Genomic DNA, 230,016 nt, shown 5'->3' on the forward strand with positions numbered 1-230,016 from the left:
TGCCGGCCTTGGCGACAGCGTCGTTGGCGCTGGTCAGACCGGGCGAGATCGTGACGCCGTCGGAGGCGCCCGCCACCACCGTAAGCGACTTCGTGAGCTTCGTGAACTCCAGCGCCGCCTCCTTGGAGAGCATGGTGCGCAGGTACTCCTTGCCGCCCTGGGGGTTCTTGCCCTTGGCGGCGGCGAAGTAGATCTCTCCGGCGGCGGCGTTGATGGCGGTGGCCGGCAGCTTGTCCGACGCGGTGACGCTCGGGTACGGCGCGATCGCGTACTCGAAACCGGACGGGGTGTCCTTGGCCTGCTCGTTCTCGAGCCAGGAGCCGCAGGGGTAGAACGCGACCTTGTCCTGGTTCTGCTGGAGCTGGACCTCGGTGTGACGCAGGCCGAGGAACGTCTTGTTGATGTAGTTCTTGCCGATCCCGGCCCACGCCTCGGCCGCCTGCTTGACGGCGTCGTTGGTCCAGGCGCCTTCCTTCAGGTTGTCGATGTCCTTGAGGACCTGCTCGGTGCCGATCTTGCCGGCGCTGGTGAGCAGGGCGCGGACCATGTAGTACGACGCGTTGGCGCCGGCGTAGCCGAACGGCGTGATGCCCGCGGCCTTGATCTTGTCGCACAGCGCGGTGAACTCGGCCCAGGTGGCCGGCGGGGTCCAGTTGTTCTTCTTGAACAGGGCCGCGTTGTACCAGAGGCCGAAGACCGTGTACGCGTAGTTCACCGCGAACGGCTTGCCGTCGTACGTGCCCTGCTCGACCGCGCCCGGCACCAGCGTCTCGGCCACCGTCTTGCCCGCGATGTCCAGCGACGGCGCCGCGAACAGGTCGGTCAGGTCGGCCGCCTGGCCCGCCTTCACGATCGCGCCGAAGTCCATCAGCTTCGAGCCCGAGTTGTTGATCATGTCCGGCGGGTTGCCGGCGTTGATCCGGGGCTGGATCTGCGTCGAGATCTCCTCGGTCTGCGAGTACGTGACCTTGGCCTCCGGCCACTTCTTGTTGAACAGCGGCGTGTCGACGTCGGTCGCGTACTTGGTGCCCAGACCGCCGTTGAAGATCACGATCTCGACGCCGGCCTTGGGGTCGATGCCGAGCGGGTTGTCCGCCGACTTCGTGCCGGTGGCCTGGTCCTGGGTGCCCTCGTCGGAACCGCCGACACACGCGCTGAGCATGCTCACGGCGGGGGTGGCAAGCAGACCGACGGCGGCCGCGCGACGCAGCAGCGTACGGCGGTCCAACTCGGACTTGGTGAATATGTCGGTCACAGCATCTCCTCAGTGCTTGCTGTTTGTTACTGGTGTTGAGTCCGGATCATCCCTTGACCGCGCCGGCGGTGAGGCCGGTAGCGATGTTGCGCTGAATGATCAGGAAGAAGATCACCACCGGGATCGAGGTGATGATCGCACCGGCCATGAGGGGCCCCCAGGCGGTACCGCGCGTTGTCTGGTTCTGCAGCAGCCAGGCCATCAGATTCTGCTTGTCCGGGCTGTTCAGCGTGTTGATGATGATGAACTCGTTCCAGGCCTGGATGAACCCGTAGACGCTCGTGGCGACCAGACCGGGACCGGTCAGCGGCAGGATGATGCGCCAGAACACCTGCGCCCGTGTGCAGCCGTCGATCATGGCGGCTTCGTCGAGCTCCCGGGGGATGCCGGAGATGAAGCCGCGCAACGTCCAGACGGTGTAGGGCAAGATCAGCACGAGGTACGTGATGCTCACACCGATCAAACTGTTGGTCAAATCCGCGCTCTGCAGCATGAGGAAGAGCGGGATGAGCAACGACAGGAACGGGATGAGCTGAACCACCAGGACGACCAGGATGATCGCCTTGCGGCCGTAGAACGAGAACCGCGCGATCGACAACGCCCCGAGGAAGCCCACCACCAGGGCGCCGGCCACCGCCAGGAGCGTGACGATGACGCCGTTCAGCATGTCCTTGAGGAACAGCGGGGCCTTGAAGGCGGAGACGAAGTTGTCGAACGTCGGGTTGCTGGGCCAGAACCCGGGCTCCAGCGCGAGCACCTCGTCGGCCGGTTTGAACGCCGTGTTCAGCACCCAGTAGACCGGGAACAGCATGATGACGCCGAAGACGATCCCGGCGGTGTTGGCCGCGATCGTGCCGGACCGGCTGCGCCCGACGGTGATGACACCGTCGTCGGTCTTGGCCCGGCGGCGCCGGAGCGGGGCGGTGGAGGCGGGGGCGGGACCCGCTGCGGGGGCGACCATCAGTCCACCTCTCCGATCCTGAACATCTGCCGGATATAGAAGATCATGACGCCGAGCATGAGGATCACGGTGATCACCGCGATGGCCGAGCCCAGGCTGTAGCGCGACTGGCCGAAGGCCTGCGTGTACGAGTACGTGGCGAGCGTCTGGAACTGGGGCTCGGGGTGGCCGTCCCGCAGCACCCAGGCCTGCGTGAAGAGGCCGAAGTTCCAGATCACCGACAGCGTGGTGACGATCATGATGAGCGGCTTGAGGATCGGCAGGGTGATGTTGCGCAGCGCCTGCCAGGCCGTGGCGCCGTCCACCGTGGCCGCCTCGAGCAGCTCCTTGGGCACCTGGGTCAGCCCCGCGTTGAGCGTGATCGCCAGGAACGGGATGCCGGCCCAGACCACCAGCGTGGTGATGACGCTCCAGCCCTGCCACGGGTTCACGAACCAGCTGTGGTTCTGGTAGCTCACGCCGGGGAGCAGGTCGATCAGGTAGTTCACGACCCCGAAGTCGGAGTCGGTCATCCACCGGAAGATCTGGGCCGCGACCAGCTGCGGCAGCGCCCACACGAACATCATGGCGACGATCATGAAGAGCCGGACGCCGCGGCTGACCCGGCGCATCAGCAGCGCGATGCCCAGGCCGAACAGCACCGAGACCAGCACCGAGACGAAGGTGAAGGCGACGGTGCGCCCGACCACCGACCAGAACACGGAGTCGGTGAGCACCCGCGTGTACTGGTCGAAGCCGACCCACGGGGGCGTACGGCCGCTGAGCAGCTCGCGCAGCCGCATGTTCTGGAACGACAGGATGACCATCCGGACCAGCGGGTAGCCCAGCAGGCCGGCGATCAGCAGGAGAGCGGGCAGGGCGAGCAGCCACGGGGTACGGCCGCTGTCGCGCTTGCGGCGCTTGGGGGCGGCGTGACCGGGGACCCGGTTCTGCTGCGGCCCGCCGGGATCGCGGGGCCGTCGGGTCGCCGGGGAGTCGACGACGGACATCGGCGTTTCCCTCTCTAGGGGCCGGGCGGGCTGCCCGCCTTCGTGCCGGAAGGCGGGCAGCCCGGCGGATGTCAGCTCTCGTTGAGCGTGGTGTTGATCTGGTCGTCGGCCCACTTGGCGCCGTCAGCCACCGACTTCTTGCCGGTCAGGATGTCGGTCAGCATGGTCTGCAGGACCGCGCTCTTCTCGACGTCGGCCCACTTCTCGGCGTTCGGCGGGAACCAGCTGTTCTTCGCGGCCAGCGCGGCCGGCGCGATCGCCGGGTTGTCAGCGGCGGCCTTGTCCAGCAGCGAGGTCGCGTTCGGCAGCGCGTTGGCCTTGACCAGCCCGGCCATCGAGGTGCTGTCGGTGAACGCCTTGATCCACTGAGCGGCCAGCTGCTTGTTCTGGCTCTTCTCGGTGATGCCCAGGTTGGAGCCGCCCAGGAACGACGGGACCTCGGGCATCGGCGCGGCGGCCAGCTTGCCCTTCACCTTGGTGGGGACCAGCGGGGAGTCCGGGTTGTTCGGGTCCTTCTTGGTCTCCTCGGCCGCGCCCTGCTCCCAGGCGTTGCCGTAGAACATGGCCGCGGTGCCCTGGGCGAACGTGTTGGCCTGGTCGTTCTCGTTCTTGGTGGGGTCGGCCTTCGAGTACTTCTTGGCCAGGTCGACCCAGCGCTGCAGGCCCTCGATCGAGGCCGGCTGCGAGAGCTGGCCGACCCACTTGTCGCCCTCCTGCTTCGCGATGTCGCCGCCGGTCGACTTGACCCAGCTCATCGCCGCGTACCAGTACTGGCCCGGCATGTAGACGGCGCCGAACTTGCTGTTGGCCTTCTCGGCGGCCTGCAGCTTGTCGGCGGCCGACAGGAAGTCCGCGTACGACTTGGGGGCCTCGCTGATGCCGGCCTTCTTGAACAGGTCGGTGCGGTAGATCAGCACGCGCGCGCCGGCGTAGTAGGGCACGCAGTAGGTCTGGCCCTCGAAGTCGCAGGCGCCCTTGAGGCCCTGCAGCCACGAGCCCGAGTTCTCGTAGTCGGCCGGGTTGATCGCGCCGAACGCGCCCGAGAAGACGTACTTCGGGAACTCGGTGTTGCCCAGCTCCACGACGTCGGGGACGTCGTTGCCCGCCAGGGTCGCGTCCAGCTTGGTGAGGTGGTTGGCCCACTGCTGGTACTCGACGTTGACCTGGGCGCCGGTGGCGTCGGTGAACCGCTTGCTCGCGTCGTCGACGACGTTCTTCCAAGCGCTCTGCGCGTCGACCATCAGCCAGACCTTGAGGGTCTTGCCGGTGCCGTCGACCTTGCCGGAAGCCGAAGTAGTGGGGGCGTCCTCGTCGTTGGAGCCGCAGGCCGCGGCGCCGAGCAGTGTCGCCGCGATGGCCGCGACGGCGGCAATCTTGCGCTTCACGCTGTCCTCCTGGGGAGATTTATTTTCGGGGATGATGCGATTTCAGGTGGTTGCGGTTCAGGTGGTACTGCCGTCCTTGGCCGCCTTGTGGCCGTGTACGGCCTGGGCGGTGCGCTGGAACGCAGCGTGCGAACGTTCGTGGGTCCGCTGCGCGACGGCGACGTAGAGAAGATCAAGGACGACCAGTTGCGGGTGCCGGGCGCTGAGCGCGTCCGGCCGGAAGGTGGTCGCTTGGGTGGCGGTGACCAGGGTGATGTCGGCCAGCTCGGCCAGCGGCGAGCGCGGGAAGCTGGTGAGGGCGATGGTGGTGGCGCCCCGGCTGCTCGCCTCCGCGAGCAGCTCGATCGTCTCGCCGGTCTCCCCGCTGTGCGAGATGCCGAGCGCGACGTCGCCGGGCCGGGAGAGCGCGGCGCTGGCCAGACCGTTGTGCACGTCGGTCCAGGCCCAGGCCGGCACCCCGATGCGGTGCAGGCTGAACTGCATTTCCTCGCCGACCAGCGCGGATCCGCTGGCGCCGAAGATGTTCACCCGGGGCGCCGCGGCGATCGCGACCGCGGCCCGCTCGACCTCGGCCAGGTCGAGCAGCTCGGCCGTGTCGTGCATGGCCTGGGTGTCGGCCGCCATGATCTGCCCGAGCACCCGTTCGAGGGGGTCGCTCGGCTGGATCTCGCGGCCGATGTCGACGGTCCACCCGGCGGAACGCGCCCGCCCGGTTTCCGCCGCGATGCCGAGCCGCAGGTCCGCGTACCCGTCGAAGCCGAGGGCCCGGCAGAACCGGGTGACGGTCGCCGGCGAGGTGCCGCTGCGCTCGGCGAGCTCGACGATGGTGGCGCGTGACGCGGCGGCCGGATCGGTGAGGACCTGCTCGGCGACCCGCCGCAGCGCCCCCGTGAACTCCGGGAGCAGCGACCGCACCCGGGCCAGCACTCCCTGCTGATTCGCGGCGTGCAGGTCGGCGGTGGCCTGTGCGCCGCGAACCAGGGAGTCGACGACCGCGGTCGCCGCGGCGCCGTCCATCTCCGGCTCGCTCATGGGCCACCCTTTCAGGAAGGAGTGTTTACTGTCGCGGTAAAAGTTCTTACTAACCGCCCCTCCGTGTCAAGGAGTTGGGCGAAGTTTTCAAACCGTTACCTGACCTGCGCCGATGAACGCGTGTTACGCCGCTGCCGCTTGACGGTCATCAATCCGGAAATGTTCTTTACGACGTGGCAGCCATCACATGCAGGGGTATGTCCGGGTTTGACATGCGACTTTCGGGCACGCCGAGATGCCCGGTCAGACGGTCTGACCGGGCCGAACGGGTGATCTGATGACGGTTGTGAAACGCGCTTTTTACCGGCGGAACATCTGCGCCGGTCAGGCGGTCGCGCGGATCGCCTCGGCGAACGCCTCGGAACGGTGCTCGAAGTTACGGAACCTGCCGTAGCTCGGGGCAGCCGGCGACAACAGCACCACGCCGCCCGCCGGGGTCAGCTCACGCGAGAGCCGTACGGCATGGGAAAGGTCTTCCGCCTCGACGGCGGTGACGCCGGGCAGACCGGCGAGCGCGGCCAGGATGCGGGGGCCGCTGTCGGGCAGGCCGATCGCGGTGAGCTCACGTTCGGCCAGGAAGTCGCGCAGCACTGTGTAGTCGAGCCCGCGGTCGGTGCCGCCCAGCAGCACGGTCAGTGGCTTTCCCGCGTACGCGTCGATCGCGTGCATCGTGGCGTACGGGCTGGTGGAGAGCGTGTCGTCGACGAACGTGAGCCCGGACGGGTCGGTGATCTCGGTGAGCCGGTGCGGCAGACCCTCGAACGACGCCACCGCCTCGGCCAGCTGCGCCGCCGTGCCCGGCACGTCGATGCCCAGCCCGTCCAGCACGGCCAGCGCGACGCAGAGGTTGCGGCCGTTGTGCGCGCCCTTGAGCTTGAGCGCCGAGCGGGGGAACAGCGGCTCGTCGGAGCAGAACACCAGGTCGTCGGAGACCCGGAACCGCGAGTCGCCGGCGGCGGCCGGGACGGGCGGGAACCCGTTCGCGTCGGTGATGCCCCGGATCTCGTCGCGCAGCCGCTCGTCGGAGCCGTTCACGACGATCATTTCCGGTCCGTGGCGCAGCAGGTTGAGCTTGTCACGGTAGTACTCCCGCTCGCCGCCGTGCGCGTCGAGATGCTCGGGGAACAGCGACGTCACCACCGCGACCCGGGGCGAATCGGTCAGGTCGGCGCACTGGTAGCTGGACAGCTCGAGCACGTACAGCGGGGCGTCGCCGGGCATGTCGAGCAGCGGCACGCCGATGTTGCCGCCGAACACGTTGGGCCGGCCGGCCGCCGCCAGCAGGTGGCTGATCAGGCTGGACGTGGTGCTCTTGCCCTTGCTGCCGGTGACGCCGATCGTGCGCGCGGCGTGGTCGGCCATCCACAGGGCGCTGCCCCCGGTGACCGGGACACCGCGCTCGCGCAGCTCCCGCATCCACGGGTGGGTCTGCGGCACGCCGGGCGACCGCACCACGACATCGGCCGTGACCAGGGCCGGGAACGCGTGATCCCCGCCGGCGAGCGGCGCCAGCCGGGCCAGTTCGCCCTCCCACGACACCGAGAGGTAATTGGCGCTGTCGTCCACGGCGATCAGCCGCGAAGGACCGTACGGGGAAATGGCCGTCACCGCGGCACGCCCCTCGCGGCCCGTGCCCCAGACCGCCACGGACCGGCCCTTCAGGTCTGCCAGGCGCACGATCGCCCCCTCCTCGTCGAGTCGCACTAGTATTGCCCGTCGGCCCTACGACAGGAGTTCCCGGGTGCAGTTCGACGTCATGCGCTTCCCCTCGTACGCTTTCGACCCCGCGACCGGGGTGGCGACGTTCGACTACGTGCTCGACGGCCCGTCCCCGCTGCGCTTCACCGAGACGATCACCCTGCCGGTGTCCGACGGGCCGGCGCCGCCCGCCCTCACCCGCGTGCTCGGCCTGCTGCACGTGGTGGCCGGGGTCAGCTACTTCAAGGTGGGCGCGCCCGCCCGCGTGATCGCGCCGGAGCCGGTCGCGCCCGCCGTCGCCGACTTCTTCACCGCCGTCTACACCAAGGGCATGGCCGAGTACGCCTACCGCAACCAGCTCCCGCATGTGCTCGAGCTGGTCGTCGAGACACCCGGGGTGCTGCCCGCGGCCGCCCCGGTCGACAACAGCCAGGGCCGGCCGCTCTCGGCCGTCGGCGGCGGCAAGGACTCGATCGTCACGCTGGAGATCCTGCGCGCGGCCGGGCTCGACCCGGTGCCGTTCTCGGTCAACCCCAACCCGGTGATCGTGAACGTGAACGCCGCCTCCGGCCTGCCCGCCCTGGCCGCCCGGCGCAAACTCGACCCGCGGCTGTTCGAGCTGAACAAGGCGGGCGCGCTCAACGGCCACATCCCCGTCACCGCGATCAACTCGCTGATCGCGATCGCCACCGCCGTCTGGCACGGCCTCGGCCCCGTGGTGATGTCCAACGAGCGCTCCGCCTCCGACCCCAACCTGATCTGGAACGGTCACGAGGTCAACCACCAGTGGTCCAAGGGCGTCGAGGCCGAAGGGCTTCTGCGGGCCGCCGTGACCGCCCACGCCGGCCTCACCGAGCCGTACTTCTCGCTGCTGCGGTCGCTCTCCGAACTGCACATCGCGCAGCTGTTCGCCCGTCACACCCAGTACGACGACGTGGTCACCAGCTGCAACAAGGCCTTCAAGCTGCACGACCCCACGGCCCGCTGGTGCGGCGACTGCCCCAAGTGCCGCTTCGTCTACCTGGCGATGGCGCCCGCCATGGACAGGGCCCGCCTCAACAAGATCTTCGGCCACGACCTGTTCGCCGACACGGCGCAGTTGCCCGGCTTCCTGGAACTGCTCGGCATCGACGCCCACAAGCCGTTCGAGTGCGTCGGCGAGGTCGAGGAGTCGCTGGTCGCCCTCTCCATGCTGGACGACGACGCCCCCGTGCTGGTCGCGCTGCGCGAGGCCGTCCCCGCTTCGGCCTGGTCGGCCGCCTCCCGCGACGACGTCCTCACCCCGGGCGGGCCGACTTTCGTCCCGGCGGCCTACGCCAAGATCCTGACCGACGCGCTCTGAGGACCGACGTGCTCGACAACACCGCCCCCGCCGCCGCTCTGCTCGGTGGCCCGGTCGCCGACCCGGCTGTCTACGTCGGGAAGGCCGACCTCGACGCCCCTGGCGAGCAGGGCTGGCTGCTCGGGCATTTCCGCCCGTCCGGCGACCCGCGGCACAGCGCCGACGTCGAAATCAAATGGGGGCGCCACCCCAAAGGCGACCGCCGGGCCCAGTGGGTGACCGGCGAGCAACGCACAGCCCTGCTGATCCTGATCAGCGGCCGCTTCCACGTCGAACTCCCCGACCGTACGGTCGTCCTCACCGAACCCGGCGACTACGTCGTCTGGGGCAAAGGTGTCGACCACTCGTGGCTTGCCGAACAGGAGTCCGTGGTCCTCACCGTCCGCTGGCCCTCGGTGGCCGGCTACAAGGTGCCGCAGCCTGAGTAGGGGCTATTCGGGCGGGTCGTGGTGGATGCGGGACGGGGCCACGCCCAGCTGTTGCAGGGCCACGCTTGTCGCGGCCAGCATCAGCGGCGGGCCGGCCAGGTAGACCTCGTGGCCGGACCATTCGCCGTAGGCTGCGACCGCGTCGGTGACCAGGCCGGACGCGTACGGGCCGGGGTCGCCCTCGGAGACGACCGGCACCACGGTGGCCCGGCGGGCGGCACGCGCGATCGCGGCGATCTCGTCGATGTCGTAGAGCTCGCTCAGGTCGCGTACACCCCAGAACAGCACCGCGGATCGGGGGTCACCGGTGTCGGCGAGCTCGGTCAGCAGAGCCTTCAGCGGGGCGACACCGGTATCCCCGGCGATCATCAGGAGGTCGCGCCCCGGGTCGGCAGGCATGGTCATCGCGCCCTCGGCCCGGCCGATGCGTACGGGGTCGCCAACGCGCGTGTGGTGCACCAGCGTGCCGCTGACGCCCGTCGTGGTCTTGGCCCGTACGTGCAGCTCGACCAGGTCGTTGCGGCGGGGCGCGCCGGCCAGCGAGTAGGGCCGCCAGATCGCCGGCAGGCCCGGCACCTGAATCCGCGCGTACTGCCCCGGGCGGAACGGCATCGGCAGCGACGGCCGCAGCCGCACCACGGCCAGGTCGGGCCGGCGCAGCTCGTGCGAGACAACCGTCGCGTCCCACACCGGCTGTTCGTAACCCGCGCGGGCCCAGCCGTGCGCGATCCACTCGTACGCGTGCTGCCACGTCGACCGCCACGCCAGGTCGAAATCCTGCCGCCACTGCCCGGGGGCCATGCCCGCCCGCATCGCCTCGGCCAGCGCCGCCCCCACCAGCTGCAGATGCCCCGGTTCCACCCCGCAGGCGGCCAGCGCCGCGCCGAGCCGCCCCGTGCCCTCGACCAGGATCGGCGGCCGGTCGAGATGGTGCACCAGCCAGGTCAGCGCCCTCGCCAGCTGCGCGGACTGGGTCTCGGCCCCGCCCGGCACCGCCGTACGCAACGACGGGTGCGCCAGCAGCAGCGCCGCCCGGAGCCGTTCGGCCACCTCACCGGGCCCGCCCGCGAACGTCAGGCTGGTGCTGAGCAGCCGCTGCGTCTGGAGCAGCAGAGCGTCGTCGGCCGGGTCCATGCCATCACCGGTAGCGCCCGTCCGCGACACCATCGGCGGCATGACATGCGGCAACTCGAACCCCGGCAGCCGCGGCGCCGGCGTCCGCGTCCCGCTCTCGGTCTGCGGCTCTCCGTGCAAAAATCCACCCTCGTCCCGTACGCGGTGACCACCGCCCGACGCCCACTCGGGCCGGGCGCCGCCCTCCAACTCGTTGCCCTCCAGCCGACGCGGCCAGACCACCGGCGTCACCACCCCCGGAGCCCGCCGCACCGGAAGCCCGGTGAACTGGTTCCGGTTGGGCCGCCCCACCGCCTCCACATCGGCGAAGCGCCCCGCCTCATCGGGCGTCGGCAAAGCCTTACCCGCCGCGGCCCCGCTCTCACCGGCCGGCTCGCCACGATCCGCCGCCGGCAGCTCGGCTGGTCGCAGCGGCGGCTCGGGCTCGGGCTCGGGAACATCCGACGAGGCATCCCACCCGCCGGGGACCACACCGTCGCGTCCCGGTTTCGTCGGGTCGGTCCTCGGCGCAGCCGTGACGTGCCGGACCGGGCTTCTGTCCCAGAAAGACCGCCCCGGGGCCGGCCCGTCCCCCTCGGGTGTCCCGGCCTCGCCGGCTACCTTGTCCGCGCCGGCGGGACTCGATGTGTCGTCACCCGCGCCCGCCTCACCCGGCACGCCCTCACCCGGCACGCCCTCACCCGCACCGGTCCGGCTCGCTCCCTGCCGGGCAGGCGCCGCGGACGCCCATCGCGGACGCAACGGCCCACCGGCCTCCTCACCCGTGTGCGGCGGAGCCGAAGGCAGACCCGGGCGCGGTGCGGCGGGCGGCAACGCCTCGTGAGGCTCGGCCGGGGGCAGCGCGATGTGGCCGGTTTCCTCCTGCTCGCGCAGGGCCTCGGCCGTGTCGGCGATGCCCGCGGCCACGGCGTCGGGGGCCGCCTGGCGCAGGCGGATGGCCCGCAGCAGGGCGAGCAGATGCTGGTCCGCCCCGGAACCCGATCCGGACGACACTGGAACACCCCCGCTTCGCGGATCAGTCGACCACGACAACCGTACTGCCGGACGGGCCGCCCCGTCGCTCTACCGCTGCGCTCGCGCAGGAATCGGTCTCGCGGTTGGCGGCCGGTCACCGGGGACGACCAGTTCCGCGGTCATGCTCGACATCCTGCGCCGCCCTCCGACATTTCCTGCCGCACGAAAAGCCCCTTTTCTGGGAATCCACTGCGAATCCGGGGTGGCTTTGGAAGGCTGCATCCAGGATCCCGACGGTTGCCCCCGGGCCGCTCGGCTTGAGCCCACGCGAGGCGGAGCCATGAGACATCCTCTGTCAACCTCAAGCAGCCTGTTTGAGGGCGTGGGTGCGGTGGGCGGTATGGACGGCTTCGTCGTAGCGCACGTTCAGGCGCAGGCAGTGCCAGAGGATCTCCAGCCAGCGGTTGCCGAGGGCACGCAGGGCAGCGTTGTGACTCTTGCCTTTGGCGATCTTGGCGTCGTAGAAGGCGCGGGCCCAGCCGGATTGCTGCAGGCTGCAGAAGGCCCATTGATGTACGGCGTTGCCGAGGTAGCGGTTGTAGGCCAGGCGGCGGGCGATGACGAACTCGCTGCGTCCGGAGCGTCTCGTGACCGGGGCGGTCCCGGCATAGCATTGCAGGGCGTTGGGTGTGGTGAACTGCTCGACGTGTTCGCCGATTTCACCGGCGACCCTGGCGGCGAGACGATCACCCAGGCCAGGCATGCTCAGGTAGATCTCGCCGCCAGGGAACGCGTTCCCCGGCCGGGGCTCCTTCGGCTGCTTCGCCCGGCCGACACGCGGGCTTCCCAGAAGCAGCTCACCCATCCGCCGCTGCCAGACCCGGCGTTGCTCGCGCAGCAGCAACAGTTGCGCGGCGGCCAGCCGGATGCTGCCGGCCTTCGCCCGGGCCAGCTCCGGGCGCACCGCAAGCCGCGGGCTGTTCAGGGCAGCTATGACCCGTTCGGCGAACCGGTCGGGCCAGCCGTGCCGGTTGGCGCGGGCCAGGGCTTCGACGGCGTCACGGCCGGCGGCGGCCAGCTCGGTGTGGCTGGGCCAGCGCTCGAGCAGGCGCAGGAACACTGCCGCGCCCAGGTCGCCGTCGGCGATGTCGATCGCGGCGGGGAACACCGCGAGCAGGTCGGCGCGCAGCCGGTTACCCAGGCGCCGTTCGTCGCGGGCGGCCCGGTCGTCGTCACGAGCAATGGCCCGCAGCTCCGCGCCGAGCTCGCCGTGCGGGATCAGTTTGCGCAGCTCGACAAAGGGGTCGAGGGCCAGCAGGCAGCAGATCCGTGCGTCTTCGGCGTCGTCTTTCTTCTTGGCCGGGCCGCGGCGGCGGGCGACCAGGTCCGGGTTGACCGGCAGCACGGTGAACCCGGCATCGAGCAGGGCCTCGACCAGCAGCCCGTGCCGGGTTTCCAGCACGACCCGGACCTCGGCCGGGTCGGTTTCCAGGGCCAGGCAGCGGGCGACCAGCCGGGCCACCCCTTCGGGGCCGTGGTCGATGCGGAACTGTTCGATTACCCCCTTGCCCGGCACGCCCAACGCGACGTCATGGTGGTCCTCGGCCCAGTCCAGACCGACTCCCAGCACGGCAACCTCCTTCCAACTCGCAGGTCAGGTGCGGTGGAGGCGCGGCGTCGTGCTGATGGACCAGTCCTCACGGGACAACATCCTCGAAGGCGTCAGACCTCCACCGGTCACCTCCGAGGACGCCGTCTCATGTCAGTCCTCGAGGGACAAGCACCCAAAGCGTTCCTCGGAGGCTCCCGATGACGAAAGAAGGTACTGCCATCAGCATCAGCCACCATCACACGGCCAGCGGCCGGCCGTTGCGGGTGTCCCCGGCGTGGGTCGGCGGGGCCGGGTCCGCGCAGCATGACCACCTTCTCCCCGTACGGGAGGCTGTCTGGGTCTGGAGCGTGCGCAGGTACGCGCGAACGGCCCTGTGGGCACTGCCCGCCGCCGCCCTGCTCCACGGCTGGACCACCCTGGGCATGGACACCCCGCCGGGCCCGCTCGTGGTCACGCTTGCCGCCTACTGGCTCTCCACCATCGCCATGATCGCCCTGGCCGGCCTGCTCGCCGGCACCCGCACCCGCCGGTCCGCCGTCGCCGGCCTGCTCGTCGGCCTGGCCGGTTTCGTTCTCAGCCTCCCCCTGGCGGCCCTTCCCGACGACATGGCCGCCGCCGGTTCCCCGCTCACGGCCGCCCAGTTGCAGACGGCCGAGGTGGTCGCCTCGGCCGCCGTCGGGGTGGGCTGGACGCTGCTGGGCTGGGCCGTCTTCCGTTGCCGCCTGGTCAACCCGGCCGACGGCGTGCTGCTGATGCTGGCCGCGGCCACGATCGGCGCCGGCGCGCACGCCCAGCGCCCGCTGCCCACCGTGGGCGCGTTGCTGCTGCTCGCCGCGGGCACCGGCCTGGCCTGGACCGCGGGCCGCCTGATCCCCCGGCACTGACTCCTCCCCGGGCACGGTTCTGCCCGACCCTGGTGGCATGCTCGACGCAGGCCCGGTTGACCCCGGGAACCGGCGAAGGGAGCAGCCATGGCCAAGGTGGTCGCCGACATCTCGGTGTCGCTCGACGGATTTGTCACCGGCCCCGATCCCGGCCCCGAGCAGGGCCTGGGCCGCGGCGGCGAGGGCCTGCACACCTGGGTTTTCTCCGGCGACGCGACCGACCAGCGCGTCCGCGAGGAGGCCACGGCCGCGACCGGCGCGGTGATCATGGGCCGCCGCCTGTTCGACGTCGTCGACGGCCCCGGCGGCTGGAACGACGAGATGGGTTACGGCGCCGACCTGGCCGCCACGCCCCCCGTGCTGGTCGTCACCCGCACCCCGCCGGCTCAGGTCCGCCTGGCCGACCGGTTCACGTTCGTGGTCGACGGGCTGGCCAGCGCGATCGAGAAGGGTCTGGCCCTGGCCGGCGACCGCGAGGTCGTGGTCATGGGCGGCGGCGCGACGGTCCGCAGCGCGATCGACGCGGGGCTGGTCGACGAGCTGCGCCTGCACCTGTCCCCGGTGCTGCTGGGTGGGGGCGTCAGGCTGTTCGACGGCGCCACCCCCCGCACCCTGCGGCAGATCCACGTACACCCGTCCGGCCACGCCACCCACCTGACCTACCGGGTCGACTGAGCGTCGTGCCCGAGGTTCACCTGATCACCGACCCGGACGACGACCGCCTCGGTGACTACCGCGCCCTGACCGACCTCGAGCTGCGCACCAGGTGGGAGCCGCCCAACGGGCTGTTCATCGCCGAGGGCGAGCTCGTGCTGCGGCGCGCCCTGCGGGCGGGTTACCGTCCCCGGTCCTACCTGATCGACGAGAAACGCACCGAGCAGATCCTGGACCTGCCCGGCGACGCCCCGATCTACGCGGCGACGCCGTCCGTGCTCGAGAAGGCCACCGGTTTCCACGTGCACCGGGGTGTTCTCGCCTCGTTCCACCGCGCTCCCCTGCGTACGGCGGCTGACGTGATCGCCACGGCGCGGCGGGTGGCCGTGCTGGAGGACGTCAACAACCACACGAACATCGGGGCTGTGTTCCGGGGCGCCGCCGCGCTGGGCATCGACGCCGTCCTGCTCTCCCCGACCTGCGCCGACCCGCTCTACCGGCGCAGCGTGCGGGTCAGCATGGGCGAGGTCTTCGCGGTGCCGTACGCGCGTCTGGAGCCCTGGCCCGACGGTCTGCAGGTGCTCCGCGACGCCGGTTTCACCGTGCTCGCCCTGACCCCCGCGCCCGAGGCCGTGCCGCTGCAGAAGGTGACCGGACGCGACCGTACGGCTCTGCTGCTCGGCGCCGAGGGCCCCGGCCTGTCCAAGCACGCCCTGGCGGCCAGCGACATCCCCGTCAGGATCCCGATGCGGCGCGGGGTCGACTCGCTCAACGTGGCCGCCGCGGCCGCCGTCGCGTTCTGGGAGCTGGGGCGCGACGATCCCGAGACATAGAAACGGCCGGCCCCTCGGAAGGGACCGGCCGTCACGAGACGTCAGGCGCGTTCGCGGTCCACGACGCCGTTGTAGTCGGCGCCGCCCAGGGCCGCGGACGGCGGGATCGGCTCGGGCGCGGGCAGCGCGGCGGTCTTGTCCGGGTCGCCGCTGACCTGCTGCTCGGCCTCACGCACCTGGTCGTTGACCTTCTGCGCCTCGGCCGCGGCAGCCTCGGCCGCGGCGACGGCCTCCTCGTTGACCTCGGCCGCGTTGACCCCGGCCCTGGGGAGGTCGCCGGCCATGTTGGCCAGGCCGCCGAGCGCGCCGCCCATGCCCTCGAGGGCCTTGGTCAGCTCGGTCGGCACGATCCAGACCTTGTTCGCCGTGCCGTTGGCGATCTGCGGCAGGGCCTGCAGGTACTGGTAGGCCAGCACCTTCTGCGACGGGTTCGCCGTGTGGATCGCGTCGAACACCGTACGGATCGCCTTGGCCTGGCCCTCGGCCTGCAGGATCCGCGACTGCCGGTCACCGTCGGCGCGCAGCACCGCGGCCTGCTTCTCACCCTCAGCGGTGAGGATCTGGGCCTGCTTGTGCCCCTCGGCGTTGAGAATGGTCGCCCGGCGCTCCCGCTCGGCGCGCATCTGCTTCTCCATGGAGTCGCGAATGCTCGGCGGCGGCTCGATGGCCTTGATCTCGACCCGGGTGACCTTGATACCCCACCGGCCGGTGGTCTCGTCGAGCACCGTGGACAGGTGCCGGTTGATCTCCTCGCGGCTGGTCAGCGCGCGCTCGAGGTCGAGCGAGCCGATGACGTTGCGCAGGGTCGTGACCGTCAGCTGCTCGATGGCCTGCAGGAAGTTGGAGATCTCGTAGGTGGCCCGCACCGGGTCGACAACCTTGAAGTACAGGACCGTGTCGATCGAGACGACCAGGTTGTCGGAGGTGATCACGGGCTGCGGCGGGAACGAGACCACCTGCTCCCGCATGTCGACCTTGCTGCGCACCGAGTCGACGAACGGCACCAGCAGGTTCAGGCCGGGGCTCAGGGTCCGCTTGTACTTACCGAGGCGCTCGACCACGTCCATGCGCTGCTGCGGGACGATACGAACGCTACGGAGCAACGTGACGATGGCAAACACCACGATCACGATGATGAGGACGCCGATCACAGCTTCCATGGCAACCCTCTCTATGAGTCTCTGAGGCAGAACTTCTCGTGCGTCACATGTTCGAGATGTCGTCGCGCCACACGATGGCCGTGGCGCCGTCGACCTTGATGATGCGGACCCGCTCGCCGGGAAGGTACTTTTCCTGGCCGTCGAACGAACGGGCCTGCCAGTGCTCGCCGTCGATCTTGATCATGCCGCGTTCACCGTCGATCTCCTCCAGCACGGTGCCGTGGCCGCCCTCGAGCGCCTCGACGCCGAACGGGGTCTCGCCCGACTCGATCGCGGGCCGGGCGTGTTTGAGGACGATCGGGCGCAGCGCGGCCACCGACAGGCCGGAGACCAGCGCGAAGACGATGACCTGGAGCAGCAGGGGCGCGCCCAGAGCCGCCGCGCCGGCCGCGGCGAAGGCGCCGATGCCGAAGAAGATGATCAAGAGCGTGGCAGTGAAGGCCTCGGCGATCGCCAGCGCGATGCCGAGCACAATCCACAGAACCGCTTCCACGTATCGATCGTGACATGTCCGCGCACGTCCGGCGACGCTGCGTGCGCCCTCGCGCAAAATGTCATCGAACTGCCATGCAACCCGGGGCCGTGACCCGCGTAGCCATATCGGCCGCGGACAGTTATACCCACCAGTCGTACATCGAGAGGGTTGACCGTGTCGCTGCTGCCGTCGTTGTTGCCGGAGACCGGCCGGCGGATCGAGGAGATCGCCGTTCGTGCGCAGGCCGAGGGGCATACGCCGTCCTTGGCCCTGGCGATCGTGCGCGACCGCGCGGTGCTGCACCAGACGTTCGCCGGCGAGCACCCGCGGCCCGACGCGAAGACGCAGTACCGGCTCGGCTCGATCACCAAGACGATCACCGCGACGCTGGTCATGCAGCTGCGCGACGAGGGCTACTTCGCGCTCGACGACCTGCTCTACCGGCACCTGCCCGGCACCCCGATCGGCGGCGTGACGCTGCGGCAGCTGCTCGGGCACGTGTCGGGGCTGCAGCGCGAGCCGGACGGGGCGTGGTGGGAGCGCAGCACCGGCGGCGACGTCGGCAAGTTGCTGGCCGAGCTGGGCTACGACAAGGTCGCCGGCCCGCCGTTCCGCCGCTATCGGTACTCCAACCTCGCGTACGGGCTGCTCGGCGCCGTGCTCGAGAAGGTCACCGGCGACTCGTGGCAGACGCTCGCCGGCAAGCGGGTGCTCGATCCTCTGGGCATGAAGCGGACCACGTACGCGCCGGTCGAGCCGTTCGCCCGTGGTTACGTCGTTCATGCCCTGGACCGCTCGCTGCACGAGGAGCCGCGCCTCGACGCGGGCGCGATGGCCCCCGCCGGCCAGCTCTGGTCGACGATCACCGACATGGCCAAGTGGGCGGCGTTCTGGACCGACCCCGCCCCGGCCGTGCTGGCCCGCGAGACCGTCGACGAGATGTGCACGCCGGTGGTGATCAGCGACCTCGAGTCGTGGACCGGCGGGCACGGGCTCGGGCCGCAGCTGTTCCGGGTCGGCGAGCGGGTCTTCGTCGGCCACGGCGGCTCGATGCCCGGGTACGTCGCCCAGTTCGCGGTGCACCGCCGCAGCCGCCTCGGCGTGATCGTCTTCGCCAACTCGTACGGGCTCACCGGCACCACGATCAAGCAGGTGGCCCTGTCGGCGCTGGCCACGGCGGTCGATGCCGAGCCGGCGCCGGTCCAGCCGTGGTCACCTCCGGTGCAGCCGACGGGCGAGGCGGCGGCGCTCGTCGGGCGGTGGTGGTGGATGGGCCGCGAACACGAGATCACCACCGACGGGGACGCGCTGGTTCTGACGGGGCCGCAGCATCGCAGCCGCTTCACGCGGGAGGGGCCGGACCGCTGGCGGGGCGTGGACGGGCACGACGAGGGCGAGGTGTTGCAGATCGTGCGGGACGAGGAGGGGGCTGTGGAGAGCCTTGACATCGCCACGTTCGTTTTCAGGCGCGATCCGCGACATCTCGCATAAGGCTGTGGACAACGGGTCGGGGCCGCTTGACAGCCGGTAGCGTCGCCGGCACGTCTTTCCCAGGGTGTGGCGGGGGAGGCGGCGGCTGCTCCCCGAAAGATCGATTGTTCGGCGTGCGGAGACCCAGTGCCAGACCGGCCGCGACCACGGCCACGCCGATCCAGACGGGCAGGGCGGGCATCGGGCCCCCCACGGCCACGCCCACGGCGGCTGCCGCGACGGGGGCCACGCCTGTCAGCAGGCCGGCTCGGGCGGAGCCCAGGCGTTGCACGCACGTGTACCAGAGGACGAACGCCACGGCGGTGACGGCGACGGCCAGATAGACCCCGGCCAGCACGTCGTCGAGCCGGAGCCGGGTGACCGCCGCCGGGCCCTCCAGGAACAGGCCGCCCAGTCCGAAGCCGGCCGCGGCCATCCACGTCGAGTGGACGGAGACGCCGAGCGGGCCGTGGCGGCCGAGCACGGGAACGGCCAGCAACGTGAAACCGGCCTCGCAGGCGAACGTGACCAGCGCCCACAGCAGGCCGATGCCGTCGGAGCGGCCCAGGCCCTGCACGAGCGCCGCCCCCAGCGTCACGACGAGCGCGGCGGCGATCACGCGGGCGGCGGGAGTGCGCCCTTCCAGCAGCGGACCGGCCACGGCGAGCAACAGCGGCACGCAGGCGACGGCCACACCGAGCACGGCGGGTTCGGCGTGCTGCGAGCCCTGCACGAGCGCCACGTTGAAGACCAGCATGCCGGTCGCGACGACACCGGCGAGCCACAGCCACTCGGCGCCCCGCGGCCGGACGACGCTGCGGGTGGCGCGGGTCCGGGCGTACAGGGTCAGCAGGCCGCAGGCCACGGCGTAGCGCAGGGACTGGACGGTCAGCGAGGGCGCGCCGGCCAGGAACCCGGAGACGGCGACGCTGCCGCCGACGAAGGCCATGCCGGTCGCCCCGGCCACGATGCTCATCTTCACGGAACCGATGCTGGTCGCGATATGGTCCGGTTTGAAGGACCAATCGGAGCGCCCTGAGGGGGACCAATTCTCGGCTCGGACTTTCTGCAGCTGCGGCCCGAGGACGCCCCGGCCAAGGGGCTGACCACGTGGCTGACCGACGGGCTGCGCGCGGCCGTCGCGTCGGGGCGGTTGCGGACCGGCGCCCGGCTGCCGGCGACACGGCTGCTCGCGGGCGAGCTGGGGGTGTCGCGGGGTGTGGTGGTCGACGCCTACCAGCGGCTCATCGACGAGGGTCTGGCCGCCGCCCGCACCGGCGCCGGCACGACGATCATCGCCCGTCCCCGCGTACGGGATTCCGCCTCGGACCGGCGGCGTTCGCTCGACACCCTGCGGCTGCCCCTCCCACCGGCCGACGGCATCGATTTCGACCTGTCCCCCGGCGTGCCCGACCTGTCGGCGTTTCCCCGTACGGCATGGTTGCGCGCCGAACGGGCGGTGCTCGACGGGATCACCGCGGCCGACCTCGGGTACGGCGATCCGGGCGGCGCCCCGTGGCTGCGGGCCGAGCTGGCGGGCTGGCTGGCGCGGACCCGCGGCGTACGGGCCGAACCGGACGACGTGATCGTGGTCGGCGGGGTGGCTCAGGCCCTCGCGCTGCTGGCCCGGACGTTGCACGCGGCCGGCCGTTCGCGGGTGGCGGTGGAGGACCCGGGGTCACGCGGGGCTCGCGACCAGCTGGCCCATTGGGGCGTACGCCCGGAGCCGGTGCCCGTGGACGCCGAGGGGCTGGTCGTCGGCGAGCTGACGCAGGACGCGGCCGTGCTCACCCCGGCGCATCAGTACCCGACGGGCGTGGTGCTCAGCCCGGCCCGGCGGCGCGCGTTGCTGGCGTGGGCCACGAGCGGGGACAGGCTGATCGTCGAGGACGACTACGACGCCGAGCACCGCTACGACCGCGCTCCGGTGGCGGCGCTTCAGGGTTCCGGGCCGGACGAGGTCGCGTACGCGGGAAGTGTCTCGAAGTCCTTGGCGCCGGGGATGCGGCTCGGATGGCTGATCGCGCCGCGCCGCCTGCAGGCCGAGTTGCTGACCGCCAAGCACGACAGCGACCTCGGCAACCCGGCGCTGCCGCAACTGGTGCTGGCGCGGCTGCTGGCGACGGGTGACTACGAGCGGCATCTGCGCACTGTGCGCGGCCGGCAGCGGCGCCGGCGGGACGCGCTGATCGAGGGCCTGCGCCGCCACCTGCCGGACGCGTCGGTCACCGGGGTCGCCGCTGGACTCCATCTCATGGTTACGGTTTCATCCGATATCTCGGACATCTCGCTGGCCGAGCGGGCGGCAGGCCATGGCGTGCTCGTGCACCCGCTCAGCTGGCATCGGCACCGGCCCGGGCCGCCCGGGCTGATTCTCGGGTACGCCGCCCACCCTCCCGACCGGCTGACCGAGGCCGCCAAGCGACTCGGCGAAGCACTCAGTCGTCCAGGACAGCTCAGTCGTCCAGGACGGTGACGAAGTCGATCAGGCGCTCCATCGAGTTGATCAGCGGCGTCTCGACGTCCTTGTAGCTGCTGACCGACGACAGGATCCGGCGCCACATGTCGGCGGGCTCACGCACGCCCACGGCCGCGCAGATCCCCTCCTTCCAAGGGCGTCCGGGCGGGATCACCGGCCACTTCGACAGCCCGACGCGCTGCGGCTTCACCGCCTGCCAGATGTCCACGTACGGATGACCGGTGACCAGCACGTTCGGGTCGGTCACGGCGGCCACGATGCGGCTCTCCTTGCTGCCGGCCACCAGGTGGTCGACGAGCACGCCCAGCTTGCGCCGCGGCCCCGGCTGGAACGCCCGTACGGCGGAGGCCAGGTCGTCGATGCCGTCCAGCGGCTCCACCACGATGCCCTCGATGCGCAGGTCGTCGCCCCAGATGCGCTCGACCAGGGCGGCGTCGTGGACGCCCTCGACCCAGATGCGGCTGGCCTTGGCGACCTGAGCCCGTACGCCCTCGACGGCGACCGACCCGGAGGCCGTGACCCGCCGCTTGGCCTGCTGCGGCGCCGCGGCCGGCCGGCGCAACGTCACCGGCTTGCCCTCGAGCAGGAACGCGGCCGGCTCCAGCGGGAAGTTGCGCCGTTTGCCGTGCCGGTCCTCCAGCACCACCGCGCCCAGCTCGAACCCGACCACCGCGCCGCAGAACCCCGAGTCGACGTCCTCGACGACCAGATCGCGTTCGGCGTCCACCTCGGGCACCACCTTGCGGCGCCGCCAGTCACCCTTGAGCACGTCCTCGCCATACATGCAAGGCACGGTAACCCGTGCGTTGAGACACGGCGTTTCTGACTCTCCGGCCGAGACAGAGTTCCCGGTGGGCACGTACCCTTGCTCGCATGTCCCCCGCAGCCGATGCCGCAACCCGGGTTGCGCGGCGCTCGACCCGGTTCGTGGCCTGGGTGCGTGCCTGGCGCGCCGGTCTCGTGCCGTTCGACGAGCTGCCCGACGAGATCGCCCGCGACGAGGAGCACCTGGTCGCCGACGCCCCCGGCACCTGGACAGACGTGCCGCTGCCGCAGGGCCTGCCGGTGTTCGCCAAGGTGCACCCCGACGACATCCGTCTCGTGCTGCCCGCCCCCGGCGACCCGCGCGGCCTGCCCGGCCCGGGCCCACTGACCGGCGCGGCCATGCTCACGGGCGAGGCCGTGATGACGCCCACGTTCGGCTTCGTGCCCGAGGTGCGCCGGCACGTGTCCGGCTCCGGCGTCGAGTTCGAGACGGTGCAGTGGCGCTACTTCCCGGTCGAGGAGTACAAGCCGGTCTTCCAGATGGGCGCGGCCGAGGCCGAGAGCGAGCTGACCCTGGCGCTGAGCGAGGCGACCACCCAGCTCACCAAGCTCGACGTGGCCCAGTGGAAACCCGAGCTGGCCGGCGCCCTGCAACAGTTGCGCCGCCCCGAGAGCACGGCCACGTTGCCGCCCGGCTTCGATCCGCGGGCCCGCCGCCTGTTCGCCCGCGCCTCGGTGCTCGACCAGGTGCTCGCGCTGGCCGAGACCAACGCCCCCGGCGGCGCCGTCAACGGATACGAGGCACAGCAGCGCGATGCCGCCCTGCGCCCGCTGCTCACCGCGTGCCGGCAGGCGCTCGTGGCGGCCTGCAACTCGCCGCTGCATGCGTGACCGCTTCCAGCACTGCACGTTCTGCGGCGCCCGCTACACACCGGGCCAGCCGTGGCCGCGCCGCTGCGCCGCCTGCGGCGAGACGTCCTATCGCAACCCCACGCCCGTAGCCGTGGCCGTCCAGCCCGTCGGAGACGGCCTGCTTGTGGTGCGCCGCGCCATCCCGCCCGCCGTCGACCAGCTGGCGTTGCCGGGCGGGTTCATCGACTACGGCGAGTCCTGGCAGGACGCGGCAGCCCGCGAACTGCGTGAGGAAACGGGCCTGACCGTCGACCCCGCGACGGCCCAGCTGTACGACGCGGTCAGCGCGCCGGACGGGACGCTGCTCATCTTCGCGCTCTTCCCGGCGTTGGACTCGGCTGCAGGCATGCCTTTTGCCGCGCCGAACGACGAGACCCACGGCTGGGAAGTGCTGCCGGGCCCTGCCGAGCTGGGCTTCAGCATCCACACCGCGGTGGCCGCACGGTTCTTCGCCGTACGTTGATGACGTCCATCCACGAGTGGCCGACCAGGCCGGTGCGCGCGATGCAGGACACCCCGGCGCAGGTGATCAGCCCGCTCGGCGAGACGCTGCTGCAGACGCCGCCGGCGGTGGCATTGTTCGTGACCGTGGCTTGGCTTCGCGGCTTACCGTGACGGGCATGCGGAAGCCGGAACTGGACGAGGAGCAGCGGGCCGAGGCCGGCCGGGTCAGCGCGCTGATCGAGCAGCTGGGCCGGGCCGACGACCACTCCGACGCGCTTCCGGCCGTCCGCGCCATCACCCGCGACGGCCTGGTGCTGGGGGACGTGCTCGGCGACTATCTGCACCGGGTGGTCAGCGGCGGGCAGGCCGGCACGATCTCGTACTGGCCGGTGCTGGAGCTGCTACGGGCCGCGGGCGCCGACGAGGAGCGGGCCGCGGCCAAGGCTCAGTGGCTGCGGGGCTACTCCACGACGTGAACCACTGTGCCCGGCCCGATGTGGCCGAGCAACGTCCGCTGGACCTTCGGCGGCATGCGGACGCACCCGTTGGAGACGCTGCGACCGAACGCCGACTCGTCCCGCCACGCGTGGATGGCCGTATGCCCGTTGCGCAGCGAGGCCGACAGGGCGTCCCGGTCGTCGGGCACCGCGCCGAGCACGATCGCGTCGAGACCCGCGTACGCGTGGCCGTGAGTGATCGTGCGACCCATGACGAACGTCCGGCCCAGCGGTGTGGGGGTGCGGGACGAGCCGACCGCCACCGTCCAGGCGCCGTGTTCCCGGCCGCCGCGCCGCCACGTGAGGCGGCGTTCGCTCAGGTCGACGATGAGCTGGTCGGGCAGGGTCCGGGGCTTCCACCCGTGCGGCGGGAGCCAGCCGACGCGCCGGTTCACCGAGGGCAGCAGGACGGCGGCCCAGCCCTGGCGGCGCTCGACGATCGGGACCGTCACGGGGAGGCCGCTGATCGTGGGGTCGAGGAAGGCCCGGGGCACGCCGCCGGGCGCGTCGTAGACGGCCAGTCTGCGTTCGGGGTGCAGGCCGTCCCGTACGGGGATGGTTGACCTGGGGGTTTTGTCGGGCTGGAAACCCTGGGGCTCGTCCCAGTAGTTCACGATCGGCAGGTTCCTGGGGGCGGCCTTGGGCACCAGCCGGGGCTGGGGGTGTGGCTGCGGCTTGGGCTTGGGCTTCGGCTGCTGCGCCGCCGGGATCTGGCGGGCGGCGAAGACTCCCGCTCCCGGCTCGTCGTCCGTGAGCTGCGCCAGGGCCGGGGTCGCCGCCAGGGCGAGCAGGAGCAGGCCGGCCGTGGCAGCCTTCCGAGCGCTGGGCATGCCCGCCAGGCTAACCGCCACCACCCGAAAAATCACCGCATCCAACACTCATCCGGATTTGTCGGGTTTGCGCTGTACTGCCACCGCCTCCCCCGCCCACCCTGGGTCGTTACGGCGACGGTACGCCCTTGTCAAGCCCGGGGCTTTCGGTTGTCCACAGGGCGTCGTGTGCCTTTTGCGGCCCGTCCACAGGGACCGCGTCACCCGCGTACGGCTGGCACACTGTCGCGATGGCACGCAAGGCGATCATCTTCCACGGCACCGGCGGCAGCCCCCACGTGGCGTGGTATCCGTGGCTGGCCGCCCGCCTGGCCGCGCGCGGCTACGCCGTCGAGGTGCCGCACTACCCCACGGTCAACGTCGAGCCGATCGCCGAGTTCCTGCCCAAGGTGCTCGCCGCCCACACGTTCGACGAGCAGACAGTGCTGATCGGGCACTCGGGCGGGGCCGCGCTGCTGCTGGCCCTGCTCGAGCACGTCACCGTCGACCAGGCCGTCCTCGTCGCCGGCTACTGCACGCCACCCAACGACGAGGACGAGCCCGTGCTGCAGCCCGCCTACGACTGGCGGGCCATCCGCAGCCATGTCCGCGACCTGTATTTCATCAACTCGCGCCTGGACCCGTACGGCTGCGACGAGCACCAGGGGCGAGCGATGTTCGACCGCCTCGGCGGCACCCAGATCGTCCGCGACGACGGCCACTTCGGCGACCACGACCAGGCGTACGACGAATTCCCCCTGGTCGACAAGCTGGTTGACTAGCCCATGACTAGCCCGGCAGGCGCGGGCCCGCCTCGCGCTGGGACGCCATCCACGCCTCGACGTCGGCCGACGAGCGGGGCAGCCCGGCCGACAGGTTCTTGTACCCGTCGCCGGTCACCAGCACGTCGTCCTCGATGCGCACGCCGACGCCCCGCAGCTCCTCGGGCACCAGTTCGTCCTCCGGCTGGAAGTAAAGGCCGGGCTCGACGGTGAGCACATAGCCCTCCTGCAGCGGCCCGTCCCGGTACGCCTCGTTGCGCGCGTTGTTGCAGTCGTGCACGTCGATGCCGAGCATGTGCCCGAACCCGTGCAGCGTCCACCGGCGGTAGACCGTGCTCTCCTCGCTCATCGCCTCGTCGACGCTCACCGGCAGCAGGCCCAGGTCGTTCAGCCCTTCGGCCAGCACCCGCATGCAGACGTTGTGCACGTCCTTGAACAGCACGCCCGGCCTGATCGCGTCCATGCCGGCCTGCTGCGACGCGTGCACGATGTCGTAGACCTGGCGCTGCAGCGGCGTGAACTGCCCCGACACCGGCACCGTGCGGGTCACGTCGGCGGTGTAGAAGTTGTCGCCCTCGACGCCCATGTCCATCAGCAGCAACTCGCCCGGCTTGGTGACGCCGGTGTTGCGCACCCAGTGCAGGATCGTCGCGTGCGCGCCGGCGCCGACGATCGAGCCGTAGCCGACGTCGTTGCCGTCGTGCCGCGCCCGCAGCCCGAACACGCCCTCGAGCAGCCGCTCCTTGACGGGGCGGTCGGCGGGCAGCACCCGGGCGACGTCCTCGAAGCCGCGGACGGTCGCGTCGATCGCGGCCTGCAGCTGGGCGACCTCCCACTCGTCCTTGACCAGCTTGAGCTCGCTGAGCACCCAGGCCAGCTCACGGTCGCGGGGCTGTTCCCGGTTCGGCTCGTACGCCAGGACGGCCCGGTCGACCGCAGGGTCGAGCCCGCGCAGCACGCGGGTGCGCCCGGGGGCGGAGCCGGCCAGCGCCGAGCCGAGCTCGCTCAGCGGGGCGGTCTCGACGCCGAGCTCGGTCGACTTCTCGGAGAGCGTGTGCGTGCGCCCGATCCACAACTCGCCGTTGCGGCTGCGGAAGAACGCGTCGGTGTCCTTGGAGTTGCGCTGACGCGTGTAGAGCACCGCATCGTGCCCCGAGCCGGTGGGCCGCAGCACGAGCACGCTGTCGGGGTCACGGTCGCCGGTCAGGTACACGAAGTCGCTGCCGGGGCGGAACGGGTAGTCCGTGTCGTTGGCGCGGACCTTCTCGTTGCCGGACGGAATGATCAGCGTCTCGCCCGGGAAGGCCTCGGACAGCGCGTCGCGGCGCTTCTCGTAGTTCGGCACCTCGGGCAGGGGGGTGACGGCCAGCGGGTCCTCACGCCACCCGCCCCGCATGAACTGCAGGAAAGCCTCGGGGAAGCCGGGGTCGTGGGTCTCCGTCTTGGCCGCGGGTTGCGCTGCCTTCTGCTCGGCCATGGTGCCGCCTCCCAAAGATCTAGCCGTGGACGACACTGGGCCGCCGATCCGCCCACGACGTTACCGCCTGCCCCTGACCGGACACACGCCCGGCAACCTCAGCGCTCGGGCAGTGTCAGGCACGCCACACGCGGCCCCGCGGTCCCGGCCACCCCGGCGGCCGTCTTGGTCGTCTGCGCGTGCAGGATCAGCGAACGCGCCGGCTTCCCCGCCGGGAACGTCCACTTCACCAGCGCCGCCGACGACGCCTCCCCGTACCCGTCGACCGTGAAGTCGAGCCACACCTCGTTCTTCGGGTTCGCGTACGCCGGGTCCACCGACGGCTTCGACGGGTCGGCCCGGTGCTGGTAGTGCGGCCCCGCGGCGTCGGGCACGGCGGTGCACGGCATCGTGTGCAGGTGGGCGCCGTAGGCCCGGCGGGGAATCAGTCCAGCGGCCACGAGGCGTACCTCCATGGCCTCTTGATTCTGCGAGATCGCCACCGAGGCGGTCGCTCCCGGCGGCACCACGGCGGGGTCGTACGTGATGGCCGTGGAACCCGGGCGGAACGGCAGGAACGTCCCCGAGGCGACCGTGTCGGGGTTCCACGACCCGGCCGGCGACGGGCTGGGCGCGCCCTCGAGAACGGTCCAGGACGAGGCGGAGGCGGTCATCGAGACCGGGGTGACCGGTCCGACCTCCACCGCGTTCGTGCAGCCAGCGATCATGATCAGGGGAAGAGTCAGAGCCAGTGCGCGCAACAACATCCCGAGATCATCCCAAAAATGGACATACAGGGCGAGCACTGGCGCTGCGCGTTCCCGGGCGGAAGGCTGTTCAGCATTACGGCGGGGTTACAGGAGGAGCAGGCAATGGGCTATGCGGTGGTGCTCGGCGAGGCGCTGATCGACCTCCAGGAGGCCGAGCACGACGGCGAGGTGGTCTACCGCCAGGCGATCGGCGGCGCGCCGCTCAACGTCGCCGTCGGCGCGACCCGGCTCGGGGGCCAGGTGCAGTACGTGGGTTCGCTCAGCGACGACGTGCTGGGCAACCGGATCGCCGGGTTCCTGACCGAACGCGGCGTCGGCACGGACGGCGTCAAACGGGTGCCGGTGCCGACCACGCTGGCGGTCACCACGTTCGTGGGGGCCGAGCCGACGTTCACCTTCTACGGCGAACCACCCTCGTACGCGCTGCTCGGCCCGGGCGACCTCGACACGGCCACGGTGGCCGGGGCCGACGTCGTCTACACCGGCTCGATCAGCCTGCTGCGCGAACCGTTCCGGGCTGCCGCCCGCGCCGCCTGGGCGACCCCCGGGCCGCTGCGCGTGTTCGACCCGAACGCACGGCCCACCCTGCTGCCCGACGGCGCCGCGGTGACCCACCTGCGGGAGCTGTCGGAGGAGTTCTTCGCCACGGCAGACCTGGTCAAGCTGAGTTCGGCCGACGCCGAGGTGCTCTACGACGGCGCGGCGCCCGAGCAGGCCGCCGAACGCATCCGCGGCCTCGGGGCAAAAGCCGTCGTGGTCACCGCGGGCTCGAAGGGCGCTTACATCAACGCCGCCGACGGCGCCACGATGCTGGCCGCGCCCAAGGTCGACGCGGTCGACGCGACCGGCGCCGGCGACTCGGTGATGGGCGCCCTGGTTCGCCGCCTGCTCGCCGACGGCCTCCCCAAGGACCTGGAAGGCTGGCAGCGCAACGTGCAGTTCGCCCTCAACGTGGCGGCGCTGGTGTGCGAACGCCGCGGCGGGGCCGTCGCGATGCCGACCGCCGGCGAGGTCAGCGCCCGATGGCCTTCTCAATACTGAGCGCCTTCTCGATGAAGCGTTGACGGTCGAGCACCGCCCGCTCGACCCGCACCTCGGCCACCAGCGTCTCGCCCTCGCGCACCACGACCTCGAAGTACAGCTTGCGCCCGTCGACCTTGGCCAGCGTGGCCAGCGCGTACACCTGGCGCCCGACCGGTGTGGGCGCCAGGTGTGCGATCTCGGCGCGCACCCCCACCGTGGTGATCCCGCCCGGGATCAGGCGGGCCGTGGCGGCCACGGTGGCCGCCTCGGCCAGGGCCAGCACACGCGGCGTGCCCAGCACAGGCACGTCGCCCGAGCCGACCGCCTGGGCGGTGTCGGCGTCGGTGACGGTCAATTCCACCCGGGCGCTGAGACCGGGCGAGAACTCCGGAAGCTCCATCCCCCGAGCTTAGGGTGTCCGCGGCCCACGGGCGTGGCACGCCCGCACGGCCAATTCGGCGGCCAGCGCGTACGCCTCGGCGAGATCCCTGTCCTTGGCCTGCCCGGCCCGCCCGCGCGCGGTGTCGGCGTACACGGTGGCCAGGCCGGTCAGCCGCTGCAGCGGGCCCTGCACCACCCGTACGCTCTGCAGCCGCGCGTACGGCACGATGTGCATCTCGCGGGTCAGCAGCCCCCAGCGGGACACGAACACCTCGGGGGTGAGCCCCACGCCGATCGACCGCAACGAGAACGGGTTGAGCCAGCGGGCCCGCGGCGGAGGCGGCGACGTGGCCAGCGTGGCCAGGTCGACCCCGGGCAGCACCTCCCACACGAGCGCCCGCGCGGTCGCGAAATCCCCCACCGGCAGCAGGCGGTCGGAGCGCTTCGCGTCACCGTTGCCGGGCTCACCCGCGTACCCGGCGATGTCGAGACGCAGATGCAGCCAGCCCTGCCCCCGCCACAGCAACGGCCAGGTCGCCCCGACGGCCTGCACCCGGTTCAGCGGCACCACCTGGCTGCGCGTCTCGAGCAGGCCGTAACGCACCGCGAGCCGGCCCTCCGGGTCACGGGCGAGCCGGAAATCCCAGTCCTGCAACACCCGGCGTACGGGCTGCAACAGCACACCCGCCATGGCGGTCACCGTGCTGGCGATCCCGATGAACGTCCACGACCCCTCCAGCACGAACTGCAGCACCACGAACGCCACACCGACCGGCAGGAAGAACGCCTGCGGGGTGAGCAGCTGGCTGACCACCAGATCACGGTTCCTGACCCGCAGGAGCGGGCGTTCGAGGGCGGGCACGGTGGGCGCCTCGGCGTCCGGGTGGCCGGTGGGTTGCGCTTCCATGCCCCCCGTACGCCCGGCCAGCCGCAGAAGCCGCTCCCGAAGGGCCCCCGCCTCCCGCACCGTCAGGTACGCCAGCGGGGCCTCGGTCTTGCCCCCGCCGATCACCTCGAGGCGCAGCTCGGCCAGACCGGTGAGCTGGGCCAGCAGCGGCCGCCGCAACTCCACCGCCTGCAGCCGTTCGAGCGGGATGGCCCGGTTGCGCCGCCACACCACTCCGTCGGAGATGCGCAGCTCACGACCCACGACCTGATAGCCCGTGGTGAGCCAGCCGACGATCGAGAACAGCACGACGCCGACCGCGATGACCGCCACCACGATCGCGAACCGCTCCAGCCCCACCTGCGACAGCGTCTGCCAGGACAGCGCGGCCACGATGACGGCGATGCTCTTGGCCCCGTGCAACAGCGGGCTCAGCGGGTGGAGGCGGCGGCGCGGCTCCGGCTCCGCGACCGCCGTGCCGGGGGGCTCGGTGGCTGTCACAGTCCCTCGGCCCGGTCCTCGCCGAGCGCGGTCAACCTGTCACGCAACCGGGCCGCTTCGGCCGGCGGCAGCCCGGGGATGCGGGCGTCGCTGGCCGCCGCGGCGGTGTGCAACTGCACGGTGGCCAGCCCGAACGCCCGTTCCAGCGGGCCCGCCGTCACGTCGACGAACTGCATCCGCGCGTACGGAACAATCGAGAGCCGCCGGATGAGCAGGCCGTGCCGCACCAGCAGGTCGTTGTCGCGCTCGGCGTAACCCCAGGCGCGTACGGCCCGGACCGTGACGAACGAGCGCCAGATCGCGTTCGCGACGACCAGCGCGATGCCGAGCTGCCACAGCCAGTGGCCCTGCAGCACCAGGCCCACGCAGAGGCCGGCGACCACAACAAGGGTCCAGGCCCAGCGGACGATCAGCTCCACTGTGATCAGCTTGGGCGAGACCGGGCGCCAATCCACGGTGTCGGGCCAGGGCGTGAGGGCGTCGACGGTCACGCTTCGACCCTACGAGATCGGCGCGTCGGACGCTGCACCGAAGGGCGTCACTTCGCGCAGGAATCCGCGGACGTCGAGGAACTGACCCAACGTCGTACGGTGATCTTCGCAGGCCAGCCACGTTTTCCGGTAATCCGGGGTGTGCAGCTTGGGGTTGTTCCACAAAAGCTGCCAGGTGGCATCCGCGCGGCAACCTTTGGAGGAGCACTGCGGATAAGAAGGGCCGTCCATGGCATCCAGAGTATTGAGCGCCGGGCGACCACGGGGGAAGCCGCCCGGCGACGTGGAGAATGTTACACGCTTGCGGGCCCGGCGCATCCTCCCGGCGTGGGTGCCCGTTCCGGCGTATCGCGCAGAAAGATCGACACCTCCGGTCCATGGCCAGGCGCCCCGGCGAAGCGTAAAGCGACACCAGGAGCACGCTCTCAGGTCGGTCGTGTAAGTCTTGAGCGTCGGCAGACGACTTTTCGACCGCTGTGGAGGACCGGTGGCTCAGCCGCTAACGCCCGAGACCGAGACGACTTCCGGCAGCGGCGCGCCCGTACCGCCGGCCCAGGACGCGTCCCAGCTCGAGCGCGCCATGTTCGAGGTCAAGCGGGTGATCGTCGGCCAGGACAGAATGGTCGAGCGGATGTTCGTGGCGCTGCTCGCGCGCGGGCACTGCCTGCTCGAAGGCGTGCCCGGCGTGGCCAAGACGCTCGCCGTGGAAACCCTGGCCCGGGTCGTGGGCGGCTCGTTCTCCCGCGTCCAGTTCACGCCCGACCTGGTGCCGGCCGACATCGTGGGCACCCGCATCTACCGCCAGTCGAGCGAGAAGTTCGACGTCGAACTGGGCCCCGTCTTCGTCAACTTCCTGCTCGCCGACGAGATCAACCGCGCCCCGGCCAAAGTGCAGTCGGCGTTGCTCGAGGTGATGGCCGAACACCAGGTGTCGATCGGCGGCCAGAGCCACGAGGTCCCCACCCCGTTCCTGGTGATGGCCACGCAGAACCCGATCGAGCAGGAAGGCGTCTACCCCCTGCCCGAGGCGCAGCGCGACCGCTTCCTCATGAAAATCCTGGTGGGCTACCCGACCGACGCCGAGGAACGCGAAATCGTCTACCGGATGGGTGTGAGCGCCCCCGAGCCCAAGCCGGTCTTCACCACCGAGGACCTGCTGGGCCTGCAACGCCGCGCCGACCAGGTGTTCGTGCACAACGCGCTGGTCGACTACACCGTACGGCTGGTGCTGGCCACCCGAGCCCCAGCCCAGCACGGCATGCCCGACGTCGCCCAGCTCATCCAGTACGGCGCCAGCCCGCGCGCCTCGCTGGGCATCGTCCGCGCGACCCGGGCGCTGGCGCTGCTGCGCGGCCGCGACTACGCGCTGCCCCAGGACGTCCAGGACATCGCGCCCGACATTCTGCGGCACCGGCTCGTCCTCAGCTACGACGCGCTGGCCGACGACATCCCGGCCGACCACATCGTGGCCCGCATCATGCAGAGCGTCCCGCTGCCCTCGGTGGCCGCCCGCCAAGGCACCTCGCCCAACGGCGTCCACCCGGCCGCCCCGGTCAGCGGCGGACCGCAGCCCCAGACTGGTGCGCAGTGGCCGGCCCAGCACTGATCCCCGACGCCGGCACCGCCCGGGCCGACGCCGTCCTCTCCCGGCTGCAACTGCTCGTCACCCGCAAACTCGACGGGCTGCTCCAAGGCGACTACGCGGGCCTGCTCCCGGGCCCGGGCAGCGAAGCCGGCGAATCCCGCGAATACCGGCCCGGCGACGACGTCCGCCGGATGGACTGGCCGGTCACCGCGCGCACCACGCTGCCACACGTCCGCCGCACCGTCGCCGACCGCGAACTCGAAACCTGGATGGCGATCGACCTGAGCGCCAGCCTCGACTTCGGCACGGCCAAGATGCTCAAACGCGACCTGGTGCTGGCCGCGGCCACGGCAATGGCGCATTTGACCGTGCGCGGGGGCAACCGCATCGGCGCTGTCGTGGGCACCGGCTCCGCTGCCGCAGCGCCCCCCGCGGGCCGCTTCCGCCGCAAACGCGCCCCCGAGACCCCGGCCACCCCCACCGTCGTACGGATGCCCGCCCGCCCCGGCCGCAAAGAGGCCCAAGGTTTGCTGCGCGCGATCGCTCACACCCAGATCCGGCCCGGCCGCGCCGACCTGGGCGAACTGGTCGACCTGCTCAACCGGCCGCCGCGCCGCCGGGGCGTGGCCGTCGTCATCTCCGACTTCATGGCCCCCGTCGACGGCTGGTCCCGGCCAGTCCGCAAACTCGCCGTCCGCCACGACGTGCTGGCCATCGAAGTCGTCGACCCGCGCGAACTCGAACTGCCCGACGTCGGCGTGCTCACCCTGGCCGACCCCGAGACCGGCGCGCTGCACGAAGTGCAGACAGCCGACCCCGCACTGCGCCGCCGCTACGCTGAGGCCGCCGCCGAACAGCGCGGCGCGATCGCCGGGGCCCTGCGCGCGGCCGGCGCCGCCCACCTACGCCTGCGCACCGACACCGACTGGCTGCTGGACGTGGTCCGATTCGTGGCCGCCCAGCGACACGCACGCACCCGGGGGACAACCCGATGATCCGCTTCCTGGAGCCGTGGTGGCTCCTGGCAGTCCTGCCGGTCCTGGCCCTGGCCGGCCTGTACACGTGGCGGCAGTTCCGCAAACGCCACTACGCGATGCGCTTCACCAATGTCGACCTGCTGCGCACGCTCGCCCCCAAAGGCCTGGGCTGGCGCCGGCACGTCTCGGCGGCCGCGTTCCTGCTGTCGCTGCTGACCCTGGGCACGGCGCTGGCCCGCCCCTCGGTCGACAAAGAGGAACCGCTCGAACGGGCCACCGTGATGCTGGCCATCGATGTTTCGCTGTCGATGGAGGCCGACGACGTCGCGCCCAACCGCATCGAAGCCGCGCAGGAAGCGGCCAAGGCGTTCGTCAACGAGCTGCCACCCACGTACAACCTGGGACTGGTGTCCTTCGCCAAGGCGGCCAACGTGCTGGTGCCGCCGACCAAGGACCGCTCCCAGGTCACCTCCGCGATCGACGGGCTGACGCTGGCCGAGGCGACCGCCACCGGTGAGGCCGTGTTCACGTCGCTCGACGCCATCCGCGCCGTCCCGGCCGACGGGGCCGACGGCGCTCCCCCGGCCCGCATCGTGCTGCTCTCCGACGGCTACCGCACGTCCGGCCGCTCGATCGAGGACGCGGCGTCGGCGGCGTCCCAGGCCAACGTGCCGGTCTCGACGATCGCGTTCGGCACCGACACGGGCGTGGTCGACATCCGAGGCGCCCTGCAGCGGGTGCCGGTCGACCGGTTGTCGCTGCAGCAGCTCGCCGAGAACACCGAAGGCCACTTCTACGAGGCGGCCTCGGTCAACGAGCTCAAGCAGGTGTACGAGGACATGGGCAGCTCCATCGGTCACCGGGTGGAGCCGCGCGAGGTCACCCAGTGGTATGCCGGGGTCGCGCTGCTGCTGGGGCTGGTGGCGGCCGGTCTGTCGCTGCTGTGGACGTCGCGTCTGCCCTAGATCGTTGACCGGAAATTGTGTGCTGGTGGCGGGGTTAGTGGTCGTAGGCGATTAGTGAGCGTTTGACCGGTGCGTCGATGGTCCAGTTGTGCCAGATCACGGCGTTGAGGGCGAGGAGGCGTTGCAGGACGCGGGTCCAGAGTCCGGCGGGGACACGCGCGTTGTGGTGTTCGAGGCCGAGCTGGTTTTTCAGGGTCCAGATGATCGCTTCGATGCGTTGGCGCAGCCAGTTCGGGAACGGGCGCGGGGTTTTCTCGTCCCGGCGGGCCGGGCGTACCAGGGTCAGGTCCAGGTCGTCGAGGAATTCTTCGACGTCGGCGCCGGAGAGGCCCTTGTCGGTGACGATGATGCTGCCGGGTTCGGGCCGGTTGATCGGCTGGCGGGTCAGGGTCTGGCGGGTCTGTTCGCGTTCGCCGGCCAGTTTCGGGTTCGCCAGGCTGAACCCGGTGACCGTGCCGTCCGGGGTGGTGATCAGCAACAGTTTCGTGCCCCAGTACCAGCGGGAGTGCGCTGATTCGTAGCCGTAGCCGGCGTAGCCGAACAGATCCGAGCGTTGCGCGGTGGTCTTGGACTGCCCGCACCCGATCGGTGTGGCGTCCATCAGGCGCAGCGGTTCGGCGCTGCCCGGTGTCCGCCCGGCGAGCCAGCGCAGGGCTGCTTCGAACAGGTCGGCTGCGTTCTTGAGGCGTTCGTTGTATTCGCTTTGGCTCAACAGGCGGGGGAACAAATGCCCGACCCTGCCCGGCGCGGCACGTAGCCAGTGGTGTTCGTCGTTGTAGCGCAGCAGAACCTGCGCCACCGCCAGGCAGCACAGTTCCGCGTCGGTGACCAGCGGTGGCCTGCCAGGTCCCCGCCGGGCCCGGCGGGGGCGTGAGGCCGGGATGATCCGGTCGTCGAGTTCCACGTACAGTGCGATCAGAAGAGTGTCCAGGTCGGCGTCCAACACGGCTTCCTTGTGAGGTTCGACGTTCGGGTAAGCAACGCCGATCATGGACACTCTTCGTCTTTACGTCACGAACCCGGCCGTGCGTGTCTCCACCAGCACCGAATTTCCGGTCAACGATCTAGGGCATGCTGTGCGCGAGGACGAACAGCACCACCACGTACATCGCGGCGACGGTGAAGGTGAGGGGCGCGATGAGCTTCTTCATCGGGGGCTTCTTCCGCTCGTGAGTGGCGTTTCAGCGCACGTCACGTCGCGGCCGGCACCCACACATCCGGCGTCGCGGCGCACACGACCGGCCCGGCACACGCGAGGGCGCACCGGTGGATGCGGGGCGGAAAGGTCCTGGGTCAGCGGTCAGGCGCGCTGACAGACGGCCCGGCCACGACTAGGAGGATCGCTATCTCGCACAGCGATCACCTCCCGCGAAGTCGTCGGCATCAAGCCGTCGTCGGCATCAGAACCGCCCGGAACTGTACCCCTTAAGCGCCGCTTAAGAAACGCGCCCCCACGACTCGTGGTGAGCACCACCCGAGAGGACGACATCGCCCACGGCCTTCAAGGTCACGCTCCCCGGCACGAGATAGAAGTCGTGCCCCGCCACCCCGTCGGTCGGCAGCTCCCGGGCGCCGAAACCCGCCGAACTGGGCTGCGGCCCCAGCCCCAGGCCGAGCACGCGCACCTGCGGGATGCGGCGGATCCAGTCCGTCGGGGCCAGCGCCGACCAGACCCGGGCCCCGCCGAGGTCGCCGGCGTGGTCCACCCCGATGCCGGGCGCGCCGAGTGTCACGACGTCGCGAACCTCGGGCAACCGTTCCGCGGCCAGCCCGACCACGACCGAGCCGTAGCTGTGCCCGATCAGCGTCACCGCGGCGTCCGGTCGCCACCGCAGCAAGTCGCGCACGAAGGCGGTGAGCGCGGCCGCGCCGTCCCTGGCCCGGCCCTCGGTCGCGGCGGCGAGACCGATACCCTCTGGCGGGTCGTAGCCGAGCCAGGCGATGACTGCGGTGTCCGGGGCGCGCATGCTCAGCGCCGCGTACAGGTTGCGGGCCTGCGCCCCGGGGGCGCGGCGCGGCACCCCGCCGAGCCCGCGGTCGAAGTCGGCCAGCGTGGTGTCGACGCCGGGCACCAGGATCGCGAGCCGGGTGGCGTTGGCGAGGTCGCCGAGCACTTCGACGGCGCGTCCGTCCCCGGCCGGGTCGAACTGCAGGAACTGGCGGCCCTGGGCGGCCCAGCCGGCGTACGGGCAACCGGCGGCCAGCATGCGAACGGCGGTTTCACGGTAGGCCACCCTGTAGACAGTGGCGGCCTGAACGGGACCGCCGTTGGGCAACGTGGACCGCGGCGGGAAGCCGGTGGCGGCCGGGCCGGCAGCAGCCGGAGCGACGACAGCCGGACCAGCGACGGTCAGCACGACAAGGCTGGTCGCTGCGACGAGGCCGGCGAGGGCAAGGGCGAGCGGCAGGATTCGCATGGCCCGGAGCGTCGGGCCGAAGTGTGCCCCGGATCGTCACACCACGGACCGCTTTGCCGCGTGCTACTCCGGTATGAGTCGTCGGCCCCAGCACCGAGCCGGTCCCTATAACCGCGGGTGGTACAGGTTGCGGCGGGCTCGCCGTTCGGGGTCGACGTCGGCCGGTGGGATGAACTCGGGCCGCTGGTCGGCGCCGAGCCGCACCTGCCACCCGGCTGCCGGGTCGTGGATCAGGCGGTGGTGGCGCCGGCACAGCAGCACCAGGTTTTCCAGGCTGGTAGCTCCGCCTTCGGCCCATCCGACGACGTGATGAGCATCGGTCCAGCGGGGCGGCCGGTCACAGTCGGGAAAGGCGCAGCCTCCGTCTCGGATGGCCAGCGCCCGCCGAAGCGCGCCGGTGGCGAGGCGGTGGCTGCGGCCCAGATCGAGGATCTGCCCGGCCCCGCCCATCACCACTGGCAGGATTTTCGCGTCGCAGGCCAGCCGCCGCGCGGTGACCGCCGAGAACCGCAGCCCGGTGTCGCTGGTGGCCGGGCCGAGCGCTCGGGTGAGCGGGTCGAATCCGACGGTCACGGCCACCTGGGCCGGTTCCCCGCCGCTTTCCGGCAGTTCACCGGTGCGCAGCGCGAGGCGGCAGACGTCGACGAGGGCGTCGGCACGGCGCTGGGCCGGGCTTCGCTTGTCGTCCGGGGCGGGAGTGCACAGCGGGTGCAGAGCGGCCTGCACCGCGGCCGCGTCTTCCAGGCCGAGCCGCCCGGACAGCAGGACCAGCCCGGCGACCGGGGTCGACATGGTGAAACCCCGGGCCTGGTGGGCGCGCGCTTCCTGCCGGGCCAGCGCGAGCTCGTCGGCCCGCTCGGCCAGGTGCGGGGCGACGTGGACGAGGATCCGTTCGCCGATCCGCCGGAGCTGGTAGGCGGGCAGCCGCGCGGCCATGTCGACCATGGTGTTTGTCGCTTGCTGGACGAGGTCGTCGCTGGGCTCGCCGAGCTCGGCCAGGCCCTCGGCGACGGTGTCGGCCGCGGCGGCGATCACCGTCGCCTGGCGGGCGTCCAGTTTTCCTTCGATCAGGGCTTGTTCGACGGCGGGCTGCCGGGCCAGCGCAGCGGCGCGTTCGGCCAGTTCGCGCGCCGGCCCGGGATCGAGCAGGAGCCGCGACCGGAGCCAGCCGGCGGTGTTGCGGGCGCCGGCCGCGGCGGGCAGGCCGCGGGTTTCGGCCTGCCGCACGAGCCGCTGCTGCAACGCCGCCGCAGCCTGTTCCAACCGGTAGGCCGCGGCCAGGCAGTCCCCGGTCTCGTCGTCGCTCAGCGGCCACAGCGGAGCCGCGGCGAGCTTCGCCGCTTCCTCACCCAGCTGCAGCACGTCCTCCAACACGGCAGCCATCTTCGAACATCCGTACGACAAATCCCGGGTCCGAGGAGATCGACATCCACCATCTGAAACCGCGTCAGGAGGGAACGACCAGCCCGGTCTCGTACGCGAAAACGACAGCCTGCGCCCGGTCGCGCAGGTTGAGTTTGGCCAGGATGCGTCCGATGTGGGTTTTCACGGTCTGCTCGGCCACGATCAGCTCTTCGGCAATCTCCTGGTTGGACCGCCCGCGGGCGATCAGCAGCAGCACGTCGGTCTCGCGCGGCGTGAGAGCGTTGAGCGCGGCCGGCCGGGGCCGGTCGGCCGGCGGGCGGGCGGCGAACTCGGCGATCAAACGGCGGGTCACCTTGGGCGCGAGCAGGGCCTCACCGGCGGCCACGACCCGTACGGCGTTGATCAGGTCGGCGGCCGGGGCGTCCTTGAGCAAGAAGCCGCTCGCGCCCGCGCGCAACGCCGCGTACACGTAATCATCCAGGTCGAAGGTGGTCAGGATCAGGATCTTGGGGCCGCTGTCCTGCAGCCGGCGGGTGGCCTCCAGCCCGTCCATGACCGGCATGCGCACGTCCATCAGCACCACATCGGGGCGCAGCTCGCGAGCCTGGGCCACAGCCGCCGCGCCGTCGGGGGCGTCGCCGACAACGATCATGTCGGGCTGGGCGGCGAGCAACGCGCCGAAGCCTTCGCGCACCATCGCCTGGTCGTCCGCGATGAGGACTTTGATCACTGCTGCTCCCCCCACGGCAGATTTGCCCGTACGACAAAATGGCCGTCCTCGGCGGCGGCGGTGAGGGTGCCTCCGAGCAGTTCGGCCCGTTCGCGCATGCCGGCCAGACCGTGCCCTTTGCGGGCCGCGACGGGCCCGGTCAGCTTGTTGCGAATGACCAGCTCGAGCCGGTCGGGACCGCCGTCGACGTCGAGCGTCACCGCCCCGCCGGGCGCATGCCGGGCAGCGTTGGCCAGCGCTTCCTGCACGATCCGGTAGGCCGTGAGCTCCGCAGCTCCCCCACCCAGGGTGGGGACCCTATCGGTTTTCGCCAAGGCGGGCGTCGCGTTGTCCACAGGCTCGGCAGCGCACGCCGAGTTGTCCACAGCCCCACGAGAGAACCCGGACGTGTGGTACGTGACCTCGACCCCCGCCGCCCGCGCCCCCGCGATCAGGTCCCCGAGCTGCGCCAACCCCGGCTGCGGCTCGAGCGGCGCCTCCCCTTCCTCGGCCCGCAGCACCCCCAGCAGCCGCCGCATGTCGGTCAGCGCCTCCCGTGCCGCGTCCGCGATCGTCGCGAGCTCCGCCTTCGCCGGCTCGGACAGTTCGCCCACACGGTAGGGCGCGGTCTCGGCCCGTACGGCGATCATCGACATGTGGTGGGCGACCACGTCGTGCATCTCGCGAGCGATCCGTGTGCGCTCCTCCAGGACTGCCCGTTTGGCGCGTTCAAGTTCGGTCAGTTCTTCCTTCTCGGCGAGCAGTGCCCGCGTACGCCGTCGCCGGGACACGATGTCGCCGAGCGCCCCGATGGCCACGAGCAGGACCGCAGCACCCCAGGCGTTCGCGTACGGGGCGTACACGAACACCGGGATCAGGCTGAACGCGACCGCCCAGAGGGTCAGGCCGGAGCTCTCGGCGATCGCCAGCCGGCCGATCACGACGAGGAAACCGAGGATCTGCACGGTGTTCCACGGCCAGGACTCCTTGGGGTCGGCCATCACCGAGCCGACGAAGAGCATGAGGAAGGCGAGCCGCCACGCGATCACGGGAAGACGGAGAGTGATCACGACGGGCAGCACCGACCCGGCGGCGATGAGCACCACCATGAGGTCGTTGAGGGGGCGGGTGTCGGCCAGGTTCGCGCCGGCCACGAGACCCAGGCCGCTCAGCCCCAGCAGGCCGAGGGGCAACGCATAGTTCCAGAACCGGCCGTACGGGACGGGCCGGGCCGGTTCCCGTGACCAGAACAGGCGCCTGAGCGGCCCCGTGGCGTTGCGCCGGGTCACCGGGCCGATAGTCTCCACCCCGGCAGGTTACGGCGGTACGACGCCGCCGTCGTGCCCCCGTGGTGCCAGCCGGCACCCCCTACCTGGGTATGAGGAGCGAACGTCGTGGCGCGCACGGTATTGGTGACAGGCGGCAACCGGGGCATCGGCCTCGCGATCGCGCGGGCGTTCGCCAAGCAGGGCGACCGGGTCGCGGTCACGCATCGCGGCAGCGGCGCGCCCGAGGGCCTGTTCGGGGTGCAGTGCGACATCACCGACCCGGCGCAGGTCGACGCGGCGTTCACCGAGGTCGAGAAGGAGCTCGGGCCGGTGGAGGTGCTGGTGGCCAACGCCGGCATCACCGATGACACGCTGTTGCTGCGGATGAGCGAGGAGCAGTTCGAGCGGGTCGTCGACACGAACCTGAAGGGCTCGTTCCGGGTCACGAAGCGGGCCAGTTCGAAGATGCTGCGGGCGAAGTGGGGCCGGATCATCTACATCTCGTCGGTGGTGGGGCTGTACGGCGGCCCCGGTCAGGTGAACTATGCGGCGAGCAAGGCCGGCCTGGTCGGCATGGCCCGCAGCATCACCCGTGAGCTGGGCAGCCGCAACATCACGGCGAACGTGGTGGCGCCCGGGTTCATCGAGACGGAGATGACAGCGGTCTTGTCCGAGGCGCGGCAGGCAGAGATCATCAAGGCGGTTCCGGCGGGCCGGCTCGCCAGTGCCGACGAGGTGGCGGCCGCGGTGACCTTCCTGGCGAGCGACGCCGCCGCGTACATCAACGGCGCGGTGATCCCCGTTGACGGCGGCCTCGGCATGGGCCACTGAAACCGTACAGAAGGAGAAAAACCACCGTGTCTGGACTGCTGGCCGGCAAACGGCTGCTCATCACCGGCGTGATCACGGACGCCTCGATCGCGTTCTCGGCGGCCAAGATCGCTCAGGAGAACGGGGCGACCGTCGTGCTGACCGGTTTCGGCCGGATGTCTCTGGTCGAGCGGATCGCGAAGCGTCTCCCGGAGCCCCCGCCGGTGATCGAGCTCGACGTGACCGACTCCGAGCACCTGGCCGCGCTGCCCGACCGGGTGCGTGAGCACGTCGACGGGCTCGACGGGGTGCTGCACTCGATCGCGTTCGGGCCGCAGAGCGTGCTGGGTGGCGAGTTCCTCAACGCCCAGTGGGAGGACGTGGCCAAGGCGCTGCACGTCTCCACGTATTCGTACAAGTCGCTCGCCGTGGCCTGCCTGCCGCTGATGCAGGCGGGCGGCAGCGTGGTCGGGCTGACGTTCGACGCGACCAAGGCGTGGCCGGTCTACGACTGGATGGGCGTGGCCAAGGCGGGCCTCGAGTCGGCCAACCGTTACCTGGCGCTGCACCTGGGCCAGCGGGGCATCCGCAGCAACCTGGTCAGCGCCGGCCCGCTGCGCACGATGGCGGCCAAGTCGATCCCCGGCTTCGAGCAGTTCGAGGAGGCGTGGGCCGACCGGGCGCCGCTGGGCTGGGACCTGCACGACACGTCGGCGGCCGGCAAGGCGATCTGCGCCCTGCTCTCCGACTGGTTCCCGGCCACCACGGGTGAGGTTGTGCACGTCGACGGGGGCTACCACGCGCTGGGGGCTTGAGCCGGTGGAATAGTGGACGGGTGGTTTACGACGCCTTCGTCCTGCTGTCCTTCGGTGGTCCCGAGAAGCCCGATGACGTGATGCCGTTCCTGCGCAACGTGGTGCGGGGGCGGGGAGTTCCGGACGAGCGCCTGGCCGAGGTGGCCGAGCACTACATGCACTTCGGCGGCGTCTCGCCGATCAACCAGCAGTGCCGGGACCTCCTCGCCGCCGTCCGCGCCGAGTTCGCGGGCGCCGGGATCGACCTGCCGGCGTACTGGGGGAACCGGAACTGGCATCCGATGCTGGCCGACACCGTGGCGCAGATGCGCGACGACGGCGTCACCCACGCGCTCGGGTTCGCCACCAGCGCGTACGGCGGCTATTCGTCGTGCAAGCAGTACTGGGAGGACATCGCGGCGGCCCGGGCCAAGGTCGGTCCGGGCGCGCCGGTGATCTCCAAGCTGCGCCAGTTCTGGGATCACCCCGGTTTTGTGGAGCCCCACGCCGATGCCGTACGGGCGTCGCTCGCGACCCTGGACGAGAGCCGTCGCGCCTCCACGCGTCTGGTGTTCACCGCGCACTCGATCCCGTCGTCGATGGCCCGCACTGCCGGTCCCGACGGCGGGCGCTACGAGGCCCAGCTCAACGAGACGGCCCGCCTGGTGCACGCGGCCGCCGCGCCCGAGCTGTCGTGGGACCTGGTGTGGCAGAGCCGCTCCGGCCCGCCGCAGGTGCCGTGGCTGGAACCCGACATCAACGACCACCTCGAGTCGCTCGCGGCGCAGAACGTCACCGATGTCGTGGTGAGCCCGATCGGGTTCGTCTCCGACCACCTCGAGGTGATCTGGGATCTCGACAACGAGGCGGCCGACACGGCCAAGCGGCTCGGCCTGGGTTACGCCCGCGCGGCGACCCCCAACGTCGACCCGCGTTTCGTCTCGATGGTGCGGGAGCTCGTCCAGGAGCGGACCGGCCGCGCACCCCTGAAGAGGCTCGGTACGCTGCCGGTCTGGGACGACTGCCCGGTCGCCTGTTGCCCACCCCCGCAGCGACGAGGAGCATGATGCCCGAGCGCAAGGCCATCGAGAGCTGGCTCACCGACATGGACGGCGTGCTCGTCCACGAGGGTGTGCCGGTTCCGGGCGCCCCCGAGTTCGTGCAACGGATGAAGACGTCCGGCAAGCCGTTCCTGATCCTCACCAACAACTCGATCTACACGCCGCGTGACCTGCAGGCCCGGCTCCACCGCATGGGCATCGACGTCCCCGAGCAGTCGATCTGGACGGCGGCGCTGGCCACGGCCCAGTTCCTTTCCGGTCAACGGCCCGGCGGCACGGCGTACGTGATCGGTGAGGCCGGCCTGACCACCGCCATGCACGCGGCGGGTTACGTGCTCACCGAGTTCGACCCGGACTACGTGGTGCTGGGCGAGACCCGTACGTACAGCTTCGAGCAGATCACCAAGGCGATCCGGCTGATCGGCGGCGGGGCCAAGTTCATCTGTACGAATCCCGACGCGACCGGCCCGTCGAACGAGGGCGCGCTCCCCGCCGCGGGCTCCGTCGCGGCCATGATCTCGAAGGCGACCGGCGTCGAACCGTACTTCGTGGGCAAGCCGAACCCGATGATGATGCGCTCGGCGCTGAACACGATCGAGGCCCACAGCGAGTCCACCGCCATGATCGGCGACCGGATGGACACCGACGTCCTGTGCGGCCTGGAGGCGGGCCTGGAGACGATCCTCGTGCTGACCGGCATCAGCACCCGCGCCGAGGCCGACCGCTACCCGTTCCGCCCGTCCCGCATCGTCAACTCGGTGGCCGACCTGATCGACGAGATCTGAGGCAGGTCCAGGCCGGTCAGGTGGGCGGAGAGCTGCCAGAGCCTGGCCGCTTCGGGGGCGTCGGACGGGTACTCCTCGGTCAGCGCCAGGTCGCGGCAGAAGGCGCCGCCTCGCGTCACCGGGGTCACCGCGGCCCAGAGCGGGGTGGCGGCGCCCTGTTCGGCGGTCCGGAAGAGGCCGGGCCGCGCGTTGCCGTCCTCGTCGATCCAGCCGGCTTCGACCATCTCGGCCTTGGTGAGGTGGCGCTGCAGCGGGCTCAGCACCCAGCCGGGGGTCGCCGAGAACGCCCGTACGCCGGACGGCGCGCCCAGCCGGTCGAGCTGGTGGGCGAAGAGGATGTTGGCCAGCTTGGACTGCCCGTACGCGGCCCACTTGTCGTAGCCGCGGGTGAAGTGCACGTCGTCCCAGCGGATGCGCTCGTCGGGGGATCGGCCCGAGCCGACCATCACGACCCGCGCCCCGCCCGCGGCCAGCAGCGCCGGCCACAGGTGCATGACCAGCGCGTAGTGGCCGAGGTGGTTGGTGGCGAACTGCGCCTCCCATCCGGGGCCGACCCGGGTCTCGGGACAGGCCATGACGGCGGCGCTACCGATGACAATGTCGGCCCGGCTGACCGTGGCCGCGAACGCGCGTATCGAGGCGGGATCGGTGAGGTCCATCGGCCGGACGTCGAGGACGGCGTCGGGCCGCGGCCGGCGAGCGGGCACGATCACGTGGACGCCGGCGGCGGCGAGGGCGCGGGCAGCGGCCTGGCCGATTCCGGAGGCGCCGCCGGTCACGACGGCGGTCCTGCCGGTGAGGTCGATTCCGGCGAGCACGTCGGCAGCGGTCGGAGCAGTCATGTCTCCGCACGCTAGGGCTTCGAGCGCGCTCGAGGTCAAGCCCCCGCTTTGTAGTCGCTGACCGTCCAGCACTCGGGGCCGTCGCCCACGTCGATGCGCACCTTGCTCGGGTGGCCGTCGGTCGTGTCGTACGTGGTGGCGACCTCGGCCCCGTCCTCGGTGGCGGTCTGCGCCATCTCGAGCAGCTCGGCCAGCGTGAAGGCCTCGATCTCCTCCCCGCTGTCGCCGGTGGCCGGGCCCAGGTCGACATCGGCTGAGGGGGTGACCGGGGTGGCGTCGAGCCGGTCGGATGCGGAGACTGCCCCGGCGGTCACCGTCACCTGGTAGCGGCCGAGCGGCTTGGCGTCGTCGCAGCCCCGGGTCAGCACGTACGAGTATGAGGCGGGCTCTGTCCACGCCGGGGGCGAGGCGACGGCCGGCGTGGTGGGGGACGGTGACGGGTCGGACGACGTGCACCCGGCGGCCAACGCCACCAGCGCCACGGCCCACGGGAGCTTTCGGAGCAGCACGCCGAAAAACTTAGCGCACCGTGTCGATCCGGTCCGCCGCCGTTCGACCTGTGGGTGAGAAGGTCGACTGGCGACCGGAACGAACCGAGGAGAAGCTGTCATGGCGAAGTACATGCTGATCATGCGGAGCACCGACGAGGCGCTGGCCAAAATGGTGGAGACGCCGTTCGAGGAGATGCTCGAGACGGTCGGCCGTTTCAACGAGGAGCTGATCAAGGCGGGTGTGCTGGTGGCCGCCGAGGGCCTCGACGACGCCGCCAACGGTGTGGTGGTCGACCACTCGGGTGAGACCCCGGTGGTGACCGACGGCCCGTACGGGGAGACCAAGGAGCTGTTCGGGGGCTTCTACCTGATCGACGTCGCCTCCAAGGAGGAGGCGGTCGAATGGGCCAAGCGGATTCCGGCCTTCCCCGGTTCCAAGACCGAGATCCGCCGGGTGCCCGGCATCGACGAGTTCCCCCAGGACAACGAGTGGATCAAGAAGGAGCGGGTCTGGCGCGAGCAGACCGGGCAACTGTGAGTTCGATCGAGGCGGTCTGGCGGATCGAGTCGGCCCGCATCGTCGGCGCGCTGACCCGGTACACCGGCGGTGATCTCGAACTGGCCGAGGACGTCGCGCAGGAGGCGGTGGCCGAGGCACTCGAGAAGTGGCCGCGTGACGGCGAGCCGGACAACCCGGTGGGCTGGCTGCTGGCCACGGCCCGGCGGCGGGCGATCGACGCCTTCCGCCGCCGGGCCGCCCGCGACCAGAAGTACGCGTTGCTGGCCGAGGAGGACACAGACGGCGGGGACGGGCACCTGTGGGATCCGGACCGGATCGACGACGACGTGCTGTCGCTGATGTTCGTGGCGTGCCATCCGGTGCTGGCCCCGGAGGCCCGGGTGGCGCTGACCCTGCGGACCGTGGGCGGTCTGTCCAGCGAGGAGATCGCCCGCGCGTTCCTGGTGCCGGCGCCGACCGTGCAGGCGCGCATCACCCGGGCCAAGAAGACGATCGCGGCGGCGCGGGTGCCGTTCGAGGTGCCGCCCGCCGACGAGCGCAAGCAGCGGCTGGGCGGCGTGCTCAGCGTCCTCTACGTGATCTTCACCGAGGGGTCCACGGCGACCGCGGGCGACACCCTGGTGCGCCAGGATCTCGCGTACGAGGCTCTGCGGCTCGCCCGGACCCTGGCCGCGCTGCTGCCCGGCGAGCCGGAGGTGTTCGGGCTGATCGCGCTCTGCGAGCTGACCGCGGCCCGGTTCCCGGCACGCACCGGCCCGGACGGGGAGGCGATCCTGCTGGAGCAGCAGGACAGGCGCCGCTGGGACCGTTCGGCGATCCGCCGCGGGCTGGCGGCGCTGGGTCAGGCTTCGGCGGCCGGTCGCGGTCTGGGCCCGTACGGGTTGCAGGCCGCGATCGCCGCCTGTCACGCGAACGCGCCGTCGGTGGCCGAGACCGACTGGGAGCGGATCGTGCTGCTGTACGAGGCGCTGGGGCGGGTGGCGCCGTCACCGGTCGTCGAGCTGAACCGGGCCGTGGCCGTGGCGATGGCGAGCGGCCCGGCCCCGGCGCTGGCGATGGTCGACGAGCTGGTGGCGAAGGACCGGCTGCCCGGCTCGCACCTGCTGCCGGCCGTACGCGGTGAGCTGCTGCTGCGGCTGGGCCGGCGGCGGGAGGCCCACGCCGAGCTGGAACTGGCCGCCCGGTTGTGCGGCAACACGCAGGAGCGGAAGGTTTTACTCCGCAAGCTCGAGGACCAGTAGGTCGCTTTCCTCCTCGACCGGCCGCGGGCTGCGTTCGGCCCGCACCGCCGCGTCGAGGGCCTCGAACCCGACGACGATCTCTTCCTCGGTGATCCGTTCGAACGCCGACGATCCGCGCAGTTTCAGCCTGTCCCGGTATTCGCCGAGGCTGTCGGCGACGCGTTCCTGCACCCTGTCGACGGTGACGAACCGCAGCCCGGCGGCGGCGAACGTGTCGAGCAGCGGATCGAGCCGGGGGAAGACCTGCTCGTCGATGAGGCGGATGCCGGGAAAGTAGTCGTACCACGGCAGGGCGGGCATGCGGTCGGGGAACAGGCTGCGGATCAGCACCCGGCCGCCGGGGCGCAGCACGCGCGCGATCTCGGCCGCGGCCACGGCGTGGTCGGGCACGTGATGCAGCACGAGGAAGAGCAGCACCAGGTCGCAGCTGTTGTCCGGCAGCGGGATCTCGGTGGCCGAGCCGGCCAGGTAGGTCACCGAGTCGTGCCCGGCGTGGGCCTCGGCGAAAGCGCGCATGCGGTCGTACGGCTCGACACCCCAGACCGGGCCGCCGAACTCGCCGGCGAGCGCGGGGGTGAACCGGCCCGTGCCGGAGCCCAGGTCGAGCACGGCCAGCGGCCTCTGCGGCGGCGCGTGCAGGGCGAAGACGCGCACCCACTCGGTCAGCGTCTCGGGTGGCAGCGCTCGAGCCCGCGCATAGACCCGATGCTGCCGTTCGTCGTAGTTCACCTCGCGCACAGTCCCTGCCTCCCGCGACCATTCTTCGCTGTCGACGCCGTCGAGGACACCCCGGGCCCCCGGGTCGCGACCGGACTCACAGCAGAACCTCAGGTGGCGTCGAGCACGAAGACCGCCACCGACCGCGCCGGAACCCTCAGCCCGGCCTCGGCTGCCACCGCCGTACGCAGCAGCGGGTCGGCCGAATCGGTCAGCTCGGGGTGCAGGCGCAGACCCGCCGTGCCGCCGGGCAGGGGCTGGACGGTTTCGTCGCCGGTGGCGTTGAAGACGGCCACCACCCGGCTCCACACCGGGTCGAGGCCGGTGCCGTCGAGGCACATCACGATCACGCCGGGTGTCTCACCGGGCCCGCCGAGCGGGAACGTGAGCCGGCGCTGCACCTCGTCGGCCGTGGGCAGCCCGAACACCGGCGACGAGCGGCGGATGCGCAGCAGCTCGCGATAGCGCTCGGCGGTCATCTCGATCAGCTCGGGCGGGGGTGTCAGCGCCGGGTGGGCCAGCAGCGGCCCGGCCAGCGGCCAGCGGTCCTCGTTGTCGGCGGCGGGCGGCAGGCCGAGGCCGAAGCCGTTGCCGAGCTGGGGGTCCCAGCGGATCTGGTTGAACCAGTCACCCGAGTCGTAGGAGTTGCGGTCGAGCGACTTGGAGCGCAGCCGTTCGCTGCCCAGCGCGACGAACCCGGCGCCCTGGCTCAGCACGACCAGGGCCAGCGCGAGCACCTGCAGGCGGGCCCGCTCGGCCGGGGGTGTCGTGATCGGCAGCTTGAACGCCATCGCGTCGTACAGGATCTCGTTGTCGTGGGCGTCGACGTAGTTGACGGCCTCACCCGGGTTCGTCGCGTAGCCGCTGGGCGCGCCGTTGTAGTCGACCTGGGCGCCGGTCTGCTCGTGGCCGGCGTGATTGACGAACCTGTACGCCGCTAGGCCGCCCGCCAGGCCCACTTTGACCTGGTCGTGGACGACGAGCGGGGTCGACGAGCCGAGCCCGGTGGCGAAGCCGGGCGTGGTCGGGTCGCCGAACGGGTGGCCGCCCCGGACGGCGTCGCGCAGCCGGTCGTTGAACGTGCCGATCCCGGTGCCGGCCATGTTGAGCTGGGTGGCCTGGGCGAACCGGGCGTCGTCGGCCACCTCGCCGAAGTTCCAGCCCTCGCCGTACAGGTAGATCTGCTTGCCGTCGACGCCCTCGACGTCGGCGGTCAGGTGGTCGAGGTTGACCCGGACCTCGAGGATGTTGGCCCGCGGGTGGTGGCCCATGAGGTCGAACCGGAACCCGTCGATCTTGTAGTGGCGGGCCCACGTGACCACCGAGTCGACGACGAGCTTGCTCATCATCATGTGCTCGGGCGCGGTGCCGGGGCAGCACGTCGAGTCGGCGACGGAGCCGTCGGGCAGCAGCCGGTGGTAGTAGCCGGGCACGAGACGGTCGAGCACGCTGAAGCGGTCGAGGCCGGCGGCCCTGGTGTGGTTGTAGACGACGTCGAGCACCACTCGCAGACCGGCCGCGTTGAGGGCGGCCACCATGGAACGGAACTCGAGGATGCGCGCGGGGCCGGCCGGGTCGACGGCGTAGCTGCCCTCGGGGGTCGTGTAGTGCCAGGGGTCGTAACCCCAGTTGTAGCCGTCACGGCCGGCGATCGCGGCCACCTCGGCCTGCTGCTCGGGCGAGCCGGGCGGGAGGGCGGCCAGGTCGCGGGCGACGGTGGCCTGGTCGCGGCGGCGGTCGGGGACGCTCGCGAAGTCGGCCGCGGGCAGCAGGTGCAGGTGGGTCAGGCCGGCGTCGGCCAGCGACCGCAGGTGGCGCATGGAGGCGGAATCGGGCCGGGTGAAGGCCGTGTACGTGCCCCGCTCGGCCGGCGGCAGGGAGTGGTCGAAGACGGAGAAGTCGCGGATGGACACCTCGGCGATCTGCATGCGGGCCGGGGCGACCGGGGGCGGTTTGGCCGCAGTGGACCAGCCCGGCGGGGCCAGCTCGGGGTCGTCGAGGTCGACCAGCAGGCTGTGGGTGGAGTCGGTGGCCAGGGCCAGCGAGTAGGGGTCGGTGACGCTGGTCGTGACGACGCGCTGGGCCTGCGGGTGCCAGACCTGGACGCGGTAACGGTAGTAGCGGCCCATCCACTTCGGTTTGATCGCCGCCGACCAGACGCCGGTGAGGTCGTCGCGCAGCATGGGCAGCAGTTTCGGCTCGTCGGCTGGGGTGCGGAACAGTTCCAGCTCGACCGTGCGCGCGGTGGGGGCCCACACCGACAGGCGGGGACGGTCGTCGTCGAGGACCAGGCCGAGGCAGGCGTCGGCGGCGTCCGCGTACAGGTCGTCGAGGACGCCGGCGAGCTGGACCCCGGTGCGGACCGTGATCTCGCCGTCGGAGTCGCGGCCGGTCACGAGCAGCCGATCGCGCAGCAGCTCGCCCAGGGCGGCGTCGGCCATCTCGCGTACGGAGAAAGCCTTGTGGGCCCGCAGGTGGGGGAAGCGCCGGCTCTGCGCCTGGAACAGCCCGCCGGGGCGCGGGGTGAGCGGCAGATCGCCCAGCAGGAACGTGCCGGCCCGGTCCACGATCGGGGCGGGCAGGGCGATCGTGGTGCGGTCGACGAAGACGGCCCACGAGGGCTCACGCTGGGAGGTGCTCACCGGGTCATAGTGGCAGCCGGGTACGACATTTTCAGTCCGCGCCGGCGACCGTCGTGTGCCGGGCCCGCAAGGGGAGTAAAGGTGGGAGGTGCGGGCCCCGCCTTGCGCCGGCTTACAAGACGGACGTACGGTTTACGAGAAACGTGAACCGAGAGTTAGGCAGGCCTAACCCGAAGGTCGCCCTTTCGGTGCGAAAGACTTGAACGACAGTCGCTGGGTGTGAAGGAGATGACGGTGGCCGGCCTCGACACCTTTGGTGCGAAGAGCGAGCTGCGCGTCGGTGACGCGAGCTACGAGATTTTCACGATCGACAAGGTCGAGGGGCACGACCGCCTGCCCTACTCCTTGAAGATCCTGCTGGAGAACCTGCTGCGGACGGAGGACGGCGCCAACATCACCGCCGACCACATCCGCGCGCTCGGCGGCTGGGACCAGACCGCCGACCCGAGCATCGAGATCCAGTTCACTCCCGCCCGGGTGCTGATGCAGGACTTCACCGGCGTGCCCTGCGTGGTCGACCTGGCCACCATGCGTGAGGCGGTGAAGGACCTGGGCGGCGACCCCACCAAGGTCAACCCCCTCGCCCCGGCCGAGCTGGTCATCGACCACTCGGTCATCGCCGACCTGTTCGGCCGCGAGGACGCCTTCGCCCGCAACGTCGAGCTGGAGTACCAGCGCAACCGCGAGCGCTACCAGTTCCTGCGCTGGGGCCAGACCGCGTTCAACGAGTTCAAGGTCGTCCCGCCCGGCACCGGCATCGTGCACCAGGTCAACATCGAGTACCTGGCCCGCACGATCATGGAGCGCAACGGCCAGGCCTACCCCGACACCGTCGTGGGCACCGACTCGCACACCACGATGGTCAACGGCCTGGGCGTGCTGGGCTGGGGCGTCGGCGGCATCGAGGCCGAGGCGGCCATGCTGGGCCAGCCGGTCAGCATGCTGATCCCGCGGGTCGTCGGCTTCAAGCTCAGCGGCGAGATGCCCGCCGGCACCACCGCCACCGACCTCGTGCTCACGATCACCGAGATGCTCCGCGAGCACGGCGTGGTCAGCAAGTTCGTCGAGTTCTACGGCCCCGGCGTGAGCGCCGTGCCGCTGGCCAACCGGGCCACCATCGGCAACATGTCGCCCGAGTACGGCTCGACCGTGGCGATCTTCCCGATCGACGACGAGACCATCAAGTACCTGAAGCTCACCGGCCGCTCCGAGCAGCAGGTCGCGCTGGTCGAGGCGTACGCGAAGCGGCAGGGCCTGTGGCTCGACCCGGACGCCGAGCCCGCCTACAGCGAGAAGCTGGAACTCGACCTGTCGACGATCGTGCCGTCGCTGGCCGGGCCGAAGCGCCCGCAGGACAGGGTGCCGCTGAACGCCGCAAAGCCGATGTTCCGCGACGCGCTCACCAACTACGTGTCCGACCAGGGCCCGGCCGACGAGGCGTCCGAGGAGTCGTTCCCGGCCAGCGACCCGCCGGCCAACCACGAGGACTCGGCGGCCGACAAGCCGCACGTGTTCAGCGCGGCCACCGGCGCCAACGGCCGTCCCTCCAAGCCCACCCGCGTGGTCGGCGAGGACGGCGTGGAGTACGAGCTCGACCACGGCGCCGTGGTGATCGCCGCCATCACGTCCTGCACCAACACGTCGAACCCGCAGGTCATGATCGGCGCGGCGCTGCTGGCCAAGAAGGCGGTCGAGCGGGGCCTGACCCGCAAGCCGTGGGTCAAGACCACCCTCGCCCCGGGCTCGAAGGTCGTCTCCGACTACTACGACCGGGCCGGCCTCACGCCCTACCTCGACAAGATCGGCTTCAACCTCGTCGGGTACGGCTGCACCACCTGCATCGGCAACTCGGGCCCGCTGCCCGAGGAGGTCTCGGCCGCCGTCAACGAGTCCGACCTGACAGCGGTCAGCGTGCTCAGCGGCAACCGCAACTTCGAGGGCCGGATCAACCCGGACGTCAAGATGAACTACCTGGCGTCCCCGCCGCTGGTCGTGGCGTACGCGCTGGCCGGCTCGATGGACATCGACATCACCACCGAGCCGCTCGGCACGGGCTCCGACGGCCGGCCGGTCTTCCTCGCCGACATCTGGCCCAGCGCCAAGGAGATCGACGACGTCATCGCGTCCGCGATCGGCGCCGAGGGCTTCAGCACCGCGTACTCCGACGTCTTCGCCGGTGACGAGCAGTGGCAGTCGCTGCCCACGCCCGAGGGCAAGACCTTCGAGTGGTCCGACGAGTCGACGTACGTGCGCAAGCCCCCGTACTTCGAGGGCATGCAGCCGTCGCCGCAGCCGGTGAACGACATCTCGGGCGCCCGGGTGCTCGCGAAGCTGGGCGACTCGGTCACCACCGACCACATCTCGCCCGCCAGCTCGATCAAGGCCGACTCGCCCGCCGGCAAGTACCTCGCCGAGCACGGCGTCCCGCGTCACGAGTTCAACTCGTACGGGTCGCGCCGCGGCAACCACGAGGTCATGATCCGCGGCACGTTCGCCAACATCCGGCTGCGCAACCAGCTCGTGCCGGGCGTCGAGGGCGGTTTCACGGTCAACCACCTCACCGGCGAGCAGACCACGATCTACGACGCCTCGGTGGCGTACCAGGAAGCCGGCGTCCCGCTGGTGATCCTGGCCGGCAAGGAGTACGGTTCCGGCTCCTCGCGGGACTGGGCGGCCAAGGGCACGATGCTGCTGGGCGTGCGCGCGGTCATCGCCGAGAGCTACGAGCGCATCCACCGCTCCAACCTGATCGGCATGGGCGTGCTGCCGCTGCAGTTCCCGCCCAAGACCAACGCCGAGTCGCTCGGCCTCACCGGCGCCGAGACCTTCACCATCACCGGCGTCACGGCCCTCAACGACGGCGAGACCCCGTCGACGGTCACGGTGCGCACCGACACGGGCGTCGAGTTCGACGCCGACGTCCGCATCGACACCCCCGGCGAGGCCGACTACTACCGCCACGGCGGCATCCTGCAGTACGTCCTGCGCAAGATGCTCAACAGCTGACGATCCCCGCCGAACCCCCGCCTTCCGCTCCCGGAGGGCGGGGGTTCGGCTTTTCGGCCGCGTCTTCACACTTCCTCCCCGCAACCTGCACCCGTTCTGACGGCCGGCGCTGTCACATGGAGGGGGTGCGGCGGTGCTGACAGGGCATGGACGTTGCACTGTCGTGGGACAGGAAGGACAGCGTGGCCCGATCAGCGGATGAGGTGCGGCCCGACCTCGAGCAGGTGTTCCGCGACTCGTACCGGCGGGTCGTGGCCGTCGCCGCGCGGGTGCTGGGGTCGCGGGACGAGGCCGAGGACGTGGCCCAGGAGGTCTTCCTGACGTTCGGGCGCTCGGGGGTGCCGGCCGGCGAGGCGTTGCCCTGGCTGTCGGTCGCCGCTGCCCACACCGCGCTCAACCACATCCGTACGGGGAAACGCCGCGCCGGACGGGAGGAAGCAGCCCACCCACGCGACGCCACCGTGCCCGACGTCGCCGAAGCGGTGGTCGCCCGCGAGGAGCGCCGGCGGGTGCGGGCCGCGCTGAGCCGGCTGCCCCGCAAACAGGCGGTCGCGCTCGTGCTGCGGCACAGCGGCCTGAGCTACACCGAGGTGGCGGCCGCCCTCGACGTCTCCCCCGGCAGCGTCGGCACGATCGTGCGGCGCGCCGAGTCCGCCCTGCGCAAGGAGTTGAACCGTCATGCGCCATCCGAGTGAGGGTGTGCTGCGCCGGCTCGTGGACGAGCCCGCCGGCGTCACCGACACCGACCGCGAACACGTCGCCGATTGCCCCGCCTGCCGGGACGGGCTGGCTGACGCTCGCCGGGATGCTGAGTTCGCGGCGAACGCTCTCTACGCCGAGGCCGACGTCAACCCCGACGTGGCCTGGCTGACATTTGCCGATAAGTCAGTGCATAGTGCGGCACGAGCGCGCACCTACCGGCGCTGGGCGACAAAACGGACGCCACTGGTGGCCGGACTGGCGGCCCTGGTCCTGCTCGCCGGGGCGGGCACAGCCGCCGCCACCGACTGGCTGCAGATCTTCCGCACCGAGAAGATCGCCCCCGTTCCCGTACGCCAGGCCGACCTGATGGCGATCCCCGACCTGTCCTCGTGGGGCGACGTCGAGATCACCGAACGCCCCAAGATCCACCCAGTCGCCGGCCGGGCGGCCGCCGAGAAGGAGACCGGGCTCGCCCTGCCCGACGTCACCGAGCTGCCCCGCGGTGTCACCGGCGACCCGCAGTACCAGGCGGGACAACGGATCACCGCCACGTTCACGTTCCGGGCCGGCAAGGTCAGGGCGTTCGCCGCCGACGCTCCCCCGATGCCCGCGGGCCTCGACGGCAGCAAGTTCCGCCTGACCGCCGGCCCGGGCGCGGCCGCGGTGTGGTCGAGCAACCAGGGCGTGCCGTCGCTGATCGTGGCGCGGGCGGTCGCCCCCACGGCGTACTCGACCGGGGTTCCGTTCGCGACCGCCCGCGACTATCTGCTGTCGCTCTCGGGTCTGCCCGCCGAAGTGGCCAACCAGCTCCGCAGCTTCTCGGCCGACGGCCGGACGCTCCCGCTGCACGTCATGCCCGAGAAGCTGACCAGCAAGCCCGCCGACGTGAACGGCAGGCCGGCGACCGTGCTCAGCTCGACCGATCAGGTGCTGGCGGCCGTGGTCTGGGTCGACGACGGCAGGGTCACGCTGGTGGCCGGGTCGCTGAGCCCCGGCGAGGTGCTGACGGTGGCCCGGGGGCTCAAGTGAGCGCCGCCGTCTGGGCCTCCGGGCTGCGCAAACGCTACCGGAAAAGGCAGGCCGTGGACGGCGTGTCGTTCGAGGTGGGCCGCGGTGAGGTGGTCGGGCTGCTCGGCCCGAACGGCGCCGGCAAGACCACCGTCATCAAGATGCTGCTGGGCCTGGCACGCCCGGACGCCGGCGAGGTGATGCTGCTGGGCCGGCCGGGCGCCGATCCCCGGTCGCGGGCGCGGGTCGGGTACCTGCCGGAGCTGTTCCGCTACCAGCCGTGGCTGACCGCCGCCGAGGTGCTTCGGCTGCACGCGCGGCTGGCCTCGGTCCCGGCCGACGAGGAGCCGCTCGGGCTGGTCGGTCTGGCGGATCGCGCCGACGACCGGGTCGGTGGGTTCTCCAAGGGCATGCAGCAGCGTCTCGGCCTGGCGGTCGCGCTGGTCGCCCGGCCCGAGCTGGTGGTGCTCGACGAGCCGACCAGCGCCCTCGATCCGATCGGCCGGGCCGACGTACGGGATCTGCTCCTGACCCTGCGCGAGAAGGGGGTGGCCGTGCTCCTCAACTCGCATCTGATCGGCGAGGTGGAGCGGGTGTGCGACCGGGTTGTCATCCTCGACCACGGGCGGGTGGCCGCCTCGGGCACGCTTCCCGAACTGCTGGGACGGCAGGAGCTGCGGCTGACGTTGTCGGACCTGTCCGACGCGGCCCGTGCGCGGCTCGGCGACTTCACGCAGGACGGAGCCACGTACGTGATCGACGGGGACATCGACGTGCCCGAGCTGATCGCCGATCTGGTCAAGCTCGACGTACGCGTCCACGCCGTGGAGCCGAGCCGGATCAGCCTCGAGGAACGCCTGCTCGACATCATCCGGAGCGGATCATGACCGTTGTTCTCACCGTCGCCGGCTTGACCCTGCGCGAGGCCGCCCGCCGCCGGGTGCTGCGCTCGCTGGCCGTCCTGACGATCTTGCTGCTGGCGCTGAGCGCCTGGGGCTTCTCCCGCATCAACGCCGAGTTCGGCGGCCTGACCAGCGGCGAGGCCAAGCTGGCAGCGGCGATCGTGCTCAACCTGGTGATGTTCGGGCTGAGCCTGATCGCCGCGCTGGGCACGGCTTTCCTGGCCGGTCCGACCCTGGCCGGCGAGACCGAGTCGGGCATCGCGCTGGCTGTGCTGGCCCGGCCGGTGCGCCGCGCGCAGGTGCTGGCGGGCAAGTGGCTGGGCCTGGTCGCCTTCGGCACCGGGTTCGTGGCCGTCGCCGGCGCCGCGCAGCTGGTGATCGTCAAGCTGACCACCGGCTACTCGGCGCCCAGTCCGGCCTCGGGGCTCGCCCTGCTCTCCGGTCAGGCGATAGCGCTGCTCACGCTCGGGTTGCTGCTGTCGACGGTGATCTCGCCGATGGCCTCGGGCATCGTGGCGGTCGGCCTGTTCGGGGCCACCTGGATCGCGGGCGTGGTCGGCGGCGTCGGCGGCGCGCTCGGCAACGACAGCGTCCGCAAGGTCGGCACGGTCTCGCAGATGCTGCTGCCCACCGACGGTCTGTGGCGCGGGGCGATGCGCTCGTTCCAGGACCCGTCGCTGCTGACCCAGTTCAGCGAGGCCTTCGAGGGGCACCCGTTCCTCAGCTCGGCCCCGCTGACCGGCGCGTACCTGGTGTGGGCGGTGGTGTGGACAGTTGTGATGCTGGCGCTGGCCGGGCTGGCCTTCCAGCGGCGAGATCTCTGACCGCGCGGCGAGGATAGGCTTCGCGCATGGATGACAAGACTGTGCTGAGCCGGATCCACGGCCTGGTCGATGAGGAGCACAAGCTGCGCACGCAGCTGGGCAAGGGCGAGATCTCCTCGGACGAGGAGCACGCCCGGCTCAAGGAGTTGGAAGAGGCCCTGGACCAGTGCTGGGACCTGCTTCGCCGTCGTCGCGCCGCCCGCGAGGTGGGCAACGACCCCAACGCCGAGCAGGCGCACAGCGTCAGCGAGGTCGAGGGCTACCTGCAGTGAACCGGCCGGGCCGCGGACGGTGCAGAAACACCGGCCGCGGCCCCGGTGGTCATCTCAGGCCGGCCTCGTAGAGCAGCCTGTCCAGCAGCTCGTCGATGTCGACCGTCAGGCCCCGCTGGGTGAACCAGGCCCCGACGTTGCGGACGTCGCGGGCGATGAAGTCGGCGCCCTGCGGGTTGGCCACCACGTCCACGATCTGCGGCAGGTCGATGAGCACCAGCCGGCCCTCGTGCACGAGGATGTTGTAGGGCGAGAGGTCGCCGTGCGCCACCTGCGCGCGGGCCAGCACAGACAACGCGTCGGTCATCTGCGTCCACAGGCCGGCCAGCGTGTCCGGGTCGGCCCGCACCTGTGCGAGCCGGGGCGCCGCCTCGCCGGTCTCCCAGTCGCCGATGAACTCGAGCATGAGCTCGGTGCCGATCAGCTGCACCGGGTAGGGCACCCGCACCAGGCCGCTCTCCTGGCCGACCTGCCAGAGGTGGCTGAGCGCGCCGAACTCGGCCACCGCCCACTGGCCGGCGATCATCTCCTTGCCGAACGAGGTGCGGTTGGTCATGGCCCGCATCTCGCGTGACCGGCGGACCCGGCGTCCCTCGAGGTAGCCGGCGTCGCGGTGGAACAGCCGGTGGTCGCCGTCGCGGTAGCGCTTGGCGGCCAGCATGCTGACCTTGTCGGTGCCGGGAACGGCCCGGCGTACGAGGTGGACGTCGGCTTCCTTGCCGGTCTTGAGCATGCCGAGTTCGGTGTCTACCGCGCCGTACTCGGTGCGCACCCAGTCGGGGCGGGGCTCGGGGCCCTTGAGGGAACCGTCCCACGTCGACCAGCGGTCACCGACCTCGGGCAGGTCGGGGTCTTCCTTCAGCTGCGGCGCGGGGCGCCCGCGCTTCAGAAAGTCTGGTTCGTCGTCGTCGAACTTGCGGCGGCCGCGGCGCATGGTGGCCGGGCCGAAAGAGTCGTGCTCGCGCACTGCGGGGTCTCCTTGGAGAGAGAAGAAAAGAGGTTTCGGGCGGCAGGCATCACAACGACAGCCATGGACTCGACCTCCTTCTCTCTCGTTCGGACGACGCCACTCTCCCGGAGGGCGGCGGTCGCGCGCAACCTGTTTACCGGGCGGCGGCCATGATGGCCGAGATCCCCTGGATCACGTTGCCGACGATCTTGGTGGGGGCGAACCGGTTGTCGACCCACTCGCGCCCCCGGTGCAGCCACACGCTGGGCAGACCCATCGCCGCGGCGCCGCCGATGTCGGCCTCGGGGCTGTCGCCTACCACCCAGGCGCCGCCGAGCCGCATCCGCACCCGCTGGGCGGCCATCGCGAAGATGCGCGGGTTGGGCTTGCTCACCCCGGCCCGCTCCGAGATCACCCAGTCGGCGACATAACGATCCAGACCCGTACGCCGGATGCGGCTGTCCTGGATCTCGGCCCGGCCGTTGGTCACCACCACGGGGACGAGCCCGGCGTCGCCGGCGATCTGCAGCGCGCAGCCCACCATCGGGTCGAGTTTCTCGTACGCCGGCGGGCCCTCGTGCAGCTCGTCGACGAGGTCGATCGACGGGACGGCGAGCCGGTAGCGGTCGCGGATCAGGTCGGCGAGGTCCCAGCGCGAGGTCAGGCCGTCGGCGTCGACCGAGAGTAACCAGTCGAGGTCGTCCGGTGGCGCCCCGATCTCGTCGAGAAAACCCTTCGCCCACAGCCTGAAGGCACCACTGCGGTCGAGCAGGGTGTCGTCGAGAGCTATCAGGACGAGGGGCACCCGGGCACTTTACGTGAGCGGAAGGGGCAACGAGTAGTCCAGTGTTGTAAACAACTTACGGCCGGGTTGGGGGAATTCGCGCTATCCGTCCGTTCACTGCTGCTCACCGGCGGTGCCGCACCCGCAGCGTTGCCAAGACGTACGTACGGATTGCATGCGAAAGGGGGCACGTGACACGATCCACTACGTGCCCCGTGTCAGTCAGGACCAGCTCGACGCCCGCCGCCACGAGATCCTCGCGGCCGCGCGCGACTGTTTCGCGCGGTTCGGCTACGAGGGTGCGACGGTGCGGCGCCTCGAGGACGCAACCGGGCTGTCCCGCGGCGCGATTTTCCACCATTTCCGCGACAAGGAATCGCTGTTCCTGGCCGTGGCCGAGGACGACGCGGCCGCGATGGTCGAGACGGTCGCCCGCAACGGCCTCGTTCAGGTGATGCGTGACCTGCTGGCCCGCGCCGGCGGCAGCGAGGGCGACACGGCCGGCTGGCTCGGCACCCAGCTGGAGGTGTCGCGGCGGCTGCGCACCGACCCGGCGTTCGCCAAGCGGTGGGCCGAGCGCTCCGCCGCCATCGCCGACGCCACCCGCGAGCGGCTCCAGCGCCAGCGCGAGGCCGGTGTGCTGCGCGACGACGTGCCGGTCGAGGTGCTCACCCAGTTCCTCGAACTGGCCTACGACGGCCTCGTGCTGCACCTCGCGACGGGCCGCCCGCCGGGTGAGCTGACCCGGGTCCTCGACGTGGTCGAGGAAGCTGTCCGAAGGGCCTGATCACAAGCCTTGCGCGCGCCTGCACAATGGGCCGTACCAGCCCCGTCCGCAGGAGGTCCAGCCCGATGAACGACACCTGGGGAATCTCCGGCCCGACCTTTCTCACATACTTCATCGCCGCCGGGGTGGCGATCGCGATCATTGCCTCGTTCCACCGCCGCGCCTTGTTCCGCGGCGACCGCGGCGCCACGGTCGACAGCCTCGGCCCGCAGCAGGTGGCCTACCTCAACGGTGGGGACCGCCTCGCCGTCTACTCCTCGCTGGGCGGCCTGCGCGCGGCCGGCGCGATCGGCGCGGGCGCGGGCCGCACGCTCGTGCAGACCGGTCCGCTGCCGGCCGGTGTCACGCCGCTCGACAGCGCGATCTACAACGCCGCCGCCCGTGGGGTCCGCTCCCGCGACCTGCACGACGACCAGTGGGTGGCCTCGGCGCTGGAGCAGCTGCGTGATCGCCTGGAGCGCACCGGGCTGGCGGTCAGCGCGAGCCAGACCCGCGAGGCCCGGCTCTGGGCCCTCGGCGGCGTGGCCCTGGTCGTGGTCGGCATCGCCCGCATCGTGGCCGGGGCGAACAACAACAAGCCGGTCCTGTTCATGATCTTCGCGACGATCGCCGCGTTCGTCCTGACCCTGACCCTGCTGCGCGGCCGCCGCTACGCCACCGACGCGGCGAACCGGTCCATGCGCGACCTTCGCCGCAAGCACGACCATCTGGCGCCCCGTCACAACCCCTCGTACGCGACCTACGGCGCCACGGGCGCGGCCATGGGCGTGGCCCTCTACGGCGGCGCGGCGCTGTACTCGATGGACCCGGCGTTCGCGGCCGAGGCCGAGGTCCAGCGCATCGCGGCCACGGGCGGCGCGTCGGGCGGCAGCGACGGCGGCAGCTCCAGCTCGTGCTCCGGTTCCTCCTCGTGCGGAGGCGGCGGCGGTTGCGGCGGCGGGGGCGGTTGCGGTGGCTGACCCCGTACGCGTTCAGACCACGTACGGGGTCGGGATCGGCTGGCGGCCCGAGATCGGCGGCTTCGTCGAGGGTCTGCCCGGTCTCCGGTTCGCCGAGGTGGTCGCCGAGTCCGTGCACGCACACGGGGACCTGCCACCCGGTCTGCGGGCGCTGCTCGACCGGGGCGTCACGGTGGTCCCGCACGGCGTACGGCTCTCGCTGGGCGGGGCCGAGGCGGTCGAACCCGCGCGGGTCGAGCACTTCGCGGCCGTGGCCGAGCGGCTCAACGCTCCCCTGGTCAGCGAGCACATCGCGTTCGTGCGGGCCGGGGGTGTCGAGGCGGGGCATCTGCTGCCCCTCCCCCGTACGCGGGAGGCTGTCGACGCCGTCGTCGCCAACGTCCGGCGCGTGCAGGCGGCGGTCGCGGTGCCGATCGCTCTCGAACCGATCGCCGCGCTGTTCGACTGGCCCGGCGACGAGCTGACCGAGGCCCAGTTCATCGGCGAGATCCTGGACCGTTCCGGGGCGATGCTGCTGCTCGACATCGCGAACGTGTACGCGAACGCGCGCAACCGCGGCGACGACCCGCTCGACCTGCTCGACCAGCTGCCGCTCGACCGGGTCGCCTACGTGCACGTGGCCGGCGGCGCCGAACATCAGGGGCTCTACCACGACACCCACACCGACGCCGTCCCGCAGCCGGTGCTCGACCTGGTCGCCGAGCTGTGCGCCCGCCACCGGCCACCGGCGCTGATGCTCGAACGCGACGGCGACTACCCACCGGCGGCGGCGCTGGCCGCGGAACTGGACGCCATCGCCGGCGCCTCCGGCTACCCCACGGTCACATGAGCCTGGCCGAGCAGCAGGCCGCCCTGGTCGGGGCGCTGACGGCCGGCAAGCCGGTGCCCGCCGGGATCGACGGTGCGCGCTTCGAGGCGGCCCGCGTTGCCCTGTTGCGCAAGCGGGCGGGTGAGGTCGCCCGGCAGTGGCCGATGCTGGCGGCCGGGTTCGGGGAACGCTGGAAGCGCGAGTTCGCCGGGTGGGCGGCGACACGCCCGACCCAGGGCTCGCTGCGCGACGGCTGGGACATGGCCCGCGAGCTGGCCGGCCGGGGGCTCCTGCCGTCCGTGGCCGCCGTCGAGCTGGCCGAACGCGAAGCCGCGTGGCGCTACGACGGTTCCTCCACGCCGGCGTCACGCCGGGGCCCCGCGCTGCGTTCCACCGGTGGCGCGGTGGCGCTGCAGGTGGCGGGCCGGGTCTGGATCCTGCGGGGCCGTTCCTGAGGCCCGCGGCGTGAGCGGGTGGGAACCTGCCCGAGCCGGCCGACGCGGCCACCGCGGCGGCGTTGCGCCGGGCCTAGGATCGTACGCATGGATCTCGGGCTCGCCGATCGTGTGTACGTCCTGACCGGAGCCTCGCGCGGGCTGGGGTTCGCCACGGCCCAGGCGCTGGTCGCCGACGGGGCCAAGGTGGTGATCTCGTCCCGCGACGAGAAGAACGTGACGGCGGCGGTCGAGTCGCTCGGCGGGGAGGGCCCCGCGGCCGGGGTGGTGGCCGACCTGGCAGATCCGGGTGCGGCGCGGGCCCTGGCCGACGCGGCGGTGGAACGGTTCGGCCGGTTCGACGGCGCGCTGATCTCGGTGGGCGGGCCGGCGCCCGGCACGGCGGCCGCGATGACCGACGAGCAATGGCGTACGGCGTTCGAGACGGTCTTCCTGGGCTCGGTCCGGGCCGCACGCGTGTTCGCGTCGGCGCTGCCCGAGGCCGGCGCGATCGGGTTGGTGCTCTCCAGCACGGTCAAGTCGCCCGTGCACGGGCTGGGCCTCTCCAACGGTCTGCGGCCCGGGCTCGCCATGGCGGCCAAGGACATGGCCGACGAGTACGCTCCCCGCGGCATCCGCGTCGTGAGCCTGTTGCCCGGCCGGATCCTCACCGACCGCAACCGTGAGCTGATCAAGTCGCCGGAGGAGGCCGCCGCGGTCGCCGAATCCATCCCGATGCGCCGACTGGGCGAGCCCGCCGAGTTCGGGCGGGTCGCCGCGTTCCTGCTCTCCCCCGCCGCGAGCTACGTCACCGGCGTGACTGTCGCGGTCGACGGCGGCATGCTGCGTACGCTGTGAAGCCCACGCGGGCCGAGCCGGCGGCCGCACGCCCACTACACGGTGGAAACGCTGGGCGCGGCCTGTGCGGAACTACGCGCGGCTTCGCTACGGTCGTCGGATGACTACTCAGATCAGCACGTTGATGGCGGCGGCGGCTGAGCGGACGGTCCCGGTCGTGCGGGGTGTCCGCGACGAGCAGCTCGACGATGCCACGCCGTGTGCCGAGTTCCGGGTGCGTGACCTGCTCAACCACCTCTTCCAGGTGGTGGTCGTGTTCCAGGGAGCCGCGCGACGGGAGCCGCTCGACATGAGCAACACGCCCGACTCGATCGCCGAGGGCTGGCGGGACAGATTCGCCGACGAGACCGAGCGCATGATCGCGGCCTGGTCGGATCCGGATGCGCTCGAAGGCGTTTCCGCCGGCGCGGGTCTGCCGCAGGCGATGGTCGGGAACCTGGCTCTGGCCGACCTCACCATCCACGGCTGGGATCTGGCCACGGCGACCGCCCAGCCGTACACGCCCCACGACGGCGCGGTCGAGGCTCTGCTGCCGTTCATGGAGCAGATGGCCCCGACCGGCCGCAAGCTGGGCGCTTTCAAGAACGAGGTCGTCGAGGCCCCGCCCGGCGCGGGCGAGTTCGAACAGCTGCTCGCCCTCAGCGGCCGCAAAGCCTGACCGCGGGCGTCGGCTTCACGGCTCGATCTGGCCCGCCGGCACGGTCACGATCTCGACGTCGTCGCCGTAGGGCCGCCCGGGTGAGCCGCCGGCGAACTGGGTGCGGTAGAGCTCGGCGTAAAGACCGCCCGCCGCCACCAGTTCCTCGTGCCGCCCACGCTCGACCACGCGGCCCGCGTCGAGCACCAGGATCTGGTCGGCGTCGCGCACCGTCGACAGGCGGTGGGCGATGACCAGAGCCGTGCGCCCCTCGAGCGCCGTGGCCAAGGCCCGCTGCACAGCCGCCTCGGACTCGCTGTCGAGGTGGGCCGTGGCCTCGTCGAGCACCACGATCGACGGCTTCTTGAGCAGCAGCCGGGCGATGGCCAGCCGCTGTTTCTCACCGCCCGAGAAGCGGTAACCCCGCTCGCCGACGACCGTCTCGAGCCCGTCGGGCAGTGCGGCCACCAGATCGGCCACCTGGGCGCCGCGCAACGCCTCCCACATCTCGTCGTCGGTCGCGCCGGGACGGGCGTACCGCAGGTTCTCGGCGATGGTCTCGTGGAACAGATGCGCGTCCTGGGTGACGACGCCGATCGTGTCACGCAGGGAATCGAGGGTCGTGTCACGCACGTCGATCCCGTCGATGCGCACGGCGCCCGAGGTGACGTCGTAAATGCGCGAGACCAGCATCGATGTCGTCGACTTGCCCGCGCCCGACGGGCCGACCAGCGCCACCAGCTGCCCCGGTTCGACGGTGAAGCCGACGCCGCGCAGCACGGGGGCGTTCTCCGTACGGTCGAGGGTGGCAACGTCTTCCAGGGTGGCCAGCGACACCTCGCTCGCGCTGGGGTAGCGGAAATGCACGTCGTCGAACTCGATACGCCCCGCCCCGGACGGCAGCGCCACGGCGCCGGGACGTTCCTCGATGCCGGGTTTCAGGTCGAGCACCTCGAAGACACGGTCGAACGAGACGAGGGCGCTCATCACGTCGACCCGCACGTTGCTGAGCGCGGTGAGCGGGCCGTAGAGCCGGGTGAGCAGCAGCGCCAGCGTGACGACGGTGCCCGCGGTGACGCTGCCGGTGACCGCGAGCCAGCCGCCCAGCCCGTAGGTCAGGGCCTGGGCCAGCGACGCGACCAGCAGCATGGCCACGAAGAACGTGCGCGAATACATGGCCTGCTGCACGCCGATGTCGCGGACGCGGGTGGCCCGCTCGCCGAACCGGGACGCCTCGGCCCCGGGGCTGCCGAACAACTTGACCAGCATCGCGCCGGCGACGTTGAACCGCTCGGTCATCGTCGCGTTCATCTTGGCGTCCAGGTTGTACGACTCGCGGGTGATCTCGGCCAGGCGTTTGCCGACCCGGCGGGCCGGGATGATGAACAGCGGCAGCATCACCAGCGACAACGACGTGATCTGCCAGGACAGGCTGAACATGACCCCGGCCGTGAGCACCAGCTGGATGACGTTGCTGACCACACCGGACAGCGTCGAGGTGAAGGCCCGCTGCGCGCCCATGACGTCGTTGTTGAGGCGGCTGACCAGGGCGCCCGTCTGGGTGCGGGTGAAGAACTGCAGGGGCATGCGCTGCACGTGGTCGTAGACCTGGGTGCGCAGGTCGAGGATGATGCCCTCGCCGATGCGCGCCGAATACCACCGCTGGGCGAGGGAGAGGAACGCGTCGGCGACCGCGAGAACGGCGATCGCGACGGCGAGCTTCATGATTGTGCCGGCCGCGTCCGGGGCGGCGCCGGTGATGGCGTTGACCACGTGCCCGGCCAGCAGCGGTGTCGCGACCCCGATGCCGGCCGCGAGCACCACGGTGACCAGGAACACGACGATGTCGCGGCGGTAGGGCCGGGCGAAACGCAGGATCCGCCGGGTGGTGCCCCGGCGGAGGCGGTGTTCGGCCACCCGGTCCGAGTTCTGGAGCGAGCGCAGCATGGACCAGCTGGACATGCTCATCTCGTCACCTCCCGGGCGTGTCAGAACGAACCAGCGGGCAGCCCAGAGTCTGCCCGCCGGGTATGACAACTTCCGGTGGTGAGGAGACTATTCCGTCAGATCTCGCAGCCTGCGGGTCTGCGCCTCACGTTCGGCGCGGTCCTGCTCCTCGTACGACCGTTGACCGGCCCCGGCCAGCAGCGCCTTGATCTCGGCGACCGCGCCCCGGTCGGCCGCCAGCACGGCGGCGGCCAGGTCGGACACGGCGGCGGTGAGATCGGCCCCCGGCACCACGGCCGTGGCCAGTCCCAGCGACAGGGCCTCGTCGGCCGGGATGCGCCGGCCGGTCAAACAGATCTCCAGGGCCCGCGACGCCCCGACGAGCTCGGTGAGCCGTTTCGTGCCGCCCAGATCGGGAACCAGCCCGAGAGTCACCTCGGCCATCGAGAACTTCGCATCATCGGCGAGAACGCGCATGTCGCAGTTGAGCGCGAGTTGGAATCCGGCGCCGATCGCGTGTCCCTGTACCGCCGCGATCGTCACGATGGAGGGGTTGCGCAGCCAGGTGAACGCCGACTGGAAGCCGGCAATGCGATCCGCGCACTCCTCGGGCGACAACTGCGAAAGCTTCGCAAGTGAAGAATCGCCTTGGCCGCGTGCGACCGACAGATCCAGGCCGGCGGAAAAGGAGCGTCCGTCGCCCCGGACAATGACGACTCGAACGTCCCCCGTTAATTTCCGGGAAATGTTCGAGAGCTCGGCCCACATGGCCGGGGTCTGCGCATTGAGCACCTCGGGCCGGGACAACGTCACCGTTGCCACCGGCCCGTCCAGGTCGTAGCGAACGCCCGACTCGTCGGCGGGGAGGCCGGGTGCGGCGTCGCCGGCCGTCACGCCTTCTTGCGGCGACGTGCGCCACCACGCTGGCGGAGCTGCACGCCGGACTCGGTCAGCACGCGGTGCACGAATCCGTAGGAACGACCGGTCGATGCGGCGAGTGCGCGAATGCTCTCTCCGCCGGTGTAACGCTTGACCAGATCCTTCGCTAACGACTGGCGCTCGCTGCCGACGATTCGGCGACCCTTCTCAGTGCTGGTGGCTGTGCCCGTGGCTGGCATCTTGAATCCTCACGTCCCAGACTGTGCGGTTCATACGGTCTCACCTATTAGACCGCCTCCAACGATCATGCGCTAGGTATCCAGGCCTAGCCAACGTGCCCATTTATCACTGTCAGGAACTTGACGATGACCACGCCCATCAATGTCAGACTGTTAACACACGTTAGGGCGGCAACGTTTCAAGACGAACGGCGACTCCGCGCTCCGTTTCCCCAAGACCATCGATCACCTGCGAAAACGCGCGGCCGGGAAGCGCCGGCGACCAGACATGACGCAGCGTCGATACGGCCCCTACCGTCCGCTGCCACCCCCGGCGTGCCAACTTCGGGACGCCGGGAGCGATGTCCGGCCTGCCCGCAAACGCCCGAACGTCGCACTGTCTGTGTGGGCACTGGTTGACAACAAACGATGGTGATGATTCGCGGATCACGCACACACCCGCGGGGCGTCAGGCCAGCTCGACGAGCTCCAGCAGGTCGTCGCTCCACGCGTCCTCGTCGCCGTCCGGCAGCAGGATCGCGCGGTCCGGCTTGAGCGCCTGCACCGCGCCCGCGTCGTGGGTGACCAGCACGATCGCGCCCGGATAGTTGGCGATGGCGTCGAGCACCTGCTCGCGGCTGACCGGGTCGAGGTTGTTGGTCGGCTCGTCGAGCAGCAACACGTTGGCGCCCGAGCAGACCAGCGTGGCCAGCGCGAGCCGCGTCTTCTCACCACCGGAGAGCACCCCGGCCGGCTTGTCGACGTCGTCACCCGAGAAGAGGAACGCGCCCAGGATCTTCCGCAGCTCGGTGTCGGTCTGCTCGGACCCGGCGCTGCGCATGTGCTCCAGGATCGTACGGTCGACGTCGAGCGTCTCGTGCTCCTGCGCGTAGTAACCCAGCCGCAGGCCGTGGCCGGGGCGCACCTCGCCGGTGTCCGGCTCGAGCAGGCCGCCCAGCATGCGCAGCAACGTGGTCTTGCCGGCGCCGTTGAGACCCAGGATGGCCACGCGCGAGCCCCGATCGACGGCCACGTTCACGTCGGTGAAGATCTCCAGAGACCCGTACGACTTGGAGAGGCCGGTCGCCGTGAGCGGGGTCTTGCCGCAGGGCACCGGGGTGGGGAACCGAACCTTGGCCACCTTGTCAGCGACGCGCGTCTCCTCCAGGCCGCCCAGCAGCTTCTCGGCGCGACGAGCCATGTTCTGCGCGGCGACCGTCTTGGTGGCCTTGGCCCGCATCTTGTCGGCCTGAGCCATCAGGGCGCCGGCCTTCTTCTCGGCGTTGGCCCGTTCACGGCGGCGGCGGCGCTCGTCGGTCTCGCGCGACTCCAGGTACTTTTTCCAGCCCACGTTGTAGATGTCGACGACCGAACGGTTGGCGTCGAGGTACCAGACCTTGTTGACCGCGGCCTCCAGCAGCTCGACGTCGTGGCTGATCACCACGAGGCCGCCCTTGTGCTGGGCCATGTAGCCGCGCAACCAGGCGATCGAGTCCTGGTCGAGGTGGTTGGTGGGCTCGTCGAGCAGCAAGATGCCCTTGCCGTTCTGCCCGGAGTCGGCGAACAGGATGCGGGCCAGCTCGATGCGGCGGCGCTGACCGCCGGAGAGCGTGCCGATGGTCTGAGCCAGGGCACGGTCGGGCAGCCCCAGGTTGGAGCAGATGCGGGCGGCCTCGGCCTCGGCGGCGTAACCGCCGAGCGCGGCGAACCTGTCCTCGAGGTTGCCGTAGCGCCGGACCAGCTTGTCGTCGGCGCTCTCCTCGAGCTCGATCTCCAGCTTCTGCATCTCGGCGATGATCGAGTCGAGGCCGCGGGCGCTGAGCACCCGGTCGCGGCCGGTGACGTTGAGGTCGCCGGTGCGCGGGTCCTGCGGCAGGTAGCCGACCTCGCTGGTGCGCTCGACAGCGCCCGCGTACGGCTGGCCCTCGCCGGCCAGGACCTTGAGCGTGGTGGTCTTGCCCGCGCCGTTACGGCCGACCAGGCCGATCCGGTCGCCCGGCTGCACCCGGAGGGTGACCGGCGACAGCAGGATGCGGGCGCCCGCGCGCAGTTCGAGTCCGGTGGCGGTGATCATGGGTGAAAGCTCGCTCTCGGGAAGATAAGGCTGACTCCGGGCACACGAAAACGCCGACGCGAGGTGTTCTCCGGGTCGGCGCGGGACAGGTCAGTCTTCGCAGAGCAGCACCCGGCCATACTACCGGGCGGGTCCGGCTACCTCCCAACCGATTAACGATCAAGATCATCGGGTACCCAGCGCACACCCTTCGCCGCACGGCCCAGTGAGGATGAGATGGAACTCAACGAGAACGCCGACATCGATACCAGTCAGGTCGAGGACCGGCGGGGCTCCGGCGGCGGTGGCGGCGGCCTGGGCGGGCTGCCCATCCCGATCGGCGGCGGCGGCCTCGTCGGCATCATCATCACGATCGTGATCGCGGTAGCCGGCGGCTACTTCGGCTTCAACCAGCTCGGCGGCGGCAGCGAGACCGGCGACAACACGAACATCACCCAGGAGTGCTCGCAGCAGGGCGCCCTCGACAAGCTCGAGTGCCGCAACGTGCTCTACATCAACTCGATCCAGGCGTACTGGCGGACCGCCACGCCCGAGAACTTCAACATCGAGTACCAGCCGGCCAAGACGGTCATCTTCTCGCAGCGGGTGAACACGGCCTGCGGCGCGGCCGACTCGGGCGTCGGGCCGTTCTACTGCCCCGCCGACAACAACGTGTACATCGACCTGACCTTCTATCAGGTGCTGTCCAAGCAGCTGGGCGCGCCGGGCGAGTTCGCCCAGCCGTACGTGCTGGCCCACGAGTACGGCCACCACATCCAGGACATCACCGGCACCGAGGCCAAGATGCGCCGGGCCCAGCAGGGCGCCTCCGCGTCGGAGAAGAACGCGCTGTCGGTCAAGCTCGAACTGCAGGCCGACTGTTACGCCGGCGCGTGGGCCAAGGCGGCCACCGCGACCACCGACCAGGACGGCGACAAGATCTTCAAGAGCCTCACCCAGCAGGACATCCAGGAGGGCATCCAGACGGCCGGGCAGATCGGCGACGACGTCCTGCAGAAGCGCGGCGGCAACCCGGTCAACCCGGAGGAGTTCACGCACGGCACGGCGGCGCAGCGGCAGCAGGCCTTCAGCAAGGGCTACGAATCGGGCTCGCCCAAGAGCTGCGCGACGTCGTTCTAGGCGGGTTCTTTCACCAGCACGGATACGGCACGGGCCCCGGCGACCGCGGACACCAGAACCGCGTGCCGGGGCTCGGGCACATCCAGGAACCGGTCGGCTCGAATGGCAGCGAGCGGAGCCAGGGACGGGGCGGACAGAATCGCCTCCACCGCGGCGCGATCGCCGCCGGTGACGAGCACGGTCAGATCCCGTACGGAGGGAAGAAGAATGCGCCCCACAATGCCGGCGCCATCGGCAGCGGCCGCCTTCGCCTGATTGTCGCGGCGGCGCGCGAAACGTTGCTGCGACCACCCGCCCGCCGCCGTGCGCCCCTGCACGTAATTCCGGTCCACCTTGGAATCCACGAGCTCGGCGCCCACGGCGATGCCCGCCGCCACTGCCCCCTTGCGCGCGAGCAGAAGCCCCATCCGGCGGGGTCGCCGCGCGATTTCCATGAGCTCGGCGATTGTTTCCGCCTTCCCCGCGCCGGGCGGCGTGTGCCAGGTCGCCGTCGCCCCGTCCTCGGCGGTCAAGGTCAAACCCGTTTCCCGGTACGCCCCGTGACGGCGCTCGAAGTTCTCCAGCCATCGCGGCAGCCGCTCCGGCGCGACATCCACCCATTTCCCGCCGCCCGCGGCCGCCCGTTCACCCATTCCTGTCACACTACGGTGGCAGGATGCGCGGCATGAACGACCTGCTGGCGCGCCTCGACGAACACTTCCGGCCGGCCGCCGACCCGGAACGCGCGACGGGCATGGCGGCGTACATGAAAAACCGGTTCGAGTTCCTGGGGCTGCCCGCTCCCGTCGTGCAAAAGCTGGCCAAGGCGGCACAGGCCGGGCTGCCGCGTCCCTCCGAAGACGAGTTGCGCACCATCGCGCTCGAGTTGTGGGCCCGCCCCGAGCGCGAATACCAATACGTGGCGTGTTCCTACCTGATCCGCCACGTCGACGTGCCCGGCCCCGGGTTCATCGCGACGGTGCGCGAACTGGTGACCACCAAATCGTGGTGGGACACGGTCGACCCGCTCGCCACCCGGTTCACCGGCGGCCTGGTGAAACGGCATCGCCCGCTGGCCGAGGTGATGGACGAGTGGTCGGGCGACGAGAACAAGTGGCTGATCCGCGTGGCGATCCTGCATCAGCTGCACTACGGCGCCGGCACCGACGAGGAACGGCTGTTCGCCTATTGCGCGGCCCAGGCCGGTCACCGCGACTTCTTCGTTCGCAAGGCCATCGGCTGGGCGCTCCGGCAATACGCCCGTACGGCGCCCCACGAGGTCCGGAATTTCGTCGAGTCGCACCGTTCGCTGCTGTCCGGTTTGTCGATCCGGGAAGCAACCAAACACCTCTGACCGCTCGCATCCCCGTCAGGCGGGCAGGATCAGGCGAACCGCCAGGTAGGCGATCACCAGGCTGGAGACCAGGGCCGTCACGGCCCTCCCCCGTGGTCCGGTCAGCCACCGGCCGACCAGCGAGCCGCCGCCCGCGATCGCCAGTTGCCAGCTGGCCGAGGCGAGCAGCACCCCGAGGACGAACAGCACTCCCCCGCCCTCGCCGCCCCGGCCCAGCACCAGCGCGGCGAAGTACACGACGGTGGCCGGGTTGAGCAGGGTCAGGCCGAGCACGCCCAGGTAGGCCCGCCACGGCGTGGCCGGTCGTCGATCGACGGCGGCGACACCCGGCTTGCGGAAGGCGGCCCGCGCTGTCACCGCGGCGATGGCCAGCAGGACGACGGCCGCCACCCAGCGCAGCGGCGCGGCGATCGGGGCGATCAACCCGGCGACGGCAGCGCCCCCGGCCACCGCGATTGCGGCGAACACCCCGTCGGCGGTTGCTGCGCCCAAGCCCGCGGCCGCGCCCACCCGCAGCGAGGTGCGGGCGCTGAGCCCGGCGATGAGCACGCCGATGGCGCCCATGGGCAGCGCGACTCCGTAGCCGGCGGTGACACCGGCCAGAAACGCCGCGCTCATGACAGCTGCTGAGGGACCGCCGTTCCGCTGAGGACACGCTGCTGCTGTCGCGGGGCCCGATCGGCCGCGGCGACAGGGACAGCGGGATGCGTGTACGGCTTGGTCACGCCCTCATGGTGCCGCCGCCGTCGCCACCGCGCGACCCAATTACCGCGCCACCCAGCGGGCACGAGCCGCCACCTGGCCGGGGCGCCGCCGCAGACATACCGAGCGAGTTTCACGGGCGCGTGACGGGTTAAAGTGCCGATCATGGGTGTGGTTGCCGAACTTGTCCTCGTCCGGCACGGGCAGAGCCTAGCCAACGTCGCCTTCCCCGCCGCCGACGCCGACGACCTGCTCGAGGCCGAGGTCAGCGGCCGCGACGCCGAGGTCCCGCTGACCGAGCTCGGCGAGAAGCAGGCCCGCGCGCTCGGCGAGTGGATCGGGACGCTGCCCGAAAACGAGCGGCCCCAGGTCGTGATCACCTCGCCGTACCTGCGGGCGCGCGAGACGTGGCGGCTGGCCGCCGAGGCAGCCGGCGTCGACCTGCCCGAGCCCTCCACCGACGACCGGCTGGTCGACCGGCTGCTGGGCGACCTCGAGATGCTGACCCGGGCCGCGGTCACCCAGCGCTTCCCCGGCGAGGCGCAGCGCCGTGCCGAGGCCGGCGAGTACCGATACACCCCGCCCGGCGGTGAGTCGTTCGCCGACATCGAGGTGCGGCTCGGCTCGTTCCTCGACGACCTGCACCGCGACCACGCCGGCGAACGCGTCGTCGTCGTGGCCCACGACGCGGTGGTCCTCATGATGCGGGCCGTGATCGAGCGCCTGACCTGGGACCAGGTGCTGGCGGCCGAGCGGGAGGCGGGCAGCGTCCGCAACGCCTCCCTGAGCCGCTTCGTCGACGTCGACGGCCGGCTGGAGCTGGCCTACTACAACTCGGTCGACCACCTGCCCACCGACTGAGCCGGCAGGTCAGGCCTTGCCCCAGGCCCGGAACTCGATGCGTTCACGTCCATGCCCGGCTTCCAGCAACGGGGGACGAGAAAATCAGACGTTGAACCCGAGAGCCCGCAACTGCTCGCGGCCGTCGTCGGTGATCTTGTCGGGGCCCCACGGCGGCAGCCACACCCAGTTGATGCGGAAGTCCTTGACCAGGCCGCCGCCCGGGCCGGTGGTCAGCGCCGCACGGGTCTGGTCCTCGATGACGTCGGTGAGCGGGCAGGCCGCCGAGGTGAGCGTCATGTCGAGGGTGGCCACGTTGTCGTCGTCGACATGAGTGCCGTAGACGAGACCGAGGTCGACGACGTTGATCCCCAGCTCGGGGTCGACGACGTCCTTCATCGCCTCTTCGATGTCGTCGATGGACGCCTTGGAAACGGCGGAGTCAGTCATGCCTTCACCCCTGAGGAAGAAACGTCAACACCAGCGCGAGCCGCCGCGTCCTTGAACGCCATCCACGGCAGCAGCGCGCACTTCACCCGGGCCGGGAACTTGGCCACCCCGGCGAACGCTACCCCGTCGCCGAGCACGTCCTCGTCCGGTTCGACCTGGCCACGCCCCTGCATCAGCTCCACGAACGCGTCGTGAATTCCCGCCGCCTCGGACACCGTGCGGCCGGAGAGCAGCTCGTGCAGCACCGAGGCGGAGGCCTGGCTGATCGAGCACCCCAGCCCGTCGTACGAAATGTCCGCGAAACCACCGTCAGCAGCGGCGACCCGTACGGTGATCTCGTCGCCGCACGTGGGATTGACGTGATGCGCCTCACCCTGGAACGGGTCGCGCAGCCCACGCCCGTGCGGGTGCTTGTAGTGATCCAGGATGATCTCCTGGTAGAGCCCGTCGAGCATCATCCGAACACCTTCCGGACCTGGTCGAGGCCGCGGGCGAGGGCGTCGATCTCGTCCGTGGTCGTGTAGAGGTAGAACGACGCGCGGGTCATCGCCGGCACCCCGAACCGAACGCAGGTCGGCTTGGCGCAGTGATGACCGACCCGCACCTCGACACCGAGCGCGTCGAGGATCTGGCCGACGTCGTGCGGGTGCACCCCGTCGAGGGCGAACGACAGCGTGCCGCCGCGGCCCTCGGGGGTGGCCGGCCCGAAGATGCGGACACCCGGCACGTCGGTGAGGGTCTTGAGCGCGTACGCGGTGATGTCCTGTTCGTGCTGGTGGACGGCCTCCATGCCGAGCGCGCTCAGGTAGTCGACGGCCACCCCGAGACCCACCGCCTCGGCGATCGGGGGTGTGCCCGCCTCGAACCGGGCCGGCGGCGCGGCATAGGTCGTGCCGTTCATCGTGACCGTCTCGATCATCGAACCGCCGGCCAGGAACGGCGGCATGGCGGCCAGCAGCTCGTAGCGGCCCCAGAGCACGCCGATGCCGGTCGGCCCGAGCATCTTGTGGCCGGTGAACGCGATGAAGTCGGCCCCGAGCGCCCGCACGTCGACCGGCAGGTGCGGCACCGACTGGGAGCAGTCGAGCATCACCAGCGCGCCGGCCGCGTGGGCCTCGGCGATGATCGGCGCCACGTCGTTGATCGTGCCGAGCACGTTCGACATGTGCACCACCGACACGATCTTCGTACGCTCGTTGATCAGGCCGTCCTCGGGACGGAGCCGGCCCTCGTCGGTCACGCCGAACCAGCGCAGCGTGGCGCCCGTACGCTCACACAGCAGCTGCCACGGCACGATGTTCGAGTGGTGCTCCATCTCGGAGATCACGATCTCGTCGCCCGGCTTGAGGGCGAGGTGCTGCCCCAGCGAGTGGGCGACCAGGTTGATCGCCTCGGTCGAGTTCTTGGTGAATACGATCTCGTCGGGGGTGCCCGCGTTGACGAAGGCCGCGATCTTGCCGCGGGCCTCCTCGTACGCCGACGTGGCCTCGGTGCCGAGCGTGTGCACCGAGCGGGACACGTTGCCGTTGTGCCGCTCGTTGTGCAGGCGCATGGCCTCGATCACCTGCGAGGGTTTCTGCGAGGTGTTCGCGCTGTCCAGATACACCAGCGGGTGGCCGTTGACCTCCCGCGTCAGGATCGGGAAGTCGGCTCGGACCCGGGCCACGTCGAACGTCATTGTCCTGTAATCCCCCGTCAGACCCGGGCGCCCACGTAGCGCTCGTAACCCTCGGCCTCGAGCTGCTCGGCGAGCTCCGGCCCACCCTCCTGCACGATCTTGCCGGCGACGAAGACGTGCACGAAGTCCGGCTTGATGTAGCGCAGGATGCGGGTGTAGTGGGTGATCAGGAGCAGGCCGGTGTCGCCGGTCTCGCGCACCCGGTTGACGCCCTCGCTGACGATCCGCAGCGCGTCGATGTCGAGGCCCGAGTCGGTCTCGTCGAGGATCGCCACCTTCGGCTTGAGCAGCTCCAGCTGCATGATCTCGTGCCGCTTCTTCTCGCCGCCGGAGAAGCCCTCGTTCACGTTGCGCTGCGCGAACGACGGGTCCATCTGCAGCTTCTCCATGGCCGTGCGCAGCTCGCCCGCCCACGTACGCAGCTTGGGCGCCTCGCCCTCGATCGCGGTCTTCGCCGTACGCAGGAAGTTGGCCACCGAGACGCCGGGCACCTCGACGGGGTACTGCATGGCCAGGAAGAGCCCGGCCCGGGCCCGCTCGTCGACCGTCATGTCGAGGACGTTGGCGCCGTCCAGCGTCACCGAGCCACCGGTGATCTCGTACTTGGGGTGGCCGGCGACGGAGTAGGCCAGCGTCGACTTGCCCGAGCCGTTCGGACCCATGATGGCGTGGGTCTCGCCCGCCTTCACGGTCAGGTCGACCCCGGCCAGGATCGGCTTCAGCTCGCCCTCGGGCAGCTTCACCGACACCTGCAGGTCGCGGATCTCCAGGGTGCTCACGGGTTTACTCCATTACTCGGGGTCGTCGATACATAGATGTCGCCGTCGCGGATCTCGACGGGGAAGGTCGCCACCGGGGAGAACGCGGGCGGGCCGCTCGGTTCCCCGGTGCGCAGGTCGAACCGGGAGCCGTGCAGCCAGCACTCGAGCGTGCACCCGTCGATCTCCCCCTCGGAGAGCGGGACCGCGGCGTGGGAGCACTCATCGCGTACGGCGTAGAAGTTGTCGTCGTCGGCGTGCACCACGGCGATGTCGACGCCGTCGACCTCGACCGAGATCACCGTGCCCTTGGCGACGTCCGCCGCCGCGCCGACGAGTTCGAAGGTCATGAGGAGTACTCCGCCAGACGTGACTCGATGGCGTCTCCCAGCCGCTCGCGCAGCTCCTCGACCGGGATCTTGTTGATCAGCTCGACGAAGAACCCGCGCACCACCAGCCGGCGCGCCTCGGCCTCGGGAATGCCGCGCGCCATCAGGTAGAACAGCTGCTCGTCGTCGAAGCGGCCGGTCGCGCTGGCGTGCCCGGCGCCGACGATCTCGCCCGTCTCGATCTCGAGGTTGGGCACCGAGTGGGCCACCGCCCCGTCGGTCAGGATCAGGTTCCGGTTGATCTCGTACGTCTCGGTGCCCGTCGCCGCCGCGCGGATGAGCACGTCGCCGACCCAGACGGTCTGCGCCGACGCGCCCTGCAGGGCGCCCCGGTAGCCGACGTAGCTGCGGCAGTCCGGCACCGAGTGGTCGACCAGCTGGCGGTGCTCGAAGTGCTGGCCGGCGTCGGCGAAGTAGAGGCCCCACAGCTCGGCGTCACCGCCGCGGCCGGTGTACTCGACCGAGGTGAACTGGCGGACCAGGTCGCCGCCCAGGGCCACCTGGACGTGACTGGCGCGGGCGTCGCGGCCAAGGCGGATCCGGACGTGCTGCGCCTGCACCGCGCCGGCGTCCCAGTCGGCGATCGTGACGAAGGTCAGCTGAGCGCTGTCGCCGACCACGACCTCGATGTTGTCGGCCAGGGTGGCCGTGCCGGTCTGCTCGAGCACCAGCGTGACCTTGGCGAACGCGCCGATCTTGACGAACGTGCGCGCGGCCGCGGCCTCGCCGCCCTTGCCGACCAGCCGGATCACGACGGCCTGCTCGGGCTCGGTCTCGGGTGCGACCTCGATCAGCGTCACGCCGTCGGACGAGCCGTACGCCAGGGCGCTGATCCGGTCGAACGGCGTGAGCACCGGCTCGACCGTCGCCCCGGCGGTCACGCTGACACCGGCGGGCAGCTCACCCGTCTCAAGCTGCGGCGCGGTGCCGGTCAGCGCCGTGGCGGTGACCAGCTCGCGCAGCCGCTTGATCGGGGTGAAGCGCCACTCCTCCTCCAGGCCGTTGACGGCCGGGAACTCGGTGACGTCGAACGACGACAGCACCTGCGACTTGGTGCTGGGCGGGGCAATCGTGGTTTCCGTGGTCATGGTTTTAGCCGACCGCGCCTTCCATCTGGAGCTCAATGAGACGGTTCAGTTCGAGGGCGTACTCCATCGGCAGCTCCTTGGCGATCGGCTCGATGAAGCCGCGCACGATCATCGCCATCGCCTCGTCCTCGGAGAGACCGCGGCTCATCAGGTAGAAGAGCTGGTCCTCGCTGACCTTGGAGACGGTCGCCTCGTGCCCCATCGCCACGTCGTCCTCGCGGATGTCGACGTACGGGTAGGTGTCCGAGCGGGAGATCGTGTCGACCAGGAGCGCGTCGCACTTGACCGTGCTCTTGGAGCGCGACGAGCCCTCCAGCACCTGCACGAGGCCCCGGTACGACGTGCGGCCGCCGCCCCGGGCGATCGACTTCGAGACGATCGTCGAGGAGGTGTGCGGCGCGGCGTGCACCATCTTGGCCCCGGCGTCCTGGTGCTGGCCCTCGCCGGCCATGGCCACGCTGAGCACCTCGCCCTTGGCGTGCGGGCCGGTCATGTAGACGGCCGGGTACTTCATCGTCACCTTGGAGCCGATGTTGCCGTCGATCCACTCCATGGTCGCGCCCTCTTCGCAGGTGGCGCGCTTGGTGACCAGGTTGTAGACGTTGTTCGACCAGTTCTGGATGGTCGTGTAACGCACCCGGGCGTTCTTCTTCACGACAATCTCGACGACCGCGGAGTGCAGCGAGTCCGACGAGTAGATCGGCGCGGTGCAGCCCTCGACGTAGTGCACGTAGCTGCCCTCGTCGGCGATGATCAGCGTCCGCTCGAACTGGCCCATGTTCTCGGTGTTGATCCGGAAGTAGGCCTGCAGCGGGATCTCGACGTGCACGCCCTTCGGCACGTAGATGAAGGAGCCGCCCGACCACACCGACGTGTTCAGCGCGGCGAACTTGTTGTCGCCGACCGGGATGACGGTGCCGAAGTACTCCTTGAAGATGTCCTCGTGCTCCTTGAGGGCGGTGTCGGTGTCGAGGAAGACGACACCCTGCTCCTCGAGATCCTCACGGATCTTGTGGTAGACGACCTCGGACTCGTACTGCGCGGCGACGCCGGCCACCAGGCGCTGCTTCTCGGCCTCGGGGATGCCCAGCCGGTCGTACGTGGCCTTGATGTCCTCGGGCAGATCTTCCCAGCTGGCCGCCTGCTTCTCGGTCGAGCGCACGAAGTACTTGATGTTCTGGAAGTCGATGCCGGTGAGGTCCGCGCCCCACGACGGCATCGGCTTGCGGTCGAACAGCCGCAGGCCCTTGAGCCGGAGGTTGAGCATCCACTCGGGCTCGTTCTTCTTCGCGGAGATGTCGCGCACCACGGCCTCGGACAGACCGCGCTGAGCCGCGGCGCCCGCGACGTCGGCGTCGGCCCAGCCGTACTCGTACTTGCCCAGGGCGGCGAGGTGCTCTTCCTGAGTAGCGATCTGGTCGGTCATTTATTTGTCCTTAGTGTGGCTGTCTTCATTCCGTTTTTGGGCGGCGGCGGGCTGGTTGGACGGGGGATTCCTGGGATGTGCGTGGTGCACACCCCATCGCCGTGCGCGATGGTGGCGAGACGCTGGACGTGCGTGCCGATGAGCCTGGAGATGACCTCGGTCTCGGCGTCGCAGAGCTGAGGGAACTCGGCGGCCACGTGCGCCACCGGGCAGTGATGCTGGCAGAGCTGCCCGCCGGTCGCGATCGTCGACGCGTTGGCAGCGTAGCCCTCGGCGGTCAGCGCCTCAGCGAGCGCCTCCGCCCGGGCCATCGGGTCGTCGCCGGCCTCCTCGAGCGCGGCGCGGCACCTCTCCTCGAGCGCCACCACCTGGGCCGACGCGAAGGCGGTGACGCCCTCGGGACCGTGCTGCTGAGCGATCCAGCGCAGCGCGGCGGTCGCGATGCCGTCGTAGAAGTGCGGGAACGACTCGCGGGCGGCGGCCGTGAGCACGAACGTCTTGGCCGGGCGGCCGCGGCCACGAGGACCGGAGTTGCGGACCTCACGCGCCTCGACCAGGCTCTCGGCGAGCATCGCGTCCAGATGCTTGCGGATCGCCGCCGGGCTCAGCCCGAGACAGGCGCCGAGCTCGGCCGCGGTGGCCGAACCCCGCTCCAGCAGCAGCTGGGCGACCCGGTCACGGGTGCGTCCGTCGGATGCGGTGGCGGACGCCACAGCCCCGGTCCGGATCAGCACCTCGTTTTTCACTACGCCAACGTTACGTATTTCCGCGGAGGCCCGCAAACCGGCCCCCCGGTGATCCATACCACCGCGGCGCGGGAGCGGCCACTTTCAAGATCAATTGCCTGCGTACGATGACCGGGGTGAGGTTCCTGCCGTTGCGCCCTCTGGCCCTGGCGTCCCTGGTCGCCAACATCGCGCTGATCGTCACCGGTGCGGCGGTCCGCCTGACCGGCTCCGGTCTGGGCTGCCCGACCTGGCCCCGGTGCACCGACGAGTCGTACACGACCACCGCCGAGATGGGCGTGCACGGGGTCATCGAGTTCGGCAACCGGCTCCTCACGTTCGCGCTCGGGATCATCGCCGTGGCTTGCGTGGTCGCCGCCCTGCTGGAACGCCCCCGCCGCCGCTCCCGGGTGCTGCTGAGCGTCGCCGTGCTGTTCTACATCCCGCTGCAGGCCGTGATCGGCGGCATCACGGTGCTGACCAACCTCAACCCGTGGGTGGTCGGCCTGCACTTCCTGGTCTCGATCGTCATCATTGCCTTCGCGTACGCGTTGTGGCGGCGCAGCGCCGAGGGCGACGGCCCGCCCGTCCCGCTGGTGCCCCGCCCCGTCAACCACCTCGCGTGGGTCCTGACAGCGGCCTCGGCGGCGGTGATCGCCCTCGGCGTGGTGGTGACCGGCAGCGGCCCGCACGCCGGCGACCTCGACGCCAAGCGCAACGGCCTCGACCCGGCCACGGCCTCCCAGGCCCACGCCGACGTGGTGTTTCTACTGATCGGCCTCACGGTCGCCCTGATCTTCGCGCTGCGGGCGATCCAGGCCCCCTCAACCACCGTACGGGCGGCGATCGTCCTGCTGGTCGTCGAGCTGGCCCAGGGGCTGATCGGCTTCGTCCAGTACTTCACCCACCTGCCCGTCGTGCTGGTCGGCATCCACATGCTCGGCTCCGCCCTGGTCTGGACGTCCACGCTCGCGGTCGTGTGGTCGCTGCGCTCCCGCCCCCTGGAGCCGGCCACACCCGCGGCCCAGCCCGCCGTGCCCTTGCCCACGGCCGCCGAAGAGCCGATCGCCACCTCGCGCTGAACCGCTGCTTCCCGCCCCACGCAGCCGCCGCCCCTCGACCCGGCTCACTGTCCACAGCGCCGGGAAATGCGTCGCCCGCCCCCGGCACGTCGGCCCTCTTCCCGGCACCCCCGATGCGACTGGCCCACTGACATCTCGCTGACCGGTCAAACGCTCTGACCTGCACCTCCGTCGATGCCGCCTGTGGATAACCGCGTGTCGTCCACAGAGGGCAACATCGGTCCGCCGTTGATCGGTTCGCTTCGGCACGCTGTTCGCATGGCACACGAAAGCTCCATTGATCGCAGCAGCCGCGACGGAAACCGGCTTCCCCGAGCGCCCACTCGTTCTCGCCCCGAGGCGCGCGCGGCACCGGGCCGATCCGCTCGCCCGGTCGCCGCCTGACCGCTTCCTGCGCGGCCGGCCACTACCAGCCACCGCTCAGCGGCCGGCCGACGCTCGGCCGGCCGCTGAGACTCCGGCGAGCCGCCAAGACCAGGCAAGCCGCTGAGACTCGGCAGGGCTGCCGATCCCGGGTCCCGTCAACCCCGGATCGACTCCCGCGAGCCCTGCCGACCGGGTGGCGCCCGCCTCGAGCCGAAGGCACCCGGCAATCACCGATCGGCTCGGCGGGCGTCACCCGCCCGTCCCGGCGCACCCCATGGCGTCGAGGCCGCCACGCCACGTCGCCATGGCCGCGCGGGCCTCCGCCAGGGCGCCGCCGCGCCGGGATTCCGAGGAAAGCACACAGCAGAGAGAAGGTGGGCCTAAGGAGAACTCATCGACGCGGGCGGCCGCAATCCTGTGTCCCTGCCGCGGTCGCCCGTCACCCAGGCGCGGGTGGTGGCTTCTCTCTCTCCGGCCACCACCCGCCGCCGGACGCGTCGAGGCCGGGACCGCGGAAGCTCGGCCCTCCCGTTGCTCAGCCGGCCAAGGCCACACGGTCGCCGCAGGCACACGCGCTCAGAGGCGGATGGCCGCTCGGGTCCGCGCGGCCACCATGGTGGGGTCAGAGGCGGATGGTGATGGCGTCGGAGAGGCGCTGGGCCGCGCCGTCGGACTCGCGGAGGAAGAGGCTGGGCTCGGTCAGTTCGAGTTCGACCAGGAGCGGGTCGCCGCCGGGGCCTGGAATCAGGTCGACCCGGGCGTAGAGCAGGCGCTCGGGGCCGCCGGGGACGTGGGTGAGCACGCGTTCGGCGGTGTGCCGTTCGGCCGGGGTCGGCGTGCGGGGGTCGATCGTCTCGCTGCCGGGCTTGATGGTGCCGTCGTCGGGGCCGGTGAGCATCGGACCCTTGCGGACGGCGTGGCTGAACGTCAGGGCGCCGGTCGCGTCGGGCAGGCAGATGAGCGCGGTCTCGCCGAACTCGTCGACCGCGGACAGGTAGGGCTGCACCATGGCGGTGCGACCGGCGGCCGTCAGGCGGGCCACGTGGGCCTCCGCCAGGGCCCGCTGGCCGGGCAGGCGGTAGCGGCCGGTGTCCTGGCTGGCCGCGCTGACCGTGGGTTTGACGACCCACTCGCCCTCGGTGGGCGGGGTCCACTGCCGGCCGGGGGCCACGAACTCGGTCGGGGTCACCGGCAGGCCGGCGCCGGCGAGTTCGCCGAGGTAGCGCTTGTCGGTGTTCCACTCGAGGACGTCGGCCGGGTTGAGCAGCCGGGGAACGCTGTGCGCCCAGGCGATGAACTGTTCCCGGCGGGGCACGTAGTCCCACGGTGAGCGGATCACGGCCAGGTCGTAGGAGCCCCAGTCGGCGGTGGCGTCGTCCCAGCGGACGGCCTCCGCCTCGACGCCGCGCTGCCGTAGGAGGTCGCGCAGGTCCTGGTCGTCCTGGTAGAGGTCCGGGAAGAGGTCGCAGGTAACGAGAGCGACCCGGGAGTGATCCCGGGTCGCTGGGGGTCGGGGGGTCACATCAGCGGGCCATGCTCCGGCGCGACATCGAGCGCCAGAGGTCGTTGCTGGGGCGCATCTGCTCCATGAGCTCGCGCTCCCACTCGTTCTCGACCTCGACGCCGGCGCTCTCACACGCCTTGCGGGCAACCATGGTGTCGTCGGCGAACTGGTCGGACCACTCGCCGTCGTGGCCGACGAGGACGATGCGGGCACCACGCTTGCCGACGTACTCGATGACCGCCTTGGCGCCCCCGTGGCCGGCGGCGAAGGACTTGATCCCCGCGGTCAGTGTCGTATCGGAACCTTGAGCCATGACGGGAAGAGTAAGCACGCCGGTGCCGTGGGCAAGTACCTCGACAGGCCATTTGTGAGACGAATTACCTGCGGTTTAACCTTTGAGCGCATCGGTATATGGCGACATATCCGATTCGTGAACATCAACGAATTTCCGTCGATCGAGTGACGGACAGTAACCAGCAATCGGACATTGTTGGTCACCTTGTGCGACACCCGTAACCGACGGCCGACATAGATGAGAAGGCGCTGAGAACCGGCGCCGGCCCGGCTGCGACGAGGCCCTGGACACCGGTTCAGAAGGCGCGAATCCCGGCACAGCGCACAGGACGCACGGAAGGGGACGCCGAGCATGGAACACGCTCGGGCGCGCATCGTCCGGAGAGCCGCCCGACTCACCCGGTCCGCAGATCACGCCGACGCCGAGCGTGGCCGGGCCCGAAACGGCGGCGACCGGGGGTGGGAAGCGGGCCGGCCGGAAACAGCGGCGCGCCCGGCACCGCGGAGAGCGGGCGGGCGCGCGAGGCCGTGCCGGAGGGTCAGATGAGGGCGTCCACCGCGACCGCGATGAACAGGATGGTCAGATAGGTGATGGACCAGTGGAACAGCCGCATCGGCTTGGCCGGCTGCCCGGCCGAGGTGCGACGGGCCAGCAGCACCGCCTCGGCCAGGAAGGCCGCACCGGTCAGGACGGCGGCCACGCCGTAGATCCAGCCCAGGCCCAGCGGCCAGGCGACGAGCGAGGACGCCACGGTGAGCACTGTGTAGAGCAGGATCTCGAAGTTGACCCGGCCCACCGAGCGGACGACCGGCAGCATCGGCACGCCGGCCCGCGCATAGTCGTCCTTGTACTTGATGGCGAGCGCGTAGAAGTGCGGCATCTGCCAAAAGAAAACAACCGCAAAAAGCGCCCATCCCAGCGGGGCCACGGTGCCGGTCACGGCCGCCCAGCCGATGATCACGGGGGCCGACCCGCAGATGCCGCCCCAGAACGTGTTGGCCGGGGTGCGGCGCTTGAGCCAGAGCGTGTAGACGACGTCGTAGTAGAAGATGGCTCCGGCCGTCAGCGCCGTGGCCAGCCAGTTCGTGAAGACCGCCATCAACGCGACCGAGATCACGGCGAGGGTCAGCCCGAAGACGAGCACCGACCTCGGGGTGACCGTGTTGGCCGGCAGCGGCCGCCGCTTGGTGCGCCGCATGACCTGGTCGATGTCGCGGTCGATGTAGCAGTTGAGCGCGCTCGCGGCGCCGCCCGCCATCGCCCCGCCGATCAGCACCACGGCGAGTGTGCGCAGGTCAGGCCACCCGCCGGCGGCCACCATCATGGCCGGGACGGTCGTCACCAGCAGGAGCTCGACGATTTGCGGCTTGCACAGCGCCAGGTAGGCGCGGAACAGGGTTACGACATCGCGACGCGTCTCGGGGACAGCCGCGTCCGCGGCCTCCTCAGGAACGCCGGGCGCCCGTCCTGCGACGGAACGCTCGGTGATCATGCTCACGGACTGCCACCTTCCGGCTTCGGCACTAGCCAACTCGCGACCCTGGCCGGCGCCAGCCGGCGGCACGCCGGGACAGCCTACGCTCAGCCATCTGCGCTGCTCTGGCCACCCTTGCCGGGTGCAGGCCGTCACACGTCGTGTGTCCGCTCTCAGCGTATGGGCCTCGGGCGTTCCCCCGGCGCGGGTTTAGCGCAAGTGGATAGGGTCAAGCTCAAAAGAGGTTCTACCGAAACCATGCCCCGAGGAGCACAACCGACGTGGCTGCCACTGATCCTGCTCTCAATTGGTCCGACCTAGACCGCAAAGCGGTGGACACCGTCCGGGTCCTGGCCATGGATGCCGTCGAGAAGTCCGGCAACGGCCATCCCGGCACGGCGATGAGCCTCGCCCCCGCCGCTTACCTGCTGTTCAACCGGGTCATGAGGCACGACCCGACCGATCCGCACTGGGCCGGGCGCGACCGCTTCGTGCTCTCCTGTGGTCACTCCAGCCTCACGCTCTACATTCAGCTGTACCTGAACGGCTTCGGCCTGGCGCTGGACGATCTGGCCTCGCTGCGCCAGTGGGACTCGCTGACCCCCGGCCACCCGGAGTACGGCCACACCCCCGGCGTCGAGGTCACGACCGGCCCCCTCGGCCAGGGCATCGGCAACGCGGTGGGCATGGCGATGGCCGCCCGCCGCGAGCGCGGCCTGTTCGACCCCGAGCCCAAGCCCGGTGACTCCCTGTTCGACCACCACGTCTACGTGCTGTGCTCGGACGGCGACGTCGAGGAGGGCGTCAGCCACGAGTCGAGCGCCATCGCCGGCGTGCAGAAGCTCGGCAACCTCACGGTGATCTACGACGACAACGAGATCTCCATCGAGGACGACACCCGCATCGCCAAGAACGAGGACGTCGGCGCGCGCTACGCGGCGTACGGCTGGGATGTGCGCCACGTCGACTGGCGCAAGGGCGATCCGTCGAAGGGCAGCGAGTACCACGAGGACGTCGAGGCGCTGTACGCGGCGATCGAGGCCGGCAAGAAGGTCACCGACAAGCCGACGTTCATCGTCCTGCGCACGATCATCGGCTGGCCCGCGCCGAACAAGCAGAACACCGGCAAGATCCACGGTTCCGCGCTGGGCGCCGACGAGGTGGCCGCGACCAAGGAGATCCTCGGCTTCGACGTGAACGAGACGTTCGCGGTGGCCGGGGACGTGCTGGCGCACACCCGCAAGGTCGTCGAGCGCGGCCAGGCCGCCCACGCCGAGTGGAACACCCGGTTCGAGTCCTGGGCCAAGAGCAACCCGGAGCGCCGGGAGCTGTTCGACCGGCTCACCAAGGGCGAGCTGCCCCAGGGCTGGGAGAAGTCGCTGCCCGAGTTCCCGGCCGACCCCAAGGGCCTGGCCACCCGGGCCGCGTCCGGCAAGGTCCTCGAGGCGCTGGCGCCGGTGCTGCCCGAGCTGTGGGGCGGCTCGGCCGACCTCGCCGAGAGCAACAACACCACCATGAAGGGCGAGCCGTCCTTCATCCCCGCCGAGTACGCGACCAAGGCCTTCCCCGGCAACGAGTACGGCCGCACGCTGCACTTCGGCATCCGCGAGCACGGCATGGGCTCGATCCTCAACGGCATCACCGCGAACGGAAAGACCCGCCCGTACGGGGGAACGTTCCTGGTCTTCAGCGACTACATGCGCGGCGCCGTCCGCCTGTCGGCGCTGATGAAGCTGCCGGTCATCTACGTGTGGACGCACGACTCGATCGGCCTCGGCGAGGACGGCCCGACCCACCAGCCGATCGAGACGCTGTCGGCGCTGCGGGCCATCGTCGGCCTCGACGTGGTGCGCCCGGCCGACGCCAACGAGACCGCGTACGCCTGGCGCGGCGCCCTCGAGCACAAGGACCGCCCGACCGGCCTGGCCCTGTCCCGGCAGAACCTGCCGACGATCGACCGCAGCAAGTACGCGTCGGCCGAGGGCACGCTCAAGGGCGGCTACATCCTCTCCGAGGCGTCCGGCGGCGAGCCCAAGGTGATCCTGATCGGCACCGGCTCCGAGGTGCAGTACTGCCTGTCCGCGCAGGAGCGCCTCGAGGCCGAGGGCACACCCACCCGCGTGGTATCGATGCCGTGCCTCGAATGGTTCTACGAGCAGGACACCGCGTACCAGCAGCAGGTTCTGCCGCGCGGCGTCAAGGCCCGGGTGACGGTGGAGGCCGGCATCCGGCAGAGCTGGGACAGGATCCTGGGCGAGGCCGGCGAGCCGGTGAGCATCGAGCACTACGGCGCCAGCGCCCCCGCCAAGATCCTCTTCGAGCAGTTCGGGTTCACCGCGGACAACGTGGTGGCCAAGGCCAACGCCGCCCTGGCCAAGGTCGGCGAGATCACCGGTCACACGACCGGCAACTGAGGAGATACCAATGACCGACAGGCTTGGTGAGCTCTCCGCCGCTGGTGTGGCGGTGTGGCTCGACGACCTCTCCCGTCCCCGGCTCACCACCGGCGGGCTCAAGAAGCTGCTCGACGAGCAGCACGTGGTCGGGGTGACCACCAATCCGAGCATCTTCCAGAAGGCGCTGTCCGACGCCGACGCGTACGACGAGCAGCTCAAGGACCTGGCTCGGCAGGGTGTCACGGTCGAGGAGGCCGTACGCCTGATGACCGGGCGCGACGTGCGCGACGCGTGTGACGTCGAGCGCCCGGCCTACGACGCCTCCAACGGCGTCGACGGCCGGGTGTCCATCGAGGTCGACCCCCGCAAGGCCCACGAGACCGAGAGCACCGTGGCCGAGGCCAAGACGCTCTGGTGGCTCGTCGACCGCGAGAACCTGTTCATCAAGATCCCGGCGACCCTGGCCGGCCTGCCGGCGATCACCCAGGTGCTCGCCGCGGGCATCAGCGTCAACGTGACCCTGATCTTCTCGAACGAGCGCTACCGCCAGGTGATAGACGCGTTCCTCGCCGGCATCGAACAGGCCAAGGCCAACGGCCACGACATCACCAAGATCGGCTCGGTGGCGTCGTTCTTCGTCTCCCGCGTGGACACCGAGATCGACAAGCGCCTCGACAAGATCGGCAGCGACGAGGCCAAGGCGCTCAAGGGCAAGGCGGCCATCGCCAACGCCCAGCTCGCCTACGAGGCGTACGAGGAGGTCTTCTCCACCGACCGGTGGAAGGCCCTCGAGGCCGCCGGCGCCCACCCGCAGCGGCCGCTGTGGGCGTCCACCTCCACCAAGAACCCGGAGTACAAGGACACCATCTACGTCGAGGAGCTGGTGGCCCCGGGCACGGTCAACACCATGCCGGAGGCCGTGATCCACGCGTTCGCCGACCACGGCGAGGTCCGCACCGACGCGGTGACCGGCTCGTACGACGCCGCCCGCAAGGTCTTCGCCGACCTCGAGCGCGTCGGCGTCGACCTGCCGGACGTCTTCAAGGTGCTTGAGGACGAGGGTGTCGACAAGTTCGAGGCCAGCTGGAAAGAACTGCTCGAGGGCGTCGACAAGTCGCTGAGGGCGGCGGCCGAGGGCTCGAGCAGCCCGAGCGACGCGGCCTGACGACACCGAAGGGGACTTGCGAAACGCGAGTCCCCTTCGTCGTCTCCCTGCTAAGACACTTGCTTGACACCGAAAACTGGCAGGATGGACCACGTGGGCAATCCGCTGCGTACCGCACAGGACCGCAGGCTCCCCCGGATCCCGGAGCCCTGTGCTCTGGTGATCTTCGGAGTCACCGGTGACCTGTCCCGAAAGAAGCTCATCCCGGCTGTCTACGATTTGGCCAACCGCGGCCTGCTGCCGCCCGGTTTCGTGGTTCTGGGCTTCGCCCGCCGCGACTGGGGTGACGGCGACTTCGAGTCGCTGGCCTACGAGGCGGCGAAAAAAGGCGCCCGCACCCCGTGGCGCGAGGACGTCTGGCAGCGCCTGGCCGGCCAGTTCCAGTTCGTCCCGGGCTCGTTCGACGACGACGCCGCGTTCGACCATCTCGCCGAGACGCTCGACGATCTGCGCGAGCGCAACGGCATCCCCGGCAACGCCGCTTTCTACTTCTCCATCCCGCCCGCCGCGTTCCCGCTCGTGCTCAACCAGCTCGCCCGTACGGGAATGGCCGACAACGCGAAATCGGGCGGCTGGCGCCGGGTGGTGGTCGAGAAGCCGTTCGGCAACGACCTGCAGACCGCCATCGCGCTCAACCAGCTCGTCGACGAGGTCTTCACGCCCGGCGACGTCTACCGCATCGACCACTACCTGGGCAAGGAGACGGTCCAGAACATCCTGGCCCTGCGCTTCGCCAACAGCCTGTTCGAGCCGGTGTGGAACTCCAAGTACGTCGACTCGGTGCAGATCACGATGGCCGAGGACGTCGGCATCGGCACCCGCGCCGCGTTCTACGACGCGTCCGGCGCCGCCCGTGACGTGCTGCAGAACCACCTGCTCCAGTTGCTCGCCCTGGTGGCGATGGAGGAGCCCACAAGCTTCGACCCCGACGACGTACGGGCCGAGAAGCTGAAGGTCCTCAAGGCGATCGCCATCCCGAAGGACATCTCCAAGGGCTCCGTACGCGGGCAGTACCTTCCCGGCTGGGTCGCCGGTGAACGCGCCGTGGGTTACCTGGAGGAAAAGAACATCCCGCCGGACTCCACCACGGAGACGTACGTCGCGGTCCGGCTCGGCATCCAGAACAGGCGCTGGGCCGAGGTGCCGTTCTACGTGCGCGTCGGCAAGCGCATGCCGCGCCGGGTGACCGAGATCGCGATCCTGTTCAAGAAGGCGCCGCACCTGCCGTTCGACCCGGCCGACGTGGAGATGCTGGGCCACAACCAGCTGGTCATCCGCGTCCAGCCGGACGAGGGCGTGGTGCTGAAGTACGGCTCCAAGGTGCCCGGCACCACCATGGAGGTCCGCGACATCGCGATGGACTTCCAGTACGGCGAGGCGTTCACCGAGTCCAGCCCCGAGGCGTACGAGCGCCTGGTCCTGGACGTCCTGGTCGGCGACCGGACCCTGTTCCCGGACGCCGCCGAGATCGAGCAGAGCTGGCAGGTCATCGACCCGCTGGAGGCCGCGTGGGAGGGCACCAAGCCCGAGCCCTACCGGGCCGGCGAGTGGGGCCCGCGCGCTTCGGACGAGATGCTGGCCCGCGAGGGCCGAGCCTGGAGGCGAGCATGATCGGGCTGTGGGACACCACCGGCAACGAGGTGGTCAAGGCGCTCGCCGCCGAACGGCGCAGCGCCGGCGGCGTGGCTTCCGGGCTCGCCCTGACCCTGGTCGCGGTGGTCGAGGAGAAGAAGGTCCGCGAGGCCGAGGCCGCGGCGACGATCGCCGCCGCGGCGCACCCGTGCCGGCTGCTCATCGTCGTCCGCTCCGATCTGGAGGGCCGCAGCCGCCTGGACGCCGAGATCGTCGTCGGTGGACGGCTCGGCCCGGCCGAGGCGGTCGTGATGCGTATGTACGGCCGTCTCGCGCTGCACGCCGAGTCGGTGGTCATGCCGCTGCTCGCCCCGGACGTGCCGGTGGTCAGCTGGTGGCACCAGGAGCCGCCGGACACGATCGCGAACGACTTCCTCGGCGTGGTGGCCGACCGCCGCATCACCGACTGCGCGCAGGCGCCCGACCCGGTGGCCGCGCTGCGGCAGCGGGCCGCCGACTACGCGCCCGGTGACACCGACCTCACCTGGACCCGCATCACCCTGTGGCGCACCCTGGTGGCGGGCGCGTTCGACACCACCGAGGCAAGGGTGGTCGGCGCGACCATCGCAGCGCCCAGCAAGGACCCGACGGCCTGGCTGATGAAGGGCTGGCTGCAGTCCCGGCTCGGCATCGTGCCCGAGCTGCAGGCGACCGAGCGGGCCCCGCGGATGAACTCGGTGCAGCTGCTCTGCGCCAACGGCGACACGGTGACGGTGACCCGCGACGAGAACACCGCGCTGTTCAGCCGCACCGGCCAGGAGGACCGTTACATGCCGCTGCCCAAACGGCCGGTCGGCGACGAACTGGCCGAGGAGCTGCGCCGGCTGGACGCCGACCAGATCTACGCCGACGCGCTCGGCGCGATGGCCGGGGTGTCCGGTCTCGACCACCGGCCCCCGATGCGGGTGCACGTGTGGAAGGACCCGGCGCTGGCGGCCAAGGCCGACGAGGAGGGCGCGATGGCGGGCCCGGGCGGCACAGCCGCATAACCTCCCGACAACAAGGGCCGTCCGCCGCAAAGGTGGGCGGCCCCACGGCTTTCCAGACAGGAGACGGAAACGTGAGCAAGACCCTGGTCGTGGTGGTGCCGGACGCCGGCGCCCTCGCCGCGACGGTGGCGTCCCGCCTGATCGCCAAGATCGTCGATGCGCAGGCCGAGCGCGGTTCGGCCGGCGTGGTGCTGACCGGCGGCCGCATCGCCAAGCGGGTGCTGGCCGCGCTGAAAGACCTGCCCGAGGCGGCCGCGATCAACTGGTCGCAGGTGGACCTGTGGTGGGGCGACGAGCGTTTCCTGCCCTCCGGCGACCCCGAGCGCAACGAGACCCAGGCCCGTGAGGCCCTGCTGGACGCGCTGCCGGTCGATCCGGCCCGGGTGCACGCCATGCCCGCCTCGGACGGCCCGGACGGCGACGACGCCGAGGCAGCGGCCGCACGCTACGCCCAGGAACTACGGATCGGCGGCGCCGACCTGCCCCCGTTCGACGTGCTGATGCTCGGCGTCGGCGAGGACGGTCACGTCGCGTCGCTGTTCCCCGAGCACCCGGTGCTCAACGAGACCACGAGCACGACCGCGGCCGTCCACAACAGTCCGAAGCCGCCGCCGACCCGGATCACGCTGACCATGCCGACGATCCAGGCCGCCGACGAGGTGTGGCTCATCGCCGCCGGCCCCGACAAGGCCGACTCGGTCGGGCAGGCCCTGGGCGGCGACAAGCTGCTGCCCGCGGCCCACGCCACCGGCGTCGCCAAGACGTACTGGCTGCTCGACCAGGCCGCCGCGGCAAAGATCAAGTCGTGACGCCGGAACCAGTGATCCGCGGCTACCGGCCCACCGACCTCGACGCCGTCTACGACATCTGCGTACGTACCGCCGACGCCGGGGGCGACGCACGCGGTCAGAACAGCTCCGACCGGCTCGTCGGCGACATCTTCGCCGCGCCCTACGTCGTGCTGGAGCCCGAGGTGGCCCGCATCCTCGACGACGGGCACGGCAACGCGGTCGGCTACATCGTCGGCACCACCGACACGGCCGCCTTCGTCAAGAGGTACCGCACCGAGTGGCTGCCCGCCACGGCCGGCCGTTACGGCGACGACCCGCGCGACCGGATGTGGCTGCGACTGCACCACAACCCGGAGCGCATGCTCGTCCCCGAACTGGCCGGCTACCCCGCACACCTGCACATCGACCTGCTGCCGGAGTGGCAGGGCCGGGGGCACGGGCGGGCTCTGATGTGGTCGTTCCTGGCCGGCCTGCACGCGGCCGGGGCGCCACGGGTGCACCTGGGCATGGCCCCGGCGAACACCGCGGCACGCGCCTTCTACGCGCGACTTGGCTTCGAGGACATCCCGGTGCCGTCCGAGCCTGGCGCCCTGTACCTGGGGCGCTCGACGGCCGTTTGAGGGGCCGTCCCGACAGCCTTACTCGCGGCCGCGGCGCTGGCGCAGCTTGGCCAGCGCCTCCTCGAGGATGCGGGCGCCGTCCTCGTCGGTGCGCCGCTCCTTGACGTAGGCCAGGTGCGACTTGTACGGCTCGGCCCGCAGCCGGCCCGGCGGCTTCTCACGGTCGAGGCCGGCGGGCTGGCCGCAGCGCGGGCAGTCCCACGCGTCGGGGGCCGACGCCTCGGCCGCGAACAGGATCCGGCTGGCGTGCCCGGCCGCGCAGAAATAGGTCACCTCCCGCCGAGGGGCGGGCTCACTGCGCTCGTCGGGGCGCACCGGGGACGAGCCGACACGGCTGCCACGGATTGCACTGCCACTGGACACGGATGTCACTCCTGTCTCGAGGGCGCTGGTTGTCGCCGGCCCGAAATCAGGCCGAAACAGAACAGAAAAACGCCGCACGCCCGGCAGAACCGGACGCGCGGCAGAGTCTACGACTATGACGCTCCGTAAGAAAGAACGGGGCGTCAGGAAAGTCAGGAACCCGGAACGGACACCCGCAGCCACAGGCCGAGGCCGACGATGCAGGCGAACCAGATGATGCCCACCAGCACGGTGTAGCGATCGAGGTTCTTCTCCGCGACCGAGGAACCGGCCAGGCTGGAGGTCACGCCACCGCCGAACATGCTCGACATGCCGCCGCCCTTGCCGCGGTGCAGCAGGATGAGCAGGGTCAGCAAGAAGCTGGTGAGGACCAGCAACGCGATCAACGTGTACGCGAACCACATCGGCATGGTCGGGTCATTCCTCTCGAAGGGCACAGGAGCCGTCCAACAATAGCTTGTGCCCGGACGCGAAGTGCGCCCGGGCACGCGCTGTTGTCAGCGGCTCACGTGCTCGGGGAACCGGACGATCGAGGCGAACTCCTCGGCGTCCAGGCTGGCGCCGCCGATGAGCGCGCCGTCCACGTCCGGCTTGGCCATGATCTGCGCGATGTTGGCCGCCTTGACCGAGCCGCCGTAGAGCACCCGTACGGCGTCGGCGACCTCGGCCCCGTACACCTCGGACAGCCGCTCGCGGATCGCGCCGCAAACCTCCTGGGCGTCCTCGGGAGTCGCGGTCTTGCCGGTGCCGATCGCCCAGACCGGCTCGTACGCGATCACGATCTGCTTGACCTGCTCGGGCTTGAGCCCGGCCAGCCCCGCGTCGACCTGCGCGGTGCAGTGCGGCACGTGGCCGTTCTCCTCGCGGACCGGCAGGCCCTCGCCCACGCAGAGAATCGGCATCAGGTTGCTCGCGAAGGCCGCCTTCACCTTCGCGTTGACCAGGGCGTCGTCCTCGTTGTGGTATTCCCGGCGCTCGGAGTGGCCGGCCAGCACGAAGGTGCAGCCCAGCTTCTCCAGCATCGAGCCGGCGATCTCACCGGTGTACGCGCCGGACTTGTGCTGCGAGATGTCCTGCGCGCCGTACACGATGTTCAGCTTGTCGCCGTCGACGGCGGTCTGCACGGTGCGCAGGTCGGTGAACGGCGGCAGCACGGCCACCTCGACGTCGGTGAGCTGCTGCTCGCTCAGGCTCGCGGCAAGCTTCTGCACCAGAAGGTTGGCCTCGAAGTGGTTGAGGTTCATCTTCCAGTTACCGGCCATCAGGGGCCGGCGAGCGTCCGCCATCACTTCTCCAGTGCTTCGATGCCGGGGAGGGTCTTGCCCTCGAGGTACTCCAGGGAGGCGCCGCCGCCCGTCGAGATGTGCCCGAAGGCGGTCTCGTCGAGGCCGAGCGTGCGCACGGCCGCGGCCGAGTCGCCGCCGCCGACGACCGAGAAGCCGTCGATCTTGGTGATGGCCTCGGCCACGCCCCGGGTGCCCGCCGCGAACGGGGCCAGCTCGAACACGCCCATCGGGCCGTTCCAGAACACGGTCTTGGCGCCGCCGATCGCCCCGGCGAACAGCGCCACCGACTCGGGGCCGATGTCCAAGCCCAGCCGGTCGGCCGGGATCTCGGACGCGGGCACCGTCACGCTGTCGGCGTCGGCCGAGAACTCGGTCGCCGCGACCACGTCGACCGGCAGCACGATCCGGCCCTGCGCCTCGGAGAGCAAGTCACGGCAGGTGGCGACCATCTCGTCCTCGAGCAGCGACTTGCCGACCTCATGGCCCTGGGCCTTGAGGAACGTGAAGCACATGCCGCCGCCGACGAGGAGCTTGTCGACCTTGGGCAGCAGCGCCTTGATCACGGCGAGCTTGTCGGAGACCTTCGAACCGCCGAGCACGACCACGTACGGCTGCTCGGGGTGCTCGGTCACCTTCTTGAGGACGTCGACCTCCTTGATGACCAGGCCGCCGGCGTAGTGCGGCAGAATCGCCGGCACGTCGTGGACCGAGGCGTGCTTGCGGTGCACGGCACCGAAAGCGTCATCAACGTAGAAGTCGGCGAATTTCGCCAGCTCGCCCGCGAAAGCGGCACGAACGGCGTCGTCCTTGCTCGTCTCCCCCTGGTTGAACCGCAGGTTCTCGAGGAGCAGCACCTCGCCGTCCTCGAGCGCGCCGGCCTTGGCGGCCGCATCCGGCCCGACCGTGTCGGAAGCGAACACGACCGGCGAACCCAGCAGCTCACCGAGCCGCGTGGCGACCGGGGCGAGGGTGAACTTGGGGTCGGGCGCGCCCTTGGGCCGGCCCAGGTGCGACATCACGATGACGCGGGCGCCCGCGTCACGCAGGGCGATCAGCGTGGGCAGCACCGCGCGGGCACGGCCGTCGTCGCTGATGACGCCGGGATTCTGCTTGTCGAACGGGACGTTCAGATCGGCGCGCACGAGCACGCGCCGACCCGAGACACCCTCGCCGAGCAGGTCGTCGAGAGTCTTCACGTCAGATCAGGCCCCGACGAGCTTGACCAGGTCGACGAGGCGGTTCGAGTAGCCCCACTCGTTGTCGTACCAGCCGACGACCTTGACCTGGTTGCCACCGATGACCTTGGTCAGGCCGGCGTCGAAGATGCAGGAGGCCGGGTCGGTGACGATGTCGGACGAGACGATGTCGTCCTCGGTGTAGACCAGGATGCCCTTGAGAGGGCCCTCGGCGGCAGCCTTGATGGCGGCGTTGACCTCGTCGACAGTGGTGTCACGGGCGGCGGTGAAGGTCAGGTCGGTGGCCGAGCCGGTGGGGATCGGCACCCGCAGCGCGAAGCCGTCGAGCTTGCCCTTGAGCTCCGGCAGCACCAGGCTGACGGCCTTGGCGGCGCCGGTCGAGGTCGGCACGATGTTCAGGGCGGCGGCGCGGGCGCGGCGCAGGTCCTTGTGCGGGCCGTCCTGCAGGTTCTGGTCCTGGGTGTACGCGTGGATCGTGGTCATCAGACCCTTTTCGATCCCGAACGTGTCGTTCAGCACCTTCGCCATCGGGGCGAGGCAGTTGGTGGTGCAGGACGCGTTGGAGATGATGTTGTGCTTGGCCGCGTCGTACAGGTTGTCGTTGACACCGACGACGACCGTGATGTCCTCGTTCTTGGCCGGGGCCGAGATGATGACCTTCTTGGCGCCCTTGTCGAGGTGCGCCTTGGCCTTGGTGGCGTCGGTGAAGAAGCCGGTCGACTCGATGACGACGTCGGCGCCCAGGTCACCCCAGGGCAGGTTGGCGGGGTCCTTCTCGGCGAACGCCTTGAAGGTCTTGCCCCCGACGGTGATCTCGTCGGCGGTGGCCTTCACCTCGTGCGGCAGGCGGCCGAGGATCGAGTCGTACTTGAGCAGGTGCGCGAGCGTCGCGTTGTCGGTCAGGTCGTTCACGCCGACGATCTCGATGTCCGCGCCGGAGGCGGCAGCCGCCCGGAAGAAGTTGCGGCCGATACGGCCGAAGCCGTTGATGCCAACCCGGATGGTCACAGGTGGATCTCCTCGTTTCGGTCCGCCGGATTTTGCGACCGGCGGAGGGTCTGCGTGCCGACCATGTCGAGGGCCGGCAAAGGGGCGTCCGGTCGCCGCGCGTGAGCTGAGGGGCGCGCCGGGTCAGAGCTGGCGGCGCACAGCGCGGTCGGCCGAGCTGCCGGCACCGTCGCCGTCGGTAAGACCCTATCCGAGAGCCGGCGCGACTTCTCCGAGGGGTCGAAACCCAACCGTGACAGTCCCCCGCCGTTCACCAGCGCTTCTCTTCCCCGCAAGACCCTTTCCCGTACGCGACGTCACCGTGACCAACCGCAACGGGATCGAACCGGGCCTTTCGCCCGGCTGGGTGCAACACCGGGCCGTAGCGCAGCTACCGGCCCGGCCCCAGGGTCACCCTCCGGGGCCGGACGCGCTCACTCACTCGTGGCCGGCCTCAGGACTCCTGCCCGTCGCCACGCCCCAGCAGTTGCTCGATGCTCGCCTTGAGCGTGGCAAAGGCGGCCTTGTTCTCGAGGTAGTGCCGGCTCCCGGCGTCCCGCACGGTGCGCAGATCGATCGTTTGCTGGAAAGCCGACTCCCGCATGGAGACCAACTCGGTCCCCATCTTGTCCAGCACAGCCCCCTGCTTCTCCTGAATAGCCAACACCTTCTCCAGCACGGCCCCCTGCTTCTCCAGCACGGCCCCATGCTTCTCCAGCACGGCCCCCTGCTTCTCCTGAACAGCCCCCTGCTTCTCCTGAACGGCCAACACCATCTCCAGCACGGCCCCCTGCTTCTTCAGGGCTGCCGACTGCTCGAGCTGAGTAGCCCTCAGCGCGTTCAGCAGACTCACGTGGCCCCGGAGCGCCTCTCCGAAGTCGCCGACATCCCGACTCGCACCGGCTGCCAAAGTCCGCACCTCCCCCATTTCTTGCTTCAAGACGACAACCTCACTCTCCACCGCTGCCACTCGTTCCTCAAGGTTCCCTTTGCTGACCATGGCGAAGAGCCTTCCGGATTTTCGAGCGGAGTTGTAAGAGCTTCTGAGCGGCCAAAACTCCACCATCTGAACAAGAGACAGCTCGTCACATGTCATCTTGTCAGGGAGCAAGCCTCAGCAGGCCATCATCTCCGGGGTGACGGCGGCCTCGGTGTCGGGGATGCCCAGGTCACGGGCGCGCTTGTCGGCGAGGGCGAGCAGACGCCTTATACGCCCCGCGATCGCGTCCTTCGTCAGCGGCGGGTCGGCCAGCGCGCCCAGTTCCTCCAGCGAGGCCTGCCGGTGCTCCAGCCGCAGCTGACCGGCCGACGTGAGGTGGTTGGGGGCCTCGTCGGCCAGGATCTCGAGGGCGCGGGTGACCCGGGCGGCGGCGGCCACGGCGGCGCGGGCCGAGCGGCGCAGGTTGGCGTCGTCGAAGTTGGCCAGCCGGTTGGCGGTGGCCCGGACCTCACGCCGCACCCGGCGCTCCTCCCAGGCCAGCACGCTGGCGTGCGCGCCGATGCGGGTGAGCAGCGCGGCGATCGCGTCACCGTCCTTGATCACGACCCGGTCGACCCCGCGGACCTCGCGCTCCTTGGCCGTGATGCCGATGCGGCGGGCCGCGCCCCGCAACGCCAGCGCCGCCTCGGGGCCGGGGCAGGTGATCTCGAGCGCGCTGGAACGGCCGGGCTCGGTCAGCGAGCCGTGCGCCATGAACGCGCCCCGCCAGGCCGCCACCGCGCAGCACACGTTGGCCGAGACCACGTGCGGCGGCAGGCCACGGACGGGACGCCCCCGCACGTCGAGCAGCCCCGTCTGCCGGGCGAGGGCCTCGCCGTCCTTGACGATGCGCACGATGTAGTGGCTGCCCTTGCGCAGCCCGCCGGAGGCGAGGACGTGCACCTCGCTGGGGTAGCCGTAGACGTCGGCGATCTCGCGCCGCAGCCGCCGCGCCACCGCGCCGGTGTCCAGCTCCGCCTCGACCACCACCCGGCCGGAGACGATGTGCAGACCCCCCGCGAACCGCAGCAGCGCCGCCATCTCGGCCCGCCGGCAGCACGGCTTGGGCACGTCGACCCGGCTCAGCTCGTCCTTGACCGCTGCCGTCATCGCCATCGTGATGTCACCTCATGCGCCGGATCTTGACCATTTGTACCGATTACGGGTGCTTAACGAGCGGCGCCCAGTACGGGAACCAGCGCGACACCCAACGACTCAGGATCATGCTTGGGGCGACCGTCCGCAACGGCAACGGGTGCCAGCACCAGCCGGGCGCCCAGCCCCTCGGCGGCCCGCCGCACCGGTTCGGGCTCCCCCACCCACTTGCCGTCGGCCAGCACGACGTCGACCCGCAGTCCGGGCAGATAGCGGTGCAGCGCGGCCAGGTGGTCGGCGACCGAGAGGCCGGACGTCTCGTTGTCGGTGGCCAGATTGAGCGTGACCAGCCGGCGCGCCGGGCTCTTCATGATCGCCTCGGCCAGCCGGGGCACCATCAGGTGGGGCAGCACGCTGGTGAACCAGCTCCCCGGGCCGAAGATCAGCCAGTCCGCCTCGTCGATGGCCGTGATCGCCTGCTGGCAGACCGGCGGGTCGGCCGGGTCGATCCGCACCGCCTCGACGTGCCCGTGAGCGACCGCGACGGCGTGCTGACCACGCACCGTGACGACCTCGTACGGGCGTTCCGGGTCGGCGCCGCGCATGTCGGCCTCGATGCCGATCGCGTGGCGGGCCATCGGCAGCACCCGCCCCCGCGCGCCCACCATCGCGGCCGCGTGGTCGAGCGCCTGCACCGGGTCGCCCAGCATCTCCATCAGCCCGAGCAGCAGCAGATTGCCGACCGCGTGCCCGACCAGCGGATCGGGCCCCTGCCCGCCGACGCCCGGCGCCGGGATCTCGGCGAAACGGTACTGCAGCAGCTGAGCCGTACGCTGGGTGATCTCCCGGCCGTCGGCCAGCGCGGCCAGGGCCTGGCGCAGGTCACCCGGGGGCAGCAGCGCGTCACGCTCGGCGAGCAGCCGGCCGCTGGAGCCGCCGTCGTCGCCCACCGTCACGACGGCCGTGATCTCCAGATCCAGGCCGTCGGCGGCGCGGCTGCGCAGGGCACGCAACGAGGCGCTCAGCCCGTGCCCGCCGCCGAACGCCACCACCCGTACGGGCATCGTCACTCCCGCCCGAGGTCGCGGTGCGAGGAGTGGGCTGCCAGACGCATGTCCCGCAGCTGGGCCGTGAGCTCCTCGGAGATCGCGACGCTGCGGTGCTTGCCGCCGGTGCAGCCGACCGCGACGGTGAGATAGCGCTTGCCCTCACGTTCGAAACCGGGGGCGGTGGCCGCGATCAGGCTCGCGTACGTCTTCACGAAGTCGCTCGCGCCCTCCTGGTCGAGCACGTACGTGCTGACCGCTTCCTCGAGGCCGGTGTGATCGCGCAGGTCGGGCACCCAGAACGGGTTGGGCAGGAACCGGGCGTCCATCACGTAGTCGGCGTCGGGCGGCAGGCCGTACTTGAAACCGAACGAGAGCACGGTGATGCGCAGCCGGCGCACGTCCTCGCCGCCGAACAGCTCCTCGACCCGCCGGCGCAGCTGGTTCACGTTCAGGTGGCTGGTGTCAATGATCACATCGGCCTGCTCGCGCGCCTCGGCCAGCAGCTTGCGCTCGGCCGCGATCCCGTCGGCGAGCCGGCCGTCGCCCTGCAGCGGGTGCGAGCGGCGCACCGACTCGAACCGGCGGATCAGCACGTCGTCCTCGGCGTCGACGAAGACGACCCGGGGCGAGAACCCGCGCTCACGCAGCGCGTGGATGGCCCCGGCCAAGTCGGTGGAGAAGGCCCGGCTGCGCACGTCGAGGACCATGGCCGTACGCCGGGCGGCGCCGCCGGCCTGGAACGCGAGCTGGGCCATGTCGAGCATCAACGCCTGCGGCAGGTTGTCGACCACGTAGAAGCCCACGTTCTCCAGCGCGCGGGCGACCGTGCTGCGCCCACCGCCGGAAACCCCGGTCACGACCACCAGGTCGGTGGTCACCTCGTCACGATCGGTCGCGTCGGACACGAACTCCGGCATCGACTCCGTCAACGCACACGCCTCCCAGCGTCGCTTCGCCCGCGCCCCCTGGCGGACACAACATCCTAGGCCGAACCCCTCGGCCCGATCCCTCCGGACGAGTGTCGTCCATCCGATCGGTGTCCCCGGGCCCGTTCGATACAACAACCGGCCCTCACCACAAGTTCCACCCCGCCCTGCGAGATCCCCCACGCCCCAGCCCCGCGGGCGCCACTTCGTCAGGGCCAACCATGCCGCCCGAGGCGCTCCGACCCTACCCGCCCCCGCCGGATCGCAAAGGTTGTCCACAATGCGCCTCTGTCCACAGGGCACCCTGCAAGATCCCCCCAAACGCGAGACAATTGCCTCGGGGGGCGCCCCTGGGACGGGTGGCGCTGTTCGCGATCTTGGCCGGGACGGGGCTGCTGCTGCTCATGGCTGCTCCCGGTGGCCGGGCGCGGGCCTACGACTTCGGCCGGGATGACGCCGCTACTCGTGGCTTCCCGCGGCCGGGCGCGGGACTTTCGAGCGGTTGGCACCGGCCTTTGTGCGCCCGGCCCCACCGGCGGGAAAAGACACCGCGTCCGCCGGCTCCTCCCCGCTCGCTGAACCCGCTTCGGCGGCCTTGAGGTCGGCCGGTTGGGCACCTTCCGGATTGAGCGCCGCCAGCAGCGCCTCCGCCGTGCGGCGGCCGATGCCCGGGACCTCGGTGATCTCTTCGGGGGTGGCGGCGGAGAGCCGCTTGAGCGAGCCGAAATGCCGCAGCAGGGCCTTGCGTCGCGTCTCGCCCAGGCCGGGCACGGTGTCCAGCGCCGACGTCGTCATCCGCTTGGAGCGGCGCTGGCGGTGGAAGGTGATCGCGAACCGGTGCGCCTCGTCGCGGACGCGCTGCAGCAGGTAGAGCGCCTCGGACGTGCGCGGCAGGATGACCGGGAAGTCGTCGCCGGGCAGCCACACCTCTTCGAGCCGCTTGGCCAGCCCGCACAGCGCCACGTCGGTGATGCCCAGGTCGGACAGCACGGCTGCGACCGCGTTGACCTGCGGCTGACCACCGTCGACGACCACCAGCTGAGGCGGGTACGCGAACCGCCGCGGCCGCCCGGTCAGCGGGTCGATGCCGGGCAGATCGTTCGTGGCAACCTCGTCGACCGGAGAGCCCGCGCCGGCGAGCGTCGCCGCCTCGGCCGGCACCGGCCCGGCTTCGGCCCACGAGGCAGCACCCTGCGCGGCCACGGCGCCACCCCCCGCCACGTCATCCGACCCGAGCGAAGCCGCCACGTCATCCGACCCGAGCGAAGCCGCCACGTCATCCGATCCGGGATCCGCCTCGTCGGACTCGGGACGGTCGCGGGGCGCGTCGGCGCCGGGTTGTGCGCGGAACCGGGCGAACCGCCGCCGCATCACCTCGCTCATCGCGGACAGGTCGTCCATGCCGCTGCCGTCGGGGTTGCCCCGCACGGCGAACCGGCGGTATTCGCTCTTGCGGGCCAGGCCGTCCTCGAAGACGACCATCGAGGCGACCACGTCGGTGCCCTGGATCTGCGACACGTCGAAACACTCGATGCGCAGCGGGGCCGAGTCGAGCCCGAGCGCCTCGGCGATCTCGTCGAGCGCCTTGCTGCGGGTGGTCAGGTCACCCGCGCGCCGCAGCTTGTGCCGCTGCAGGGACTCGCCGGCGTTGCGGGCCACGGTTTCCATCAGGGCGCGCTTGTCGCCCCGCTGCGGCACCCGCAGGGCGACCCGGCTGGTGCCGCGGCGCGCGGAGAGCCAATCGGCCAGGGCGGCGGCGTCGTCGGGCAGGGCGGGCACGAGCAGCTCCCGTGGCACGTCGCTCTCGCCCTCGGACTCACCGTACATCTGGGTGCAGAAGTGGTGGACCAGGTCGCCGGTCGTGAGGTCCTCCACCTTTTCCACGACCCAGCCACGCTGGCCCCGGACCCGGCCGTCGCGTACGTGGAAGACCTGGACCGCGGCCTCGAGGGGGTCCTCGGCGAAGGCGACCACGTCGGCGTCGGTGCCGTCGCCGAGCACGACGGTCTGTTTCTCCATCGCCCGGCGCAGGGCCGCGATGTCGTCACGCAGCCGGGCCGCCCGCTCGAACTCGAGTTCCTCGGAGGCGGCCATCATGTCGCGTTCGAGCCGCTTGACGAACGTGTCGGTCTTGCCGCCCATGAAGTCGCAGAAGTCGTCGACGATCGCGCGGTGTTCCTCGGCCGTGACCGAGCCGACGCACGGCGCCGAGCACTTGCCGATGTAGCCCAGCAGGCAGGGGCGGCCGATCTGGCCGGAACGTTTGAAGACGCCGGACGAGCAGGTGCGAGCGGGGAAGACGCGCAGCAGCAGGTCGAGCGTCTCGCGGATGGCCCAGGCGTGCGAGTAGGGCCCGAAGTAGCGCACGCCCTTGCGCTTGGCCCCGCGCATCACCTGCAACCGGGGAAACTCCTCGTTCAGCGTCACCGCGAGGAACGGGTAGGACTTGTCGTCCCGGTACTTCACGTTGAACCGGGGGTCGAACTCCTTGATCCAGGAGAACTCGAGCTGCAGCGCCTCGACCTCGGTGCCGACAGTCACCCAGTCCACACTGGCCGCCGTGGTGACCATCTGCTGGGTGCGCGCGTGCAGCGACCACGTGTCGGCGAAGTAGGAATTCAACCTGTTCCGCAGGTTTTTCGCCTTGCCGACGTAGATGACCCGGCCGGTCTGATCGCGGAAACGGTAGACGCCCGGGGACTCCGGAATGGTTCCGGGAGCCGGGCGATAGCTGGAGGGGTCTGGCACAGGCTCAACAGTAATGCGGGGGACTGACATGATTGTCCGACCGGAGGTCCGTCGCCGCCGCCACGGCTTCGGACCTCCGGCCCGGACGGTCTGTCAGATCAAGCGGCGACGATGTTGTCGCCGTCCACCTTGACCTTGGTCTCGGGCAGGGCCTTGTTGGCCGGGCCGGAGGTCGGCTGGCCGGTCTCGATCGAGAACTTGCTGTTGTGGCAGGGGCACGAGATCTGCCCGCCGTCAATCTTGTTGACGTCGCAGCCGGCGTGCGTGCAGACCTTGCTGAACGCCTTGAACACGCCCGCGGTGGGCTGGGTGATCACGTAGTCGCCCTGGATCACGCCGCCGCCCTCGGGCACGTCACCCACGGCGGCCAGCGTCGCCCCGCCCGAACCGCCGTTGCTGTCCGAACCGTTGCCGCCGCCTGCGGCCGCGCTGCCGGCCGGGCCGGGGTTGTCGGTGAAGTCGCTGCCGTTGCTGTTGGTCGACGAGGCCGTGCCGCACGCCGCGAGGACAGCGGTGGCGCCCGCCGCGCCCGCGCCGAGCAGGACCACGCGGCGTGTCGAGGCCGTCGGCCGTCCGGGCTCCTCGGGCGAGGTCTCGGCGTCGGTCTTGGTCTGCACGTCTGTCATCGTGTGTCCTCCAGTGCCGGGTCCGCGTCAATGGTCACGCGGCGTCGCCTCTACATACGCTGCCGCGGCCCGCCGGGTTCAGGCGTACCGCGAAATACCCGCCGAAACGGCGGCGGTCCATCCGGGTTTGCGGGCTTTCGCCAATGGCGGGGCCCGGACGGCAACGCCCGATCGAGGTTATGCCCTCGACCGGGCGCCGTAGCTTTGAGTTACCTGTGATGTTGCTGAAGGTCGGCGGGACTCAGGCCTGGGAAGCCGCCTTGGCCCGCGACCGCGAAGCCCGGGGCTTGGTGACCGTGGTGCCGTTCGACGCGGCCTTGGCCGGCGAAGTCGCTCTGGCCGCGGCGCCGTTGGCCTTGGCCGCCCGGGCAACCGCCGCGGGCGAACCCTGGCCCTCGCCCTGGAGCCCGAGCATGTGCCGCAGAAACTGGCCGGTGTGACTCTCGGGCACCTCGGCCAGCTCTTCCGGGGTGCCGGTGGCCAGCACCAGGCCGCCCTTGCTGCCGCCCTCGGGACCCATGTCGATCAGCCAGTCGGCGTTCTTGATCACGTCGAGGTTGTGCTCGATCGTGATCACCGTGTTGCCCTTGTCGACCAGGCCGTTGAGCACCAGCAGCAGCTTGCGGATGTCCTCGAAGTGCAGGCCGGTGGTCGGCTCGTCGAGCACGTAGACCGTCTTGCCGGTCGACCGCTTCTGCAGCTCGGAGGCCAGCTTGACACGCTGCGCCTCACCACCGGACAGCGTCGGCGCGGGCTGGCCGAGCCGTACGTAACCCAGCCCCACGTCGACCAGCGTCTTGAGGTGGCGGTGGATCGACGAGATCGGCTCGAAGAAGGTCGCCGCCTCCTCGATCGGCATCTCCAGCACCTCGGAGATCGTCTTGCCCTTGTAGTGCACCTCGAGCGTCTCGCGGTTGTACCGGGCGCCCTTGCAGACCTCGCACGGGACGTAGACGTCGGGCAGGAAGTTCATCTCGATCTTGATCGTGCCGTCACCGGCGCAGTTCTCGCAGCGGCCGCCCTTGACGTTGAACGAGAACCGGCCGGGGCCGTAGCCGCGCACCTTGGCCTCGGTGGTCTCGGCGAACAGCTTGCGGATGTTGTCGAAGACACCCGTGTACGTCGCCGGGTTGGACCGCGGGGTGCGGCCGATCGGCGACTGGTCGACGCCGACGACCTTGTCGACGTTCTCCAGGCCGGTGATGCGGGTGTGCCGGCCCGGCACCATGCGGGCGCCGTTGATCTGGTTGGCCAGCACGGTGTAGAGGATGTCGTTGACCAGCGTGGACTTTCCGGAACCGCTCACCCCGGTGACCGCGATGAACTGGCCCAGCGGGAACGGGACGGTCAGCCCGCGCAGGTTGTGCTCGCGGGCGCCCTGCACGACCAGCTCGCGGCCCGGCATCTGCGGGCGCCGGCCGGCCGGGGTCGGGATCGACTTGCGGCCCGACAGGTAGGCGCCGGTCGGCGAGTTCTTGTTCTTCAGCAGGCCCTCGACCGAGCCGCTGTGCACGATGTGCCCGCCGTGCTCACCGGCGCCGGGGCCGATGTCGACGATCCAGTCGGCCGTACGGATGGTGTCCTCGTCGTGCTCGACCACGATCAGCGTGTTGCCCAGGTTGCGCAGCCGCACCAGGGTCTCGATGAGCCGGTGGTTGTCGCGCTGGTGCAGGCCGATCGACGGCTCGTCGAGCACGTAGAGCACGCCGACCAGGCCCGAGCCGATCTGGGTGGCGAGCCGGATGCGCTGGGCCTCGCCGCCCGAGAGGGTGCCCGCGCCACGGTCGAGCGACAGGTAGTCGAGACCCACGTCGACGAGGAACTGCAGCCGGGCGTTGATCTCTTTGAGGACCCGCTCGGCGATCATCTTCTGCCGGTCGTCGAGCACGATGTTCGACAGCATCTCGGCGCACTCGCCGATCGACAGGTTGCACACCTCGGCGATGCTCTTGCCGTCGATCGTGACGGCCAGCACCTCGGGCTTGAGCCGGGCGCCCCGGCACACCGGGCAGGGCACGTCGCGCATGTAGCCCTCGTACTTGTCGCGCGACCAGTCGCTCTCGGTGTCGTTGTGCCGCCGCTCGATCCACTGCACCACACCCTCGAAGCCGGTGTAGTAGGAACGCTCGCGACCGTACTTGTTGCGGTAACGCACGTGCACCTGGTCTTCGGACCCGTGCAGGATCGTCTTCTGCGCCCGGGCCGGGAGCGAGCGCCACGGGGTGTCGACGCTGAACTTCTCGGCCTTGGCCAGCGCCTCGAGCAGCCGCAGGAAGTACTCCTGGGTCTGGCCGCCGGACCAGGGCTGGATGGCGCCCTCGCGGATGCTGCGTTCCTCGTCGGGGACGAGCAGCTCGGGGTCGACCTCTTTCTTGGTGCCGAGGCCGGAGCACTCGGGGCACGCGCCGTAGGGGGCGTTGAACGAGAAGACCCGGGGCTCGAGGTCCTCGATGGCCAGGGGGTGGTCGTTGGGGCAGGCCAGGTGCTCGCTGAAGCGGCGCTCGCGGGCCGGGTCGTCCTCCGGCAGGTCGACGAACTCGAGCAGCACGATGCCGCCGGCCAGGCCCAGCGCCGACTCGATGGAGTCGGTCAGGCGCTGCTTGCTGCTCGCCTTGACGCTGAGCCGGTCGACCACCACCTCGATGGTGTGCTTCTCCTGCTTCTTGAGCTTCGGCGGCTCGGTCAGCGGGTGCACCACGCCGTCGACCCGGGCCCGCGCGTAGCCCTTGGCCTGCAGCTCGGCGAAAAGGTCGACGTACTCACCCTTGCGCCCGCGGACGACCGGGGCGAGCACCATGAACCGGGTGCCCTCCTGCATGGCGAGCACCCGGTCGACGATCTGCTGCGGCGTCTGCTTGCTGATCCGCTCGCCGCAGACCGGGCAGTGCGGAATGCCCGTACGCGCGAACAGCAGGCGCAGGTAGTCGTAGACCTCGGTGATCGTGCCGACCGTCGAGCGCGGGTTGCGCGAGGTCGACTTCTGGTCGATCGACACCGCCGGGGACAGGCCCTCGATGAAGTCGACGTCGGGCTTGTCCATCTGCCCGAGGAACTGCCTCGCGTACGACGAGAGGGACTCGACGTAGCGCCGCTGCCCCTCGGCGAAGATCGTGTCGAACGCGAGGCTGGACTTGCCGGACCCGGACAGACCGGTGAACACGATCATCGCGTCGCGGGGCAGGTCAAGGTTGACGTCACGCAGGTTGTGCTCGCGCGCGCCTCGAATAGTCAAACGGTCGGCCACCAGCCAGCCTCTCCGTACAGGTGTTTGAGTGAGCAAGCCGCGGCCACTCTAGCCATGGGGTACGACAAGTTTTGCCGCCGCGGGCGCCAAGAAGGTGTAGCGCCTGGCACATCACGCACATTCCCGCAGTTCCGGCGCGAGAAAACTCACTCCGGCGAGGGAACCGGAAGCGAGCGTACGTCCCACAGCTGAACTCCGCCGACCAGCTGCGGCGCGCCCAGGGCGGTGGTCATCGTTTCCAGCAGCGCGTCCTCGTTGCGGCTGCCGGGCACCAGCACGACCACGGCGGCCCGCCAGAAGATCAGGTCTTCGGTGATGCGGGCCTTGTCGCTCGCGGTCAGTTGCGGGCGCTCGCCGAACTCCCGGACCCGCCAGAGCAGGTCGGAGGTGAACCGGCGGGGAGCGTTCCACGAGCCGGTGTCGTCGCGCGGCGGGTCGACCGGGCCCATGAAGTAACCGCGGGGCGTCCGGTACTCCAGGTGGGACAGCGTCACCCAGCGCATCCCCGTACGCCCGGTGGTGACCTCGGGCAGAGGGACGGTGACCAGGGTACGGTCGTCGGACACGTACTGCCGCCAGGTGCCCTGGGTCAGGAACGGCGGCAACGGGTCGTCCACGACGACGGGCAGCGGCTTGGGGAACAACGGCACCAGCGCGAGCACGAGGCCCACCTGCCACAGCCGCCGGCCGCGCGGCGTGAACCCGCGCAGCCGATCGGTGGCCAGCGCCAGCAGCACACCGGCGATGGTCGCGGGCACCATGGCGAACCGGGTCACACTGACGAGGTCGATGATCGGCACGTGGCTGATCAGGCCGAACGGCAGCGGGACGCCGGTGCGGCGCCCGAAGACGATCAGCACGGGCCCCATCGACACGATCAGCAGCACAAGCGCGGAGACAGCGGCGGCGCGGGCCGCCACCGTGCGCCACAGCACCACCACCGACGCGACGATCATGACCAGGCCCGCCGGGCCGAAGAACAGGTTGTCCTCCGTGCTGCTGACGCTCATGTGCCGGGTGAGCTCGGCGTTGCCGGCCAGCGACTGCCGCGCGAACCCGGCGATCGAGGCCAGGTCGGTCGCGTACATGTCGGGTGCGAACGGCTGGCCGTGGTAGTTGCCCTTGGCGAAGAACTGATACCACAGCGGGTAGGCCAGCGCGGCCAGCGAGACACCGGCCGCGACAGCGAGACCGGCCGCCATGGGCCGCGCGTCGCTGCGGGCCCGGTCGGGGGCCATCACCGCGTACGCGATGACGAAAACGCCCAGGGCCAGAGCGGTGAACAGCAGGCTCTCCTCGTTGATGAACACCTGCGCGACGATCAGCAGGCCGAGGATCACCCCACCCCGTACGGCCCGGCCGGGCTCCCGCAACCGCAGCGCCTGCCACACGATGAACGGCAACAGCCACTGGCTCACGAAGTTCACATGGCCGTTGGCGTGGGACACCATCGTCGGCGCGAACCCGCACCACAGGCCCCCGATCCAGGCCGCGAGCCGGCTGGTCACCAGATGACGGGAGAGCACCCAATACCAGGCGGCGGCTGTGCCGGCCAGGCCCAGCGTGATCAGCAGCGCCACCGAGAAACCGGGGCCGAGCCAGTGCGTGAGCGGGGCCAGCGGCAGGCTCAGGGCCAGCACCGACGTGTTGGCCATCATGTTCACGCCGTCGGGCACGTTGAGCCGGTCGCTGAAGAACGGGTTGTCGCCGTGGAACAGCACCCGCTCGCCGTGGGCCAGCATGAACAGGAACACGCCGTGGTCGTCGTCGTTGCCGGCCAGCACGCGCCCGTTCGGGTCACGCCAGAGCTGGACCGTGACCAGCACGGAGAGAACCGCGTAGCTCAGCAGGGCCCAAGGATCGGCCCGGCGGCGACGCGGCGCCGGCGTCTCGGACCGGGACCCGGCCGCACCGTCGACAACTTCCTCCACCGCACGCACCGGAGCATTGTGACAGAGGGGTCTGTCAGGAACGTCTGCGGCGGTGACCGGCCGCCCCCGCCAGCCGGGCCGACTGACGTGCCGATTCGACCTCGATCTCGTGCCTGAGCTTGCGCCACGCGGCCAGCCGCCGGGGCGCCAGCGAGCCGTCGGCCGCGGCCGTCACGACCGCGCAACCCGGTTCGGCCTCGTGCCGGCAGTCGTCGAACCGGCATTCGGCGGCCAGCACGGTGATGTCGCCGAACGCGCGGCTGAGCCCTTCGGCGGTGTCGAGCAGGCCCACCCCGCGGATGCCGGGGGTGTCGAGCACGGCCCCGCCGTCGGGGAGCGGAACCAGATTCCTGTACGCGGTGGTGTGCCGCCCCTTGCCGTCGACGTCACGGATCTGCTGCACCGGCATCACAGGAGCCCCGGCCAAGGCGTTGACCAGCGTCGACTTGCCCGCCCCGGAGCGCCCCAACAGAGCCAGGGTGCGGCCCCTCACCACGTACGGGGAAAGGTGTTGAAGGTTGTGACCCCGCCGGACACTTACCGTGATCACCGGCACACCCGGCGCGACGGCCTCGACCTGGCGGCGGATCGCCTCGGGGTCGGCGGCCGTGTCGGACTTGGTGAGGACGATCATCGGTTTCGCGCCGGACTCCCAGGCCAGGGCCAGCAGACGTTCGATGCGCGCGTCGTCCGGCTCCGGATGGATCGGCTCGACAACGGCGACGGTGTCCATGTTCGCCGCGAGCACCTGGCCGGTGCTGTCCTTGTCGGCGGTGCGGCGGATCAGACACGTGCGGCGGGGCAGCACGGCCTCGGCGGTGACCCGGCGGTCGGGCCATCGGCGCAACACCACCCAGTCACCGGCGCACGGCAGCAACGCGGGATCACGGGCGGCGCCGATCAGTACGTTCCCGCCCAGGCTGGCGCGGGTGACACCGCCCGCGTCGAGCACGGTGCAGACGCCACGGTCGGCGCGCAGCACCCGGCCCGGCGCCGCGTCGGAACGGTCGTAGGGACGATACGCGGATGCGAAAAACTCGTCCCAGCCCAGCTGGGACAGCTCGTGTGCCATGGGAACCCGTTTCCCGGACGGGGAGACAGCCGGACCGCGTGGTCAGGCGGCGGCCTCCTGGTGAAGGGACGCAAAGACGAACAGCACGCTCCCCACCTCCTCCGCGGGATCTGATCGGCGCGTCTGCACCGACGGTACGGATGCGCCTACGGCAGCGAAAGCGATTTCCGACCCACTAGGGTTCACAAGGTGACCGCGTTTCAGTTGTCGGGCCGTCCCGGCCCTCGCTCCGCTCGGTGCAGTCCGTCATGACCGCGCTTCAGTTGTCAGGCCGTCCCGGCCCTCGCTCCGCTCGGTGCAGTCCGTCATGACCATGGATCCACTCGTCATGCTCACCGACGTCGACCGGGCCACCGATGAGCTGCTGCGCAGCGTGGCCGACCTCGACCCGGCCGCGGTGGGGGCGCCGTCGCTGCTGCCCGGCTGGACGGCCGGACACGTGCTGACCCATGTGGCGCGTAACGCCGACGCGCTGACAAACCTGCTGACCTGGGCCCGCACCGGGGTCGAGACACCCCCGTACGCCTCCAGGGAAGCGCGCGACGCCGCCATCGAGGAAGGCGCCGGCCGCCCGCTGCGCGAACAGGTGGAAGACATCCGGGCCGCGCACGAGCGGTTCGCCGACGCCGGCGCCGCCATGCCCGCCGAGGCCTGGGCGTTCCCGCTGCCCACGCTGGGGCAGTCGGCCGCCGCGGTGCCGTGGACCAGGCTGCGCGAGGTGACCGTGCACCACGTCGACCTGGGCCTGGGCTACACCCCGGCCGACTGGCCCGAGGCGTTCGCACTGCGTCTGCTGCGCGAGGTCGCGGCCGGGGCCGGCGACGACTGGCCCGCCATGCACCTGCGCCCGTACGGCATCGACCACGTCCTGGCCATCGGCGACGCGCCCGAGCCGCCGGTCGTAGGCGGCCCCACCAAGTCGATCGCCGCCTGGCTGACCGGCCGGGGCGACGGCGCCGACCTGACCGTCTCGCCCGACGGCGAGCTCCCCGCACCCCCGACCTGGAAGTGACCATGCCCTACACCGGCGAAGTGACCCGCGGCGGCCCGCCCGCCGTCCGCGACCTGGGCGCCCTCACCATCACCAAGGTGTCGGTCGGCCCGATGGACAACAACGCCTACCTGCTGCGCAGCGGGGACGAACAGCTGCTGATCGACGCCGCCAACGACGCCGGCACCCTGATCGCCCTGGCCGGCGACGCCGGGCTGGCCACGGTCGTGACCACCCACCGCCACGCCGACCACTGGCAGGCCCTCGAAGAGGTCGTCGCCGCCACCGGCGCCGAGTCCCTGGCCCACATCGAGGACGCCGCCGAGATCCCCCTGGTCAACCGCGACCTGCGCGACGGCGAACACATCACCGTGGGCCCGGCCACCCTGGAGGTGATCCACCTGGTCGGCCACACGCCGGGCTCGATCGCCCTGCTCTACCAGGACCCGGACGGCCCACCCCACCTCTTCACCGGCGACAGCCTCTTCCCCGGCGGGGTGGGCAACACCCGCAAGAACAAGGCGAACTTCGAGTCCCTGATCACCGACGTCGAACAGAAACTCTTCAACCGCCTCCCCGACAAGACCTGGTTCTACCCCGGCCACGGCAACGACTCCACCCTGGGCGCCGAACGCCCCCACCTCCCCGAGTGGCGAGCCCGCGGCTGGTAAGCCCGCTCAGTCGAAGGGGTTGATCACGGGGACGCCGGTGCGGGAGACGTCGGCGACGTTGCGGGTGACAAGGGTCAGGTTGTGCACCCGCGCGGTGGCAGCCATGAGCCCGTCGATGACGGGTGGTGGAGCCGACTCCGTGCATTTCCTTCAGACAGGTGCCGAGGCACCGATGGTGCGGGCATGAGACGTGTGCCGGCCCCGGTGGTGCCCGCGTGTGCGCTGGTGGCGGGGACGGTGTCGGCGGTGGCGCCGGGCACTGCTGTGGCGCACTGGTCCTATCTGGTGGCGTTCACGGCCTTCGTCGCGCTGGCCTGGGTCAGGTGGCGTGGGCTGCGCGGGCCGGCGAGGTCCGGTTACGCGTTCATCGTGGCCGCGCTGTCGGTGTGGCTGGCCGGGGATCTGCTGTTCGACGCGCTGACCTGGGTGACCGACGACGGGCTGGGCGACGTGAGCCCGTCCGACCTGTTGTGGGTCTCGGGTTATCCGCTGCTGGCGGCGGGACTCGTACGCCTCACCCAGCTGCGCGCTCCGGGGCGGCTGCGGGAGGGGCTGCTCGACGGGCTGGCCATGGCGACCGTGGTGGCGTGGCTGTTCTGGCAGTTCATCATCCTGCCGGCGGCCGAGAACGAGCGGCTGTCGTTGCCGGTTGTGGTGGGCGCGTTCTATCCGTTCGGTGACGTGTTGTTGTTCACGGCGCTCGCGATCCTGGTGCTGGCGCCGGGCACCAAACGCGGGCCGACCCTCTACCTCGTGGGGGCCCTCGCGCTCACGTTGATCGGTGACGTGGGCATCTCGACGATGCCCGAGTTGTTCCCGAACCTCTCCCTCGACCTGCAGCTCGACCGCCTCGACGGTTTGCTGCTGGTCGCCAACAGCCTTCTCGTGGCGGCCGTGGCCCACCCGGAGGCCGACCGGATCGGCGATCGGGTGCCGGCCGAGCAGCGGCTGCACCCGGCCCGCGTGGTCTTCCTGGGGGTGGCGTTGCTGGTGCTGCCGACGGTGGCGGGCCTGCGCCACTACGACACCACGCTCAGCCGGGTGTCGCTGCTGGTCTCGGTGGTGCTGCTGACCAGTCTGATTCTCGTACGGTTCGTGCTCGTGGTTCGCGAGCAGGAACGGATCCGGGCGGTGCTGGCTCATCAGGCCGAGCACGACCAGCTGACCGGCCTGGCCAACCGCCCGGCCCTGCTGTCACGGCTGGAGCTGGCGCTGTCCGAGACACCCGGCGGAAATCCGTACGGGCCGGTCCTCTTCTACCTCGATCTGAACGGATTCAAGCAGGTCAACGACCGCTTCGGCCACGCCGCCGGCGACTTCGTGCTGGTCGAGTTCGCCCGCCGCCTCGAGGCCGTGCTGCGTCCGGGTGACGTGGCGGCACGACTCGGCGGCGACGAGTTCGTGGTCCTGGCCTCCGACGTCCACGACGAGCACGACGCCGAGGCGATGGCCACCCGGCTGCGGTCGCTCGCCTCTGACCCCGTACGGCGTGGGAAGGATCTGTACCCGATCGGCGTGAGCGTGGGAATGGCGGCGGCCGGGCAGCACCACGAGCCGGACGCGCTGCTGGCGGCCGCCGACGCGAAGATGTTCCACGAGAAGCACCTCACGAGGGTGTGAACTCGCGCAGCAGCCCGGTGTAGGCCTTCGGGGGCGGCGACGCGAACTCGCCCCGCCCCGAGGGGCGCAACCCCAGCGTGACCAGCGACTGCGCCAGCACAACGCCCGCCGCCACCCCGTCGATCACCGGCACGTCCAGCTCGGCGCTCGCCTCCGCGGCGAAGCCGGCCATCCCGGCGCACCCGAGCACGATCACGTCGGAGTCGTCGTGGTCGAGGGCGTGCCGGGCGAGTGCCACCACTTCCTTGCGCGCGGCCGGGTCGGACTCCAGCTCCAGCACCGGGATGTCACAGGCGTGCACCCCGCGGCAGGCGCCCGGCGGCACGTAACGCGCGGCCAGGTCGTGCGCTCGTCCCCGCGTACGGGAAAGGGTGGTGACCACGCTGAAACCGCGACCGAGCAGCATCGCCGCGTGCATCGCCGCCTCGGCGATGCCGACCACCGGACCGGCCGCCAGCTCGCGGGCGGCGTCGAGACCGGGGTCGCCGAAGCACGCGAGCACATGAGCGTCGGCGTCGTTCAGGACGGCCAGGATGCCGGGCACCGCCAGCGCCTCGTCGTAGTGGCTCTCGATGGAAGCCGGGCCCATCGGCGACGTGACCGCCTCGACGACGACGCCCGGACCGGCCACGGCCCGGGCGCTCGCCTCGATCAAAGCGGTCATCGACTCCGTGGTGTTGGGGTTGATGACCTGGACCCTCATGCCGTCTTCGCCCGCCGGGCCAGTCCCAGGTAGACGACGAAGCCGAGCGCCATCCCGATGAACCAGCTGTACTGGGCGGTGGTGTGCATGCCGGGACCGCCGGTCCACAGCACCGGGGTCATCGCGATCACCGCGCCGGCCGCCGTGGCGATGATGGCGGGCGGGTTGTAGCCCTTCTTGTAGTGGTATTTGCCGTCGGGCGACATCGTGAACATGGCGTCGACGTCGACCTGCTGCTTGCGGACCAGGTAATAGTCGGCGATCAGCACGCCGAACAGCGGCCCGATGAAGGCGCCCAGCGTCTCCAGCGTGTAGTGGATGACGTCCGGGTTGTTGTAGAGGTTCCACGGGGTGAGCAGCACCGAGCCGACAGCGGCGATCATGCCGCCGGCCCGCCAGCTGATCCGTTGCGGGCTGACGTTGGAGAAGTCGAACGCGGGCGAGATGAAGTTGGCGACGATGTTGATGCCGATCGTGGCGATGGTGAAGGTGAGCGCGCCCAGGGCGATGGCGAACGTGCTGTCGATGCGCGACACCGTCTCGACCGGGTCGGTGATCAGCTCGCCGAAGACCGGCAGGGTCAGCGAGGCGGTGACGACGACCAGGATCGCGAAGAACAGGAAGTTCAGCGGCAGGCCGAGCAGGTTGCCCTTCTTGACGGCTTGGTAGCTGCGGCCGTACCGCGAGAAGTCGCCGAAGTTGAGCATCGGGCCGGAGAAGTACGACACCACCAGCGCGATCGCGCCGAGCATGACCGGCACCGCGTCCCAGCCGTGGTACTTCACGTCACCCAGGTTCAGGTCGATCTCGCTCCAGCCCGCCTTGTAGATCAGGTAGCCGCAGAGCAGGATCATCACGACGTAGACGGCCGGGCCGCAGAAGTCGATGAACTTGCGGATCGTCTCCATGCCGGTCCAGAACACGGCCGCCTGCAAAACCCAGAGCAGCGCGTACGTGCACCACCCGAGCAACGGCAGGCCGAGGAAACCGTACTGGTCGACGTCGGCGTACGGGGCCAGGCCCGGCCAGAACTTCAGGACCACGACGTCGAGCGCGGCCGAGGCCAGGTACGTCTGGATGCCGTACCAGGCGACCGCGATCGCGCCGCGGATGATCGCCGGCACGTTCGCGCCGAGCACCCCGAACGCGGCCCGGTTGATCACGGGATAGGGCACGCCGGTGACCTGGCTCGGCTTGGCCACCAGGTTGCAGAAGAAGTAGACGATCGTGATGCCCACGACCAGCGAGACGAGCACCTGCCAGCTCGACAGGCCCAGCGCGAACAGGCTGCCCGCTGTCACGTAGCCGCCGACGCTGTGCACGTCGGACATCCAGAAGGCGAAGATGTTGTACGAGCCCCAGTGCTGGTTCTTCAGGGGCGCCAGGTCCTCGTTGGTCAGCCGGGGGTCGTAGGAAGGCTTGATCACGCCGCTGCCGACCGGCATGCCGGCGGCTTCGACCAGGTCCTCGGGCTTGCTCGTGGTGATGTCGGCCATAGCCGAGACGCTAGGTATCGGCTGTTTCACATCGATGAGCGGAACTGTATATCTTCCGGCTCGAACAGCCCGGTGTCCTGCGGCAGCGCCCCGATGGCGGCCTGCAGCCGGTGGTGGTGGGTGGCGAACACCGCGATCAGCGCGTCGGCGTCCCGCGCGCGGAAGGCGGCCAGCATGCCGGCGTGATCGGCGTGCAGCAGCTCCCGTTCGGAGCTGTCCAGGTGCGACATCGGTTGCAGCGGCTCGGTCTGGTTCCACGCGAGGTCGAGCATGTGCAACAGGCGGCGCATCCGGCACGGCTTGATCAGAGCGAGGTGGAAGCGCCGGCTCTCGCGGTGATAAACCCTTCCGTCGTACGCGCGAACAGCCGCGTCAAGCGCACGAAGCGAGGCCGCCGCCCGTTCGTCGTCGTCCGCGCACGCCTGCTCGACGGCGACCCGCAGCCCGGCCGTCTCGAGCGCCTCGCGCACCAGATAGATCTCGGCGAACTCGTGCGCGGTCATCATGGCCACGCGATACCCGCCGTTGGGCCGGTGATCGACGAGCCCCTCGCCGATCAAGGTCATCAGAGCTTCCCGTACGGGGATCCGGCTCACCCCGAAAGCGGTCGCCACCGCGTCGACGGGGATGGCCGAGCCGGGTGGCACCTCCCCGTCCAGGATGATGCGGCGCAGCTCGTCGAGGATCACGTTCTGCGGGCTGCCCAGCGGCAACCCGGACAGCCGCGAGATCAGCACCGACCGGCGGCGTGGCCCTGGCATGTCCCGACCCTAGACCGGATCTGTTACGACAAGCGGGGCCACGCGTTGCGCCTTTGCTGCCGGCCGCCTACCTCGTCAGGCCGAGGAAGAACGCGCGGACGTCGTCGGCGAACATCTTGGGCTGCTCGGCGGAGAGGAAGTTGCCGCCCGCCGGCAGCTCGGTCCAGTGGGCGACGGGGGTGTCGCGCTCGGCGAACCGGCGGATCGTGATGTCGGTGACGCCCAGCGCCACGCCCAGCGGCACTGTCGACTTCTCCTTCGGGGCCCATGCGGACGGGTCGTGCGCCATCTCCCAGTAGAGGTTGGCCGAGGAACCGGCGGTGCCGGTGAACCAGTAGAGGCTCACGTTGGTCAGCAGCAGGTCACGGTCGACAGCGTCCTCGGGCAGGGTGGCCGCGGGGTCGGTCCACTCCTGGAACTTCTCGACGATCCAGGCCAGCTGGCCGACCGGCGAGTCGTGCAGGCCGAAGGCGAGCGTCTGCGGCCGCGTCGACTGGATCGCGTTGAAGCCCATCTTGTCGTCGCGGAACTCCTGCAGGCGGCCCAGCCGCGCCTGCTCGGCCTCGGTCAGCCCCTCGAACTCGGCCGGGTCGCCCGACGGGAACGTGATGTGGCCGTTGACGTGCACGCCGATCACCCGGCCGGGCTGCTGCCGGCCCATCTCGACGGCGATCGCGGCCCCGCCCCCGTTTCCCTGTACGCCGTAGCGCTCGTACCCGAGCCGGCTCATGATCTCGTTGAGCGCGGCGGCGCTGCGGGTCGTGTTCCAGCCCGGCGAGCTCAACGGGCCCGAGAAGGCGACGCCGGGGTTGCCGGCCAGCACCAGGTGGAAGTCGGGGCTGAGCGCCTCGACCACCGGCTGGTAGAGCGCGAACGAGCCCGGCCAGTCGTGGCTGATCAGCAACGGGGTCGCCGCGGGGTTGGCCGAGCGGATGTGCGCGAAGTGCAACGTCTGACCATCGACCTCGGTGACGAACTGGGGCATCTCGTTGAGCCGGGCCTCGGCCGCGCGCCAGTCGAACTCGCGCTCCCAGTAGCGCGCGAGGCCGCGAAGGTAGTCGACCGGGACGCCGCGCTGCCAGCCCTGGCCGGGGATCTCGCTGCCCCAGCGGGTGCGGGCGAGGCGGTCGCGAAGGTCGTCGACGTCGGCCTGGTCGACGGCGATGCGGAAGGGGCGGATCTCGGTCATGTCGGCTCCCCGAACTGGAACGGAATGCTTTGTTCCGTTCCAACGTAGCAGAGCGGAACGTTCCGTTCCAGAGGTAGGATGTGCCAATGACGGCAGGCAGGGCGCGCGAGGCCGCCCGCAACAGCGAGACCATCCTGGCGGCGGCGCGCGAGGTTTTCCTGGCCGACGCCCGCGCTCCGATCTCGGCGGTGGCCGAGCGGGCCGGGGTCGGCATCAGCGCGCTCTACCGGCGGTACCCCGGCAAGGAGGACCTGCTGCGCACGCTGTGCCACGACGGGCTGCGCCGGTTCGTCGCCGAGGCCTCACAGGCCGCGCAACTCACCGACGACTGGGCGGCGTTCGAGACGTTCCTGCGGGCCGTGGTCGAGGCCGACGTGCACTCGCTCACCGTGCACCTGGCCGGCACGTTCACCCCGACCGCCGAGATGAACGCCGACGCCATGCGGGCCGGCGAGCTGGGCAACGCGCTGTTCGACCGCGCACGCCCCCACATGCGCCCGGGCATCGTGCCGGCCGACGTCACCATCCTGCTCGACATGTGCGCGGCCATCCGGGTGCCCGACGCCACCCGCACCACCGAGCTGCGCCGCCGCTACCTGACGTTCCTGCTCGACGGCCTGCGCGCCGACGGCCCCCTCCCCGGCCCGCCGCCGGCCGACGCCGAGGCCAACTGGCGCTGGCGCACATGACCGGCGCCACTGCCCGCCTTCACCCACTCCCCATCGGCCCCTCCCCCTCGCATCAGCCCTCAGCAGAAGGGAGCATCGGGATTCGTGGGGCTGGATAGGGTGAAGATGCCCTGCGGTTGTCGTTGGCCGAGGGGCGCCGACCCCTGGCCGGCCGACGGCGCCGCGCGCTGATACCGCCGTCCCGCCGGGGCGGGTTGACCAACGGGAGGTGTGCGGTGGAGATGCGGCACGATCCGACGCGCTGGGGTCAGCCCCAGCCCCAACAGCCGGAGCCATGGCAGCAGGCCATGCCCGGCTGGCTCGAGGAAAAGCTGTTCGACCAGCGCATCGTCGTGGTGCGGGGTCAGCTCACCTCCGAGGCCGCCACCGGCACGGCCGCCGCGCTGCTGACCCTTGATGCCGCCGGCCCCGCGCCGGTGCAACTGCACCTGGCCAGCCAGGCCGGGGAGCTCGGCGCCGCGCTCTCGATCCTCGACGTGATCGACTCGATGGCCGCGCCCGTGCATGCGATCGTCACGTCGCAGGCGGGCGGGGCCGTGGTGGCGCTGCTGGCCGCGGCCGAGCGGCGGGCCGCGTACAGGCATGCCCGGTTCAAGCTCAACGAGCCGCGCTCCACCGGTGTGACCGGCACCGCCGACGAGGTCGCCCGCGCCGCCGGCCAGCACCTGCGCGAGCTCGAAGAGATCACGCTGCGGCTGGTCGAGGTGACCGGGCAGTCCCGCAGCCGCATCGAGGACGACATGTCGGCCGGCCGCAGTCTGACCGCCCAGGAGGCCCTGGACTACGGGCTCATCGAGGAGATCCTCGGCAAGGCATGAAAAACGGGCCCCGGGATCACCCGGGGCCCGTTCTCACGGCCTGATTCAGGAAGCGACCTTCACACCCATGGAACGGGCGGTGCCGGAGACGATCTGGATCGCGGCGTCGATGTCGTTCGCGTTGAGGTCGGGAAGCTTGCGCTCGGCGATCTCCTTGACCTGGGTCGCGCTCAGCGTGCCCACGGTCTGGGTCAGCGGGTTGGAAGCGCCCGACTGGATGCCCAGGGCCTTGCGGATCAGGAAGCTGGTCGGCGGCGTCTTGTAGGCCAGCGTGTGGCTGCGGTCCTCGTAGACGCTGACGATGACCGGGATGATCTCGCCGCGGTTCTTCGCCGTCGCCTCGTCGTACTCCACCTTGACGGCACGCATGTTGGCCCCGGTCGGACCAAGCATCTTGCCGAGGTCGACCATCGCGGCGTTACCCGCCTCAAGCGCGAGGGTTACCTCATGAGTCTTTTTCTTGGGCGGCATTGCGTAGGGCTCCTTAAGGTGAGCTGCACAAGCTAGATGGACCTTTTAGCGGGCCCAGCCGCAGCTCGCCAGCTTCATCAACACACGACAACCCCGAGACCTTACTACCGCGTCTGCGAACGGGTCAAAACGGCCCGGCGCGCGCGGGGGTCTCAGGTTCGGACCAAGTGTATCTCGCCCGTCAGAACTGGTCGCACTCGCACCGGCTCATCAGCGAGCGCACCGCCGCCACGTACGCGGGGTTGGGCAAGGTCTTGGTCCCGGCGGCGGCCTCGATCGCGCCCTGGCCGGCGTTGTAACCCGAGATCACCACGTTGAGCAGGCACCACGAGGTGTGCGACTTGCACTTGCCGGCGTTGAGGTTGTAGTTCTCCTTGAAGTAGTTCTGCCCCGCCCACCGGGTGAACCACGCGATGTAGTTGGCTCCCACGTACGCGTTGTCCCTGTAGTTGGAAGCGTCGTAGTTCAGGCCGAACCGGTTGTTGACGAAGTCGACGGTGTCCGGCATGACCTGCATGACACCCGTGCCGCCGTCACAGTTGTGGATGTTGGTCTGCCAGCCGCTCTCCTGCCAGGCGATCGCCTTGACCAGCGGGTAGTTCAACTTCAAAGTCGGTGCTTCCGTACGCCAGTAGACACGCGCGGCGGCCGACCTGAGCGCCTTCTTCACCGTCTTCTTGGCGACCGGCTTCGTCTTGTCGTAATGCGCGCACTCCGGCAGCTCGCTCCAGAACGCCGGCTGCGTGGGCTCGGCGGCCTTCGGCGTCTTCGACGTCTTTCGCGGCTTCGGGGTGGCGCTCGTCACCTCCGGCGTGGGCGTCGGCGACTCCGTGATCGGCTCGAACTCGGGCTCGTCGGCGGCGGCGGTCGCCCCGGCAGCAGCGGGCGCGGCCGCCTTGTCGTCCCCGCCCCCGGCCAACCCGCAGCCGGCCGCCATGACCAGCGTCACCAGCACCACGCCGGCCTGCCATCTTCGTGCCGTCAACCCGATCGCCCTCCCCCGTCCGAACAGTCGTGGAGGCACGCTAGCCCTTTTCACGTTCCGCCGCTGCACCCTTCAAGCACGGCTGAAACGTCGATCGAACCCCGAGCCGCCGATCGCAACCTGGACCGGGGACAATAGAGGTATGCAGACCCGCACCGACCTACGCAACGTCGCCATCATCGCTCACGTCGACCATGGCAAAACAACCCTGGTCGACGCCATGTTGCGTCAGGGCAGCCAGTCCCACGCGCGCGGCGAGATGGCCGACCGCGTCATGGACTCCATGGACCTGGAGCGGGAAAAGGGCATCACCATTCTCGCCAAGAACACGGCGATCAGCTACCAGCCCGCCGAGGGTGGCCCCGTCACCATCAACATCATCGACACCCCCGGCCACGCCGACTTCGGCGGCGAGGTCGAGCGCGGCCTCACCATGGTCGACGGTGTCGCCCTGCTCGTCGACGCCTCCGAGGGCCCGCTGCCGCAGACCCGCTTCGTGCTGCGCAAGGCACTGGCGGCCAAACTCCCGATCATCCTGATCATCAACAAGGTCGACCGGCCCGACGCCCGCATCAAAGAGGTCGTCGACGAGACGTACGAGCTCTTCCTCGACCTCGACGCCGACGAGCACCAGATCGAGTTCCCGATCGTCTACGCGTGCGCCCGCGACGGCATCGCCTCGCTGACCCAGCCCAAGGACGGCACCGTCCCCGAGGACAGCACCGACCTCGAGGTCCTGTTCAGCACGATCCTCGAGACCATCCCGGCGCCCACCTACCACGAGGACGCGCCGCTGCAGGCCCACGTGGTCAACCTCGACGCGTCGCCGTTCCTCGGCCGGCTCGCGCTGTGCCGCGTGCACGAGGGCACGATCCGCAAGGGCCAGACGGTCGCCTGGTGCAAGACCGACGGCACCATCAGCAACGTCCGCATCTCCGAGCTGCTGATCACCGAGGGCCTGGAGCGCAAGCCCGCCGAGAGCGCCGGTCCCGGCGACATCATGGCCGTCGCCGGCATCGCCGACATCATGATCGGTGAGACGCTGGCCGACGCCGAGAACCCGAAGCCGCTGCCGCTGATCACCGTCGACGAGCCGGCCATCTCGATGGTCCTCGGCACCAACACGTCGCCGCTGGTCGGCAAGGTCAAGGGCAGCAAGGTCACGGCCCGCATGGTCAAGGACCGCCTCGACAAGGAGCTCGTCGGCAACGTCTCGCTACGGGTGCTGCCGACCGAGCGGCCCGACGCGTGGGAGGTGCAGGGCCGCGGCGAGCTGGCGCTGGCGATCCTGGTCGAGCAGATGCGCCGCGAGTCCTACGAGCTCACCGTCGGCAAGCCCCAGGTCGTCACCAAGGTCATCGACGGCAAGATCCACGAGCCGGTCGAGCGGCTGACCATCGACGCCCCCGACGAGTACATGGGCGCCATCACCACGCTGCTGTCCACCCGCAAGGGCCGCATGGAAGAGCTGATCAACCACGGCACCGGCTGGCTGCGCATGGAGTGGCTGGTTCCCGCCCGGGGCCTCATCGGCTTCCGTACGGAGTTCCTCACCGAGACCCGCGGCACGGGCATCATGCACCACCTGTTCGAGCGCTACGAGCCGTGGTTCGGCGAGCTGCGCACCCGCAACAACGGCTCGCTGGTGGCCGACCGGGCCGGCGTGGTGACCGCGTTCGCCATGACGAACCTGCAGGAACGCGGCCAGCTGTTCGTCGAGCCCACCACCGAGGTGTACGAGGGCATGATCGTCGGCGAGAACTCCCGCTCCGACGACATGGACGTCAACATCACCAAGGAGAAGAAGCTCACCAACATGCGCTCGTCGACCGCCGACGAGACCGAGAAGCTGATCCCGCCGCGCAAGCTCTCGCTGGAGCAGGCCCTCGAGTTCTGCCGCGAGGACGAGTGCGTCGAGGTCACCCCGGCCGCGGTCCGCATCCGCAAGGTCATCCTCGACCAGCAGACGCGGGGCCGCCAGGCCGCCCGCCGCAAGCACCAGCAGTAACAGCCGGTACGGAGAAGGGGGCGGCCGCGGCCGCCCCCTTCTCCGTACCCGCTCTCAGACCTGGGAGTCCGCCAGTTCTCGCCGGCGGTCGCGGGAGGACTTGACCAGGCTGGCCACCGTGGCGATGCCCAGCGTGCCGATGATGACCAGCAGGGAGAGCCAGATCGGGATCTCGGGGGCCCAGTGGACGCCGTGGCCGCCGTTGATGAAGTCGACGTTGTTGGTGTGCAGCGCCTCGAGGAAGAGCTTCACGCCGATGAAGGCGAGCACCGCCGCGAGGCCGTAGTTGAGGTAGACCAGGCGTTCGAGCAGGCCGCCCAGCAGGAAGAACAGCTGCCGCAGGCCCATCAGCGCGAACACGTTGGCCGTGAAGACCAGGTACGGCTCCTTGGTGATGCCGAAGATCGCCGGGATCGAGTCGAGCGCGAACAGCAGATCCGTCGTGCCGATCGCGATCATCACGATGAGCAGCGGCGTGAACAGGCGCTTGCCGGTCTCGGTGACCACGGTCATGCGGCCCGTGTCGAACGACGACGACACCGGCAGGGCACGCTTGGCCCACCGGATCAGGATGTTCTCCTTGAAGTCGTCCTCGTCGGTCTCACCCTCCTTGAGCAGGGTGATCGCGGTGTACACGAGGAACGCGCCGAAGATGTAGAACACCCAGGAGAACTGCGAGATCAGCGCGGCGCCGGCGGCGATGAACAGGCCTCGCATGACCAGGGCCAGCACGATGCCGATGAGCAGCACCTTCTGCTGGAACTGCCGCGGCACGGCGAATCGCGCCATGATGATCATGAAGATGAAGAGGTTGTCGACGCTCAGCGAGTACTCGGTGAGCCAGCCGGTGTAGAACTCCGCGGCGGGCCCGGCTCCGGCGAAGAACCAGAGACCACCGCCGAACGCCAGCGCGAGGGCGATGTAGAAGGCCACCCAGCTGCCCGATTCCTTCATCGAGGGCTCGTGCGGTCGCCGCCCGATGATCAGCAAGTCAATCGCGAGCACCACGACGACGGCAACCAGGGTGGCGATCCACACCCAGGCAGAGATGTTCAACCAGGACCTCCGGCAGACACGGTTCGGCGCTGCGCCCGCACCGGGGGTTCACGGCGGGAGCAGCGTCGTGCGACTGTCGGAGGTCTCTTCCGCCGCCGTGCTGCTCAGTGGCGACCGCCGGCCCCGGGCGCGCCCTCAGGGGTGGGCGTTCCGTGTTGACGAGACCGGCACGGGGGAATACTCCCCTCCTACGGCAGCCATTGTGTCCTATCGACGGGCACAACGGCACAGCGCAGCGGCAAACCGTGTCGAGCGTCTCGGCCCGCCCCTGAGCTTCCTAGGAACCTAGCTCGGGGAAATCTGTGGCAAGCTGCCCGGCATGGTTCTTGAGGTTGCTCTTATCGACATCACGCCCGGTTCCGAGGACGCGTTCGCCGCCGCTTACCGGATGGCCCACCCGATCCTGGCGACCACGCCCGGTTGCCGTTCGGTGCGGATGACCCGCGGCATCGAGTCGGCGTCGCGGTTCGTGCTGCTGGTCGAGTGGGACGACGTCGAGGCGCACGAGAAGAACTTCCGCGCCACCGAGCGCTTCCAGCAGTGGCGCGGCTGGATCGGCCCGTACTTCGCCAATCCCCCGCTGGTCGAGCACTACTTCGACGTCCCGCCCGGCGAACGCCCCGGCCCCGACCACAATTTCTTCACCGACTGAGCGCCGCAGGCCACCCGTGGCAGCGGCGGCGGGCGTCAGGTCAGTCGACCGCGGGATCTCCCTTGGTCAGGCAGTAGACGCCGCCCGCAGGGTCGCGGAAGGTTGACCAGTGCGGCCACTCCCCCAGAAACGTCGCGCCCAGGGACTCGTGCCAGCGGCGGCCGGCCGGGATGTCGGAGCACGAGACGTCGAGGTGGGCGGAGGCGGGCCTGTCCTCGCCGAGGCGTTGCAGCAGGAACCGTACGGGGATGGGTGGCTGCGGCTGCAGGCGTACGAACTCGTCGGCCCGCACCCCCTCGTCCAGGTCCCAGCCGGTCAGCGTCTGCCAGAAGCGCACCTCCTGGTCGTAGACCGCGGGCGCCAGGTCGAAGCAGAGCTGGTGGGGCCGCAGCGTCACGCCGTGCGGGCCGGCGTAAGGCCTCGGCCGCACGTGTTGATCACGCCAGGACGCTGTGCAGAACGGCAAGCCGGCCGGGGAGCGTAGCGTCTGCCAGTCGCCGTGGTCGGCCCGGACCGTGGCGCCCGCCGTCAACGCCCGGCCGTTGAAGTCGGCGAGGTCGTCGACCCAGAAGTCCGGATGATGTCCGCCAGGGCCCTCGCGTACGCCCTGGATCTCGAGCCAGTCGTCACCGGCCGCGGTGCGCAGCCGTACGAAGCCGGGGTCTTGCTGCGGGGCCGGCGTGGACCCGGTGACCGTCGCCCAGAACCGGACGGCCTCGTCGAGCTTGTCGGCCGGCCGGTCCAGAAAGGCATCAACCCAGCGAATCATCAGCACACCGCCTTCCCTGTGACATCGACCGGCATACCCGTACGGGGAAGCCTGATGCACCGCGCGCCCGAACAGCTCGCACCGGCCGCCGGCGGGAGCCCACACGCGCAGACGCCCCAAGCCGGCTGCCGGCAGCGAGCCCGCAAGCGCCCTCAGGCCCGCCGCTGACCGAGCAAGCCCGGCCCTCACGCCCCCCGACCGAGCAAGCCCGGCCCTCAAGCCCCCGCTGACCGAGCGAGCCCGGCCGCCTGCATCGGGCGCTGGTAGCGGGCGCGCAAACCCCGCTGCTGGAAGCCGAGTCGTCGATAGAGCGCCGCCGCTCCGGGGTTGTTCACGTTGACGGTCAGCCAGGCGTGATCGACGCCGTCGGAGGTGCGCATGCGGATCAGCGACTCGGCGATCAGGGCCGCCGCCAGGCCGCGACGCCGGGCGAAGGGCACCACGCCGGCCTGCACGATCCAGCCCCGGGCGGCCACGACGAAGCCGGCGTCGCCCAGGTCGGGCAGTGTCGCGAGCAGCGAGCAGGAGGGCAGGAAGTCCTCGTCCTCCTCGTTCTCGGCGATCCACTCGCCGGCCGGGTCGGCGGGGAAGCCCGGCCTGTCCCGGAACGACGCGTGATACGTCGTGTGGAACCGCCGGGCGACGTCCGGCCCGTCCCAGGAAGAGATGGTCGCTCCGTCGGGCCAGACGGCGGGCGGCAGATCAAGGTCGTCGATGCGCATGACGTCCTCGGCGAAGGTCCGCCGCAGCCCGCGCGACTCGAACAGCGCCGCAGCGTCGTCGGTCAACGTCTCCGACTCGACGGTCACAACGTCACCCGTCGCCGAGGACGAGTCCGACGCAGACGACGCAGACGACGCAGACGGAGACAAGGATGACGATGAGGCGGACGAGTCCGGCGCGGATGAGGCGGATGAGGCGGATGAGGCGGATGAGGCGGACGAGGCGGACGCGGACGAGGCGGACGCGGACGAGGCGAGCGCCGATGAGGCCAGGGCGAGCCCTCGATCGAGCACCTCGGCCCCGAGCCCACGGCCCCGCGCGTCCGGGTCTACCAGCCCGGTGAACGTCGGGCCCCTCCGGACCGCACCGGCGGCGAGCAGGGACCCGTCGCCGGAGCGCAGCCCGAACGCCGTCACCCCGTCACCCGCCCAGCGCCGCCCGAGGAACGCCGGATCGGTGGCGAGCGGCATGCCCCCGTCGGCCGCGTAGCACCGCTCGGCCAGGGCGAGCAGCTCCGCGGGCATGCCGGTCAGCTCGGTCCACGTTGTCCCGCCGGTCGACGTCATCCGGCCAGACTAGCCAGGGCCGGGGTGCGGCTCGAACTATTTCACCCCCGCAGCGTCCATGCCCCGCAGCTCCTTCTTGAGCTCCGACATCTCGTCACGGATCCGGGCGGCCAGCTCGAACTGCAGCTCACGGGCAGCGCCCAGCATCTGCTCGTTGAGGTCCTGGATGAGCTGGGCCAGTTCGGCGCGGGCCATGCCCTTGGCGGCCGTGGCCCCGGACGCGCCGCGCCCCTTCGACCTGGTCTCGGGCACCGGCGCCTTGCCCCGGGAGATCTGCCGGCCACCGCCGCCGACCATCGGGTTGACCGTGGCGTCGGTGTCTTCCGCCTCGCGATAGATGTCGTCGAGGATGTCGTGGATCCGTTTGCGAAGAGCCTGCGGGGTGATGCCGTTGGCCTCGTTGTGCGCGATCTGCTTGGCCCGGCGCCGATCGGTCTCCTCGATGGCGTCCCGCATCGACGGGGTCATCTTGTCGGCGTACATGTGGACCTCGCCCGACACGTTACGAGCGGCGCGCCCGATCGTCTGGATCAGCGACCGGCCCGAGCGCAGGAAGCCCTCCTTGTCGGCGTCGAGGATCGCGACCAGCGACACCTCGGGCAGGTCGAGGCCCTCGCGCAGCAGGTTGATGCCGACGAGCACGTCGTAGTCGCCCTTGCGCAGCTCTTTCAGCAGCTCGACGCGGCGCAACGTGTCGACCTCGGAGTGCAGGTAGCGCACGCGGATGCCGTTCTCGAGCAGGTAGTCCGTGAGGTCCTCGGCCATTTTCTTGGTCAGCGTCGTGACCAGGACCCGCTCGTCGCGCTCGGTGCGCAGCTTGATCTCGTGCATGAGGTCGTCGATCTGGCCCTTGGTCGGCTTCACGATCACCTGCGGGTCGACGAGGCCGGTCGGGCGGATCACCTGCTCGACGAACTCGCCCTGGGCCTGCTGCATCTCCCACGGGCCGGGGGTCGCCGACAGGAAGACCATCTGCCCGACCCGCTCGAGGAACTCGTCGAACCGCAGCGGGCGGTTGTCGGCCGCGCTGGGCAGGCGGAAACCGTGCTCGATGAGGATGCGCTTGCGGGACGCGTCCCCCTCGTACATGCCGCCGATCTGCGGGATCGTGACGTGGGACTCGTCGATGACCGTGATGTAGTCGTCGGGGAAGTAGTCGAGCAGGGTGAACGAGGGCTCGCCGGGCTGCCGGCCGTCCATGTGCATCGAGTAGTTCTCGATGCCGTTGCAGAAGCCGACCTGCCGCATCATCTCGACGTCGTACTGCGTACGCATGCGCAGGCGCTGGGCCTCGAGCAGCTTGCCCTGCCGCTCGAACTCGGCCAGCCGTTCCTCCAGCTCGGCCTCGATCTGCCGGATCGCCCGCTCCATCCGCTCGGGGCCGGCCACGTAGTGCGAGGCGGGGAAGATGACCAGCTGGTCGACCTCGCGGACGATCTCGCCGGTCAGCGGGTGCAGGTAGTACAGCTTCTCGATCTCGTCGCCGAACAGCTCGATGCGGACCGCGAGCTCCTCGTACGCCGGGATGATCTCGAGCGTGTCGCCGCGCACCCGGAACGTGCCGCGCTGGAAGGCCATGTCGTTGCGCGAGTACTGAATGTCGACCAGCCGGCGCAGCACCTGGTCACGGTCGACCTCGTCGCCGACTTTGACCTTGACCGAGCGATCGAGGTATTCCTGCGGGGTGCCCAGGCCGTAGATCGCGCTCACCGTGGCCACCACGATCGTGTCGCGCCGGGTGAGCAGCGACATCGTGGCGGAGTGGCGGAGCCGCTCGACCTCCTCGTTGACCGACGAGTCCTTCTCGATGTAGGTGTCGGTCTGAGCGATGTAGGCCTCAGGCTGGTAGTAGTCGTAATAACTCACGAAGTACTCGACGGCGTTGTTGGGCAGCAGCTCGCGGAACTCCTTGGCGAGCTGGGCACACAACGTCTTGTTGGGCGCCAGCACGAGCGCGGGCCGCTGCAGCTTCTCGATCAGCCACGCGGTCGTCGCGCTCTTGCCCGTGCCGGTGGCGCCGAGCAGCACCGAGTGGCGGTCGCCCCGGCGGACCCGCCGGTCGAGCTCGGCGATGGCCGTCGGCTGGTCACCGGCCGGCTGGAATTCGCTGACGACCTCGAAGCGGCCGTCGAGTCGTGGGATGTCGAGCGCCATGGAAACCACCGTACGTCGAGGGTCTGACAAGTTTCGGCCGCCGCTTCCGGGCCCGCGTGCGATGGGTGCACATTCGGCCCCGTCCGGCGGCATTGTTAGGCGTTGCGGGGCGCGCCTACCCTGGTCGGGTAGGCCGCTCGCGGCGGTCGCCCGGCATCGAGAGGGATCATCAAAACGGTCCCCTCGACCGGCCCGTGGTTGTTGCGCCCCGGCTCACGGCGAGCGCACCCATTGGTGGTCGCGCCTTGCGCAGACCGGCCGCCGCGAGCGCCCTTCTCTCAACCCCACGATCACGGCCGGCATTCCGTACGCCTCGTCGCGCGCACCGAACCCCCGAGGGGCCCCGGTCAGCCGTGTGGCTGCCAGCCGGTGGCTTCGGCCCACTTGTCGGCGGCCCACGCCTCCTGGTCGAACCAGGGTTCCTTGGCGTCGGCGTACGTGTATCGGTCGTGGTGTTCCGCCGCCCAGCGCACCTTGGCCGCCGCGTAGGCGTCACGGGCCTCCGGAACGGCCCGCAGGTGGTCGCGCATGAGCAGGGCGAACCGCCACCCCGGGGAACCCGTCACGCGGACGTGCAGGTTGACGACGCGGCCCGGGTCGGCGCCGCCGTGCAGGCGCTTGGGCCACGTCTTGCCGGGCATTCCGCGGGCGTTGTCGAACCACTCCCCGCTGCGCCGGGGGAAACCGGCCGCACCCAGCTGGCCGGCCAGCGCGTCGGCCTCGTCGAGCGTCCGCACGGCCAGCATCAGGTCGATGATGTCCTTGGCGGGCAGACCGGGCACGGCGGTCGAGCCGATGTGCGACACCGGATGCCCGGCGGGCAGCGTGTGCTCGATCCGCGCGATCAGGCGGGCGGCCTGCTCGGGCCAGCTCGAATCGGCGGCGGCGATGTGGAGCCGGCGGTCGGCCCGCGCGGAGCGGCCGGTGCGCAGATTCTCCTCGTACGGCCGGAGCCGCTCGCGGAACAGGCGGTCGATACGCGCGTCCAGGGCGTCGAGGGTGGCGTCGTTGGTCAGCACCACGTCGGCCGCGCGGCGGCGGTCGGCGTCGCCGGCCTGGGCGGCGATGCGGGCCTCGGCCTGCTCGGCGGTCATGCCGCGCGTCTCCACGAGCCGCCGGATGCGCTGCCCCCGGTCGGCTTCGACCACGATGACAAGGTGGTACGACGGGGCCAGCCCCGTCTCCACGAGCAGCGGGACATCGTTGACGACGATCGCGTCGGAGGGCGCGCATTGGATGAGTTCGGCTGTCCGAGCCCGTACGCGGGGATGAATGATCTTTTCAAGCGTGCGGCGGGCGGCGTCGTCGCCGAAGACCTGGGCTGCGAGCGCCGGCCGGTCGAGCTCGCCGCCGGCCGTGAGCACGCCCGCCCCGAACGTCGCGACGATCTCGGCCAGCCCGTCGGTGCCGCGGGCCACCACCTCGCGGGCCAGCACGTCGGCATCGATGATCACTGCTCCGCGCCGCGCCAGCCGTCGCGCCACCGCGCTCTTGCCGGCCCCGATGCCACCGGTCAGACCCACCTTCAACACCCGCCCAGTATTCCGGCCCGGGCACCCGAAAGCACAACCAGGCCCGGCGTCGGACAGGCCGGCTGGGTTGGGCGGCCCGCGGCGCGAGGCGGCCGTGGGGAGGAAGGCCGGCGGGGCAGGAACGCCCGCAGGGAGACAAGAGGACGGCGCGGGGAAGCGGACGGCGGGAGGAAGGTCAGCGCGAGGGAGGGGCGGGATCCATGGCGGCGGGTGATCCGGGAAAGGCGAAGGCCGCCCCGGCCTGAGCCGGGACGGCCTTCAGAAGACCAGAGCTGACCTCAGCTCTTGCCGCCGGCGAGCTTCTCGCGCAGAGCGGCGAGGGCCTCGTCGGTGGCCAGGGTGCCGGACGGCTCCTCGGACGCGCGCGCCGGGGCCGGCGAGCTCGACGAGGTGCTGGACGACGTCGAGGTGGTCGTGCCGCCGGCCGGAGCCGGGTTGAGCGCGGCCTCGGCGTCGGCGTCGCGGGACGCCTGCACCTGCTTGGTGTGAGCCTCCCAGCGCTCGCGGGCGTCGGCGTACTGCTTCTCCCACGCTTCGCGCTGCTTGTCGAAGCCCTCGAGCCACTCGCCCGTCTCGGGGTCGAAGCCCTCGGGGTAGATGTAGTTGCCCTCGGCGTCGTACGTCGCGGCCATGCCGTAGAGGGTGGGGTCGAAGTGCTCCTCGCCCTCGACGAAGCCCTCGTTGGCCTGCTTGAGCGACAGCGAGATCCGGCGACGCTCGAGGTCGATGTCGATGACCTTGACGAGGACGTCGGAGCCCACCTGGACGACCTGCTCGGGCAGCTCGACGTGACGCTCGGCCAGCTCGGAGATGTGCACCAGGCCCTCGATGCCGTCGTCCACGCGGACGAAGGCGCCGAACGGAACCAGCTTGGTGACCTTGCCCGGCACGATCTGGTTGATCGCGTGGGTGCGGGCGAACTGGCGCCACGGGTCTTCCTGGGTCGCCTTCAGCGACAGCGAGACGCGCTCGCGGTCCAGGTCGACGTCGAGCACCTCGACCTCGACCTCCTGGCCGACCTCGACAACCTCGGACGGGTGGTCGATGTGCTTCCAGGAGAGCTCGGAGACGTGCACCAGACCGTCGACGCCGCCGAGGTCGACGAACGCGCCGAAGTTGACGATCGAGGACACGACGCCCTTGCGGACCTGGCCCTTCTGCAGCTTGTTGAGGAACTCGGTGCGAACCTCGGACTGCGTCTGCTCGAGCCACGCCCGGCGGGACAGGACCACGTTGTTGCGGTTCTTGTCCAGCTCGATGATCTTGGCCTCGAGCTCACGGCCCACGTAGGGCTGGAGGTCGCGGACACGACGCATCTCCACCAGCGAGGCCGGCAGGAAGCCGCGGAGGCCGATGTCGAGGATGAGGCCACCCTTGACAACCTCGATGACGGAGCCGCGAACGACGCCGTCGTCCTCCTTGATCTTCTCGATGGTGCCCCAGGCGCGCTCGTACTGAGCACGCTTCTTCGAGAGGATCAGACGACCTTCCTTGTCCTCCTTGGTGAGGACGAGGGCTTCGATGTGGTCTCCGACCGACACCACTTCCGCGGGGTCCACGTCATGCTTGATCGACAACTCGCGCGAGGGGATGACACCCTCGGTCTTGTAGCCGATGTCGAGCAGGACCTCGTCCCGATCGACCTTGACGACGGTGCCTTCGACAATGTCGCCGTCGTTGAAGTACTTGATGGTCTCGTCGATGGCGGCGAGGAATGCTTCCTCGGACCCGAGATCGTCGACGGTGACCTTGTTGGCGCTCGAGGTGGCCTCGATGCTGCTCGTCATGTGGACTGTTGCTCCGAACGGATGGATTCGTGGTGTCTCTCGCGCCCCGCGGAACTGCCGGCGGGCACGGCACGAACAACATCGGAAGGACCGGGCAACCCAAGAAGGACCAGAATCCTTGCAGTCGATCATGTCGAGACCGACGACCACGGAACCTGCTCCCTGCCGAGGCACACGATCCGCGAGCGCATCGACTAGCTTACCGTGCGCATTACCACAGGTTGCAAGCCCTCCTGACGACCGAGGCACAATGTTCGGTCGAAACCCCGCAGCATGTACTTTATGTCCGGAAACGTGACGGCGCCACGCCGTGCCGTACCGTATCCGGGTGACCGAGATCAACTCGACGGGGTCCGACGCACCGCTCCGGCGCACGATCACCGACGCCGAGAGCCGGGTCGCCAGCCGCGGCTGGTGGGACCTCGACGCCGACGACTACCAGGCCGAACACGGCGCCTTCCTGGGCGATCTCGACTTCGTGTGGTGCCCCGAGGGGCTGCGGGAGGCGGACGCCCGGCTGCTCGGCGACGTGCGCGGCAAGCGGGTGCTGGAGCTCGGCGCGGGGGCGGCGGCCGGCGCCCGGTGGCTCGACGGGCAGGGCGCCGAGGTGGCGGCCCTCGATCTGTCGGCGGGCATGTTGCGTCACGCCAGAGAGGCCGAGGCCCGTACGGGCGTACGCGTGCCGCTGGTGCAAGCCGACGCGCTGGCCCTGCCGTTCGCTGACAGCGTATTCGACATCGTCTGCACGGCGTTCGGAGCGATCCCGTTCGTGGCCGACTCGGGCGCCGCCATGCGTGAGGTCGCGCGTGTCCTCCGTACGGGTGGCGCCTGGGTTTTCTCGATCACCCACCCGATGCGCTGGATCTTCTGGGACGAGCCCGACGAGACCGGCCTGATCGCGCGCAACTCCTACTTCGATCGCACGCCCTACGTGGAGACCGACGAGAACGGCGTTCCCACGTACGTGGAACAGCACCGCACCCTGGGCGACCGGGTGCGCGAGCTGGTGGCCGCCGGATTCGTGCTGCGCGACCTGATCGAACCCGAGTGGCCGGACGGGCACGAGGAGACGTGGGGCCAGTGGAGCCCGCTGCGCGGCCGGCTCTTCCCCGGTACGGCCATCTTCGTCTCGGACCTCCGAGGCTGACCGTTTCCGCAGGCCACGGGCGGGTACGACGGGGGTCATGGCGAAGGACGAGAGCCTGAAAAAGGGCGACGACGTGACCTGGAAGAGCCACGGGCAGACCGTGCACGGGGAGGTCGAGCAAAAGATCACCGAGCGCACCGAGGCGGCCGGCCGCACCGTCGACGCCTCCCCCGACGACCCGCAGTACAAGGTCAAGAGCGACAAGACCGGGCGCGAGGCGGTCCACAAGCCGGGGGCGCTGAACAAGAATGGCTGATCAGGACACGCCCGCCGAGTTCCGGCAAGCCGTGAACATGACGGCGGGCGAGCTGACGAAGTGGCTCGGGACCGACGAGGCCAAGGCGTGGGCCGAGGACTGAGCCTCAGACAGGGATCCCGGTCTCGAGCAGGGTGCCCATGACGGCCAGCGCCGCCGGGATCATGCGGTAGTAGACCCATGTGCCGCGGCGGTCGCTGTCGACCAGGCCGGCCTCACGCAGCACCTTGAGGTGGTGCGAGATGGTCGGGCCGGTCAGATGGAACTCGCCGGTGAGGTCGCAGACGCACACCTCGCCGCCGCGGGCCGAAGCGATCATCGACAGCAGCCGCAGGCGCACCGGGTCCCCCAGGGCCTTGAACATCGGCGCGAACGCGTCGGCCTGTGACGGGTCGAGCGGCTCACGGGTGAGCGACCCGCTTCCGCTGCTGGAAATCCCCATAGTTTGGCTCCCCATGGCCACACCCTTGCAAAGCCCCGCAACCACGACCCGAGCCGGATCGATCACGGAGCGCAGTCCCCCCGCGGCCGTGTACGACACGACCGCGGAGAGCGTACGCCAGAAGGTCAGCCGACGGTGAGGCGGAAGGTCGCCGTGTTGTCGCTCGGGTCGGCTTCGGGCAGGTCGGTGAACCAGGACTCGCGGCCCTCGGCCGTGCCCGTGCCCGCGTCGCCCAGCGGCGTGCCGGCCGGGGCCGAGACCTCCACCTCAAGGGTGCGGCTTTCCCCCGGAAGGAACGCGCCCCCAGGGATCACACACTCGCCGCCCCCGCACATCGCGTCGTTCCCGGCGCCGAGTACCCGGAAGCCCTCGGGCACCACGGTGTTGAGAATCAGGTCCCAGTGAGGAGCATCACCGTTCGAGCGCACGGTGAGGGGCACAGTGCCGAGGAAACTGCCGTCCGCCTGCTCGGTCAGCCGGACGTCTCCCGCGCTGACCGTGAGGTCGGTGTGGTCGTCCTGCACGTAGGGCCGCGGGCGGGTCAGTTCGCCGGTGGTCGAGCGGAACAGCGTCCGTGAGGTGGCCGTGGCCAGCACCTCCAGATCGGCCGAGACCAGCTGGGTCGCGGTGTCGGACGCGCTCATCGCGAATGCCTGCGGCGTCGTGAGCACGCCGAAGTCGACCCGGAACCTGCGGACCTCGCCGGGCTGGACAGCGCCACCGGGCACCACGCAGTCGTTGGCCGTACGCCCCGACTCGGTGAACCGGGTGAGGCAACCGCCGCCGCCGGGCCGCAACTGCCGGAACGACGCGGCGATCGGCTCGAGGATGCGGACCCCGGCGGACGTCGCCTCGTCGCCCGCGTTCGTGATGGTGACGTGGTACGTGCCCGTGTAGCCCCGCTCGCCGGGCTCGAGCACCAGCCGGGTCGCGCTGACGGTGAGGTCGGCCGGCGCGGCCTGAGCCGGTGCGGTGGCGACGCCGAGCGCGGCGGTGGACACGACGGCCGCGGTGAGCAGACCACGGCCAAGAATACGGATAATCAAACTTCTTCCCCCGAAGATCATCGATTGGTGAGGCCACAACCTATCGAAGAACTTCGCGCAACGCCGCCCCGTTTCCGCCCGCGTCAGTGGTCCGCGCCGTTCCAGTCCTGGCCGTGGCCGACCGAGACCTCGAGCGGGACGGACAGCGGGTAGGCCTCGCCCATCTCGCGGCGCACCAGCGCCTCGAGCGCCTCACGCTCCCCCGGGGCGACGTCGAAGACCAGCTCGTCGTGCACCTGCAGCAGCATGCGCGACTGCAGGGCGGTCGCCTTGAGCGCCTTGTCGACCCGCAGCATCGCGATCTTGATGATGTCGGCCGCGGAGCCCTGGATGGGGGCGTTGAGCGCCATCCGCTCGGCCATCTCGCGCCGCTGACGGTTGTCGCTGGACAGATCGGGCAGGTAACGCCGGCGGCCCAGGATCGTCGCGGTGTAACCGTCCTGCACCGCGCGGCGCACGACCGCCTGCAGGTAGTCGCGGACGCCGCCGAACCGCTCGAAGTACTCGTCCATCAGCCCGCGGGCCTCGTCGGTCGGGATGTTGAGCTGGTTGGACAGGCCGAACGCGCTCAGCCCGTACGCCAGGCCGTAGTTCATCGCCTTGATCTTGCGCCGCTGGTCGGGAACCACCTCTTCGACCGGCACGTGGAACACCGACGACGCGGTGGCCGCGTGGAAGTCGAACGCCGAGTTGAACGCCGCGATCAGGGCCTCGTCGCCGGAGAGGTGAGCCATGATGCGCATCTCGATCTGGCTGTAGTCGGCGGTCATCAGCTGCTCGAAGCCGGCCCCGGTGACGAACGCCCGCCGGATCCGGCGGCCCTCCTCCGTACGGATCGGGATGTTCTGCAGGTTGGGGTCGGTGGACGAGAGCCGGCCGGTGGCGGCGACGGTCTGGTTGAACGTGGTGTGGATGCGCCCGTCGTCGGAGACCGACTTGAGCAGGCCGTCGACAGTGGATTTGAGCTTGGCCACGTCACGGTGGCGCAGCAGGTGCTCCAGCAGCGGGTCGCCGGTCTGGGCGAACAGGCTCTGCAACGCGTCAGCGTCGGTGGTGTAACCCGACTTGATCTTCTTGGTCTTGGGCAGGCCCCGCTCGTCGAACAGGATCTGCTGCAGCTGCTTGGGCGAGCCCAGGTTGAACTCGCGCCCGACCACCTCGTGCGCCGCCTGCTGCGCCGATTTCACCTCGGCCGCGAAGTGCGCCTCGAGCTCGGAGAGGTAGGCGGTGTCGGCCGCGATGCCCAGGTGCTCCATCTCGCCGAGCACCTCGGACAGCGGCTGCTCGACCTCCATGAGCAGTTTCTGCGACTCGCCGCCGTCGCGGGACAGCTCCTCGGTGAGCACGTCGGCCAGGTCGAGCGTGGCCCGGGCGCGCAGCATGACGTTCTGCTCGGCGGCGCCGTCGGTCTCGCCGCCGAGGCCGGAGAGCAGGTCGAGCTGGCCGGTCTCGGGTTCCTCGACGCGCAGCTCCCGCTTGAGGTAGCGCAGGGCGAGGTCGGTCAGGTCGTAGGCGCGCTGGTCGGGCTTCGCCAGGTAAGCCGCGAGGGCGGTGTCGACGCGGACGCCGGCCAGGCGCCAGCCGTGGGCCCGGATCGCCAGCGAGGCCGGCTTGGCGTCATGCAGCACCTTGGGCCGCGCGGGGTCGGCCAGCCACTCGGCGACAGCGCGCTCGTCGGCCTCGTCGAGCGCGGCCGGGTCGAACCAGGCGGCCGGGCCGTCGCCGGTGGCCACGGCGATGCCGGTGAGCGAGCCTGTGCCACGGCCGAAGGTGCCGGTGACGGCGACACCGACCGGGGCCGCGGCGGCGTGCTGAGCGAGCCAGCCGGCGACCTGGCCCGGCCCGAGGACCCGGCCCTCGATGTCGAACCCGGACTCGGCCTCGGGCTCGACCGCCTCGAGGTAGGAGTAGAGCCGCTCGCGCAGCACCCGGAACTCGAGCGCGTCGAACACCTGGTGGACAGCCTCACGGTCCCACCCGTGCCAGCGCACGTCCTCGGGGCGCAGGGGCAGCTCGAGATCGGTGCGCAGCGCGTTGAGCTGGTAGTTGCGGATCACCGAGGACAGGTGGGCCCGCAGGTTGTCGCCGGCCTTGCCCTTGATCTTGTCGGCGTTGGCCACCACGCCGTCGATGCCGCCGAACTCGACGATCCATTTGGCTGCCGTCTTGGGCCCGACGCCGGGGACGCCGATCAGGTTGTCGCTGGCCTCGCCGACCAGGGCCGCCTTGTCGCGATAGAGGTGCGGCGGGACGAGCTGCTTCTCCTCGACCAGCGCGGGGGTCATCCGCCAGACCTCGGAGACGCCGCGGCTCGGGTAGAGGACCGTGGTGTGCTCGTCGACCAGCTGCAAGGCGTCACGGTCGCCGGAGGAGATCAGCACCTCCATGCCGGCCTCACGTGCCCGGCAGGCCAGGGTGGCGATGACGTCGTCGGCCTCGAAGCCGGGTTTTTCCACGTACGGGATGCGCAGCGCGTCGAGGATCTCTTTGACCAGGCTGACCTGGCCCTGGAACTCGGGAGGCGTCGCGGAACGGCCGGCCTTGTACTCCGGATAGATCTCGGTGCGGAACGAGACGCGGGAGACGTCGAACGCGACCACGATGTGCGTGGGCTTCTCGTCGCGCAGCATGTTGATCAGCATCGACGTGAAGCCGAACACCGCGTTGGTGTGCTGTCCGGTCTGCGTGCTGAAATTCTCCTTGGGCAGCGCGTGGAACGCGCGGTAGGCCAGGGAGTGGCCGTCGAGCAGCAGCAAACGGGGTGTCTGGGCGTCGTCGCTCACGTCGGTGAACTCTAGTCGGGGGGTCCGACATCTTTTGCATCGCAGTGCGGCGGAGCCGCCTTGACGTCACAGCCGCAAAGCCGGACCACCCCGCCTGACTAGAGCACCTTGCTGAGGAATGCCCGGGTTCGCTCGTGCTGAGGATTGGCGATCACCTCGCGTGGCGGACCCTGCTCGACCACGACCCCGCCGTCCATGAAGATCAGGTTGTCGCCCACCTCGCGGGCGAAGCCGATCTCGTGGGTCACCACGACCATGGTCATGCCGTCGGCGGCCAGATCCTTCATCGTGTCGAGGACCTCGCCCACCAGCTCGGGGTCGAGCGCGCTGGTCGGCTCGTCGAAGAGCATCAGCTTGGGCCGCATGGCCAGCGCCCGGGCGATGGCGACGCGCTGCTGCTGGCCGCCGGAGAGCTGCCCCGGGTAGTTGCCCATCTTGCTGCCGAGACCGACCCGTTCGAGCAGGCCGGTGGCGCGGTCGCGGACCTCGGCCTTGTTCTCCCGCTTGACCCGGCAGGGCGCCTCCATGACGTTGTCGAGCACCGTCATGTGCGGGAACAGGTTGAAGCGCTGGAAGACCATGCCGATCGACCGGCGCTGCTTGGCGACGTCCTTCTCTGCCAGCTCGTGCAGCTTGCCGCCGCGTTCGCGATAGCCGACCAGCTCGCCGTCGACGAGGATCCGGCCGGCGTTGATCTTTTCGAGGTGGTTGACGCAGCGCAGGAACGTCGACTTGCCGGAGCCCGAGGGGCCCAGCACGCAGCACACCTCGCCCGGCTTGACGACCAGGTCGATGCCCTTGAGCACCTCGAGCGACCCGAACGACTTGTGAACGTTGTCGGCGCGCACCATCTCGCCGGTCATGGCGCCTCCCCAGTGATCCGGCCGCCCTGCTCGGCCTGGATGTCCCGCAACCGCTGCTTCGCCTTGGCGGCCGCTCCGTAACCCTTGCTGAAGTGCCGCTCCACGAAATACTGGGCGATCATCAGCACGGTGCACAGGATCAGATACCAGATCAGCGCCGCCACGATCACCGGCAGCACCACGAACGTACGGGCCGAGACCTGCTGCAGCTGGAACCAGAGCTCGAACGTCACCGGGACGAACGCCACCAGCGACGTGTCCTTGATCATGGCGATGATCTCGTTGCCCGTCGGCGGCACGATCACCCGCATGGCCTGCGGCAGCACCACGCGGCGCAACACCTGGGCGCGGGACATGCCGAGCGCGACCGCCGCCTCGGACTGGCCGGGGTCGATCGACTGGATGCCGGCCCGCACGATCTCGGCCATGTACGCGGCCTCGGACAGGCCCAGCGCCAGCATGCCGGCCACGAAACCGGCGAGCAGGTCGCTGGCCTTGATGCTGTAGAACTGCCCGTCGAAGCCGTCCAGGCCGAACAGCTTGCCGATCTGGGTGCCGAACGGCAGGCCGAAGCCGATCCGCTCCCACAGGATGTTCAGGTTTCCGAACAGCACCGCCAGCACCAGGCGGGGCACGGCCCGGAAGAACCAGGTGTAGACGAAGGCCACCGACGACAGGATCCTGTTCGTCGACAGCCGCATGATCGCGATGACGATGCCGAGCCCGATGCCGATCACCATCGACGTGATGGTCAGCAGGATGGTGCCGCGCAGGCCCTCGAGGACCGGCTCGGTGAACATCACCCCCCGCTTGCCCTCCTGGTACTCCAGGAAGATGAACGACCAGCGGAAACGGTCGTTGGTCACCAGCAGGTGGACGAACATCGCGACCAGGATCGCGATGACGCCGAGGGCCACCCACCGGCCGGGGCGCCGCACGGGCACGGCCTTGATCGCTTCCGGCCGTGCCCGTTCGGTTGTCGTGTTGTCGCTCATGCGAGGGTCAGACCGACGGGTTCACTTCGGGCGTGGTGATCGCGCCGGCGGTGACACCCCACTTGTCGAGGATCTGCTTGTACGTGCCGTCGGCGATCAGCGCCTTGACGGCCTCGCTCAGCACGTTCGCGAACTCGGTCTGGTCCTTCGCCACGGCGTAGCCGTACGGGGCCGAGTCGTAGATGTCGCCGACCAGCGCCAGCGAGCCCTGCGTCTGCTTCACCGCGTACGCGACCACCGGCGAGTCGGCCAGCATGGCCTCGTCCTTGCCCGTGTTCACGGCGTTGGTGGCGTCCGACTGCTTCTGGTACTGGTCGATCGTGATGGCCTTCTTGCCGGCGTCGGTGCACTTCTTCGAGCGCGCCTGCAGGTCGTCGACCTGCACCGTCGCGGTCTGCACGGCGATCTTCCTGCCGCACACGTCGTCCGGGTTGATCGTCACGCCGGCCTTGGCGGCCCACTGGGTGCCCGCCGAGAAGTAGGAGACCATGTTGACCTCCTTCATCCGCTCGGCGTTGATCGTGAAGGAGGAGACGCCGACCGAGTACTTCTTGGTGGTGACGCCCGGGATGATGCTGTCGAACGTGGCGGAGGTCCACTCGGTGGTGAGGCCGAGCTTCTGGGCCACGGCGTTGAACAGGTCGACATCCATGCCGACGACGGTCTTGCCGTCGGTGTCGAGGAACTCGTTCGGCGCGTACGACGAGTCCGTGCCGATCGTCAGCTTGCCCGCTGCCTTGATGTCGGCCGGGACCTTGTCGGCGAGCGCGGTGTCGGCGGACGCGCTGGGCGCCGGGGCGGAGCCCGTGCCGGAGTCGTCGGACTCCGAGCCGCAGGCGCCCATCGACAACGTCAGCGCGGCCGCGGCGGCCAGGCCGAGGATCGCCCGGCGGCCGGGGGTGGTGCGCAACATGATGGCTCCCTCAGGAAGAGAAATCGTATTTAAGCGACGCCCAGGTAGGCGTCCTTGACCGCGGGATCGTTCAGGAGATCGGCGCCGGTGCCCTCCTTGACGATCCGCCCGGTCTCCAGAACGTACGCGCGATGCGCCCGCGACAGGGCCTGCTGGGCGTTCTGCTCCACCAGCAGCACGGTCGTGCCCTGCTGGTTGATCTCGACGATGATGTCGAAGATCTGCTGGATCAGCATCGGCGCGAGACCCATCGACGGCTCGTCGAGCAGCAGCAACTTGGGCCGGCTCATCAGGGCCCGGCCCACCGCCAGCATCTGCTGCTCACCGCCGGACAGCGTGCCGCCCGCCTGCTTCTCGCGCTCCTTGAGCCGCGGGAACAGGGTAAATGCGCGCTGCATGTCCTCGTCGATCTCGGCGCGGCTCTTGCGGGTGTAGGCGCCCATCTCGAGGTTCTCCCGCACCGTCATGCCCGGGAAGATGCCCCGGCCCTCGGGCGACTGCGAGACGCCGCGGATCACCCGCAGGTCGGCGCGCAGCTTGGTGATGTCCTCGCCGTCGAACCGGATCGTGCCCTGCGACACCGGGCGCAGGCCCGAGATGGCCCGCATCGTGGTCGACTTGCCGGCGCCGTTCGCGCCGATCAGGGCCACGACCTCGCCCTGCCCGACGGTGAGGCTGATGCCGTGCAGGGCCTGGATGCGCCCGTAAGCCAGCGTCACGTTGTCGATCTCAAGCAGCATCGGTGGGCACCCCCAGGTAGGCGGCGATGACAGCCGGGTTGTCCCGCACCTCGGCGGGCGTTCCCTCGGCGATCTTCTTGCCGAACTCCAGCACGACGATCCGGTCGGTGACGCCCATGACCAGGCGCATGTCGTGCTCGATCAGCAGCACCGTCACCCCGGTGTCACGGATCTTGCGGATGAGCTGGAGCAGCTCCACCTTCTCGGCCGGGTTGAAACCGGCGGCCGGCTCGTCCAGGCAGAGCAGGGTCGGATTGGTGGCCAGCGCCCGCGCGATCTCCAGGCGGCGCTGCTCACCGTAGGAGAGGTTCCGGCTCACATCGCCGGCCCGATGGGCGATCCCGACGAAGCGGAGCAATTCGATCGAACGCGCGCGACCCGACTTCTCCTCGCGCCAGAACCGCGGCAGGCGGAACAGCGCGCTGATGACGCTCGTCTTGTGATGCGCGTCCGCGCCCACCATGACGTTCTCGAGCGCCGTCATCTCGGGGAACAGCCGCACGTTCTGGAACGTGCGGGCGATGCCGCCCCGGGTGATCTGGTGCTTCTTCTTACCGACGATCGACTCGCCCTGGAACCGGATGGCCCCCTCGGTCGGCCGGTAGACGCCGGTCATCGCGTTGAAGCAGGTGGTCTTGCCGGCGCCGTTCGGCCCGATCAGCCCGAAGATCTCGCCCTTGCGCAGCGAGAAGCTGACGTCGTTGAGCGCCACGACACCACCGAAACGCAGCGTCACGTGGTCGACCTCGAGCAGAACATCCTCACCCCGTACGGGGGAAGGGTTGGGCTCGGCAATCGATCCGCCCGTGGGGGCGGGGTCGGCCACAGGACGCGCGTTCTGCCGGTCCAGTTCCTCCGGCGTCTCCTGATGCGGCTCGCTCACTGGGGAGCCACCTCCTTCTCGCGGTCCTTGAGCTCCATCGCGCGGCGGCGGCTCGGGATCAGACCCTGCGGCCGCAGCACCATGATCAGAATGATCGCGGCGCCGAAGATCGCGAATCGGTACTCGTACAGGTCGGTGTCGCCCACCGACAGGCCGCGCAGGCGGTCGGGGATGTACGAGATCAGCACGCCGCCCAGGATCGCGCCGGCCATGTTGCCGGAGCCACCCATGACCACGCCCGCCAGCACCAGGATCGAGAACTGGAGCACGAACGTCTGCGAGTTGATGAAGCTCTGCTCGCCGGCGAACAGCACGCCGCCCAGACCACCGATGAACGCGCCGATGGCGAACGCCCACAGCTTGTACTTGAAGGTGCGCACGCCCATGACCTCGGCGGCTTCTTCGTCCTCGCGGATGGCCAGCCACGAGCGGCCGACCCGGCTGCGGTCGAGGTTCCGGACGCCCAGGATCACCAGGATGATGACCGTCAGGCCGAGCCAGAAGTACGGCACCGCGTCGGTCACGCCGAAGATCGGCTCGCCGCCCCAGGAGCCCGGCGGGTGCGGGATGCTCGCGAAGCCACGGTCACCGCGCAGCACGTCCGTCGACGTTGCCACGATGCGGATGATCTCGGCGAAGCCCAGCGTCACGATCGCGAGGTAGTCACCGCGCAGCCGCAGGGTCGGCCAGCCCAGGATCACCCCGGCGATCATGGTGAGGACCAGCGCCGCCGGCACCGCCATCAGCCACTTCCAACCCGTCTCCTCGTAAAGGATCGAGTCGGGCGAGGTCAGCAGCGCCGTGCCGTAGGCGCCGACGGCGAAGAAGCCGACGTAGCCCAGGTCGAGCAGGCCCGCATAGCCCACCACCACGTTGAGGCCCAGGGCCAGCAACACGTAGTAGGACATGTTGAACAGGGCGCTCGGCCAGTCGATGCCCTCGGTGACGATCTGCGGCCCGATCAGCGGGATGTCACCCACGTACGGCAGCATGTACGCCGCCACGGCCCCGGCCAGGATCACCAGCCAGCGCACCCACACCGGTTGCCGGCCCAGCCAGCCCCGGACCCCGCCGTTCGAGCGGAAAGAAGCCTTCTCGGTCTCGGTCTCGGTCTCGCTCACGCTCATGCTGTGCCTGCCTTTGGCATGCGCTCCTGGCCCTCGCCTGCGAGGCCGTCGTTACGTGCGGCTGAGTGCCGCTCGGTGCAGTCGCTCATGCCCTGGCCCTTCCGAGCGACTCACCCAGCAGGCCGGTCGGCCGGAACAGCAGGATGACCACGAGCAGCACGAACGAGGCCGCGTGCAGCCACTGCGAACCGAACAGGCCCGCCGCGTAGTTCTGCAGCACGCCCAGCAGCAGGCCGCCGAGCAACGCGCCCCGCAGGTTGCCGATGCCGCCCAGCACGGCGGCGGTGAACGCGTCGATGCCGAGCAGGAAGCCGGCGTCGTACCGGGTCACGCCGATCTTCAGGTTGTACATGACCGCCGCGATGCCCGCCATCAGACCGCCCAGCAGGAACACCAGGGCGATCACGCGGGACTTGTTGACGCCCATGAGCGCGGCGCTGTCGGGGTTCTGCGCCACCGCGCGAACACCCCGGCCCAGCCGCGACCCGTTGATGAAACGATCCAGCGCGAACATCATCACCAGCGCCAGCACGATGATGAGGATCTGCAGGTTCGTGATCGTGGTGTCACCGATGGTGAACACCGGCCGGGCCTGGATGACCGGCGGCACGCCGGTCTGGTTGCGGTGCGTCAGAACACCCACGACCTCGGAGATGAACAGCGAGGCGCCGATGGCGGTGATCAGGAAGGCCAGCGGCGGGGCGTTGCGCCGGCGCAGCGGCCGGTAGGCCACGAACTCGACGGTCAGCGCGGTAGCGCCCGAGACGATGATGGCGGCGATCAGGCCGACCACCATGTACAGCAGCATCGAGCCGACCGCCGGAACCGGCGAGTTCTGGTCGAGTCCGAACAGGCCCCACGCCAGCAGGGTGGCGTAGGTGCCGAGGAGGAAGACCTCGGAGTGCGCGAAGTTGATGAGCCGCAGCACACCGTAGACCAGCGTGTAGCCCAGGGCGAACAACGCGATGATCGCGCCCTGGGCCAGACCCGTCACGGTGAGCGGCCCGAAATCATTGATCAGACCGGAAAAATCCACAGAGGGGCTCCATAAACGACGAGGTCGGTGCGGCCGGAGATCATCCGGCCGCACCGGCCCTACAGAGAATTGGCGCTGACCACGATCAGGAGGTCTTGATCTCCACGTCGGCCTTGGCGTCGCCGGAGTTGTCGAACTTGAACGCCCACACCTTGATGAAGCTGGGGTCGAGCTCACCGGTCTCGGTGAACTTGTAGGTGTTCGCGATGCCCTTGTAGTTCACGGTCTTCAGGTACTCGAGGAGCTTCGCCTGAGTGTTGTTACCCGCGTCGATGCCCTGAAGGAAGATGTTCGCGGCGTCGTAAGCGACGTCGGAGTAGGTGCCGGCGTCCTGGTTCCACTTCGCCTTGTAGTCGTTGACGAAGGTGCCACCCGCCGCCTCCGGCGGGGAACACGGGCAGGTCACAACGGTGCCGACCGCGGCCGCGACACCCGAGGCCTTGGACAGGCCGGGGTCCTTCATGCCGTCGCCGCCGAGCAGCGTGCCCTTCCAACCGGCAGCGGTGAGCTGCTTGCGGATGATGCCCGCGTTGGTGTAGTAGCCGCCGTAGAACAACGCCGTGGCGCCGCTCGAGGTCACCTTCTGGACCAGGGCCGAGAAGTCGGCCTGCTTGCCGTCACCCTCGGTCTTGTCGGTCGCGACAACCAGCGAGCCGAGCTTCGACTTCACCACGTCGGCCAGGCCGGCGCCGTACGCCGACTGGTCGTCCGCGACGAAGACCTTCTGGGCCTTCAGGTTGTCCTTGATGTACGACGCGGCGGCCGGACCCTGGGCGTCGTCGTTGGCGACGGCGCGGTGGAAGACCTTCCAGCCCTTCGACGACAGCGAGACGCGCGTCGCCGACGGGGTGATGGTCGGGATGCCGGCCGACTCGAAGATCGGGTCGGCGGCCTCGGACTCGCCCGAGAAGGGCGGGCCGACGATGCCCAGGATCTTCTTGTCCGCGACCAGGCTGCGGGCGACACCGGGAGCGACCGAGGCCTCACCCTGGGAGTCGAACTTCGCGACCTCGATACACGTCGAGCCCTTGGACTTGTTGTACTGGTCGATAGCCAGCTCGAAGCCCTGCTCGATGTTCACACCGAGGTTGGCGGCCGAGCCGGTCAGAGCGCCGAAGAACGCGAGCTTGTAGCCGCAGTTCCCCTCGCTCGCGGTGTCGTCGCTGCTCGATCCGCTATTACAAGCAGCAGCACCGGCGATGAGCCCGATGATGGCCACCCCGCCGATGGCTCGTGCGAGAACCTGCCTCAAGGTTGGAACCCTCCTCCATACGAACCCACCGAGCCACTGCCGGCCGATTGGCACTTGCGCGCCCCACGACCACCCGTGCCCCGTTATGGGGCGGGACGTTATCCCAGGTTCAGGGCCTGCTGAAAGAGTTCACTCGGGCTTTCACCGAACCGTTACGTGCGATGACCCGAAGGCCCTGGGAGGTGTTACAACCCGAGGCTGGCTTGATCAACTATTGGCGGGTTGCGTGCCGCCCGCTTCCTGACCCTCCGCCAGGATCCGGTCGGCCACTTCACGCATAGTCATGCGGTGGTCCATCGCCGTGCGCTGAATCCACTTGAACGCCTGCGGTTCGGTCATCTGATACTTCGTCATCAGCTCACCCTTGGCCCGCTCGACCGATTTGCGCGTCTCGAGGCGCTCGGTCAGGCCGGCGACCTCGGACTCCAGAACGGCGATCTCGGAGTACCTCGACAGGGCGATCTCGACCGCCGGAACGAGGTCGGATTTCTGGAACGGCTTGACCAGATAGGCCATCGCGCCGGCCGCGCGGGCCCGCTCGACGAGGTCGCGCTGGCTGAACGCGGTCAGGATGACAACCGGGGCGATCCGGCCCCCGGCGATCCGCTCGGCGGCCGCCAGCCCGTCCATGATGGGCATTTTGATGTCGAGAATGACGAGGTCGGGGCGCAACTCCTCGGCCAGACGGACGGCGGTCTCGCCGTCGCCGGCCTCACCGACGACGTCGTAGCCCTCCTCGACGAGCATCTCGGCCAGGTCCAGACGGATGAGCGCCTCGTCCTCGGCGATCAACACCCGCTTGCGCTCGGCACCAGCCTGCGAGTCGGCCACTGAACCCCTACCCCCAACGTTCTTCAAGTCGCGACACCCCGGTATGCGGGTGTCGCCGCCCTAAGCCTAGTGGGTACGCTGTCCCCTGCTTGGACCAGCGTGACCTTGTCTCGCTCCGGTCCCGGCATGCCGGGGTGGTGGAATGGCATACACGGGTCACTCAAAATGATTTGCTCGAGAGGGCATGCGGGTTCGACTCCCGTCCCCGGCACCGATCGCGACGTTTTCTACTCTGCTGACGGCGGATTTCCGCCGCGTGCCCACAATGTTTCGCCGGGAGAAATCCGCGTGTCCGCCGGAATGCAGCTCAGCATCGCATTTTTAGGCTGACGGTCCCCATCGCCGAACAATCGAAGGCGAATCGACCGCACGACTTTCTACTCGCCGTCAGTGGCCATGACCGCCGGCACACACCGCCGAGCGCTCACCGGGCACAGCCGGCCAAACGCGCTGAGTGACATCGATCAATAGGACGCGAGAAACAATCGCGAACCGTGCCGAGGGGACTCGCTGTCGTCCGAGTCCGGTCAAGTCCCGGGCGCCGTTGTTCCGATCGGCGCCGGATCGGATGTTTCGGACATGCTGCTGCGGTGGCGGCCCGCTGTGAATCTGCACGAACCTCCCGTTCCGGCGCCGGGCGGATGTTGTCATGGCAGGGACACCTTCCTGGAGGCCTCATGCTGTGGTCCGGTTCTTCGCCCCTGTCCGTGATGCGGGAGAGCATGTGGGGGTTTCTGCTGTTCGCGGGCGTGGCGTGGCTGGCGGTCGGGTGGAGCGTGCTGCGCCTGGAACCGGCCGCCATCGCGGAGGTGGCCGGGCCGGTGATCTTCTTCGGGGCGCTGTGCGAGATCGTGCGCGCGCTGGCCGGCACGAAGACGTGGTGGATGAACGCGGCCATGGCGGCGCTGTTCGCCGGGACCGGGGTCGTGGTGCTGCTGGACCGGGACGCGACCTACACCACCCCGGCCTCGCTGATCGGGTGGTTCCTGATGGTGCGGGGCACCGTGGACATCGCCGTGGCCACCATGAACCGGGGCATCGACCGCACCTGGGGCCTCATGATCACCGTCGGGGCGCTGCAGGCGGGGCTCGGCTTCTACGCGGCGAGCCCCTGGGCCCGTACGGCCGACCCGGTGATCCTCACGCTGGGCGCGCTCGCCGTGCTGCGGGCCATCGCCGACCTGGTCACTGCTCTGCGGCTGCGCGAAGTGGCGGCGGCCCGGCACGACGTGCTGCACCTCTCACCGGAACGGGAGGCGGGCGTGGCCGGGTACGCCGCGGGCCTGTCCGACTTCGACACGCAGCCGGCCGCCAAGCACCGGGCCGAGGCCGCGGAAAAGCTTTAGTCTCCCCTGCCCCGCCGGACACGGATCCGTCAACGGTCAGTCGCCGGACCGGGAACCCTGTCCGGCGGGGCGTGACCTACTTACGTTCCCCGACCCGCCGGAGCAGGCCCTCCTGAACGGCGCTGGCGATGTGCCGGCCGTCCTCGGTGAACATGCGGCCGCTGGCCAGGCCGCGACTGCCGCTGGCCGACGGGCTCGTGCAGTCGTACAGGAACCACTCGTCGGCGCGGAACGGCCGGTGGAGCCAGAGAGCGTGGTCGAGGCTGGCGCCGATGACACCGCCCGGACCCCAGACCTCGCCGTGCACCGACAGCACCGAGTCGAGCAGCGACAGGTCGGACGCGTAGGTCAGGGCGCAGGCGTGGATCAGCGGGTCGTCCGGCAGCTTGCCGTCGACCCGCATCCAGACGCGCTGCTGCTCGCTGGCGTTGCGGTCGCCCGGCGGCACCCAGCCCGGATCGTTGACGTACCGCACGTCGACGGCCCGGGGCGCGGCGGCGAAGGCGCCCCGGCGGCTGGGATATTTCCGCACCCAGTCGGCCATCGTCTGCACCTCGTCGGGCCCGGGCACCCCGACCGGGGCCGGGCTGTGGTGATCGAGGCCCTCCTCGAGCACCTGGAACGAGGCCGACATGAAGAAGATGGTCTTGCCGTGCTGCTGGGCCGTGGAACGCCGCACCGAGAAGGACCGCCCGTCGCGGATCGTCTCGACGGTGAACCGGATCGGCTCGGTCGGGTCGCCCGGGCGCACGAAATAGCCGTGCAGCGAGTGGACCAGCCTGTCCGGGTCGACCGTGCGGCCGGCCGCGACGAGCGCCTGCCCGGCCACCTGGCCGCCGAAGACCCGCTGGGCGCCGGTCTGCGGGCTTTCCCCGACGAAGGTCGCCGCGTCCAGTTGCTTGAGGTCGAGGACCTCGAGCAACTGGTCGACGGCGGCTTGTCCGCTGAGCGGTTGCGTCACAGGCCGGCGGGGTCGGTGAGGTCGCCGAGGCGGTGGACCCGCAGCGTGTTGGTGGAGCCGGGCGCGTTCGGCGGGGAGCCGGCCACGACGACCACGTAGTCGCCGGGACGGGCCAGGCCGAGACCGAGCATCTTCGCGTCGACCTGCCGGAACATGTCGTCGGTGTGCTGCACGAAGTCGGTCAGGAACGTCTCGACACCCCAGCTCAGCGCCAGCTGGTCACGCACCGCGGGAACCGGGGTGAAGGCGAACAGCGGCAGCTCGCAGTGCAGGCGGGCCAGGCGGCGTACGGTGTCGCCGGTCTGCGAGAAGGCGACCAGCGCCTTGGCGCCGATGTTGCGCGCGATCTGCGACGCGGCGACGGTGAGCGCGCCGCCGTGGGTGCGCGGGTCGTGCTGCAGGCGCGGGACCGGGATCGAGCCGGCCTCGGTGGTGCTGACGATCTTGGCCATCGTGCTGACCGTGAGCACCGGGTACTTGCCGACGGAGGTCTCGCCGGACAGCATCACGGCGTCGGTGCCGTCGAGCACGGCGTTCGCGACGTCGGAGGCCTCCGCGCGGGTCGGGCGCGAGTTCTCGATCATCGAGTCGAGCATCTGGGTGGCCACGATGACCGGCTTCGCGTTCTCGCGGCACAGCTGCACGGCACGCTTCTGCACCAGCGGCACCTGGTCGAGCGGGAGCTCGACGCCGAGGTCGCCGCGGGCCACCATGACGCCGTCGAACGCGAGGACGATCGCCTCGAGGTGCTCGACCGCCTCGGGCTTCTCGACCTTGGCGATGACCGGGACGGTGCGGCCCTCCTCGGCCATGATCTCGTGCACGAGCTTGATGTCGTCGGGCGAACGCACGAACGACAGCGCGATCAGGTCGACGCCGAGGCCGAGGGCGAAGCGGAGGTCTTCGGCGTCCTTGTCGCTGAGCGCGGGCACGCTGACGGCGACGTTGGGCAGCGAGACACCCTTGTTGTTGCTGACCGGGCCGCCCTCGACGACCAGGCACCGGATGTCGGTGTGGTTGTCGACCGCGGTGACCTCGACAGCGACCTTGCCGTCGTCGATGAGCAGGCGGTCGCCCGGCTTCACCTCGAGCGGCAGCTTCGTGTAGGTGCAGGACACCCGGTCGGCCGTGCCGAGAATGTCCTCGCTGGTGATGGTGACCAGGTCACCGGTGTTCCAGACGTGCGGCCCGTCGGCGAACTTGCCGAGCCGGATCTTGGGACCCTGCAGGTCGGCGAGGACCGCGACGGCCCGGCCGGCCTGCTCGCTGGAGCTGCGCACGAGGTCGTACACCTTCTGGTGGTCCTCGTGGCTGCCGTGGCTGAAGTTCATGCGGGCCACGTCCATGCCGGCCTCGACCAGACCGAGCATGCGCTCGGGGGAGGCGGTCGCGGGCCCCATCGTGCAGACAATCTTTACGCGGCGTGTCACGGCCATCAGGCTAGTCTCTCTTTCTCATCGGCCTGGCGGCCGACCCCCGTCGTCGGGATGAACTGCGTGTGTCGGGCGACGGCGGGCTGCCTGGGCCGCTCCTGACGACCCGGCGCGCTGCACCGTGCAAACCTGGCGGGCTTCAACGACCGCGGCACCAGCTTATCGGGCCGCCTGCGAGCCCTCGCCGCAACGCCTCCACTCCCCCGTTCGGCCATCGCCGGGCAGCGATGCGAGCACTACAGTCCGTATTGCCGTGTTCCTGCCGAGGAGGAGTGACGTGGGCGATTGGGGTCCGCTGGGCGAGGTGCTGCACCGTGAGGGGTCGGACCGCAACCGCGCCAACGTCAAGGATCTGGTCGCGCACGCGAAGGATCTGCTCAAGCTGGTGCGGGAGACGTTCCCCACCTACACCATGCACGACGAGCAGCACGCCGAGAATGTTATCGCCTTGATGGGCAAGCTCGCCGCGCCCCGGATCGAGCGGATGACCCCGCTGGAGGCGGCCCTGCTGATCCTGGCCGCCTACTTCCACGACGCGGGCATGGCCTATTCGCGAGCGGATCTGGCCGAGATCGTCGAGGGCGACGACTTCCACGCGTTCCTCGACGGCCACGACGACGATCTGCTGCTGACCGCGCGTCACGGTGGCGTGCCGCCCGACCCGGTGGTGCAGCACTACTGCCGCGCCCGCCATGCCGAACGGGTTCGATGGCACCTCGATCGGTGCGACTGGTCGCTGCTCCAGTGGGACGGCGCGCCCATCATCGAGCCCCTGGTGACCATCTGCCGCAGCCACAACGAGGACACCGAGGCGCTGCACGATCCACGCTTCGAGACGGACTTCCACTTCCAGGCCGACCTGCGCTTCTGCGCCGTGCTGCTGCGCCTCGCGGACATCCTCGACCTCGACGACACCCGGGCGCCGCGGGTGATCTACGAGCATCTCGACCTGGTGCGGGACGAATCCGCCGAGGCCCGGACGAGCGACCGGGAATGGTCGAAGCACCTCGTGTCCAAGGGGTTCCGCTTCCCGCCGGAACACTCCCCCCATTACCGGATCAAGTTCATCGCCACACCCGACGACCCCCGCGTCGAGCGTGACCTCAGGGCGTTCCTCGATGTCGTCCGGGCTGAGCTGAGCCGGTGCCGGTCGCTGGCCGACAAGTTCGACAACCGGCGCTGGGCCGGCTTTCCGCTGCCGGCCGAGATCGACGACTCGGCGATCCTGAGCCGTGGCTACGTCTACGGCGACTTCCGGTTCGAGCTCGACCGCGGCGCGATCCTGGAGCTCTTCACGGGCAGCAACCTCTACGACGACCCGTACGCGTTCGTCCGGGAACTGCTGCAGAACGCGCTCGACGCCATCCGGGCGCGGGAAAGTCTCACCGGGTACAGGTCCGCGGGCATCCAGGTGTACTGCCGCGAGGACGCCGACGGGTACCTGTGGGTCCGGGTCGACGACGACGGCATCGGCATGGACCGCGACCGGCTGCAGAACTACTTCCTGCGCGCCGGGAAGTCGTACTACCGCTCCGAGGAATTCGCCGTCGAGCAACTGCGGCGCACGGGGCTCGATCGCCCCCTCGATGTCATCGCCCAGTTCGGCATCGGCGTGCTGGCCTGTTTCATGGCGGGTGACCGGGTCGAGCTGACCAGCCGGCGGCACGTCGCTCCGGGCCGGACCACCAAGGGGGTGCGGCTCTCGATCAGTCAGCGCGACGAGTATTTCGTTCTGCAGGAGTCCGACCGGCCGGGCACCCCGATGCCCGGGCCACCCGGCGCCGAGGCGGCGTTCCTGCGCGAGGCCGGGACACGGATCGCGGTCCGGATCGACCCGAACCGCACCGGCATCGAGGCGGACGAGATGCTCGAGCGCATCAAGAGCTACATATTCGCCCCACCGGTGCCGGTCTTCGTCAACGGGCAGCAGATCGGCGCGGAGACGTCACGGCTGGTGGACGAGCCCACGCTGCCCGCCTTCGAGGTGGCCGAAATCGATCTGGAAGGGCTGGTCTGGGATCAGCCGTCGCTCCCGTGTCTGAACACGATCCGGGCGATCATCGTTCCGATCGACCTCAGCACGGCGGAGATCTCGCCGGACATCAGGGGGAAGGCACTGGCTTACCTCGCGTTTCCGCCGGCCGTGGACGAGCCGGAGGATCCGCTGCCCGGCCTCGCCGCCACCGACCCCGAATTGTCGGCCGCCTTGCGTGGCGCCGTCACCCGAACGCGGATCGCCCTCCATTTCGAGAACTACTCCCGTCGACCGGAGCATGCGGTACGCCTTCGTGTTGACCGTATGTTTCGGAAAGATTCGCTGCGGAGTGCCTACCAGATATTGTCCGGTCGGCGACTTACGGGACCGACGGCGGCCGTCACCGACAGCACCAATTCGGCCGAGTTCCGCAAACACCTCGAGAACACACCGCAGGACTTGATGCAGTTCGTTCGTCTCATCCTCGAAGAGGCCCCGGCCGGTCACCTGTTCGACGAGATCGAAGTCCGATCCTACTTGGAACTGACCCCAGATCGCCTGCCCGCGCCGGATGCCGCTCGAAGGCTCTTCCACGGAGGGTCGACCTGGTCGTACAACGGGATCAAGTTGCCGGTGCGGGACGGCGGCGGGGTCGCCAGTGTCCTCGACTGCAATCACGGCTTCCTGCTGGGGGCGATCAGCCTGTCGGGGGCCATGCGGCCCGAGCTTTCCGTGTCCCGGTCCGAGGTCCGGTCGATCTCGTTCGCCGCGTCCTCCATCCTGCATCTCTCCGTCCGGCGCGCAATGCAGAAGTCGTTGGGGGACAGTGAGTGGGCTACGGCCGCGCTGGATGCGCTCGGGGCACGCGATCTCACCATCTTCGAGATACCGGATCCATGCACAGAAGCAACCGTGGCGGCTGAGTTGAGCAGGCGCGGTGACGCATGGCGATCCGAGCGGGTGATCGAGACCGCAGAGGGCTGGATGAGCATCGATGACCTGTTGGCCTCCGCCGAAACCGGCGCGAGTCCGAGCATCCTGACCGGGGCAGCCTTTGGCTGGACGGATTTCCAGACCTACCTCACGCGTGGTCTCCTGCAACGCTTCACCTCACTCGAATGGACGCCGCCAGCAGACCCGGAATCGAGAGGAGAGCTGCGCTTGATTTCCGCGGGGCCGCCGTCCGGCCCGGAGCGGACGACCGTCTTCCGGCCTCTCTTCGCCGTGCCCTACACCGGCGACGAATCACTGGCCCGCTCCGGCCCGTTCCTCAACCAACGGCACGCCCTGACTCAATGGCTCCTGGGAAACGCGAGTGTGCTCGCGGCCGAATTTCCCGCACCTTTTCAGAAGATTCTGCGCGAGACGGGAAGCTTTCTGGCCGATGTCGAACCGATCAATGCGGCGTTGAGGCGCGTCGCCGACCGGCGTCCGGATATCGCCCCGCCGGCCGAGGCCTACCTCCGGGTTGACGAACAGGGACAGTGGTGGTCGCAATGACGCAGCCCAGTGACATCGATCGGGCGCAGGCCTTCGAGGTGGAGCGGTACAAATACCTGCTTCAGCAGTTGCATGCCGTGAACGAGAACGTGTATCGGTTTTTGGCCATCTATCAGACGTTGGCGACCGCGCTTGTCGGGGCGGCTCTGGCGCTGTTTGTGAAGTATGACGACTGGAAGATCGAGCGGGGCATCGCGCAGATCGGGGTCGTGGCGGTTCTGGCCCTGGTCACGGTGATCGCCGCCTTCACCGTGCTGCTGATCGTGATCGGGGTGCTGACCTGGCTCGACTACCGGCGCGAGGAGTGCGAGTTCACCGAGGACGTCGTACGGAAAGGGTTTCGCAAAGCTCCTGACCCCAGGAACTTCTGGCGGTGGTACGAGACGTACATCGTGCTCTTCATCGTGGGGTCGGTGGGGTTCATGTGGCTGGGCGCGGCCCTCGTCCTGTTGCCGGCGATGTCGTGAGGCCGGGGCACGACTTCATCGGCGTCGGCGTGGGGGCCATGGTCTTCGACGACGACGGGCGGGTTTTCCTCGCGCGAAGAGGGCCGGCGGCACGGAACGAGCGAGGGCTGTGGGAGTTCCCGGGCGGCATGGTCGACTTCGGAGAGACGATGGCGGACGCGGTCAGACGGGAGTTCGCCGAGGAGTACGGGATGACCGTCGAGGTCACGGGGCTCATCGGCGTCTCCGATCACATCCTGCCCGCGGAGGGGCAGCACTGGATCTCACCGAGTTTCACGGCACGTCACATCGAGGGCACGCCGGAGATCAAGGAGCCGTCCAAGTGCACCGAGATCGGCTGGTTCCGGCTGGGTGAGCTGCCGGAACAGCTCACCCAGGCCAGTCGTGACACGTTGCGGAACTACACCCCGATGGGCTGAGACGAGGCCCGTACGGGGGCGGGAAGGTCACCAGCGGCGCCCAGGTAGTCGTGGACGGCGGCGGCCGCGGACCGGCCCTCCGCGATCGCCCACACGATCAGCGAGGCGCCGCGGTGCATGTCGCCGGCCACGAAGACGCCGGGGGCCGACGTCTGCCAGGTGTCGTCCGCGTCGAGGACGCCACGCCGGTTGCGTTCGATGCCGAACTGCTCCAGCAGCGGCTGCTTCTCGGTGCCTTCGAAGCCGATCGCCAGCAGCACCAGATCGGCCGGAAGGTCGCGCTCGGAACCGGGCGCCACGGTGACGGTGCGGACGCCGTTGATGCGCTCCACCGTCACGTCGGCCACCCGTACGGCCTTGACGTTGCCCTGACCGTCGTCGACGAACTCCTGCACGGCGACGCCGAAGACCCGCTCGCCGCCTTCCTCGTGCGCCGGGTAGTTGCGCAGGATGACCGGCCACGTCGGCCACGGGTGCTGCTCGGCCGCCCGGACGGACGGGGGCAGCGGGTACTGGTCGAGCTGGATGACGTTGGCCGCGCCCTGGCGGTGGGCCACGCCGAGGCAGTCCGCGCCGGTGTCGCCGCCGCCGATGATGACCACGTTCTTGCCGGCCGCGTCGATCGGGGTGGTGTCCTGCAGGCCGGCGACGACCCGGTTGGCCGGCACCAGGTGCTCCATCGCCAGGTGCACGCCGTTGAGCGAGCGGCCGGGCGTCTCGTGCGTGTCGCGGCCGGCCAACGCGCCCGCCGCGAGCAGCACGGCGTCGAACCGGTCGCGCAGGTCGTCGGCGGTCACGTCGACACCGACCTCGACACCGGTCTCGAAGACGACGCCCTCGGCGGCCATCTGGGCCAGCCTCGCGTCCACCACGCTCTTCTCGATCTTGAAGTCGGGAATGCCGTAGCGCAGCAGGCCGCCGATCCGGTCGTCGCGCTCGTAGACGGTCACCGCGTGCCCGGCCCGCGCCAGCTGCTGGGCCGCCGCCAGACCGGCCGGGCCCGAGCCGACCACGGCCACCTTTTTGCCGGTCGCCACCGGGGCCGGCTGCGGCCGCACGTATCCGAGGTCGAACGCGTGGTTGGCGATCTCGACCTCGACCTGCTTGATGGTGACCGGGTCGTCGGCGATGCCGAGAACGCAGGCCGCCTCGCAGGGCGCCGGGCAGAGCCGGCCGGTGAACTCGGGGAAGTTGTTGGTGGCGTGCAGCGACTCGGCCGCCGCCTCCCAGGCCCCCGTACGCACCAGGTCGTTCCAGTCCGGGATGCGGTTGCCCAGCGGGCAGCCCTCGTGGCAGAACGGGATGCCGCAGTCCATGCAGCGCGTGGCCTGGTCGCGGATCAGCTCCTCACCGGCGGGCGGATAGACCTCCCGCCAGTCGCGGATGCGGACCGGCACCGGGCGGCGCTTGGGCAGCTGCCGCTCGTAGCGAAGAAAACCGTTCGGATCAGGCACGCTTGACCCCCATGACCGCCTCGTCGACGTTGCGACCGGCTGCTTCGGCGGTCCTGATCAGTTCCATCACGCGCTTGTAGTCGCGCGGCACCACCGCGGTGAACCGCTCGACGGCCGCGGACCAGTCCTTGAGCAGCCGCTCGGCGACCCCCGACCCGGTTTCGGTCGCGTGCTTCTCGACGAGGGCGCGCAGGGTTTCCCGCTCCTCCTCGGTGAGCGGGGCCAGGTCGACCAGCTCGGGATTGATCCGGGTCGGCGCGAGGTCGAGCACGAACGCCTTGCCGCCACTCATGCCGGCCGCGAAGTTGCGCCCGGTCGGGCCGAGCACGACCACCGTGCCGCCCGTCATGTACTCGCAGCCGTGGTCGCCGACGCCCTCGACGACGGCCTGGCCGCCCGAGTTGCGTACGGCGAACCGCTCGCCGGCGCGGCCCCGGAGGAACAGCTCACCGGCGGTCGCCCCGTACAGGATGGTGTTGCCCGCGATGATGTTGTCCTCGGCGACGAACGGCGCGTTCTCGTCGGGGCGCACCACGACCCGGCCGCCGGACAGGCCCTTGGCCACGTAGTCGTTGGTGTCGCCGATCAGCCGCAGGGTCACGCCCTTGGGCAGGAACGCGCCGAACGACTGCCCGCCCGTGCCGCGCAGCGTGAACGCGATGGTGTCGTCGGGCAGCCCGGCGCCGCCGTACCGGCGGGTCACCTCGCCGCCGAGCATCGCGCCGACGCTGCGGTTGTCGTTGCGGATGGCGACCTCGGCGTGCACCGGACGGCCGTCGGTCAGCGCCGGGGCGGCCAGCTCGAGGAGCTTGTTGTCGAGCGCCTTCTCCAGCTCGTGGTCCTGCTTGACGATGCCGCGGCGGGCCGCGCCCTCGGGCAGCTCGGGCACGAACAGGATCGGCGACAGGTCGAGACCCTTGGCCTTCCAGTGGTCGACGGCGGGACGCACGTCGAGCACCTCGGCGTGCCCGATGGCCTCGTCGATGCTGCGGAAGCCCAGCTCGGCCAGGTATTCCCGGACCTCCTCGGCGAGGAACAGGAAGAAGTTCTCGACGAACTCGGGCTTGCCGGTGAAGCGCTCACGCAGCACCGGGTTCTGCGTGGCGATGCCGACCGGGCAGGTGTCGAGGTGGCAGACCCGCATCATGATGCAGCCGCTGACGATCAGCGGGGCGGTCGCGAACCCGAACTCCTCGGCGCCCAGCAGGGCCGCCACCACGACGTCACGGCCGGTCTTGAGCTGGCCGTCGACCTGCACGGTGACCCGGTCGCGGAGCTTGTTGAGCAGCAGCGTCTGCTGGGCCTCGGCCAGCCCCAGCTCCCACGGGGAGCCGGCGTGCTTGAGCGAGTTCAGCGGGGACGCGCCGGTGCCGCCGTCGTGCCCCGAGATCAGGATGACGTCGGCCTTGAGCTTGGCCACGCCGGCGGCGACCGTGCCGACGCCGATCTCGCTGACCAGCTTCACGTGCACCCGCGACTGCGGGTTGACGTTCTTGAGGTCGTGGACGAGCTGCGCCAGGTCCTCGATGGAGTAGATGTCGTGGTGCGGCGGCGGCGAGATGAGGCCGACGCCCGGGGTGGCATGCCGGGTCTTGGCGATCCACGGCCACACCTTGTTGCCGGGCAGCTGCCCGCCCTCGCCGGGCTTCGCGCCCTGCGCCATCTTGATCTGCAGGTCGTCCGCGTTGACCAGGTATTCGCTGGTCACGCCGAACCGGCCGGACGCGATCTGCTTGACCGCGGAACGCCGCTCGGGGTCGTGGAGGCGCTCGACGTCCTCGCCGCCCTCGCCGGTGTTGGACTTGCCGCCGAGGCGGTTCATCGCGATGGCGAGGGTCTCGTGCGACTCCGCCGAGATCGACCCGTACGACATGGCGCCGGTGGCGAAGCGCTTCACGATCGCGGACGCGGGCTCGACCTCGTCGATCGAAATCGGTGAGCGGCCCGGCTTGAACTCGAACAGCCCGCGCAGCGATCCCGCCTCGGCGGCCAGGCCGTCCACTTTCGACGTGTACTTGCGGAAGACGTCGTACTGCTTCGAACGCGTCGCGTGCTGCAGCAGGAACACCGTCTCGGGGTTGAAGAGGTGGATCTCCCCCTCGCGGCGCCACTGGTACTCGCCGCCGACCTCGAGCCGCCGGTGGGTGCGTTCGGCCGGGTTGGCCGGGTACGCCTTCTCGTGCCGCGCCTTCACCTCGGCGTGGATGTCGGCCAGCCCGGAGCCGCCGATCCGGCCCTTGGTGCCGGCGAAGTAGCGCTGCAGCAGACGGTTGTCGAGACCGACGGCCTCGAAGACCTGCGCGCCGCAGTACGACGACACCGTCGAGATGCCCATCTTGGACATGATCTTGAGGACGCCCTTGCCGAGCGCCTTCACGTAGTTGCGGACCGCCGCCTTGGGGTCGAGCCCGGCCAGCGGACCCGTCGCGATCAGGTCGTCGACCGACTCGAAGGCCAGATACGGGTTGACCGCGGCGGCGCCGTAGCCGATCAGCACGGCGGCGTGGTGCACCTCGCGGCAGTCGCCCGACTCGACGACCAGCGCGACCTGGGTGCGGGTCTGCTCGCGTACGAGGTGCTGGTGGACCGCGGCGGTGAGCAGCAGCGACGGGATCGGGGCGAGGTCGGCGTTGGAGTCGCGGTCGCTCAGCACCAGGATGCGGACGCCGTCCTCGATCGCCTCGGAGACGTGCCGGCAGATCTGGGTCAGGCGGGCCTTGATGCCGGCCGCGCCGTCGCGCAGGGGGTAGAGCCCGGAGACGCGTACGGCCTTGAAGCCGGGCAGGTCGCCGTCGTCGTCGATGGAGAGCAGCTTGGCCAGCTCGTCGTTGTCGATCACCGGGTACGGCAGGACGATCTGACGGCAGGAGGCCGGGCTCGGGTCGAGCAGGTTGGCCTCGGGGCCGATCGTGGTCGACAGGCTGGTCACCAGCTCCTCACGGATGGCGTCCAGCGGCGGGTTGGTGACCTGGGCGAACAGCTGGTGGAAGTAGTCGAACAGCAGCCGCGGGCGGGTCGACAGCGGCGAGATCGGCGTGTCGGTGCCCATCGATCCGAGCGGCTCCGCGCCCGTACGGGCCATCGGCGCAATGAGGATCTTGAGCTCTTCCTCGGTGTAGCCGAACACCTGCTGACGGCGGGTGACCGAGTCGTGCGTGTAGATGACGTGCTCGCGCGGGGGCAGGTCGTCGAGGTGGATCAGGCCGGCGTGCAGCCACTCGTCGTACGGCTGGGCGGCGGCCAGCTCGGCCTTGATCTCGTCGTCGTGCACGATGCGGCCCGCGGTCGTGTCGACCAGGAACATCTTGCCCGGCTGAAGGCGGCCCTTGGCGACCACGGTGGCCGGGTCGATGTCGAGCACGCCGGCCTCGGAGCCCAGCACGACCAGGCCGTCCGACGTGTGCCACCAGCGGCCGGGGCGCAGGCCGTTGCGGTCGAGCACGGCGCCGATGATCTCGCCGTCGGTGAACGCGACGCTGGCCGGGCCGTCCCACGGCTCCATCAGGCTGGCGTGGAAGCGGTAGAACGCCCGCCGCTTCGGCTCCATGCCGGGGTCGTTCTCCCACGCCTCGGGGATCATCATCAGCATGGCGTGCGGCAGGCTGCGCCCGGACAGGTGCAGCAGCTCGAGCACCTCGTCGAAGCTGGCCGAGTCGGACGCCTCGGGCGAGTTGATCGGGAACAGGCGCTTGAGGTTGCCCGGCAGCACCTTCGACTGCAGCAGCGCCTCGCGGGCCGCCATCCAGTTCTTGTTGCCGCGGATGGTGTTGATCTCGCCGTTGTGGGCGATGAACCTGTACGGGTGGGCCAGCTCCCACGCCGGGAACGTGTTGGTGGCGAACCGCGAGTGCACGAGCGCGATCGCGCTGGACACCCGCTCGTCGACCAGGTCGGGGAAGAACGCCGGCAGCTGGTCGGGCGTGAGCATGCCCTTGTAGGTGATCGTGCGCGAGGACAGCGACGGGAAGTAGATGCCCACGCCACGCTGTGACGACTCGCGCTCGGCCTGCTTGCGGATCGTGAACGCCACCCGGTCGAGCTCGATGCCGCTCAGCTGCTCGCCGGCCGGGCCGGCGGGCGTGTCGGTGAGACGGTGCGCGGCCAGGAACACCTGGACGATCGCGGGCCGGGCGTCCTCGGCGGTCTGGCCGAGACCCTCCGGCTGCACCGGGACGTCCCGCCAGCCGAGGATGTCGCCGCCCTCGACCAGGGCGTACTTCTCGAAAACCTTGATCGCGCGGGCGCGCTCGCCGGCGTCGACCGGAACGAAGGCCAGGCCGGTGACGTAGTGACCCGCGGCGGGCAGCTCGAAGCCGGCCACCTCGCGGTAGAACGCGTCCGGAACCTGGATCATGATGCCGGCGCCGTCGCCGGTGTTGTACTCGGCGCCACGCGCGCCCCGGTGGTCGAGCCGGATCAGCGCCGAAAGACCCTTGGCGACCACATCATGCGAACGCCGCCCGAACAGGTCGGCCACGAAGGCCACACCGCAGGCGTCGCGCTCCTGAGCGGGGTCGTAAAGCCCCTGGGGGTGCGGAAAAGCCACCGGGCCTCCTGTCGTCACTGGTGTTTCGTATCAAGGTCGGGACGACGTCGGCCCTGCAAAGTCTCTAGAGTCTACGTGAAGGGGTGCCGATCTCCGCCAGTTCGGATGGATCACACTTCCGGCGGGACCAGTCCCCGTCCCGGCATGAACGGGTAGCCGAACATCCGCTTGGGTTGGGTAGTCTCGCGCGGTGGCGCAACAGGATACCGACGTCTTCGTCAGGCTCGAGCGGTTTTACGACGCCCTGCCCCGACCCTACGCACGAGCCGAGGAGTTCGGCGGGCTGGTGCTGTTCGTCCGCGAGGGCGAAGGCTGGCCCTACTATGCCCGGCCCCGCCGAGGAGCCGGCACACCCTCCGCGGCCGATATTACTGCCGTCCGGCAGAGACAACGAGAGCTGGGCCTGCCCGAGGCCTTCGAGTGGGTGCACGAGACCACTCCCGACCTGCTCGCCGTGGCCCGCTCGGCAGGGCTGGACGTGCTGCTCGCGCCGCTGCTCGTGCTCGACCCGGCCGCCCTCGTGCCCGACCTGCCGGTGGCCGGCGGCACCATCCGCTTCCTCGAACCCGATGCGGAGAGTTTCCCCGCCGAGCTGGCCGCCTCGCGTGCCGTGGCCCAGCTCGGTTTCGGCGCGCCCGCCGCGCCGCCGTCGCCGCTGACGGGCAAGCTGGTGGCCGCCCCGGCCGGCCCCGCCGAACGGGACGCCGCCACCGGCGCGCTCAGCAAGGCCCTCGTGGCCGGCCAGCAGGAACGCAGCGCCTCCGGTGACTACCGCACCGCCGTGGTCGACTCCCCCGAGGGCCTGCTCGCCACCGGCGCCTTCATGCGCTCGGGTGAGGTGGCCGAGATCGCCGGGGTCGCCACCCTGCCGTCGGCCCGCCGCCGGGGGTACGCCTCTCAGCTCACCGCCACGCTGGCCCGCCGTGCGCTCGACGACGGGGTCACCCTGGTGTTCCTGTCGGCCGGTGACGACGACGTCGCTCGCCTCTACACCAAGGTCGGCTTCCGCCGGATCGGCACGGCCTGCATCGCCGAGCCCGCGGCGGCGCCCCTCTGAACCGGACCCGCTCGGGGACGCCCCCTCTGAGACCCGCCCAGGGACGCCCGCCTGAGACCCGTTCGGGGGCGCCGCTTCGTGGCAGAACCACACGGAGGCGCTGCTTCGGAGCCGACCCGCTCCGAGGGTGTGCCGCTCCGGAGCAAGCCGCTCGGGGTGCCGCTACTCGGGCGGGGTCCATTCGGGAGCGGGGGCTCCCAGCAGGCGCGGGCGCATGTGGCTGAGGGCGGCGTCCCGGGCGCGCAGGGCCAGGCGCCCACGGGCCTGCACCACGGCCGACATGCGCCGGGTCTGCCGTACGACGCTGGTGGTCCGCGGCCGCCGCAACCGTCCGTACTCCTCGATCGCGGCGGTCAGCCCCGCACCGGGCGCGGCCCCGGCCACCAGCGAGCGCAGGGTCGCGGCGTCCTCGAAGGCCAGGCACGCGCCCTGCCCCAGGTGGTGCGGCATCGCGTGGGCCGCGTCGCCGAGCAGCACGACGCCGCCCGGGCCGGAGGGGAACCCGTACGAGCGGGGCAGGGGTCGCAGCTCGCGAACCTCCTGCGGCACCAGGTCGTCGGCGTGGGTCGCGGCCAGCAGCTCCCCCACCGGCGCGTGCCACTCGGCGAACCAGCGCCGCAGCAGGGCCAGCTGGGTGGCGGGCGGCTCGGGGCGGGGCGCGCCGGCCGCGGTGACGACCCAGTAGACGCCGCCCCGGCCCGCGGCGCGCTCGCCCAGCGGGATCGACACGAAGCGGTAGCCGGCGCCCAGCGTCTCGCCCCCGGCCGCGTGCTCGGGCGGCAGCTCGGGCAGCCGGTAGGACGGGATCACGGCCTGCCACGCGGCGAAACCGGACCCGACGGCGGCCGACTCGGGGGCGAGCGCCCGCCGGACGGTGCTGTCGATGCCGTCGGCCGCCACTATCAGGTCGGCCTCGATCTCGGTGCGGCCGTCGCTCACCGCGGGGCGCTGCCGCCGTCCCGTACGGATCGTGGTGACACCGAAGCCCGTGCGGACCTGCACGTTGTCGCCCAGCCCGGCGACCAGCGCGTCGTAAAGGTCCTCGAGGTGCACCGCGGCCGGTCCCGAGCCCGCGCGAGCGCCGCGTGGGGCGACCAGCCACTGCCCGTCCGGGCGGCGCACCCCGCCGTCGGGCAGCGGGGCCGCGATCGCCGACCAGCCGCCCTCGGGGTCGATCGACTCGAGGGCGCGCCGGCCGTTGGGCCACAGCACCAGGGCCGTGGGCGGGGCGGTGATCCGCTCGCCGCGTTCGAGCAGCACGACCTGCCAGCCGCCGCGGGCCAGACCGCCGGCGGTGGCCAGCCCGGCCATGCCCGCGCCCACCACCACGGCGGTGCGCACTAGCGTTCGTCTTTACGGGACTCTTGCTCGACGTCGCCGCCGGGAACGGTGTCCCGTCCGGCGCCGGCGGCCGCGCCCGTGGCCAGCACGGCTTCCTCGACCCCGGCCGGTCCGGCGGGATCCCGTTCGACCGGGTGCCCGCCGGCGGCGATCTCCTCCGCCATGTCCTGCGGGGTGTCGGGCGGCAGGACCCCCGTACGGCGATAGGCCTGGAATCTTGCTTCGCTGACGACCTGATAACCCTTGGGTGGCGCGTCGCGCGCGTCCGCCGGGCCGGACACGTCGACCTGCGAGACGTCGCTCGCGGCGGAGGGCTCAGGCGCGGTTTCGGGGGCGTCGTCGGGAACCACGTAGGCCCGCGGACCGCGGACGAGCAGGAAGTAGATGAGCGCGCCGAGGAAGACGACGATCGAGGTGAACACGTTGATCCTGATGCCCAGCAGGTGGTTGGCCTCGTCGACCCGCAGCATCTCGATCCAGCCCCGGCCCAGCGTGTACGCCATCACGTAGAGCGCGAAGGCCCGGCCACGGCCGAACTTGAACTTGCGGTCGGCCAGCCACACCAGCAGCGCGACACCGAGGTTCCAGAGCAGCTCGTAGAGGAACGTGGGGTGGTAGAGGTCGGGCAGCGTGACCGCCTGCCCGTCGATCACCGTGGCGTGCCCGGGGTTCGACCTGTCCATGTCGTGGACCTCGAGGCCCCACGGCAGCGTGGTCTCCTTGCCGTACAGCTCGTTGTTGAACCAGTTGCCGAGCCGGCCCAGCGCCTGACCGACCGGCAGGCCGGGGGCGAGCGAGTCGGCCACCACGCCGAACGGCAGGCCGAGCTGGCGGGCGCCGAGCCAGGCGCCGACCGCCCCGCCGAGCACCGCGCCCCAGATGCCGAGGCCGCCCTCCCAGATGTAGAAGGCGCGGATCGGGTCACCGCCGGCGCCGAAGTAGTCCTGCGGCGAGGTGATCAGGTGGTAGAGCCGCGCGCCGACGATGCCGAACGGCACCGCCCACACCGCGATGTCGAGCGAGGCCCAGCGGGCCGCACCCCGGCTGCGCAGCCGATATTCCATGATCAGGCAGGACGCGACGATGCCCAGGACGATGCAGATCGCATACGCCCGCACGGGCAGGCCGAGCACGTGCCAGACAGATGTTGTCGGACTCGGGATCGCGGCGTAGTTCACGGGTGCACACGCTACCGGGTTACCTGGTCAGGTCATGCACGCCCCGGGCGTAACATCCCGGCGTCATTTCGCCGGGTTTCGCACGCCCTCGGCGAGCTCGGAGCTGAGGGCCCGCAGCCGGGACAGGCCGGTGGCCTTGTCGGGGGCGTCGAGCACGCAGCGGATGAGCGCGCTGCCCACGATCACCCCGTCGGCGAACCCGGCGACCTCGGCCGCCTGCGCCCCGTTGCCGACACCCAGGCCCACGCCGACCGGCATGCCCGGGTTGGCGTGCCGGACCCGTTCGACCAGCTCGGGGGCCTGAGACGACACCGCCGTACGGGCTCCGGTGACGCCCATGAGAGCGGTGGCGTAGACGAAGCCGCGGCACTGGGCGACCGTCATCGCGATCCGCTCGTCGGTCGAGGACGGCGAGACCAGGAACGTACGGTCGATGCGGTGCTCGTCGGCGGCGGCGATCCACTCGCCGGCCTCGTCCGGGATCAGGTCGGGCGTGATCATGCCGGTGGCGCCGGCCGCGGCCAGGTCACGGGCGAACGCGTTGACCCCGTACTTCTCGATGGGGTTCCAGTACGTCATCAGCACGACCGGGGCGCCGGCGTTCGACACCGCCTCGATGATCTTCAGCGTGTCGCGGGTGCGGACGCCGCGGGCGAGCGCGATGTCGCTGGCCCTCTGGATGACCGGGCCGTCCATGACCGGGTCGGAGTAGGGCAGCTCGACCTCGATCACGTCGCAGCCGGCCTGATGCATGGCGAGCATCGAGGCGATGCTGTCCTCGACGGTCGGGAAGCCGGCCGGCATGCAGCCGATCAGCAAGGCCCTGTTCTCGGCCCGAGCCTTGTGGAAGATCTCGGCGATGCTCACGCTGAGCCGCCCCTCTCGTGCCGGCCCGGCCCCGCGGACGCTTCGCTGACTCCGGCGCGGGCCATCACGAGTTCTCCCCCGGCACCAGAGTCTCAACGGGGTCGAGGATGCCGAAGTACGCGCCGGCGGTGTGCACGTCCTTGTCGCCGCGGCCGGACAGGTTGACCAGGATGGTCGGCGTACGGCCCAGTTCCTCGCGCAGCAGCGGCGCGATCCGGGCGGCGCCCGCCAGCGCGTGGGCGCTCTCGATGGCCGGGATGATGCCCTCCGTACGGCACAGCAGCTGGAACGCGGCCATCGCCTCGGCGTCGGTGACCGGCTCGTACTCGGCGCGCCCGGTGTCGTGCAGCCAGGCGTGCTCGGGCCCGACACCCGGGTAGTCGAGGCCGGCCGAGATCGAGTGCGACTCGACGGTCTGCCCGTCGGAGTCCTGCAACACGTACGTCCGGGCGCCGTGCAGCACACCCGCCGAGCCACCGGTGATCGACGCCGCGTGCCGTCCGGTCGCCACGCCGTCGCCGCCCGCCTCGAAGCCGTAGAGCTGGACGTCCTCGTCGGGCACGAACGCGTGGAAGATGCCGATCGCGTTGGAGCCGCCGCCGACACAGGCCGCCACCGCGTCGGGCAGCCGCCCGATCTGGTCGAGGCACTGGCGGCGGGCCTCGATGCCGATGCCGCCCACGAAGTCGCGCACGATCTCGGGGAACGGGTGCGGGCCGGCCGCCGTGCCGAGCAGGTAGTGCGTGGTGTCGACGCTGGCCACCCAGTCGCGCAACGCCTCGTTGAGAGCGTCCTTGAGCGTACGGGAGCCGTTGGTGACCGGGACGACAGTGGCGCCGAGCATGCGCATGCGGGCCACGTTGAGCGCCTGCCGCTCGGTGTCGGTCTCGCCCATGTAGACGACGCATTCGAGGTCGAGCAGGGCGGCCGCGGTCGCGCTGGCCACGCCGTGCTGCCCGGCGCCGGTCTCGGCGATCACCCGGGGCTTGCCCATGCGCTTCGCGAGCAGGGCCTGGCCCAGCACGTTGCGCACCTTGTGGGCGCCCGTGTGGTTCAGGTCCTCACGCTTGAGCAGGATCTCGGCGCCCAGCTTTTCCGAGAGCCTCTCGGCCCGGTAGAGCAGGGACGGCGTACCGGCGTAATTGACCAGCAAATTGCGGAACTCGGCCTGAAATTCCGGATCCGTCTTGGCCGTCCGATATGCGGCGTCGAGCTCGTCGAGGGCCCGGACGAGGGCCTCGGGGACGAACCGGCCGCCGTACCGCCCGAAATGTCCGGACAGATCGGGCAGCACCGGCGCGCTCATCGGACCGGCCTCGGGGTCGCCGGGTGGTTGCCCGCGTTGACCAGCTCGGCCACCGCGTCGCGCGGCGACTTCTGCGTCACCAGGCCCTCACCCACCAGCACGGCGTCAGCGCCGGCCGACGCGTACCGGATCAGGTCGTGCGGCCCGCGCACCCCCGACTCGGCGATCTTCACCACGTTGTTGGGCAGGCCGGGCGCGATGCGCTCGAAGACCGACCGGTCGACCTCGAGAGTGCGCAGGTCACGGGCGTTGACCCCGATGACCTTGGCGTTCGCCTCGAGAGCGCGGTCCGCCTCCTCCTCGTTGTGCACCTCGACGAGCGCGGTCATGCCGAGCGACTCGATGCGCTCCAGCAGGCCCATGAGCACGTTCTGCTCCAGCGCCGCCACGATCAGGAGCACCAGGTCGGCGCCGTGGGCCCGGGCCTCGTGCACCTGATAGCTCGAGACCACGAAATCCTTGCGCAGCACCGGGACCTGCACCGAGGCACGGACCGCCCGCAGGTCGTCGAGCGACCCGCCGAACCACCGGCCCTCGGTGAGCACGCTGATCGCCCGGGCGCCGCCCGCCGCGTACTCCCCCGCCAACTCGGCCGGGTCGGGGATGTCGGCCAGCGCGCCCTTCGACGGCGACGACCGCTTCACCTCAGCGATCACCGCCACGCCGGGCTTACGCAACGCCGCATAGGCGTCGATGGCCGGCGGCGCCGCCGCGGCCGCCTCCCGAACCTGCTCCAACGGCACCTGCGCCTGCCGGGCTGCCACGTCCTCGCGCACTCCGGCGAGGATCTCCTCCAGCACGTTCTGCGGTCCGCCAGAACCCGCTTCCGCCTGCTGATCGGATGTCACGACACGACTCCCCTCTCCGGGTGTCCTCCGCCCGATGCTAGGAGGTCGCGGTCGTGCCGGGCCGCCCGGGGTATGGCGCGCCTCACCAAGCGGGCTGGGGCATAATGCGGCCTGCTCGGGCGCGATCTGTCACTTCGGTCACAGCGCCACCGCGCTCTCCGGCCCCCTGCGCTGGGACACCTCATCTGATCGGTGGATACGACGGCGCTTTGACACGAGCGTCACGCACCGGAAATAGGGTCCAGCCATGCTGAGTCCGAGGCAGACTGGTTCGGGCGCCGCCAAGCGTCCACCAGACCGAGCGATCGATGTGGAGATTCCCGTGGCCGCCATCCGGACCGCTCAGCCGGACAATTCCACCGGCTTCGCCAACGCTTCCCGCGCCCTCGTCGCCGCGGCCGCCGACCTTGTGCTCGGCGTCCAGCGCCGCGTCGTCGGCGACGCCAACATCCGCACGGCCCGCGACAACGCCTGGGCCGCCACGCTGGAGGACCGCGCCCGCAACGAGGCCCGGGCCGAGCTCACCCGCGAGGTGGCCGCGCTGGTCGCCCGCCACCCGTCGCGCCGCGCTCTCGCCAAGACCCGATAAGACCCTTCCCGTCGTACGCGGCGTGGCCGCCGGACAACCGCGCGGCCATCGCCCGGCCTTTGCCCACCGCCGCGCTCACCGCTCGCGAGCCGCGGGGGTCGGCCACCGCCCGGCCTTTGCCCACCCGCCGCGCTCACCACTTCGCGAGCCGCGGGGGTCGGCCACCGCCCGGCCTTTGCCCACCCGCCGCGCTCACCACTTCGCGAGCCGCGGGGGTCGGCCACCGCCCGCCCTTTGCCCACCCGTGCGCGCCGCTTCTTGATCCGTAACGGGTTGGGCGCTGCCGGCCGGGCGGCCTCACACCGTCGGGTCGTCACCCCGGTCGAGTGAGTCCCAGGCGGTGCGGCTGTCGATGGGCCGGTTCGCATCGGCCGGTGGGGTTCGCGTCGTCGGTTTTCGCTCGTATCGGGCGGACATTCGCGGCCATTGGTGGCCGAACCGGGCCGCCGTCAGCCCGCCCAGCGCGACGATCACCCCGCCGATGACGCAGACGATCGGCCAGAGCGTGCCGCCCGCTCCCGCGTCGCCGGTGTCGAGGCCGGCCCGGCCGGCGATGGCGCTGACGGCCACTCCGACGCCGGCCAGGGTGAGCAGAACGCCGAGCGCACGCCGCAACCGGCCGTACGTGGCCAGCAGCGCGCCCGCCCCGGCGAGCCCGACCAGGGCCAGGCCGATCACCCACGGGGCGACATCCACGCCGGCCCGCGACACCCGTAAGTCCGACATTTCCGGTCGGGGGGTGACTTCTACCGACCAGGGGCGCGTTGCGCCGTAGGCAGCGATTCCCGCCCCGGCCAAGCACGCCGCCAGCGCCAGCAGATACGTCCGCCGGTTCGCCCTGTCCTGGTTGCTGCCCTCGGCCCCGTCACGGCCCGCCTCGTCGCGCCCGGTCTCGTCGGCGTCGCTCCGCCCGGCATCGACCCCGCTGTAACTGGCGTCGTCGGCCTCGGCGCTGTGCCCGGCGTCGCCGCCCCCGCCGCCGCGCCCGACGTCGCCGTCCCCGCCGCCGCGCCCGACGTCGCCGTCCCCGCCGCCGCGCCCGGCGTCATCGACTTCGCTGCGGAAGGCGTCGTCGCCACGTGCGGCGTCGTCGTCCGCCACGCCGCGTCCGCCGTCGCCCACGCCGCTGCGGCTGGGGGTCTTGCCGCCCGTACGGCTGTGGTCGGGTCCGGTCATCGGGCTGCGCGCAGGGTTTCGGCCGAGGCGATGGCGGCCAGCACCGCGGCGGCCTTGTTGCGGGTTTCCTGCTCCTCGGATGCCGGGTCGGAGTCGGCGACGATGCCCGCCCCGGCGCCCACGTAGGCCACGCCGTCCTTGATCAAGGCGGTGCGGATGGCGATGGCCATGTCCATGTCGCCGGCGAAACCGAAATAGCCCACGGTTCCGCCGTACAGGCCGCGGCGGGTCGGCTCCAGCGACTCGATGATCTCCATGGCGCGTACCTTGGGCGCCCCGGACAACGTGCCCGCCGGGAACGTCGCGGCCAGCGCGTCGAAGGCCGACCGGTCGTCACGCAGTTCGCCGACGACCGTCGACACGATGTGCATGACGTGGCTGTACCGCTCGATACGCGCGAACTCCGGCACCTCGACCGAACCCGCCCGGCAGACCCGGCCCAGGTCGTTGCGGCCCAGGTCGACCAGCATCACATGCTCGGCGCGTTCCTTGGGGTCGGCCAGCAGCTCCGCCGCCAGCGCGTTGTCCTGCTCGGGCGTCGCGCCCCTCCACCGCGTACCGGCAATGGGGTGAAGAAGGGCGCGGCGGGCGCCTTCCTCATCGGCGCTGACCTTCAGATGCGCCTCGGGCGAGGATCCGACGATGTCGAAATCGTCGAACCGCAGCAGATACATGTACGGGCTCGGGTTGGTCGCGCGCAGCACCCGATAGACGTCGAGCGGGTCGGCGTCGGTCGGCCGCTCGAACCGCTGCGCCACCACGATCTGGAAGCACTCGCCGGCCCGGATCGCCTCCTTGGCCTCCTCGACCGCCTTCTGATACTCCCCCGGAGCCGTGCGGCTGACCGGTTCGCCGGCGGGCCGGCGCTCCACCGTGGAGATCATCGGCGGGGTGGGCCGGGACAGCGCGGTCGTCATGGCGTCGAGCCGGCCGACAGCGTTGTGATAGGCCGCCCGCCGGGCCTGATCGTCGGCGTCGTCAGCGAGAACGGCGTTGGCGACCAGGATGGCCGAACCGTCGTAGTGGTCGAGCACCACGAGGTCGGTCGCCAGCATCATCCCCAGCTCGGGCAGCGCCAGGTCGTCACCGGCCGACGAGGGCAGGCGTTCGAAACGGCGTACGAGGTCGTAACTCAGGTAGCCCACCATGCCGCCGGTCAGCGGGGGCAGGTCGCCGGGATCGGGACCGTCGGCGAGCGCGGCCACCGTCTCGCGCAACGCCACCACCGGGTCACCGGCGAGCGGCACACCGGCCGGCGGCGCGCCCAGCCAGTGGGCCTCGCCGTCGCGCTCGACCAGAGTGGCCGCGCTGCGCACGCCGACGAACGAATAGCGCGACCAAGCCGCGCCGGACGGACCGGCGCCCTGCTCGGCCGACTCGAGCAGGAAGGTGCCCGGGCCGCCGGCCAGCTTGGTGTAGACACCGACCGGGGTCTCGCCGTCGGCCAGCAACCGCCGGGTGACCGGCACGACCCGCCGGCGCTGCCGCAGGAAGCCCGCCTCGTCGGGGGACACGGTTCCGCTGGTCACTGCCCCGCCACCTCCGCCACGCCCGACCGGGCGATCGTGCTCGCTTCGCCGTTCGTGCTCGCTTCGCCGGACGCGCCCCTCGCGCCACGCAGGCTTGCTCCGCCGGGCGCGGTCGTTGCTCCGCCGGGCGCGGTCGTTGCTCCGCCGGGCGCGGTCGTTGCTCCGCCGGGCGCGGTCGCTGCTTCGCCGGGCATGGTCGTTACTTCACCGGACGTGGTCGCTGCTTCGCCGGACGTGGTCGTCGCTTCGCCGGACGTGGTCGCTGCTCCGCCGGGCACGGTCGTCGCTTCGCCGGACGCGGTCGTCGCTTCGCCGGACGCGGTCGCGGCTTCGCCGGACGTGGTCGTCAACGGCAGTTCGTCGAAGAAGCAGCTGTGCGCGCCGGTGTGGCAGGCCGCGCCGACCTGGTCGACGGTCACGAGAAGGGCGTCGCCGTCACAGTCGAGGGCGACGCTGTGCACGTACTGGAAATGGCCGGAGGTCGCGCCCTTCACCCAGTACTCCCGGCGGCTGCGGGACCAGTACGTCGCCCGCCCGGTCGTCAGCGTGCGACGCAGCGCCTCGTCGTCCATCCAGGCCAGCATGAGGACATCTCCGCTGCCGTGCTCCTGCACGATCGCCGCCACCAGGCCGTCGGAGGTGCGCTTGAGCCGCTCGGCAATCGCCGGATCCAGGTCGGTCTTCACTACCACGCGACGATTCTCCCCCATCCACCGCTCGCGACCGTTGGCCGCCCGACACCCGCTCGCGCCGGCCACAGCCCCACTCCCCCACCCCACCCAACCGGGGGCGGGCCCAGACCTTAAACCTTGATCGCGTTCCGGGCCGGAGTTGTCCACAGGCGACCGTCGGTCACTGAGAGAAACCGCCCGATCACTTCTAACAAGTAGGGAACGCCGGCGAGGCTCGTGTCCCGCCTGCTGTGGAAGTAGGTGAATACCGCCCGGGCGCCGGCCCGGCCGGATCGAGGGTGAGGGCGCCGGGAGTTGTCCACAGGTGGGCGATACGGGGTTGCGAAATCACGTCGAGCGGGGCCGGGACGAGGCCGTCCGGGGCCAGGCCGACGCGGCCCACGATCCGGGCACGGGGGATGCCTCTTGCACCGCGGGACGGTACCGTCGTCGTGCGTTGCACCCAGTCAGGGGTGTTTGCAGCCGCCTCCCCAGAGGGTTACCGCAGCTCAAGTCCGCGGGTGGCGTAACCGGAGCGACGGGAGTCTCAAACCGATGGAGCCGACGTCCAACCCCGACAACAGTCGGCCGTCGCGTGGGCTGGCCCGATTCTGGCCGGTTCATCGCGACGCCGAGGACGAGGGTGTCGCGCCCGATTCGCCGGGGATGCCGGGCACACTTTCGGGTGAAACCGAGATGGTTCCGCTGGGATCGCGCCGGTCGGTGAACGGCTTGGGCGTGGACGGCTCGGTGAGCAGCCCCCCGGACGACGGCCAGACCTCCGGCCCGCCGCACGACATGCAAGCGAGCGGACCCCCGTACGCAGGGCAGACCAGCGGGCCGCCGCATTCCGGTCAGACGAGCGGGCCTCCGGCCATCGGACAGGCCGGCGGACCGCATCACGGCCGGACGAGCGAATACTCACGTAACCCGGAGACAAGCGCGGCTCCCCACAACGGGCAGACGAGCGGGCCGCCGCACATCGGCTTTTCCGTCGGTCACCCCACGGCCAACCGGCAGGCGGCGATGCCGTTGACGCAGCCCGGCCCCGGACGGGTCGGCACCCCGGCAACGCCGTACGGACACGGCGGAGGCGGCTATGACGGCCCCCGCCCCACGGGAGTGCCGGGTCCGACCGGCTCGAACGGCAGCGCAGGAACGTCCGGCCAGTACGGTCCGGGTCCGGGCGGCGCGGGTGAGAGCGGCATCACCGGGAGCCCCCTCGGCGGACGCATCGCGGGCCGCGACGGCTTCAATGCGAGCCCGGTCGGCGACAGCCTCAACCCGAGCAGCCCGGGTGGCGACAGCCTCAACCCGAGCGGTACGGACCGCGACGGCCTCAAACCGAGCGGCGCCGGCGGAAACACCTTCGACGCAGGCAGCCTGAACGGGGACGGGGTCAACACGAGCGGCAACCTCTACGCAACCGGTCCGGGCACAAGTGGCCCACGCGGGGACGACGCCGGTGGGGGCACCAGCCGGAACCCGGCCGGCCGCAACGGTCAGGGCAGCGGAGACGAGCGCCCGTCCGGCGAGAACGGCTTCGGCGGAGCCAGCGGCAGTGGCATCAGGGGTACGGGCGGCACGCACAGCCTGGCCGGTGACTACAGCGTGAGCGGGACGTACGGATCGCTGGGCGCGCGCGAATCCGCTGGGCTGCTCGGCAGGAACGCGCCGCTGTTCGGCGGGAACCGGGGTGGCCGAACCGGCGCCGACGGTAACGGACCGGTCAACGGCGCTGACAACCGGCCACCGGGCAGCACGAACGGCGCGGCGAGCGGAAACGGCCCTCTGGACGCGGGCGCGAACCGGCCCGTCAGCGGCGGCCCTCAGGGTGCGCCAGGTGCCGACAGCGGCCCAGGCGTCAACGGCAAAGACCCGCTCGACGCCGGCAACAACCGCCCCGCCGACGGCCGCCTCCAAGGCGCGCCAGGCGCCGACAGCCGCCCAGGCGTCAACGGCAAAGACCCGCTCGACGCCGGCAACAACCGCCCCGCCGACGGCCGCCTCCAAGGCGCGCCAGGCGCCGACAGCCGCCCAGGCGTCAACGGCAAAGACCCGCTCGACGCCGGCAACAACCGGCCTGTCAGCGGCGGGCCCGGCATCCCGCCGGGCCGGAACGCGGACAGAACGCTCGGTGACAGCGCCAACCGGCCGTTCGGCGGCAGCGCATCCGAACCGCTCGGCGCCCGGTCCCTCGGCGGCAGCGGGAGTGACCCGCTCGCTGCCTGGAACGGACGGCCGAGTACGGAGAGCGGGCTGCTCGGTGAGGGAGGCGGCGTTCGCAGCGCCGGTGGGCGGAGCGGGGCGCACAGCGCGGACCGGCCGGTGAGTCCGAGCGCCCCGGCCGGGCCGGTGAGCGGCCCGCCACAACAGGTCAGCGGCCCGCCTCAGCAGGTCAGCGGCCCGCCGCTCCAAAGCAGCGTGCTCCCCCACCAGACCAGCGCGGTTCCGCCCCGAACCAGCGGGGTGCCCCACCAGACCAGCGGGGCGCCGCATCAGACGAGTGGGCCCGTACGGCCGGTCGGCGACCCCCTCGGCGGGCCGCCGCCTCAGGCCGACAAGCCCGTCAGCGGGCCGCCGCGTCAAGCCGACAAGCCCGTCAGCGGGCCGCCGCGTCAAGCCGACAAGCCCGTCAGCGGGTCACCGCGCCAGGCCGACGAACCCGTCAGCGGGCCGCCGCGTCAAGCCGGCTGGCCGGTCAGCGCGGTGCCGCGGCAGGTCAGCGGGGTGCCCGCCGAGCGCGATTCTGATCACTCCCGGGTTGCTGGGGATGAGGGCCGGGACGAGCCGGCCGTAGAGTCCGGTTTCGGCGGTCCCTGGGAACGGGACTTCGGAGGCTTCGGGCTGGGTGGGCGTAACAACCAGTTCCTGTTCGGCGGTCGTCATCCGGCGGAGTCGAAGCCTGGCCTCAACGGCCACGGTCACGGCGGCGCCAACGGGCGGGCGGCCGAGCCGGAGCACGTGGAAGCGCAAGACGAGAACGGGCGTGATGACATGAACGGACGGGTTCCCGACACCGGGCCCGCGAAGCCGGTCCCTGGGCTGGGCAACGCGGGCGCCGACGAGACCACCGGACGCCGCGCCGCCCCGGACGACATCGACACCCGCCGTACGGCAGCCGGGTGGGCCTCGGTGCCGACTTCGACCCACCCGATCGTCGGCCCGACGTCGTCGCCGCCGGCGTCGAGCGCCCCGGTGAGCGGTTCCCCGGTCAGCGCCTCCCCGGTGTCGGCGAACCCCGTGTCGTCCGGCCCGCTGTCGCCGGACCCGCTGTCGTCGAAGCCGGTCTCGGCCAACCCCCTGTCGGCGAAGCCTGAGCCGGCCGACCCCCTGGCCTCGTCCAAGCCGGTGTCGGCCGGCCCCTTGGCCTCGGACCCGCTCTCGCCGGGCCCGACGCCGGCCCGCCCGCTCTCGCCGGGGCCCACGTCGGCCCGCCCGATGTCGCCGGGGCCCACGTCGGCCCGCCCGATGTCGCCGGGGCCGGTGTTCGGCGCCGCCTACGGGCAGCCCCCGGCGTACACCCCGGCCCTGCCCGACCCGGACGAGGGCCCGGTCTCCGGGGTTCCGGCGCCGCGCGCGGCCGCCAGCATCCCGGTTCCGGTGGCGAAACCGTCGACCGGTGACCCTCTGACGCAGTCACCGTCGCAGCCGTCCGAGCCCGCCGCCGGGGGGAAAGAGCCGCGCCGCTCGGCCAGCCTCGAGGATGCCGAGCCGGTCCGCCGGGGCCGTCGCGCCGCCCCGGAGGATCCCGAGGAGGAACTGGTCGCCGAAGAGGTCGCGATGCGCCCGGGTGACGTCGCGGCAGGGCACATCGCGTTCTGGGACGACGATGCCGTACGGCACTTCCGGGCCGCCTGGCACGAGGTCAAGGCCGAGTTCGTCGACGACCCGGAGACGGCCCTGACCCGGGCGCACGACCTGCTCACGGACGCGGTCAACGAGCTCACCGAGGCGTTGCTGGCCGAGCGTGACGAACTGGACCCGCTGCGCGGCAACGGCAAACCCGACACCGAGAGCATGCGGATGGCGATGCGCGGCTACCGGGAATTCCTGGACCGCATCCTGTCGCTGTAAGAAATCAGACCCTCATCCCGTACGGGGTGGGGGTCTTTTTCTGCCCGCGGAATTCATCTACTGTTGAGTTCAACGAGTGATGAATTTGAGGGAGGGCGATATGGACAGCGCCGTCGAGGTGCGGGACCTCGTCGTGGAACGTGGCCGGAAAGAGGTGTTGCACGGCATCAGTTGCGAGGTTCAACGCGGCGCGGTGACCGGGCTGCTCGGCCCGAGCGGCAGCGGCAAGACCACTCTGATCAGGGCGATCGTGGGTGTGCAGATCGTGCGGTCGGGCACGGTGACGGTGCTGGGCCGGGCCGCGGGCAGCGCCTCCCTGCGCCGTGAGCTGGGTTATGTCACGCAGGCGCCCAGCGTCTACGCCGACCTTTCCGTACGCGAGAACGCGCGCTACTTCGCAACCCTGCTCGGGCTGGGTGCGGCGGAGGCCGACCGCGCGATCGCCGACGTCGGGTTGAGCGGGGCGAAGGATCAGCTGGTCGGCAACCTGTCCGGCGGGCAGCGCAGCCGGGCGTCGCTGGCGTGCGCGCTGATCGGCGAGCCGAAGCTGCTGGTGCTCGACGAGCCGACCGTCGGGCAGGACCCGGTGCTGCGGGCCGACCTGTGGGGGCGCTTCCACGAGCTGGCCGCCGCCGGCACGACGCTGCTGGTGTCGAGCCATGTGATGGACGAGGCGGGCCGCTGCGACCGGCTGCTGCTCATCCGCGAGGGCCGGCTGATCGGCGACGACACCCCGGCCGCCATCCGTACGGCGGCGGGGACGGACGACCTGGAAGAGGCGTTCCTGAGGTTGATCCGCGAGCGGGAGCAGGTGACGGCATGAGCGTGCGCATCACGTTCGCCACGGCCGGGCGGGTGCTGCGGCAACTGCGGCACGATCGCCGCACCGTCGCGCTGCTCATCGTCGTACCGGCGCTGCTTCTGACCCTGTTGTTCTTCATGTTCGACGGCGCGGGCGGGACGTTCGACCGGATCGCGCTGATCATGCTCGGCGTCTTCCCGTTCACGATCATGTTTCTGGTGACCAGCATCGCCATGCTCCGCGAGCGCACGTCCGGCACGCTGGAGCGTCTGCTCACCACGCCGCTCGGCAAGATCGACCTGCTTTTCGGGTACGGGCTGGCGTTCGGTCTCGCCGCGGCCGTGCAAGGGGCGGTCGCGACCGGGGTGGCGTACTGGCTGCTGGGTCTGGACACCGCCGGAAACGTGGGGCTGGTCGTGCTCATCGCGGTCGTCAACGCCGTGCTGGGGGTCGCGCTCGGCCTGTTCTGCAGCGCCTTCGCCCGTACGGAGTTCCAGGCCGTACAGTTCCTACCGGTGGTCGTGATCCCGCAACTGCTGCTGTGCGGGCTGTTCGTGCCGCGCGGGCAGATGGCAGGCTGGCTCGAGGGCATCAGCAACGCGCTGCCGCTCACGTACGCGGTGGAAGCGCTGGCCGAGGTGGGGCGCGCGACCGACCCGACCACGACGATGTGGCGTGACCTGGCGATCGTCGCGGGCGCGGCGATGGTGGCACTGGTGCTGGCGGCCGCGACCCTGCGGCGGAGGACTCCCTAGGAGATTTGTGGCAAGGCGCAGCGGGCGGCGTCCCGGCAACCAGGACACGCGGGAGTCGATTCTGGAGGCCGCCCGGGCCGGCTTCGCCGAGAAGGGATACGACAAGGCGTCGATCCGTGGCATCGCGGGCGACGCCGGGGTGGACCCGGCCCTGGTGCACCACTACTTCGGCACCAAGGAAAAGCTGTTCCTGGCGGTCATGAACGCGCCGATCAACCCGGCCGAGCTGGTTCCGCAGGCGCTGAGCGGGCCTCGCGAGCAGGCCGGGGAGCGGCTCGTCCGGATGGTGCTGGGCGTCTGGGACTCACCGGCCGGCGCCGGCGCGCTGGCCGTGTTCCGGTCGGTGCTGAGCAACGAGTGGACGGCCCGGCTGCTGCGCGACTTCGTCGTGACCCAGGTGCTGCGGCGGGCGGTGAGGGAGCTCTCACTCGATCCGGCCGAGGCGGACATGCGCTCGGCGCTGGTCGCCACCCAGATCGCCGGCACGATCATGGCCCGTTACGTGCTCAAGCTCGAACCGCTGGCGAGCGCGAGCGTCGACACCCTCGCCGCGGCGATCGGCCCCAACGTGCAGCGCTTCCTGACCGAGCCGATGCCGGAGGTCTTCAAGACCGAGTAGGAGCCGGCTCAGGCGGCGCAGCGGTGACAGAGGACAGGGTGCAGCAGGTGGGCCAGATCCTGGCGGTCGGACACCGGGCGGGGGAAGGCGAGCCGTGCGAGTTTGTCGTCGAGGCGGACCATGAAGCCGTATCGGTCCATGCGCACCACGGCCGGCTCGGCGACCGGCTGGAACGTCTTGCCCAGCTGGCGCCGCACGTAGGCGCTCATCTCGGCCCCGTGGTGGTCGGCCAGGTCGGCGATCAGGTCGAACTCGATGCGGGCGAGCGGGTCGGGCGTGGCCTCGGCGAAGTCGTCCACGTCGACGTCGTGCAGGTTCTCGTTGCGTTCGTAGCGCACCTCGGCCACGTCCATGCGGTGCAGCACCTGCCCCTCGCCGACGTCGAGCAGGTCGCCGGAGGCGTCGATCTCGGCGTAGTCGAGCGCGGCCGCGCGGGCCTCGTCACCGTCGAGCGCCTTGGCCCAGCCGGAGATCCAGACGCGGCCCAGGGCCGGCGAGCCCGCCATCGGCGGCACGTCCGAGATGTCGAGCACCATCGCGGTGTCGTCGTTTCCCTCCTGCGGGCGGAGCGCGGCCGCGAAGGCGCCGTCGCGGGGGGACAGCAGGAGCACCTGGCCGTTCGCGTCGGTGACATGCCGTACGGGGAGTGGCCCGGGACGGCACGCGATGTGCGCGACGCCGGGGAGGTGGCCGGCGGCGAGCGTACGCGCGATCTCGGCGTGAGTGGGCTGCATGTGAGGACCTCCGGCATTACGTTAGGCTTGCCTTAGTAAGGTGAGGCTAACCGTAACACCGGCCTCAAGCGCAAGTAACTCGGAGACTTCATGAACAACTCACGACCCAAGGCCAAGCTCTCGCGGGCACTCGGCATCCCCCTGACGCCGAAGTGCGTGAAGTACTTCGAGAAGCGGCCCTTCCCGCCGGGCGTGCACGGCCGGTCCCGGCGCAAGGCCTCGGACTACCAGGTCCGGCTGCTCGAGAAGCAGCGCCTGCGGCACCAGTACAACATCAGCGAATCCCAGATGCGCAAGGCGTACGACGACGCCCACCGCGCCGAGGGCAAAACCGGCGAGACGATGGTGAGCCTGCTCGAACGCCGCCTCGACGCCACCGTCATGCGCGCCGGCCTGGCCCGCACGATCTACCAGGCGCGGCAGCTCGTGGTGCACGGGCACTTCACGGTCGACGGCAAGAAGGTCGACCGGCCCGGGTACCGGCTCAAGCCGGGACAGGTCGTCGAGGTCCGCGAGAGCAGCCGGACGAAGCCGCCGTTCGAGATCGCCAAGGCGGGGGCGCACATCGACGGCCCGACCGCGCCTTACCTCTCCACCGTGCTGGAGGACCTGCGCGTCACCGTGCTGCGGGTTCCGGAACGCTCGGAGATCCGGGTGCAGTGCGATGAGCAGCTGGTCGTGGAGTTCTACGCCCGGTAGGCCGGGTTCGGGCTAACGAGTCTGTTCGAGCCAGGACGCGTACAACTTCGCGTAGATGGAGCCCTCTTGTTTGACGAGTTCGGCGTGCGGGCCGCGTTGGACCACGCGGCCCGCGTCCACTACCAGGACCTCGTCGGCTGACTGGGCTGTGGACAGGCGGTGGGCGATGGCCACCGTGGTGCGGCCGCGGGTCACCGTGTCGAGGGCTCGCTGCAGCCGCACCTCGGTGGCGGGATCGACGGCGCTGGTGGCCTCGTCCAGCACCAGCAGGTCGGGGTCGGCGACATAGGCCCGTACGAGGGCGACCAGCTGACGTTCCCCGACGCTGAGGGCCTCCCCGCGCTCGCCGACGGGGGTTTCCAGGCCGGCGGGCAGCCCGGCCAGCCAGTCGGCCAGGCCCAGCTCGACGAAGGCGGCGCCCAGCTGCTCGTCGGTGAGGGCGGGGTCGGCGAAACGGATGTTCTCGGCGATCGTCGCGTCGAACAGGAAACCGTCCTGCGGCACCATCACCACCCGCGAGCGCAGCGCCGCGAACTTCACGTCCCGCAGCGAGGTGCCGGAGAGCTGCACCTCGCCCTCGACGGGATCCATCAGGCGGGTCAGCAGCTTGGCGAACGTCGTCTTGCCCGAGCCGGTCTCGCCGACCACGGCCACCTTGCGGCGCGCGGGCAGTTCGAGGTCGACGTCGGCCAGCACGATCGGGCCGCCGGGGTAGCGGAACGAGACGTCCTGGAAGCGTACGGACAAGGGGCCCGGAGGCAGGTCGACACCGACCTCGTCCGGGTCCTTGACGTCGGGTTCGAGGTCGAGCACGTCGAGCACGCGCCGCCAGCCGGCCACCGCGTTCTGCGCCTCGTTGAGCATGTCGGTGGCGATCTGCACGGGCTGGATGAACAGCGTGACCAGGAACAGGAACGCGGTGAGCCGGCCGACGGTGAGCCCGCCGTCGGCGCCGAGCAGCACGCCGACCACGACCACCGCGGCCAGGGCCAGGCCCGCGCCCAGCTCGCCGCTGGAGAAGCTCGTGACGCTCGTACGCATGGCTTTCTGCTGGGCCACACGCAGATTGTCGATGGAGGTGTCGAGGCGCTTCTCGGTCCGGCCGGCGACCCCGTACGCGCGAATGACCATGGCGCCGACGACGCTTTCCGCGATGGCGCCCAGCATGACGCCGGTGCGTTCGCGGACAGCGCCGTAGACGGCGGCCAGCCTCTTCTGGAACAGCCGGATGACCGCCACGGCCGGGCCGAAGGCCAGCAGCACGACGATGGTGAGCTGCCAGGAGTAGACGAACATCACGATCGTGGAGACCAGCAGCTGCCCGGCGGCCAGCAGCAGCTGCACGCCGCCGGTCTGCAGGAAGATCGAGATCTGGTCGACGTCGCTGGTCACCCGGGACACCATGGTGCCCCGGCGCTCGGACTGCTGGTGCAGCATCGACAGGTCGTGGATGTGCCGGAAGGTGCGCGAGCGCAGGGCGCCGAGCGCGGTCTCGCTGACGGTGAACAACCGGCGGGTCATCAGGTAACCCGCCATGGTCGAGATCATCAGCGCCAGGAACGTGACCGCGACCACGACCGTCACGAACTGCAGGTCGGGCCCGCCCTCGGCGCGGATGCCGTGGTCGATGCCCTGCTGCACGGCGATCGGCACGGCGACCCGGCCGGACATCTGCAGCAGGGCGAGGCCGATCGTGCCGGCCAGCCCCGGGCGCAGCTCCGGCGAGAGCGACAGACCCCGCTTGATGGTGGCGAAGGTTCCGTCGGTCATGCTGAGCCTCCCTGGGCATGCCCTGCGACCACTTCGCTCACTCCGGTGCAGTCGGTCATGCCTCGACCCGTTCCGATTCCGCTTTCTCGTACGCCGTGACGAGCTCGGCGTACCCCGCGTGGGCGGCCAGCAGCTCGGCGTGTGTCCCGGTGGCGACGACCTTGCCCTGTTCCAGGTAGACGACCTCGTCAGCCAGCGCGATCGTGGCCCGCCGGTACGCGACGACCAGGATCGAGGCGCTCGCGTCGCCGCCGCGCAGCGAGGCCAGGATGGCCGCTTCCACCCGTGGGTCGACGGCGCTGGTCGCGTCGTCCAGCACGAGCAGCCGTGGGCGCCCGGCCAGCGCGCGGGCGAGGGTGATCCGTTGCCGTTGCCCGCCGGAGAGCGAGGTGCCGCGTTCGCCGACCGGGGTGTCGAGGCCCTCGGGCAGCTTGGCGACGAACCCGTCGGCCTGGGCGTCCCGCAGCGCGGCCCAGGCGGCCTCGTCGTCGAGCCCCTCCCGTTCGAGGGTGATGTTGCCGCGCACGGTGTCGTCGAAGACGAACGGCAGCTGCGGCACGAGGGCCGACGCGCTGGTCAGGGCGGGTTCGCTGAGCTCGGGCAGCGGCGTCCCGTCGAGCGTGACCCGGCCCGCGCCGGGGTCGACCAGGCGTACGGCCAGCGCGGCGATGGTCGATTTGCCGGAGCCGGTCGCGCCGACGAGCGCCACCGTCTTGCCCGCGGGCACGGTGAACGAGACGTCGTGCAGGACCAACGGCCCGTCCCCGTACGCGAAATCGACGTGCTCGAAACGCAGCGTGGCCGGACCGGGCCCGGGGGCGGTGGCCGGCCCGTACGCGAGGTCGCCGTCGGCCGCGAGCACGGCCTGCACCCTTTCCCAGCCCGCGACGCTGCGCGGCAGCTCGCCGAGCACCCAGCCGATCGCGCGTACGGGGAAGGCCAGCACGGTGAAGAGGAAGGCGACAGTGACCACCTCGGCGACGGTGACGGCCCCCTGCTGCAGGCGCCACGCCCCGAGCAGCAGCACGGCGAGCGTGCCCAGGCTGGGCAGCGAGTCCATCAGGGGGTCGAACAGCCCGCGCAGCCGCCCGACGGAGATCAGCGAGTCGCGCAGCTCGTCGACGAACACGCGGAAGCGGCGGGACTCGTCCTCCTCACGGCCCATGGTCTTGACGACCAGCGCGCCGTCGAAGCTCTCGTGCGCGACCGCGCTGACCTTCGCGCGCATCTGCTGAGCCCGGATCTGCCGGGGTGACATCAGGCGGGCGTAGAACGTGTTGAGGGCGAACAGGGCCGGGAACAGCACGACGCCGACCAGCGCGAGCACCCAGTCGGTGACGAACAGCGCGATCACCGCGGCGAAGATCATCACGATCGTGCCGACCGCGAACGGCAGCGGCGCGATCGGCACGAAGGCCGCCTCGACGTCGGAGTTCGCGTTGGACAGCAGGGTGCCGGTGGCATGCTGTTGATGCCACGACGGCGGGAGCGAGAGGTAGCGGCGGGTCACCGCGCGGCGGTAGCGGGCCTGCAGCCGGAACTGCATGTAACCGGCGCCGAGCCGACGGCCGAAGATGGTCGCCACCCGCAGCACGCTGAGCCCGAGGAAGACGGCGGCGATCAGCGCCAGGGCGCCCGTGCTCGCGGAGCCGCTGGAGAACGCGGGGACCACGACACGGCCGATGACGGCGCCGACGACGTACGCGTTGGCGATGACGAGGATGCCGAACAGGCTGCTGCCGGCGACCCCGATCGTGAACAGGCGCGGCTCGGTGCGAATCGCCTGGCCCAGCACCCGCATTCCCCGCGCCAGCACATCGCGGCTGGACCTGGTGCTCAAAATTCCTACCTGACTGGTAAGTGTTCGCCGACCGTTCCGGCCTTACCTGTCCATCCTGCCCAACGGGCCGCCGACCTTCATCTCCGCGACCTGTGTCTACGATCACGTTTGTGACCGCCTATGCCCAGCGGGAGCGACGACTGCTCGCCGATCTCCTCCGGCAGGCCTGGAGGGCGTACGGCCGGCTCTGTGATTGGCCCAAATGATCCGCCACGTATTGGTCCGAACGGCGAGCCAATCGGGCCCTAGCGTGAGGGCATGGCACAGAACTCAGGACTCTCCCTGACCCAGGGCGCGGCACTCTGCGTCGGCGCCGTGCTCGGCACCGGGGTCATCTCGATGCCGGCCCTGGCCGCCGACGTCGCTGGTCCGGCCTCGCTCGTGGCCTGGCTCGCCCTGATCGTGCTGTCGGCGCCGCTGGCCCTGACCTTCGCCGCGCTCGGGGCACGGCACCCGGACGGCGGCGGCGTCTCCACCTACGTCCGGCTGGCGTTCGGCCCGCGGGCGGGCGCCGCGATCGGCTGGACTTTCTTCTTCGCGGTTCCCCTCGGCGCGCCCGCGGCGACCGCGTTCGCGGGCGGGTACGTGGCCGATGTCATCGGGGGCGGCCACGTCACCCGCCTGCTCACTTTCCTGGTGATCGTGTCGGCGGTGTTCGCGATGAACTGGTACGGCGTGCGCGTCTCGGGCCGGGTCCAGCTGGTGCTGACCGGCGTGCTGGCCGTGCTGCTGGTGATCACCGTGATCGCCGCGCTCCCCCACGCCGACCTCGGCAACCTGACCCCGTTCGCGCCGCACGGCTGGGCGGGAGTCGGGTCGGCGGCCGCGGTGCTGGTCTGGGGTTTCGCCGGTTGGGAGGCGGTGTCGTCGCTGGCCGCGTCGTACCGCAACCCGCGCCGGGACGTGCCCCGGGCCACCGCGATCGCCGTCGTGCTGATCGGTGTGCTCTATCTGGCGGTCGCGCTCACCAGCGTGCTGGTGCTCGGCCCGGCGCTCGGCTCGAGCTCGGCGCCGCTGGCCGACCTGCTCGCGGCCGGGGTCGGCGGACCGGTCCGGATCCTCACCGCGATCGTGGCGGTGCTGCTCACGGTGGGCGCGGTCAACGCCTACCTGGCCGGGGCGTCACAGCTCGGGGCGGCACTCACCCGCGACGGCGCGCTGCCGGCGGTGACGGGCCGCACGCCGCGGCGGGCGCTGACAACGGTCTTCCTGCTCAGCCTGGCCTCGGCCGCGCTGCCGCTCAGCCTGCACACCTCGCTGCTGCTGGTGACCGGCTGCTTCACGCTGGTCTACGTGATCGGGACGGCGGCTGCGCTGCGGTTGCTGCCGGCCGGGCCGTGGCGGGTCGTGGCGGCGGCCGGGTTCGTGACCGTGGTCGCGCTGCTGTGGCTGAACGGGGCGCCGGCGTTGCTGAGCCTGGTGATCGTGGCGGCCTCGCTGGCCTATCAGACGTGGCGTTCCAGGAGGTCGGCGAGGACGGCCAGCCCCTCGTCGATCAGCGCCGGGTCGGTGGCGCCGAACCCGAGCACGAAGCCGGTCTGCGCGGGCGTGGACGCCGAGTAGGACCGCAGGTCGTCGAGGGCCAGACCGGCGCGGGCCGCCGCGGACACCACCGCGGTCGAGTCGGCGCCGGTCAACGCCGTGACGTGCAGGCCGGCGGCGGACGGGACGACGTCCAGCGACCCCAGGCGGGTCAGCCCGGCGGTGATGCGGGCATGCCTTTCCCCGTACGCGCGTCCGGCCTTGCGCACGTGCCGGGCGAGCAGCCCCTCGTCGAGGAAGCGCGCCAGAGCCGCCTGCACGGCCGGTTGCCCGTAGCCGTCGCCGAGCTGCCGGGCGGCGATCAGGGCGTCGCGCAGTCCCGGGGTGGCGAGCACGAAGCCCGTACGGATGGCCGGGAGCATGCTCTTGGAGAAGGTTCCCACATAGAGCACGCGGCCGGCCGTGTCGAGGCTGTGCAACGGTTCCAGGGGACGGGCCGAGAAGCGGAACTCGCTGTCGTAGTCGTCCTCGACGATCGCGGCGGGCCGGGCGCGGGCCCAGTCGAGCAGTTCCCGCCGGCGGGCCAGGCTCATCGCGCGGCCGAGCGGGAACTGATGCGACGGGGTGGTGTGGACGAGCCGGCAGTGCGCGGGCAGATCCGCCACGACCAGGCCCTCGTCGTCGACCCGTACGCCGGTCACCCTCGCCCCCAGCGCGGCCAGGATGCGGCGGGCCGGCGGATAACCCGGCTCCTCGACCGCGACCACGTCCCCGGGCCTCACCAGAACCCGCGCGATCAGGTCGAAAGCGTGCTGGGCGCCGTTGGTGACGACCACGTCGGCGGCGGTGGCGCGCACGCCGCGGGAGACGCCGATGTACCGGGCGACGGCCTCACGCAGCCCCGGGTGCCCGGCCGGGTCCCCGTACGTGCCGGGGTTGTTCGCCCGCAGGCGCAGCTCGGCGGTGACCAGGCGGCGCCACACGTCGAACGGGAAGAGCCCGGCGTCGGGGATGCCGCTTCGGAAGTCGTAGCGGGGTTTCTTGGTGGCGCCGCTCGTCTCCAGCGGCTCGAAGACCCAGCCCTCCCGGGGCCTCAGCTGGTCCACACCCGCTCGGCGTCTTGTCCGCCTCACGGCCTTCACAGCGACGAAGGTGCCGACGCCCACCTGGGCTGACAAGTATCCCTCGGCGACCAGCCGTTCGTACGCGGCGGCCACACTCCCCCGGGCCACGCCCAGATCGGCCGCGAGCGCCCTGGTCGGCGGCAGCCGCTCGCCCGCCGGGAGCCGGCCGTCCACGATGGCCGTCCGCAGCGCGCGATAGACAGCGGCGGTCTTCCCGTCCGTGCCGTCCAGCCGAATGATCAGGTCCACCCGCTCATTCTGCGCACTATGGCCTAATCGATATGCGGCCCTCGACGACAGCGCCCCCTACGCTCAGCGGTATTGAAGAGACAAACGTCGATTCAATACCCCCAGCCGGCTCAGAGAGGATCAGCATGGCGACTTCCCGCACCTTGGCCGCTTGCCTGCTCGCCGTCGTCACCACCGCCGTAGCGACCGCCACCCCGGCCGTCGCGGCCCCCGCCACCGGGGACATCAGACTGGCCGGAACCGCCACCGCGGTCCCGGGCAGCTACATCGTGGTCATGAAGCCGGGGGCCTCGACCCTGGCCGCCCCGACCGGCCTCAAGCGCAGCCTTCCCGTGATCAACGGGTACGAGGCGTCGCTGTCGGAGGCGCAGGCCAAGAAGCTCGCGGCCAGCCCCGGAGTCGCCTACGTCGAGCAGAACCAGACCATCTCGCTGAGCGCCACCCAGTCCAACGCGACCTGGGGGATCGACCGCATCGACCAGCGGAACCGGCCGCTGAGCACCACCTACACCTATCCGGTGACCGCCTCCAACGTGACGGCGTACATCATCGACACCGGCATCAGGTACACGCACAACGACTTCGGCGGCCGGGCCCGGTTCGGCTACGACGCCGTGGGCAGCGGCGGCGTCGACTGCAACGGCCACGGCACCCACGTGGCGGGCACGGTCGGCGGCGCCACGTACGGGGTCGCGAAGCAGGTGCAGCTCGTCGGGGTCCGCGTGCTGAACTGCTCGGGCAGCGGCACCACGGCCGGGGTCATCGCGGGCGTCAACTGGGTGACGAACAACGCGGTCAAGCCGGCCGTGGCCAACATGAGCCTCGGCGGCGGCGTCAGCAGCACGCTCGACAACGCGGTCGCCGCGTCGATCAACAGCGGGGTCACGTACGCCCTGGCGGCCGGCAACTCGAACGCCAACGCCTGCAACTCCTCGCCCGCCCGGGTCGGCGCGGCGATCACGGTCGGCGCCACGACCAGCACGGACGCCCGGGCCAGCTACTCGAACTACGGCTCCTGCCTGGACATCTTCGCGCCCGGCTCGTCGATCACGTCGGCCTGGTACAACTCGAACACCGCGACCAGCACGATCAGCGGCACCTCGATGGCCAGCCCGCACGTGGCCGGCGCGGCGGCGCTCGTGCTCTCGCGCAACACCGGCTACACCCCGGCCCAGGTGCGCGACAGCCTGGTCAGCAACGCCACCGCCAACGTCGTGACCAGCCCCGGCAGCGGTTCCCCCAACCGCCTGCTCTTCGTGGTCCAGTAATCACCGGTCGGGGCGCCCGGGTCTCCCGGGCGCCCCTCCCTCCGCCCGCCCCTTCTGCCGGGCGCCTCCACAGGCGGCAGGGATCGAACGCAGTACATATCCTGCAGAGCGTGACCACATCGCTGCTCTCCGTCCGGACAACGCCGTGACCAGCCTGTGGCGCAACCGCGAGTTCACTCTGCTGTGGACCAGTCAATGCCTGTCCGACCTGGGCGGCGCGATCGCCATGCTGGCCGTTCCGCTGCTGGTCCTCGAGGTCACCGGCTCCGCCGTGCAGGCCGGCGCGGTCGGCACCGCGGCCCAGGCGACCAAGCTGATCTGCCGATTACCGGCCGGCGTCCTGGCCGACCGGGTCAACCGCCGCCGGGCGATGCTGATCTGCGACGTCGTACGCCTGATCGCCTTCACCGGCCTGGCCGTGGCGGTCGTGCTCGGGCGGGCCACGCTCGGCACGATCATCGTGGTCGCCGTGATCGACGCGGTCGGCGGTTCGCTGTTCAACACCACCGAACACGCGTCGCTGCGCAGCATCGTCCCGCCCGCCCAGCTGCCCGCCGCCGTGGCCCGCAACGAGGCGCGCAGCTACGCCACCTCGTTGGCCGGGCCCCCGGTCGGCGGCCTGCTCTTCGGCCTCGGCCAGGCACTGCCGTTCCTGGGCAACGCGGTGTCCTACCTGGCCTCGCTGATCGGCGTGGCGATGATCCGCAAGCCGCTGCAGACCGCCCGCCCCGACAACCCGCCCCGGCACACCAAGGCCCTGGCCGAGGGCATCCGGTTCGTTTTCGGCAATCCGTTCCTGCGGGCGGTGCTGCTCATCGCGGCCCCGCTCAACTTCGCCCTGTACGGGTCGATCTTCACCATCGTCGTCACGCTGCAGAGTCACCGGGTGGCGCCCGGCGTGATCGGCCTGACCGAGACCATCGTCAGCGCGGGCGGGCTGATCGGCGCCCTGGCCGCGCCCGCCCTGCTGCGCCGGCTGTCGTTCCCGGCCCTCATCCGAGGCCTGGGCTGGGCGGCGACGCTGTTCCTGGCGGTGAGCGCCCTGCTGACGATGAGCGTGGCCGCGGCCGTGCCGGTGGCCCTGGCGATCTTCGTGGGCCCGGCCTGCAACGCGGCCCTGTTCGGCTACCAGGCGGCCATCACCCCCGACCACCTGCAGGGCCGCGTGCTGAGCGTGATCTTCCTGGTGGCCATGTCGGCCGCCGCGGCGGCGCCGTTGCTCGCGGGCGTGTTCGTGACGCTGTGGTCACCCACCATCAGCATCCTGCTCTTCTCAGCGGCCGTCTCCGCCTCAGCCCTCACGGCGACGTTCTCACCGGCCATCCGCACGATGCGCCCGCTCGAGGAACCGGTCACCGCCTGACCCCTCGCCGGTTCGCCAGCCACACCTCCGTGACCTGCTCGGCCCGCCACAGCGTCGAGTTCACTGTCGCCTCGGTCACGGCCCGGTCCGCCGCGCGCCCGAACGACAAGCCGCACGCCGCTTGCGTGGCACTCAGCGAACCGTGCCCAAGCGGTTACGGCTGTTTCGCCGTACGGGGAATGTGGGGTGCCGGGGTTCGGCGGCGCGCCGCGGCTGGCGGCTGTGGTCAGCGGCCGTCGGCGAGGCGATGGCTGTATTCGCGGACGGCGGCGGCGTAGGTCTGCTCGTCGAGGGTCCAGTCGGCGTCGCCGGGTGAGGTGGCCCGGTTCAACTGGGCCTGCAACGTCATCACGGCCGACGACAGACCGCTGAACGGCCGGCTGCGCCACAGCTGCTCGCCTGCCGGGGCCACCTCGACCAGGTCGTCCTCCACCACGATCAAACCCGCCCCGGCCAGACGGCGTACGGACTCCTCCAGCTCGGCCCGGCTGGGCACGCTGTGATGCAGGAAATCGGCTGCGGCCAGGACATCGGCCAGGCTCGCGCCGGCCATCGGGAGCGCCGCGTGCAGTGCCCGATCACGCTCGAGGCGCTCGGCTATGACCGCCGACACGAAGATCCACGCGTCGTTCCACTGCCAGTCGCCAGCCCCCATGCGGCAATGATGCCGTGCCACCCCGGCGCCGGGAAGCAGATGTGTCGCGATGATCACAAAGCTGTGACCGATGACCTTGGCGACTTAACCGGTTCGCAGCGTGAAGAGCTGCGTCCAATGGGGACAGAAGCCACCGATGAGTGAACGTGAGGGCCGGCGCGCGACCGGCGAGCCTCAGCCCACCGGCACGAGCGGCCACGTCTCAGCGCCGTGAGCGGGCCGGGCTCAGCGGGCCGGGCTCAGCGGGCCGGGCTCAGCGCGCAGGGCCCGGCTGGCGCAGGGCCCGGCTGGCGCGAAATCACTACCCGGGGCCAGTGCGCGCGAGCCCAGGGTGCGCGGGATCGGCGTACGGGGTCAGTGTGCCGGCGCCGGCTCGGCGGGGACGGGCATGCGGACGGTGCACCACGGCAGGAACACGTGCACCAGCGGGCCGATGGCGAGGGCGTAAGCCACCGTGCCGATGCCGACCGTACCCCCGAGCAGGAAACCCACCGCGAGCACCAAGACCTCGATCGAGGTGCGCACGAGCCGGATCGACAGACGGGGGAACCGGCCCACGATCCCGGTCATCAGCCCGTCACGCGGTCCCGGGCCGAACCGGCTGCCGATGTAGAGGCCCGTGGCCAGGCCGTTGAGCAGGATGCCACCGATCAGGTAGCCGACCCGGGACTGGATGGCGCCGCCCGCGGGCAGCACGGCCAGAGCGCCGTCCACCGCGAAGCCGACGACGACCAGGTTGGCGATGGTGCCGAAGCCGGGTTTCTGCCGCAGCGGGATCCAGAGCAGCAGGATCGGGACGCCCAGCAGGATCACCACCCAGCCGAAGCTGATGCCGGTGACCTCGGACAGGCCCTGGTGGAACACGTCCCACGGGTTGAGCCCGAGCGCCGACTCGACCATGAACGCCATGCTCACGCCGTAGAGCACGAGACCCGCGAAGAGCTGGGTCACGCGACGGGTGAGACGACGATCTCGGTTGCCACTCGGTTGCATGAATGCCACTCTGAGGGCCAATTGCGGGAAGCTGAAGAGCCAATTCGCCGGAGGTGGATGTGACCACGACGATACGTGGAGGCCAATTGGCGCGTCTGCTCGGTCAGTGGCACTCGCTGCCGGGCCGGCACCGCAGCCCCGATTACGCCGCCCTGGCCGCGGCGGTACGCGGACTGCTCAGCGACGGCAGACTGCCCTTGGGCGTACGCCTGCCCGCCGAGCGCGAGCTCGCCGAGGCGCTCGCCGTGAGCCGCACCACGGTCAGCGCCGCCTATCGGACCCTGCGCGAGACCGGCCACCTCAACAGCCGCCGCGGCGCCGGCAGCTGGACCACGCTCCCCCACGGCCACCGGGTCGCCACCTCGGGGTTGTGGGCCGCGGGCGACGACCACGACATGATCGACCTGGGGGTGGCCGCCTCCGCCGCCCCCGACGAGCTGGTCCCGGCCGCCCGTGCCGCCGCCGACGACCTGCCGCGCTACCTGGGCAGCGCCGGTTATCACCCGACCGGCCTGATGGAGCTGCGCGACGCCGTGGCCGCCGGTTACCGGGCTCGCGGCGTGGCCACCTCGGCCGAGCAGATCCTCATCACCGCGGGCACTCAGCAGGCCCTTGACCTGGTGCTGCGGCTTTCCGTCCCGGCCGGCTCGCCCGTGCTGGTGGAGGCGCCCACCTATCCGAACGCGCTGGCCGCCCTGGCCGCGCGCCGGGCCCGCATCAACACCCACGGGCTGGACGCCGAGACCGGCTGGGACGGCGAGATGCTGCTGGGCGCCCTGCGGCAGACCCGGCCCCGCCTGTCGTACGTGATCCCCGAGTTCCACAACCCGACCGGGCACCTGATGTCGGCCGATCTGCGCGAGCGCCTGGCCGCCACGGCCCATTCCACCGGTACGGAGCTGGTGGTCGACGAATCGTGGGTGGACCTCGCGCTGGAGGGCGAGCCGATGCCGCCACCGGTGGCCGTGTTCGACCGGCACTCGCGGGTGGTGTCGATCGGGGGCATGAGCAAGGGCTACTGGGGTGGCCTGCGGATCGGGTGGGTGCGCGCGGCGGCTCCGCTGGTGCAGCGCCTGGCCGCCATCCGGGTCGGCGTCGACATGGCCAGCCCGGTGCTCGAGCAGTTGGTCGCCGTCCGGCTGCTCGACCAGGCCCCGCAGGTGCTCGGTGAGCGGCGCGCCCGGCTGCGGGAACGGCGGGACGTGCTCGCAGCGGCCCTGCGGCGGCTGCTGCCGGAGTGGAGTTTCGTGCTGCCGCGCGGCGGGGCGTCGCTCTGGGCGGAGCTGGACGGGCCGATCTCGAGCGCGCTGGCCCGGGCCGCGGAGGATGTGGGCGTACGGCTGGCCCCCGGCCCCCGCTTCGGCCTGGACGGCACGCTCGAGCGCTTCCTGCGGCTGCCGTTCACACTGCCGGCGGAGGACCTCACCGAGGCCGTACGCCGGATCGCCTCGGTGCGGCACGACCTGGACCGCGCGTCCGTGCCGTCGTGGCGCACCCCGTCGGTGATCGCCTAGATCTTCCAGACGCCGCCGGTCATCAGGGTGCGGCCGGGCAGTTCGTTCACCTCGCGCCAGGCCTGGATCCGCTCGGGGCGCATCACGAGGAAGACGTACTCGTCCCCGGCCGTACGGGGGTCCCAGTCGCTCTGCTCGGCGTAGGCGGCGCCCTCGTCGTGTGCCTCGGCGACCGGGAGCGTCGTCTCGAGCACGGCGTCGATCAGCACGACGTCACGGGTGGGGCCGAAACCGATGCGTGCCCGGCCTGTCGCGGTGATGTTGCGGGCCGTGGGCGTCGAGCGGGCGGTGGCGATCAGCAGCCGTTCCCGGAACCAGGCCGCCGTGAGGGGCACAAGGAAGGGCTGGTCGCCGGCCGCCGTGGACACCCAGGCGTCGGCCACGGGGGCGCTCAACCGGGCGAGCACGTCCGCCTTGCGCTGCTCAGGAGAGCGCGGATCGTCAGGCATCGCCGTAGCCTACGCTCGGCGAACCAGAAGACCGGTCTCCCGCCGTACGGGGAAACCGGTCTTCTGGTTGTGGCGCGTGATCAGATCTGCGCGAGGGAGCCCGCGTACATCTTGTCGATCTGCTCGGCGAAGTTGGTCTCGACCGAGCGCCGCTTGATCTTCATCGACGGCGTGATCTCGCCGGCCTCGATGCTCAGGTCGCGCGGCAGGATCGCGAACTTCTTGATCGTCTCCCAGCGGTTGAGCTTGCTGTTGAGCTCGGCCACGTAGCCCTCGACCATCTTCTCGGTCTCGGGGGCGGTGACGATCTCTTCGTAGCTCTTGCCCGCGAGGGGCCCGTTCGCCGCCCAGCCCTTGATCGCTTCCTCGTCGAGCGAGATCAGCATGGTGACGAAGTTGCGGGCCTGGCCGACCACGACCGCCTGCGACGTGTACGGGCAGACCGCCTTGAACTGGCCCTCGATCGCGCTGGGGGCGATGTACTTGCCGCCCGACGTCTTGACCAGGTCTTTCTTCCGGTCGGTGATCTTGAGGAAGCCGTCCGCGTCGACCTCGCCGATGTCACCGGTGCGCAGGAAGCCGTCCTCGGTGAACGCCTCGGCCGTCTCCTGCGGCAGGTTGTGGTAGCCACGCATGACCGGCTTGCCGCGCAGCAGCACCTCGCCGTCCGAGTCGATCTTGCACTCGAGGTCGCCCAGCGGCAGGCCCACCGTGCCGATCTTGAGCTTGTCGAGGCGGTTGACGAAGTTGGCCGCGCTGCTCTCGGTCAGGCCGTACCCCTCCATGATCGGAAGGTTGGCCGCCGCGAAGAACTCGGCGATCTCGCGGCTGAGCGGCGCGGAACCGCTGACCAGCACGCGCAGGCGGCCACCGAGACGGGCCTGCAGCTTGGCGAAGACCAGCCTCTCGGCCACGGCATACTTCAGCTTGAGGGCGCCGGGCAGCGGCTTGCCGGCCTGCTCGAGCGCGACCTTCTGCTTGCCGGTGGCCACCGCCCAGTGGAAGATCTTGACCTTGGCGCCGCTGCCCGCGAGGGCCGTGGTGACGGTCTTGTTGTAGACCTTCTCGAAGATGCGGGGCGCGGCGCACATCAGCGTCGGCTGGACCACCGAGAGCATGTCGACCAGCTTCTCGACACGGCCGTCGACGTACGTCGGGACGCCCACGTGGAGGATGCCGCAGAGCAGCGTCTTGCCGAACGAGTGCGACAGCGGCAGCCACAGGTACTGCAGATCGGTCGACTCGAACAGGCCCAGATCCTGCTGGGCGACACCCTCCCACGTCCAGCCCGCGTGCAAAAGCTGCACGCCCTTGGGCCGGCCGGTGGTGCCCGAGGTGTAGATGAGGGTGGCCAGGTGTTCCGGGCCGATCTCGGCGACGACCTCGTCGATCAGGGTGGGCCGCTCGCGCAGCACGGCGGCGCCGCGCTCCTCGAGGTCGGCCAGCGTCATCTGCGGCGGGGTCGCGCCCGCGTCGGCCGGGCCGTCGATGAGCACGACGTTTGTCACGTCGGTCTCCGCGCCCGAGATCTTGAGCGCCTGCCTCGCGTTCTCGGCGATCAGCACCTTCGACCCGGAGTCGGCGACGATGAAGCTCGCGTCCTCAGGCTCGGTGGTCGGGTAGACCGTCGTGGTGGCCGCGCCCGCGCAGTTGATGCCGAGGTCGGCCAGCACCCACTCGAAGCGTGTGCCGGAAAGGATGGCCACCCTGTCCTCGAGGCCCACGCCCAGGTCGCGAAGGCCCGCCGCGATCGCCGAGGCACGCTCACCCACCTGCGCCCACGTGAACCAGACCATGGCCGTGTCGTCGGCGTTCGGCACCGCGAACGCCTGGCCGTTGGGAGTGGCGGCGACACGCTTGAAGAACATGTCGGGGATCGACCGGTAGGGAACCTCAACTGCCATCGGCGCCGCCTTATGTCCGAGTGATACGGGGGAGTTAACTTCTGAGTAACCAGCAGGGTATTGGCCTGGCGGCGGGAGGGCTAGTGCCGCCCCCGCACCGGCCACGACCGGGGATCTTTCTGCCGAGTCTATCGACCGGCCCAGCGGCCCGTCTCACGACGTGAAACGCGCACTCCGCACAAATCCCGCTCTCACCGCTCGGCCGATTGGGACGGTTTGCCCGCGGATGTGACCTGGGCCACTGGGCGCACTTTTCTCAGCATATTCGCAGTCAATGTAAGCCGTTTTTTCGTGGACAACCGGTCGGGCGCTCTCGCGGGGTCAGCGCCGTACGGGGTTGCCTGCCGCCCGCAGCGAGTCCTTGACCTCGCCGATGGTCAGGTCTCCGAAGTGGAACACGCTCGCCGCCAGGACCGCGTCGGCGCCGGCGGTCACCGCGGGCGGGAAGTGCTCGACCCGGCCCGCGCCTCCGCTGGCGATCACCGGGATGTCGACCACCTGGCGGACCGCGGCGATCAGGTCGAGGTCGAACCCGGCCTTGGTGCCGTCGGCGTCCATCGAGTTCAGCAGGATCTCGCCGGCCCCCAGCGACGCCACCCGGGCGGCCCACTCGATGGCGTCGAGACCCGCGCTGCGCCGGCCGCCGTGGGTGGTGACCTCCCACCCGCTCGGCTGGCCGGCGGAGCGGCGCACGTCGAGCGAGAGCACCAGCACCTGGTTGCCGAAACGGGTGGCGATCTCCTCGATCAGCTCCGGACGCGCGATGGCCGCCGTGTTGACGCCCACCTTATCGGCGCCGGCCCGCAGCAGCACGTCGACGTTCTCGACGGAGCGCACTCCGCCGCCCACGGTCAGGGGGATGAAGACCGATTCGGCCGTACGCCGGACGACGTCGAGCATCGTGCCGCGGTCATCGGAGGACGCTGTCACGTCGAGGAAGGTCAGCTCGTCGGCGCCGGCCTCGTCGTACGCCGCGGCCAGCTCGACCGGGTCGCCGGCGTCGCGCAGGTCGACGAAGTTGACCCCCTTGACCACGCGCCCGGCGTCCACGTCGAGGCAGGGGATCACGCGTACGGCAACCGTCATGCCTCAACCCTAACCAGCCGCGGAACCGGATTCTTGACCAGTCCCAGCAGGATGCCGCCGATGACGAGCACTCCCCCGGCGATGTCCACGGCGTGGATCCGCTCGCCCAGGAAGACCGCTGCCGATGCCAGGCCGAAGAACGGCACGAGCATGGAGAACGGCGCGACGGTGGAAGCCCCGTACGTCTGCATCAGACGCCCCCACACGGCGAACCCGGCCAGGGTCGAGATCAGCGCGACGTAGACCAGCGACCCGAGTGCGGGCAGGTCGAACGAGCGCAGCGCGGCCAGGTCGGCCGAGGCGCCGTCGACGAGCAGGGTCAACCCGATCAGGGGAATCGAGGCGACCGCGCTCACCCAGATCATGAACCGCAGGGTGTCGGGCGGGGACGCCTTGCGGGTGGCGATGTTCGACAGGCCCCAGCAGGCGGCCGCGCCCACGATCAGCAGGAACGCCCCGAACGCGGCGCCCATCCGGGTGGCCACCAGCCCGACCCCGGCCACCGCGACGAGCAGGCCGGCGATCTGCACCGGGCGGGGCCGTTCGCGCAGCAGCAGGACGGCGAAGACCATCGTGAAGACGGCCTGGCTCTGCAGCACGAGCGAGCTCAGCCCGGCGGGCATGCCGGCCGCCATGCCCGCGAACAGCAGCGAGAACTTGCTGACGCCGAGGATCAGGCCGACCGCGACGATCCAGCGCCACGGCACTTGGGGGCGGCCGGCGAACAGCACCGCCGGGAACGCGGCCAGGGTGAAGCGCAGCGCGTTGAACAGCAGCGGCGGGAAGTGGTCGAGGCCCACGTCGATCATGACGAAGTTGAAGCCCCAGATCGCCATGACGGCGACGGCCAGCCCGATGTCGCGTGGTCTCATGGGCTTCAGCGTCGTTTCAAAAAGCGTTAAGCACTATCGAATTGTTCTTCACTGAACTTGTAGCATGGCTGAATGATCGACCTGGGTCGTCTGCGCGCCCTGCACGCCGTGGCCAGCTACAAGACGGTGCTGGCGGCGGGTGAGGCGCTGCACTGCACGCCGTCGGCGGTGTCGCAGCAGCTGGCCAAACTGGAACGCGAGACCGGCGCCACACTGGTGGAGAAGGACGGGCGGCGGCTGCGGCTGACCGAGGCGGGGCAGGTGCTCGCCCGGCACGCCGAGAAGGTGCTGGCCACCGTCGACGAGGCCGAGGCGGCGCTGGCGGCGCACCGCGACACGGTCACCGGGCGGCTCACGGTGGCCGCGTTCGCCACGGCGTGCCGGGCGCTGCTGCCGTACGCGCTGCACCGCCTGGCCTCGGAGCACCCGCAGCTGAGCACCGGCCTGGTCGAGGTGAACCCGCACGAGGGTCTCGAGGTGCTGCATCGGGGGCACGCCGACCTGGCTGTGCTGGACGACTGGCCCGAGGTGGCGCTGCGCTATCCCAGCGGGGTCCGGCACGTCGAGCTGGGCTGGGACGTGGCCGACCTGATCGTGCCGAGCGGCCACCGGTTCGGCGACACCGTGTCGCGCTCGAAGCTCGGCAACGAACGGTGGATCGCGGCCCCGGCGGGCGACGTCTGCCACCAGTGGCTGCTGCGCGCGATCCCCGGCGTGCGGCCCGACTTCCACGTCGGCGAGTTCGAGACCCAGCTGACCCTGATCGCGGCCGGGCTCGGCGTCGCGGTCATCCCCCGCTTGGCCCGGTCGAAAGACCTTCCCCCGGGCGTACGGGTCGTGCACGTCACGCCCGAGCCGAAGCGCCGGGTCGTGGTCGCCTGGCGGGAGGCCTCCGCGGCACGCCCGGCGATCGGGGCGGCCGTGGAAGCCCTGCGTCAGTCGTGGATCAGGGCTGGGACAGGACGTCCAGCGCCTGGCGCACCGTGAACGCGCCCGCGTAGAGCGCCTTGCCCGCGATCACGCCCTCGACGCCGGCCGGCTCGAGGGTGGCCAGGGCGCGCAGGTCGTCCAGCTTGGACACGCCACCGCTGGCGATGACCGGCTTGTCGGTGGCGGCGCACACCTCGCGGAGCAGCTCGAGGTTGGGGCCGCGCATGGTGCCGTCCTTGGTGATGTCGGTGACGACGTACCGCGACGCGCCGGCCTTGTCGAGCCGGGCCAGCACCTCGTACAGGTCGCCGCCGTCGCGGGTCCAGCCGCGGGCCGACAGGGTGCGGCCACGCACATCCAGGCCGATGGCCACGCGGTCGCCGTACTCGGCCACCACCCGGTCGCACCACTCCGGATCCTCCAGCGCGGCCGTGCCGATGTTGACCCGCGCGCAGCCGGTGGACAGGGCCCGGGTCAGCGACTCGTCGTCGCGGATGCCCCCGGACAGCTCCACCTTGACGTCGAGCCGGCCCACCACGCCCGCCAGCAGCTCGGCGTTCGAGCCGCGCCCGAAGGCGGCGTCGAGGTCGACCAGGTGCACCCACTCGGCGCCGTCGTTCTGCCAGGCCAGCGCGGCCTCGAGCGGGTCGCCGTACGTCGTCTCGGAGCCGGCGGCGCCCTGCACGAGGCGTACGGCCTGACCGTCGGCGACGTCGACCGCGGGCAGCAGCTCTAGCGTCATATCTTCTCTCCAGAGTTTGTGCGGCCCTGCGGCCGGGGGTCCTATCCGGCCTTGCGGCCGAGAACGACAACGACGAGGGCGGGCGCGGCGAGCACGAGCACCGCGGTGAGCACGATGCGCAGCGACGTCTCCGGCACGAACAGCCAGACAGCGGCGATCGCCACGGCCGGCACGAGCAAAATGCCGATCCGCTCACCGCGGCTGCGGCGATACAGCCGGCCGGTCTTGCGCGTGCGCGGTTTCAGGCGTTTGACCAGCGCACGCCGCCGCTGCCGCCGCGCCACCTTGCGGGCGCGGGCGGCCTTCTCCTTCTCCAGCACGGCGAGGCGGGCCTCGCGCCGCCGCGCGCGCTCCTTCGACATGGCCCTACAGTCCGGCAACCCAGTTGCGCAGCAGCGCATAGCCGGAATCGCCCGACTTCTCGGGGTGGAACTGGGCAGCGCTGAGCGGGCCGAGCTCGACGGCGGCCGCGAACGGACGGTCGTGGCTGGCCGTGGCCACCTTGGCACTGCCCAACGCGTCAAGATCGTTGGCCGCGTAGGAGTGCACGAAGTAGAACCGCGCATCTTCCGGCATGTCGCGGAACAACGCGGAGCCGGCCGGCGCGTCGACGGTGTTCCAGCCCATGTGCGGGATGCGCTCGGCCGACAGCTTGTCGACCACGCCCGGCAGCAGGCCCAGCCCCTTGGTCTCGACCCCGTGCTCGACACCCGCCTCGAACAGGATCTGCATGCCCACGCAGATGCCGAGCACCGGGCGGCCCGCGGCGACCCGCGCGGCGATCATCGGACCGGCCTCGATCTCCTCGATGCCGGCCATGCACGCGGCATAGGCGCCGACGCCCGGCACGACCAGCCCGTCCGCCTCGGCGGCGGCGCTCAGATCGCTGGTCACGGTGACGTCCACACCCGTACGGGCGACGGCCCGCTCGGCCGACCGCAGATTGCCCGACCCGTAGTCGAGCACCACCACGCTCGTCATCAGACCGACCACAGGATGCCGCCGGCCGTGGCGAGGGCGGCGAGCACCCCGACCAGGCCGATGCTGAACTTGGTGGCGCCCGAGCGCACCAACTGGATCACGCCGCCGACCAGGAACCCGGCCAGCAGGAACAGGGCGATGGCCATCAGAGCACGCCCTTGGTGGACGGCAGCTGCCCGGCGTTGCGCGGGTCGATCTCGACGGCCTCGCGCAGCGCCCGGGAGAACGCCTTGAACTGCGTCTCGACGACGTGGTGGGCGTCCGGCTTGCCGCCGTCACGGGCCGCCCGCAGCACGCTGACGTGCAGCGTGAGCTTGGCGGCGTGGCCGAACGACTCGAAGATGTGCCGGGTCATGCTGGTCGGGTAGACCGGGCCGATGTACGGCGCCAGCTCGGGCTCGTCGTGCACGATGTAGGGCCGGCCGGACAGGTCGACCGCGGCCCGCACGAGCACCTCGTCCATCGGGATGGTGGCCGAGCCGTACCGCCGGATGCCTGCCTTGTCACCCAGCGCGCGGGCGAAGGCCTCGCCGAGCGTGATGGCAGTGTCCTCCATCGTGTGGTGCGCGTCGATCTCGAGGTCGCCCTCGGTGCGCACCGTCAGGTCGAAGCCGCCGTGCCGGGCGAGCTGGTTGAGCATGTGGTCGTAGAAGCCGACGCCGGTGCTCAGGTCGCCCTTGCCCGTGCCGTCGAGGTCGATCTCGACGAGCACCTTGGTCTCGTTGGTGACGCGCTCGATACGCGCGGTGCGGCTCACTTCAAGGCCTCCAAGAATGCGTCGGTCTCGGCCGGGGTCCCGGCGGTGACCCGCAGCCAGCCGGCCAGGCCGACGTCGCGGATCAGCACACCCCGGTCGAGCAGCCGCTGCCAGACGATTTTCTGGTCGCCACCCACCTCGAACAGCACGAAGTTGGCGTCGCTGTCGGCGACGGCGCGGCCGCGGTCGCGGAGCGTGGCGACGATGCGGTCACGCTGTTCCTTGATCGCCTCGACCGTGGCCAGCAGGGCGTCGCGCTGCGACAGGGCGGCACGCGCCGCGGCCTGCGTGAGCGCGGACAGGTGATAGGGCAGCCGCACGAGCTGCACGGCGTCGACCACGGCGGGATCGGCAGCCAGGTAACCCAGCCGCCCCCCGGCGAACCCGAACGCCTTGCTCATCGTGCGGGTCACGACCAGGCGCGGGTGGCCGGGCAGCACGGTCAGCGCGCTCGGCGTGCCGGGACGGGCGAATTCCGCGTACGCCTCGTCCACGATCACCATGCCCCGGGCTGCGTCGAGTACGGCCGTGACCACCTCGGGGTCGAGCGCCGTCCCGGTCGGGTTGTTCGGCGAGCACAGGAAGATCAGGTCGGGGTCGTGCTCCTGGATCTGCGCCAGCGCGGCTGCCGGGGTGAGCCCGAAATCGGGATCCCGCAACGCGCCGATCCACCGGCTGCCCGTGCCCTGGGCCAGCAGCGGGTGCATCGAATAGGACGGGCCGAAACCCAGCGCCGTACGGCCGGGACCCGCGAACGCCTGCAGCAGCTGCTGCTGGATCTCGTTGGACCCGTTGGCCGCCCACGTGTTCGCCGCGGTCAGCCCGTGACCCAGGTAATCGGCCAGGTCGGCGCGCAGGGCCACGGCGTCGCGGTCGGGATAGCGGTTGAGGTCGCGCAGCTCGGCCTGCACCGCCTTGGCGATCGCGTCGACCACCGCGTCGGGCAGCGGATACGAGTTCTCGTTGGTGTTCAGCCGCACCGCGACGTCGAGCTGCGGAGCCCCGTACGGCGTCTTGCCCCGCAGCTCGTCACGGATCGGCAGGTCGTCGATCGTGGTCACCGCTCACCGCCGGGGAAACGGGCCCGCACCGCGTCGCCGTGGGCCGGCAGGTCTTCGGCGTTGGCCAGCGCGACCACGTGCCCGGCGACGTCACGCAGCGCCGCCTCGGTGTACTCGACGACGTGCACGCCGCGCAGGAACGACTGCACCGACAGGCCGGACGAGTGCCGCGCGCAGCCGCCGGTGGGCAGCACGTGGTTGGAGCCGGCCGCGTAGTCGCCCAGCGACACCGGCGACCAGGCCCCGACGAAGATCGCCCCGGCGTTGCGGACCCGCAGTGCCCACTCGCGGGCGTCTCGGGTCTGGATCTCGAGGTGTTCCGCAGCGTAGGCGTCGACCACCCGCAGGCCCTGCTCGAGGTCGTCGACCAGCACGACGCCGGACTGGTCGCCGGCCAGCGCGGTCTGCACCCGGGCGGCGTGTTTCGTGCTCGCGACCTGGCGCACCAGCTCGGTGTCGACCGCCGCGGCCAGCGCCTCAGAATCGGTGACCAGCACACTCGCCGCCAGGGGGTCGTGCTCGGCCTGGCTGATCAGGTCGGCCGCGAGGTGCCGCGGGTCGGCCGAGTCGTCGGCCAGGATGGCGATCTCGGTCGGGCCGGCCTCGGCGTCGATGCCGACGGCCCCGCGCAGCATGCGCTTGGCCGCGGTGACCCAGATGTTGCCCGGGCCGGTGATCACGTCGACCGGCTCGCAGCGGTCGCCCTCGCCGGCCCCGTCGGAGCCGTAGCCGAGCATGGCGATCGCCTGGGCGCCGCCGACCGCGTAGACCTCGGTCACCCCGAGCAGCGCGCACGCCGCCAGCACCCGGGCGTCGGGCAGGCCGCCGTTCTCCTTCTGCGGCGGGCTGGCCACCACCAGCGACTCGACGCCCGCTTCCTGCGCGGGCACCACGTTCATCACCACGGTGGACGGATAGACCGCGAGCCCGCCGGGGACATAGAGGCCGACCCGGCGTACGGGGATCCAGCGCTCGGTGACCGTGCCGCCGTCGACCACCTGGGTGGTCACATCGGTGCGGCGCTGGTCGGCGTGCACCTTGCGAGCGCGCTGGATGACGACCTCGAGGGCGGCGCGGACGTCGGGCTCGAGCGTCTCGGCGGCGGCGGTGATCGCGGCGGCGGGCACCCTCAGGCGGTCGAGCTCGACGCCGTCGAACCGCTGAGTGGCCTCGCGGATCGCGGAGAAGCCATGCTGATGGACCGCCTCGACGACCGGGCGGATCTGCTCGACGGCCGCGGAGACGTCGAGCTGGGCACGGGGCAGCAGGCCTCGCGGGTCCCGGGAGGAGCCGCGCAGGTCGATCCGATTCAGCACGCCGCCAATTCTAGGCGGAACCCCCGGCAGAACCGGCGTCGCCGCAGGCCGGCCCGAGTCGTGGGACGAGGATCACCACCGGCCGTGGTGACCCCGACGCGACGGGTTGACCATGGGAGGCCGACCGATAGGCTGATCCCGTGAGCAATCGGCTGCCGGTGTTCCCACTGGGTACGGTGCTCTTCCCCGGCCTGGTGCTGCCTCTGCACATCTTCGAGGAGCGCTACCGCACGCTCGTTCGCGAGCTCGTGGCCGGCCCCGAGGACGGGCCGCACGAGTTCGGCGTCGTGACCCTGCGGCGCGGGGCCGAGGCGCCCGCGCCCGACGGTGCCGACGGCCCGGCTCAGGAGTCCGTCCCGCTGGTGGTCGACGACCTCTACCCGACCGGCTGCACGGCCGAGTTGCGGCAGGTCACCGAGCTGCCAGACGGCCGCTACGACATCATGACGGTCGGCCGGCGGCGGTTCACGCTCAAGGACGTGCGCCAGGGTGACGAGCCCTATCTGACCGCGGAGGTCGACTGGCTGCCCGACGAGTCGCCCGACGAGATGGCCGAACTGCTCGCGCCCCGGGCCCTGGCCGCCTTCCGGGGTTATCTCGAGCTGCTGCGCCCCGACTCCGAGGTGCTCGACGCCGTCCCGGGCGACGCGACCGTGCTGTCCCACCTGATCGCGGCCACGGCCCAGCTCACCACCGACGAGCGTCAGCTGCTGCTGTCCGCCCCCGACACCACAACCCGCCTGCGCACCGAGCTCAAGCTGCTCAACCGCGAGTCCGGCCTGCTGGCGCGGGTGCGGGCCGTGCCGGTGCCGCTGAGCGACCTGGCCCGGCCCGCCAGCCCCAACTGACAGTCGGTGACGGAAGGCGTTCAGGATCGTCGGCGCTCATCATTGCCCGAAGACGCCGCCCGAGTTACCCGCGCGGCTCGGCCTGCCAATCGGTGGCTTCATAGCCGTCGCCCGGCTGCGGCCCCACAGGCCCGGGGTTGTTCGAGCCGTAGCCCGGTTTGGCGCCCGGCTGGTCGAGGTCGGGGTCGTTGGACCACCCGGCCAGCAACGTCAGCACGATCGCCGCGGCGAAGGCCGGCACCAGCGTCGGGCCGAGCGCGTGCACCTCGGGCGGCGCCATGTAGGTGGCACCCTGCTGCGCCGTTTCGGCCCAGCTCTGATAGTCGGACCGCCCGATCAGCTCGCCCACCCGGGGCGCCACCAGCCAGCCCGCCCCGAGCGCGCCCAGCACGACGCTGAGCAGCAGGAACGGCCCCCGGTCGCGGCGCAGCACGAGCCACGCGACGATCGCCACGAGCAGGCCGAACCCGAGGCCCAGCAGCGTGAACCAGCCGTCGGCGGCGATGTACTCCTCGGGCGAGGGGTCGTTGACCACGATCCCGGCCTGACCGGCGTCGACCACCGGCACCGAGGGGGCCAGCGCGCGCCAGAGCAGGCCCAGCGGACCGCCGAGCACGACGATCACCAGGAAACACCCGAGGGCGACGACGAGGGTGCGCTTCCAGGGCCGGTGCGACGACAGGTGCATGCTCCAGGCCCGGCCGAAGGCGTTGCGCGGCTCCTCGATCGGCCCCGACGGATGCGCCAGCCCATAACCGCCGCCGTCGGGCGTCGGGCCATAACCGCCGCCGTCGGGCGCAGACCCATAGCCCCCAGCGCCGGGCGCGCCGTAGCCGTAATCCACGGCACGGGACTCGGGCGCCGAGCGCTCGCCGGGCTGGTGCGACGCCGGTTCCTGACTCGGGTTCACCCTACGATCCTGCCAGGTGCCGCGTGCGGCCGTCGCCCGTGCCCGGTCACCGGGGTCAGCCCACCGCGGACGGGCCGAGGATCATCTTGAGGTCGGCCCGCAGCGCCGGGGTCGGCGCGACCCGCACCGCGCCCAGTCGCAGAACCGTCGTACGGCTGCCGTTCTGCAGGTGGACGTGGACCTCGGAGTCGCCCGGGTGGCTGGTCAGGATCTCCTTGAGCTCGGAGACCAGCGGCGGCGTGCACCGGGTGATCGGCATGGTCAGCGTGACCGGCTTGCTGTCGGGGTTGTGGCTGACGTCGGGCAGCGACATGTCCATCGCCATGATGCGCGGGGTGTCGTCGCGCCGGTCGACCCGGCCCTTGACCACCACGATCGCGTCCTCGGCGATGAACTGGCCGATCACCTCGTAGGTGTTGGGGAAGAACAGCGCCTCGACGCCGCCGGCCAGGTCTTCCAGGGTGGCCGAGGCCCACGCGCGGCCCTGCTTGGTGATGCGGCGCTGCACGCCGGTGAGGATGCCCGCCAGCGTGACGACCTGGCCGTCGGGAACCGAACCCTCCTCGTTCAGCGCCGCGATCGTCGTGTCGGCGGCATTTTGCAGCAGCTGCTCGAGCCCGGCCAGGGGGTGGTCGCTGACGTAGAGGCCGAGCATCTCGCGCTCGAACGCCAGCTTGTCGCGCTTGTCCCACTCGGAGTCGCCGATCGCGGGCATGGCAACCGTGGCCGCGCTGCCGCCGTCGGCGTCCCCGAAAGCCCCGAACAGGTCGAACTGGCCGGCCGCCTCGTTGCGCTTGACGTCCGCGTACGCGTCGATGGCCTCGGCGTGCACCGCGAGCAAGCCCTTGCGGCTGTGCCCCATCGAGTCGAACGCGCCCGCCTTGATCAGGGATTCAATCGTCTTCTTGTTGCAGGCGACCGCGTCGACCTTGGACAGGAAGTCGTAGAAGTCCTGATACTCGCCCTTCTCGGTGCGGCAGCGGACGATCGCGTCGACGACGTTGTTGCCGACGTTGCGCACCGCGGCCAGGCCGAACCGGATGTCCTTGCCGACCGGGGTGAACGGACCGGCCGACTGGTTGACGTCGGGCGGCAGGACCTGGATGCCCATGCGCCGGCACTCCGCCAGGTACATCGCCATCTTGTCCTTGTCGTCGCCGACGCTGGTCAGCAGACCACCCATGTACTCGGCGGGATAGTGCGCCTTCAGATAGGCGGTCCAGTAGGAGACCAGCCCGTACGCGGCGGAGTGCGCCTTGTTGAACGCGTAGCCGGCGAACGGGACCAGCACGTCCCACACCGCCTGGATGGCTTCCTTGGAGTAACCGTGGTCGAGGCAGCCCTGCTGGAACGGGCCGAACTCCTTGTCCAGGATCTCCTTCTTCTTCTTGCCCATGGCCCGGCGCAGCAGGTCGGCCTGGCCCAGGCTGTAACCGGCGAGGATCTGCGCGGCGCGCTGCACCTGCTCCTGATAGACGATCAGCCCGTACGTGGGTTCGAGGATCTCGCGCAGCGGCTCCTCGAGCTCCGGGTGGATCGGCGTGATCTCCTGCAGGCCGTTCTTGCGCAGCGCGTAGTTGGTGTGCGACTCGACGCCCATCGGGCCGGGGCGGTAGAGCGCCAGGACGGCCGAGATGTCCTCGAAGTTGTCGGGCTTCATCAGCCGCAGCAGCGACCGCATCGGCCCGCCGTCGAGCTGGAAGACGCCGAGCGTGTCACCGCGGGCCAGCAGCTCGTAGGCCGCCTTGTCGTCGAGCGGCAACGCCAGCAGGTCGAGGTCGAGGTCGTGGTTGAGCTTGATGTTCTTGACCGCGTCGTCGAGGATCGTCAGGTTGCGCAGGCCCAGGAAGTCCATCTTGAGCAGGCCGAGCGTCTCGCACGTCGGGTAGTCGAACTGGGTGATGATGACGCCGTCGGAGGCACGGCGCATCAGCGGGATGTGGTCGATGATCGGCTCGGCCGACATGATGACGCCGGCGGCGTGCACACCGGTCTGCCGGATCAGGCCCTCGATGCCCCGCGCGGTGTCGATCACCTTTTTGACGTCGGGATCGGTCTCGTACAGCGTGCGGACCTCGCCTGCCTCGCTGTAGCGCTTGTGCTCGGAGTCGAAGATGCCGGAGAGCGGGATGCCCTTGCCCATGACGTCGGGCGGCAGCGCCTTGGTGATCCGGTCGCCGACCGCGAACGGGTAACCCAGCACGCGGGCCGAGTCCTTGATGGCGGCCTTGGCCTTGATCGTGCCGAAGGTGGCGATCTGGGCGACCTTGTCGTCGCCCCAGCGGTCGGTGACGTACTTGATGACCTCGCCGCGCCGGCGCTCGTCGAAGTCGATGTCGACGTCGGGCATCGAGATGCGCTCGGGATTGAGGAACCGCTCGAAGATCAGGCCGTGCGGCAGGGGGTCGAGGTCGGTGATGCCCATCGCGTACGCCACCAGGGAACCCGCCGCCGAGCCACGGCCGGGGCCGACCGCGATGCCGTTGCGCTTGGACCACTGGATGAAGTCGGCCACCACGAGGAAGTACGCCGGGAAGCCCATCTGGATGATGACGCCCAGCTCGTACTCCGCCTGCTTGATGTGCGTCTCGGGGATGCCGTCGGGGAACCGGTTGCGCAGGCCCTCGAAGGCGACGTGGCGGAAGTACTCCTCCTCGGTGTATCCCTCGGGGATCGGGAACCGGGGCATGAGGTTCTTGAAGGTGAACATCCCCTCGGTGTCCACCTTTTCCGCCACCAGCAGCGTGTTGCGGCAGCCCTCCTGCCACGCCTCGGACGGGTCGACCGCCCGCATCTGCTCGGCCGACTTGACGAAGTAACCCGCGCCGTCGAACCGGAACCGGTTGGGGTCGGCGACGTTGCTGCCGGTCTGCACGCACAGCAGCACGTCGTGGGCGGTCGCCTGAGCCTCGTACGTGTAGTGGGAGTCGTTGGTGACCAGCGGCGGGATGCCCAGTTTCCGGCCGATCTCGAGCAGGCCGTCACGGACCCTTTTCTCGATCGACAGGCCGTGGTCCATGATCTCGAGGAAGTAGTTGTCCTTGCCGAGGGCTTCCTGATACATCGCGGCCGACTTGAGCGCCTCGTCGAACTGGCCGAGCCGCAGCCGGGTCTGCACGGCGCCGGACGGGCAGCCGGTGGTGCCCATGATGCCCTCGGCGTGCTCGGCGATGATGTCGAAGTCCATCCGCGGGTACTTGCCGAGCTGGCCCTCGATCGAGGCGCGCGAGTTGAGGCGGAACAGGTTTTTCAGGCCGACCGCGTTGCGGGCCCACATGGTCATGTGGGTGTAGGCGCCGTTACCCGAGACGTCGTCGCTCTTCTGCTCGGGACGGCCCCACTTGACGCGGCTCTTGTTGTCACGCGAGTCGGGCGCGACGTAGGCCTCGACGCCGATGACCGGGACGACCCCGGCCGCAGTGGCCTGGGTGTAGAAGTCGTAGGCGCCGTGCATGTTGCCGTGGTCGGTGATCGCCGCGGCCGGCATGCCCAGGCGTTTGGCCTCGCCCAGCAGCTCTTTGACACGGGCGGCCCCGTCGAGCATCGAATACTCGGTGTGCACGTGGAGATGCACGAACGAGTCAGACACCCGGGGCCCCCTTAAGTTGTGTGGACCCGAGCGAGGATAGCCGCACCCACCGACAATCGGGGAGGCCCCACGCGGCCTACTCCGCGAATGGCTCGATCATCACAGAGGCGGCCTTGAGCCACGCCGTACGCGTCTCCTGCTGGAGGTCCGCGTACTCGATCGACGAGCCCACCTCGAGCGCCTGGTCGTAGGGCACGATCGCGACCGCGCGGGTGCGGGTGGCGAAGTGCTTGGCGAAGTCGTTGAGCAACGGCAGCGGACCCGGCGAGGGGCACGAGATCAGCGTCACCGCGTTGGAGACCAGGTCACCCATCCCGCTGTCGTCGAGCACGTCGAGCATCCAGTCGGCGGTGAACGCGGCGTCCTCGCGGGGCACGGTGGTGATCACGAGCTGGTCGGCCTGGCGCATGACGGTCTGCCAGTTCACGCTCTCGACGTTGTTGCCGGTGTCGACACAGATCACGTCGTGGGTGCGCCGGAGAAGATCCATCACCCGCCGCACGGTGGCCTGGTCGAGCCGCTGGGCGAAGCGCGGGTTCTCCTCGCCGGCCAGCACGTCGTACGAGCCGTCCGAAGCGTGCCGCAGATAGCCGTCGAGTTCCTGCAGCAACCCGTCGCCGTGCAGGTTCTCGATCTGCATCAGGTCGGCCAGCAGGTGCTTGATCGTGCGGGCATGGCGGGCGCTGCCGGCGCGCAGGCCGAGTGTGCCGCGCAGCTCGTTGTCGTCCCAGGCGAGCACGCCGCGGCCGCGGACGCTCCCGATCGTGGCGGCGGCCAGCACGGTGGCGGTGGTCTTGTGCACGCCGCCCTTGGGATTGGCGAACGCGAGCACCCGGGGCTTGCCGAGCTTGCGGCGCATCACGGCCACCGCGCGCTCGAGCTCCTCGTCGGCGCGGCTCTGCCGCCACTCGATGCGCGCGGCGGCGGGCGAGGTCGGCTGCGGGGCCAAAGGCATCATCGGCGGCTGCTGCTGCACCGGGGGCGGCTGCACCGGGGCCGGCTGCACCGGCGGCGGCTGGACCGGGGGCGGCTGCACCGGCATCACCGGGGCGGCCGAGGCGCGCACCTGCGGGTAGTCACGGCCCGGCGGCGGCGCCGCGGGCGGCCGCGCCGAGGGGCTGAAGAAGCTGTGCGGTTCCTCGACCGGCGGCGCCGGGGCAGGCGGCGGAGCGGCGCCCCGGCGACCGCCGCCGTTCAGCTCGGCCTGACGAGCCTGCCAGCGCGGGTCGAGCGGGTTGACCGGGCGCTGCGGCATCGCCCGCTGCTCGGGCGGCGGCTGCTGCTCGGGGCGGGGCTGCTCGTACCGCCCGGAGCCGTACTGCTGCCCGCGGGCGTCCAGCGGGTTGACCGGGCGGCGAGTCGGCAAAGGCTGCCCGTACTGCTGCGGGTCGGTTTGCCCGTTCTGACTCTCGCGTTCGTGCTCGGACTGTTCCTCGGCCGACCGGGAACCGTGCCGGGCGCGGTCGAGCAGCGCCCGCCATCGCGGGGCTGGTTCCGCAGGCCGGCCCCAGCCGGTCTCGGTCCCGTCCACGGCTCGTCCTCCCTGCACATGCTTTTCGATGATGCTTACGCCCGGGCTCCTCGCCCCTGACAGGCTACGGAGCTAACCCCGATCGGGCCACTGCCCGTTCTGAAGAACCACGGCCGTCAGGGGCCGCGCCACCGGCGGACGAAGAAACTAACGTCCGGGCCGGGCTCAAGGTGCTGGCGGACGACTGGTCGCGTCGTGAGCAGGAGTCGCGTCCGAGGCAGAGGGTACGGCAGAACGTTCCTCCGAGGCCGGGGTGGAAGGCGGGGTGGTGCGTGCGGCGACGCTCGATGAGGCAGATGTCACAGGCGTCCCGGGCGACGACACTATCGGCGCGGGCGGGCGGGAGGCAATGCCCCCGGTGTCCATTGGCACGGCCGGCGAACGGGACGGTTCGGGCGGGACGGTGCCGGTCTGCTCGGGCTGCGGCGGCCGGAACTCCGTACGGTCGAGGCTTCTGACCTCGGGGGCCGGGTCCACCGCGCGCACACCGGCCCGGCCGGCCACCTCGCGCAACGCGGACGGCGCCGCACGCACCACCGCCGCGAAGACACACGAACACCCCGACCGGTACGCCGAGGCCTCCTGGGCCGCCGTCCGGGCCGCCGTCGCGTACGCCCGCCGGGCCCGCTGCCGGTTGTCGTCGTCCCCGGTCAGGCGGCGGGCCAGCTGCTCGTACTCGGCGTGCTCACGATCGCGGGCCAGGGCCGTGTCGAGCATCCCGGTCATCACGTCGGCGGGCAGCCGATAGACCGGGATCCGCACGACCGGCGTGTGTGCGCCGGGCAACGGCACCCGGGCGTACACCTGGGCCACGGCCGTGCCCGCGAGCAGGTCGGGCAGCGGTCCGGCCCCGACATAACCTGCCAGGCTGACCAGCGCCCACGTCTCGCCCGCGGCGGGCGCCGACGGATCGGTCAGGGCGGCCAGCTCGCTGCGGCTCGCGTCGAGGTAACCGGGCACCGACTGGCCCTGGACGACCCCGACGCGGACGACGTCACTGGGGTCCTCCGGCGGCACGACGTCGGGCCGGCTCACCCAGATCAGTCCGAGCAGCACAACCCCGGCGGACACGGCCGCGACCGTGGCGGCCATGCGCACGGCCGGGGCGCCGCGCAGGACCGGCCCCCGTACTCGCTCCGCCGGTCCCACCGGTGTCCGCTCCCCCGGATCAGCTCGCGTCCTGCAGCACGCTCAGCGCGTACTTCAGGTCGTCGGGATAGTCGCTGACGAAACGCACCTCGTCGAGTGTGCGCGGGTGCAGGAAGGACAGCTCGCGGGCGTGCAGCCACTGACGGGTCAGCTTGAGCCGGGCCGCCAGCGTCGGGTCGGCGCCGTACTGCTGGTCGCCGACGCACGGGTGCCGCAGCGCCGAGAAGTGCACGCGGATCTGGTGGGTGCGGCCCGTCTCGAGCTTCACGTCGACCAGGCTGGCCGAGCGGAACGCCTCGACCGTGTCGTAGTGGGTGACGCTCGGCTTGCCGGTCGACATCACCGCGAACCGGTAGTCGGCCGTCGGGTGCCTGTCGATCGGCGCGTCGATGGTGCCGCGCAGCGGGTCGAGGTGGCCCTGCACGACCGCGTGGTAGCGCTTGTCGACCTCGCGTTCCTTGAAGGCCCGCTTGAGCGCGCTGTACGCCACTTCGCTCTTGGCCACGACCATGATGCCGGTGGTGCCGACGTCGAGCCGGTGGACGACGCCCTGCCGCTCGGCGGCGCCGCTGGTCGCGACGTTCTGCCCCATCGCGGCCAGCCCGCCCACCACGGTCGGGCCGGTCCAGCCGGGGCTCGGGTGCGCCGCCACGCCGACCGGCTTGTCGACCACCACGATGTCGTCATCGCTGTAGATCACCTTCAGGCCGTGCACCGGCTCGGCCACCACCACCGGGGCCGCCACGGGCGCGGGCAACGTGACCTCGAGCCAGGCGCCCGCCGAGACCTTGTCGGACTTGGGGCGCGGGATGCCGTCGACCAACGCGTCACCCGACTCGACCAGGGTCGCGGCGGCCGTGCGGGACAACCCGAACAACCGGCTCACGGCCTGGTCGAGGCGCATCCCGTCGAGCCCGTCGGGCACCGGGAGGGACCGCTGCGAGCTCACTGTGCCTCTTCCTTCTTCTTCCGTACGGAGATCCGGCTGCCGTCGCGTTGCCGGCCGGTGAGCTCGAGCAGCACCGCCAGCACGACACCGACGCTGAGGCAGCTGTCCGCGATGTTGAAAACCGCGAAGTACTCCGCGTACGGCCCGAAGAGGCTGATCATGTCGACCACGTGCCCGTGCAGCGGGCCGGGCGCCCGGAACAGCCGGTCGCCGAGGTTGCCCAGGGCGCCGCCGAGCACCAGGCCCAGCGCGACCGCCCACGGCACCGACCGCAGCCGCGTCGCCATGTAGCCGATCCAGCTGACGACCACCAGGGTCACCACCGGGAAGATCCAGGTGTGGTCGCTGCCGAAGCTGAAGGCCGCCCCGGGGTTGCGCAGCAGCGAGAGGTAGATCAGGCCACCGAGGACGCGGACCGGATTGCCCTCGTCCAGATTCTCGGTGGAGAGCCACTTGGTCCACTGGTCGAGGGCCACGGCGAGCACGGCGGTGGCGCCCAGAACCGCCATGGCGCGGCCGGTGAACCGGGGCCTGGGCGCCGGCGCCGGCTCGTCCACCGTGGTCACCTCCGCCTGGTCGTCGGCGTTCAGCGTCGTTCCTCCAGCTGCTTGCAGGACACACAGAGAGTCGCGGACGGGAACGCCGCCAGTCGTTCGACCGGGATCGCGTTGCCGCATCGCTCGCACCAACCGTAGTTGCCCTCGCCGAGGCGGTCGATGGCGCGTTCCACCTGTGTGATCCGCTCCAGCAGATTGTTCGCCAGAGTGATCTCCTGCTCACGCTCGAACGTCTTGGTGCCGGTGTCGGCCTGGTCGTCGCCGGCCGAGTCGTCGAGCCGGCCGCGCTGCAGCTCGGTGATCTCGGCGAGCGAGGCGTCGTACTCGGCCTGCAGCTCGTCGCGCCGCTCGACCAGCGCGACCCGGATCTTTTCGGTCTCGGCGGCGCTGCGGGTCCGCCCGGCGGCGCCCTTCTGCCCGGACGTGCTGCTTGCGGCCGCTCTGGTGCCCGTTGCCTTGGCCATCGTCGCTCCCTCAGCCGCGCGCCACGCGGCGGTCAGCGTCCCTTGAGCCGACCGGCGTCCCCGGCGCCGGCCCGGCTTCTCTGTCGTTTTCTGCCCACCCGGCGATCGGCTCACGCCCCGACCCCGCGCGGCCGCGCAGTAGATCTTGCCCCACCTGCACAAACGGCGCGGCCGAACGACCAGCCGCGCACTCTTCAAGGGTGGCAAGGATACGGAACGTATACCGCAGTGACAACAGCGCGTACCGGATCATGCGCCCAATCGGCCGGAAACGCCGCGAAAGGCGGGTCAAATACCCGACGCCGGGTCCTCTGCGCCGTCCTCGCCGAACCAGCGGGCCAACCGCCCCCGCCGGCTCACCGCCCGCAGGCGGCGCTCGGCCACGTCCCGCGCGGCCGCCGTGGCCACGATCAGAAGGGCGTCGCCGGTGCGCAGCCGGGTGTCCGGGCCGGGCACGAAACCGGCGCCGCCCCGCACGACCAGGGTCACCGAGGCGCCCTCGGGCAGGCGCAGCTCGTCGATGTGAACCCCGGCCAGCCGCGACCCCTCAGCCACGTCGAGCTGCAGCATCTCGGCGTTCAAACGTTCCAGCGGCGCGGTCTCGATCCGCACCTCGGCCGCCTCACCGGGAGCGGTCACCCCGAGCTTGCGCGCGGCCGGGCCGAGGGTGCTCGCCTGCAGCAACGTGAAGATGATGACCAGCACGAACACGGCGTCGAAGAGCCCCCGCGCCCCCGGCGTGCCGGCCGAGAGCGGGATCGTGGCCAGCACGATCGGCACCGCGCCGCGCAGACCCGCCCACGAGAAGAACGCCGTCCCCCGCCAGCCCACCCGGTTGCCGGGGCGCCGCGGGCCGCGCAGCGGGCGGGCCAGCACGGCCGAGGCGACCACCGACAACGGGCGGGCCAGCAGCACCAGCGCCACCCCGGTCACCAGCGCCGGCACCAGCGCCTCGCCCAGCCGGCTGGGCGAGCTGAGCAGCCCCAGCAGCACGAACAGGCCGATCTGGGCCACCCAGGCCAGCCCGTCGGCGAACCCGAGAATGGCCCGGCGGTGCGGGATCCGGCCGTTGCCCAGCACCACGCCGGCGGCGTAGACGGCGAGGAACCCGGAGGCGTGGACGACGGCCCCGGCGGCGTACGCGAAGACCGTCAGGCCGACCGCCGCGATCGGATAGAGCCCGGCCGACGGCAGGGCCGCGTTGCGCAGCAACCACCGCCCGGCCATGCCGACCGCCAAGCCGACGGCCGCGCCGGCCAGCAGCTCGTAGGCGACGATGCCCAGCTCGTACCACCACGGGTGCATCTCGGAGAGGTCCGCGCTGAGCAGCACCACCAGCAGCACCACGGGCGCGTCGTTCATGCCCGACTCGGCCTCGAGCGTGGCGACCATCCGAGGGGGCAGGCGCAGCCGGCGCAGGGTCGCGAAGACCGCGGCGGCGTCGGTTGACGACAGCACGGCGCCGTACAGCAGGGCCAGCTGCCAGGGCAGGTCCAGGATCAGGTGCACGGCCAGCCCGACCACCGCGATGCTGACCGCGACGCCCACCGTGGCCAGCGAGGCGGCCAGTCCCAGGACCGGCCGCAGCGTCGGCCACCGCGCGGTCAGGCCGCCCTCGGCGATGATCACGATGAGCGCGCAGAAGCCCAGGGTGCGGGTCAGCTCGACGTCGTCGAAACGGATGCCCAGGCCGCTCTCGCCGAGCACCATGCCGATGGCCAGATAGACCAGCAGGCTGGGCAGGCCGAGCCGGGTCGACACGCGGACGGCGGCCACCGCCACCAGGAGGACGCCTGCGCCGATCAGCAGCGCGTAGTCGAGCCCACCGGTCACCGGCCGGCCGTACCGTCCCGCAACGCGGCCAGTCGTCCGGCGACCCCGTCACCGGCCGCGGCGACGGTGAAGACCTTGTCGCGGCTCGTCGCGCCGAGACGCAGCTCCACATCGGCCGGCCGCACCTCGAGAGCGGCGGCCAGGGCGCGGCGCACCGCCTCGGTGGCCTTGCCGTCGACGGCGGGGGCGCCCACGGCGACGATCAGGGCCGGGCCGTGCGGGCCTTCGTAGCGCCCGCCGACCCGGTTGCGTCCGGCGCCGGGGCGTACCCGCACGGGCACGGCGAGGACGGTCTCGTCGGGCGGGGGAACGCGGCGCTTGACCATGCCTCATTGTGCCGATCAACGGCCCTTCGAGGGAGGCCCCTCCGCTGTGCCCTTTCCAACGCTTCCCGCCGCTCACCGGCGCGCATCCAAGCTCGCGACGACCCGGCCCGCGGTCTGCCGCGGCCACGAGACGGGCGACCCGAACGGCACGCCGGCACGGTCCGTGGAGTCGGGAGCGGCGACAAACTGGGCAGGGGTCAGTGGCGGGCCGGCGGCACCCGGGGGCGTCAGTGGCGGGCCGGCGGCACCCGGAGGCGTCAGTGGCGGGCCGGCGGCACCGGGGGGGGTCAGTGGCGGGCGGCCGCGGCCACGAGGCGGTCGACCGGGCGGCACAGTCCGCAGGGGCTGAAGCCGAGCTCGACGGCCTCGCTGACCGGGATCGGCTCGGCCAGCCTGCCGGCCAGGCTGGGGCACTCGGCCACGTGATACCGCGGACGCCCGTCGACCACGAGCACCTCGGCGTCCAGCCGGGCCACCCGTACGGCGTCGGCGGGCTGCACGGCCTGCGGCAACGGCTCGTCGTCGGGGTCGTCGGCGTCGGGTTCGGCGAACTGCGCGGCCTCCGGGGCCGTCACCGGCACACCCGTGCCCGCCGCAGCGCCTGCGGGCCGGCGGCCCCACGCGTCCTCCTCCGGCATATCGTTGCGCGCGGCATTGATCGCATCGGAGGCGCGCTCGTAATCCGGAGCGTCGGCGCCCCGCCCGTGCTCCGGAGCCGCGGGAGCACTTTCGTAGCCCGAGGTCCGGTCGCGACCCGGCCCCGCGGCGTTGTCGTAACCGGACGCCGCGGCGCTGTCGTACTCCGGCGCCGCCGGGTCCTCGTCGCGACGGGAAGCCTCAGCACCCCGCTCGTCCGGTCCAAGATCCCGACGACGGGCACCATCTGCTGACAAATCGCCCGCGGGGACGGCGCCGGCCTGGTCGGCGTAAGCGGCGGGACTTTCCGAGGCCGCCGCGAAGTCGGGACCGGCCGAGGGCCGCGCCGCGGCGACGTCACCCGGGTCGAACTGGACGGTGTCGCGCCGATCGTCCGGCGCGGCGTCTTCCGGAGCGAGCCGGCGCGCGGCGGCCTGCTCGGCCGCGGCGGCGAACTCGGGCTCGGCCACGAAGACGGAGTTCTCGTCGGCGGGGGCGGCCGGCTCCTCGGGAGCGGCCGGCGTCGCCCGCCGGGCCGCGGCGGCCTGACGCGCGCCGATGACCAGGAGGACCGCGGCCACGAGACTGGCCACGATGGAACTGATGAGCAGGCTGCTCGACCCGCCGGTGAGGCCCAGCACGAGCAGCGTCACCGCGACGAGGATGAGCAGGAGACTAACAACGATCATGGCTCATCCTCGTCGAGGTGCCGGAGGGAGGAACTCAGCGCCCGGATTCGATGGCGTTGCGGCCGCCGTAGGAGCCGGCCAGACCGGCCGCGGCGAGGCCACCGCTTCCGCCGACGGCACGACCGGAGTCGGCGCGCGACATCTCGGCCTCGAGGCCCTGGCCCCGGCCGTCGAGATCGCGCAGCTGGCTCTCCAGGTACGCCTTCAGACGGGTGCGGTACTCCCGCTCGAACTGCTTGAGCTCCTCGATGTGCTTCTGCAGCGCGGAGCGCTTCGCGTCGAGGCCGCCCATGGCTTCCTGGTGGCGCTGACGGGCATCCCGCTCGAGGGCGTCGGCCTTGGCGCGGGCCTCGCGGGTGACCTCTTCGGCCTTGGAACGGGCGTCGGAGAGAAGCTTGTCGGCCTCGCGACGGGCGTCGGCGACGTGGTCGTCAGCCGTGCGCTGGGCCATCATCAGCACCCGCAGGGCCTGCTGCTCGCCGTCAGCACCGGACCCAGCGGCGCCACCACCGACCGCGCCCTGGGCACGGACCTGCTCGAGCTCGGCCTGCATCTGCCGGGCGGCCTGCTCGGCCTGCGACTTGTCCCGCTGAACGCGGTCGAGCTGCGCCTTGACCTCGTTGAGCTCGGCCGCGAGGCGCGGGTCGGCGCTCGGACCGGCTGGCGCGCCACCCCGACCGCCGCGCTCCACCTGGGCGCGCAGCTCGTTGTTCTCCTCGATGAGACGGGCGAGCTCACGCTCGACCTCGTCAAGGAAAGCGTCAACCTCCTCCTCGTCATACCCCCGCTTGCCGATGGGGGGTTTCTTGAAGGCGACGTTGTGCACGTCGGCCGGGGTCAGCGGCATCGAAACTCCTCGGGTCAGTCGCGGCCGCGGTTGGGGCTGCTGTTTAGCTGAAGTTCAGGATCAATCTTTGAAGCACGAACCTCATGAGCACGAACAGGATAACCAGCAGCACGATGGAAGCCAGGTCCAAACTCACGTTACCAATGCGCAGCGGTGGGATCACACGCCTCAACGCCTTGAGGGGCGGATCAGTGACGCTCCACACCGTTTCCAATGCCGCGGAGGCACCCCGGCTCGGCTGCCACCGACGACCGTATTGGAGTACCGCACCCAGCACGAACCTGGCAAGCAGGACAAGGAAGAAGATGTAAACGACCAAATACGATATTTGGAACACGATCGAGAGCACTCGTGCGGATCCCCCATCTGGGTGGCGGACTGCGCGCGGCCCGCCTCAGGCCTGCCCGAAGAACCCACCCTCGGCGATCTTGGCTTTGTCCTCCGCGGTGACCTGGACATTTGCCGGCGAGAGCAGGAAAACCCGGTTGGTAACGCGCTCGATCGTACCGCGAAGGCCGAAGGCCAGCCCGGCGGCGAAGTCGACCAGACGGCGGGCGTCGCCCTCATCCATCTCGGTGAGATTGATGATGACCGGTACGCCGTCGCGGAAGTGCTCGCCGATGGTGCGCGCCTCGCGGTAGGTGGTCGGGTGCAGCGTGGTGATCTGGTACCGCTGCTCCTCCTCGGCCGGGCGCGGGCGCGTCTCCGGCGGGTGCACCGGCTGCGGCGCGAGGGCAAGGTTCTCGCGTGTGGAGTAGCTCAGCGCAGACGAGCTCTCACTCACCGTACTCGGCCGGGTGATGGAACGGACGCTGGCCCGCTCGCTCCGCTCGGCACGTTCCACCCGTTCGTGGTCGTCCACGTCGGTGTGCGATGACAGACGGTCGGAGACGCGACTGCGCTCCGTACGCGCCCGCGGCACCGGACGCTCCTCCTCGACGTCTTCCTCGTCGGCGAACTCGTCCTCGGCGTACCGGCTTCCCGAGTACCGGCTGCGAGGACGGTAGGAGCTGTCGTCGTAATCGTTGTAGCCGCGGTCGTCGTCCTCCTCGACAAGGCCCAGCCACACGCCCGCCTTACGAAGCGCGCTCATGCCATCACCTCATCACGCCACCACGCGTTGACCCGACCAGCCATGTGCCCCCACCTTCGTCCGCTGCTGCGGAACGCACCCCCTCGGCGTACCGCATTCCCCCTTTGCACGGTCGGAAGGCCCTGTCGGTCCCTCGTCCCGCGACGTGCTGTGCCGTCGACGCCTTGCCCCCGCCGTGCGAATCGGAATCCTGGGCGAATCAGAATCCTGGTCGCGGACGGTGTCGCGTAAACAACACCCATGTAGTTTGCTGCCCGCCGCAAGGCTACCGCAGCAGGTTTCGCATTCCGAGCAAAGAAGTGCCGATCCGGACGTGTGTCGCGCCGTGCCGGACGGCCGCCTCCAGGTCGCCACTCATGCCGGCCGAGATCGTGGTGGCGTACGGATGGGCCTTGACCAGGCGTTCCGAGATCCCGCGCAGCACCGCGAAGGCCCGATCGGGCTCCCAGTCGATCGGTGCCACCGCCATGACGCCGCCGAGCCGCAGCGTGTCCTCGGCGGCGACCGAGTCGGATACCCGCCAGACGTCGTCGCCGGCCGCGCCCCCGCGCGCCGTGTCGCCGTCGATGCTCACCTGCACCAGCACGTCGAGCGGTTCCGAGCGCTCGGCGGCCGCCCGGGACAGCGCCTGGGCCAGGCGCACCGAGTCGACCGACTCCACGACCCCGGCGTACCGGGCCACCGAGCGGGCCTTGTTGCGCTGGAGCTGCCCGATGAAGTGCCAGCGCGGGGACGCCCCCGCGGCACGGACCGCCTCGGCCTTGGGCGCCGCTTCCTGGTCACGGTTCTCGCCGACCTCGGTGACGCCCAGCCCGGTCAGCAGCACCACGTCGCTCGCCGGGTAGGTCTTGGTCACCGCGACCAGCGTGACCTCGCTCGCGGCCCGGCCGGCGGCCGCGCACGCGCGTTCGATCCGGGTGTTGACCTCACGAAGGGCGGCGGCCAGCTCGGCCCGCCGCCCCTGGTCGGTCACGAGCCGTTCTTGAGGAAGTCCGGCACGTCCACGTCGTCGAAGAGAACGCGCCTCGGCGGCGGCGTGGCCTGGGCCGGCGCCGGCGGAGGAGTCGTGGTGGCCGCCGCGGCGGCGGGCGTCTGCGGGGCGACCGCCGTCCGCTCGGCCGGCTGCGGCACCACCTTGCGGGCCGGCTCGGACGGCTTGTAGGAGGGTGTGCCCCCGTCGAAGCCGGCCGCGATCACGGTGACCCGCACCTCGTCGCCGAGCGCGTCGTCGATGACCGCGCCGAAGATGATGTTCGCGTCCGGGTGGGCCGCGTCGGTGACCAGCTGCGCGGCGTCGTTGATCTCGAACAGGCCCAGGTCGGAGCCGCCGGCGATGGAGAGCAGCACACCACGGGCGCCGTCCATGCTCTGCTCGAGCAGCGGGCTCGAGATGGCCTTCTCGGCCGCCTCGACCGCACGGTTGTCGCCGCGGGCGCTGCCGATGCCCATGAGCGCGCTGCCGGCGCCGCTCATGACGCTCTTGACGTCGGCGAAGTCCAGGTTGATCAGGCCGGGCGTGGTGATCAGGTCGGTGATGCCCTGCACGCCGGAGAGCAGCACCTGGTCGGCCTGGCGGAAGGCGTCCATCATGCTTATTCCGCGGTCGCCCAGCGCGAGGAGCCGGTCGTTCGGGATGACGATGAGCGTGTCGCACTGGTTGCGCAGCTCGTCGATGCCGGACTCGGCCTGCACCTGCCGGCGCTTGCCCTCGAACGAGAACGGCCGGGTGACCACGCCGATGGTGAGCGCGCCGAGCTTACGGGCGATGTTGGCCACCACGGGCGCGCCGCCGGTGCCGGTGCCGCCGCCCTCGCCGCACGTCACGAAGACCATGTCGGCGCCCTTGAGCACCTCTTCGATCTCGTCGCGGTGGTCCTCGGCGGCGTTCTTGCCGACCTCGGGCTGCGCGCCTGCGCCGAGGCCCCGGGTCAGCTCGCGGCCGACGTCGAGCTTGACGTCGGCGTCGCTCATGAGCAGCGCCTGAGCATCGGTGTTGATCGCGATGAACTCGACGCCCTTGAGCCCGACCTCGATCATTCGGTTGACGGCGTTCACGCCGCCGCCGCCGATCCCGACGACCTTGATGACCGCCAGGTAGTTGTGGGGAGGTGTCATGGGCTCAGCCTTCCCTTCCAGGGTTAGTGGGTGTCGTGGGCCCCGTGCGGTCCGGCCGAACCGCACCTTCGTCACCCGCTGCCGGACAAGGGAGGGCGAGGAAACCCTCACCCTCTACTAGAGGGTGAGGGTTATGTCAACCACTCAACCTCTGGTGGCAACGTAAGCGGACTTCGGACGTCAACCAAAGAACCGGCGCGGCGTGTCGGCGTCCGCTTACGTGGCGAAAATCCGACGCACCCGTAACCTCGACCAGATTATGCCGTTTCGGCCCGGGTGTCCGCTTAGTCGAGATATTAGCGGATAGTCACCACTGACGGCGCCGAGACGTCGATCTCCTTGCCGGCGTGCTTCAGCAGGGCCGTCGCGACCTGACTCTTGGTGTCGCTCTGGGTGTCGTCGCCCCACACCACCGTGCGGTCCTTGCGCAACTCGAGCCGGATCTGGGCCGGGGCGGGCACCGAGACGGCCAGCACCTGCTCGCGCAGCTCATCGCTGAGGGCGGCCAGCACGGTCAGCGCCGAGTGCGTGTTCACGTCCTTCGCGCCGGGGAAGTCCACCCGCACGAGCGGCAGGGCGCCGGGCTTCTCCTTGACCGTCCGGAACGCCACCCCGGCCCGGTCGATCAGCGCGAACTCCCCGTTCCGCGGCACGGCGGCCACCGGCGTGCGCTCCACCACCTCGACGACCACGGTGGAGGGCCAGCTGCGGCGCACCACGACCCGCTCGACCGGCGGCAGCTCACGCACCCGGGCCCGGATGCCGTCGAGATCGACCCGGGCCAGCGGCTCGGCCTCGCGCACGGCGGCCGCCTGCTCGATCTGCGCCGTCGCCACGAACTGGACGCCCACGACCCGCACCTCGCGCACGCCGAGCACCGAGGTGCCGTAGACCAGCCAGACGACGGCCCCGGCCACGAGCAGCACCCCCGCTGTCACGGCCCAGGGCAGCGCGGCGCGCATCCGGCGCTGGCGGGCGCGCGCCATGAAACGGCGCGCGGAGGACGGCACCGCGTCGGTGTCGGCCCGCACCAGCCTCCAGTTGCGCCCCCCGCTCATGCCCTCTCCTAGGCCCGGTCGGCCTCGTCCAGCGCGGCCAGCAGCTCGTCGCCCATCAGCGAGATCGGCGGCGCACCCATGGTCACCACCACATCACCCGGGCGGCTGCGGCGCACGACCTCGGCCGGCACGTCCTCCCAATCGGGCACGAAAACCTTCTGCCCGGCGGGCAGGTCGAGGGCGGCGGTCAGCGCCACCCCGCCCTCGCCCGGCCCGCGCACCTCGCCCGGCCCGAAGACCTCCATGCAGATGACCTGGTCCGCGATGGCCAGGCCCTCGGCCAGCTCGGCCTGCAGGTCGCGGGTGCGATAGACCCGGTACGGCTGGAAGACCACCAGCAGACGACCGTCGCCGGCCACCTCGCGCAGCGTGCGCAGCGCGGCCTTGACCGAGGTCGGGTGGTACGCGTACTCGTCGTAGACGCGCACGCCGGCCGCGATGCCCTTGCGCTCGAAGCGCCGCCGCACCCCGGGGAACGACGCCAGCGCCTCCACGATCTTGTCGAGCGGCAGGCCCAGGCGCAGCGCGGTCAGCACCGCGGCGGCACTGTTGAGGCCCATGTGCCGGCCCGGCAGCGCCAGCTTGATCTCGCCGAGCGGCTTGCCGTCCAGCTCGGCCTCGTAACGTACGCCGCTGACGGTGGAGACCACTTCGCTGATACACAGATCGGCGCCGGCGCTCTCGCCGTACGTGTAAACGGTCTTGCCCTTGGCCCGCAGCGCGGCGATCAGATCCTGCGTGCCGGGGTCGTCGGCGCAGGTGACCACGAAGCCCTCGGGCTCGGCGAGCTCGGCGAACTGCAGGAAGCCCGCCTTGAGCCCGTCGAGGTCACCCCAGTTGTTGAGGTGGTCGCCCTCGATGTTGGTGATGATCGCGACGTGCGGCCGGTAGATCAGGAACGACTTGTCGCTCTCGTCGGCCTCGGCCACGAAGTGCGGGCCGGTGCCGTGGTGGCCGTTGGAGCCCGCCTCGCTGATCTCGCCGCCGATCACGAAGGACGGGTCCTGCCCGGCGTGCTGCAGGATCACCGTCATGATCGACGTCGTGGTGGTCTTGCCGTGGGTGCCGGCCACGGCGATCGCCTGCCGGTTGGTCATCGCGGCGGCCAGCGCCTCGGAGCGGTGCAGCACCCGCAGCCCGCGCCGGCGCGCCTCGGCCAGCTCGAGGTGGTCGTGCGGGATGGCGGTGGAGTAGACGACCGTGTCGACGCCGTCCAGATTTTCGGCGATGTGGGACATGTGGACCGTGCCGCCGAGCGCGCGCAGCCCGGCCAGCGCCGGCCACTCGCGCAGTTCGCTGCCCGACACCGGGACACCCCGGGTGAGCAGCAGGCGGGCCAGCCCGGCCATGCCCACCCCGCCGATGCCGATGAGGTGCACGCTGCCCAGATCCTCGGCGGTCAACTCGCCGGCCGGCCGCAGCTCCGCCGTGTTCACTGGTCTGCTCCCTTGGTCACGTTCACTTGGCCTTGGCCACCGCTTCGAGAACGAACTCGAGCAGCGCCTCGTCACCGTCGCGACGACCGTACCGGGAGGCGGCGTGGCCCATCGCGGCGAGGCGCTGCCTGTCGCGCGCCAGCGGGATGATGTTCTGCTCGATCCACTCGGGGTAAGATCGCCGTTGTCGACCAGGATGCCGCCGCCCGCCTGCACGACCGGCTGCGCGTTGCGCGTCTGCTCCTGGTTGCTGTACGGGTACGGCACGTAGACAGCGGGCACGCCGAGCGCCGTCGTCTCGGCCACCGTGATCGCGCCGCCGCGGCACAGCATGAGATCGGCTGCGGCGTATCCGAGCTGCATGTCCGACAGGTACGGCACCACCACGTACGGCACCGGAAGGTCGTTGGGCACTTCGAACGGGTCGTTGCGGCCGCCTTGCACGTGCAGCACCTGCACGCCGGCGTGGGCCAGGCGCTTGGCCGCGGCGGCCACGGCCAGATTGATCGTACGGGCGCCGGACGAGCCGCCCGAGACGAACAGCACCGGCAGGTCGGGGCGCAGGCCGAACTGGTAGAGAGCCTGGGGGCGCAGCGCCGCGCGGTCGAGGTGGGTCAGCGCCGTCCGCAGCGGGACGCCGACGACCCGGGCGTCCTTGAGCGACTCGGCCTGCTGCGGCTGCTGCGGGAACCCGACGGCGATGTTCTTGGTGAACTTCATGCCCATCCGGTTGGCCACGCCCGGCGGCACGTTGACCTCGTGGATGACGATCGGCAGCTCGCGCCGCCAGGCCGCCAGGTACGCCGGGACCGACACGTAGCCCCCGAAACCGACCACCACGTCGGCCTGGACCTCGTCGAGGATCTTGCCGGCCGCGTGGGCCGACTTCCACATCCGGTCGGGCGTGCGGATCAGGTTCAGGTTGATCGACCGCGGCAGCTGGAACGCCGGGATCACCCGTAGGTCGTAACCGGCCGCCGGGATCAACTGGTTCTCCATGCCCTGCGGGCTGCCCAGCGTGGTGATCCGGACGTCGGGGAAGTGCCGTTTGATCGCGTCGGCGAAGGCGAGCAGCGGATAGATGTGACCACCGGTGCCTCCCCCGGCGAGCACGACCGACCGCAGCGAACCCATCACCGTCTCCTCTCTGCCCCGGCGGTCTCCCGCGCGGCGGGGCTGGGCCGCCGCGAAGGGGGAAGCGGCGGCAGCGGGGCCCAGACTAGCCGTACCCATCTCGCGGGCGGACGCGCGTTCAGGGCGAGTGACGCCTGCGGTTCCGCGCGGGCGAACGAGGCCAGCATGCCGACCGCCGCCATGGTCACGACGAGGGCGCTGCCACCTGCGGAGATGAACGGCAGCGGCAGCCCGGTGATGGGCAGCGTGCCGGTCACGCCGCCCATGTTGATCACGGCCTGGGACACCAGCCAGGTGGTGATCGCCGCCGCCGCCAGCCGGCGGAACGGGTCCTGCGAGCGCCGGGCGATCCGGAAGCCGGTGTACGCCAGCACCGAGAACAGCGTCAGGACGACCCCGCAGCCGATCACACCCAGTTCCTCGGCGACCACCGCGAAGATGAAGTCGTTGTCGGCCTCGGGCAGCCAGTTCCACTTGAGCGCGCCCTTGCCCAGGCCGACCCCGAACCAGCCGCCCTCGAAGATCGCCGATCGGGCCTGGATCAGCTGATAGCAGGGGCCGTTGAGGTCGCACTGGTCGATCGGCTGCAGGAAGTTGGTGAGCCGGGCGAGCCGGTAGTTCTCCTCGCCGGTCTGACCCGAGCCGGCGCCGCCGGACGCGGCCGCGATGAGCAGGCTGATGCCGGCCAGGCCGAGCACGCCGAGAGCGGCGAAGATCCGCAGGCGCACCCCGGCCGCCCACAGCAGGCCGACGATCAGCGCCAGCAGCACCAGCATGCTACCCAGGTCGTTGTAGCCGACCAGCACGAACAGCAGGCCGACGACCGGGAACAGCGGGCGGGACAGCTCCTTCCAGTGCCCCAGCGCCGGGCCCTTGCGGGCGATCACGTCGGCGCCCCAGAGCACCATGCCGAGCTTGGCGAACTCGGCGGGCTGCAGGCCGATCGGGCCGAAGTAGAGCCAGAGCAGGTCGGCGTGCACCGGGCCGATCCGCGGCTTGCTGAGCAGGCCGACCGAGTTCAGAGCGCCCAGCAGGTCGAGGACGCAGAGCAGCACGATGGCCGTGCCCAGCACGAACTTGCCGAGGTCACGCAGGGTGCCGGCGGGCAGCCGCTGGCAGACCCAGAACGCGAACAGGCCGAGCAGCGCGAAGACGGCCTGGTTGGCGATCGCGCTGAAGGCGTTGCCGTTCTCGGCGTACGCCTTCACGCTGGTCGCCGAGAAGACCATGGTCAGCCCGATCAGCAGCAGCAGGCCGGAGCAGGCGAGCAGCAGGTAGTACGACGAGAGCGGGCGCGCCAGGAGCCCGTGCACGGCGGGCAGCAGCTGCCGGCTCAGTGACGGGCGGGGTGCCTGCTGAGTCCGGTCTTCCGCCATTCACTCATCTTCGTCCCGGCGACACGCCAGCCCGGGTCATCGGCTCTGGCGTGTCGCGAGAGAGATCTATCCCATCACCGCGAGGAAGTCCGAATAGAACAGCCCCAGGCCGATGGCGACGCAGATGCCGGCCACGATCCAGAACCGCACGACGATGTTGACCTCGCTCCACCCGGCCAGCTCGAAGTGGTGCTGCAGCGGCGACATGCGGAAGACCCGCTTGCCGGTGGTCTTGAACGAGATGATCTGGATGACCACCGACATCGTGATGATGACGAACAGGCCGCCGATGATGACCGACAGCAGCGTCGTACGGGTGGCCACGGCCAGGCCGCCGATCAGGCCGCCGAGGCCCAGCGCGCCGGTGTCACCCATGAAGATCCGGGCCGGGGACGTGTTCCACCACAGGAAGCCCACACAGGCGGCGGCTGCCGCGGCGGCGATCATCGCGATCTCCAGCGGATCTCGCACCTGGTAGCAGTAGTCGTTGACCCGGGCGTAGTCCGAGTCGCCGCACCAGTGGCGGTACTGCCAGAAACCGATCAGCGCGTACGCCCCCAGGACGAGGATCGAGGCCCCGGTGGCCAGACCGTCGAGGCCGTCGGTCAGGTTCACGCCGTTGGACATGGCCATGATCACGAACACGAAGACCAGGACCGAGCCCACCTTGCCGACGTCGAGCCAGCTGATGTCGCGGATGAACGAGATGTGCTCGCTGGCCACCGTCTCGCCGTTGGTGCTGGGCACGTAGAGTGCGACAGCCGCGAACGCGCCACCGACGATCAGCTGGCCCAGCAGCTTGCCCTTGGCGCTGAGCCCGTCGGAGTTGCGGCGGCGCACCTTGAGGAAGTCGTCGAGGAAGCCGACCACGCCGCAGAACACGAACAGGCCGAGCAGGACCAGCGCCGTCATGGTCGGCGACTCCTGCGCGATCTGCCGCTCGGGCAGCGTCGTGAGGGCGATGTGCCCGGCGACGTACGCGAAGACCGTGGCGATGATGAAGGCGACACCACCCATCGTGGGCGTGCCCTTCTTGCCCTGGTGGGTGGCCGGGCCGATGGTGCGGATGGGCTGGCCGGCCTTGAGCGCCGTGAAGACCCGGATCGCAATCGGGGTGCCGAACAGCGAGATGATGAACGCGACCGCGGCCGCGACGATGACTGCCCTCACGGGCGAACCTCCTCGGGGCGCAGCGCGTCCACCACGTCCCACGTGCGGTATCGGGAACCCTTGACCAGCACGACGTCGCCGCCGTCCAAATCACCGGCCAGGATCTCGATGGCGGCGGCCTGGTCGGGCACGACGAGCGCCTCGCCCTTCCAGCCGTCGGCCGACCGCGCGCCTGCCGCGATCGGGGCGGCCTCCGCGCTGACCACGATCACCCGGTCCACGCCCAGCTCGGCGGCGAGGCGGCCGACCTCCTCGTGGCCGGAGCGCTCGTGCTCGCCGAGCTCGGCCATGTAGCCGAGCACTGCGGTGGTGCGGCGCCCGCCGGCCATCGCGGCGAGCGCGTGCAGGGCGGCTGCCGTCGACGAGGGGTTGGCGTTGTACGAGTCGTCAATCACCGTCAGGCCGTCGGGCCGGGTGAAGACGTCCATGCGGCGGCCGGAGACGATGCCGACCTCGCCCAGGGCGGCGGCCAGGTCGTCGAATTCCATGCCGGCCGAGAGCGCCACAGCCGCCGCCGCGAGGGTGTTGGCCACCTGGTGCCGGCCGGCGACGGCGAGCGTGACCTTCGCCGAGCGGCCCTCGTGATGCACGGTGTAGGAGGCGCGGCCCGCGTCGTCGAGGCTCACGTCGCTCGCCCGCAGATCCGATATTTCTGATTCGCCGGTGAGAATCACCCGAGCGCGGGTGCGCGAAGCCATCCCGGCGACCAGCGGATCATCGGCGTTGAGCACGGCCACCCCGTCCGAGGGCAGCGCCTCGACCAGCTCCCCCTTGGCCCGCGCCGTGCCCTCGACCGAGCCGAACTCGCCGATGTGGGCCGCGCCGACGTTGAGCACCGCGCCGATCGACGGCCGGGCGATCTCGGTCAGGTAGCGGATGTGCCCGGCCCCCCGGGCGCCCATCTCGAGCACCAGGAAGCGGGTGCCCTCGCCGGCCTGCAGCACCGTGTACGGGAAGCCCAGCTCGTTGTTGAGCGACCCGGCGGGCGCGATCGTCGGCCCGATCCGCGAGAGTAGTTGCCCGATGTAGTCCTTGGTCGTCGTCTTGCCCGACGAACCGGTGAGCCCCACGACGGTGAGGTCACCGAGCCGCGAGACGACGACCCGGGCCAGCGCGGCCAGGGCGGCGAGGGGCTCCTCGACGACCACGCCCGGCTGCCCGGTGTCCCGGGTGCTCAGCACGGCGGCGGCCCCGGCCGCGACGGCGCCGCCCGCGAACTCGTGCCCGTCGGCCCGCTCGCCCTCGAACGCGACGAACAGCCCACCCGGGCTGATCTTGCGGGAGTCGTACTCCACTCCCCCGGTGACCGCCAGCCCGGGTTCCGCGTGCACCACACGGCCGCCGGCGATCTCCGCGATCTCTCCCAGCGTCAGACGAATCACGAATTACCCCCGGCCGCGGCGGTCAGCGCCTCGGCGAGCTCGATGCGGTCGTCGAACGGCAGCATCTGACCGTTCACCTCCTGGCCCCGCTCGTGTCCCTTGCCCAGCAACGCGATCACGTCGCCCGCGGCGGCCAGCCGTACGGCCTCGTCGATCGCGGCGCGCCGCCCGGGGACTTCGATGATCTTCGCAGTCGACCCGGACTCCTCCGCACCGGCCCGCACCCCCGCGCGGACGGCCGCCGGATCCTCGGTCCTCGGGTTGTCGTCGGTGATGATCACCAGGTCGGCGCCGCGGGCCGCAGCGGCGCCCATCAGCGGACGTTTGCCCTTGTCACGGTCGCCCCCGGCCCCGATCAGGGCGATCACCCGGCCGCCGCGCCCGGCCGCGAGCTCCCGCAGCGCGGTCAGCGCGGCCACGATCGCATCCGGCTTGTGCGCGTAGTCGACCACGCCGAGCACCTCGCCGGGGGCGGCCACCTGCTCGAGGCGGCCGGGCACGCCGGGGCAGGACGCGATGCCGTCGGCCGCCGTACGGGCGTCGACGCCCGCGGCCACCAGCGAGGCCAGGGCCAGCAGGGCGTTGGCCACGTTGTGCCGGCCGGGCAACGCCACACCCGCCTCGACCTCGACGCCGGGGCCGTGCGCGACGAAACGCTGCCCGAACTCGGACGGGCGCACGTCGGAGGCCCACCACGTGGCCGCCGGGTCCCCGGCCGCCGAATAGCTGATCGTCCCGGCCTTGAACAGCGGGCGCAGCGCCACGTCGTCGAAGTTGAGCACCTCGAACCGGCAGCGGCCGTCGAACAGCTTGGCCTTGGCCGCGAAGTAGTCGTCGGCGTCGGCGTGGAAGTCGAGGTGGTCGAGGCCGAAGTTGGTGTAGCCGCCGACCGTGAAGCCGATGCCGCCGACCCGCCCGACCGCGAGCGCGTGGCTGGACACCTCCATCACCACGGCGCCGACCCCGCGTTCCAGGCCCGCGGCCAGGATCGCGTGCACGTCGGTGGCCTCGGGGGTGGTGCGCACGCTGGGCACGACCAGGTCGCCGATGCGGGTCTCGACAGTGCCGATCAGCCCGGTGGTCAGCCCGGCGGCCCGCAGGCCCGACTCCACCAGGTACGCCGTCGAGGTCTTGCCGGCCGTGCCGGTGATGCCGACCATCGTGAGCCGGCCCGACGGGTCGCCGTAGATCGCGGCGGCGGCCGTGCCGAGCACCGCCCGCGGGTCGTCGGCCACAAGCACCGGCAGCCCGGCCGCGACGGCGGCGGCGTGGCCGGCGGCGTCGGTCAGCACGGCGGCCGCGCCGGCCGCGGCGACGTCGCCGGAGAACTCGGAGCCGTGCCGGTTCGCGCCGGGCAACGCCGCGTAGAGATCACCCGGGCGGACCGCGCGGCTGTCGTGCGTCACCCCCGTGACCTCGACGTCGGCGCCGGTCAGGGTCGCCGGCAACAGGGCCGCCAACCGTGCCGTTCGGTACGGGACAACGGTTTCGGGACGGGGAATGCCGGGCACGGCGTCAGACCCTACCCCGTGCCCGGCCCGCCGCGGAAAACGCCATGCAGAGGGTCATGGATGGATCTTGAACTTGGGCGCCGGCGTCGTCGAGGCGGGCACCCGGTAGTGCAGGAGCGCGTACGACATCATCTTGGCGAACGCCGGGGCCGCCACGTCGCCGCCGGTGCCCACCGGAACGTCGGCCGACACCGCGATGACGTACCGCGGGTTCTCGGCCGGCGCCATGCCGATGAACGAGCCGTAGTTGGCGCTGGTATACTGCCCGTCGATCAGCCGCTTGCCGGTGCCGGTCTTGCCCGCCACCCGATAGGCCGGGACCGCCGCCTGGGTGCCGGTCGCGCCCTTGTTGTCGACCACGGCCTCCATCCAGAGGCGCAGCTGCCGCGCCACCTCGGGGTCGAGCACCTTGTGCGACGAGGGCGGCGCGGCCGGGGTGGCCTTGCCGTCCTTACCCGAGATCATCGACTTGATCAGGTGCGGCTGGATGTAGGTGCCGTCGTTCGCGATCGCCGCGTACCCGGCCGCCATCTGCACCAGCGTCGCGTCCACGCTCATGCCGATCGGCACCGAGCCCGACGCCGAGCCGCTCCACTCCTCCGGCTTCAGGATCCGGCCCTCGGCCTCGCCCGGCATGCCCTCGTTGGTCGACCGGCCCAGCCCGAACTTCTGCTGGTACTCGTACACCTTCTCCTTGCCGAGCTGGTCCGCGATCAGGATCGTGCCCACATTCGACGAGTACGCCAGCAGGCCCGCCATCGTCATCTTGGTGCCCTTGGGCTGCATGTGCCCGTCCTGGAACCGGTAGCCGCCGCGCTCCAGGGCCGGCCCGATGGTCAGCACCGAGTCCGGCTTGATCAGCCCCTCCTGCAGCGCCGCGCCGAAGATGAAGGCCTTGTGCACCGATCCGGGGTCGGCCACGATGCTGCTCGGCACGTCCTCGCGCTCGGTCGGCGTGTACTCGCCCGGCTTGGCCGCGTTGTACGGCGGGTAGCTCGCCTGGGCCAGCACCTCGCCGGTCCGCACGTCCATCACCACGGCGCCGGCCATGGTCGCCTTGGTCTTCTTGCTCTGCTCGGCCAGGATCCGCTGCACCTCGTACTGCAGCTTGCTGTCGATGGTCAGCTGCAGCGAGGTGCCCGGCTGCGGCTCGGTGAACTTCTCGAACCCGCCCGGGATCGGCTTGTTCAGGTCGCCCTTGCCGATCTCGAACTGCCGCTCGCCGTCGGCGCCGCGCAGCAACGAGTCGTAGCGGGCCTCGAGCCCCTCCAAACCGGAGTTGTCGGCGCCGGTGAAGCCGATCAGGTTGGCCGCGAGGTCGGCGTTCGGCACGTCCCGCCGCTCGTCCTCCTTGACCACGATGCCGGGCAGCTTCATGGCCGCGATCCGGTCGCCGACCGAGACGTCGACACCCTGCGCCAGGAACTCGAAGCGGGCGTCGCCACCGCCGGGTCGCTTGTGGGGCGACATCAGCGGCACGAGCTTGGACTGCGGGACCCCGATGATCGGGCTGAGCAGGGCCGCCGTGTTGACCGGATCCTTGATCAGCACGGGGTCGGCGCCGACGAACCGGGCCGGGACACTGTGCGCGAGCACGGCGCCGTCACGGTCGAGGATGCTGCCGCGCGGCGCGGGCAGGCGCACCTCGGCCAGCCTGTCCTTGCGCAGCGCGACCAAGCGGTCCGCGTCCTCGGACGACGACGCGACCTGCAGGACGACCAGCCGGATGCCGATCATGGCGAACAGGGACAGCGCGACGACGGCGCCGATCCGCAGCCGCCGGGTGCTGTTGGCCAGGCGGGGCGGTTCGGGCGCGACGGCACGGACGGCACGGTCCACCCGCGGTCCACTGACGGTCCGGGCTTTCCCCGTACGCGGTGAGGCCGTCGGGCGGCTCGAACGGGCGGGCTTCGTCGCGGTCGTCCGGGCCGGCTTCGAGGCAGTGGTGCGAGCCCGCTCGCGGTCGGCGACGACCCGCCCACCCGGACGGCGCGCGGGACGGAACTCGTCCTCGTCGTCCTCGACCTCGGGTCGCCGGCTGCGGGGTGGCTGCTTCTTCTCGGGCGTCCGCCGTTCGCTCTTCTCCGGCGTCCTGCGCTCGGGCCGGGTGGGCGGCGGCTCCTCCGTCGTCGAGCGGCCGCGGCGCGGCGGCTGACCGCCCTCGAGCACCTGCAGCGCGCGTCGGAACGGATCGGACGTGCGCCCGGCCCGTGGCGACCGGGTGCGCTGGTCGCGCTCGGCCACGGTACGCCCGCGCGGGGTGTAGGCCCGCGCGTCGCCGATGCCCCCGAAGCCGCGGCTCGGCTTCGGGGTGTCGTCGCCCTCGGCGGGCAGGTCACGAGACGTGCCGCGCCGGGGCTGAGCGCCCCGGCGCGGAGGAACGTCGTCGGCTCGCGGCGGCATCGCCGGTTACCGCCCGGTGCCGCCGGCGGGCGAGATGTTCTCGCCGCCCTTGTCGGTCACCGCGTCGGGCTGCGTGATCGAGGGCGCGCCCCGCACCGGCTTCGGCACCCGAATGATCTTGCCGTCGGGCAGCCGCAGCTGGGCCACGTCCTGGATGTCGGCACGGACCAGGCCGAGCCGGCGGGCCGCGGCGTCCAGGTTGCCGATGCTGGACGCCTCGACCAGCTGGTTGTCCAGGTCCTGCCGCTGGTTCTCCAGCGCGGTGTTCTGGTTCTGCAGGTCGGCGATGCGGAACGAGTTCTCGTTGGTCTTCGTGTTGATCAGCAGGATGCCCAGCACCCCGACGATCACCACGCCGATCACGCCCGCCACGAACGGCGCCCGCGGTCCACCGTGGATCGGCGGCGGCGGCGCAACCCGCAGACGCGGCGCCCCCGGCTCGTCCCCCGTCACACGCAGCGGCTCGGCGGTCACCTCGATCTGCAACGCGGCGGCGCCGTCCACGGGAGCCTCAACCGCCCGGCGCCCCCGGCCCGGCATCAGGGGCTTACTGCTCTTACCCCGTACGCCCTCGGGGCCGCGGCCGCCCGCACGCACCTTACCGGTGTCCCCCGCCTTGGCCCGTACGCCCGTGTCGCGCGCCTTGGCCCGCACACCCTCGCTGTCGCGCGCCTTGGCCCGCACACCCTCGGTGTCCCGCGTCCTTTCGCGTCCGGCCCGATCGCGGCTCGTGCGGCCCGGCCGCTCCTCACGACCCGGCCGGTCGTCGCGCGTCCCCCGGCGCTCGTCCCGCTCGCGGCGCGCCTCGGCCGGCGTCCGCGCGTCGTCCCCGCCCCGGATCCCTGACCGGCGCGTGTCGGAACGGCGTGGTTCGCCGTCCTCGGCTCCGGCGAAGTGCCGCGCCCCCCGGCCGGCACTTCCCGGGGCCTGCGCATCGCGGCTCGACCCTGTGTCACGCCGACCGGTGCCCGGACGGCGCTCTTCCGCGGCCCGGCCCCCCGACCGCGGCGCGTTGGCGCGCTCGCTCATGCTCTCCCCTCCCCCTCTTCACGTTCCCCCGGGCGTAACCGCCCTTGTCCCCCGTGCGTTGTAGTCATTCGGGGCCGTTCGCGGGCGGCCCCGGGTGTTCCGTTGCGGTCGAGACGCTCGACCGCGCGCAGCTTCACCGAAGCTGCCCGCGGGTTGTCCGCGACCTCCTGCTCGCTGGGCGGCTCCGACCCCCTTGTCAGCAGCCGCAGTGTCGGACCTGTCCCGGGCAGTTCGACCGGCAGGTCGATCGGCCCGGTGCTGCGCGTCCTCGCGGTGAACGCGCGCTTGACGATCCTGTCCTCCAAAGATTGGTAGCTCATCACCACAAGTCGCCCGTTGGGCGCCAATGCGTCCAAAGCCGCCGGGATGGCGGCCTCGAGCGTGGCGAGTTCGCCATTTACCTCAATACGTAGTGCCTGAAACGTTCTCTTCGCGGGATTTCCACCCGTTCGTCGCGCGGCGGCCGGGATCGCGTCCTTGACCAGCTCGGCCAGCCGTGCCGTCGACGTGATCCGGCCCTTCTGCCGCTCGCGGACGATCGACGAGACGATGCGTGTGGCGAACTTCTCTTCCCCGTACGCCCGCAGGATGCGTACGAGATCACCCGGCTCGTACTCGTTGACGACCTGCTCGGCGGTGAAGCCGGAGGTCTGGTCCATCCGCATGTCGAGCGGCGCGTCCTGTGCGTACGCGAAACCGCGGTCGGCCTCGTCGAGCTGCAGCGAGGAGACACCCAGGTCGAACAGGCCACTGTGGAACGCGGCCAGATCGAGCTCGTCGAGCACCCGGGGCAACTCGTCGTAGACGGCGTGCACCAGCCGCACCCGTTCGCCGAACCGCGCGAGCCGGTGCCGTGAGTGCGCCAGCGCCTCGGTGTCGCGGTCGAGCCCGACCAGCGTCACCTGGGGATAGCGCTCGAGAACCGCCTCGGCGTGACCGCCCAGGCCCAGCGTGAAGTCGACATGCACGGCACCGGGCAACCGGAGTGCGGGGTCGAGCAGCTCGAGGCAGCGCTCGAGCAGCACCGGCACGTGTGTGCCGCGAAGCTCCCCCATGTCGACCCCCATCGCCCCACTCCGACTGTCACGCGCGTCCTGCCCGGCACCGACCTGCCGGTTGTTCGTGCCGACGCCCGCGCACGTCACCCGTTCCGCGGCACATCCCGGACGCCCGCCCGTACCGCCAGATCCCCATCCGCTCGTGCCCGTTGCCAATCGGGCTCGCCCTTGGCCGGACACGCGCCTGGCGCCGGGGAAGAGGCGCCAGGAGCGGGAGCGGCTGGAGATCTCGCAGTACGG

206 protein-coding genes, 1 tRNA gene and 4 pseudogenes (1 of these 211 running past the window's edge) are annotated in these 230,016 nt (G+C 70.8%); 72 read left to right on the plus strand and 139 right to left on the minus strand.

The window, feature by feature from the left end:
• The 6 genes from ngcE to murD form a co-directional block, all read right to left on the minus strand.
• On the minus strand, nt 1-1,255 hold the 5' portion of the coding sequence (gene ngcE / locus C8E87_RS05750; protein ID WP_133872112.1) for an N-acetylglucosamine/diacetylchitobiose ABC transporter substrate-binding protein. 182 nt of this gene lie to the left of the window's left edge; only the first 1,255 of its 1,437 coding nucleotides appear in the window; its start codon is at nt 1,253-1,255; its stop codon lies beyond the left edge, outside the window.
• A gap of 46 nt (nt 1,256-1,301) precedes the next feature.
• On the minus strand, nt 1,302-2,216 hold the full coding sequence (locus C8E87_RS05755; RefSeq protein WP_133872113.1) for a carbohydrate ABC transporter permease: 915 nt from the start codon (nt 2,214-2,216) through the stop codon (nt 1,302-1,304).
• Nucleotides 2,216-3,205, minus strand: coding sequence for a carbohydrate ABC transporter permease (locus C8E87_RS05760; RefSeq protein WP_133872114.1), 990 nt, complete (start codon nt 3,203-3,205; stop codon nt 2,216-2,218). The genes C8E87_RS05755 and C8E87_RS05760 overlap by 1 nt, the downstream gene beginning before the upstream one ends.
• 71 nt (nt 3,206-3,276) lie before the next feature.
• Nucleotides 3,277-4,590: an extracellular solute-binding protein gene (locus tag C8E87_RS05765; protein WP_133872115.1), complete on the minus strand. Its 1,314-nt coding sequence runs from the start codon at nt 4,588-4,590 to the stop codon at nt 3,277-3,279.
• A gap of 57 nt (nt 4,591-4,647) precedes the next feature.
• Nucleotides 4,648-5,622, minus strand: a complete 975-nt coding sequence (locus C8E87_RS05770; protein ID WP_133872116.1) for a MurR/RpiR family transcriptional regulator — start codon at nt 5,620-5,622, stop codon at nt 4,648-4,650.
• Between the two features lie 324 nt (nt 5,623-5,946).
• Nucleotides 5,947-7,299, minus strand: coding sequence for a UDP-N-acetylmuramoyl-L-alanine--D-glutamate ligase (murD, locus tag C8E87_RS05775; protein WP_133872117.1), 1,353 nt, complete (start codon nt 7,297-7,299; stop codon nt 5,947-5,949).
• A gap of 64 nt (nt 7,300-7,363) precedes the next feature.
• On the opposite strand from murD, the gene C8E87_RS05780 reads away from it, so the two are divergent.
• Entirely contained in the window at nt 7,364-8,662 is a 1,299-nt protein-coding gene (locus tag C8E87_RS05780; RefSeq protein WP_498368241.1) for a MurL-like N-terminal domain-containing, read from the plus strand.
• An 8-nt stretch (nt 8,663-8,670) separates the two neighbouring features.
• The gene (locus tag C8E87_RS05785; RefSeq protein ID WP_239080244.1) at nt 8,671-9,090 is read left to right on the plus strand and encodes a cupin domain-containing protein; all 420 of its coding nucleotides are present in this window, start codon (nt 8,671-8,673) and stop codon (nt 9,088-9,090) included.
• A 3-nt stretch (nt 9,091-9,093) separates the two neighbouring features.
• Here C8E87_RS05785 and C8E87_RS45345 read toward each other — a convergent pair whose 3' ends face one another.
• Nucleotides 9,094-11,217: a flavohemoprotein gene (locus tag C8E87_RS45345; protein ID WP_239080243.1), complete on the minus strand. Its 2,124-nt coding sequence runs from the start codon at nt 11,215-11,217 to the stop codon at nt 9,094-9,096.
• A 322-nt stretch (nt 11,218-11,539) separates the two neighbouring features.
• Entirely contained in the window at nt 11,540-12,808 is a 1,269-nt protein-coding gene (locus C8E87_RS05800; protein ID WP_133872118.1) for an IS110 family transposase, read from the minus strand.
• 179 nt (nt 12,809-12,987) lie between these two features.
• Here C8E87_RS05800 and C8E87_RS05805 point away from each other — a divergent pair, with 179 nt between their 5' ends.
• The 3 genes from C8E87_RS05805 (at nt 12,988) to C8E87_RS05815 (ending at nt 15,161) form a co-directional block, all read left to right on the plus strand.
• On the plus strand, nt 12,988-13,674 hold the full coding sequence (locus C8E87_RS05805) for a hypothetical protein (protein ID WP_243755142.1): 687 nt from the start codon (nt 12,988-12,990) through the stop codon (nt 13,672-13,674).
• A gap of 87 nt (nt 13,675-13,761) precedes the next feature.
• The gene (locus C8E87_RS05810; RefSeq protein ID WP_133872119.1) at nt 13,762-14,349 is read left to right on the plus strand and encodes a dihydrofolate reductase family protein; all 588 of its coding nucleotides are present in this window, start codon (nt 13,762-13,764) and stop codon (nt 14,347-14,349) included.
• A gap of 5 nt (nt 14,350-14,354) precedes the next feature.
• Nucleotides 14,355-15,161, plus strand: a complete 807-nt coding sequence (locus tag C8E87_RS05815) for a TrmH family RNA methyltransferase (RefSeq protein ID WP_133872120.1) — start codon at nt 14,355-14,357, stop codon at nt 15,159-15,161.
• A 41-nt stretch (nt 15,162-15,202) separates the two neighbouring features.
• On the opposite strand, the gene C8E87_RS05820 is transcribed toward C8E87_RS05815, so the two are convergent.
• A complete protein-coding gene (locus C8E87_RS05820) occupies nt 15,203-16,321 on the minus strand; it encodes an SPFH domain-containing protein (RefSeq protein ID WP_133872121.1) in 1,119 nt (372 codons plus the stop codon).
• Nucleotides 16,322-16,364: 43 nt separating this feature from the next.
• Nucleotides 16,365-16,814: an NfeD family protein gene (locus C8E87_RS05825; RefSeq protein WP_133872122.1), complete on the minus strand. Its 450-nt coding sequence runs from the start codon at nt 16,812-16,814 to the stop codon at nt 16,365-16,367.
• A 156-nt stretch (nt 16,815-16,970) separates the two neighbouring features.
• Here C8E87_RS05825 and C8E87_RS05830 point away from each other — a divergent pair, with 156 nt between their 5' ends.
• Complete coding sequence (locus C8E87_RS05830; RefSeq protein WP_239080743.1) at nt 16,971-18,287, plus strand: serine hydrolase domain-containing protein; 1,317 nt, start codon at nt 16,971-16,973, stop codon at nt 18,285-18,287.
• Here C8E87_RS05830 and C8E87_RS05835 read toward each other — a convergent pair.
• Nucleotides 18,259-19,242, minus strand: a complete 984-nt coding sequence (locus tag C8E87_RS05835; protein ID WP_133876652.1) for a DMT family transporter — start codon at nt 19,240-19,242, stop codon at nt 18,259-18,261. The genes C8E87_RS05830 and C8E87_RS05835 overlap by 29 nt on opposite strands.
• A 138-nt stretch (nt 19,243-19,380) precedes the next feature.
• On the opposite strand from C8E87_RS05835, the gene pdxR (C8E87_RS05840) reads away from it, so the two are divergent.
• Nucleotides 19,381-20,742, plus strand: coding sequence for a MocR-like pyridoxine biosynthesis transcription factor PdxR (pdxR, locus tag C8E87_RS05840; RefSeq protein ID WP_275409182.1), 1,362 nt, complete (start codon nt 19,381-19,383; stop codon nt 20,740-20,742).
• Here pdxR (C8E87_RS05840) and C8E87_RS05845 read toward each other — a convergent pair.
• Nucleotides 20,723-21,529, minus strand: a complete 807-nt coding sequence (locus tag C8E87_RS05845) for a DUF3097 domain-containing protein (RefSeq protein ID WP_133872124.1) — start codon at nt 21,527-21,529, stop codon at nt 20,723-20,725. The genes pdxR (C8E87_RS05840) and C8E87_RS05845 overlap by 20 nt on opposite strands.
• An 89-nt stretch (nt 21,530-21,618) precedes the next feature.
• Between C8E87_RS05845 and C8E87_RS05850 the strand changes: the two genes are divergently transcribed.
• Genes C8E87_RS05850 through C8E87_RS05860 form a run of 4 tightly spaced genes read left to right on the plus strand, consistent with a single transcriptional unit; the run spans nt 21,619 to nt 23,342 of the window.
• On the plus strand, nt 21,619-22,401 hold the full coding sequence (locus C8E87_RS05850) for an Rv1486c family protein (protein WP_133872125.1): 783 nt from the start codon (nt 21,619-21,621) through the stop codon (nt 22,399-22,401).
• The gene (locus C8E87_RS05855; protein WP_133872126.1) at nt 22,394-22,885 is read left to right on the plus strand and encodes an NUDIX domain-containing protein; all 492 of its coding nucleotides are present in this window, start codon (nt 22,394-22,396) and stop codon (nt 22,883-22,885) included. The genes C8E87_RS05850 and C8E87_RS05855 overlap by 8 nt, the downstream gene beginning before the upstream one ends.
• Nucleotides 22,885-23,037: a hypothetical protein gene (locus tag C8E87_RS43510; RefSeq protein WP_166660991.1), complete on the plus strand. Its 153-nt coding sequence runs from the start codon at nt 22,885-22,887 to the stop codon at nt 23,035-23,037. The genes C8E87_RS05855 and C8E87_RS43510 overlap by 1 nt, the downstream gene beginning before the upstream one ends.
• A gap of 5 nt (nt 23,038-23,042) precedes the next feature.
• Nucleotides 23,043-23,342, plus strand: coding sequence for a hypothetical protein (locus C8E87_RS05860; protein WP_133872127.1), 300 nt, complete (start codon nt 23,043-23,045; stop codon nt 23,340-23,342).
• Here the strand turns inward: C8E87_RS05860 and C8E87_RS05865 are convergent.
• Nucleotides 23,327-24,193 (minus strand): L,D-transpeptidase, encoded by an 867-nt coding sequence (locus tag C8E87_RS05865; protein WP_239080740.1) that lies wholly within the window; start codon nt 24,191-24,193, stop codon nt 23,327-23,329. The genes C8E87_RS05860 and C8E87_RS05865 overlap by 16 nt on opposite strands.
• A 230-nt stretch (nt 24,194-24,423) precedes the next feature.
• On the opposite strand from C8E87_RS05865, the gene C8E87_RS05870 reads away from it, so the two are divergent.
• Nucleotides 24,424-24,954: an alpha/beta hydrolase gene (locus C8E87_RS05870; protein ID WP_133872128.1), complete on the plus strand. Its 531-nt coding sequence runs from the start codon at nt 24,424-24,426 to the stop codon at nt 24,952-24,954.
• A gap of 7 nt (nt 24,955-24,961) precedes the next feature.
• Here the strand turns inward: C8E87_RS05870 and C8E87_RS05875 are convergent, their stop codons facing one another.
• Nucleotides 24,962-26,431, minus strand: coding sequence for an aminopeptidase P family protein (locus C8E87_RS05875; RefSeq protein WP_133872129.1), 1,470 nt, complete (start codon nt 26,429-26,431; stop codon nt 24,962-24,964).
• Nucleotides 26,432-26,529: 98 nt separating this feature from the next.
• On the minus strand, nt 26,530-27,177 hold the full coding sequence (locus C8E87_RS05880) for a hypothetical protein (RefSeq protein ID WP_239080741.1): 648 nt from the start codon (nt 27,175-27,177) through the stop codon (nt 26,530-26,532).
• 105 nt (nt 27,178-27,282) lie between these two features.
• Between C8E87_RS05880 and C8E87_RS05885 the strand changes: the two genes are divergently transcribed.
• On the plus strand, nt 27,283-28,221 hold the full coding sequence (locus tag C8E87_RS05885) for a carbohydrate kinase family protein (RefSeq protein ID WP_133876655.1): 939 nt from the start codon (nt 27,283-27,285) through the stop codon (nt 28,219-28,221).
• Here the strand turns inward: C8E87_RS05885 and C8E87_RS05890 are convergent.
• Genes C8E87_RS05890 through C8E87_RS05905 form a run of 4 tightly spaced genes read right to left on the minus strand, consistent with a single transcriptional unit; the run spans nt 28,193 to nt 30,693 of the window.
• Complete coding sequence (locus C8E87_RS05890; RefSeq protein WP_133872130.1) at nt 28,193-28,603, minus strand: thioesterase family protein; 411 nt, start codon at nt 28,601-28,603, stop codon at nt 28,193-28,195. The genes C8E87_RS05885 and C8E87_RS05890 overlap by 29 nt on opposite strands.
• A gap of 9 nt (nt 28,604-28,612) precedes the next feature.
• Nucleotides 28,613-29,971 carry a PH domain-containing protein gene (locus C8E87_RS05895; protein WP_133872131.1) on the minus strand — a complete coding sequence of 453 codons (1,359 nt, stop codon included), beginning with the start codon at nt 29,969-29,971 and terminating at the stop codon, nt 28,613-28,615.
• Nucleotides 29,968-30,462 carry a PH domain-containing protein gene (locus C8E87_RS05900; protein ID WP_133872132.1) on the minus strand — a complete coding sequence of 165 codons (495 nt, stop codon included), beginning with the start codon at nt 30,460-30,462 and terminating at the stop codon, nt 29,968-29,970. Before C8E87_RS05900 ends, C8E87_RS05895 begins: the two co-directional genes overlap by 4 nt.
• A gap of 9 nt (nt 30,463-30,471) precedes the next feature.
• Nucleotides 30,472-30,693, minus strand: coding sequence for a hypothetical protein (locus tag C8E87_RS05905; RefSeq protein WP_133872133.1), 222 nt, complete (start codon nt 30,691-30,693; stop codon nt 30,472-30,474).
• A gap of 256 nt (nt 30,694-30,949) precedes the next feature.
• Here C8E87_RS05905 and C8E87_RS05910 point away from each other — a divergent pair, with 256 nt between their 5' ends.
• The 3 genes from C8E87_RS05910 to C8E87_RS05920 are packed head-to-tail and all read left to right on the plus strand — an operon-like array spanning nt 30,950 to nt 33,989.
• Nucleotides 30,950-32,068 carry an AAA family ATPase gene (locus tag C8E87_RS05910; protein ID WP_133872134.1) on the plus strand — a complete coding sequence of 373 codons (1,119 nt, stop codon included), beginning with the start codon at nt 30,950-30,952 and terminating at the stop codon, nt 32,066-32,068.
• Nucleotides 32,050-33,042 (plus strand): DUF58 domain-containing protein, encoded by a 993-nt coding sequence (locus C8E87_RS05915; protein ID WP_133872135.1) that lies wholly within the window; start codon nt 32,050-32,052, stop codon nt 33,040-33,042. The genes C8E87_RS05910 and C8E87_RS05915 overlap by 19 nt, the downstream gene beginning before the upstream one ends.
• Entirely contained in the window at nt 33,039-33,989 is a 951-nt protein-coding gene (locus tag C8E87_RS05920) for a 26S proteasome regulatory subunit RPN10 (RefSeq protein WP_133872136.1), read from the plus strand. Before C8E87_RS05915 ends, C8E87_RS05920 begins: the two co-directional genes overlap by 4 nt.
• A gap of 34 nt (nt 33,990-34,023) precedes the next feature.
• On the opposite strand, the gene C8E87_RS05925 is transcribed toward C8E87_RS05920, so the two are convergent.
• The 5 genes from C8E87_RS05925 to C8E87_RS05945 form a co-directional block, all read right to left on the minus strand.
• Entirely contained in the window at nt 34,024-34,932 is a 909-nt protein-coding gene (locus C8E87_RS05925) for an IS982 family transposase (protein ID WP_133876609.1), read from the minus strand.
• A 493-nt stretch (nt 34,933-35,425) separates the two neighbouring features.
• Complete coding sequence (locus tag C8E87_RS05930) at nt 35,426-36,406, minus strand: alpha/beta hydrolase (RefSeq protein WP_133872137.1); 981 nt, start codon at nt 36,404-36,406, stop codon at nt 35,426-35,428.
• A gap of 105 nt (nt 36,407-36,511) precedes the next feature.
• Nucleotides 36,512-37,789: an HNH endonuclease signature motif containing protein gene (locus C8E87_RS05935; protein ID WP_133872138.1), complete on the minus strand. Its 1,278-nt coding sequence runs from the start codon at nt 37,787-37,789 to the stop codon at nt 36,512-36,514.
• Between the two features lie 64 nt (nt 37,790-37,853).
• Complete coding sequence (locus C8E87_RS05940) at nt 37,854-38,501, minus strand: response regulator (RefSeq protein ID WP_133872139.1); 648 nt, start codon at nt 38,499-38,501, stop codon at nt 37,854-37,856.
• A complete protein-coding gene (locus C8E87_RS05945) occupies nt 38,498-39,787 on the minus strand; it encodes a sensor histidine kinase (protein WP_239080587.1) in 1,290 nt (429 codons plus the stop codon). Before C8E87_RS05945 ends, C8E87_RS05940 begins: the two co-directional genes overlap by 4 nt.
• Nucleotides 39,788-39,874: 87 nt before the next feature.
• Between C8E87_RS05945 and C8E87_RS05950 the strand changes: the two genes are divergently transcribed.
• From C8E87_RS05950 to C8E87_RS05965, 4 genes are read left to right on the plus strand one after another with little or no spacing between them, the layout of a single operon-like run.
• On the plus strand, nt 39,875-40,579 hold the full coding sequence (locus C8E87_RS05950; protein WP_133872140.1) for a beta-ketoacyl-ACP reductase: 705 nt from the start codon (nt 39,875-39,877) through the stop codon (nt 40,577-40,579).
• A 26-nt stretch (nt 40,580-40,605) separates the two neighbouring features.
• Nucleotides 40,606-41,373, plus strand: coding sequence for an enoyl-ACP reductase FabI (gene fabI, locus C8E87_RS05955; protein ID WP_133872141.1), 768 nt, complete (start codon nt 40,606-40,608; stop codon nt 41,371-41,373).
• A gap of 20 nt (nt 41,374-41,393) precedes the next feature.
• Nucleotides 41,394-42,419 carry a ferrochelatase gene (locus tag C8E87_RS05960; RefSeq protein WP_133872142.1) on the plus strand — a complete coding sequence of 342 codons (1,026 nt, stop codon included), beginning with the start codon at nt 41,394-41,396 and terminating at the stop codon, nt 42,417-42,419.
• The gene (locus C8E87_RS05965; protein WP_438866169.1) at nt 42,365-43,198 is read left to right on the plus strand and encodes an HAD-IIA family hydrolase; all 834 of its coding nucleotides are present in this window, start codon (nt 42,365-42,367) and stop codon (nt 43,196-43,198) included. Before C8E87_RS05960 ends, C8E87_RS05965 begins: the two co-directional genes overlap by 55 nt.
• Here C8E87_RS05965 and C8E87_RS05970 read toward each other — a convergent pair.
• Together C8E87_RS05970 and C8E87_RS05975 are read right to left on the minus strand one after the other, a co-directional pair.
• The gene (locus C8E87_RS05970) at nt 43,138-44,040 is read right to left on the minus strand and encodes an SDR family NAD(P)-dependent oxidoreductase (protein WP_133872144.1); all 903 of its coding nucleotides are present in this window, start codon (nt 44,038-44,040) and stop codon (nt 43,138-43,140) included. The two genes, C8E87_RS05965 and C8E87_RS05970, sit on opposite strands and share 61 nt — an antisense overlap.
• Nucleotides 44,041-44,075: 35 nt before the next feature.
• Complete coding sequence (locus tag C8E87_RS05975) at nt 44,076-44,549, minus strand: DUF6174 domain-containing protein (RefSeq protein ID WP_133872145.1); 474 nt, start codon at nt 44,547-44,549, stop codon at nt 44,076-44,078.
• A 100-nt stretch (nt 44,550-44,649) separates the two neighbouring features.
• Here C8E87_RS05975 and C8E87_RS44530 point away from each other — a divergent pair, with 100 nt between their 5' ends.
• Nucleotides 44,650-45,069: a YciI family protein gene (locus tag C8E87_RS44530; protein WP_133872146.1), complete on the plus strand. Its 420-nt coding sequence runs from the start codon at nt 44,650-44,652 to the stop codon at nt 45,067-45,069.
• Nucleotides 45,066-46,292: an RNA polymerase sigma factor gene (locus C8E87_RS05985; RefSeq protein WP_239080586.1), complete on the plus strand. Its 1,227-nt coding sequence runs from the start codon at nt 45,066-45,068 to the stop codon at nt 46,290-46,292. Before C8E87_RS44530 ends, C8E87_RS05985 begins: the two co-directional genes overlap by 4 nt.
• On the opposite strand, the gene C8E87_RS05990 is transcribed toward C8E87_RS05985, so the two are convergent.
• Nucleotides 46,266-47,021 (minus strand): class I SAM-dependent methyltransferase, encoded by a 756-nt coding sequence (locus C8E87_RS05990; protein WP_166661096.1) that lies wholly within the window; start codon nt 47,019-47,021, stop codon nt 46,266-46,268. The genes C8E87_RS05985 and C8E87_RS05990 overlap by 27 nt on opposite strands.
• Before the next feature lie 98 nt (nt 47,022-47,119).
• Complete coding sequence (gene pulA / locus C8E87_RS05995; protein WP_133872149.1) at nt 47,120-49,651, minus strand: pullulanase-type alpha-1,6-glucosidase; 2,532 nt, start codon at nt 49,649-49,651, stop codon at nt 47,120-47,122.
• 228 nt (nt 49,652-49,879) lie between these two features.
• Here pulA and acnA point away from each other — a divergent pair, with 228 nt between their 5' ends.
• From acnA to C8E87_RS06025, 6 genes are all read left to right on the plus strand, one after another.
• Nucleotides 49,880-52,657 (plus strand): aconitate hydratase AcnA, encoded by a 2,778-nt coding sequence (gene acnA, locus C8E87_RS06000; protein WP_166661306.1) that lies wholly within the window; start codon nt 49,880-49,882, stop codon nt 52,655-52,657.
• A 146-nt stretch (nt 52,658-52,803) separates the two neighbouring features.
• The gene (locus C8E87_RS06005) at nt 52,804-53,352 is read left to right on the plus strand and encodes a sigma-70 family RNA polymerase sigma factor (protein ID WP_133872150.1); all 549 of its coding nucleotides are present in this window, start codon (nt 52,804-52,806) and stop codon (nt 53,350-53,352) included.
• Nucleotides 53,336-54,388, plus strand: coding sequence for a hypothetical protein (locus tag C8E87_RS06010; protein ID WP_133872151.1), 1,053 nt, complete (start codon nt 53,336-53,338; stop codon nt 54,386-54,388). Before C8E87_RS06005 ends, C8E87_RS06010 begins: the two co-directional genes overlap by 17 nt.
• Nucleotides 54,385-55,254, plus strand: coding sequence for an ABC transporter ATP-binding protein (locus C8E87_RS06015; protein WP_239080585.1), 870 nt, complete (start codon nt 54,385-54,387; stop codon nt 55,252-55,254). Before C8E87_RS06010 ends, C8E87_RS06015 begins: the two co-directional genes overlap by 4 nt.
• Nucleotides 55,251-56,093: an ABC transporter permease gene (locus tag C8E87_RS06020; RefSeq protein WP_133872152.1), complete on the plus strand. Its 843-nt coding sequence runs from the start codon at nt 55,251-55,253 to the stop codon at nt 56,091-56,093. The genes C8E87_RS06015 and C8E87_RS06020 overlap by 4 nt, the downstream gene beginning before the upstream one ends.
• Nucleotides 56,094-56,119: 26 nt before the next feature.
• Complete coding sequence (locus C8E87_RS06025) at nt 56,120-56,365, plus strand: DUF2630 family protein (RefSeq protein ID WP_133872153.1); 246 nt, start codon at nt 56,120-56,122, stop codon at nt 56,363-56,365.
• Between the two features lie 49 nt (nt 56,366-56,414).
• On the opposite strand, the gene C8E87_RS06030 is transcribed toward C8E87_RS06025, so the two are convergent.
• A complete protein-coding gene (locus tag C8E87_RS06030) occupies nt 56,415-57,332 on the minus strand; it encodes a serine protein kinase RIO (RefSeq protein ID WP_438866013.1) in 918 nt (305 codons plus the stop codon).
• A gap of 136 nt (nt 57,333-57,468) precedes the next feature.
• Nucleotides 57,469-58,119 (minus strand): HAD family hydrolase, encoded by a 651-nt coding sequence (locus tag C8E87_RS06035; RefSeq protein ID WP_133872154.1) that lies wholly within the window; start codon nt 58,117-58,119, stop codon nt 57,469-57,471.
• Between the two features lie 187 nt (nt 58,120-58,306).
• Between C8E87_RS06035 and C8E87_RS06040 the strand changes: the two genes are divergently transcribed.
• The 6 genes from C8E87_RS06040 (at nt 58,307) to C8E87_RS06065 (ending at nt 62,602) form a co-directional block, all read left to right on the plus strand.
• Entirely contained in the window at nt 58,307-58,885 is a 579-nt protein-coding gene (locus C8E87_RS06040) for a TetR/AcrR family transcriptional regulator (protein WP_133872155.1), read from the plus strand.
• A 65-nt stretch (nt 58,886-58,950) separates the two neighbouring features.
• The gene (locus C8E87_RS06045) at nt 58,951-59,844 is read left to right on the plus strand and encodes a TIGR04222 domain-containing membrane protein (RefSeq protein ID WP_133872156.1); all 894 of its coding nucleotides are present in this window, start codon (nt 58,951-58,953) and stop codon (nt 59,842-59,844) included.
• A complete protein-coding gene (locus C8E87_RS06050) occupies nt 59,837-60,673 on the plus strand; it encodes an MbnB/TglH/ChrH family RiPP precursor modification enzyme (protein ID WP_133872157.1) in 837 nt (278 codons plus the stop codon). The genes C8E87_RS06045 and C8E87_RS06050 overlap by 8 nt, the downstream gene beginning before the upstream one ends.
• Nucleotides 60,670-61,107 carry an SCO6045 C-terminal-like domain-containing protein gene (locus C8E87_RS06055; RefSeq protein ID WP_133872158.1) on the plus strand — a complete coding sequence of 146 codons (438 nt, stop codon included), beginning with the start codon at nt 60,670-60,672 and terminating at the stop codon, nt 61,105-61,107. The genes C8E87_RS06050 and C8E87_RS06055 overlap by 4 nt, the downstream gene beginning before the upstream one ends.
• A gap of 87 nt (nt 61,108-61,194) precedes the next feature.
• Nucleotides 61,195-61,944, plus strand: coding sequence for an SDR family oxidoreductase (locus tag C8E87_RS06060; RefSeq protein ID WP_133872159.1), 750 nt, complete (start codon nt 61,195-61,197; stop codon nt 61,942-61,944).
• 100 nt (nt 61,945-62,044) lie between these two features.
• Complete coding sequence (locus C8E87_RS06065) at nt 62,045-62,602, plus strand: TIGR03086 family metal-binding protein (RefSeq protein ID WP_166661097.1); 558 nt, start codon at nt 62,045-62,047, stop codon at nt 62,600-62,602.
• Between the two features lie 15 nt (nt 62,603-62,617).
• Here the strand turns inward: C8E87_RS06065 and C8E87_RS06070 are convergent, their stop codons facing one another.
• From C8E87_RS06070 to C8E87_RS06085, 4 genes are all read right to left on the minus strand, one after another.
• Nucleotides 62,618-64,549 carry an ABC transporter ATP-binding protein gene (locus C8E87_RS06070; protein ID WP_133872160.1) on the minus strand — a complete coding sequence of 644 codons (1,932 nt, stop codon included), beginning with the start codon at nt 64,547-64,549 and terminating at the stop codon, nt 62,618-62,620.
• Nucleotides 64,550-64,636: 87 nt separating this feature from the next.
• Nucleotides 64,637-65,422, minus strand: a complete 786-nt coding sequence (locus C8E87_RS06075; RefSeq protein ID WP_133872161.1) for an enoyl-CoA hydratase/isomerase family protein — start codon at nt 65,420-65,422, stop codon at nt 64,637-64,639.
• Nucleotides 65,419-65,646 carry a helix-turn-helix domain-containing protein gene (locus tag C8E87_RS06080; protein ID WP_133872162.1) on the minus strand — a complete coding sequence of 76 codons (228 nt, stop codon included), beginning with the start codon at nt 65,644-65,646 and terminating at the stop codon, nt 65,419-65,421. Before C8E87_RS06080 ends, C8E87_RS06075 begins: the two co-directional genes overlap by 4 nt.
• 448 nt (nt 65,647-66,094) lie before the next feature.
• On the minus strand, nt 66,095-67,699 hold the full coding sequence (locus C8E87_RS06085) for an ABC-F family ATP-binding cassette domain-containing protein (protein ID WP_133872163.1): 1,605 nt from the start codon (nt 67,697-67,699) through the stop codon (nt 66,095-66,097).
• A gap of 216 nt (nt 67,700-67,915) precedes the next feature.
• On the opposite strand from C8E87_RS06085, the gene ypfJ reads away from it, so the two are divergent.
• Nucleotides 67,916-68,818 (plus strand): KPN_02809 family neutral zinc metallopeptidase, encoded by a 903-nt coding sequence (gene ypfJ, locus C8E87_RS06090; protein WP_133872164.1) that lies wholly within the window; start codon nt 67,916-67,918, stop codon nt 68,816-68,818.
• On the opposite strand, the gene C8E87_RS06095 is transcribed toward ypfJ, so the two are convergent.
• Nucleotides 68,815-69,450, minus strand: coding sequence for an acVLRF1 family peptidyl-tRNA hydrolase (locus C8E87_RS06095; protein WP_133872165.1), 636 nt, complete (start codon nt 69,448-69,450; stop codon nt 68,815-68,817). The genes ypfJ and C8E87_RS06095 overlap by 4 nt on opposite strands.
• A gap of 23 nt (nt 69,451-69,473) precedes the next feature.
• Between C8E87_RS06095 and C8E87_RS06100 the strand changes: the two genes are divergently transcribed.
• Nucleotides 69,474-70,151 (plus strand): DNA alkylation repair protein, encoded by a 678-nt coding sequence (locus C8E87_RS06100; RefSeq protein WP_239080584.1) that lies wholly within the window; start codon nt 69,474-69,476, stop codon nt 70,149-70,151.
• A gap of 15 nt (nt 70,152-70,166) precedes the next feature.
• Here C8E87_RS06100 and C8E87_RS06105 read toward each other — a convergent pair whose 3' ends face one another.
• Nucleotides 70,167-70,769, minus strand: a complete 603-nt coding sequence (locus C8E87_RS06105) for a LysE family transporter (protein ID WP_133872166.1) — start codon at nt 70,767-70,769, stop codon at nt 70,167-70,169.
• A gap of 249 nt (nt 70,770-71,018) precedes the next feature.
• Between C8E87_RS06105 and C8E87_RS06110 the strand changes: the two genes are divergently transcribed.
• Nucleotides 71,019-71,714, plus strand: coding sequence for a histidine phosphatase family protein (locus tag C8E87_RS06110; protein ID WP_133872167.1), 696 nt, complete (start codon nt 71,019-71,021; stop codon nt 71,712-71,714).
• Nucleotides 71,715-71,798: 84 nt separating this feature from the next.
• Here the strand turns inward: C8E87_RS06110 and C8E87_RS06115 are convergent.
• The 8 genes and pseudogenes from C8E87_RS06115 to C8E87_RS06150 form a co-directional block, all read right to left on the minus strand.
• A pseudogene (locus C8E87_RS06115) lies at nt 71,799-72,122 on the minus strand (metal-sulfur cluster assembly factor); the annotation flags it as partial.
• 17 nt (nt 72,123-72,139) lie between these two features.
• Nucleotides 72,140-72,601, minus strand: coding sequence for a Fe-S cluster assembly sulfur transfer protein SufU (sufU, locus tag C8E87_RS06120; RefSeq protein ID WP_133872168.1), 462 nt, complete (start codon nt 72,599-72,601; stop codon nt 72,140-72,142).
• On the minus strand, nt 72,598-73,821 hold the full coding sequence (locus C8E87_RS06125; protein ID WP_133872169.1) for a cysteine desulfurase: 1,224 nt from the start codon (nt 73,819-73,821) through the stop codon (nt 72,598-72,600). The genes sufU and C8E87_RS06125 overlap by 4 nt, the downstream gene beginning before the upstream one ends.
• Before the next feature lie 17 nt (nt 73,822-73,838).
• On the minus strand, nt 73,839-74,600 hold the full coding sequence (gene sufC, locus C8E87_RS06130; protein WP_133872170.1) for a Fe-S cluster assembly ATPase SufC: 762 nt from the start codon (nt 74,598-74,600) through the stop codon (nt 73,839-73,841).
• Nucleotides 74,597-74,929 (minus strand): Rieske (2Fe-2S) protein, encoded by a 333-nt coding sequence (locus C8E87_RS06135; RefSeq protein ID WP_133872171.1) that lies wholly within the window; start codon nt 74,927-74,929, stop codon nt 74,597-74,599. Before C8E87_RS06135 ends, sufC begins: the two co-directional genes overlap by 4 nt.
• Nucleotides 74,926-76,056 carry a Fe-S cluster assembly protein SufD gene (sufD, locus tag C8E87_RS06140; RefSeq protein ID WP_133872172.1) on the minus strand — a complete coding sequence of 377 codons (1,131 nt, stop codon included), beginning with the start codon at nt 76,054-76,056 and terminating at the stop codon, nt 74,926-74,928. The genes C8E87_RS06135 and sufD overlap by 4 nt, the downstream gene beginning before the upstream one ends.
• 4 nt (nt 76,057-76,060) lie before the next feature.
• A complete protein-coding gene (gene sufB, locus C8E87_RS06145; protein ID WP_133872173.1) occupies nt 76,061-77,482 on the minus strand; it encodes a Fe-S cluster assembly protein SufB in 1,422 nt (473 codons plus the stop codon).
• Nucleotides 77,479-78,228, minus strand: a complete 750-nt coding sequence (locus C8E87_RS06150; RefSeq protein ID WP_133872174.1) for a helix-turn-helix transcriptional regulator — start codon at nt 78,226-78,228, stop codon at nt 77,479-77,481. Before C8E87_RS06150 ends, sufB begins: the two co-directional genes overlap by 4 nt.
• 107 nt (nt 78,229-78,335) lie before the next feature.
• Between C8E87_RS06150 and C8E87_RS06155 the strand changes: the two genes are divergently transcribed.
• Nucleotides 78,336-79,289 (plus strand): COX15/CtaA family protein, encoded by a 954-nt coding sequence (locus C8E87_RS06155; protein ID WP_203720908.1) that lies wholly within the window; start codon nt 78,336-78,338, stop codon nt 79,287-79,289.
• Between the two features lie 988 nt (nt 79,290-80,277).
• On the opposite strand, the gene C8E87_RS06160 is transcribed toward C8E87_RS06155, so the two are convergent.
• From C8E87_RS06160 to C8E87_RS06170, 3 genes are all read right to left on the minus strand, one after another.
• Nucleotides 80,278-81,177, minus strand: a complete 900-nt coding sequence (locus tag C8E87_RS06160) for an ATP-grasp domain-containing protein (RefSeq protein WP_133872176.1) — start codon at nt 81,175-81,177, stop codon at nt 80,278-80,280.
• A 1-nt stretch (nt 81,178) separates the two neighbouring features.
• Nucleotides 81,179-81,472 carry a hypothetical protein gene (locus tag C8E87_RS06165; protein ID WP_133872177.1) on the minus strand — a complete coding sequence of 98 codons (294 nt, stop codon included), beginning with the start codon at nt 81,470-81,472 and terminating at the stop codon, nt 81,179-81,181.
• A gap of 520 nt (nt 81,473-81,992) precedes the next feature.
• Nucleotides 81,993-82,946 carry a heme o synthase gene (locus tag C8E87_RS06170; RefSeq protein WP_133876662.1) on the minus strand — a complete coding sequence of 318 codons (954 nt, stop codon included), beginning with the start codon at nt 82,944-82,946 and terminating at the stop codon, nt 81,993-81,995.
• Between the two features lie 263 nt (nt 82,947-83,209).
• Between C8E87_RS06170 and tkt the strand changes: the two genes are divergently transcribed.
• The 6 genes from tkt to C8E87_RS06200 all read left to right on the plus strand — a co-directional run bounded on the left by tkt (nt 83,210) and on the right by C8E87_RS06200 (nt 90,521).
• Complete coding sequence (gene tkt, locus C8E87_RS06175; protein WP_133872178.1) at nt 83,210-85,342, plus strand: transketolase; 2,133 nt, start codon at nt 83,210-83,212, stop codon at nt 85,340-85,342.
• A gap of 10 nt (nt 85,343-85,352) precedes the next feature.
• Nucleotides 85,353-86,489: a transaldolase gene (gene tal, locus C8E87_RS06180; RefSeq protein ID WP_133872179.1), complete on the plus strand. Its 1,137-nt coding sequence runs from the start codon at nt 85,353-85,355 to the stop codon at nt 86,487-86,489.
• A gap of 93 nt (nt 86,490-86,582) precedes the next feature.
• Nucleotides 86,583-88,100 carry a glucose-6-phosphate dehydrogenase gene (gene zwf / locus C8E87_RS06185; protein ID WP_166661307.1) on the plus strand — a complete coding sequence of 506 codons (1,518 nt, stop codon included), beginning with the start codon at nt 86,583-86,585 and terminating at the stop codon, nt 88,098-88,100.
• Nucleotides 88,097-89,110 carry a glucose-6-phosphate dehydrogenase assembly protein OpcA gene (locus C8E87_RS06190; RefSeq protein WP_133872181.1) on the plus strand — a complete coding sequence of 338 codons (1,014 nt, stop codon included), beginning with the start codon at nt 88,097-88,099 and terminating at the stop codon, nt 89,108-89,110. Before zwf ends, C8E87_RS06190 begins: the two co-directional genes overlap by 4 nt.
• A 71-nt stretch (nt 89,111-89,181) precedes the next feature.
• Complete coding sequence (gene pgl / locus C8E87_RS06195; RefSeq protein ID WP_133872182.1) at nt 89,182-89,919, plus strand: 6-phosphogluconolactonase; 738 nt, start codon at nt 89,182-89,184, stop codon at nt 89,917-89,919.
• The gene (locus C8E87_RS06200; protein ID WP_166661098.1) at nt 89,916-90,521 is read left to right on the plus strand and encodes a GNAT family N-acetyltransferase; all 606 of its coding nucleotides are present in this window, start codon (nt 89,916-89,918) and stop codon (nt 90,519-90,521) included. Before pgl ends, C8E87_RS06200 begins: the two co-directional genes overlap by 4 nt.
• 18 nt (nt 90,522-90,539) lie before the next feature.
• Here C8E87_RS06200 and C8E87_RS06205 read toward each other — a convergent pair whose 3' ends face one another.
• The 14 genes from C8E87_RS06205 to rsgA all read right to left on the minus strand — a co-directional run bounded on the left by C8E87_RS06205 (nt 90,540) and on the right by rsgA (nt 108,023).
• Entirely contained in the window at nt 90,540-90,884 is a 345-nt protein-coding gene (locus tag C8E87_RS06205; RefSeq protein ID WP_133872183.1) for an RNA polymerase-binding protein RbpA, read from the minus strand.
• A 152-nt stretch (nt 90,885-91,036) separates the two neighbouring features.
• Entirely contained in the window at nt 91,037-91,294 is a 258-nt protein-coding gene (gene secG / locus C8E87_RS06210; protein WP_133872184.1) for a preprotein translocase subunit SecG, read from the minus strand.
• An 87-nt stretch (nt 91,295-91,381) separates the two neighbouring features.
• Complete coding sequence (tpiA, locus tag C8E87_RS06215) at nt 91,382-92,170, minus strand: triose-phosphate isomerase (protein ID WP_133872185.1); 789 nt, start codon at nt 92,168-92,170, stop codon at nt 91,382-91,384.
• On the minus strand, nt 92,170-93,366 hold the full coding sequence (locus C8E87_RS06220) for a phosphoglycerate kinase (protein WP_133872186.1): 1,197 nt from the start codon (nt 93,364-93,366) through the stop codon (nt 92,170-92,172). Before C8E87_RS06220 ends, tpiA begins: the two co-directional genes overlap by 1 nt.
• Nucleotides 93,367-93,372: 6 nt before the next feature.
• Nucleotides 93,373-94,374 carry a type I glyceraldehyde-3-phosphate dehydrogenase gene (gene gap, locus C8E87_RS06225; protein ID WP_133872187.1) on the minus strand — a complete coding sequence of 334 codons (1,002 nt, stop codon included), beginning with the start codon at nt 94,372-94,374 and terminating at the stop codon, nt 93,373-93,375.
• A 433-nt stretch (nt 94,375-94,807) separates the two neighbouring features.
• Nucleotides 94,808-95,449 carry a hypothetical protein gene (locus tag C8E87_RS46290; protein ID WP_133872188.1) on the minus strand — a complete coding sequence of 214 codons (642 nt, stop codon included), beginning with the start codon at nt 95,447-95,449 and terminating at the stop codon, nt 94,808-94,810.
• Between the two features lie 18 nt (nt 95,450-95,467).
• Entirely contained in the window at nt 95,468-96,448 is a 981-nt protein-coding gene (whiA, locus tag C8E87_RS06235; RefSeq protein WP_097322458.1) for a DNA-binding protein WhiA, read from the minus strand.
• Between the two features lie 53 nt (nt 96,449-96,501).
• A complete protein-coding gene (locus tag C8E87_RS06240) occupies nt 96,502-97,491 on the minus strand; it encodes a gluconeogenesis factor YvcK family protein (protein WP_133872189.1) in 990 nt (329 codons plus the stop codon).
• Between the two features lie 2 nt (nt 97,492-97,493).
• Nucleotides 97,494-98,393: an RNase adapter RapZ gene (gene rapZ / locus C8E87_RS06245; RefSeq protein ID WP_133872190.1), complete on the minus strand. Its 900-nt coding sequence runs from the start codon at nt 98,391-98,393 to the stop codon at nt 97,494-97,496.
• Between the two features lie 468 nt (nt 98,394-98,861).
• A complete protein-coding gene (gene uvrC / locus C8E87_RS06250) occupies nt 98,862-101,150 on the minus strand; it encodes an excinuclease ABC subunit UvrC (RefSeq protein ID WP_133872191.1) in 2,289 nt (762 codons plus the stop codon).
• 98 nt (nt 101,151-101,248) lie between these two features.
• Complete coding sequence (locus C8E87_RS06255) at nt 101,249-101,776, minus strand: Rieske (2Fe-2S) protein (protein WP_133872192.1); 528 nt, start codon at nt 101,774-101,776, stop codon at nt 101,249-101,251.
• A 241-nt stretch (nt 101,777-102,017) separates the two neighbouring features.
• Nucleotides 102,018-105,020, minus strand: coding sequence for an excinuclease ABC subunit UvrA (gene uvrA, locus C8E87_RS06260; protein WP_133872193.1), 3,003 nt, complete (start codon nt 105,018-105,020; stop codon nt 102,018-102,020).
• A 146-nt stretch (nt 105,021-105,166) separates the two neighbouring features.
• The gene (locus C8E87_RS06265) at nt 105,167-106,960 is read right to left on the minus strand and encodes a DUF6311 domain-containing protein (RefSeq protein ID WP_133872194.1); all 1,794 of its coding nucleotides are present in this window, start codon (nt 106,958-106,960) and stop codon (nt 105,167-105,169) included.
• A gap of 25 nt (nt 106,961-106,985) precedes the next feature.
• A complete protein-coding gene (rsgA, locus tag C8E87_RS06270; protein ID WP_133872195.1) occupies nt 106,986-108,023 on the minus strand; it encodes a ribosome small subunit-dependent GTPase A in 1,038 nt (345 codons plus the stop codon).
• A 307-nt stretch (nt 108,024-108,330) separates the two neighbouring features.
• Here rsgA and C8E87_RS06275 point away from each other — a divergent pair, with 307 nt between their 5' ends.
• From C8E87_RS06275 to C8E87_RS06285, 3 genes are all read left to right on the plus strand, one after another.
• Entirely contained in the window at nt 108,331-109,035 is a 705-nt protein-coding gene (locus C8E87_RS06275) for a maleylpyruvate isomerase family mycothiol-dependent enzyme (protein ID WP_133872196.1), read from the plus strand.
• A 2-nt stretch (nt 109,036-109,037) separates the two neighbouring features.
• Nucleotides 109,038-109,685, plus strand: a complete 648-nt coding sequence (locus C8E87_RS06280) for an MBL fold metallo-hydrolase (RefSeq protein ID WP_133872197.1) — start codon at nt 109,038-109,040, stop codon at nt 109,683-109,685.
• 183 nt (nt 109,686-109,868) lie between these two features.
• A complete protein-coding gene (locus C8E87_RS06285; protein ID WP_133872198.1) occupies nt 109,869-111,305 on the plus strand; it encodes a GGDEF domain-containing protein in 1,437 nt (478 codons plus the stop codon).
• Here the strand turns inward: C8E87_RS06285 and C8E87_RS06290 are convergent.
• The 4 genes from C8E87_RS06290 to C8E87_RS06305 all read right to left on the minus strand — a co-directional run bounded on the left by C8E87_RS06290 (nt 111,292) and on the right by C8E87_RS06305 (nt 115,454).
• Complete coding sequence (locus C8E87_RS06290) at nt 111,292-112,008, minus strand: aspartate/glutamate racemase family protein (protein WP_133872199.1); 717 nt, start codon at nt 112,006-112,008, stop codon at nt 111,292-111,294. The genes C8E87_RS06285 and C8E87_RS06290 overlap by 14 nt on opposite strands.
• Complete coding sequence (locus C8E87_RS06295; protein WP_133872200.1) at nt 112,005-113,504, minus strand: NCS1 family nucleobase:cation symporter-1; 1,500 nt, start codon at nt 113,502-113,504, stop codon at nt 112,005-112,007. Before C8E87_RS06295 ends, C8E87_RS06290 begins: the two co-directional genes overlap by 4 nt.
• 26 nt (nt 113,505-113,530) lie before the next feature.
• Nucleotides 113,531-114,265, minus strand: coding sequence for a GntR family transcriptional regulator (locus C8E87_RS06300; protein ID WP_133872201.1), 735 nt, complete (start codon nt 114,263-114,265; stop codon nt 113,531-113,533).
• Nucleotides 114,266-114,332: 67 nt separating this feature from the next.
• Nucleotides 114,333-115,454 carry an epoxide hydrolase family protein gene (locus C8E87_RS06305; protein WP_133872202.1) on the minus strand — a complete coding sequence of 374 codons (1,122 nt, stop codon included), beginning with the start codon at nt 115,452-115,454 and terminating at the stop codon, nt 114,333-114,335.
• A gap of 86 nt (nt 115,455-115,540) precedes the next feature.
• Between C8E87_RS06305 and C8E87_RS06310 the strand changes: the two genes are divergently transcribed.
• Both C8E87_RS06310 and C8E87_RS06315 read left to right on the plus strand, forming a co-directional pair.
• Complete coding sequence (locus tag C8E87_RS06310; RefSeq protein ID WP_133872203.1) at nt 115,541-116,143, plus strand: TetR/AcrR family transcriptional regulator; 603 nt, start codon at nt 115,541-115,543, stop codon at nt 116,141-116,143.
• A 221-nt stretch (nt 116,144-116,364) separates the two neighbouring features.
• Nucleotides 116,365-116,961 (plus strand): ATP-dependent Clp protease proteolytic subunit, encoded by a 597-nt coding sequence (locus C8E87_RS06315; protein WP_239080583.1) that lies wholly within the window; start codon nt 116,365-116,367, stop codon nt 116,959-116,961.
• A 45-nt stretch (nt 116,962-117,006) separates the two neighbouring features.
• On the opposite strand, the gene C8E87_RS06320 is transcribed toward C8E87_RS06315, so the two are convergent.
• Together C8E87_RS06320 and C8E87_RS06325 are read right to left on the minus strand one after the other, a co-directional pair.
• Nucleotides 117,007-117,432 (minus strand): uL11 family ribosomal protein, encoded by a 426-nt coding sequence (locus C8E87_RS06320; protein ID WP_133872205.1) that lies wholly within the window; start codon nt 117,430-117,432, stop codon nt 117,007-117,009.
• A 181-nt stretch (nt 117,433-117,613) separates the two neighbouring features.
• Entirely contained in the window at nt 117,614-118,417 is an 804-nt protein-coding gene (locus C8E87_RS06325; RefSeq protein ID WP_239080582.1) for a lytic transglycosylase domain-containing protein, read from the minus strand.
• Between the two features lie 142 nt (nt 118,418-118,559).
• Between C8E87_RS06325 and typA the strand changes: the two genes are divergently transcribed.
• Nucleotides 118,560-120,425: a translational GTPase TypA gene (gene typA, locus C8E87_RS06330; protein WP_133872206.1), complete on the plus strand. Its 1,866-nt coding sequence runs from the start codon at nt 118,560-118,562 to the stop codon at nt 120,423-120,425.
• 54 nt (nt 120,426-120,479) lie between these two features.
• On the opposite strand, the gene C8E87_RS06335 is transcribed toward typA, so the two are convergent.
• Nucleotides 120,480-121,481, minus strand: a complete 1,002-nt coding sequence (locus C8E87_RS06335) for a TerC family protein (RefSeq protein WP_133872207.1) — start codon at nt 121,479-121,481, stop codon at nt 120,480-120,482.
• Between the two features lie 319 nt (nt 121,482-121,800).
• Here C8E87_RS06335 and C8E87_RS06340 point away from each other — a divergent pair, with 319 nt between their 5' ends.
• A complete protein-coding gene (locus C8E87_RS06340) occupies nt 121,801-122,133 on the plus strand; it encodes an antibiotic biosynthesis monooxygenase family protein (protein WP_133872208.1) in 333 nt (110 codons plus the stop codon).
• Nucleotides 122,134-122,173: 40 nt separating this feature from the next.
• On the opposite strand, the gene C8E87_RS06345 is transcribed toward C8E87_RS06340, so the two are convergent.
• From C8E87_RS06345 to rpsA, 5 genes are all read right to left on the minus strand, one after another.
• Nucleotides 122,174-122,902 (minus strand): VOC family protein, encoded by a 729-nt coding sequence (locus tag C8E87_RS06345; protein ID WP_133872209.1) that lies wholly within the window; start codon nt 122,900-122,902, stop codon nt 122,174-122,176.
• Nucleotides 122,903-123,117: 215 nt separating this feature from the next.
• Nucleotides 123,118-124,191, minus strand: coding sequence for a GNAT family N-acetyltransferase (locus tag C8E87_RS43520; RefSeq protein WP_166661100.1), 1,074 nt, complete (start codon nt 124,189-124,191; stop codon nt 123,118-123,120).
• Between the two features lie 36 nt (nt 124,192-124,227).
• On the minus strand, nt 124,228-126,345 hold the full coding sequence (gene uvrB / locus C8E87_RS06360; RefSeq protein WP_133872212.1) for an excinuclease ABC subunit UvrB: 2,118 nt from the start codon (nt 126,343-126,345) through the stop codon (nt 124,228-124,230).
• A 347-nt stretch (nt 126,346-126,692) separates the two neighbouring features.
• Entirely contained in the window at nt 126,693-127,877 is a 1,185-nt protein-coding gene (coaE, locus tag C8E87_RS06365) for a dephospho-CoA kinase (RefSeq protein WP_133872213.1), read from the minus strand.
• Nucleotides 127,878-128,155: 278 nt separating this feature from the next.
• Complete coding sequence (gene rpsA, locus C8E87_RS06370; RefSeq protein WP_133872214.1) at nt 128,156-129,664, minus strand: 30S ribosomal protein S1; 1,509 nt, start codon at nt 129,662-129,664, stop codon at nt 128,156-128,158.
• Nucleotides 129,665-129,992: 328 nt separating this feature from the next.
• On the opposite strand from rpsA, the gene C8E87_RS06375 reads away from it, so the two are divergent.
• The 3 genes from C8E87_RS06375 to C8E87_RS06385 are packed head-to-tail and all read left to right on the plus strand — an operon-like array spanning nt 129,993 to nt 131,170.
• Nucleotides 129,993-130,811, plus strand: a complete 819-nt coding sequence (locus tag C8E87_RS06375; protein WP_239080581.1) for a class I SAM-dependent methyltransferase — start codon at nt 129,993-129,995, stop codon at nt 130,809-130,811.
• Between the two features lie 37 nt (nt 130,812-130,848).
• The gene (locus tag C8E87_RS06380) at nt 130,849-131,067 is read left to right on the plus strand and encodes a hypervirulence associated TUDOR domain-containing protein (protein ID WP_133872216.1); all 219 of its coding nucleotides are present in this window, start codon (nt 130,849-130,851) and stop codon (nt 131,065-131,067) included.
• Nucleotides 131,060-131,170 carry a DUF3140 domain-containing protein gene (locus tag C8E87_RS06385; RefSeq protein ID WP_133872217.1) on the plus strand — a complete coding sequence of 37 codons (111 nt, stop codon included), beginning with the start codon at nt 131,060-131,062 and terminating at the stop codon, nt 131,168-131,170. Before C8E87_RS06380 ends, C8E87_RS06385 begins: the two co-directional genes overlap by 8 nt.
• Before the next feature lie 3 nt (nt 131,171-131,173).
• Here C8E87_RS06385 and C8E87_RS06390 read toward each other — a convergent pair whose 3' ends face one another.
• The 12 genes from C8E87_RS06390 to C8E87_RS06445 form a co-directional block, all read right to left on the minus strand.
• Nucleotides 131,174-131,509 carry an ArsR/SmtB family transcription factor gene (locus C8E87_RS06390; RefSeq protein WP_239080580.1) on the minus strand — a complete coding sequence of 112 codons (336 nt, stop codon included), beginning with the start codon at nt 131,507-131,509 and terminating at the stop codon, nt 131,174-131,176.
• A gap of 125 nt (nt 131,510-131,634) precedes the next feature.
• Nucleotides 131,635-132,555: a hypothetical protein gene (locus tag C8E87_RS06395; RefSeq protein WP_133872219.1), complete on the minus strand. Its 921-nt coding sequence runs from the start codon at nt 132,553-132,555 to the stop codon at nt 131,635-131,637.
• Nucleotides 132,556-132,638: 83 nt separating this feature from the next.
• Nucleotides 132,639-135,338 (minus strand): DNA polymerase I, encoded by a 2,700-nt coding sequence (gene polA / locus C8E87_RS06400; RefSeq protein WP_133872220.1) that lies wholly within the window; start codon nt 135,336-135,338, stop codon nt 132,639-132,641.
• A gap of 98 nt (nt 135,339-135,436) precedes the next feature.
• Nucleotides 135,437-136,201, minus strand: coding sequence for an amino acid ABC transporter ATP-binding protein (locus C8E87_RS06405; RefSeq protein ID WP_133872221.1), 765 nt, complete (start codon nt 136,199-136,201; stop codon nt 135,437-135,439).
• Nucleotides 136,198-137,196, minus strand: coding sequence for an amino acid ABC transporter permease (locus C8E87_RS06410; RefSeq protein ID WP_133872222.1), 999 nt, complete (start codon nt 137,194-137,196; stop codon nt 136,198-136,200). The genes C8E87_RS06405 and C8E87_RS06410 overlap by 4 nt, the downstream gene beginning before the upstream one ends.
• Before the next feature lie 7 nt (nt 137,197-137,203).
• Entirely contained in the window at nt 137,204-138,109 is a 906-nt protein-coding gene (locus C8E87_RS06415; protein WP_133872223.1) for an ABC transporter substrate-binding protein, read from the minus strand.
• Between the two features lie 29 nt (nt 138,110-138,138).
• Nucleotides 138,139-138,849, minus strand: coding sequence for an ABC transporter ATP-binding protein (locus tag C8E87_RS06420; protein ID WP_133872224.1), 711 nt, complete (start codon nt 138,847-138,849; stop codon nt 138,139-138,141).
• The gene (locus C8E87_RS06425) at nt 138,839-139,645 is read right to left on the minus strand and encodes an ABC transporter ATP-binding protein (protein ID WP_133876665.1); all 807 of its coding nucleotides are present in this window, start codon (nt 139,643-139,645) and stop codon (nt 138,839-138,841) included. The genes C8E87_RS06420 and C8E87_RS06425 overlap by 11 nt, the downstream gene beginning before the upstream one ends.
• A gap of 83 nt (nt 139,646-139,728) precedes the next feature.
• Nucleotides 139,729-140,859: a branched-chain amino acid ABC transporter permease gene (locus C8E87_RS06430; protein WP_133872225.1), complete on the minus strand. Its 1,131-nt coding sequence runs from the start codon at nt 140,857-140,859 to the stop codon at nt 139,729-139,731.
• A gap of 85 nt (nt 140,860-140,944) precedes the next feature.
• Nucleotides 140,945-141,895: a branched-chain amino acid ABC transporter permease gene (locus C8E87_RS06435; protein ID WP_133872226.1), complete on the minus strand. Its 951-nt coding sequence runs from the start codon at nt 141,893-141,895 to the stop codon at nt 140,945-140,947.
• A gap of 85 nt (nt 141,896-141,980) precedes the next feature.
• Nucleotides 141,981-143,147, minus strand: a complete 1,167-nt coding sequence (locus tag C8E87_RS06440) for a branched-chain amino acid ABC transporter substrate-binding protein (protein ID WP_133872227.1) — start codon at nt 143,145-143,147, stop codon at nt 141,981-141,983.
• A gap of 207 nt (nt 143,148-143,354) precedes the next feature.
• Entirely contained in the window at nt 143,355-143,978 is a 624-nt protein-coding gene (locus C8E87_RS06445) for an ANTAR domain-containing response regulator (RefSeq protein WP_133872228.1), read from the minus strand.
• A gap of 128 nt (nt 143,979-144,106) precedes the next feature.
• On the opposite strand from C8E87_RS06445, the gene C8E87_RS06450 reads away from it, so the two are divergent.
• Together C8E87_RS06450 and C8E87_RS06455 are read left to right on the plus strand one after the other, a co-directional pair.
• Nucleotides 144,107-144,189, plus strand: a tRNA-Leu gene (locus C8E87_RS06450).
• A 499-nt stretch (nt 144,190-144,688) separates the two neighbouring features.
• The gene (locus tag C8E87_RS06455) at nt 144,689-145,324 is read left to right on the plus strand and encodes a hypothetical protein (RefSeq protein ID WP_203720906.1); all 636 of its coding nucleotides are present in this window, start codon (nt 144,689-144,691) and stop codon (nt 145,322-145,324) included.
• A gap of 76 nt (nt 145,325-145,400) precedes the next feature.
• Here C8E87_RS06455 and C8E87_RS06460 read toward each other — a convergent pair whose 3' ends face one another.
• Both C8E87_RS06460 and pyk read right to left on the minus strand, forming a co-directional pair.
• Nucleotides 145,401-146,285, minus strand: a complete 885-nt coding sequence (locus tag C8E87_RS06460) for an acyl-CoA thioesterase (RefSeq protein ID WP_133872229.1) — start codon at nt 146,283-146,285, stop codon at nt 145,401-145,403.
• Nucleotides 146,282-147,721 (minus strand): pyruvate kinase, encoded by a 1,440-nt coding sequence (pyk, locus tag C8E87_RS06465; protein WP_133872230.1) that lies wholly within the window; start codon nt 147,719-147,721, stop codon nt 146,282-146,284. Before pyk ends, C8E87_RS06460 begins: the two co-directional genes overlap by 4 nt.
• A gap of 274 nt (nt 147,722-147,995) precedes the next feature.
• On the opposite strand from pyk, the gene C8E87_RS06470 reads away from it, so the two are divergent.
• The 3 genes from C8E87_RS06470 to C8E87_RS06480 are packed head-to-tail and all read left to right on the plus strand — an operon-like array spanning nt 147,996 to nt 152,079.
• On the plus strand, nt 147,996-151,193 hold the full coding sequence (locus C8E87_RS06470; protein WP_133872231.1) for an HD domain-containing protein: 3,198 nt from the start codon (nt 147,996-147,998) through the stop codon (nt 151,191-151,193).
• The gene (locus C8E87_RS06475; protein ID WP_133872232.1) at nt 151,190-151,660 is read left to right on the plus strand and encodes a hypothetical protein; all 471 of its coding nucleotides are present in this window, start codon (nt 151,190-151,192) and stop codon (nt 151,658-151,660) included. Before C8E87_RS06470 ends, C8E87_RS06475 begins: the two co-directional genes overlap by 4 nt.
• Entirely contained in the window at nt 151,657-152,079 is a 423-nt protein-coding gene (locus tag C8E87_RS06480) for an NUDIX domain-containing protein (protein WP_133872233.1), read from the plus strand. The genes C8E87_RS06475 and C8E87_RS06480 overlap by 4 nt, the downstream gene beginning before the upstream one ends.
• Here C8E87_RS06480 and C8E87_RS06485 read toward each other — a convergent pair.
• Nucleotides 152,061-153,533 (minus strand): glutamate synthase subunit beta, encoded by a 1,473-nt coding sequence (locus C8E87_RS06485; protein ID WP_133872234.1) that lies wholly within the window; start codon nt 153,531-153,533, stop codon nt 152,061-152,063. The two genes, C8E87_RS06480 and C8E87_RS06485, sit on opposite strands and share 19 nt — an antisense overlap.
• Nucleotides 153,526-158,079 (minus strand): glutamate synthase large subunit, encoded by a 4,554-nt coding sequence (gltB, locus tag C8E87_RS06490; RefSeq protein WP_239080579.1) that lies wholly within the window; start codon nt 158,077-158,079, stop codon nt 153,526-153,528. Before gltB ends, C8E87_RS06485 begins: the two co-directional genes overlap by 8 nt.
• A 190-nt stretch (nt 158,080-158,269) precedes the next feature.
• Here gltB and C8E87_RS06495 point away from each other — a divergent pair, with 190 nt between their 5' ends.
• Complete coding sequence (locus C8E87_RS06495) at nt 158,270-159,136, plus strand: GNAT family N-acetyltransferase (RefSeq protein ID WP_133872236.1); 867 nt, start codon at nt 158,270-158,272, stop codon at nt 159,134-159,136.
• 162 nt (nt 159,137-159,298) lie between these two features.
• Here the strand turns inward: C8E87_RS06495 and C8E87_RS06500 are convergent, their stop codons facing one another.
• The 5 genes from C8E87_RS06500 to trpC all read right to left on the minus strand — a co-directional run bounded on the left by C8E87_RS06500 (nt 159,299) and on the right by trpC (nt 164,628).
• Nucleotides 159,299-160,477 carry an FAD-dependent oxidoreductase gene (locus C8E87_RS06500; RefSeq protein ID WP_133872237.1) on the minus strand — a complete coding sequence of 393 codons (1,179 nt, stop codon included), beginning with the start codon at nt 160,475-160,477 and terminating at the stop codon, nt 159,299-159,301.
• Complete coding sequence (gene lgt, locus C8E87_RS06505) at nt 160,477-161,655, minus strand: prolipoprotein diacylglyceryl transferase (RefSeq protein ID WP_133872238.1); 1,179 nt, start codon at nt 161,653-161,655, stop codon at nt 160,477-160,479. The genes C8E87_RS06500 and lgt overlap by 1 nt, the downstream gene beginning before the upstream one ends.
• Nucleotides 161,656-161,718: 63 nt before the next feature.
• On the minus strand, nt 161,719-162,522 hold the full coding sequence (trpA, locus tag C8E87_RS06510) for a tryptophan synthase subunit alpha (protein WP_133872239.1): 804 nt from the start codon (nt 162,520-162,522) through the stop codon (nt 161,719-161,721).
• A gap of 64 nt (nt 162,523-162,586) precedes the next feature.
• Nucleotides 162,587-163,828, minus strand: coding sequence for a tryptophan synthase subunit beta (gene trpB, locus C8E87_RS06515; RefSeq protein WP_133872240.1), 1,242 nt, complete (start codon nt 163,826-163,828; stop codon nt 162,587-162,589).
• Complete coding sequence (gene trpC, locus C8E87_RS06520; protein ID WP_133876666.1) at nt 163,825-164,628, minus strand: indole-3-glycerol phosphate synthase TrpC; 804 nt, start codon at nt 164,626-164,628, stop codon at nt 163,825-163,827. The genes trpB and trpC overlap by 4 nt, the downstream gene beginning before the upstream one ends.
• A 370-nt stretch (nt 164,629-164,998) precedes the next feature.
• Here trpC and C8E87_RS06525 point away from each other — a divergent pair, with 370 nt between their 5' ends.
• A complete protein-coding gene (locus tag C8E87_RS06525) occupies nt 164,999-165,265 on the plus strand; it encodes a hypothetical protein (protein ID WP_239080578.1) in 267 nt (88 codons plus the stop codon).
• A gap of 297 nt (nt 165,266-165,562) precedes the next feature.
• Here C8E87_RS06525 and C8E87_RS44535 read toward each other — a convergent pair whose 3' ends face one another.
• The 3 genes and pseudogenes from C8E87_RS44535 to hisI all read right to left on the minus strand — a co-directional run.
• Nucleotides 165,563-166,441 carry a Trp biosynthesis-associated membrane protein gene (locus C8E87_RS44535; RefSeq protein WP_203720904.1) on the minus strand — a complete coding sequence of 293 codons (879 nt, stop codon included), beginning with the start codon at nt 166,439-166,441 and terminating at the stop codon, nt 165,563-165,565.
• A complete protein-coding gene (locus C8E87_RS06535) occupies nt 166,438-167,970 on the minus strand; it encodes an anthranilate synthase component I (protein ID WP_133872241.1) in 1,533 nt (510 codons plus the stop codon). Before C8E87_RS06535 ends, C8E87_RS44535 begins: the two co-directional genes overlap by 4 nt.
• Before the next feature lie 329 nt (nt 167,971-168,299).
• Nucleotides 168,300-168,680: pseudogene (hisI, locus tag C8E87_RS06540) on the minus strand (phosphoribosyl-AMP cyclohydrolase); the annotation flags it as partial.
• Nucleotides 168,681-169,667: 987 nt separating this feature from the next.
• On the opposite strand from hisI, the gene C8E87_RS06545 reads away from it, so the two are divergent.
• The 4 genes from C8E87_RS06545 to C8E87_RS06560 all read left to right on the plus strand — a co-directional run bounded on the left by C8E87_RS06545 (nt 169,668) and on the right by C8E87_RS06560 (nt 174,894).
• Entirely contained in the window at nt 169,668-172,718 is a 3,051-nt protein-coding gene (locus C8E87_RS06545) for a hypothetical protein (RefSeq protein ID WP_133872242.1), read from the plus strand.
• 100 nt (nt 172,719-172,818) lie between these two features.
• Entirely contained in the window at nt 172,819-173,541 is a 723-nt protein-coding gene (locus tag C8E87_RS06550) for an ABC transporter ATP-binding protein (RefSeq protein ID WP_133872243.1), read from the plus strand.
• Entirely contained in the window at nt 173,538-174,275 is a 738-nt protein-coding gene (locus C8E87_RS06555) for an ABC transporter permease (protein ID WP_133872244.1), read from the plus strand. The genes C8E87_RS06550 and C8E87_RS06555 overlap by 4 nt, the downstream gene beginning before the upstream one ends.
• A gap of 7 nt (nt 174,276-174,282) precedes the next feature.
• Nucleotides 174,283-174,894 (plus strand): TetR/AcrR family transcriptional regulator, encoded by a 612-nt coding sequence (locus C8E87_RS06560; RefSeq protein ID WP_133872245.1) that lies wholly within the window; start codon nt 174,283-174,285, stop codon nt 174,892-174,894.
• Nucleotides 174,895-174,902: 8 nt separating this feature from the next.
• On the opposite strand, the gene C8E87_RS06565 is transcribed toward C8E87_RS06560, so the two are convergent.
• Nucleotides 174,903-175,628, minus strand: coding sequence for a DUF2470 domain-containing protein (locus tag C8E87_RS06565; protein ID WP_133872246.1), 726 nt, complete (start codon nt 175,626-175,628; stop codon nt 174,903-174,905).
• Between the two features lie 90 nt (nt 175,629-175,718).
• Between C8E87_RS06565 and rpsD the strand changes: the two genes are divergently transcribed.
• Nucleotides 175,719-176,327 (plus strand): 30S ribosomal protein S4, encoded by a 609-nt coding sequence (rpsD, locus tag C8E87_RS06570; protein ID WP_133872247.1) that lies wholly within the window; start codon nt 175,719-175,721, stop codon nt 176,325-176,327.
• Between the two features lie 12 nt (nt 176,328-176,339).
• Here the strand turns inward: rpsD and C8E87_RS06575 are convergent, their stop codons facing one another.
• Nucleotides 176,340-178,097: an ABC transporter ATP-binding protein gene (locus tag C8E87_RS06575; protein WP_133872248.1), complete on the minus strand. Its 1,758-nt coding sequence runs from the start codon at nt 178,095-178,097 to the stop codon at nt 176,340-176,342.
• A 55-nt stretch (nt 178,098-178,152) separates the two neighbouring features.
• The gene (locus C8E87_RS06580; RefSeq protein WP_239080576.1) at nt 178,153-179,937 is read right to left on the minus strand and encodes an ABC transporter ATP-binding protein; all 1,785 of its coding nucleotides are present in this window, start codon (nt 179,935-179,937) and stop codon (nt 178,153-178,155) included.
• A 258-nt stretch (nt 179,938-180,195) separates the two neighbouring features.
• Here C8E87_RS06580 and C8E87_RS06585 point away from each other — a divergent pair, with 258 nt between their 5' ends.
• Complete coding sequence (locus C8E87_RS06585; protein ID WP_133872249.1) at nt 180,196-181,500, plus strand: amino acid permease; 1,305 nt, start codon at nt 180,196-180,198, stop codon at nt 181,498-181,500.
• Here C8E87_RS06585 and pdxR (C8E87_RS06590) read toward each other — a convergent pair.
• Nucleotides 181,383-182,792, minus strand: coding sequence for a MocR-like pyridoxine biosynthesis transcription factor PdxR (gene pdxR, locus C8E87_RS06590; RefSeq protein ID WP_133872250.1), 1,410 nt, complete (start codon nt 182,790-182,792; stop codon nt 181,383-181,385). The two genes, C8E87_RS06585 and pdxR (C8E87_RS06590), sit on opposite strands and share 118 nt — an antisense overlap.
• Nucleotides 182,793-182,917: 125 nt before the next feature.
• Between pdxR (C8E87_RS06590) and C8E87_RS06595 the strand changes: the two genes are divergently transcribed.
• Both C8E87_RS06595 and C8E87_RS06600 read left to right on the plus strand, forming a co-directional pair.
• Nucleotides 182,918-184,060 carry a S8 family peptidase gene (locus C8E87_RS06595; RefSeq protein ID WP_133872251.1) on the plus strand — a complete coding sequence of 381 codons (1,143 nt, stop codon included), beginning with the start codon at nt 182,918-182,920 and terminating at the stop codon, nt 184,058-184,060.
• Between the two features lie 145 nt (nt 184,061-184,205).
• Nucleotides 184,206-185,423 (plus strand): MFS transporter, encoded by a 1,218-nt coding sequence (locus C8E87_RS06600; protein WP_133872252.1) that lies wholly within the window; start codon nt 184,206-184,208, stop codon nt 185,421-185,423.
• 226 nt (nt 185,424-185,649) lie between these two features.
• Here C8E87_RS06600 and C8E87_RS06605 read toward each other — a convergent pair whose 3' ends face one another.
• Together C8E87_RS06605 and yczE are read right to left on the minus strand one after the other, a co-directional pair.
• Entirely contained in the window at nt 185,650-186,078 is a 429-nt protein-coding gene (locus C8E87_RS06605) for a hypothetical protein (RefSeq protein WP_133872253.1), read from the minus strand.
• A gap of 354 nt (nt 186,079-186,432) precedes the next feature.
• Entirely contained in the window at nt 186,433-187,071 is a 639-nt protein-coding gene (yczE, locus tag C8E87_RS06610; protein WP_133872254.1) for a membrane protein YczE, read from the minus strand.
• Between the two features lie 59 nt (nt 187,072-187,130).
• Here yczE and yczR point away from each other — a divergent pair, with 59 nt between their 5' ends.
• Nucleotides 187,131-188,585: a MocR-like transcription factor YczR gene (yczR, locus tag C8E87_RS06615; RefSeq protein ID WP_133872255.1), complete on the plus strand. Its 1,455-nt coding sequence runs from the start codon at nt 187,131-187,133 to the stop codon at nt 188,583-188,585.
• Here the strand turns inward: yczR and C8E87_RS06620 are convergent.
• From C8E87_RS06620 to C8E87_RS06635, 4 genes are all read right to left on the minus strand, one after another.
• A complete protein-coding gene (locus C8E87_RS06620; RefSeq protein WP_133872256.1) occupies nt 188,582-189,034 on the minus strand; it encodes a pyridoxamine 5'-phosphate oxidase family protein in 453 nt (150 codons plus the stop codon). The genes yczR and C8E87_RS06620 overlap by 4 nt on opposite strands.
• 80 nt (nt 189,035-189,114) lie before the next feature.
• Nucleotides 189,115-190,938, minus strand: a complete 1,824-nt coding sequence (locus C8E87_RS06625; RefSeq protein WP_133872257.1) for an AMP-dependent synthetase/ligase — start codon at nt 190,936-190,938, stop codon at nt 189,115-189,117.
• A gap of 321 nt (nt 190,939-191,259) precedes the next feature.
• Complete coding sequence (gene hisF / locus C8E87_RS06630) at nt 191,260-192,024, minus strand: imidazole glycerol phosphate synthase subunit HisF (RefSeq protein WP_133872258.1); 765 nt, start codon at nt 192,022-192,024, stop codon at nt 191,260-191,262.
• Nucleotides 192,021-192,896 (minus strand): EamA family transporter, encoded by an 876-nt coding sequence (locus C8E87_RS06635; RefSeq protein ID WP_133872259.1) that lies wholly within the window; start codon nt 192,894-192,896, stop codon nt 192,021-192,023. Before C8E87_RS06635 ends, hisF begins: the two co-directional genes overlap by 4 nt.
• Before the next feature lie 72 nt (nt 192,897-192,968).
• Between C8E87_RS06635 and C8E87_RS06640 the strand changes: the two genes are divergently transcribed.
• On the plus strand, nt 192,969-193,883 hold the full coding sequence (locus C8E87_RS06640; RefSeq protein ID WP_133872260.1) for a LysR family transcriptional regulator: 915 nt from the start codon (nt 192,969-192,971) through the stop codon (nt 193,881-193,883).
• Here C8E87_RS06640 and priA read toward each other — a convergent pair.
• The 7 genes from priA to hisD are packed head-to-tail and all read right to left on the minus strand — an operon-like array spanning nt 193,843 to nt 198,683.
• Nucleotides 193,843-194,568, minus strand: coding sequence for a bifunctional 1-(5-phosphoribosyl)-5-((5-phosphoribosylamino)methylideneamino)imidazole-4-carboxamide isomerase/phosphoribosylanthranilate isomerase PriA (priA, locus tag C8E87_RS06645; RefSeq protein WP_133872261.1), 726 nt, complete (start codon nt 194,566-194,568; stop codon nt 193,843-193,845). The genes C8E87_RS06640 and priA overlap by 41 nt on opposite strands.
• A gap of 41 nt (nt 194,569-194,609) precedes the next feature.
• Nucleotides 194,610-194,930 (minus strand): hypothetical protein, encoded by a 321-nt coding sequence (locus tag C8E87_RS06650; RefSeq protein ID WP_133872262.1) that lies wholly within the window; start codon nt 194,928-194,930, stop codon nt 194,610-194,612.
• 4 nt (nt 194,931-194,934) lie between these two features.
• Nucleotides 194,935-195,549: an imidazole glycerol phosphate synthase subunit HisH gene (gene hisH / locus C8E87_RS06655; RefSeq protein WP_133872263.1), complete on the minus strand. Its 615-nt coding sequence runs from the start codon at nt 195,547-195,549 to the stop codon at nt 194,935-194,937.
• Nucleotides 195,549-195,695, minus strand: a complete 147-nt coding sequence (locus C8E87_RS43525) for a CG2302 family histidine operon protein (RefSeq protein WP_166661101.1) — start codon at nt 195,693-195,695, stop codon at nt 195,549-195,551. The genes hisH and C8E87_RS43525 overlap by 1 nt, the downstream gene beginning before the upstream one ends.
• Complete coding sequence (gene hisB / locus C8E87_RS06660; RefSeq protein WP_133872264.1) at nt 195,695-196,306, minus strand: imidazoleglycerol-phosphate dehydratase HisB; 612 nt, start codon at nt 196,304-196,306, stop codon at nt 195,695-195,697. Before hisB ends, C8E87_RS43525 begins: the two co-directional genes overlap by 1 nt.
• Nucleotides 196,303-197,367: a histidinol-phosphate transaminase gene (locus C8E87_RS06665; protein WP_133872265.1), complete on the minus strand. Its 1,065-nt coding sequence runs from the start codon at nt 197,365-197,367 to the stop codon at nt 196,303-196,305. The genes hisB and C8E87_RS06665 overlap by 4 nt, the downstream gene beginning before the upstream one ends.
• Entirely contained in the window at nt 197,364-198,683 is a 1,320-nt protein-coding gene (gene hisD / locus C8E87_RS06670) for a histidinol dehydrogenase (RefSeq protein WP_133872266.1), read from the minus strand. Before hisD ends, C8E87_RS06665 begins: the two co-directional genes overlap by 4 nt.
• A 140-nt stretch (nt 198,684-198,823) precedes the next feature.
• On the opposite strand from hisD, the gene C8E87_RS06675 reads away from it, so the two are divergent.
• The gene (locus C8E87_RS06675; RefSeq protein WP_133872267.1) at nt 198,824-199,531 is read left to right on the plus strand and encodes an LON peptidase substrate-binding domain-containing protein; all 708 of its coding nucleotides are present in this window, start codon (nt 198,824-198,826) and stop codon (nt 199,529-199,531) included.
• A gap of 64 nt (nt 199,532-199,595) precedes the next feature.
• Here the strand turns inward: C8E87_RS06675 and C8E87_RS06680 are convergent, their stop codons facing one another.
• The 25 genes and pseudogenes from C8E87_RS06680 to rsmH form a co-directional block, all read right to left on the minus strand.
• Complete coding sequence (locus C8E87_RS06680) at nt 199,596-200,441, minus strand: DUF2567 domain-containing protein (protein ID WP_203720902.1); 846 nt, start codon at nt 200,439-200,441, stop codon at nt 199,596-199,598.
• 55 nt (nt 200,442-200,496) lie between these two features.
• On the minus strand, nt 200,497-204,030 hold the full coding sequence (gene dnaE / locus C8E87_RS06685; protein ID WP_133872268.1) for a DNA polymerase III subunit alpha: 3,534 nt from the start codon (nt 204,028-204,030) through the stop codon (nt 200,497-200,499).
• 76 nt (nt 204,031-204,106) lie between these two features.
• Nucleotides 204,107-205,561, minus strand: coding sequence for a MinD/ParA family ATP-binding protein (locus tag C8E87_RS06690; protein ID WP_133872269.1), 1,455 nt, complete (start codon nt 205,559-205,561; stop codon nt 204,107-204,109).
• A 165-nt stretch (nt 205,562-205,726) separates the two neighbouring features.
• Complete coding sequence (locus tag C8E87_RS06695; RefSeq protein WP_133872270.1) at nt 205,727-206,710, minus strand: hypothetical protein; 984 nt, start codon at nt 206,708-206,710, stop codon at nt 205,727-205,729.
• Between the two features lie 19 nt (nt 206,711-206,729).
• Nucleotides 206,730-207,614 carry an RluA family pseudouridine synthase gene (locus C8E87_RS06700; RefSeq protein WP_239080577.1) on the minus strand — a complete coding sequence of 295 codons (885 nt, stop codon included), beginning with the start codon at nt 207,612-207,614 and terminating at the stop codon, nt 206,730-206,732.
• Between the two features lie 41 nt (nt 207,615-207,655).
• Nucleotides 207,656-208,168: a signal peptidase II gene (lspA, locus tag C8E87_RS06705; RefSeq protein WP_133876670.1), complete on the minus strand. Its 513-nt coding sequence runs from the start codon at nt 208,166-208,168 to the stop codon at nt 207,656-207,658.
• 77 nt (nt 208,169-208,245) lie between these two features.
• On the minus strand, nt 208,246-208,680 hold the full coding sequence (locus C8E87_RS06710) for a TraR/DksA family transcriptional regulator (protein ID WP_133872272.1): 435 nt from the start codon (nt 208,678-208,680) through the stop codon (nt 208,246-208,248).
• Nucleotides 208,681-208,968: 288 nt separating this feature from the next.
• Nucleotides 208,969-210,513, minus strand: a complete 1,545-nt coding sequence (locus tag C8E87_RS06715; protein ID WP_133872273.1) for a potassium/proton antiporter — start codon at nt 210,511-210,513, stop codon at nt 208,969-208,971.
• Nucleotides 210,510-210,839 (minus strand): DUF167 domain-containing protein, encoded by a 330-nt coding sequence (locus tag C8E87_RS06720; RefSeq protein ID WP_133872274.1) that lies wholly within the window; start codon nt 210,837-210,839, stop codon nt 210,510-210,512. Before C8E87_RS06720 ends, C8E87_RS06715 begins: the two co-directional genes overlap by 4 nt.
• 1,139 nt (nt 210,840-211,978) lie before the next feature.
• Nucleotides 211,979-212,164 (minus strand): annotated as a pseudogene (locus C8E87_RS46920) (hypothetical protein); the annotation flags it as partial.
• A 34-nt stretch (nt 212,165-212,198) separates the two neighbouring features.
• Entirely contained in the window at nt 212,199-213,011 is an 813-nt protein-coding gene (locus C8E87_RS06730; RefSeq protein WP_133872276.1) for a DivIVA domain-containing protein, read from the minus strand.
• Nucleotides 213,012-213,054: 43 nt separating this feature from the next.
• Nucleotides 213,055-213,360 carry a YggT family protein gene (locus tag C8E87_RS06735; RefSeq protein WP_133872277.1) on the minus strand — a complete coding sequence of 102 codons (306 nt, stop codon included), beginning with the start codon at nt 213,358-213,360 and terminating at the stop codon, nt 213,055-213,057.
• A gap of 45 nt (nt 213,361-213,405) precedes the next feature.
• Complete coding sequence (locus tag C8E87_RS06740; RefSeq protein WP_133872278.1) at nt 213,406-214,104, minus strand: cell division protein SepF; 699 nt, start codon at nt 214,102-214,104, stop codon at nt 213,406-213,408.
• A gap of 265 nt (nt 214,105-214,369) precedes the next feature.
• Nucleotides 214,370-215,077, minus strand: coding sequence for a YggS family pyridoxal phosphate-dependent enzyme (locus tag C8E87_RS06745; protein WP_133872279.1), 708 nt, complete (start codon nt 215,075-215,077; stop codon nt 214,370-214,372).
• Nucleotides 215,074-216,219, minus strand: a complete 1,146-nt coding sequence (gene ftsZ / locus C8E87_RS06750) for a cell division protein FtsZ (RefSeq protein ID WP_133872280.1) — start codon at nt 216,217-216,219, stop codon at nt 215,074-215,076. Before ftsZ ends, C8E87_RS06745 begins: the two co-directional genes overlap by 4 nt.
• 296 nt (nt 216,220-216,515) lie before the next feature.
• Nucleotides 216,516-217,277, minus strand: a complete 762-nt coding sequence (locus C8E87_RS06755) for a cell division protein FtsQ/DivIB (RefSeq protein WP_133872281.1) — start codon at nt 217,275-217,277, stop codon at nt 216,516-216,518.
• An 8-nt stretch (nt 217,278-217,285) separates the two neighbouring features.
• On the minus strand, nt 217,286-218,713 hold the full coding sequence (gene murC, locus C8E87_RS06760) for a UDP-N-acetylmuramate--L-alanine ligase (protein WP_133872282.1): 1,428 nt from the start codon (nt 218,711-218,713) through the stop codon (nt 217,286-217,288).
• A gap of 22 nt (nt 218,714-218,735) precedes the next feature.
• A pseudogene (gene murG, locus C8E87_RS06765) lies at nt 218,736-219,847 on the minus strand (undecaprenyldiphospho-muramoylpentapeptide beta-N-acetylglucosaminyltransferase).
• A complete protein-coding gene (locus C8E87_RS06770) occupies nt 219,847-221,223 on the minus strand; it encodes an FtsW/RodA/SpoVE family cell cycle protein (protein WP_133872283.1) in 1,377 nt (458 codons plus the stop codon). The pseudogene murG and the gene C8E87_RS06770 overlap by 1 nt, the downstream one beginning before the upstream one ends.
• Before the next feature lie 66 nt (nt 221,224-221,289).
• Nucleotides 221,290-222,393 (minus strand): phospho-N-acetylmuramoyl-pentapeptide-transferase, encoded by a 1,104-nt coding sequence (gene mraY, locus C8E87_RS06775; RefSeq protein ID WP_133872284.1) that lies wholly within the window; start codon nt 222,391-222,393, stop codon nt 221,290-221,292.
• On the minus strand, nt 222,390-223,775 hold the full coding sequence (locus C8E87_RS06780) for a UDP-N-acetylmuramoyl-tripeptide--D-alanyl-D-alanine ligase (protein ID WP_133872285.1): 1,386 nt from the start codon (nt 223,773-223,775) through the stop codon (nt 222,390-222,392). Before C8E87_RS06780 ends, mraY begins: the two co-directional genes overlap by 4 nt.
• Nucleotides 223,772-225,286, minus strand: coding sequence for a UDP-N-acetylmuramoyl-L-alanyl-D-glutamate--2,6-diaminopimelate ligase (locus tag C8E87_RS06785; protein WP_133872286.1), 1,515 nt, complete (start codon nt 225,284-225,286; stop codon nt 223,772-223,774). Before C8E87_RS06785 ends, C8E87_RS06780 begins: the two co-directional genes overlap by 4 nt.
• A 54-nt stretch (nt 225,287-225,340) precedes the next feature.
• On the minus strand, nt 225,341-227,689 hold the full coding sequence (locus C8E87_RS06790) for a peptidoglycan D,D-transpeptidase FtsI family protein (protein ID WP_133872287.1): 2,349 nt from the start codon (nt 227,687-227,689) through the stop codon (nt 225,341-225,343).
• A 6-nt stretch (nt 227,690-227,695) separates the two neighbouring features.
• On the minus strand, nt 227,696-228,718 hold the full coding sequence (gene ftsL, locus C8E87_RS06795) for a cell division protein FtsL (protein WP_133872288.1): 1,023 nt from the start codon (nt 228,716-228,718) through the stop codon (nt 227,696-227,698).
• Nucleotides 228,715-229,773, minus strand: a complete 1,059-nt coding sequence (gene rsmH / locus C8E87_RS06800; protein ID WP_166661102.1) for a 16S rRNA (cytosine(1402)-N(4))-methyltransferase RsmH — start codon at nt 229,771-229,773, stop codon at nt 228,715-228,717. The genes ftsL and rsmH overlap by 4 nt, the downstream gene beginning before the upstream one ends.
• Between the last annotated feature and the right edge of the window lie 243 nt (nt 229,774-230,016).

Source organism: Paractinoplanes brasiliensis, assembly GCF_004362215.1.
Lineage (GTDB): Bacteria > Actinomycetota > Actinomycetes > Mycobacteriales > Micromonosporaceae > Actinoplanes > Actinoplanes brasiliensis.

Excerpts from the sequence above, each read along its gene's own strand:
- uvrB (WP_133872212.1), bottom strand. The coding sequence starts at position 126,345 with ATGGCGCTCGACATCCCACGACTCGACGGCCGCTTCGAGGTCGTCAGC.
- C8E87_RS06555 (WP_133872244.1), top strand. The coding sequence starts at position 173,538 with ATGAGCGTGCGCATCACGTTCGCCACGGCCGGGCGGGTGCTGCGGCAA.
- C8E87_RS06345 (WP_133872209.1), bottom strand. The coding sequence starts at position 122,902 with ATGATTCGCTGGGTTGATGCCTTTCTGGACCGGCCGGCCGACAAGCTC.
- C8E87_RS06650 (WP_133872262.1), bottom strand. The coding sequence starts at position 194,930 with ATGTCGAAGGAGCGCGCGCGGCGGCGCGAGGCCCGCCTCGCCGTGCTG.
- priA (WP_133872261.1), bottom strand. The coding sequence starts at position 194,568 with ATGACGCTAGAGCTGCTGCCCGCGGTCGACGTCGCCGACGGTCAGGCC.
- C8E87_RS06025 (WP_133872153.1), top strand. The coding sequence starts at position 56,120 with ATGGATGACAAGACTGTGCTGAGCCGGATCCACGGCCTGGTCGATGAG.
- ypfJ (WP_133872164.1), top strand. The coding sequence starts at position 67,916 with ATGGAACTCAACGAGAACGCCGACATCGATACCAGTCAGGTCGAGGAC.
- C8E87_RS06155 (WP_203720908.1), top strand. The coding sequence starts at position 78,336 with ATGACCGGGGTGAGGTTCCTGCCGTTGCGCCCTCTGGCCCTGGCGTCC.
- C8E87_RS06410 (WP_133872222.1), bottom strand. The coding sequence starts at position 137,196 with ATGAGCGACAACACGACAACCGAACGGGCACGGCCGGAAGCGATCAAG.
- C8E87_RS43525 (WP_166661101.1), bottom strand. The coding sequence starts at position 195,695 with ATGGCCATCGCCCTGTTCCTGCTGGCCGGGTTCCTGGTCGGCGGCGTG.
- C8E87_RS06190 (WP_133872181.1), top strand. The coding sequence starts at position 88,097 with ATGATCGGGCTGTGGGACACCACCGGCAACGAGGTGGTCAAGGCGCTC.
- C8E87_RS06125 (WP_133872169.1), bottom strand. The coding sequence starts at position 73,821 with ATGACGTTCGACGTGGCCCGGGTCCGAGCCGACTTCCCGATCCTGACG.
- C8E87_RS06770 (WP_133872283.1), bottom strand. The coding sequence starts at position 221,223 with ATGGCGGAAGACCGGACTCAGCAGGCACCCCGCCCGTCACTGAGCCGG.
- C8E87_RS06165 (WP_133872177.1), bottom strand. The coding sequence starts at position 81,472 with ATGGCTCAAGGTTCCGATACGACACTGACCGCGGGGATCAAGTCCTTC.
- C8E87_RS06550 (WP_133872243.1), top strand. The coding sequence starts at position 172,819 with ATGGACAGCGCCGTCGAGGTGCGGGACCTCGTCGTGGAACGTGGCCGG.
- C8E87_RS44530 (WP_133872146.1), top strand. The coding sequence starts at position 44,650 with ATGGCGAAGTACATGCTGATCATGCGGAGCACCGACGAGGCGCTGGCC.
- C8E87_RS06065 (WP_166661097.1), top strand. The coding sequence starts at position 62,045 with ATGACTACTCAGATCAGCACGTTGATGGCGGCGGCGGCTGAGCGGACG.
- C8E87_RS05875 (WP_133872129.1), bottom strand. The coding sequence starts at position 26,431 with ATGGCCGAGCAGAAGGCAGCGCAACCCGCGGCCAAGACGGAGACCCAC.
- yczE (WP_133872254.1), bottom strand. The coding sequence starts at position 187,071 with ATGCAACCGAGTGGCAACCGAGATCGTCGTCTCACCCGTCGCGTGACC.
- C8E87_RS06080 (WP_133872162.1), bottom strand. The coding sequence starts at position 65,646 with ATGCCAGCCACGGGCACAGCCACCAGCACTGAGAAGGGTCGCCGAATC.
- C8E87_RS06740 (WP_133872278.1), bottom strand. The coding sequence starts at position 214,104 with ATGAGCGCGCTTCGTAAGGCGGGCGTGTGGCTGGGCCTTGTCGAGGAG.
- C8E87_RS06280 (WP_133872197.1), top strand. The coding sequence starts at position 109,038 with ATGCCCTACACCGGCGAAGTGACCCGCGGCGGCCCGCCCGCCGTCCGC.
- C8E87_RS06565 (WP_133872246.1), bottom strand. The coding sequence starts at position 175,628 with ATGCAGCCCACTCACGCCGAGATCGCGCGTACGCTCGCCGCCGGCCAC.
- C8E87_RS06285 (WP_133872198.1), top strand. The coding sequence starts at position 109,869 with ATGAGACGTGTGCCGGCCCCGGTGGTGCCCGCGTGTGCGCTGGTGGCG.
- rapZ (WP_133872190.1), bottom strand. The coding sequence starts at position 98,393 with ATGCCGGAGTTCGTGTCCGACGCGACCGATCGTGACGAGGTGACCACC.
- C8E87_RS06005 (WP_133872150.1), top strand. The coding sequence starts at position 52,804 with ATGGACGTTGCACTGTCGTGGGACAGGAAGGACAGCGTGGCCCGATCA.
- C8E87_RS06755 (WP_133872281.1), bottom strand. The coding sequence starts at position 217,277 with ATGAGCGGGGGGCGCAACTGGAGGCTGGTGCGGGCCGACACCGACGCG.
- C8E87_RS05845 (WP_133872124.1), bottom strand. The coding sequence starts at position 21,529 with ATGTATGGCGAGGACGTGCTCAAGGGTGACTGGCGGCGCCGCAAGGTG.
- lspA (WP_133876670.1), bottom strand. The coding sequence starts at position 208,168 with ATGGCGGTTCTGGGCGCCACCGCCGTGCTCGCCGTGGCCCTCGACCAG.
- C8E87_RS05850 (WP_133872125.1), top strand. The coding sequence starts at position 21,619 with ATGTCCCCCGCAGCCGATGCCGCAACCCGGGTTGCGCGGCGCTCGACC.
- C8E87_RS06415 (WP_133872223.1), bottom strand. The coding sequence starts at position 138,109 with ATGTTGCGCACCACCCCCGGCCGCCGGGCGATCCTCGGCCTGGCCGCC.
- C8E87_RS06380 (WP_133872216.1), top strand. The coding sequence starts at position 130,849 with ATGGCGAAGGACGAGAGCCTGAAAAAGGGCGACGACGTGACCTGGAAG.
- C8E87_RS43510 (WP_166660991.1), top strand. The coding sequence starts at position 22,885 with ATGACGTCCATCCACGAGTGGCCGACCAGGCCGGTGCGCGCGATGCAG.
- C8E87_RS05970 (WP_133872144.1), bottom strand. The coding sequence starts at position 44,040 with ATGACTGCTCCGACCGCTGCCGACGTGCTCGCCGGAATCGACCTCACC.
- C8E87_RS06310 (WP_133872203.1), top strand. The coding sequence starts at position 115,541 with ATGACGGCAGGCAGGGCGCGCGAGGCCGCCCGCAACAGCGAGACCATC.
- C8E87_RS06010 (WP_133872151.1), top strand. The coding sequence starts at position 53,336 with ATGCGCCATCCGAGTGAGGGTGTGCTGCGCCGGCTCGTGGACGAGCCC.
- C8E87_RS06420 (WP_133872224.1), bottom strand. The coding sequence starts at position 138,849 with ATGCTGCTTGAGATCGACAACGTGACGCTGGCTTACGGGCGCATCCAG.
- C8E87_RS06605 (WP_133872253.1), bottom strand. The coding sequence starts at position 186,078 with ATGGGGGCTGGCGACTGGCAGTGGAACGACGCGTGGATCTTCGTGTCG.
- rpsD (WP_133872247.1), top strand. The coding sequence starts at position 175,719 with ATGAACAACTCACGACCCAAGGCCAAGCTCTCGCGGGCACTCGGCATC.
- C8E87_RS06170 (WP_133876662.1), bottom strand. The coding sequence starts at position 82,946 with ATGATCACCGAGCGTTCCGTCGCAGGACGGGCGCCCGGCGTTCCTGAG.
- C8E87_RS05855 (WP_133872126.1), top strand. The coding sequence starts at position 22,394 with ATGCGTGACCGCTTCCAGCACTGCACGTTCTGCGGCGCCCGCTACACA.
- C8E87_RS05770 (WP_133872116.1), bottom strand. The coding sequence starts at position 5,622 with ATGAGCGAGCCGGAGATGGACGGCGCCGCGGCGACCGCGGTCGTCGAC.
- C8E87_RS06275 (WP_133872196.1), top strand. The coding sequence starts at position 108,331 with ATGACCATGGATCCACTCGTCATGCTCACCGACGTCGACCGGGCCACC.
- C8E87_RS06545 (WP_133872242.1), top strand. The coding sequence starts at position 169,668 with ATGCCGTTGACGCAGCCCGGCCCCGGACGGGTCGGCACCCCGGCAACG.
- whiA (WP_097322458.1), bottom strand. The coding sequence starts at position 96,448 with ATGGCGATGACGGCAGCGGTCAAGGACGAGCTGAGCCGGGTCGACGTG.
- C8E87_RS05920 (WP_133872136.1), top strand. The coding sequence starts at position 33,039 with ATGATCCGCTTCCTGGAGCCGTGGTGGCTCCTGGCAGTCCTGCCGGTC.
- C8E87_RS06475 (WP_133872232.1), top strand. The coding sequence starts at position 151,190 with ATGACGCAGCCCAGTGACATCGATCGGGCGCAGGCCTTCGAGGTGGAG.
- C8E87_RS06055 (WP_133872158.1), top strand. The coding sequence starts at position 60,670 with ATGAGCCTGGCCGAGCAGCAGGCCGCCCTGGTCGGGGCGCTGACGGCC.
- C8E87_RS06300 (WP_133872201.1), bottom strand. The coding sequence starts at position 114,265 with ATGCCAGGGCCACGCCGCCGGTCGGTGCTGATCTCGCGGCTGTCCGGG.
- C8E87_RS06390 (WP_239080580.1), bottom strand. The coding sequence starts at position 131,509 with ATGGGGATTTCCAGCAGCGGAAGCGGGTCGCTCACCCGTGAGCCGCTC.
- C8E87_RS06020 (WP_133872152.1), top strand. The coding sequence starts at position 55,251 with ATGACCGTTGTTCTCACCGTCGCCGGCTTGACCCTGCGCGAGGCCGCC.
- C8E87_RS06110 (WP_133872167.1), top strand. The coding sequence starts at position 71,019 with ATGGGTGTGGTTGCCGAACTTGTCCTCGTCCGGCACGGGCAGAGCCTA.
- C8E87_RS06700 (WP_239080577.1), bottom strand. The coding sequence starts at position 207,614 with ATGCGCCTCGACCAGGCCGTGAGCCGGTTGTTCGGGTTGTCCCGCACG.
- C8E87_RS06635 (WP_133872259.1), bottom strand. The coding sequence starts at position 192,896 with ATGAGACCACGCGACATCGGGCTGGCCGTCGCCGTCATGGCGATCTGG.
- C8E87_RS05935 (WP_133872138.1), bottom strand. The coding sequence starts at position 37,789 with ATGGCTGCCGTGTTGGAGGACGTGCTGCAGCTGGGTGAGGAAGCGGCG.
- rpsA (WP_133872214.1), bottom strand. The coding sequence starts at position 129,664 with ATGACGAGCAGCATCGAGGCCACCTCGAGCGCCAACAAGGTCACCGTC.
- C8E87_RS06240 (WP_133872189.1), bottom strand. The coding sequence starts at position 97,491 with ATGCCCGTACGGGTGGTGGCGTTCGGCGGCGGGCACGGGCTGAGCGCC.
- hisF (WP_133872258.1), bottom strand. The coding sequence starts at position 192,024 with ATGACGGTTGCCGTACGCGTGATCCCCTGCCTCGACGTGGACGCCGGG.
- C8E87_RS06640 (WP_133872260.1), top strand. The coding sequence starts at position 192,969 with ATGATCGACCTGGGTCGTCTGCGCGCCCTGCACGCCGTGGCCAGCTAC.
- C8E87_RS06105 (WP_133872166.1), bottom strand. The coding sequence starts at position 70,769 with ATGAGCGCGGCGTTTCTGGCCGGTGTCACCGCCGGCTACGGAGTCGCG.
- C8E87_RS06045 (WP_133872156.1), top strand. The coding sequence starts at position 58,951 with ATGAACGACACCTGGGGAATCTCCGGCCCGACCTTTCTCACATACTTC.
- pyk (WP_133872230.1), bottom strand. The coding sequence starts at position 147,721 with ATGGCCGTGACACGCCGCGTAAAGATTGTCTGCACGATGGGGCCCGCG.
- C8E87_RS46290 (WP_133872188.1), bottom strand. The coding sequence starts at position 95,449 with ATGACATGTGACGAGCTGTCTCTTGTTCAGATGGTGGAGTTTTGGCCG.
- tal (WP_133872179.1), top strand. The coding sequence starts at position 85,353 with ATGACCGACAGGCTTGGTGAGCTCTCCGCCGCTGGTGTGGCGGTGTGG.
- C8E87_RS05755 (WP_133872113.1), bottom strand. The coding sequence starts at position 2,216 with ATGGTCGCCCCCGCAGCGGGTCCCGCCCCCGCCTCCACCGCCCCGCTC.
- C8E87_RS06290 (WP_133872199.1), bottom strand. The coding sequence starts at position 112,008 with ATGAGGGTCCAGGTCATCAACCCCAACACCACGGAGTCGATGACCGCT.
- sufU (WP_133872168.1), bottom strand. The coding sequence starts at position 72,601 with ATGATGCTCGACGGGCTCTACCAGGAGATCATCCTGGATCACTACAAG.
- C8E87_RS05805 (WP_243755142.1), top strand. The coding sequence starts at position 12,988 with ATGACGAAAGAAGGTACTGCCATCAGCATCAGCCACCATCACACGGCC.
- C8E87_RS05905 (WP_133872133.1), bottom strand. The coding sequence starts at position 30,693 with ATGGACGGCCCTTCTTATCCGCAGTGCTCCTCCAAAGGTTGCCGCGCG.
- C8E87_RS06730 (WP_133872276.1), bottom strand. The coding sequence starts at position 213,011 with ATGCCGCTGACCCCGGCCGACGTGCACAACGTCGCCTTCAAGAAACCC.
- C8E87_RS06315 (WP_239080583.1), top strand. The coding sequence starts at position 116,365 with ATGCGGCACGATCCGACGCGCTGGGGTCAGCCCCAGCCCCAACAGCCG.
- C8E87_RS06720 (WP_133872274.1), bottom strand. The coding sequence starts at position 210,839 with ATGGTCAAGCGCCGCGTTCCCCCGCCCGACGAGACCGTCCTCGCCGTG.
- C8E87_RS06430 (WP_133872225.1), bottom strand. The coding sequence starts at position 140,859 with ATGAGCGTGAGCGAGACCGAGACCGAGACCGAGAAGGCTTCTTTCCGC.
- C8E87_RS06255 (WP_133872192.1), bottom strand. The coding sequence starts at position 101,776 with ATGACAGACGTGCAGACCAAGACCGACGCCGAGACCTCGCCCGAGGAG.
- C8E87_RS44535 (WP_203720904.1), bottom strand. The coding sequence starts at position 166,441 with ATGACCGGACCCGACCACAGCCGTACGGGCGGCAAGACCCCCAGCCGC.
- C8E87_RS06595 (WP_133872251.1), top strand. The coding sequence starts at position 182,918 with ATGGCGACTTCCCGCACCTTGGCCGCTTGCCTGCTCGCCGTCGTCACC.
- rsgA (WP_133872195.1), bottom strand. The coding sequence starts at position 108,023 with ATGGCACACGAGCTGTCCCAGCTGGGCTGGGACGAGTTTTTCGCATCC.
- acnA (WP_166661306.1), top strand. The coding sequence starts at position 49,880 with ATGACGGTGGCCGGCCTCGACACCTTTGGTGCGAAGAGCGAGCTGCGC.
- C8E87_RS05860 (WP_133872127.1), top strand. The coding sequence starts at position 23,043 with ATGCGGAAGCCGGAACTGGACGAGGAGCAGCGGGCCGAGGCCGGCCGG.
- ftsZ (WP_133872280.1), bottom strand. The coding sequence starts at position 216,219 with ATGACACCTCCCCACAACTACCTGGCGGTCATCAAGGTCGTCGGGATC.
- typA (WP_133872206.1), top strand. The coding sequence starts at position 118,560 with ATGCAGACCCGCACCGACCTACGCAACGTCGCCATCATCGCTCACGTC.
- C8E87_RS06385 (WP_133872217.1), top strand. The coding sequence starts at position 131,060 with ATGGCTGATCAGGACACGCCCGCCGAGTTCCGGCAAGCCGTGAACATG.
- C8E87_RS06585 (WP_133872249.1), top strand. The coding sequence starts at position 180,196 with ATGGCACAGAACTCAGGACTCTCCCTGACCCAGGGCGCGGCACTCTGC.
- tpiA (WP_133872185.1), bottom strand. The coding sequence starts at position 92,170 with ATGGCGGACGCTCGCCGGCCCCTGATGGCCGGTAACTGGAAGATGAAC.
- C8E87_RS06085 (WP_133872163.1), bottom strand. The coding sequence starts at position 67,699 with ATGATCACCGCCACCGGACTCGAACTGCGCGCGGGCGCCCGCATCCTG.
- C8E87_RS06455 (WP_203720906.1), top strand. The coding sequence starts at position 144,689 with ATGCGGGAGAGCATGTGGGGGTTTCTGCTGTTCGCGGGCGTGGCGTGG.
- C8E87_RS05865 (WP_239080740.1), bottom strand. The coding sequence starts at position 24,193 with ATGCCCAGCGCTCGGAAGGCTGCCACGGCCGGCCTGCTCCTGCTCGCC.
- C8E87_RS06710 (WP_133872272.1), bottom strand. The coding sequence starts at position 208,680 with ATGGCCAAGGCAACGGGCACCAGAGCGGCCGCAAGCAGCACGTCCGGG.
- C8E87_RS05810 (WP_133872119.1), top strand. The coding sequence starts at position 13,762 with ATGGCCAAGGTGGTCGCCGACATCTCGGTGTCGCTCGACGGATTTGTC.
- C8E87_RS05820 (WP_133872121.1), bottom strand. The coding sequence starts at position 16,321 with ATGGAAGCTGTGATCGGCGTCCTCATCATCGTGATCGTGGTGTTTGCC.
- C8E87_RS06790 (WP_133872287.1), bottom strand. The coding sequence starts at position 227,689 with ATGCCGCCGCGAGCCGACGACGTTCCTCCGCGCCGGGGCGCTCAGCCC.
- C8E87_RS06095 (WP_133872165.1), bottom strand. The coding sequence starts at position 69,450 with ATGGGTGAACGGGCGGCCGCGGGCGGCGGGAAATGGGTGGATGTCGCG.
- C8E87_RS06070 (WP_133872160.1), bottom strand. The coding sequence starts at position 64,549 with ATGAGCATGTCCAGCTGGTCCATGCTGCGCTCGCTCCAGAACTCGGAC.
- secG (WP_133872184.1), bottom strand. The coding sequence starts at position 91,294 with ATGCCGATGTGGTTCGCGTACACGTTGATCGCGTTGCTGGTCCTCACC.
- C8E87_RS06405 (WP_133872221.1), bottom strand. The coding sequence starts at position 136,201 with ATGACCGGCGAGATGGTGCGCGCCGACAACGTTCACAAGTCGTTCGGG.
- C8E87_RS06100 (WP_239080584.1), top strand. The coding sequence starts at position 69,474 with ATGCGCGGCATGAACGACCTGCTGGCGCGCCTCGACGAACACTTCCGG.
- C8E87_RS06135 (WP_133872171.1), bottom strand. The coding sequence starts at position 74,929 with ATGACCTTCGAACTCGTCGGCGCGGCGGCGGACGTCGCCAAGGGCACG.
- C8E87_RS06340 (WP_133872208.1), top strand. The coding sequence starts at position 121,801 with ATGGTTCTTGAGGTTGCTCTTATCGACATCACGCCCGGTTCCGAGGAC.
- ftsL (WP_133872288.1), bottom strand. The coding sequence starts at position 228,718 with ATGAGCGAGCGCGCCAACGCGCCGCGGTCGGGGGGCCGGGCCGCGGAA.
- rsmH (WP_166661102.1), bottom strand. The coding sequence starts at position 229,773 with ATGGGGGAGCTTCGCGGCACACACGTGCCGGTGCTGCTCGAGCGCTGC.
- C8E87_RS06575 (WP_133872248.1), bottom strand. The coding sequence starts at position 178,097 with ATGACCGACGGAACCTTCGCCACCATCAAGCGGGGTCTGTCGCTCTCG.
- C8E87_RS06060 (WP_133872159.1), top strand. The coding sequence starts at position 61,195 with ATGGATCTCGGGCTCGCCGATCGTGTGTACGTCCTGACCGGAGCCTCG.
- hisH (WP_133872263.1), bottom strand. The coding sequence starts at position 195,549 with ATGACGAGCGTGGTGGTGCTCGACTACGGGTCGGGCAATCTGCGGTCG.
- C8E87_RS05880 (WP_239080741.1), bottom strand. The coding sequence starts at position 27,177 with ATGTTGTTGCGCGCACTGGCTCTGACTCTTCCCCTGATCATGATCGCT.
- sufB (WP_133872173.1), bottom strand. The coding sequence starts at position 77,482 with ATGACCGACCAGATCGCTACTCAGGAAGAGCACCTCGCCGCCCTGGGC.
- C8E87_RS05885 (WP_133876655.1), top strand. The coding sequence starts at position 27,283 with ATGGGCTATGCGGTGGTGCTCGGCGAGGCGCTGATCGACCTCCAGGAG.
- C8E87_RS43520 (WP_166661100.1), bottom strand. The coding sequence starts at position 124,191 with ATGACGTCGACCGGCGGGACAACGTGGACCGAGCTGACCGGCATGCCC.
- C8E87_RS05890 (WP_133872130.1), bottom strand. The coding sequence starts at position 28,603 with ATGGAGCTTCCGGAGTTCTCGCCCGGTCTCAGCGCCCGGGTGGAATTG.
- trpB (WP_133872240.1), bottom strand. The coding sequence starts at position 163,828 with ATGAGCGCGCCGGTGCTGCCCGATCTGTCCGGACATTTCGGGCGGTAC.
- C8E87_RS06625 (WP_133872257.1), bottom strand. The coding sequence starts at position 190,938 with ATGGCAGTTGAGGTTCCCTACCGGTCGATCCCCGACATGTTCTTCAAG.
- C8E87_RS05835 (WP_133876652.1), bottom strand. The coding sequence starts at position 19,242 with ATGAGCATCGTGGCCGGGGCGACCGGCATGGCCTTCGTCGGCGGCAGC.
- C8E87_RS06295 (WP_133872200.1), bottom strand. The coding sequence starts at position 113,504 with ATGGCCGACATCACCACGAGCAAGCCCGAGGACCTGGTCGAAGCCGCC.
- sufD (WP_133872172.1), bottom strand. The coding sequence starts at position 76,056 with ATGACCACGGAAACCACGATTGCCCCGCCCAGCACCAAGTCGCAGGTG.
- C8E87_RS05870 (WP_133872128.1), top strand. The coding sequence starts at position 24,424 with ATGGCACGCAAGGCGATCATCTTCCACGGCACCGGCGGCAGCCCCCAC.
- C8E87_RS05760 (WP_133872114.1), bottom strand. The coding sequence starts at position 3,205 with ATGTCCGTCGTCGACTCCCCGGCGACCCGACGGCCCCGCGATCCCGGC.
- C8E87_RS05930 (WP_133872137.1), bottom strand. The coding sequence starts at position 36,406 with ATGCGAATCCTGCCGCTCGCCCTTGCCCTCGCCGGCCTCGTCGCAGCG.
- C8E87_RS06620 (WP_133872256.1), bottom strand. The coding sequence starts at position 189,034 with ATGCCTGACGATCCGCGCTCTCCTGAGCAGCGCAAGGCGGACGTGCTC.
- C8E87_RS06305 (WP_133872202.1), bottom strand. The coding sequence starts at position 115,454 with ATGACCGAGATCCGCCCCTTCCGCATCGCCGTCGACCAGGCCGACGTC.
- C8E87_RS06320 (WP_133872205.1), bottom strand. The coding sequence starts at position 117,432 with ATGCCGCCCAAGAAAAAGACTCATGAGGTAACCCTCGCGCTTGAGGCG.